Raw genomic sequence first — 230,686 nt, 5'->3', positions numbered from 1 at the left:
CGGCCGCCCTGCCTCGAAGCCCGCGCACCACGTCCCGGACCCGCTCGTACCAGCCGACGGCGATGTGGCCGCCGTCCAGCGGCAGCAGCGGCAGCAGGTTGAAGACACCCATGAAGAAGTTCAGGCTCGCCAACAGGATCAGGAACAACGGCCACAGGCCGTGCTGGACGGCCTCCCCGCCGATGCGGCTGGCCCCGACCACGCTGATCGGCGTCTCCGGGTCCCGCTCATCCCCGAAGATCGCCGACACCACCGCCGGGATCCGCTGGGGGAACTCGACGAGCCGGTGGAAGGTCTGCACCACCATGTCACCGGTGAACGCGGCGGTACCCGGGATGGCGGCCACCGGCCCGTACTCGAACTGGCGGACGAAGGAGACGCCGATCGTGCCCGTCGTCCGGATCTCCGGCTCCGCTTCCCCCGGCACCGCCACCGGCCGCTCGACCTGGCGCACGTCCACCGTCACGGGCCGCGTCCCGCCGTCGCGTTCGACCTCCAACCGGGTCGGACCGGACGAGCCCTGGACCGCGACCATGACCTCCGCGTAGGTGAGGGTCGTGACTCCGTCCACCGAGACGATCCGGTCACCGGGGCGGAGGCCCGCCTCCCGGGCGGGCGCGGCGTCACCAGCCTCGCAGCGGGGGTCGCTGACTTCTTCCGGGGTCGTCGCGTCCCGCACGCAGGAGGCGACGGACTCCACCTGGGGAACGCCGGCGACGTTCGGAAGGCCCATCGTCGTGGCCATCAGGTAGAGGATCAGGAAACCGAGGCCGAACTGCATGACCGAACCGGCGGCCATCACCACCGTCCGCTTCCAGACGGGGAACCGCCACATCGCGCGGGGGGCCTCCTCCGGGGTGACCTCGTCGAGCGAGGTCATCCCGGCGATCTCGCAGAAACCCCCCAGGGGGATCGCCTTCAGGCCGTACTGGGTGTGACCCCGTCGGAACGAGAAGATCGTCGGCCCGAAACCGACGAAGTACCGGCGAACCCGCATCCCGAAGGCGCGAGCGGTCCACATGTGACCCGCTTCGTGCAGGGAGACGGAGAACCAGAAGCACAGGACGAACAACACGACGCCGAGAACGTACGCGAGCACCCGAGGGCCCTCCTGACCTGGAGCGGCGCGACCTCCGGGATCGTACCGAGCACCGCCCCGATCCGCCCGTGCGACGCCCGGCGCCGTCGGAGACCGCCACCGCGCCGCTCGCCCCTCGGGCGGGCCGGGCGCGGCCACACCCGACCCGCGCCGGCACGCCTCACATGTAGGCGGTGGACCCGTCCGGGCGGTTCGGCACCCGGCGGACCCAGTGCACGTGGTCGTCCCGCAGCAGCGCCTCCTCGTCGATCTCCACTCCCCAGCCGGGGCGGTCCGGGCGGAGCTCCAGGTGCCCGTCGACCGGGACGTACGGGTCCGGGCACCACCGCACCTCGTCCGGTTTGTACTCCAGGACGGAGAAGTTCGGCGTCGCCGCCGCGAAGTGCACGTTCGCGGCGGTGGCCAACGGGCCCATCGGGTTGTGCGGCGCCAACGGCACGTAGTGCGCCTCGGTGATCGCCGCGATCTTGCGCATCTGGGTCAGCCCACCCACGACGCAGATGTCCGGCTGGGCGATGTCGACTCCCTGCGCGGCGCACAGGGCGAGGAACTCGTGCGGCGTGTACAGCGACTCCCCGGTCGCGAGCGGAACCGACATGCGCGACCGCAACCGAGCCCACGCGGGGATGTGTTCCGGGCGCAGGGGTTCCTCCAGGAACAGCGGGTCGTTCGGGGCGAGCGCCGCCGCCAGCCGCTCCGCCCGCGCCGGCTCCCACACGCACGCGTGCGCGTCGAACGCGAACTCCCACTGGTCGGGGTGGGACTCCCTGACCTGTCCGAAGTACTCGCCCAGCTCCCGGCACACCACCCCCCACCTGTTGGTGTGGATGTCCGCGCGGTACGGGCTGAGCTTGAAGGCCGTCACCCCGTACCGCTCGTGGGCCTCCGCGGTGCGCTCACGCAGCTCGGGCAGGTCCGGTGCCGAGTACAGGCCGGCGTACACCCGGACCCGGTCCCGCACGGCGCCGCCCAGCAACTGGTACACCGGCAGCCCGGCGGCCTTGCCCGCGATGTCCCACAGGGCGTGGTCGATGGCCGCGATCGCCGCGAGACCCAGCGCGCCGGGCGGGAACCGGGATGACTGCAACAGCAGCTCGTTGACGTAGGACGTCCGGCGCGGGTCCACGCCCCGGATCTGGTCGAACAGGTAGTCGAGCAGCGGCGGGAAGGCGTGGTCCGGGCCGTGGTTGTACGTCTCGGCCCAGCCGTGGATCCCGGCGTCGGTACCGATGCGGACGAGCAGGCGGGGCCGGTCACCGACCCGCTGCATGTAGGTGTCGAGCGTCGTGACGCGCATGACGTCCCCTCTCTCAGGCGGCGTCGCCGCTGGTCAGGCCCGGCCAGTCCGCGACCGCGCTGGTGACGGCGGCCGCGACGTCCTCGGGGAGCTGGCGGCTCGGTGGCCGCACGTCGCGGCGGCACAGCCCCGCCTGGGCCATGGCCTCCTTCACGACCGAGACGTTGTCGGCCGACCCGTCCCGGGACCGCAGCTCCTCGAACCGGCGGATGCGACGCCACTGCGCGGCGACCGACGCGGCGTCACCGGCGCGCAGGCCGGCCAACATCGCCAACGACACCGCCGGCGACACGTTGACCAGGCCCGAGGTGAAGGCCCGGGCGCCCGCCTGCCAGTAGGCGGGCGCGTACGGTTCGGCGAGACCGGCGATCCACAACAGGTCGTCCCGGCCGACGTCGGCGAGGGTGCCCGCGAAGTGCGCCGGGTCCGGCACCGAGTACTTCAGCCCGACCAGGTTCGGCGCCCCCTCGGCCAGGGACCTGATCGCCTCCCCGGTGATCCTCGGGCTGCGGACGTAGGGCAGCACGCCGATCTCGGGCACCGCCGAGGCGACGGCGGCGTTGTACCCGGCCCAGCCGGTGGGGGAGAGGTAGGGGTGGGCCGGTTCGTGCACCATGACGGCGTCCGCCCCGGCGTCCCGGGCGTGCCGGGCGTCCTCGCGGGCGGTGCGCAGGTCGAAGCCCACCCCGGCCACGACGGTGGCCCGGTCGCCGGCCGCCTCCACGGTCACCTCCACCGCGCGCCGCCGTTCCGCCGGGCTCAGCGCGTAGAACTCGCCGGTGTTGCCGTTGACGGTGAGGGCCGTGATCCCGTGGTCCACCAGGCGTCGGGTCAACGTGGCGAGCAGGGGCCAGTCCACCTCGCCCTCGCCGTCGAAGGGGGTGATGGGGATGGCGACGACGGTCGCGAGGCGGTCGGTCAGGTCCTGGGGGTGCATGGTCGTCCTCACGGGGTCGCTTCCGGAGCGGCCGGGCGGGAGTCGCCCTGGTCGAAGGTCATGACGGGTTTGATGCGGACGCACAGGCCGTAGATGAGGGCGCTCACCAGGCTGCTGACGCCCGCGAAGATCATTGGGCCGAGGTAGGAGTTGTTGGACACCGCCAGGAAGAAGCCGATGGCGATCGGGCTGATGATGTTGCCCAGCTGGGAACCGAAGTTCTGGAAGCCGGCGATGGATCCCACGACGTCCGGGGACGGCGCGACCTCCGACGGCAGGCTGAGGATCGCGGCGCCGGCGAACGAGTGAGCCGCGTTGCTCAGGGTCAGCAGGGCCATCACGGCCGCCGTGCTCTCCACGAACGGGGTGAAGGCGATGCAGGCGCTCAGCGCCAGCCCGGTGATGATCGGGAGCTTGCGCGCCAGGTTCGTCGACATGCCGCTGGCGAGCATCCGGTCCGACACCACCCCACCGAGGACGGTGGCGCCGACCGCCACCAGCGGAGGGATCGCTCCCACGAGACCGAACTCGGCCTCCGAGAGCCCCCTGTCCTGGAGCAGGTAGCTGGGGTACCAGGTGAGGAAGAACGCGCCGGCCAGCGAGCGGAAGACGTAACCGAAGGTCAGCGCCCACACCTGCCCGTCGCGCAGCAGGTCGGTCCAGGGCGCCGCCGCCCGCTCGGCATGGTCGGGAACCATCTCGGCCTGGTCGGAGCGGATGTGCGCGAGCTCGGCGGCGTTGACCCTCGGATGGTCCTCGGGGGACCGGTACACCTTCAACCAGCCGAGGATCCACAGGGCGCCCACGCCACCGATGACCACGAAGACGGCCCGCCAGCCGGCGACGACGGCCAGACCGGTGACGACCGGCACCGACAGCGCCACCCCGATCTGCTGGCCCATGTCGAAGATGCTCGAGGCGAACGCCCGTTCCCGTCGGGGGAACCACTTCGACACGACGGTGACGTTCGCCGGCTGCACCGGGGCCTCGCCGATGCCGAGTCCGAGCCGGAAGACGATGATGCTGGCCGCCCCCTGGGCGACGGCGGTCAGCGCGGTCCAGATCGACCACCAGCCCACCGCGATCGGGTACACCAGGCGGGGGCCGAGGCGGTCGAGCAACCAGCCCGAGGGGATCTGGAAGAGCGCGTAGGTCCAGAAGAAGGACGACAGCAGCACACCCTGGATCGCGGGACTGATCTCGAACTCGCGGGAGATGAACGGGAGGGCGACGCTCAACGCCGACCGGTCGAGGTAGGCGATGGTCAGGCCGAGCGCGGAGAACCCGACGATCGTCCATCGCATGTTGCTGCGCCGACGCGCGGCGGGCTCGCGGTTGGCGGCCGCCGGCGACGGTGTGTCACCATGAAGCATCGTTGCTCCTCTGAGTGGCGATGTCGCGTTCCCCGTCGTGCGGAACGCGTGACTCCTGACGGTGTGGCCCGGAAACCTGGCAGTGGACGGGCCACACCGCGTGGTGTGTGGTCAGCGTGGTTGGAGACCACCCTCCTCCCGGGGCAGTGCGTCGACGAAGTCCTGGATGTGCCGGGCGGTCAGTTCGGCCGCCGTGGCCGCGTCGCCACGGGTGGCCGCGTCGAGGATCGCCGCGTGCTCCTCCGCTTCGGACTCCCAGGAGGACCGCCGCGCCCAGGCCGACACCGACACCAGCGCGGTCTGGTCTCGCAGTCCGTCGAGCGTCGTGACGAGCAGGGGGTTGCCGCACCGGGCGTAGAGCCCCCGGTGGAAGTCGCGGTTGGCGATGCTGCGTTCGGCGTCGCCGGCGGCGGTCCGAGCCCGTTCCAGGGCCGCCGCGGCCTCGGAGAGGTCGCCGCCGGCGAGGACGGAGCGGCGCACCGCCTCGGGTTCGAGCAGCAGTCGCATGTCGTAGACGGCCACCGCGTCGGCGTGGGACATCCTCGCCACCGTGGCGCCCCGGTAGGGGCTGAGGACGACCAGACCGGAGCCGTGCAGTGTCTTGAGCGCCTCGCGGACCGGTGTCTTGGAGACGCCCAGCCGTTCGGCCAGTTCCTGCTCGACCAACGCGGTGCCCGGTGTGAGGCTGCCGTCGAGGATGGCCGACTTGATGACGCCGAGCACGTGCTCCGTGCGCGACGGGATCATCTCGGGTCTCCGCGCGGTCACCGGCGGCCGTCCTCGATCGTCATGGCGGGTAGTATATGAGATATGATCGCCCGGTCAAGGGGTTCTACCAGCGCTTTTCTTGGAGTGATCCCCGCGTTCGGTCGGCGCTGAGGGGTTGGTGAACCCCTCAGCCGGCCGGTGGGCGGCGAAACCGGGCGGCGGAACAACGCACCCCGCCGCCCAGCCCAGCCCCCGAGGGGACGCACCGAGTGCCGGCGGTCCCGACCGCCCTTCGTCGCACCGCCCCGGCTTCGCGGGTCACCGCGCGACGAGTTTCAGCACCCCGCCCTCCCCGTTGGCCGCCAGGTAGACGGCCCCGTCCGGGCCGACGGCGAGACCGGCGAAGGGCCGGGGAACCCCCGGCATCCCGGCGGCTGCCAGCGCCGGCGGCGTGCGGGCGGAACCGGGCGGCGCGCCCACGGCCAGGTCCGCCACCTCCACCGCGACCTCCCCCGTGTCCGGGTCGACCGCGATGAGCCGTCGCCGGCCGACCTCCACCACCAGCAGGTCGTCACCGCGCACCGCGAGACCCTGCGGCAGGTCCAGTCCCTCGGCCACGGGCACCGCGACACCGTCGTCGACGCGGTGCAGGACGCCGGTGGCCTCGTCGGTGACGTAGCAGCGCCCCCGCCCGTCGACGGCGACGTCCACGGGCCGCTCCAGTCCCGCCACGAGCACGGCGACGGTGTCCCGCTCGTCGATGACCACCACCCGGCCGCGTCCGGACTCGGCGACGAGGACGGCCCCGTCGGCCCGCGCGGCCAGCCCCACCGGGGCGTCCAACCCTTCGACCCGCGTCCGCGACGAGCCGGTGGCGGGGTCGTGGGTCCGCAGTTCGCCGAACTCGGAGGTCAGGTGGAGCAGGCCCCGCGCGTCGCAGGTCAGGCCGTGGGTGAACGGCAGCAGCTCCCGGGTGGTCACCGCCCCCTCGTCCTCGACCGACGCCAGCCGGTAGTGGTCCCCGAGGTGCACCCGGCCGCCCAGGTCGACGGTGACGCCGAACGGCCCGTCCAACCCACGGGGCACGATCTCCCGTGACCGGCCGTCGGGCCGCAACTCGGCGATGCCGCCGCTCGCGTAACTGGACACGTACATGCGGCCCTCGCCGTCGAAGGCGGCGTTGTCCAACCCGACGATGCCACTGGGCACCACCGAGCGTTCACCGGCTCCCCACCCGCTGACGCGGGTGACGACGCCGGCCGCGCCCATCGACAGGACGAGCAGGTCCCCGGCCGGGTCGAACCGCACCGCCACCGGGTTGTCCACGTCCTCCGCCACGAGTTCCGGGCCGCCACCGTCGACGGGGACCCGGAACACCTCGCCGCTGAGCATGTGCGGGTAGTACAGGCACCCGTCCGGGCCGAGCTGCATCGCGTTGCCCATGGCCAGGTCGTCGGCCAGCACCACGGGTGCACCGCCGGTGGGGAACAGCTCCAGCAGCCTGCCGCCCGGGCGCATCTCGTTGACGAACAGCCGGTCGCCCACGACGGCGATCCCGTTGGGCAGGACGACGTCGTCGGCGACGAGCGCGTACTCCCCCTCCGGGCTCCGGCGCCACACCCGGCCCGGTACGAGGTCGGTGACGTAGAGGGAACCGTCCGGCCCGAACGCGAGGTCGTCCGGCGACTGGATCGGACCGCCGGCGGGAACGACCGTGTCGACCTCACCCGAGGCGAGGTCGACCGCGCTGATGACGCCGGCCAGGAACTGCGCCACGTACAACCGGCCGTCCGGGCCGAACGTCACCCCGTTGGAGCCCCACAGCCGGTTCGGCCCGGCGAGCCGCCGCACGTCCCAGCGTGCGCCGCCCACCGGGTCGCGTGGGGTGCCGTACCTGCTCGCCCCCGGAGCCCCGGTCACGGGGAGACCGCCAGCACGTCGTCCATGCCGCCCTCGTCCCGCCACCGGCGGAGCAGGCGGTGGAAGGCGACCGGCCCGTCGGCGTAGGTCTCGCCTCGGGGGCGTGGGCGGCCCTCGTTGTTGTAGTAGCCGGGGGTGCACTCGGACTGGAACCGGAACTGGTCGGGGGCGTTCCTCCTGAGGCCGTCGACCCAGGCGGCCTCGGCCTCGGCGGTCGGTTCCACGACGACGACACCCCGTCGACGGGCCTCCGCCACCACCTCGGCGATATGGGTGGCCTGCTCGTCGAGGACGTGCACGAAGTTGACCGAGGAGGCGTTCTGGAGCGGACCGAGGTGGAAGAGGTTCGGGAACCCGTGGCTGTAGAAGCCGTGCAGGGTGCGCGGACCCTCGCGCCAGTACTCCAGCAGGGCCAGCCCGTCCCTCCCGTGCACGGGCAGCCGGCCGCGCAGCACGTCGGACATCCCCACCTCGAAACCGGTGGCGAAGACGACGCAGTCGACCTCGTACTCGCGGTCGCCGACCACTACCCCGGACTCGGTGAGCCGTTCCACCCCGCCGTGGTCGGCGGTGTCGACCAGGGTGACGTTCTCCCTGTTGAAGGTCGCCAGGTACTCGTCGCTGAACGTCGGCCGCTTGCACAGGTACCGGTACCAGGGTTTGAGCGCCTCGGCCGTCGTCGGGTCGTCGATCTCGGCCGCCACGCGGGCCCGGATCTCGTTCATCTTCTGGAAGTCGGCGATCTCGTCCACCGCCTCGCGTTCCTCCGGGGAGAGGCCGGTGCGCGCGTTGGTGGGGATCAGCTTCTGGAGGAGCCGCGCGCTGGAGGTCCACCCGTCGCCGACCAGGTCCTCCTCGACGCGTTCCCCGCTGACCACCGCGAGGAAGTTGTCCCGGCGTCGCCGCTGCCAGCCTGGGGCGAGCGTCCGCGCCCAGTCGGGGTCGGTGCGGCGGTTCCCCCGCGTGTCCACCGAGGACGGGGTTCGTTGGAAGACGTACAGGTGCCGGGCGTCGCGTCCCAGGTGGGGGACCACCTGGATGGCGGTGGCGCCGGTGCCGATGAGGGCGACGCGCTTGTCGGCGAGGCCGACCAGGCCGCCGTCGGCGCTGCCACCGGTGTAGTCGTAGTCCCACCTGCTGGTGTGGAAGGTGTGGCCCCGGAAGGTGTCGATGCCGGGGATGCCGGGCAGCTTCGGCTGGTCGAGCGTTCCGCTGGAGACGACCACGTGCCGAGCCCGGATGCGGTCCTCGCGGTCGGTCCCCACGACCCACTCCTCGGCCCGCTCGTCCCACCGGAGTTCCCGGACGGCGGTGCGGAAGCAGGCGTCCCGGTAGAGGTCGTACGTCCGGGCGATGTCCTGGGCGTGGCGGAGGATCTCCGCTCCCGGCGAGTACTTCCACTCGGGGACGGTCCCGATCTCCTCCAACAGGGGCAGGTACACGTAGGACTCGATGTCGCAGTGGATGCCCGGGTAGCGGTTCCAGTACCACGTCCCGCCGAAGTCACCGCCCTTCTCGATCACGCGGATCCGCTCGACGCCTACCTGGCGGAGCCGGCTGGCCGCCAGCAGTCCGCCGAAGCCGCCGCCGACGACCACCACGTCCACCTGGTCGGTGAGGGGGGACCTGGGGGGCTCGGGTTCCGCGTAGGGGTCCTCCGCGTAGTAGCCGAAGCGGCCCTCCGGCCGCTGGTGGTGGAGCCTGCCGTCCGTGCGGAGGCGGCGGTCCCGTTCCTCGCGGTACTTCGCGCGGAGGGCGTCGGGATCGAAGCCCAGCTCGTCCGGGATGGTCGGGGTGCCGGAGGTGGACATGCGTGCCTTTCGTCGCGGTGATCACCACTGGGATCCAGGAAACCCATCCCCACCCATTAAGTCAAGCGAGTGATTTAATGGTGGGCGGTGCGCGGTTCGTCCGTTCTCGACCGTTCCACCACCAGCTCACCACGACACCTCGACCGCCGGGAGGCCGACGAATGAGCGACCCAACCCCTGTGCTGACCGCCGACACCCCGGTCGGCCAGTGGCTCACCCACCCCGTGGGCGGGCCCCTGCTCAGAGACCTGCTCAGCCAGGGGGGAGTGGACGAGGACGCCCTGGCGGCCGTCCGGCAGATCCCGCTCGGCCACCTCGTCGCCCTGAGCCGGGGCCGCCTGCCGCAGGACGCGGTGGACGACCTCGTCACCAGGGCCGGCGCGCGTCGCCGCGCCTGCCCGCCGGTAGAGGGTGAACGGGAGAACACTGAGGGCCCGGCGGGCTGTCCTCCTGCCGGCTGACCGCCGTCGTCCTCGCGGTTCGTACTCGGCATGTACAGCGTGGTCCTGGTGAGCGTGCTGACCCGCGAGACCCTCCAGCCGGCCACCGCTGTGAATATCCTGCTGTTCACCGGGTCAACTCCCTCGCCGTGATCACCGTCGTCGCGCCGCCGGGGACTCGTCCGATCGACTGGGCCGTGGTCGTCCTCACGCAGTGGGCGCCACGATCGGGGCTGCGCCACGATCGGGGCTGCGCTGCGGCCGGGGCCGGCGGCGGTTCCCACCCGTCCCTGCTGCGGGGGCTGACCCCTCGTTGGAGGCATCTCGGTCCTCAGCACGGTCTTCTTCTGGCCGGACCCCCGCCTGAACTTCAGCCACCAGGGCCCGTGATCCCACCATCCACCGGCCGAGCCCAGCGCGACGTCGGAACGGACGACGGTCGCCGTACCGCTCGAGGGGCGGCGGGGCACGGGAGGGCCAGGCCACCCTGACGGTCACGGGGCTCGCGCGGGCAGGGCGGCGAAGAAGACCCCCGGCGTCGCGGTACCAGGATCGGACTGGATGGGACCGGCCGCGCGGCCAGGGCATGAGGCATGGCCGAAGGCCCTGGAGGACGCCGGCTGGTTCAGCGACACTGGCCCCGGCTCCACGTCTCGACGTGGAGCCGGGACGTGCACCTCCCCGCGGCGGAAGGACGACCGGTGAGCGAGAACGGCACCACGGTCAAGTGCCTGGTCTGGGACCTGGACAACACGCTGTGGCGGGGCATCCTGCTGGAGGACGGGGATGTCTCCGTCAGCGGTGAGATCCTCGAGGTGGTCCAGGCACTCGACGCACGGGGGATCCTCCAAGCGGTCGCCAGCAAGAACGACCACGACCACGCGTGGGCACGACTGGAGCGGCTCGGTATCGCCGAGTATTTCGTCCTCGCCGTGATCGGTTGGGGGCCCAAGTCGCGGTCGGTGCGGTCGATCGCGGAGCGGCTGAACTTCGCCCACCACACCATCGCCTTCGTCGACGACCAGCCAACTGAACGCGCCGAGGTCGCCTTCCACCTGCCCGACGTCCGGTGCTACCCCGCCGAGGAGGCAACCAGCTTCCCCGCGCTGTCCGAGTTCACCCCGAGGTCGACCACCGTGGACTCCGCACGGCGGCGAGCGATGGTCCAGGCCCAGTTCCGCCGGGAGGCAGAACGTTCCGAGTTCGCCGGGCCTGACGTGGAATTCCTGCGCACCCTCGACCTCGACCTCCGGCTGTGCCGGGCCACCGAGAGCGAGCTTAGCCGCGTCGAGGAGCTGACCCTGCGCACCAGCCAGATGAACGCCACCGGAGTCCACTACTCGGACGAGTCCCTGCGCGACCTGCTCGACGACGAGAACCACGACGTGCTGGTGGCCACCCTCAGCGACCGTTTCGGTACCCACGGGGCGATCAGCGTCGTGCTACTGGAACGCCATCTCACCGCCTGGCACCTGAAACTGCTTGCTACCTCCTGTCGAGTGGTCTCATTCGGTGTGGGCGGCGTGATCCTCAACTGGATCGAGGACCAGGCCGCCCAGAACGGGGCGCACCTAGTCGCCGATTTCCGGCGCACCGAGCGGAACCGCATGATGGAGGTCGCCTACCGCTTCGCGGGTTTCGACAACCAGGATTGCGCTTGCCGAGCGGAGATCGGCCCGTCGGCGACCGAGGGCGTTCGCCAACTGCACCTGCGGGCCGCGCGGCGCGAATCTCCCGACACACTCCGGCTCACCGCTCCCGATCTGGCGCACCGCCCGGGTGAGGCGGTTACTCCGCTCTGGTGAGCGGGTCGGCCAGTACGCGATGACCAGCACCGCCCGGCCGTCGGTGTGCACCTGCTCCGGTACCCGCACCGGCGGTGGGAGGTCCGCCATGGCCCGGTACGCTGTGGTCACCACGTCCCGCATGACTCACGCCCCAGCCGAATCCATGATCCGGGGGTGGTGTCAGCAGACCTGGTGGCACCGAGGACCGCTGACAGGGGACACGACCACCATGGTAGGTCTTGTCGTCACGGGGTGCCGGCGCTCGACCGGTGAGCATCCACAACGAACGACGGAACCCGCATGACCAGCAACGTCGGCGTGTTCCTCGGTCTCGACGTCGGGAAGACCTCCCACCACGCCGTGGGGCTGGGCCCCACCGGTCAACGGCTGCACGACCGGCCACTACCCAACATCGAACCCCGACTCCGGGGCCCTGTTCGACACACTCGCCGCCAACGGACCGCTGCTGGTCGTGGTCGACCAGCCCGCCACGATCGGCGCGCTCCCCGTCACCGTCCCCCAAGCGCGCGGCCACCAGGTCACCTCCCCGCCCGGCCTGGCCACCCGCCGCATCACCGACCTCGACCCCGGGCGGGCCACGACCGATGCGGGGGACGTTTTCATCATCGCCGATGCCGCCCGCTCACCGCCTCACACGCCGCGCCTGGTCGACATCGGTGACGACACCCTGGCCGAGCTGGCGGTGCTGGTCAGGTTCGACGACGACCTGGCCGGGAGGCCACCCGCGTGGCCAATCGTATCCGTGGCCCACTCACCGGTTTCCACCCCGCTCGCGAACTCGTGATCAGCCCGAGGATCAGTCACATGGCGGTGCTGGAGATCCTCTCTCGTCGCGGCGGCCCCACCGGTATCAGCCAGGCCGGACGACGCACGCTCGTCACCATCGCCCAGGCCCACGCCCCTCGCCTGGGGGACAGGCTGGGCCCCGCGATCCTGGACCCGCTGGACCCGCTGGACCCGCTGGACCCGCTGGACCCGCGGGACGCGCTGGACGCGCTGGACCCGCTGGACGTGCTGGACGCGCAAACCGTCACCGTTCCCGGTGCCGCTGCCGTGGACACCGTGCTGCCCCGGCTGGCCGGCAGCCTGAAGACCGTCCTTGCGGCGCCGCGCGCGGCTGGCCACCGAGGTCGAAGGGTTCCTTGATGCGCACCCTCTTGCCGGGGTCCTGACCAAATAACACGCGAACGAGCCCGAAGGTGATCATGATTTCTGCTCGGTTCGGGCTCGCTCTCCAGTTCGTGTTCCGCCGACGCCTGGCGATACCTGGGGCCTGGAGCCTGCCAGCTAAGACCGTGCTGCGGCGGAACACGACCGGTGGTGGCCCGGACGGGACGCCTTGTCCTGACCATGGACCTGGAGTCCTTCATTGAGACCGGCGGACCATACCTGTCCGGGCCGCGGTCACGCCTGCTGATCAAGGATGTCGCTCGTGGCTCGAGCCCGTCCGCACCGCCTACACCTTGCTTCTCGGGAGCCTGGGAGCTCTGGCATCAAGACCGGAGTCGTGCGGATCGCTGGGATCGTGATCGGCTCAATCGCAGGGAAGGCCACAGAGCCTCGTTATTAGGGCGCCGCACGTTCTCGTGTCGATGCCGGGGATGCCGGGGATGCCGGGCAGCTTCGGCTGGTCGAGCGTTCCGCTGGAGACGACCACGTGCCGAGCCCGGATGCGGTCCTCGCGGTCGGTCCCCACGACCCACTCCTCGGCCCGCTCGTCCCACCGGAGTTCCCGGACGGCGGTGCGGAAGCAGGCGTCCCGGTAGAGGTCGTACGTCCGGGCGATGTCCTGGGCGTGGCGGAGGATCTCCGCTCCCGGCGAGTACTTCCACTCGGGGACGGTCCCGATCTCCTCCAACAGGGGCAGGTACACGTAGGACTCGATGTCGCAGTGGATGCCCGGGTAGCGGTTCCAGTACCACGTCCCGCCGAAGTCACCGCCCTTCTCGATCACGCGGATCCGCTCGACGCCTACCTGGCGGAGCCGGCTGGCCGCCAGCAGTCCGCCGAAGCCGCCGCCGACGACCACCACGTCCACCTGGTCGGTGAGGGGGGACCTGGGGGGCTCGGGTTCCGCGTAGGGGTCCTCCGCGTAGTAGCCGAAGCGGCCCTCCGGCCGCTGGTGGTGGAGCCTGCCGTCCGTGCGGAGGCGGCGGTCCCGTTCCTCGCGGTACTTCGCGCGGAGGGCGTCGGGATCGAAGCCCAGCTCGTCCGGGATGGTCGGGGTGCCGGAGGTGGACATGCGTGCCTTTCGTCGCGGTGATCACCACTGGGATCCAGGAAACCCATCCCCACCCATTAAGTCAAGCGAGTGATTTAATGGTGGGCGGTGCGCGGTTCGTCCGTTCTCGACCGTTCCACCACCAGCTCACCACGACACCTCGACCGCCGGGAGGCCGACGAATGAGCGACCCAACCCCTGTGCTGACCGCCGACACCCCGGTCGGCCAGTGGCTCACCCACCCCGTGGGCGGGCCCCTGCTCAGAGACCTGCTCAGCCAGGGGGGAGTGGACGAGGACGCCCTGGCGGCCGTCCGGCAGATCCCGCTCGGCCACCTCGTCGCCCTGAGCCGGGGCCGCCTGCCGCAGGACGCGGTGGACGACCTCGTCACCAGGGCCGGTGGGGAACCCACCCCGCCGCCCGGCCCTGCCGGCGGGACCCCGCACGCCGCGTCCAGCCGCTTCGACGGCAGGACCGTCATCGTGACCGGCGCCGCCTCCGGCATCGGCCGGGCCACGGCGGCCCGCGTCCTCGCCGAGGGCGGGCGGGTCGTGGCCGTGGACATCGCCGGCGGCGGCCTGGAGACCCTCGCCGCCGAGGCCGCCTCCGACCGGCTCCACACCGTCGTCGCCGACATCACCGACCGCACCGACGTCGACCGGGTCGTCGACGCCGCCGGCACCCGGATCGACGGCCTGGCCAACGTCGCCGGCGTGCTCGACGACTTCTCCCCGGCGCACGAGGTCACGGACGACACCTGGCGCCGCTGCTTCGACGTCAACGTCGACGGCACCCTCAACCTCGTCCGCGCCGTCATCCCCGCGATGCTCCGGGCCGGCGCGGGCAGCATCGTCAACGTGGCCTCCGAAGCGGCCCTGCGCGGCTCCACCGCCGGCGTCGCCTACACCGCCTCCAAACACGCCGTCGTCGGGCTCACCCGCAGCTGCGCCGTCATGTACGGCCCTCACGGCATCCGCGTCAACGCCGTCGCCCCCGGTGGCGTGGCCACCGGAATGGCGCCACCCGTCAACCAGTCCGAGTTCGGCGCCCACCGCATCCACGACCTGCTGCGCTCCATGCCGCCGGTCGCCCTCCCCGCGCGGCTCGCCGCCCCCATCACCTTCCTGCTCAGCGAGGACGGCGCGAACGTCAACGGAGTGGTACTGCCCTCCGACGGCGGCTGGTCCGCGCAGTAGACCTGGCAGGATGCCGCCGTGGACCTCTCCTCCATCGCCCCGGAACTCCGCTCCCACGTCCGCCGCATGCCCCGGCTGCCGTTACGCCAGCGGTGGGCCCGCCGGCTGGTCCGCGCGGCGGGCGCCACCCTGCCCGCACCCCCGGAGGTAGCGGGCACCAGCCCGCGACGACCGGCCGACGCGGCCCCCGGCGTCCGCGTCCACCGCCCCCACCAGGTCCGCTCGGACGCCGCCCTGCTGTGGATCCACGGCGGTGGGCTGGTGATCGGTTCGGCGGCACAGGACGACCGGTTCTGCGCGGAGACCGCCAGGGACCTGGGCATCACCGTCGTCGCCGCCGAGTACCGCCTCGCCCCCGAGCACCGCCACCCGGCGGCCCTCGACGACTGCCACGCCGCCTGGACCTGGGTGCGTGACCACGCCGACGAGCTCGGCGTCGACACGGCCAGGATCGCCGTCGGAGGGCAGAGCGCCGGGGGCGGACTCGCCGCCGCGCTGGTCCAGCGACTCCACGACCTCGACCAGGGACGCCCCGCCGCCCAGTGGTTGCTGTGCCCCATGCTCGACGACCGGACGGCCGCGCGGCGCCACCTCGACTCCCTCCGCCACGCGGTCTGGGACAACCGGCTGAACCGCTTCGGCTGGCGTTCTTACCTCGGCGTCGAACCCGGCGCACCCGACGTCCCGCCAGGAGCCGTACCCGCCCGGCGGGCGGACCTGCGTGGACTACCTGCCACCTGGATCGGTGTCGGGGACGTCGACCTCTTCCACACCGAGAACCGGGTGTACGCGCGGCGGCTGCGGGCGGCCGGGGTCGACACCACCACGCACGTCGTTCGGGGCGCGCCCCACGGATTCGAGTCGTGGGCAGCGGAGACCCGCATCGCCCGGGAGTTCCTGGCGGAGGCCCGAACGTGGCTCGACCAGCGCCTGCACCGCACGGGGGCCGGCGCGCTCCGATGACGGGCGCCCCGGGGGAGCACGGCCACGAAAAGGCGTGATACCCATCCACCGGGTCGCCGACGACCACCACCCGGGGTCCGGGGCCCTCGCCGACCGGCCGCCGCTCCGGCAGGACCGGATCGAGCCGTCAACAGCGAATGCCGGCCTACCCTGCGACCGTCCCCCGGACCACGGCCGGCGCGGCCACCAGGTCGGTCCACGGCGGCGCCCCGAGGGCGAGCCGGAGGGCGTCGGGCGCAAGGGTGGCGGTCGAGAACGCGTCGGCCGTCGACACCAGCACCCCGCGTCGCGCCACCAGGTGGGCGTTCTCGCCGTCGCGGCCCCCCGGGGACAGCGGCAACCACGCCGAAGCACGACCCCGGGTGCGCGCGCCCTGCGCTCCCGGCGCATCCGCTCCCTCGCGTCGAGGTGCGCGCCGTCGACGTCGCACGGCACGGGTACCACCTGGAGGGGATGCGTCGTCGCGAGCAGCCGGATGCCCGGGCACGTCAGGGAGTCCACCGCGAGACCATCAGCGGGGCGGATGAGCGCGCGCGGCACGGCGTCGAGCCAGTGCCACGTGCGGTCAGGGGACCAGGCCGACGAGGCCGTCCGCGACGAGTCCCACCCGCCGTCACCGCCGTGCCTGGTCATCTCCTCCGCGCCCGCGCGGGAGGCGGTTCACGGCCGGGCGCGTGGGCGCGGACGGAGAAGGGCAGGAGGTCGACGCGAAGACCATCCGGCACCTCACCGGGGTGGATCGTCGTAGGTGAGGACGAACCTGCTGTGCGTCTTGTCGATGGCGGTGCCCGCCAGCTCGCTGTCCGGGGCGCCGGCCGGGTGGACGGTCAACGTCGGGGAGTGCCGGTGCCGGTCGGGTGCCCAGGCCCGGATCTCGCCGCACAGGTGTTCGGTCAGTTCGGCGGCGGCCGGCCCGTGGCCGATGACGCCCAACTCGCAGCGCGCCTCGTCCGCGATGGTGACGCGGCGGAGGGTCAGGTAGGCCAGCGTGCCGTCGTCGACCAGGGCCATCCGCCAGTACCCCGGTACCGGGTCGCACACCTCGGGTGGGACGTCACCGGTGACCCCGAGTCGGCACGCTCGCGGATCGGTGGCGGTCAGCCGCAGCCAGAGGTCCTCGTGGGACTCCTGCCGGCCGAGGGTGACATCGGACCAGGTGGTGACGCGAGGTTGATCGAGCACACCCAGCAACGCGTCGGGCCGCACGTCCTGGTCGCGGTCCCAATGGAGGGTGACCAGCCCGTCGGAGGTGATGGCGCCACTGAGCTCTCCCTCACCGTCGCCGACCAAGTACACGAATCCGCACAGGACCAGTGAATCGGAGACCAGACGATCACCGGTGCGGGTGAAAGCGACGCTCCGCCCCTGACCCCGCCACCGCAGCGGGGCGACCAGCCGCCCTCCTGGCGCGAGCTGCTGCCACCAGGGCGCGGGAAGGTCCCACGGCGAGACCGTGGCGATCATCCGGTCGTACGGAGCGTGTTCGGGGTAGCCCAACACGCCGTCACCAGTGACGACGTGAACGCCACCGAAACCGGTGTCGGCCAGCGCCCGTGACGCCCTGGCCGCGACGTCCGGGTTGATGTCCACCGTGGTCACCAGGTCGGCGCGTCCGGTCAACTGGGCGAGCAGGCAGGCGTTGTACCCGGTGCCGGCCCCGATCTCCAGGACGCGGTGGCCCGGCTGGACGTCCAGCTGGTCGAGCATCCCCGCGACCAGCCACGGAGCGGACGCGCAGGACAACGAACGGCCGTTGTCGAACCGGTGGGTGACCACCGCTCGGTACGGGTGGTAGGCGAGTTCCAGGTCCGCGTCCGGCAGGAACCGGTGGCGGGGCGTGTCGCGGAGTACCCGTTCCACCTCGCCGCGCTCCGCCCATCCGCCCGCGCGGACCTTGGCGACCATCTCCGCGCGCAGCGACTCCGGCGACAGGGTGGTGGTGTCGGTTTCCAACGCTTCTCCTCGTGGTCTCGGCCGTCGGGATGGTGGGGGAGCGTCCGCACGGCGTCATGGCTCCTCGGCAGGGCCACCAGGGCGAGTAAGTCCGCGTTGGCGATCGGGATGCTGGCCGGCGGTGGTACTCGGGCAGGTGCTTCCCGGTGCCGAAGTGGTCGACAGTCAACTGGGGAGTGGCCGTCGAGTTCAAGTGCGTTCAGCGGGTACCGGCGCGGGCATTCCGATGATGACCTGCGTTGATCGGTGTCCCTCGTGTCGTCGAATCCTTCTTTGGAGTGACTGTCCGCCCGCTTCCGTCGGTATTCGACCAACCGTGCCGAGCGTGGGGGAAACCCGTGATCGACCCGATTCGAGTGGGCCTGGTCGAGCAGCCGGAACCAGGGCGAAGCCATGGCGTCCCTGTTGCGCCAATCAGGCGTCGATGAGGCGACGATGAGGCGACGATGAGGCGACGACCCCGTTGAACTGCGAAAACTCCATGCTCAACGGTCGCGGTTCGAGCGGGTGCGGCCGGTGGCCGAGGATCGGTCCCGGCCGGTGGCCCGTTATTCTGGTCCCGGAATGAGGAGGGTCGGATGAATGTCAACGGGTGAGTGCGGGAATGCCATCGAGGTGGGGTTCGAGAGGGTGATCGGCTTCGGGAATCATTTCCGTGACCGGAAGACGTCATGGCCGCGCACTCCCCGCGGTCGCCGGCCGGATCCCACCGGGGTGAGGTGAGCGGCGTGGGCGACAGGCGTGCGGGATTCACGGCCCGACGTAAGGCGAGGGGCTTCACCCAGGAAGGGCTGGCCACGGCGGTCGGGGTGGAGTTCTCCACTGTCGGGCGCTGGGAACGCGGTTCGCTGACACCCCAACCGTGGCGGAGGGCCCGGATCGCGAAGGCACTGGGGGTCTCGCTCGACGACCTGGCCACGCTCCTCGGCGAGGATCCGGCCGACGGCTCGCAGGGCCTGTCACGGGGTGGGACGGGGCGAGCGCCCTCCGGCCGCACCCCGGACGCCCTCCTTCCAGCCTCGGGCTCGCCGATGTCCGCGATGAGCGACACTGGTGGACCGGCCGAACGAGGCGACGGGCCCCCGGTGCCGGCCGGGCACCTCGGGTCCCTCACCGTGACCGTGCCGCCGCCACGGCGGATAGGACGCTCCGAGGTCGAGCAGGTCAAGCTGATGACCAGCACCCTGGCCACCAGCGAGAACCTCTACGGCGGAGGCATGGCTGGGGAAGCGGGCGCGGCGCACCTGAGGTGGGCCAGCCAGCTGCTGGACGCCCAGGCCAGCACCGCCGTACGTGCGGGGATCTTCGAGGCCGTCGGCAACCTCGCGGGAGTCGTCGCGTTCTCCGCCTTCGACGTCGGGAACCACGACGCCGCGACCCGGTGCTTCCGGTTCGGCCTGTGGTGCGCTGAGCAGGGCGGCTGCTGGGAGCTGCGTGCCGCGACCCTCGCTGACCTGGCCCGTCAGGCCATCTACCTCGGCAACGTGGACGAGGCACTGTCCTCGATCGAGTTCGCCCAGGTGCGAGCTGACCGGCTGACGGCCACCGCACGAGCCATGATCGGCAACGTCCGCGCCCGCTTGCTGGCGGTGCTGGGGCGTGACGATGAAGCCCGAGCGGAGGTGGACCGCGCCGACGCGCACTTCGCGGAACGGCAGCCGGAGGCGGACCCGCCCTGGCTGGTCTACTACGACGAGGCCGAACACGCCGGCAGCAGTGCGCGGGCGCTGACCTCGCTCGCTCTCGCCGCTAACCGGCCGGGGGAGGCGGCGGACCGGCTGAGAACCGCGATCCAACTGCACAGCGACGTGTACCGGCGTTCGCGGGCGTTCTCCAGGGCGCGGCTGGCGACCCTGCACATGGCGGTCGGGGATCCGCTCGAAGCCGCCCTCGTCGGCCGGCGCGCTGTCGAGGACGCCAGGATGTTGCACTCGCGGCGGATGGACGAGGAGCTCGCCACGCTGGTCCGAGCGTGTCAGCGGCACCGTGCGATACCGGAGGTGGCGGAACTCGTGGAACTCCTGACCCACCCCACCGCTGACTGAGGCGAACGGCGCCCCGCTCCCATCAGCGCGGAACTCCCGAGCGGTGCTGGAAGCAGCGGGTGAACGAGCAGGCGTGTCGACCACGGACGCGACGCTGATCCGGGACGGGATGAACGTCCTCTACCGGTTGGCCGGCGGTGTGGTGGCACGGATCGGACCGGCGGGGTCCCACCTCGTCGCCGAACGCCACCTCCGCGCTTCGCGCTGGTTGGCCGATCGCGGCGTTCCCGTCGTCCGCACCGTCGACGGTGTCGAACAGCCCACGTCCGTGGGAGGTCGACCTGTCACCTGGTGGGTGCGGCTACCCGAGCACCGCCCCGCCACTCCGGCCGAACTCGGCGCGACGCTGCGGCGGCTCCACCGCCTGGATCTCCCCGAGGCGGGCGTGTTTCCCACCGTCGACCCCCTGGAGGGACTACGTGCCGCACTCGACGGCGAGACCCTCCTGGCCGAGGGAGATCGGGACCTGCTGCGCGATCTCGCGGACCGACTGCGCGTCGAGTACCGGGCCTTGGCGCCCCATCTCCCGCTCCGGCTCATCCACGGTCACCCCTGGCAGGGCAACGTCGTGGTTCCCCTGGGAGGCGGTGATCCCGTGCTGCTGGACCTCGACCAGATGGGGGTCGGCCCCCCGGAGTGGGACCTGGTTTCCCTGGCCGTGGACCACACCGACTTCGCGCGGATCACCGACGCCGAGTACCGGGCGTTCGTGGCGGCCTATGGCGGTGACGACATGACCACGTGGTCCGGGTACCGCATTCTGGCCACGATCCGAGAACTGCGGTGGGCGACGTTCGTCCTGGGCAAGGCGCGGGCGAGCCCGGAAGCGGCCGCCGAGGCGCGGCACCGGGTGGCGTGCCTGACGGGGAAGGTCGAGCGACCGTGGACGTGGTCGACGTTCTGACCTGATACGCCGTCCGTCCGTCCGAACGGGCGCGGCACCGATCCGCCCACGGTGCCTCGTGACCCAGGGGCAAGGGTGGTGTCTACCAGCACCTCGCGGTTCCCTCCGCCACCCGGCGCCCCAGGGTGGCTTGTCCGCTAACGCCCCGCTCTCCGGTGGTAGTCGGCCGCCAGCAGCCCGAACAGGAGGTCGTCGGCCCATTCGTCGCGGACCCAGGTGTTGGCCCGCCGTAGCCCTTCCCGTTCGAATCCGAGGCGGTCGAGCAGCCGGGCGGAGGCGTCGTTGCGGGGGTCGCATTCGGCTGAGACCCGGTGCAGGCAGCGGTCGACGAACAGGTGCTCCAGCATGCGACCGACGGCCTCGGTGGCGTAGCCGCGACCGTGGTGGGGCGCGGCGAGGGTGAAGCCGAGGTCGGCCTGCATCCCGTTCTCGTGCAGGTTCACGCCGAGGTCGCCGATCAGGGCGCCGTCCAGGGAGATGGCGTAGGGGAACCAGCCGGGCCGGTCGGGGGCGTCGTGCCGGTAGCGGGCGATGGTCTCCGCCGCCCGTTCGACGGTCAGCGGTGTCTCCCAGGCCTGGTAGCGGGCGATGGCCGGGTCCGAGCGGTACGCGGCGAGCGCCGCCGCGTCCCCTGGCTGGAACCGCCGGAGGACCAGGCGCGGGCTGACCAGCCACGGCCCCGTCCGCTGGCTGGGAAGTTCCGACGGGGTCACGGCCTCCTCACCCCCGCTTGCGCAGCACGTAGCACTGGAACAGCGCGTGCCCGGACGGGGTGGCCGCGCTCCGCTGGAGTACCTCCAGCCCCGACATCTCGCACCACGGCGCGCTGATGAGGATCGGGGTGTGGCCGAGCAGGACGACGAGCCCGCCGTCCCGGCACGCGCTCACCGCCGCCGCCATCAGCTCGTGGGCCTGCGCCGTGCCCACGACGAACGCGTTCAGGTGGCGGCAGATCACCAGGTCGGCGCTGCCCGGGGGAACGGCCGGTCTGATGCTGTCGCCGCAGTGGGTCTCGTCCACCCGGGACCGCGCGTAGGCGGCCATCTGGGGGCTGAGGTCCTGGCCGATCGTGCGGGTCCCGGGAACCCGTCGTTGGACGGCCTGGAGGAACGCCCCGGTCGAGCAGGCGGCGTCGTAGGCGACGCCGCCCCGGAACCCGAGTTCGACGAGCCGGTCCGGCACGGAGTCGCGCAGCACCGACTCGGCGTGGTCGAGTTCGCGGGCGAACTCCTCGGTGAGTTCCCAGCCGTCCGGGTCGAACTCGGCCGCCGCGTCGCGGACCCGGTCGCCGAGCTGGGCGAAGGGGTAGTACAGCTCGGCTCCCGGGTCGGCCACGGCCGCCGCGAACAGCGCCGTCCGCTCGGCCTCGTCCACCGGCCGGTGGAACACGGCGACGTGGTCCTCGGCGACCTGTTCCCGCTCCACCACCCCCAGCAGCATGTCCGCCTGGACCAGGCAGCCCTTGAGGCGTTCGGCGGGTTCCCCGTCCCGGTCGGGGCCGGGGTAGGCGGCCTCGGTCTTGCGGCCGACCAGCCGCAGCCCGGACACCTGGAGGTAGAACAGGTCGTACGGTTTGCCCTCGGCGTAGGTCTCGACGACGCGCTCCGGTGCGCGTTCCGCCGCTCCCGTCAGTGTGATCACCGGGTTCCCTCCAGTGCGTCGCGGATGGCCGTGGCCGTGCCGCGCAGGTGGTCGTCGTCGAACAGCAACTCGTGCCGGCCGGGTACCGGGGTCACGACCAGGCCGGGGAACAGGGCGCGGTCCCAGCCGCGCGGCCGGGTCGCGGCGGGGTCCTCCCCGCCGGCCACCAGCAGGGCCACCCGGTCCGGGTAGGCGGGTTGCGGGTACCGGGAGGCCAGGTCGCCGTTGTGCTCCAGCTCCCCTGCGAGGTCGACGCCCTCCGGGGAGTCGGCGTCCACGCCCAGCTCGGCCAACCGCTCCCGGATGCCGTCCCGCGCGTCACCGGCCGGGGTGCTGGCGTTCAGGTTGTGGCTGTCGATGAGGAGCAGGTCGGTGACCGCGTCGCCGTGGGCCCGCATCTGCCGGGCCATCTCCAACGCGACCACCCCGCCGAAGGACCACCCGCCGAGGTGGAAGGGGCCTTCGGGTTCGAGGGTGCGCACCCACTCGACGTAGCGGGTGGCCATGTCGGCGAGGGTGGCGAACCGGTTGCCGGGTTGGCCGAACCGGGGGTCGGAGATGACGTGCAGCCGCCATTCCGGCAGCAGCGGGGCCAGCCCGTGGTAGGGCAGGGCCAGGCCCTCACCGGGGTGCACCAGGAACAACGCGCCGCCGGTGGCGTCGGGGTTGAGGGTCTGGACGTGGCGGGACCCCGAACCGGCCACCGGTGCCAGCAGCTGTTCGGCAAGGCCGGCGACGGTGCCGGCCTTGAGGATCTGGGGGACGTCGCAGCGCACGCCCTCGGGCAGGTTCTCCCGCAGCACCCGCAGCAGCCGCACCACCAGCAGGGAATGTCCGCCGAGGTCGAAGAAGTCGTCGTGGGCGCCGATCCCGGTGACGCCCAGCACCTCCTCCCAGCAGCGGGCGATGAGCACTTCCAGTTCGGTGGACGGCGGGCGGGACGCCTCGGCCACCGCCGTCGACGCACCGGCACCGGCCAGGTCGGCGAGGCGACGCTGGTCGACCTTGCCGTTGGCGGTCAGCGGCAGCTCGTCGAGCACGGAGATCCCACCGACCATCCAGTCGGGCAGCCGCTGGCCCAACCACCGGCGCAGCTCGCCGGGGTCCACCTCGGCGTCGGCTCGGGGAACGGCGAAGGTGACCAGGGTGCCCTGGTGGGCGACGGTGACGGCCTGCCGGACGGCCGGGTGCGCCTCGGCGGTGCGGTCGACCTCGGCGGGTTCGACGCGGTGCCCGCGCACCTTCACCTGGCGGTCCTGCCGGCCGAGGAACTCCAGCTCCCCGGTGGGCAGCCACCGCGCCCGGTCGCCGGTGCGGTAGAGCCGGCCGTCCCCGAAAGGGTTCGCGGGGAAGGCGCGGGTGGTCAACTCCTCGTCGCCCAGGTACCCCGCGCCCACGGCGATCCCGGCGATGGCCAGTTCGCCGGCGCAGCCGGGCGGCACCTCCCGCAGGTGGGCGTCGACGACGTGCGCGGTGGTGCCGGCGATGGCGCGCCCGATCGGCACGCGGTCGCCCCGCCCGTCCTCCGCGACGCAGGTGTGGTGGGTGACGCTGATGGACGCCTCGGTCGGCCCGTAGGCCTGGTGCAACCGGGCCCCGAGCCCCGAGTCGTGGAACGCGCGGACCAGGGCGGGGGTGACGGCCTCGCCGCCGGAGAGGACGTGCCGCAGCCCGGAGCAGTCGACGGCCTTGGGGCCGTCGAGGAACGCGGCCAGCAGGGTCGGCAGGAAGTGCGCGACCGACACCCGTTCGGCGACGACCAGTTCCGCGAGCCGGTCGGTGTCCAACACGGCCTCGGGCGGGGCGACCACCACGGTTCCACCGTGGGCCAGCGGGAAGAACACCTCCCACAGCGCGATGTCGAAGGCCGTTCCTGCGGTGGCCAGCACCCGGGGCGGCTCCTCGGTGGGGAAGGCCGTGCCCGACCAGAGCACCCGGTTCACCAGGCCGGCCTGGGGCACCAGGACTCCCTTGGGGGTGCCGGTGGAGCCGGAGGTGTAGACGACGGCGGCGTCCCGGTCCGGGTCGGTCGCCCGGGGCGGGGACGGGGGTTCCTCGCTCGCCTCGGTGAGGGTGCCGTCGGGGTGGACGACGGGCCACGCGGCGAACCCGGCCGGGTCCAGGTCGGTCAGGACCGCCGCCAGGCCCGCGTCGGCGGCGATGGTCCGGCGCCGGGCCGCCGGGTGGTCGGGGTCGAGCAGCACCGGCACCGCGCCGTGCTGGCGCAGTGCCAGCAGCGCGGTGACGAAGGCCGTCGACCGCCCCAGGCAGACACCGACGAGCTGCCCGCGTTCCACGCCGGCCGCCGCGATCCGGTCGGCGAGGGCGGTGGTGCGGGCACCCAGCTCGGCGTGGGTGAGGACCGCGCCGTCGGTCACGACGGCCGGTGCGTCCGCAGTGGTCTCCCGGTGCGGGACGACCAGGTCGAGCAGGGACGTGGCCCCGGGCCGCCCCGAGGTGGCGGTGGGGGTGGCGTTCCAGCTCGCGACGAGGGCGCGGTCGGCCTCGGGCAGCACGTCGAGTTCCCGCAGCCGCGCGTCGGGGCGGCGGCACAGCTGCTCCATGAGCAGCTGGAAGGTGGCGATCAGCCGGTCCACCTCGGCCGAGGTGAAGTGGGTGGTGTCGTAGTTGAAGTGGAAGGCGAGCTTCTCCAGGGGGAGCACGATCAGGCCGATGGGGTACTCGGTCTTCTCCTGGGCGTGCAGGTCGATGACCTGGATGCTCAGCTCGTCGTCACCGGGGAGGTTGTCCTCGGGGTAGTTCTCGAAGGCCACCAGGCTGTCGAACACGTGCCCGCCCGACAGCTTGGTCCCCCCGGCCCAGGACTTGATCTGGGCGAGCGGCACGTGGCCCTGGGCGGCGGTGGTGGCCAGGTCGCCGTGGATGGCGGACAGCAGCTCGGTGACGGTCCGGTCCGGGTCGAGCCGGATGCGCAGCGGGATCGTGTTGATGAACAACCCGACCATGTGCTCGGACCCGGCCAGTTCGGGTGGCCGGCCGGCGATGGTGAGGCCGTGCACCACGTCCTCCGCCCCGCTCCGCAACGCCAGCAGCATGCTCCACGCGGCCTGGGTGATCGCGTTCGACGTGACGCCGTAGTCGCGGGAGGCCTCGGCCACCAGCGCGGTCAGTGACTCGCTGAACTCGTGGACGACGGTGTGGAACAGGCCCTCCTGGTCGGCGGGGGCCTCGGAGAACGGGGTGGGGGCCAGGTCGGCCAGGTACTCCCGCCAGAAGCGTTCCGCGCCGTCGCCCCGGGCCGTCTTGGCCCGGATCCAGCCGACGTAGTCGCGGTAGGGGCGGCATGGACTGAGCTGGGGTTCGCGGCCGTGCGCCAGCTCCTCGTAGATCCGGAACATGTCGCCCCAGATCAGCGACAGGCACCAGCCGTCGAGCAGGATGTGGTGGTGGCTCCACAGCAGGTAGTGGCTGCCGGTGCCGCGCCGGACCAGGGTGAGCCGGTACAGCGGGCAGGCGTCCAGGCCCAGGCCCGTCTCCCGGTCGTCGACCAGCAGGCGCTCCAACAGGCCGGCGTGTTCCTCGGGGGCGTGGGTGGTCCAGTCGAGCACCGTCCACGGCGGTTCCACATCGGAGCGCACGTACTGGAGGGGTTCGGTCAGCTCCTCCCAGACGAACCCGGTGCGCAGGATCTCGTAGCGGTCGGCGACCCGACGCCAGGCCTCCCGCAGCGCGTCCTCGTCGACCTCGCCGACCAGTTCCAGCACGTTCTGGTTGAAGTAGGCGTCGGAGTCCGGCCAGTACAGGCCCCGGAACAACATGCCCGCCTGCATGGGGGCCAGCGGGTAGACGTCGACGACACCGGGCCGGGAGCGCACGGCGTCCAGCTGGTCCTGGTCGATCCCGGCGAACAGCGCGTCCTCACCGGGTTCGGCCATGGGCTGCTCGACGGCGGGGGCGTCCGAGGCCCGGTCCGCCGAGGCGGCCATCGCGCGGACGGTGCGGTCGGCGAAGATGTGCGCGACCTCCAACCGGATGCCCTGCCGTTGGGCGCGGGCGGCCAGCCGCATGCTGGAGACCGAGTCCCCACCCGAGCGGAAGAAGTCGTCGTCGATGCCGGGTTCCCCGCCCCCGACCAGTTCGGCCCAGAGGCTGGCGATGGCCCGCTCGGTGGGCGTCTCGGCCGGGGCCGAGGTCCGCTGCCCGGCGGTCGTCTCTGGCAGGGCGGCCCGGTCGACCTTGCCGGAGTTCGTCAGCGGCAGGGCGTCCAACCACACCAGCTCCCCGGGGACCTGGTAGGCGGGCAGCGCGGCGGTCAGCCCCGCCAGCACCCGCGCCGACGCCCGCGCCGGTCCGCCTCCCGCGTCGGGGTGACCGGAGACGAAGGCGACCAGCCGGCGGGAGGCCTCCCCGCCGCGCAGCACCACGGCGGCCTGCCGAACCAGGTCGGACTCCAGCAGGGCGGCCTCGATCTCACCCAGCTCGATGCGGTAGCCGCGCAGCTTCACCTGGCCGTCCCGGCGGCCCAGGTACTCCACGACCCCGTCCGGTCCGAACCGGGCCCGGTCCCCGGTGCGGTAGAGGCGGTCACCGGGACCCCCGAAGGGGTCGGGCACGAACCGCTCGGCGGTGAGACCCGGCCTGCCGAGGTAGCCGACCGCCACCGCCTGCCCGCCGATGCACAGCTCGCCCTCCGCGCCCACCGGCAGCGGGTTCAGGTCCTCGTCGAGGACGTGGACGCGGGTGTTGTCGACCGGGGTGCCGATGGGCACGAACGGCCGGTCGTCGTCGGCCCGCACCGGCCAGTGGGTGACGTCGATGGTGGCCTCGGTGGGGCCGTAGAGGTTGTGCAGGGCGCAGTGCGGGAGCCGCCGGGTGAACTCGGCGGCGACCGGTTTGGGCAGGGCCTCGCCGCTGGAGATCGCCACCCGGAGCGACCCGGCCCGCTCGACGTCGGCCACGTCGAGGAACGCGGGCACCAGCGACGGCACGAAGTGCAGCATGGTCACGGCCTCGTCTCGGACCAGGCGCACCATCGCCGTGGCGTCCCGCCGCGCCGGCTCGGGAGTGATGACCAGTCGTGCGCCGCTGATCAGCGGCAACAACTGCTCCCACACCGAGACGTCGAAGCTGAACGAGGTCTTGTGCAGGACGACGTCGTCGGGTCCGACGTCGTACCGGTCGCGCATCCACAACAGGCGGTTGACCAGGCCGCGGTGGTTCACCGCGACGCCCTTGGGCCGGCCGGTGGACCCGGACGTGTAGATGACGTAGGCGAGCAGGTCGGCGCCGGGGAAGTCGACCTGGGCGCCGCCGCCCTCACCGGACCAGCCGTCCGAGAACACCAGGGTCGGCCCCCCGTAGCCCAGCCCGTCGAGGCGGTCGGTGGTGTCGGTGACGAGAGCGGCCGCGCCGGCGTCGCCGAGCAGGAACCCCAGGCGCTGGGCGGGAAGCTCCGGGTCCAGCGGGAGGTAGGCGGCACCCGAGTACAGCACGCCGAGGACGGCGGTGATCCGCTCGTGCGAGGGGGGCAGGGCGATGGCCACCACGTCGCCGGGACGCACCCCCAACCCGGCCAGCCGCGCCGCCACCCCGCCGGCCGCCGCGTCCAGTTCGGCGTAGGTGACCGTGCGGCCCTCGAAGGTGACGGCGGGCCGCGCACCGTGTTCGGCTGCCCGCTGCCGCACGAGCTCGTGGATGCCCACCTCGGTGGGGAAGGCGCGGACCGTGTCGTTCCACTCGGCCATTCTCGCTGCGGTGTCGTCGGCGTCGTCGGCGAACAGGTCGCTCACGCGCAGGGTCACGGGTTCTCTCCTCCGTCAGGGTCGCCGCCGCGGGCGATCCGCTCCAGCAGGCGGGCCAGGTGGCGGACCAGTCCGGTCGCCTCGGCCGGGGTCAGCGCGTGGGGCTGGTAGGTCAGTTCGAAGGTCAGCCGGTCTCCCGGCAGGACGGTCAGGGACACGGCGAACTCGGTGCTCTCCACGGCGCGGACGACCCGCAGCGCCCCGTGCCCGCCGAGGGGCTGCCCGGTGCGGTCGCCCGGGTAGTTCTCGAACACCACGATCGAGTCGAACAGCGCGTCACCGGCGCCCGCCCAGGCGCGGATGCGGCCGAGCGGGTGCGCGGCGTGCTCGTAGGTCTCGACCAGGTTCCGCTGGACCTGGCGGAACAGCGCGGGCAGCTCGGCGTCCTCCGCGAACCGCACCCGCAGGGGCAGCGTGTTCAGGCACAGCCCGACGAGCCGTTCCGACCGGGGGATCTCGTCGGGCCGCAGGGACATCACGACCCCGAACAGCAGGTCCCGGCTCGCGCAGCGCTGTCCCAACAGCAGCGACCACGCGGCCAGCACCACCGAGTGCAGGGTGGCCCGGCCGCGTTCCGCCACCCGGGTCAGGGACCGGGTCGCCTCCCGGGACATCTCGGCGGTGACCAGGGTCGCCGTTCCCGCGCCCTGGGCGCCGGCACGCCCGATCCTGGTGGGTTGGGCGCCGGCCAGCGCCTCCCGCCAGAAGCGGGCCCCGGCCTCCTCGTCCCGGGTGGCCAGCCACCCGAGGTAGGCGTCGTAGCCGGGTCGGGCGGGCGGTGCCCAGGCACGGCCGTTCGCCTCGGCCTCGTAGGCGGAGGCGACGTCGGCGAGCACCAACGGCAGGCTCCACCCGTCGAGCAGGATGTGGTGGTGGCTCCACAGCAGCCAGCGGCCGGCGCGGCCCCCGTCGATCCAGTGCCAGCGCTGCTGACCGGGCGTGGACAGGTCGAAGGGTTCGGCCCGGTCGGCGTCCAGCACGGTGCCCGGCCCGGCTCCCGGTAGGGCGTGGAGACGCCAGTCCACGGGCGGCGGGGGCCCGATGACCTGCACGGGTTCGTCCAGGCCCGCGCTGGCGAACGCCGCGCGGAACACGTCGGTGTGGTCGACCACCCGTTGCCAGGCAGCCCGCAGCACGGCCTGGTCGACGTCGCCGTCCACCGCGAACAGGAGCTGCGTGTGGTAGGCGGTTGACCCGGGCCGGGCCAGGTGCCAGGCCAACATGCCCTGCTGCGCCGGTGCCAGTGGCAGGAGCGCCCGGGTTCCGGGGCGGGTGGTCAGGACGGCGCGCAGGTCCTCGACCGGCAGGGCGACGGCCGGGAAGTCGGCGGGGACGGCGGCGACGCCGACCGGTCCGTCCAGCGCCGACACCAGGTCGAGCAGCGCCGCCAGCAGCTCCTCCGCCAGCGACCGGACCGTCGCCGGCGTGAACCGGCCCGGGTCGTGGAACCACTCGGTCCACAGACCGCGGTCGTCCAGGCCGGACACCAGCTCCAGGCCGGGGGGCACGGCGTGCTCTGGGGCGGCGTCGTCCCCGACGGTCTGCCGTTCCGCCCTGGTGAACAGCCCCGCGCCGCGCGGTCCGGTCGTGGAACCGAGGTGGTTGACGACCAGCTCCGGTTCGGGTTCGGCGCCGGCGCGCAGGAGTCCGTAGCCGACGCCCTCGTCCGGGACGCCGGCCAGCGTCTCGCGCACGTGGCGCAGCGTCTCCAGGGGGTCGTCGGTGTGGACGTCGAAGGCCACCGGGTGCACGCTGGTGAGCCACCCGACCGTCCCGGTCAGGTCGGGCCAGCCCGGTGGCCCGGACCGTCCGTGCGTCTCGCGGAGCACCGCCACCCGGGGTTCCCCGGTCCACCGGGCGACGACACGGGCCAGGGACGCCAGCAGGATCTCGTCCACCCGTAGCCGGTGTCGGGTGGCCGCCGCGAGCAGTGCCCCGCTGGCCGTCGGGGGCAGGGCGGCCCGCAGCGGGGTGCCGCTGGCTCCCTCGGCGCCCTGTCCCCGTGCGGAGGGCAGGCCGGGCAGGTCTGCCAGGGTCCGGCGCCAGTGCTCGCGTTGGGCGGGGGTGTCCACGCTGGTGACGAGGGCGGGGCGCAGGCGGGCGAGGTCCTCGAACGACGTCGGCGGCGTGGGCAGGGTGACCGGTTCGCCTCGGGCCACCTGCCGGTAGGCGGTGTCCAGGTCGGAGAGCACGGTCTCCCAGGAGGCGTGGTCCACCGCCAGGTGGTGGGCCACCAGCAGGACGGCCTGTCGGCCGTCCACGCCCTCACCGACGAGGGCGGCCAGGGTGGGGCCGTCCTCGACGTTCATCGCCGTGTGCACCGGGCCGGCCAGTTCCGTGATGGTGCGCGGTCCGATCGGGACGTCGGCCCGCACCACCAGCGCCAGTTCGTCGGAGGGTGGGGCGAGCACGCCGTGGTCCTGCCAGCGTCCCTCCGCCCACACCGCGCGCAGCCGGAACGCGTCGTGGTGGGCCGCGACGGCCCGCAACGCCGCCAGCAGCAGCGCCGGGTCGACCGGCTCGGCCGGTTCCGCCAGCACCGCCTGGTTGAGGTGCCCGGTGTGGCGGGGGAGGCCGGCGAGGAACCGGCGTTGGGCCGGGGTCAGCCACAACCGGCCAGCCCCGGGCGGCGGTGCCGCCGGGACGGCGGCGGTGGCGGCGGATGGCAGCGGCACGGCGCTGGCGGCCAGCTCGGCCAGTGACGCCGTCCGCAACACCTGGGACAGGTCCACCCGCCAGCCGGCGGCGCGGGCCTGGGCCACCACCCGGATCGCGCTCACCGAGTCCCCGCCGAGGTCGAAGAAGTTGGCGTCCCGGCTGATCACCGCCTCGGCGGTCCCGGGCAGGACCCGCGCCCAGATGGCCGCGAGGTCCCGTTCGGGTGCGGTCTCCGCCCCGTCCACCACGGCCGTGGTGGACGCGGTGGTGGACGCCGGGTCGGGCAGGGCTGCGACGTCGAGCTTCCCGGTGGCTCCGACCGGGAGTTCCCGGAGGACCACCAGGTGCGCGGGCACCATCGCCCGGGGCAGCCGGTCCCGCAGCCGCCGCCGCACCTCGGCGCACAGCCGCTCGGGATCCGCGGTCGGGTCGGCGGGCACCAGGTATCCGACCAGGGCGGTGACGCCCCCGGGGTCGGCGTGGGGCAGGACAGCGCAGTCCACGACCCGGGGATCGGCGGTGAGCGCCACCTCCACCTCGTGGGGTTCGACGCGGACACCGGCGATCTTCACCTGGCGGTCGACCCGGCCGACGAACTCCAGGCCCCCGTCGGGGTGGTGGCGGGCCAGGTCGCCCGTGCGGTAGGCGCGGGCGCCGGGAACGCCGGCGTGCGGGTCGGGGACGAAGCGGTCCGCCGTCGCCGCCGGGCCGCCCAGGTAGCCCCGGGCGAGGACCGCACCGCCGATGACCAGCTCGCCGACGACACCCACCGGCACCGGCTGGCCCTCCGGGTCGAGGACGTACACCCGGGCGTTCGGCAGGGCCTCCCCCAACGGGACCCGGTCGGGGGGCGGATCGCCGGGGCCCCGCCAGTGGGTGGCGATGATCGAGGCCTCGGTGGGCCCGTAGGTGTGGTGCAGGACCGCCGAGGTCCGCTCGGCGAACCGGGCTGGCAGGCTCGGGGAGAGGCGTTCCCCGCCGCACAGCACGTGCCGCAGGGACGGCGCGACGGGTTCCCGCAGGTAGTGCTCGAGCAGGGTGGGTACCAGGTGCAGCACCGCGACCCGTTCGGCGGCCACCAGGTCGGCGATGGCGCCGACGTCCCCGTGGCGGTCCTGGTCGAGCACCACCAGCCGACCACCGTTGGCCAGGGGGTGGAACATCTCCCACAGGGAGATGTCGAACCCGACGGCCGCGACCTGGGCCACGGCCTCCCCGGGCCGCGTCGGGTAGGCCAGCCGGGACCACAGCAGCTGGTTGGCCAGCCCGCGTTGCGTGCACTGCACGCCCTTGGGTGCCCCGGTGGACCCGGAGGTGTAGGTGACGTAGGCCAGCTGGTCGGGTTCCGGCCGCCGGACCGGCACGGCTTCGCCCGGGCGCAGGTCCTCGACGCGCAACGTCGGCAGGCCCTCGCCGGCGCAGTCCCCGGCGCCGTCGCTGATCACGGCGTGCGCGCCGCAGTCGGCGAGGATCGCCCGGTGCCGCTCGACCGGTTGCTCCGGGTCCAGGGGGACGTGGACGCCGCCCGCCCTCCAGATGCCCAGCACCACGGCCGGCAGTTCCGCCCGGCGCCCGATCCTGGTCGCCACCGGCCCCTCCACCGGGATCCCCCGGCCGCGCAGCCAGGCGGCGACGCCGTCCGCGAGGGCGTCGAGTTCGCGGTAGGTGAGGGAACGGGTCGACGTGGTCACCGCCGTCGCGTCCGGTGTGGCCGCCACCCACCGTTCGACCAGGCCGAGCACCTCGGTGGGCCGGTCCGGCAGGGTCCGCTGGTTCGGTGCGGCCAGCAGCCGCCGTCGTTCCCGGTCGTCCACCAGGTCCAACGCGGCCACCGGCCTCCCCGGGGCCTCGGCCGCGTTGGCGAGCAGCCGCGCCAGGGTGGCGGCCAACCCGTCCACCCCGGCCTGGCCCACCAGGTCGGCCGCCGCGCGGATCTCGATGTCCACCGCACCCGGGGTGACGCGCGCGGTGATCTCCAGGTCGAAGGCCCCCAGCAGGGGTGTTCGGGGTACCGTCGTCGCCGTGGCCCCGCCGAACGCCGCCGTCTTCGGAACGGCCTCGTCGTCCACGTCGAACACGACCTGGGTCAGGCCCCGGTCGGCGCGGGACAGCTCCCGCACGATCCGCTGCGTCGGGACCGAGCCGTGCGCGAAGGCGTCGCGCGCCGCGTCCCGGGTCCGGGACACCTGGAGCGCGAACGGCTCCGCCGGGTCGACGTCCGCCCGGATCGGCAGCACGTTGACCAGGGGACCGACCAGGGCGGCCCGGGTGTCGTCGCCCCGGTCGGCCACCGGCGCACCGACGACGACGTCACGTTGTCCGCAGATCCGCGACAACCAGACCCGCACCCCCGCCAGCAGCGTGACGAACGGGGTGGCGTTCGCGTGCCTGCCCACTTCGGCGAGGGCGTGGGCGGCGCGGGGCGGCAGGCTCACCCGGGCGATGGTCCGGTCGGGGCCGAGGGTGGCCGGCCGCCCCCGGTCGGTGGGGAGGTCGAGCCGTTCCGGCGCCCCGCGCAGGGTGTCGGACCAGAACGCCAGCTCCTCCGCGTCCGGGGGCGCGTCCCGGTCGGCCGCCGCCCACGCCAGGAAGCTCGGTGCCGGGGCCAGCGACACCGCCCGGTGTTCGACCTCGGCCGTGTAGGACTCGGCCAGTTCGCGGACCAGGAGCCGCGCCGACCAGCCGTCCCCGGCGACGTGGTGCAGCACGACGACCAGCGCGTGGTCCTCCGGGCCCAGGCGCAGCAGGGTCCAGTGGACCGGGGGTGCGGAGGCGAGGTCGAAGGGTTCGGCGACCAACTCGTCCACCCGTCGGTCGAGTTCGGCGCCGGTCGCCTCGGACAGGGCCAGCGGCGGGCCGCAGTCGGTGGCCCGCCAGACCGGGCCGTCCTCACCCTCGGCGAGCAGGCTGCGTAGCAGGTCGTGGCGGGTGGCCAACGCCGAGGTCGCCGCCGTCAGGGCCGGAACCGACAGCGGTCCCGCCAGCCGCAGCACCACGGGCAGGTGGAAGGTGCCCTCGCCGGTCGTGGTGGCCTGCGCCCAGATCCCCAGCTGTGTCCACGACAGCGGAGCCGAGCTCACCGGGGCGGCGGGCACCGGGCCGGCTCCTCCCGGGGTGCGCTCGTCCGCCCACGGCGCCAGTGACTCGATGGTCGGGTTGTCGAACAGGTCCGGCATCCGCAGCCCCGGGTAGCCCAGCGCGTGCATGCGGCGCACCAGGTCCATCGCCAGCAGCGAATGCCCGCCCAGGGCGAAGAAGTTGTCGGCCAGCCCGACCCGGGGCACTCCCAGCAGCTCCGCCCACAGCGCGGCCACCGCGCGCTCCCGGTCGGTCCTCGGTTCCCGGGAACCGGCGCCGGGCTCGGGCCCGGCGGGAACCGCCAGCGCCGCCCGGTCCACCTTCCCGGCGGCCGTCCTCGGCAGCGGCGAGTCGTGCACCCGGATCACCGAGGGCACCATGAAGGGGGGCAACCGGCCGGCCAGGTGCGCGCGGACCGCGTCCGAGTCCACCGTGGACGAGGCGGCGACGTGCGCGGCGAGGACATCGCCCCGGACGACGACGGCCGCCTCCGCCACCCCGGGGTGGGCCGCCAGCGCCGTCTCCACCTCGTCCAGCTCGACGCGGTAACCGCGCAGTTTGACCTGCCTGTCGGCGCGGCTGACGAAGTGCAGCACCCCGTCCTCCACCCGGGCCAGGTCCCCGGTGCGGTACATCCGCCGCCCGTCCCCGGTGAAGGGGTCGGGGAGGAACCGCTCGGCGGTCAGCCCCGGGCGGCCGACGTAACCCCGCGCCAGGCCGGTGCCCGCCAGGTACAGCTCGGCGACCACCCCGTCAGGCACGGGCGCCAGGTAGCGGTCCAGCAGGTAGGCCCGGGTGTTCGACGTGGGCGCTCCGATGGGGACCCCGCCGGCCTCGGCCAGCTCGGCGGCGGTGGCGCCGACCGTGACCTCGGTGGGGCCGTAGGCGTTGACCAACCGGACGTCGCGCACCAGCCGGTGCCAGCGGTCGACGGCGGCCCGCCCCACCTGCTGGCCGCCGATCGCGACCAGCCGCAGCGCCGGCGGCAGCACCAGCCCTTCCTCGCCCAGGGCGTCCACCAGGCGCTCCCAGTAGCCGGTGGGCAGGTTCGCCACGGTCGTCGCGGTCCGCTCGCAGTGGGCGAGCAGCGCTCGCACCGAGGTGACCGACTCGTCGTCCCGCAGCACCACGGTCGCGCCGGCCACCAACGTCGGGAACACCTCCTCGACCAGCACGTCGAAGGTGACCGCGCAGAACTGGAGCGCCCGATCGGCGGGGGAAAGGCCGTACTCCCGCACCGCCCACCGGACGTGGTCGGCGAGGGCGCCGTGTTCGACCACCACCCCCTTGGGCTCACCGGTCGACCCCGAGGTGAACAGGACGTACGCGGGATCACCCGGTGCGGGTTCCGGTCGCCCCGGGTGCCGCGGCGCGCCCTCCTCCGCGACCGGGATGTCGCCAGGGTGGAGCACGGCGACGTCGGCTCGGGCGAACCGGTCGACGTCGGCGGTGACGAGCAGGCGGGCACCGCTCGTCCTGAGCTGACCGGTGACGCGGTCGTCGGGGTCCTCCGGCGACAGCGGCAGGAACGCGCACCGCGCGACCAGCACGCCGAGGAGCACGGCCACCAGGTCCGCAGACCGGGGCAGGCACACGCCGACCACGTCACCCCGGGTGGCCCCCGACGCGACGAGCCGGGCCGCGACGGCGTCGGCGTGCCGGACGAGGCCGGCGAAGTCGACCGTCCGGGCACCGTCGAGCACAGCGGGTGCGCGGGGGGCGCGGGCGGCCGCCGCTCGGACGAGCCCCACCACCCCCTCCGTCGGCGGTTCGACGGGGCCGGCTATCCCCGGCGGGACGGGGGTGTCGGTCAACCGGAGCCGGCCCACCCGAACACCGGGGTCGGCGAGGACGTCACCGAGCAGGGCGGTGAGGCCGTCGGCGAGGATCTCGGCGGCCGGCGCGTCCAGCACGTCGTGGTTGAACTCCAGCTCCAGGTCGACGCCGTCGGGCACGGCCCTGGCGATCAGGGTGAGGTCGAAGGCGGTGGTCCGCGACGGTGGGCGCAGCGCCTCCGCCGCCACCCCGGGCAGTGCCACGGGCACGCCGAGGGAGTCCTCCCACACCACCATGTACCGCATCAACGGGTGGTGCCCGCTGTCCCGGCGGCGACCGAGCAGGCCGGCCAGCCGTTCGACGGGCACCGCCTGGTGTTCGTGGGCGGCCGGCACCGCCTCCCGGCACTGGTCCAGCACCTCGGTGAAGCGCGGGTCGCCGCGCAGGTCGGCCCGCAGCGGCAGCGTGTTGACCAGCATGGTCACCGCGGTGTCGGCGCCAGGCAGTCCCCGATCGGCCACCGGAGCGGCGACGACCACGTCATCGGCCCCGGAGAAGCGGTGGACCAGCACCTGGAACGCCGCCAGCAGCACCATGAACGGCGTCACCCCGCGCGCGGAGCACAGCGCGCGCAGCGCCTCGGCCCGGTCGGGCGGGAGCACCCGGATCGCGCGGCCGGCCCGGTGCCCGCCGTCCACCCGGTGCCGGGGTCCGACCGTGAGGTCGACGTCGAGGGTCGCCCCATCGAGGCGGTCCCGCCAGAACCCCAGATCCCGTTCCGCGCGGGCGGAGTCGACCCCCGGTGTCACCAGCGCCGGGTTCGTCGGCGGGTCGAGGCGCGGAGCGCGGTCCTCGACGGCCGAGGCGTACAGCTCCCGCAGCTCCTCGGCGACCAGGCGCATGGACCACCGGTCGATGACCAGGTGGTGCAGCACGAGCAGGAAGACGAGGTCGTCGTCGCCCAGCCGCAGCAGCCGCGCCCGCACCAGTGGGGGCCGGTCCAGGTCGAACGGCTGGGCCAGCGCCTCGTCGCCGGCCGCCGCCACGCGCGCGTTCCGCTGCTCGGGGGACAGCCCGCGCAGGTCCTCCACGTGGAGGGGCACCGGCGCGGCGTCGGCCACCAGCAGCCGGGCCGGCCCGTCGTCGCGGGCGGGGGAGGAGCGCAGCACGGGGTGCCGGCGGGTCAACGCGTCCAGTGCCCAGCGCAGCGCCGCCTCGTCGACGGTGCCCCGCCACCGGGTGGGCACCGCGACGCCGAACAGGCCGGGGCCGCCGAGGAACTCCTCCTCGAACAGGATCCGCGCCTGGCCGGGGGACAGCGGCAACTCCGTCGGCTCCACGGACGCCGCCGGATCCTCCCCGTCGTCCGCCGTCCGGGCCTCGATGTCGGGGGTTCTCGCCTCCTCGACCCGGCGGGCCAGCGCGGCGACGGTGCGGGCGCGCAGCACGTCGGCCATCGACAGCCGCACCCCGTACCGGCGCCACACGGCCGCCACGATCCTGGTGGCGGTCAACGAGTCCCCGCCCAGGGCGAGGAAGTCGTCGGAGACCCCGACCCGGGGCAGGTCGAGCAGGTCGGCCCACACACCGGCCAGGTCGCGTTCCAGCCCGGTCGCCGCCGCGCCGTTCGCGTCGCAGCCGCCGACGTCGGGGACCCCGCCGCTGGCCGGGGCCTCGGGCAACGCCGCGTAGTCGATCTTCCCGTTGGCGGTGAGGGGGAAGCGGTCCACGCTCACCCATCGGGTGGGGATGACCGCCTCCGGGAGCCGGTCGGCCAGGTGCGCGCGCAGCGCGGCGGGTTCGGCGCCGCCCTGGAGGTAGGCGACGACACGGTCACCGGTGGGTCCACCGACCAGTCGGACCGCCGCCCTGGACACCGAGGGATGCTGGTGCAGCAGCGACTCGACCTCGGCCGGGTCCACCCGGTGGCCGCGCACCTTGAACTCCGCGTCCACCCGTCCGAGGAACTCGATCCTGCCGTCGTCCAACCACCGGACGCGGTCCCCGGTGCGGTACACCCGCCCGCCGCCGGCCGGGTCCAGACCGAGCCAGTCGGGCAGGAACCGGGCCGCGGTCTCCGCCGGACCGCCCAGGTACCCCCTGGCCAGCGGAGCACCGGCCACCACCAGCTCCCCGGGCACGCCGACCGGCACCCGCCGGCCCTCGGGGTCCACGACGGCCACCGAGCAGTTGTGCATGGGCCGGCCCAACGGCATCCGGGACGCGCCGTCGACCGGGCTGGCCTCGTCGTGCAGCACGGTGATCGTGGTCTCCGTCGGACCGTAGGCGTGGACGAGGACGGTGCCCGACCGGTCCAACAGCCGGTCGCGCAGCGACGGGGGGACGCGCTCACCGCCGCACACCGCCAGGCGCAGCCCCCGCGTCGCGTGCTCGTCCGCCCCGGAGAGCAGTTCGTCCAACACCGAGGGCACCAGGTGCGCGACCGTGACCTGGTGGGCCCTCATCAGCTCCGGCAGGTAGGGGACGATGCCGTGCACCCGGTGTTCGGCGACCACCAGCCTCGCCCCGGCCACGAGCCCGGCCAGCAACTCCCACACCGCGATGTCGAACCCGGGGGAAGCCGTGGCCAGCAGCACGTCCCGGGGCCCCAGCGGGTACGCCTCCTGCCACCACGCCATGCGGTTGGCCAGGGCTCCGTGCGGGACCAGCACTCCCTTGGGCCGGCCGGTCGACCCCGACGTGTACATGAGGTAGGCGGCCAGCGCCGGGTGGGGGTCCGGCCACGGCCCCCCGTCGCCGTCGCCGGTCCGCTCGGCTCCGCTCCCGCCGTCGAGGGCCTCGTCGACCCGGAGCACGGGCCCGTCGACCCCGGGGGAGGAGGCGGACGTCAGGGTCACGACCGGACGCGCGTCGGCGACCACCGCCGCCCGCCGACCCGAGGGCCACCTCGGGTCGAGGGGCAGGTACACCCCGCCGGCCCGGACCACCGCCAGGCAGGAGACCAGCACGTCGAGCCCGTCCTCGGCCAGCACGGCAACGGGCCGTTCCGGCCCCACCCCGAGCGCCCGCAGCCGGCGGGCCAGCGCGGCCGACCGGGACCCCAGGTCGGAGTAGGACAGCTGGCGGTCCCCGCGCACCGCGGCCACCCGGTCGCCGTTCTCGGCCAGGGCCGTCGCGACCCGCCGCCACCACCGGCCCGGGTCGTGATCGACCCGGGCACCCCGTTCCCAGTGCCGCCTGAGTTCCGCCATAGTCGCCTCAGGCTAGGAACGGTGTTTATCGGATCCTTATCGGATCCGTTCTCCGGGGAAAACCGATCGATAAGGGAGAGGGATACAAAAAGCGGACGCACACGCACGGGTCTCCCGCTGGAGGATGGCAATGGCGACAGAACGAGAAGGCGCCTTCGAGGACATGTCCCTCGACCACGTGGTGTTCCATGTCGGCGACGCGCACCAGGCCGCCGCGGAACTCGTCGACCGGTACGGGTTGGCGGTGCTCGACGCGTCCGAGGACACCTCCGCCCGGTCGGTGGTGGTCGGCGGCGGCGGTGACATCAGCCTCGTCTTCACCGAGGCCGTCACCGAGGACCACCCGGCCGCCGCCTACGTCAGGGCCCACGGCGACGGGGTCGCCGACATCGCGCTCGGGGTCCGTGACGTCCGCGCCGCCTACGACGAGGCGGTCCGCCGGGGAGCTCGGCCGGTGTCCGCCCCCAGCGAGGACGGCGGCCGCGTCGTCGCCACCATCATGGGTTTCGGCGACGTCACGCACACCTTCGTGCCACGAGGGAGCGCCGCGGCCGCGGCGGGCGGCGCGGACCCGGCACCCGCCAAGACGGGGGTGTACGCGCTGGACCACTTCGCGGTGTGCGTCGAACCCGGGCAGCTGGCCGCGACCGTCCGGTTCTACGAGGACGTCCTGGACTTCCGCATGACCTTCGAGGAGCAGATCGTCGTCGGCGCGCAGTCGATGAACTCCCAGGTGGTGCAGAGCACCTCCAAAACGGTGACCCTCACCATCATCGAACCCGACACCTCCCGGAACCCCGGGCAGATCGACGACTTCCTCAAACGGCACGGCGGTTCGGGCGTGCAGCACATCGCCTTCGTCACCGACCACATCACCGACTCGATCCGCCAGCTCCGCGACCGGGGTGTCGAGTTCCTCACCACACCGGCCGCCTACTACGAGGCGTTGACCGACCGCATCGCACTGACCAGGTACCCGGTGGCCGAACTCGGTGAACTGCACATCCTCGTCGACGAGGACCAGGGCGGGAAGCTGTACCAGATCTTCACCCGGTCCACCCACCCGCGGGGCACCTTCTTCATGGAGGTGATCGAACGGGCGGGCGCGCGGACGTTCGGTTCCGGCAACATCAAGGCCCTGTACGCGGCCGTCGAGGCCGAACTGAGCAGGCAACCGCGCTGAGCACCCCGCCGCCCTCCCCCCGCGCCCGCCCCCGGAAGGGGATGCTGATGGAACCGCTGCGCCTGGCGGACCTGCACGGTTCGCTGGCCGACCCGGTGCTGGCCGCCATGGAGTTCCTCAACGAGGTCGCCAACCGGTACCCGGAGGCCGTGTCCTTCGCCCCCGGTCGGCCCTACGAGGAGTTCTTCGACGTCGACGACCTGCACCACCACCTGCGCACCTTCCACCGGTACCTCGTCGAGGACCGGGGCATGGACGACGCGGGCGCCCGGCGGACGCTGTTCCAGTACGGCCGCACCAAGGGCGTCATCCACGAGTTGATCGCCCGCAACCTCGCCGAGGACGAGGGGGTGCGCGTCGACCCCGAGGCGGTGGTGGTCACCGTCGGGGCCCAGGAGGCGATGCTGCTCGCCCTGCGCGCGCTACGCGCCGACCACCGGGACGTGCTGCTGGCCGTGTCACCGGTGTACGTGGGCATCACGGGCGCGGCGAGGCTGGTGGAGATGCCGGTGCTGCCGGTGCGGGACGGCGAGGCCGGGGTCGATCTCGACGACCTGGTGGCGGTGGTCCGGCGGGCGCGCCGGGAGGGGCTGCGGCCGCGCGGCCTCTACGTGGTCCCCGACTTCGCGAACCCGTCCGGGGCCTGCCTGGACCTCGCGACGCGGCGGGAACTGATCCGCACCGCCGAACGGGAGGACCTGCTGGTCCTGGAGGACAACCCCTACCGCCTGTTCGGGTCGGCAGACGAACGACCGCCCACGCTGCGGGCGCTCGGCGGGAACCGGGTGATCTCGTTGGGTTCCTACGCCAAGACCGGGTTCCCCGGCGCCCGCGTGGGCTACGCCGTCGCCGACCAGCCGGTCGACGTCGGCGGCGGGCGCACCGTCCCGTTGGCCGACCAGCTGTCCAGGCTCAAGAGCATGGTCACCGTCAACACCCCGCCGGTCGCCCAGGCGGTGATCGGCGGACTGCTCCTCGACCACGGCCTCAGCCTCGTGAAGGCCAACACCCGGGAGATCGAGGTGTACCGCCGCAACCGGGACCTGGTGCTCGACGGTCTCGCCGCCCGGCTTCCCCGGGCGGCGGAGCTGGGGGTGAGCTGGAACCGGCCCAGCGGGGGCTTCTTCATCGTCGTGACCGTGCCGTTCCCGGTGGACGACGCCCTGCTGGAGCGGTCCGCGCGCGAACACCGCGTGCTGTGGACACCGATGCACCACTTCTACGGGGACGGCAGGCCGTTGCCGCACCTGCGGCTGTCGGTGAGCCTGCTGACCCCCGAGCGGATCGAGGACGGGCTGGACCGCCTGGCCGCGTTCCTCACCGAACACGCGGAGGCGGCCCGTGAGGGAGGCGGTCGCTGACCGGGCGCACCCGGGGTCGGCGGCGGTACCCGCTCACGCCGCCGACTCCCGGCGCGTCCCGTGGGAACGCGCCCCGCCCACCGCCAGCCACGCCACCGCGCAGCAGGCGACGAGCACCGGCCAGGGCCACACCGGCCCCCGCGCCAACAGGCTGGTGAACAGCACCGGCGCCACCACCATCGCCACACCCCAGGACATCTGGTGCACCCCGAGGTAGCGGCCCCGCATCTCCTCCGGCGCCAGGCGCGCCGCGAACGCGGAACTCGTCGGCGCGAAGAGCAGCTCCGCCGAGGTGAACACCACGATCCCGAGGAACAGCATGACCAGGGCCGCCGGTGGCGGCAGCAGGGCCGACGCCCCCAGCACGAGGAAGGACACCGCCCACAGCACCGAGGCCAACCGGAGCACGCCCGTCTCGGCCCGCTTCTCGGTCCACCGGACCACCGGCGGCTGGGCCACGACCACCAGCACCGTGTTGACGGTGTACAACGCTCCCGGCAGCCACGCGTGGGCCGGCATCGTCACCCCCACGAAGGCGGGCACCAACAGGATGATCGCGTACACGGCGACCACGAAGAACGCGTTGGCCACCACCAACAGCGTGAACGGGCGGTCCCGCAGCACCCGCAGGTACCCGCCGGTCGCCCGGGGCCGCGCCACCGCCGCGCGCCGACCCGCCAGGGCGTGGGCCTTGGGCCAGGTCCCGATGAGCAGGGCCACGAACAGGTAGATGACCGCGTTGGTCACCGCCAGCGCGTGGTACCCGATGTCACCGAACCCGACGACCGCCGCGGCGATCATCGCCCCCACACCCAGCGAGGCGTTGCGGGCCGACCGGATCAGCCCGAACCACCTCGGCTGCTGTTCGATCCCCACCAGGGACACCACCAGGGTTCCCTGGGCGGGCAACCAGGCGCCGTCGGCCCAGTAGATCAACGCCGCCGCCAGCACCAGCTGCCACGGCGTCTCCACCCACAGGTAGGACACGAAACCGAGGCAGCGCAGCAGGTTGCAGCCCACGATCACGGCCGGCGCGCCGAACCGGTCCACCAGCGGACCGCTCAACACCCCGGCCGGAACCCCCGCGAGCGCGGCGATCGACAGCGCGGTACCGATGGCGACCAGGCCGAGGTCGGTGACGGCCAGGAAGTACGGAATGGTGAAGGGCAGGAACATGCCACTGCCGAGGCTTTCCACCCCCGCCGAGCCCGCGAGCCGACCCAGTCCCCGCAGCCGAGGGAATCCGAACCGTTCCGCGCTCCGGGAAATCACCACGGCCGGCAGGATATCCACCGGAAAACAATGTTGACAATGATAACGAAACGAAAAGACGCGTCGTTAGGATGCCGGGAAAAACGTCTGCGCGGAGGTAGTGGCGTGCTGGGAGAAAACGAGGACACCGCCGAGTTCGAGGTCGTCGTCAACGACGAGGAACAGTATTCCGTGTGGCCGGTCGGACGGGAGGTCCCGGCCGGGTGGCGTGCCGTGGGCCAGCGGGGTCCGAAACGGCACTGCCTGGCCTGGATCGACGAGAACTGGACGGACATGCGGCCGCGCGCCCTCCGCGCGGCGCTCGCCGGCACCGGCACCGCCGGGACGGGAGAGCCGGCTTGACCGGACCCACCGGCCCACCGCGTGTCCCGCTGATCACCGCCCCGACCCGCGTCCAGCGGATCACCGGTGTGGCCCGCCGTCCGATCCACCTCAAACGCGACGACGAGAACTCGCCGGTCTTCGGTGGCTGCAAGACCAGGGCGCTGGAGTTCGTCCTGGGGGCCGCGTTGGCCGAGGGAGCGACCGCGGTGCTCACCGCGGGCACCGCCGGCTCCAACCACGTCGCCGCGACGGCCCTGCACGCGGCCGGTCTCGGGCTTCCGGTCACCGCGTTGGTGCTGCCCCAGGAACCCGGCCCGCTGGTGTCCCGGAACCTGCGGCTGGCGCTGGGCGCCGGGGCACGACTGGAACCGGTGCCACCAGGGGTGTCGGTGCACCCGGACCGGCGGCGACACCGCGAGGCAGTCGAGGAACTCCGCGCGGGCGGCGCGCGGCCCTTCGTCATCCCCTTCGGGGGAGCGGCCCCGGTGGCCGGGAGAGCGCACGCCCTGGCCGGCCGGGAACTCGGCGAGCAGGCGCGCGCCCTGGCCCTGCCCGAACCGCTGCGGGTGTACCTGCCGGCCGCGTCCACCCTCACCGCGGCGGGGATCGCCGCCGGACTGGCGAGCACCGGCCTGTCGTTCCAGGTCACGGCCGTGGACGTGGTGGGGGACGCGTCGGTGACCGGACCGGGGTTGGTGGAGCGCGCCCGGGAGGCCGCCGCCGCCCTCGGCGTCGCCCGCGACCAGGTGCGACCCGAGCATCTCCGACACGTCGACGGGTACTCCGACGCGCCCTACGGGGTGCCGGGCGCCCAGGCGGGGCGCGCCGCCGACCTGCTGCGGGAGGCGGCCGGGGTGGAGGTCGACGAGTGCTACGGGGCGAAGGCGTTCGCCCGCCTCCTCGCCGAGGTCGACTCCGACGAACCGGGGACCCACCTGTTCTGGCACACCGGCAACACCCGGTCCGCCCTGGACGTGCCGTCGCGACCCCTGCCCCCCGAACTGGCCCACCACGACCGTTGACCCCCATCGGAGCCGCACGCGGGGGTCGCCGGCCACCGACCTCACCCTGGCGGCGCGGCCCGCCCGAACCCGACCCCGGGGCTGCCCACCCCCTCCCGGCGCGCCGAACGCGCCCGCCGAGGAACGTCCCCCGCCCCGACGAGCGCGGTCACCGGCACGGGCAGCACCGCCGGCACCGGGCCGCCGGCGGGGCGGGACCCCACCCGCCGCCCGCGCGGGTCCCCGGTCGCCGGAGGCCGGCGGCTGGCCGCCGCCCGGTCGCCGTCCACCACGGGCGGCCGCGCCCTGTGGCGCGGGAGCGCGGCCGGTAGCACGCGGCCGGCCCGGGCGGCCAGGCCGGCCCGGCCGCGTCCTGACCGGGGGAGTGGGTCAGGCGCGCGGTGCCGAACCGGAACCCGCCGAGCCGCGCCTCGAACGGAACGCCGACCTGGTCCCCACGGGGGCCAGGCTGGCCGCGCGGGATGGGCTGGACGGGCCTCCCGGCGCGGTCCGGGTCGACCCGGACCGCGCGTTCGTGGCCGGGGCCTCCGGAAGTCCATCGCCGTGCCGAGGCCGGCCGCCGAACATCCCGACCGGTTCCCGCCTCGGTCGCCGGCCGGCCACCAGGGCGGCCGGCGGCGGCACGTCCCCTCACGCATCCCGGCGCTGTCGATCCACCGTGGCCGGGGCGCGCCGAGGCCATGACCAGCCAACCGCGCGCGCCGGACACCGGGCGGGAACCCCGCCCCACGGGCCCCCACCGTTCGCGTCCCACCGCCGCGCGAGCGGGGCGGACGAGCTCCACCACAGGAGCCGCCCGCGACCCGACCCGTGCGGTCGGGGTGACCAGCCGTCGGGAACACGGGTGAAGACCGTTCCCGACGTGCTGGTCACCAGTCGGAGCTGATCACCAGGTCACCGGGAGCCGCTGGGGCGATCGCAGCAGCGTCCCCTCCTTCCAGGGGACGTCCTCGGCGGAGGTGACCAGCCGCAGGTCCGGGAAGCGGGTCAACAACGACGACAGCGCGACCTGGAGCTCTCCCCGCGCCAGCTGAGCGCCGAGGCAGACGTGCACCCCGCCGCCGAAGGCCAGGTGCGGGTTGGTCTCCCTGGTCAGGTCCAGGACCTCGGGGTCGGAGAACACCCTGTCGTCCCGGTTGGCCGAGTTGGTGCTGGCCACCACCGCCTCGCCCGCGCGGACCAGGACCTCGCCCAGTTGGACGTCCTCGGTGGCGATGCGGGCGAACGCGCCACCGGATCCCAGCGGGATGTAGCGCAGGAGTTCCTCCACCGCCGAGGGAACCAGCTCCGGGCGTTCCCTGAGCATCGCCCACTGCTCGGGCCGCGACAGCAGCAGGTAGACGGAGCTGGCGAACTGGCTCGCGGTGGACTCGTGCCCGCCGACCAGCAGGGTGATGCCGGTCTGCCGCAACTCCTGCTCGGTGAGCCGGTCGTCCTCGTGGGCGGCGACCAGGACGCTCATCAGGTCGTCCCCGGGCTCCCGCCTGCGCTGCTCGGCCAGTTCGCCCAGGTACTCCTCCAGGCCGGCACGCGCCGCCCTGACCTCCTCCCGCGTGTGGGCCGTGGTGGACAGCACCATCGCCGAGAAGTCGCGGAACCGGTGGTGTTCCTCCGGGGGCACGCCGAGCATCTGGGAGATGACCGACACCGGCAGGGGGAGCGCCAGGCTCTCGACCAGGTCCGAGGGCGGACCGGTGCGCTCGATCTCGTCCAACAGGCCGTCCACGATCTCCTGGGTGCGGGGGCGGAACTCGCGGACCCGCCGCGCGGTGAAGCCCCGCGCGATCAGTTTCCGCAACCTGCTGTGCTCGGGTGGGTCCATGCTCAGGATCGAGCCCGTGGGCGCCGCCTCCGGCGTCACCCGGGGGGTGTCCTCCCGCCCGGCCGCGCGGGCCCGGCTGAACCTCGGGTCGGAGAGCACGGTCCTGACGTCGGAGTAGCGGGTCACCAACCAGCACTCGTCGCCGTAGGGCAACCGCACCCGCATCGCCGGCTGCTCCGCGCGCGACCGCGCGTAGCCGGGATGGATGTCCAGGCGCACCGGGTCACCGAAGGGGTAGGAATGGGTGTCAACTGTGGTCACGAGCACTCCTCGTCAGTTCGGGGAGGGAGCCGTCGGGCCCTCTCCGGGTGGTGGTCGGCGAACCGGCGGTCGGGGAGCCCCGCCGGGGACCCTGATCACCGCTGGGGTGGTGGCCGGTCGGGACGCGGGGGCACGGCGGGGGTCGCGTTCCCGTTCCTCGGGGCGGACGAGCCGGCGGCGCACGGCCCGCGAGCCGTCGGAGGCGGCCCCCGTGGGTGGCGGGCACCGGGCCCGGCCGCCGCCGCGCCGCTCGGGAGCCGGGAACCGCGAGGCCGAGGAGCCCGCCGGGCCGTACGCGACCCGGGACCGAGCCCCGCCTCCGGTGACCCGTTGTGTGTGTGGAGGTGCGAGCACCGCCCGCTCGGGGCGGGGCAGCAGGCCGGGATCGCGGATGCGCGCGCCAGAACCGAGTTCCTCGTGCTCATCGGACAGGGGACGGCCGCCCGTCAGTGGCCCACGCCGTCGGCGAGCCAGCTCGCGGCTCCGCTCGGGGCGGGGGTCCTCGTCCGGGTGCCCCGCTCCATCGGGTCGCCGACGGAGTGCACGGGTCGTCCGACGCCGGGCAGCGGTGGGCGACCCGCACGGGGAACGGGAGCGGCCGAGCGCTGCCGGCAGTCCCGCGCGCACCCGCCGTCGCCGGCCGTCCACACGCCCCGGTGGCGCAGTTCGCGCACCATCCTGGGCACGTCCCAGTGCGGCCGGCCCGCCAGGTGCGCCGCGGCGGCCAGCAGCGTCCCGGGAAGTCGCTCGCACAGTTCGACGAGCTGGGCGACGGCGTCCGGGTCCCGGGACACCCGTCGCGGTCCCACGATGCCCCTGACCAGGTCGACGGCCTCGTGCCGTCGCAGGCCACCCAGCCAGAGCGGGACCGTCCCGCACCGGGCGACCAGTTCGCGCAGCGGGTCGCGGGAGGTCACCAGCACGTGGCAGGTGGCGCTGTTCGGCATCAGCGGCCACACCTGGGCGGCGTTCCGCGCGTCGTCGAGCACCAGCAGCATCCGCCGGTCGGCGACCAGGGTCCGGAACAGCGCGGGCCGCTCCTCCCGGCTCGGTACCCGCTCCGGGGGAACACCGAGCGAGTGGAGGAGGTGGGAGAGGGCCGTGTACGGGTCGGCCGGGGACCGGTGCGCGTCGTGGCCGCTCAGGTCGACGAAGAGCTGCCCGTCGGGGAACAGTTCGGCGTTGCGGGCGCCCCACCACACGGCCAGCGCGGTCTTGCCCACCCCACCGGCGCCCACCAGCAACCCGAGCGGTGGCACCCCGTCCCGGCCAGCCCTGCTCCCCAGGCGGTCCAGCGCGGCCACGGCCTCGTCCCGTCCGACGAAGGCCCGTGTCGCGGCGGGAAGCTGCGCCGGCGGGCGGTCGACCGGGGCGCCGTCCTCGTCCCGCAGGATGCGTTCGTGCAGGCGTCGCAGCTCGACGCTGGGTTCCAGGCCCAGCTCCTCGACCGACCGCCGCCGCCACCGGACGAAGGTCTCCAGGGCCGCGACGCGGTGCCCCGACCGGTACTGCGCCATCATCAGCAGCCCGTGCAGGCGGTCCCGGAGCGGGTGCCGTTCGACCGCCTCGGCGAGTCCGGCGACGAGTGCCCCCTGCTCTCCCAGACCGAGTCGGAGTTCCGCCTGTTCCTCGTAGGCGGCGAGGATCCTCTCCTCCAGCTGCGCCGCGGCCTGTTCGGGCACGACCCCGCCGACGTTGGACAGCACGGGTCCGCGTCGCAGCGCCAACGCCTCGTCGTAGCGGCGCACCGCCTGGGCCGCGTCGCCCGCGCGCGCCCTGGCGTCGGCCACCAACTCCTCGAACACCAGGGTGTCGATGCGGTGTTCGCCCGGGTGCAGGACGTACCCCGGTGCGGCCGTCTCGATGAGGGTGCCGTGCACCCCGCACGAGCGGAACGTCTTCCGCAACGCGGACACGCAGATGGCGACCTGGGTGCGGCTGCTCGACGGTGGTCTCGCTCCCCACACCGTCTCCACCAGGCTGTCGACCGACACGACCCGGCCGGCGTTGAGCAGCAGCATCGTCAACACGATCCGCTGACGGGGACCCCCGATCCGGACCTGACCACCTGCCGCGTGCACCTCCAGGGGCCCCAGCATGCGGAAATCCAACGTCGTGGACATCGAGCCTCCGAATCGCAGTACGACGGTGCCGTTCGGAACCGAGGCGGTCGTCAGGACGGGTCGGACCGGACGTACGTGGCCAGCCGCCCGGCGTCGGCGAGGTCGGCGCACCCGGCGAGGAGCAGGGCCTGCTCCAGCTCCAGCCGCAGCAGGTCGAGCACGCGGGTCACGCCGCGCTGCCCGTCGGCGGCGAGTCCCCACAGGACCGGTCTGCCGAGGAGCGCACCCCGGGCGCCGAGCGCCAGCACCCGCACCACGTCCGACCCGCCGCGGATGCCGCTGTCGACCAGCACCTCCACCGCGTCCCCGACCGCCTCGACCACCCGGGGCAGTGCGACGGCGGTGGGGGGCGCCCCGTCGAACTGCCGTCCGCCGTGGTTGGACACCACCACGGCGGACGCGCCCAGGTCGGCGCAGCGCGCCGCGTCCCTGGGGTCCAGGACTCCCTTGACCACGAGGGGAAGACGGCAGCGGCCGCGCAGCCACTCCAGGTCGCGCCATCCCAGGGTCGGGTCGAAGGCCAGCGCGGTGTGGTCCGCCACCGCCGAGGAACCCGCTCGTCCGACGTGCGCGTGGCTCGTCGGCCCGGTGTCCAGGTGCGCGGCCCGCACCGAGCTGGGCAGCGCGAAGCCGTTGCGCACGTCCCGCGCCCGACGCCCCATGACGGGGACGTCGACGGTGATGACCAGAGCCTGGCAGCCGGCGTCCTCCGCGCGGTCCAGCAGTTCCTCGACCAGGCCCCGGTCCCGCAGCCAGTACAGCTGGAACCAGAGCGCCGCGCCGGTCTCGGCCAGCTCCTCGACGGTTCGGCTGCTCAGGGTGCTGACCGTGAAGGGCACTCCTCGGGCGGCGGCCGCGCGGGCCGCCGCCAGTTCCCCCTCCGGGTGGAGCAGGCACTGGTAGGCCATCGGGGCCACCGCGACCGGCAGCCTGGCCGCCGTCCCGACGAGCGACGCGCTGGTGTCGGTGGAGCCGAAGCCCGTGAGGACCCTTGGGACGACGTGGGTGGCGTCGAGGGCGGCCCGGTTGGCCGCGAGCGTGCGTTCCATGCCGCTGCCGCCGGCGACGAAGTCGCGGACCTCCGGTGCCAGGAGCGCTTCCGCGGCTCGTTCCACGTCAGCGAGGTCGACGGCCTCCCGGGGGCGCGGCGCCGTCACGGGTGGGAACTTCTCGGCGGGACTCCTGGAACGGCGGCGGGAGCGCGAACCCCCCGGCGGCCGCCGGCCGCCGTCGGACGAGCGACCCGGTCGGGGTCGGGTTCACGACGGTCGGTCGCCAGTCCGTCGGACATGGGTGTCCTCACCATTCCCCCATCCGCCCCGAGAACGCGTGTGTGTTCAGGGCATGGTTTCTTCCCGCGCCGATGTGGTTGGTCGGTGCGGCTGACTACGAACGAAGAGCTGGTGGTCGGCGCATTCGTGCGGCGATTCGGTGAAACCGTTGAAACGCTAACCAGGGCGGCAAAACCTGTCAAGGGTCGGAAGGCGCGGGTTTATTTCGCGCCGGCTGATCGGCCTGGGTCGTCCCGTTACTCGTTTTCGGGTCGGGTGAAGATCAGGGGGGCGTGTGACCGGAGTGGGTCGAGTGCGGCGAAACCGGTGGTGAAGCGCAATGCCGCCGGTGTTCCGACGTGGCCGGAAGGGGAGTTCGTGCCGGACGCCGTTCGTCGTCGACGAGCGAAGTCAGTCGGCGTGGAACGGGAATCGTGGGGCTGAACGTCGTAGTGTTCCCGGGTGTTTCCGGGGGTTCGACTGGTTCCGATGTCCCAGTCACCGTACGCCCGGTGGGCAGAGCGCCCTCGCGCGTGTGCGGTCGCTCCGCCGGACCGGAACGGCGTCTCGTCGCCACCGCCCCTCCTGGCGTCGCGCTGACCGCTGGTCAGTGGGCCATGCCGGTGCCGTACCCGGGTTGGGGCAGGTGGGGGGGCCTGGAGTGCCGGTGGCGGGCACCGAGGGGCGTGGGTGCGGGGTGGTGGTCCGCCCGCGACGTCCGGTTCAGGTCCGTGTGTGGCGCCGCCGGCGGACGAGGCGAACTCCGGGCCGGCTCCGACCGTTCGCTCAGGCCGGTCGGTCGGGGGAGCGGGCGGCGCGAGCCCGTCCCGCCGTTCACTCCCGTCCGGGCCGCACCGGTTGGCGGACCAGGGACGAGCACCGAGGCGGAGTCCCCGTCCGCCAGGTGGCGCGGCGCCCTGTCATACCACGCCCGCCACGGAGCACCGCCGGTCGGTGAACGGGCGGAGCTCCCGGGTGAACATTCACGGGCTGTTCTCCGCCGGGTGTAACGGCGACTTCCCTTTGTCCGATGCGCATTCCATTCCGCATTCGTACCGGGGCTCGGCGTCCGAAACGGCGGCTGCCGGAAAACCGGTCCCGCCCGCCGGAGTCCTCGCCCCACCTGCTCCCACGGATACCCACCCCGAGGATGTCATCACACACCCGATGCCGCGGTGTGCCGCACCCGGATCGACGGCGTCGCGCGCCCATTCGACTCCGCTGTCGGGAACGGGTGCGCGCCCACCGTCTCGTCGTCGCGGGCGACTCGTACCCGGAACGCCGTGGAACGCGGGCCGGACCGCTCGCCGGGGTGCCGGGATGGGGTGGCGCCACGGCGGCGGCGTTCTCAGCACACCAGGGAGTTGACGATCGTCGAGCTCGCGACGGTCAGTTCCGCGCCGAGGGAAACCTTCATCATCGCGAGACCACCGAGCGTCGCGAGGTAGGCGACCGCGAGTTCGCGCGGCGGGCCGGGGCGGAACCCGCCTTCGCGCTGCCCCCGTTCGACGAGGTCGACGAGGGCGTCGAGCAGCGCGACGTGCTCCTCCATGAGCCTCCCCGTCGAGGGAGGGCGCACCGGCAACGCCACCGCGTGGTTCATCAGCGTGGAGAACTCGGCGAAGCCCTCCTCGTGGGCCACCGCCGACAGGAAGTCCTCGGTGAAGCGGGTGAGCACCCGCTCGGGCGGATCCTCCGCCCGCAGCCGCCGGGCCGCGTCGCGCAGTCCGTCGGTGGCCTGACGGACCAGCGCGTCGAAGAGCTCGTCCTTGGACGGGTAGTGCCGGTAGATCAGCCCCGTGCTGATGCCGGCCTCGCGGGCGATGTCCCGCACGCTGGTGGCCGCGAACCCGTGCCGGGTGAACAGGGCGGTGGCGGCGGTGTGCACCCTGGCCAGGGTCGCGGACCGCATCGCCTCGTACTGGGCGCTGGGGCGGGGCACGCTTCCTCCTTCCGGGTCGGGGGACCAGTGCGACACCCGTCACCGGCGTTCCCACTCCATCGACACGTAGTGGTTGATGCCGCTGAACCTCGTGTGCTTCACCGGTATCCGCTGGTACTCCACGAAGCCGAGCTTCCGGTACAGGCGCAGGGCCGCGACGTTGGTGTCGGCAATGTACTCGAGCACGTAGCGGCGGTGGCCGGACACCCGCATGAGGTGGGTCAACAGCGCGGTGGCCACGCCCTTGCCCTGGTGCGCCGCGGCCGTCCCGACGTACTCGAGGGACGCCGTGTCCGCCGGCAGGTCGAGGGTCTTGCCGAACTCCCTGCTGAGCACGGCCGCGCCGATGGTGCCCTTCACCAACCCCAGCTGCCGGACGAACTGGCGCCTGTCCGGGCGGACGCTCTGCTGGCGGCCGTCGGTCAGCGCGGTGATGCCGGCGGGTTGGCCGTCCACGACGGCGAGGTGGAAGTGCTCCGGGGCCATCATCGGCTCGAACAACGCCGCCAGCCGCTTCGGGTCCTTCGAGAAGTACGTGAAGTCGGCGCCGAAGGCGTCCACGTAGACCTCCGTGACGGCGCGGCGGTGCTCAGCCCCGAAGTCGCGTGCGGGGATGACCTCGATCATCGGTGTCCTTCCGTGGGAGTGGGGCGACCGCTGTCGTCCCAGGTCATGGCGGCCATCATAGGGTGAACTTTTGTTCATTCTATGATGCGGGTGGCGGGTGGGCGCCGCCGGGTGGTTCGAGGAGGTCGCTCGCCAGCCCGCGCGCCTCGGGGCGAACGGGATCAGCGCCCCCGCCCCCGCCCGCGTCCGTGGCGGCTCGCCGGTCACATCCCCGGCTGCTGGTGCCCGCATCCGCGGAGCCGGTGCCGCTCACGGGCCCGGAACTCCTCGACGCGGCGGCGGGTCGCCGCGCTCGCGCCAACCGGAGACGAGGAGGCGGAAAGGCCGGTCGAATCCGGGCGGCCTTGGCCTTGGCGCGGGAGACCGGAGCCCGCGAACGTTCTCGCTCGTCGGAAAGGGACCGTGTTCCGGGAACTCGTTCTCCTCGCGTCCGCGAGACGTCGGAATGGCCACGAAGAACGGGGACGAGCCGGGCTGTGGTCACCGATGGCGGCGAGCGAGGAGTTCGGCGAACCCAGGCCGGACGAGCACCGGAAAAGGCGCCCCGTGCTTCGCCGTCACCGGTGGAGGAGCACCGCGTCGGGGAGCACCAGCAAGGCGCGGCGTCACCACTGACCGTCGGGCACAGCACTGACGCATGGCGGAATGCCACCACCCTGGTCGACATGGCACCGCGCCGCCCAGGCCGCCCCGCCACCTGGTCCGCCGATGCCTCGAGCCGGGGGCTCCTCGCCGTCCCGGCGCACGCTGCCGCCCCGCCCGACCGGCATATCCGGGCCGAGAACGACGACACCAGCCCCGCCCCCGGTGCTCCACCCGCCGCTGGTCGCCGCCCGCTCACCAGAAGCCCCGGTTCGGCGCACCACGTCCCGCGCCGGGCGCCCGCCCGCTGGTACCGGGACGAGCGGCCTCCGCCACCAGTGGCCCCGAACGGCCACGAAGGACTCGAAAGGGAAGGGAGATCACTCCGTCCGACCAATGTTTCCCCGAAAACGGCGCCCGCTGGCAGCGGAACGTGAGAAGAATAACGGCGGTCGCCGCTGTACGGGGTAAGGAAATTCGCGCGGAAATCACTCCGTCGGCCTGGTTCCAAGGTACTGGGACGAGCGAATCGACCGGGTGCCTCCCCTATTCCGCGCGAAAAACGGCCACCCCAATGGGGGTACACAGGTCGGGGGAGAACGTGTGAGATACCAAACATCCACCCGATTTCCCGACAAACGGGGTCACCCAGCAGGAACCCGCGCACCCGGCCGGGGACGCCGGCGGAAACCCCGACTCCCGGAAACGCGCCCACCGGTCGCCCAGCGCCGTCGGCCGTGTCCGCACATCCCATTCCCCACTGTCACCGCGCAGTTCGCGACCGTCGAACGACGACATCGAATCCGGCGGCGTGCACCACGCCGCGCGTACCCAGCAGAGGAGAAGCGATGCCCCCCGCAATGGACCTGTTCGGACTGCGAGGCAGGACAGCACTGGTGACCGGAGCCTCCCGAGGCATCGGAGCGGCGGTCGCCACCGGCCTCGCCGCCGCCGGGGCGGACGTCGCGCTCGTGGCACGGGACACCACCCGGTTGGAGGCCGTCGCCGACCAGGTGGAGAACCTCGGGCGCCGAGCACTCGTCCTCACCTGCGACGTCACCGACCTCGACCAGATCAGGGCGGCCGAGAGGACCACCCTCGCCGAGTTCGGCGCACCCGACATCCTGGTCAACAACGCGGGAGGGATGAGCCACGCCGGTCCGTTCCTGGATCTGGAACCCGACGACTGGAGCCAGGTGCTGCGCCTCAACCTGGAATCCCTCGTCTGGGTCACCCACACCTTCGGTCGTCACCTGGTCGAGCGAGGCAGCGGCTCGGTCATCAACGTGTCGTCCATCGCCGGGGTGAACGGCATCCCCCTGCTCTCCCACTACGGCGCGACGAAGGCCGCGGTCATCTCGTTGACCCGGACCCTGGCGGCGGAGTGGGGGCCCGCCGGCGTGCGGGTCAACGCCGTGGCCCCCGGCTGGACGCGCACCGACCTGACCACGACCTTCTTCGCCGATCCCGACGCCGCGCAGGGCCTGCTGTCGGCGGTGCCCGCCGGCCGGCTCGAGGACCCGGAGGACATGGTCGGCACCGTCGTCTACCTCGCCGGCGACGCCTCCCGCACGGTCACCGGCACCGTGGTGGTCGCGGACAACGGCACGGCCTCCTACGTCGGCGGCCCCCAGCTGCTCCGCTTCCTCGACCTCGGTCGCCTCCCCGTCTGACCACGCATCCGAAGGACTTGCCGTGTCCGAACGCTCCGTCTTCCTCTTCCCCGGTCTCGGCGCCTACTCGCCCGGCGCCCTCCGCCGGGCACGGCGCTCCCACCCCCAGGTGGACGCCACCTTCCAGGAGATCGACGCCGCCGCCGTGCTGGCCGGCGCGCCACCGGTGTCGACCACGCTGTTCGACGGGGAACCCCGATCGATCCGCCAGCTGCTCGCCGAACCCGCCGAAGTGCTCCAACTCGCCATCTTCGGCATCTCCGTCGCCGTGCACCGCGTCCTCACCGAACGCGGAGCACGTCCTCACCTGCTCGTGGGCCACAGCTTCGGTGAGATGGCCGCGCTCGTGGCGGCCGGTGCCTTCAGCCTCGCCGACGGTGTCACCCTGGTGTGCGCCAGAGCCGCGGCGCTGCGCCCCTGGGAAGGCCGGGGCGCCATGACCGCCGTGGGCATGGACCAGGAATCAGCCGGCCACGTCCCCGGTGTGCTCGACGAACCCGAGCTGGTCGTCGCCTGCCTGAACGCACCCCGGCAGACCGTCCTCGCCGGGCCCCCGACCGCGCTGGACCGAGTGGAACGACTCGCCGAGGTGCTCGACGTCCCCCACGCCCGGCTGCACCTGCCCTACGCCTCCCACCACCCCACGATGCGGCCCGCCGTCGCCGACTTCGTGGCCAGGATGGCCGACGCCCGGCAGCTCCCCCTCCAGACGGCCGTCCACTCGCCCGTCCACGGCCGCCGGTACACCGACGACGACGACCTCAAACAGGCATTGGCCGAGTGCCTGGTACTGCCGGTGCGGTTCACCGACACGGTGCGGTCCCTGCACTCCAGGGGCTACACGACCTACGTCGAGAGCGGGGCCCTCAACACGTTGACCAGGTGCGTCGAACACACCGTTCCCGGGGTGCGCACCACCGCCCCGCTCCTCGACCCCGAGGAGGAGGACGCCGGCCTGCGCGCCGCGCTCACCTCCGTGGCCCGGCCGCGCGCCACACCGATCCAGGCCGAGGAGGAGCCGGTCCCGTCCCACCCCGCCCCGGCGCGGGAACCGGAGCCGACGGACGTCCGCCCCGCCGCCGCTCCGCCCGGCCGGGTCCCGCCCCCGGTCGGCGCCGCTCCGGACCGGGAACACCTGGTGGTGGAGCTTCGAGCGCTCTACGCCGAGACCCTGGAGTACCCGCCCGAGCTGCTCACCGAGGACGCGCTGCTGGAGGCCGAACTCGGGGTGGACTCGTTGAAGCAGACCTCCCTCCTGGGCCGGGTCGCGGACCGGTTCGGCCTGCCCGCCGGGGCCGCGGAGCTCCCGGTCTGGGAACTGCCCACCCTGCGGCACGTCGCCGACCACGTCGCCGCCGCCAAGGCACGCCGGTGAGCGCCGCCGCCACGGAGTTCGCCGACCGGGTCGTGGTCGTCACCGGAGGAGCACGAGGTGTCGGCCGGGCGATCTCCTCGGCCTTCGCCCGCCGAGGCGCGCACGTCGTCGTCAACTACTTCCACGCCACGGCGGAGGCACCGCGCCTGGTCGAGGAGCTGACCGCCGCCGGGGCCTCGGTGGAGGCGCTACGCGCCTCCGTGGCCCGTCCCGACCAGGTCGAGCGCCTGTTCGACGAGGTGGAGCGCCGCCACGGCGGCGTGGACGTGCTGGTCAACAACGCGGCGTCGGGAGCGTTGCTACCCCTGGACCAGCTGCACGACACGCACTGGCAGCGGGCGGTGGACACCAACCTGCGGGGCACCCTGCGGTGTTCGAACCGGGCCGCGCCGCTGATCGCGCGTCGCGGCGGCGGTTCCATCGTGAACCTGTCCTCGATCGGCGCCTCCCAGGTGATCGGGAACTACGCGACGGTGGGTACCACGAAGGCCGCCGTCGAAGCGCTGACCCGCTACCTGGCCGTGGAGTTCGCCCCGCACGGCATCCGCGTCAACACCGCCTCGGGAGGCCTGCTCGACGGCACCGTGGCCGGCCTGTTCCCCGACGCGCGCCGGCTCGCCGACCGCGTCCGCGCCGCCACCCCGTTGGGCCGGCGGCTGGGCCGGGAGGAGGAACTGGCAGAACTGGTGGTCTTCCTGGCCTCGCCCGCCGCCTCCTGGATCACCGGGCAGACCGTCGTCGCCGACGGAGGGCTCTCCCTCGGCGCCGCCGTCCTCGGCGCGGAACCGCTCGCCGCGCCCCCGCCGCCGGCCGAGCCGCCCCGGCACGACCCGCCCGCCAGGGCGGACGCCGCGCTCGGAACACCACCAGCCCGGACTGGGGGCACCGCGCGTCCCACCACCACCCGGGCCCGCGCCGACGACGACGCGCGGATCGCCGTGGTCGGTAGCGGCGTCGTGACCCCCGGGGCCGACGACCCGGAACGACTGTGGACCGTGCTGTCCGACGGGCGGAACGTGTTCCGTCGGCCGGTGCTCTTCGACGTCGAGTCCTTCTACTCCCACGACCCCGCCGCCGAGGACCGCACCTACTCGCCGCGTTCCGGCTTCATCACCGACTTCCGCCCCCACCCCCGACTGGCCGCCGAACTCGCGGACGGCTCGCACCAGTCGCGGGAGGCCACGACGCTCTGGCTGCGGCACTGCCTGCACACCGCCCTGGACGGGGTGCGCCGGGGGGTGGCGGACCGCTGCCTCGCCGCCTTCGGCTACACCGCCGACGGCAGCCAGGACCTCGAGACGCACCTGGTGCTGGCCGGGTACCTCCACCGGCTCGGCCCCCGGACCCCGGCCCCGGTCGTCCAGGCGCTCCGGCGCCGCTACGACCGGCTCGGTCAACCAGCGCACGAGTTCCTGCCCCACCGCGTCGGCAGGAACGCCGTCACCGGGATCCTGCCCGACGACACCGAAGTGCTCATGGTCGACACCGCCTGCTCCTCCTCCCTCTACGCCCTGGACCTCGGGGTGAAGGCACTGCGCGCGGGCGAGGTCGACCTGGCCGTGTGCGGTGGTGCCTTCGCCTACACCGCGCGTGACCTCGTGTTGTTCTCCAAGCTCCAGGGGCTGTCCCGCTCGGGCACCGTCCGCTGCTTCGACCGCGCCGCCGACGGGGTGCTGTTCTCCGACGGTGCCGGGGTGGTGGTGTTGAAACGCCTCGCCAGGGCGCGGGCGGACGGGGACCGGGTCCTCGGCGTCGTCGAGGGGTTGGGCCTGGCCGGGGACGGGCGGGGCAAGGCCATCTACGCGCCCAACGCCGCCGGGCAGGCCCTCGCCCTGCGCCGTGCCTACCGGGCCGCCCGGGTCGACCCGGCGGACGTCGGCTGGGTCATCGCCCACGCCACCGGCACCCGGGCGGGGGACAGCACCGAACTGGCCGCTCTCCGGGAGGTCGCCGGGGACGGCGGCTCCGCGCTGCTGTCCTCCAACAAGGCGGTGGTCGGCCACACCGGTTGGGCCGCCGGCGTGGTCTCGGTGTGCCAGGCGCTCACCGGTCTCGCCCGGGGCGAGGCACCCGCGCAGCCCTACCTGGTCGACCCCATCGACGCCGTCCGCGACAGCCGCTTCCACCCGCCCGCCGCCAGCTCCGACCGGGCGCTGGCCGCCGGGAGGGACGGCGTCCGCCGGGTCGCCGTCTCCTCCTTCGGGTTCGGCGGCACCGACTCCCACCTGATCCTCGCCGAGGACGCCGAGGACGCCGAGGACGCCGAGGACGCCGAGGACGCCGAGGACGCCCAGGACGCCGAGGACAGGCGGGCCGCGCCCCCACCACCGGAGGACATCGTGGTCCTCGGCTGGGCCAGCGACCTGCCCGGCGACCACGGCGACGCCTGGCTGCGGGGCACCGGCTCCCCACCCGCCACGACCTTCGGGGAGGACTACCCGCTCCCCGGGTGGCGGGAGGTCCGGCTGCCCCCGGCCACGCTGCGCGGAATGGACCGCACCCAGATCATGGTGCTCCGAGCGGCGGCCGCGCTGCCCACACCCGTCCAGGCGGCCCTCGACACCGCCGGCGACACCACCGGAGTGGTCATCGGCCACCTGGGGCCCACCCGCCGAGCCGTGCACCACGCCCTGCGCTGCTACCTGGGCGACGTGGACCGCGCACTGGCCGGCTGCCCCGACCACTCGGCCCGCGAACGCGACGACGCCCTCGACCGGCTCGGCCACGAGGTGCGCGCACTGGTACCCGCCGCCACCGAGGACTCCTTCCCCGGCATCATGCCCAACATCATCGCCTCGCGGCTCGCCTCGGACCGGAACTTCCGGGGACTGGCCGTGACCGTCGACGGCGGCCCGGACTCCGCGCTCGACGCCCTGCGCACCGCCGAACGCTACCTGCGGCACGGCGACCTCGACTTCGCCGTGGTGGGCGCGGTCAACGGCAACAGCACCGAGGAGCTGCGCCGCGTGCTGGAATCGGCGGGGGAGTCGGACACCCCGGCCGAGGGCGCCTTCCTGGTGGTCCTCGCCAGGGAGTCCACCGCCCGCAGCCACGCACTGCCAGCGTTGGCCCGGCTGCGGACGAGGTTCGGCGCCGCCGACCCGAGCGGCGCACCCCGCCAACACCCACCCTTGGCCGGTTCCGGTCGCACCTACCTGGGCGCCGACCCGCTGGTGGCGCTGGTCGCTCACCTGAGCCGAGGTGGCGGAACCACCACCATCTCCTCCCAGGCCGGGATGGGGCCGCGACTCGACGTCACCAGCCCGAACCCACCAGCACCACCCCCGGTACCCGCCCCGGACACCGAGCCAGCCGCGACGGGCGGCCCGACGCCCCGGGCCCCGCTGACCAGGGTGACCTGCCAGCTCGACGTGGCCCCGCCCCGCCGGGTGCGCCGCCCGCTGCCCGCGCTGCCCGGAGGAAGCCTGGTGGTGTGCTCCCACGCCGACCTGGTTCCCAGTTCCGCGTTGCCAGCGGACGCCACCGTGGTCGTCGCCCCACGGCCGGCGCCGGCCGGCGACCAGCCCACCACCGAGGCACTCGCCGGTCTGCTCCCCGAGACGCGGACCTTCGACCACGTGCGGGTCCTCGTCAGGGTCGGCGCCACCGACGCCCCACCGGCCGACCTGTCCACCCTGGACCAGCTCCGCGCCACCCACGACCTGGCGTTCCTCGCCGCGCGGCGCTGGCGCGGACGGCCGAACTCCTCCTACGCGGTACTGCTGGCCGACGCGCTCGGCGGCGACGCCCTCCACCCGGGAACCGGCCCCTTCACCGGGCTGGTCAAGGCCCTGGCCAGGGAGATGCCGCGGGCGACCGCGTTCGCCGTCGCCACCGACTCGCGGGACCCGGTCGCGGCCCTCGACCTCCTCGCGCTGGAGTCGGCCCGGGCCCACGACCTCGCGGTCGTCGCGCACTCCGCCGGCCGGCGCCGGGAGTACCGGCTCCTGCCCGCCACCGGACCAGCCCCCGCCGGCGGTGCCCTGCCACCCGGCGGGGTGATCGTGGCCGCCGGCGGCACCCGGGGCCTCACCGCGCGGCTGCTCACGCGGCTGGCCGTCGAGACCGCGCCGGCCGCCGTGTACCTGTTCGGCCGCAACGCCCCCGGCGGCGCCGCCCCACCCGACCGGGCCGCGTTCCTCACCCGGCGCCGTGACGAGGAACCCACCGCGCCGGTGGCCAGGCTCGTCGCCGAGCGCGACCGGCTCGTCGCCGCCGCCACCACCGCCCGCACCGTCCGCGAGCTGGCCGACCACCTCCCCGGCGGCCGCGTCCACTTCGTCTCCTGCGACCTCACCGACCCCGACCAGACCAGGGATGCCGTGCGACGCGTCCTCGCCGCGCACGGAGGGGTCGACCTGCTCCTCAACGCCGCCGGCCGCCACAGCGGAGGACGCGTCGCCACCACCTCCCCGCGCACCGCCCGCGCCGTCCGCGACACCAAACTCCTCGCCTACCTGAACCTGCGCGCCGCCTTCGCCGAGCACCCCCCGGCCCGTTGGCTCAACCTCGGATCCCTGCTGGCGGTCCTCGCTTGGCCGGGGGAGGCCGACTACTGCGCCGCCAACGACGTGCTCAACGCCACCGCCCTGTGGCGCGCGGCCTGCCTCGACGGCGGTGAGACCACCATCGCCTCACCCCTGTGGGACGAGTCGGGTTTCGCCGCCGAACCCGTCGTCCTCGGCCTCCTCCGACGGCAGGGCGCGCTCACCGGGGTGTCCGACCAGGAGGGCACCGACCTGGTCCTCGACGAGCTCCGACGCGGCCTGCCCACGCCCCTGGTCACCCACCTGGGCACCGCCGAACGCCGGCTGCTCGCCACCAGCCGCCGCCACACCGTCGAGGTGGCCCCGGACGGGGACGGCCCCCTGATGTGGCGGTTCGACCCGGAACTCGACGACTACTTCCGCCGGCACCGGCTGCACGGCGCGCCCACCCTGCCCGGAGCCTGGGTCGCCGAGATCGCGCTCGCCGCGACCGGCCGCCCCCACCCGGCCGGGCACCCGCTCGTCATCACCAACCTGCGGTTCCCCGCGCCCCTCACCCTCCCCGCCACGACCGGCCGCGCCGTCGCGGTGCGGGTGGACCGGACCGGCGACGGCCTCCGGGTCCGACTGCGCGCCGACGTCGTCGCCCACGGGCAGGTCCTGCGGCGGGACCGGCTGCACGCCGAGGCCACGATCGGCACCGCCGACCACGCTCCCCAGCCCGCGACGACCACGCCGCCGGCTGCCGTGGGCACCGCGACCCGGTTCCGGTACGGAGGGGAGGGCCCCGTCGCGCTCGACCCGCCCTTCGCCTCCCTCACCGACGTCCACACCGGACCCGGGTGGGCGGCGGCCACGTTCCGGCCCCACCTCGACCCGTGGGCCGAACGCCTCGCCGGACTGCGCCTGCCCGTGCTGCTCCTCGACGCCCTCCTCCAGTGCTGCCTCCTCGCCGACCGCGTGCCCGGCGAGGGCACCGGCCTACCCGTCCCGGCCGGCGTCGACCGGATCGAGGTGCGCACCGAGGCCAACGACACCGCGCTGCTCGACGCGCACCCCGACGGCGTGCGCGTCCACGCCACCACGGGAGGGGGCGCGGCCGCCTTCGGCGCGGACGGCCGCCCACTGGCGCTGGTGCGGGGAGTGTCCACGCCGAGGAGGACCCACAGGGAGGAGAGCCGCGATGCGGATCGAGGATGACCCCGAGTTCCGGGCACTGCTGGTCGCGTTGTCCCAGCACGAGGTCTTCCACGACCGCCCAGGACTGGACCACCAGCGGCGCTGCGCCCTGACCTACGACCGGCTGCGGGTCGTCGGCGAGCACCTGCCCCCGGGCAGTGAACTCCTGGCACGATCGCGCCGGCTGTTCATGGCCTTGGAGTGGGCCGCCGTCACCGACCCCCCGCTGTTCCTCGCCCTCACCCTCCACGTGTGCCTGAGCCTGGGCGCCGTCGTCGAGTTCGGCGGGGACCGGGCACGGCGGCACGTGCGCGACCTCGACGAGATGCGCGCCTTCGGCGCCCTGCTGGTCACCGAGGTCGGGCGGGGCAACAGCCACCTCGGCATCCGCACCGTCGCCGACCACGACCCCGCCACCGGGGGTTTCGTGCTCACCACACCCGACGAGACCGCCAGGAAGTTCATGCCGAACGTGGGGCTGCCCGGAGTGCCGAAGACCGGAGTCGTCTACGCACGGCTCCGCGGGGGCGGGCGGGACCACGGCGTGTTCCCCTTCGTCGCGCCCATCCGCACCGCCGAGGGCACCCCCGAGGGCGTCCACGTGGTCCCACTCCCCGAGGCGCCGCTGCTACCCCTGGACTACGCCCTCATCCAGTTCGACGCCCTGCGGCTGCCCCGGGACGCGCTGCTCTCCGACGACGCCCACCTCGACGACGCCGGTGTGCCGCAGGATCCCCTCGGCGGCGGACAACGGCGTCTCCGCCGGTCCCTCGACATCCGGCATGGCGCCTGGGTCGCCTCGGCGGCGGCCCTGGCCGCCGTGACCAGGGCGAGCGTCGTCAACGCGCTCCGCCACAACCGGCACCGGACCACCGCCTCACCCCTCACCGTCGAACGGCCGGTCCTCGACCACCGCGCCCACCGGCGTCCCCTCGCCCTCGCGCTGGCCGACTCCTACGCGTTGACCCGACTGGTGGACCGGGTCAAGACCGCCTGGTCCGGGGGAGCGCGGGCCGACGCGGACGACCCCGCCTGGCGGCCCGGACCCGGGCTGAACCGCACCTGCGGGCTGGTCAAGGCCACCGCCAGCGCCCTGGCCGCGCGGGTCATCGGCGAGTGCGGACTGCGGTGCGGGGCGCACGGCATGTTCCGCCCCGGCCGGTGGGTGGAGTACCAGGGGCTCGCGCACATGCTGGGCCCGGCGGCCGGGGACGGCTACCTGATCACCCTGGAAGCGGCGCGTGCCCTCGCCGGGGGAGACCACTACGCGCCACCGCCCGCGCAGGGCCCCACCGGGCCCCCGACCACCCCGACCTCCTGGACGGCGCTGGTCGCCGCCCGGGAACGGTCGTTGCACGAGCGGTTGACCAGCGAGCTGGGGGTGGCACGGCGACACGGCCAGTCCGGGTTCGACGCGTGGAACGATCGGAGCCCGCTCGGCGTGGACCTCGCCGAAGCCCACGCGGCCACCCTGCTGGTGGAATCCGCCCTCGCCCCGCCGGACCGGTCCGTCCCGGCCCGCGCCGCCCGACTGGCCGCGACCCTCGGCGCCCTGCACGCCTCGAAAGTCCTGCTCCGCCACGCCGACTTCTACCTCACCGAGGGCCTGCTCACCCCGGAGGCGCTGCGCGGACTCGCCGGCGGGGAGCACGCGCTGGTCGACCAGGCCGTGGCCGACCTCGACGCCGTGCCGGACCTCCTCGACCTCCCACCCGGGTCGGCCGGGCCATCCGAGCCCCGGTGAACCCCGCCCACCGGCCGGGGAGAGCCGCACCGTTACCCGCCCCGTCCCGGCACGCTCCGCGTCGGTACTCCCCGCCGCCCGCCCCACCGGGAAGGAGCCTCGCGCATGAACCCGTCGCCGTCCGAGGACACCGGGCCCCGCGCCCTGGGCGTGGCCGAACTGGTCCGGCTCGCCGAACTCCACCAGGAGGAGGCGTGCCGCCTCCTGGCCCAGGTCCGGGAACTCGTGCGGTGCCGCGACGCCATCGACGGCCCCCACCGCGTCGGACCCGAGCGGGTCCGCTGGGCACGGCTGACCGACCGCGAACGGGAGGTGGCGGATCTACTCGTCCGGGGAATGCCCAACCGCACGATCGCCCAGGTGTTGGGCATCTCGGAACGCACCGTGAAGAACCACCTCTACGTGATCTACCACAAGCTGGGCGTCACCGGGCGGACCCAGGCCGTGATCGTGCTCCTCGGGGGGCCACCCGGCTGACCGCGTCGCTCGGTGGGGCGGACGTCCGAGCGGCCCCCGTGACCCCTACCTGGGCTGGGGCGACCAGCGGCGGATCGCGTCCAGCGTCGTCTCCGGGGAGGTGTTGAAGCAGAACCTGACCCCAGGAACGAGGTCGATCAGCAGGTTCAGGATCCGTTCGAAGAGCACGGTCTGCTCGGGATCCAACCGCACGCCCCCACCGATCACCACCAGGTCGAAGTGGCGCCCCGCCACCTCCTCGCGGACCCGCCGCTCGGCCTCCTCCGGGTCAGCGCTGACCAGGCAGGTGGTGTTGTCGATGCCCTCCCGTCTCAGCGCCTCCTGCCCCGACGCGATCCTGGCCGCCAGGGCCTCGTGGTCGAGGTCCGGGTGCCCCGACAGGTCCACCGCGTCGGGTCGCAGCCCGACCGACAGCACCACCGGTCCCCGCTCCGCCTGCCCACCATTCGTCATGCGGCACCACCCTCCGTCGTCCTGTTCTCCACTGTGAACCTATCCGGCGGTGCCCGACCACCGGGTCGCGGAACATCGCCCCGCCGCCGGAGACGCCGTCCCGCACCCTCTCCGGGCGCGGCCGGTGCACCGTCCTCACCCCAACGGTCCAGTCGATCCCGGCCAACCGGACCACCCAGCTCCCGCCACCCCGCGCGATCAGCGGAATACCCGGCCGAGGCGGATCGTTGTCCCTCCCCATGAGACTTGAGGTCGTCCTGCCCGACGAGTCACCGACCATGCCCGCGCGGCGGATCGCGGAACTGGCACGTGCCGCCGAGGACCTCGACTACGACACCGCCTGGCTCCCCGACCACATCCTGCCGCCCGACGAGTACGGGGCCGTCTTCGGCGGCGTGTACGAGCCGTTGGTGACGATCGGCCACCTCAGCGCCGCCACCCGACGGCTCCGGCTGGGCACCTCGGTCCTCGTCGTGCCACTGCGGGACCCGTTCGTGCTGGCCAAACAGGTCGCGACACTGCACCACCTCACGGAGGGACGGTTCGTCCTCGGCGTCGGCGTGGGGTGGAACGAGCAGGAGTTCCAGGCCGTCGGCGCCGAGTACCCCCGGCGGGGAGCGATCACCGACGACACCCTGGACCTGCTCCGGCACCTCCTCGCCGGCGGCGCCGCGCCCTACCGGGGACGGCGGTACTCCTTCGACGTCGGCGTCTTCCAACCGGTGCCGGCGGGTCCCGTCCCACTGATGGTCGGCGGCAACAGCGACGCCGCCCTGCGCCGGGCCGCGCGCCACGGGGACAGCTGGCAGGGCCTGCCCACCTCGCCGCCGGTGTTCGCCGAGCGTGCCTCCGCCCTCGCGGCCCTCGCCGGCGACCGCCACGTCACGCCCACCCTGCGGATCGGGTGGGACGGTGGCGGGCCCGTCGAGCGGACGGTCGACGACCTGCTCGCCTACCGGGAAGCCGGAGCGGAGGCGGTCGCCGTCCACTTCGGAGACCATGAGGGATTCGCCCAGCGGATGGAGGAACTGCGCCGCGCCCTGGACACCCTCTGACGCCCGGAGCGGGCGCCGACGTGCCAGCGGCGCCCGCCCGGTCAGCCGCGCCTCCCGTTCCTCAGCCACGGGTCCCCCGGCATCGGAGCGAGGACTGAAGCTGGTCGTCCGGAAACCGGTTCGCCCCTCGCGCCGCGGCGACCGCCCCGGCGCGCGTACCCGGCGTGGCAGCGCACCACCCACCACCCGCTCGGCGCACCCGCCGCCCCGGTGCCCACTCACTCGGCCCGCGCGCCAGCGGCGTGGTCGCCGGGAGTCGTGGACCGGGCTGGCCGGAGGAAGCGGAGTGCCAGCGCACCCCCGACCACCAGGAGGACCGCGCTCACCGTGGCCGCCAGGCGCATCCCGTCAGCGAAGGCCATCCGCGCCGCGTCGAGCAGCGACGTGCCGACCTCCGGGGGAAGGTCCTGGGCGAGCGCCACCGCGTTGCCCACCGTCCGCGACGCCTCCTGGAGGTGCTCGACGGCCACACCGCCCGAGGCGTCGGACAACACGCGGGACGAGTACGTCGCCGAGGCCACCGTCCCGATGAACGCCATCCCGCCGGCCAGGCCGAACTCCGCGCCGCTCTCCGCGACACCGGCGGCCATGCCGGCCCGCCCGCGAGGCGCCGAACCAACGATCAGATCGGTCATCAGCGCGAGGGTTGGCGTGACACCGACGTAGAGGACGGTGAACGCCAGCACCGTCGAGCCAAGGTCCAGGTGGTGTGAGGTCACGGCCAGGGCTGTCGCCCCAACCGCCGCCGCGAACAGGCCAGTCGCCACGACCGGCGCCGCTGAGGAGTGGCGGACCAGCCTCGGCGCGAGCAACGTCGCGCCGATTCCCAGCAGCACCGACGGCAACGTCCACAGCCCGGCCTCGAAGGGGGAGAGGCCGAGGACCGACTGGAGGTACTGCATGACGAGCAACTGACTTCCCGCCATCGCGGCCACCGCGAGCAGTTGGGCGACGAACCCCGCGCTGAACGGCGCACGGCGGAACAGCCGCAGGTCCAGCAACGGGTCCCGCGTCCTCAGCTGACGCCACCCGAACAGGCAACCCAGGACCAGGCCCGCCGCGATCCATCCCAGCGGCTCCCAGCCGCCCCGGCTGGCCAGTTCCTTGACGCCGTAGACGAACGACAGCACCGAGGCCAGCAGCGCCGTCGCGGAAGCCAGGTCGAAGCGCCCCGGCAACCGTTCCGCACTCTCCGGGAGCACGAAAGGGCCGACGACCAGCAGCAGCACCATCACCGGGACGCCAACGAGGAAGACCGCGCCCCACCAGAGGAATTCCAGGACGAGCCCGCCCACGAGCGGACCCACCGCCTCACCCGAGGTGAAAGCCGTCATCCACACCGCCACCGCGAAGGTGCGCCTCGCCGGAGTCCGGAACACGTCGGTCAGGACGGCCAGCGTCGACGGCATCAGGGTGGCACCCGCGACCCCCAGCAGGGCCCGTGCGGCGATGAGCAGCTCGGCGCTGGATGAGAAAGCCGCCAACACCGAGACCACCGCGAAGGCCGCGGCACCGACCATCAGCAGCCGCCGTCGGCCGATCCTGTCGCCCAGCGCGCCCATCACCAGCAGGAAGCCGGCCACCACGAAGCCGTAGACATCGAGTATCCAGAGCAGCTGCGTGCCGGTGGGGTCCAGGTCCGCGCTGAGGGCCGGTACCGCCAGGTGCAGCACGGTGATGTCCATCGCCAGCACCAGGGTCGGTAGGGACAGGACGGCCAACGCCGCCCATTCCCGCCGCCCCAGTCCGCGCGTGCCCGTTCCGTCCACCGCTCTCCTCCATCACTCGCCGGGGGCCCGGTCCGCGCCACCCGCCCGGACCGCCATCCGATGCCCCAACCGGAGCACGCGAGGACGGTAGAGTCTGACGTGGACGTGAGAGTCAAGGAGGACGAGCGACCGTGAGGATCGGTGAGTTGTCACGCCGTGCGGGTGTGAGCGTGCGCGCGCTGCGCTACTACGAGGAACAGGGACTCCTGCGCCCACGACGCCGGCCCAGCGGCTACCGCGAGTTCGCCGACGGCGACGTCGCGCTCGTCGCGCGGATCCAGACACTGATCTCCGCCGGGTTGAACACCCAGCACATCGCCGAGGTCCTGCACTGCTTCGACGAGGGCGGCGCGGGAAGCGTCCCCACTCCGACCTGCGCCGAGGTGGTCGAGGAACTCGCCGAGGCACGTGCCCGCATGCGAAACCGCATCGAGGACCTCAGCACGTCGGTGGAACTCCTGACCGCCATCATCGACGCGGCCCCCGAGGAGGACCAGGATTCACCGGCCGCCATCGGCGCATGAAGCGTCTCCCCGGAGGACCGGCACCGACGGGCCCAGCCGTCGCCCGTCACCCGACTCCAGCCCACGCCGCCACTCCCGGTTGGGCGCCTGTCCCCAGGACCACTCCACCGGCGGTCCCTCCCCGGGAGCGGGTCGCCCGCTGGCGCCGCCGCTGGTCGTACCACTGGTCGCGCAGCGGCCAGGGGGAGAGCGGACCGAGCTCGCACCCCCAACCCCCGACCCGGACCAGCCTCGACACGGACGTCGACTCCCGTCGCCAGCCCGATCCGTCGCTGCCCAACCGCGCACGGGGTCACGCCTCCCGGTCATCGTCCTGACCTGCTGGCGGAACGGGCCCGCTCCAGAGAACGGCCGAGGACGTCAGGGCGGAGGCACCGGTGGTCACAGCGGCCGAGGTCCAGGTCGCGGCGGTCCCGTCGCGGCTGACGGGCACCGAGCACGGGCGGCCGACCCCGGGGCGACGACTCCGCTCCGCAGCGGTCAGCCGCGCCGCCAGCAGGCCGTTGCCCACCCCCTGTGGCGTGACCTGCGCGGCGGGAAGCGGCACGAGGTCAGCACGACGGGTAGGTCTCAGCGTGCCACCGGAACACCCACGCCGGGTCTCCCGTCAGGCGACCACGCGGTCCCGCGGCTGAGCCCCGAGACGCCACGGCCCTCCCCGGTCCGCGCGAGCCCGCCCCGGCGGGAAGGCCATTCGCCCGCCGGACCGTCCGGATCAGACGGTCGACTCCTCCCGGCTGGCGGGCGTCTCCCCGGCTCGGGCGGTGCAGGTGCGCACCCACAGCTCCCACCCGTTCAGGGCCTGGGAGCAGTTCCACCCCGTCCACCGCCCCGCCTGGGCACCGCTGCTGCCCGCCCAGTCGCAGAAGCTCTTGCTGCTGTGCCCCTCGCTCTGCTTCCAGTAGGGGGTGCAGCTCGCCACCTCGACGACCGACGCCGGGGAACAGACGTCCGCCGGGATCGTGGCCGCCGAGACGGCGGGAGCAACGGACACCACGGCGCCGCCCACGGCGGCGGCCAGCAGAAGTCCCCGGACGGTCGCGCGCATTCGGGTGGTTCCCTTCGTCAGCGGTGCTACTCCTCCAGACCCTGCCCGGGCGGGCCACGCCCGGGAACCGCCGAACGGCCACCTCCCGGGGCCGCCTTCGGCGGAGCCGACCGGACACCGGGGGGACGCGGGCCCACCGCCGTGTGAACGCCGAGCCACCGACGGCGCGCCTCCGAGATCCCGGCGCCCACGGGCGACCCGCTCGCCACGCCGCCGCTCGCCACCGTGAAGCGCTGGTCCGCCGTGCCCGGGCACCCCGGCGGAACACGCCGACGGGGACGAGCAGGACACCCCTGCGCCGACCCGACACCCGGCCGACCAGCGCACCGCCCCGGATTTGATCTCCACCAAGGTCGAGCTCCTACGCTCCCGCCATGAGCGAGCAGCACGCCAGGCGACCCACCCGCCACGGCGACACCCCCACCACACGTCGGCACATCCTGTTGGTCGGTGTCGAACCGGCACTGGTCAACTTCGACACCATCCCGGGGTGGGACGCCGCCTCGGTGCGCGCGGCCCAGCGGACCAACCGGGCCGGGCTTCGGCGGCTCGGTCTCACCGTCCACACCTGCGTCCTCGACTTCGAGGGGACGACCGAGGAGACCCTGGTCGACACCCTCTCCACCAGGGAGTACGCCTGCGTGATGGTCGGTGCCGGCATCCGCGCCGTACCGGAGAACCTCCCGCTGTTCGAACGCGTCGTCAACGCCGTGCACCGCCACGCGCCCGAAGCCCGCCTCTGCTCCAACACCACCCCGAGCGACACCGTCGAGGCCGCGCGACGAGCCCTGGACGCGATCGAACGGGACCAGTAGGCAACCCACCCGCATGCTCGGCCCCGCCTCCAGCGGGCCGGCGACGGCACCGCCCTACCCCACTCCCACCACCCGACCACGGGCAGGCGGGACCAGGACCCGCCTCCTCGAATCCACCCAGGTCATCGAGAGGCTCGGATGACAGGAACGGCGAGGCCTGGCAGCGTGCCGGGTATGACCGGATTCTCCGCGCGCCTGTGGAACGAGACCGCCGCCCTGCAACGGGAGATGACGCTGCTCCCGTTCAACGTCGAACTCGCCGAGGGCACCCTCTCCCGGGACCGTTTCCAGTTCTACCTCGCCCAGGACGCCCGGTACCTGGTGGGGTTCGGACGGGCACTGGCCGCCGCCGCGGCCCGCGCACCGGACGTCGACGACGTCGCCTTCCTCGCCGGAGCCGCCCGGGAGGCCATCGAGGTGGAACGCGCACTCCACGCCGGCTACTTCGCCCGCTACGGGCTGGGCCAGGACGGCCTGGACCGCATCGAGACCTCCCCGACGTGCCTCGCCTACACCTCGTACCTGGCCGCGCTGGCCACCACCGGCTCGTTCGGTGAACTGGTGGCCGGCCTGCTGCCCTGCTTCTGGGTCTACCACGAGGTCGGCACCGACATCGTCCGCCGCCAGCGCACCGGGCCGCCCCGGATCACCGACCACCCCTACCAGGCGTGGATCGACACCTACGCGGACGAGGAGTTCGGGCGGGCCGTCGCCCGCTGCCGGCAGGCCGTGGACCGCGCGGCCGCGTCGGCCGGCGCCGCCGAACGGGCCGCCATGACGAGGGCCTTCACCCGCGCCTCCGAGTACGAGTGGCTGTTCTGGGACAGCGCCTACCGGCGCGAGCAGTGGCCCACCCGGCGGTTCCTCCCCACCCCGGGTGAGCGGTGAGCATCGCGCCCGGTGCTGGTCGCCCCCTGCCCGGACCGAGTCCGCAGTGGAGCCGGCGGTCTCCCCACCGTCAGCGGTCCCGCCGGTGATTTCCGACGGGACCAGCCACCCGGAGCGGCCACGCACCGCAACCCGACGCCCACCGCCCGGCGCCGCCCACGCGGGAAGGCCCACCCGTCGCAGCCCTTCCACGGCGCGAGACGGTTACCGTGCTCCTCACGAAGATCCATTCCGGGAGGAGCGGGCGATGACAGCACGGTTCGACGGGAACGTCGTGGTGGTCACGGGAGCCGGCCAGGGCATCGGCGCGGCCATCGCGCGGTCCTTCGCCGAACAGGGCGCGACCGTCGTCGTCACCGACATCCGGGCCGACACCGCCACCACCACCGCCATCGAGATCAACGCCGCCACCGGGGCCACCGTCCTGGCCCGACCGCTGGACGTCACCCGCTCCGCCGAGGTCGCCGCCCTCGCCGACCAGGTCGTCGCCGAACACGGCCGGGTCGACGTCCTGGTCAACAACGCCGGCATCGTCCTGGGCGCCGCCAGCTTCGACTACGACGACGACACCTGGAACCGCACCCTCGCCGTGAACCTCTCCGGACCGTTCTATACGGCCAGGGAGTTCGGCCGGCGAATGCGTGGCAGGGGAGGGGCGATCGTCAACGTGTCCTCGGTGGCGGCGCTCCGCGCCCCCCGAGCCGACCCGCACATCGGCTACGACGCCACCAAGGCCGGTGTCATCGCGCTGACCCGCTCGCTCGCCGCCGAATGGGCACCGGAGGGCATCCGGGTCAACGCGGTCGCCCCCGGCTACACCAACACCGACATCCTCAAGGCCGTCGGCAGCGAGAACCCCGAGGTGGTGGCCGGCTGGCGGAGCCACATCCCACAGGGACGGCTGGCCGAACCGGTCGAGATCGCCCAGGCGGTCCGTTTCCTCGCCTCCACCGAGGCCAGCGCGGTCACCGGACACGTCCTCGTCGCCGACGGCGGCTACAGCACCTGGTGAGGCACCCCCCGCCGCGTCCCGTGCCCACCCCCCCCGGGGCGGGCACGACGTCAGGGGCGGTCCTCCCACCAACCAGGACCGGTCGACGGGTGACCGCGCTCCGGGCGCACGGTCCACCGACACCCTCGACGTGATCCAAGGGAACGCCGACCCCTCCGGCTCACCGACGGCGGCACACGGGACAGGCGGAGGCGGGCCGCGGCGACACCGGGCCCGGGAGACCGGGGGACGTGACCTCGCCCGGTCGCGCTACCAGGCATCCACGAGGCGAACCCGCCAGGAAGGACACCTCCTCCCGACACCGGCGCCCCACACCCCGTCGCGCGACCCAGGTCGCCAGCCGGAGGGACGGCACCTCCTCCACCCACCGCCTCGGTACGGCGACGCCGAGCACAACCCCACCGCGCCCCCACCCGCGAACCGCCGGCGCCGGCGGCCGGCGCGGGAACGCGCGGGATCCCTGACCGGCGGATCAGCGGGTCGTGCCGGCTGGGGGAGTGAAGGTGCGGCGGTAGGCCAGCGGACTGACGCCGATGGCCGCGTTCAGGTGCGCGCGCAACGACGCGGCACTCCCCAGACCGGACTCGGCGGCGACCCGGTCCACCGGAAGGCTCGTCGTCTCCAACAACTGCCGCGCATGCGAGACCCGCTGCTGGATCAACCAGGCCCCCGGCGGAAGCCCGGTCTCCGCCCGGAACCGGCGGCTGAAGGTGCGCACGCTCATCGAGGCGTGTTCGGCCAGCGCGGCCACGTCCAGCGGGTCCGCGAGGCGGCGCGACGCCCACTCCCGGGTGGCCGCCGTGCTGCCCTCCCCGGTCTCCGGCAACGGGCGTTCGATGAACTGCGACTGCCCGCCCTCCCGCCAGGGCGGGACGACGCAGGAGCGCGCGGCCAGGTTGCTCACGGCCGTGCCGTGGTCGGAACGAACGACGTGCAGGCACAGATCCACGCCCGCCCCCAACCCCGCTGAGGTCAGCACGTCCCCGTCGTCGACGAAGAGCACGTCCTCGTCCAGCTCCACCCGGGGGTGGAGCCGGCGGAAGGCGTCGACGTGCGCCCAGTGCGTGGCGGCGCGCCGCCCGTCGAGCAGACCCGCCGCGGCCAACACGAAAGCGCCCGTGCAGATCGACATGATCCTGGCACCAGGAGGAATCCGTGCCAGCGCCTCGGCGATCTCGGGAGTGAGGACCCCGTCCACCCTCGGCCCCCTCGCCCGCGTACCCGGGACGATCACCGTCTGGGCGTCCTCCAACGCTTCGGGACCGTGGTCCAGCACCGCCGTGTACCCCGACTCCACCCGGACCGGTCGGCGATCCACCCCGCAGACCCGCACGTCGTACAGGTCCCGCTCGCCGCGCTTCGCCGCGCCGAAGATCTGCGGCGGGATCGACAGGTCGTACCCGACCACCTCGTCGATCGCCAACACCACCACCCGGTGCGGTTCCCCATGCCGTTCCCGCGACCCCGGATCACCACGCATGGCCGAATCCTGACACATGTCGTCCTTCCCGCCACTCGCAGGCGACCGCCCGGCACGCGAGGCTGTACCGGTGCACGCGACCGCTGATCCAGCACCCCGGCTCCTCACCGCCCCACGCCTTCGCGTCCCTCCCGACCAGTACGTCGCGCCGGGATCCTCCGTCGCGCTCGTCAGCGCCGCCGCGCCCCGACCACCACCGATGTCCTCATCGCACCGCCACCCGAGAAGCCCGCCCCGTCTTCGAGGAACCAGCCGTGGGACGGTCCTCGCCCGGACCGGAGCGGCGTCGAAGTCGGGTGAGGAGCCCCGCTCCTGACGAGCCGGTTCCCGGTGGGGGCCGGCGGAACGGGACGGACGGGAACCAGCGGCGTCGTCGGATGCCACCCGAAGGAGGAGATCGACGGTGACAGTTCCGGAGGCCCAGGACAGCGCGACGGCGCCGTTACCGGGGGAAGCGGACCGCCACCAGGTGCACCGGCGCACGCTCCGGGCCGTGGTCGCCAGCCAGGTCCTCGGCGGCGCCGGGCTGGCAGCGGGTGTCACCGTCGGAGCACTGCTGGCCGAGGAGATGCTGGGCTCGGACCGGCTGGCCGGTCTGCCGGCCGCGTTGTTCACCCTTGGGTCCGCACTGGCCGCCTTCCTGGTCGGGCGGTGCGTCCAGCGGTGGGGCCGCCGCGTCGGCGCGGGCCTCGGGTTCGCCGCCGGCGGGCTCGGCGCGGCCGGGGTGGTCGTCGCCTCGGCCACCGGCTCCGTTCCACTGCTGTTCGTGTCCCTGTTCGTCTACGGCTCCGGCACCGCGACCAACCTCCAGGCCCGGTACGCCGGCACCGACCTCGCGCCCCCGTCCCGCCGGGGAGCGGCGATCAGCGTGGCGATGGTGTCCACCACGCTCGGCGCGGTCGCCGGCCCGAACCTCGTCGACCCGCTCGGACGGTTCGCGACGACCCTGGGGCTTCCCGGGCTGGCCGGGCCGTTCCTCCTCGCCGCCGTCGCCTACCCGGTGGCCGGGCTCGTCCTGTTCGTCCTGCTGCGCCCGGACCCGTACCTGCTCGCCCGCGCCCTCCACGAGGCCGAACGCGCGCGGGACGACACGAGGTCGCCAGGGGTGCCGAAACCACGGGTGGGCGCTTACGTGGGGGCGGCCGTCATGGTCCTCACCCAGATCGCCATGGTCGCGATCATGACGATGACCCCGGTGCACATGCGCGCCCACCACCACGACCTCTCCGCCGTGGGGCTCGTCATCGGCCTGCACGTGGGGGCGATGTACCTGCCTTCACTGGTCACCGGGATGTTGGTCGACAGGGTGGGCAGAACCCGGATGGCGGCCGCCTCGGGAGTGACCCTCCTGGCCGCCGGAGTGGTCGCCGCGCTCGCCCCAGGGGACTCGCTCGGCCCGCTGATCCTCGCACTGGTCCTGCTCGGGCTAGGGTGGAACTTCGGGCTGATCTCGGGCACCGCGCTGGTCGTCGACGCGACCGTCCCGGAGAACCGGCCGCGAACCCAGGGGAGCATTGACGTGCTCGTCTCCCTCGCCGGAGCGGGCGGCGGCGCGATGTCCGGTGTGGTGATGGCGACCGGCGGCTACGAGGTCCTCTCCCTCGCCGGCGGCCTCCTCGCCCTCCTGCTGGTGCCCGTCCTGCTCTGGGCGGCCAGAAGGGACCGGGAAGTGACGTCCTGATCGACCACGTGGACCCCGTGTTGGGGAGTGGGGGAGGGCGCCCGAGCCCTGAGCCCGACCAGCGAACAGGTTTCGTCCGCACGCGAGCTTCGCTGGCGGCGCACGCTCAGGCCGGAGCCCGTCGGACGCCCCGCACTCCCGGAAGCCGGTGGAGCCCGGCTCACCCCCGCTCGCGCGGGGCAGACAGGGGCGGGCCTGGACCCTGATGCCGGACGAGCGGCTCACCCCCGCTCGCGCGGGGCAGACCTCACCGGGCAGGACGGCGAGTTCACGCCGGCCGGCTCACCCCCGCTTGCGCGGGGCAGACTCAAGCGTCAGGGACAGCCGGTCAAACGCAGCCGGCTCACCCCCGCTTGCGCGGGGCAGACCAGGCCATCATCCGTGACACGTTCGGGACGATCGGCTCACCCCCGCTCGCGCGGGGCAGACCCGTTCCCGGCCGGTGATCAGCATGACGGTCAGGCTCACCCCCGCTCGCGCGGGGCAGACCGAATCGGCTGCTGGGACAGGTACCCCAGGGCCGGCTCACCCCCGCTCGCGCGGGGCAGACCCTTCCCGACCTGCACTGATGTTAGCTCGTTACCGTTCTGTGATTTTCTGTTGGTGTGGATTCCCGGAGTCGTACGAACGGGGTAGGCCCCCCGTCTCGCTCCCAGCGCAGGACGACCAGCTTCGTCGCGGCTCAGCAGGCCAACCGCGATGCGCTTGCGCGCCTGCGTCACGTTCCCCTCGGCCAGGGAGCCGACACGCTTCTCCTCGTCGGTCATGGGCGTTCTCATCCGTGGCCCGGTCGGTGTCCGTCGCCCGGGCCAGCGGGGCCGCTCCGTCGGTCCGAGGCGCGCCGTCGCAGCACCGGGATGGCGGCGATCTTCTCGGCGGGAAGCCGCTCCCACATCAGGCCCGCCGGGAGTCGCCTCGGGCCGCATTCGATCACCTGCTCGGGGGTGACGATCAGGTCCACGCTGAAGTCGTGGTCCGACTCGGGAAGGTCCTCGTCGGCGACCTGGAGGGCATGCACGGTGGTCGCGATCACGGTTTCGGGGCCGATCCGCCCCGCTTCCCGCAGCAGCGCCACCTCCAGGTCCGAATAACCTGCTCCCTTGCCCAGTCGGATCCCACGCCGGTTCACCGCGACACTGCCGCAGACCACCAGGTCGACGGGCCGGACCTCGTCCACGTCCACCGTGGGGGCGAGGGCGATGGCACGGTGGCTGTCGGCTGCCTGTTCTGGGGGCACCTCGAGTTGTGCGGGGTCGAGCAGGCAGAAGGGGCGTTCCCGCGCCAGCTTCGGAACAGCCATGTACACGAGCTTGCCGTCCCGGAGAGCGCGCACGGCACGCTGGGCCTTGTCGGGCACGGTCTTGATGACGTGGGCGGACTTCCACACGGGCAGTTCCGCGAGGCGGTCGGCGGCGGCCCCAGCGGAGATGAAGTTCGGGATCCGGCCGTGCACGTCGGGGTCGTGCACGGCCGCGGCCGCCGCCAGGCGGTCCCACACGTGGGCACGTGCCTTGTCCTTCAGGTCCTCCAGCGGGTCAGCCATTCACTCTGCTCCTCATCCGAAGGTCACCTTCGGGCTCGATCGGCGACTACGGCCGGGCTCGTTTGGACGGTGGTCGTCGGTCCCTCAACTCGAGCCCTTGGGGGAGGCGCCTTCAGCATCATGCGGTGAGTTGTCCAGTGTGGTTTTTCGGGCTGGTAAGGTGTGTGACCACAGACTAGGTGGCGATCCATTTTCCGTGGTAGTAGCATAATCAATGCCCGGCCGGGTGTGGCTGTACGGTCCACGTCCCTGTCTTCACCTCGTGGGAGTTCGATTGCACCGGATCGAAAGCGTAGTGCGTGTCGAGTATTTCGGATTCATGCTCATGGACAGCAGTTGCGATCTGGGGGCTACGTTCCACCGGGAACCCGACACGGTGCCGCCCATCATGGAAGTCTGCGAGAGGGGAATTTATTTCAGAAGTCCGGCAAATTACCACGAGCCAAGGGTGGTTGTTGACATAGTCGGGGCTCCGCTGGGCGCAAACCGCATAGGCCTGACGCCGGGTTCGTGGGGGGTGTTCGAATCCCCATCGGGTTGCGTGATACTCACCTGTATCATGCCATCCCCAACAGATATCTCCTTCCGTTTGCCCTGGCGTGGGAAAACCGTCTATCGGGCACTTCATTCCAACCCTTTGTCCCTTACTGAAGAGACGGTTACCAAGGCGAACGAACGCACGGAGGTTTTCGGAATTACATTGTGGCCAGCCCGGGGAGCGTAACCGGGTTCGTGATGAGTCCTGGGTTTTCTCAGTGGTAGTCGCCCGTGTAGCGAGCCATCGGCGCGGCACGACCGTCTCACTGTTCGTTGTCCAAACCGCGCATGGTCGGGCTACGGACGCAGGAGCGCGAGTACGGCGGCGTGGTAGATCGCCTGGATGGTGGGGATGGTGTTCAGGCGGATTCGTTCGTCGGTGCCGTGTAGGCCGACGTAGTCGACGCCGAAGCCCGCGGTGGCGGGGATGTTCAGGCCGGCGAGGTAGTTGCCGGGGCCGCAGGAGGTCGATGGTGCGCAGCAGGGCGTTGGCCAGGACGCTGTTCGGCGAGATCAACAGCGATGAGGTCCCGTTGCGGCTGAACGAGTTCACGCTCCTCGGCTCGGTTTGGGCAGGCGCAGGTTGGCGCAGATGAAGTCCAATCTGGCGGTGGCGGAGTCGGGGGCGACGAACACCGGTTCGTAGCCGGCGTCGTAGTAGCCCTGCACGATCAGCTCGTGGACGCGGCGGATCTCGCGGTCCTTGGCCCAGACAATGTCGTCGGGGTCCTCGAAGGTGTCCAGCGGATCGAGCACGAAGATCGCGTCGTAGCGGTAACGCCGGGTCGCCTCCTCCAACTCGGTGGTGGGCTTGAGTCCGAAGAAGCCTTCCCAGCCGTAGCCGTCGGGGATGCCGCGGTTGTAGAACCTGGTTCCCCGGGTGTGCGCGGTGTACTCGGCGCATTTCTTTGTGGCGCGGCTGGTCGCCCTGGCCGAGTCGGTCCGGAGCTGCCCGGAGTTCAGCGACCTGTCGCGCGGCGGGTATGACCTTGACTGGGTTGACCTTCGGGGAGCTGATCTCGCGTCGATCGACTTGGAACCGACCGCGTTGAAGGAGTTCATCCTGGCCGACCGGGACGCCCTGCTGGACGAGGCGGGGGTAGCCGCCTGAACCTCGAATCGGCGAAAGGCCGTAGCCGACTCACCGCCGGGCAGGTCGTGAACGCACCTCGCGTGGCCGCTGCGTGCGGACGGCTCAGTCCGCGCTGTGACCGCACCGAAGCGGTGGTGCGTCGGCTGCTTCTGCGTAGAGCTCGATCTCCCCCGTTGGGAGTCGCTCGCCTTACTCACCTGGTGCCAGGCGAGCTAGGAGGGTAGCTGAGCGCGGAGGTGTTCGGTCTGTTCGGCAAGTGCGGCGTGAAGGTGCTGGAGGGTGTCGATCCTGGTTCGCAGGATCTTCAGGCGTTGTTCGTAGACCTCGAGCGCCGGCGCGCAGGGGGACGCGTCGAGGCTGGGCGAGCGAACACAGGAGCCGAACTGCTTGATGTCATCGATGGAGAGCCCGGCGTTGAGCAGGCGGCGGATGTTGTTGACCACAGTCACGACGTCGGGGGCGTAGCGGCGGTAACCGTTGTGTTCACGGTCGGAGACGATCAGCCCGCGTTGCTCGTAGTAGCGCAGGGAGCGGGTGCTGGTGGCCGTGCGGCGCGCGAGCTCGCCGATACGTAGCCAGTCGCGCTGGTCGACAGCTGAAACCATGCGCTCCATTCTGCTCGGTCACGGACAGCCTCGTCGCCGCGATCACGATGCTCCGTGGGCTCGCATGGCGGCCGGGCTTGGGATCGGGTCGAGGACGACGACCGGGATCCGCCGGCGGGCGGTCTTCTCGAAGTCGGCGAATGCGGGGACGAGACGAGCCTGCTCGCCCCAGATGTCCTCGCGCTCCTCCCCCTGGACCACACGGGCGATGGCCCCCGTGACGTCGGAGCCGACCTCGACGACTACCTCGGGGTTCCGCACGATGTTGTGGTACCAGGCTGGTGGTCGCGGGCTCCCGCCGAAGGTAGCGAAGACAGCGAACGCGTCGCGCACCGCCTGGTACATCAGCGGGCTCGTGCGTCGACGGCCGGTCACCGCACCGATGTGGTTGACGAGGATGACCGGGACGCTCTGCCTCGGATCGAAGCTGGGCAGCGGAGGTGGGATCGGACGTCCCTCAGCCAGGTCTTTCTCGGTGCTCCACCGCACGAAGCCGGCGTTCGATCGGAACTCCGACACGATTCGGCGGTTCCAGTCCTGGATGTCGTCGGGCATGACGGCACGTTAGAACCCTGACATCAGCGACAAGGTCAAGCCACCCGCCACACTGACCTTCGGTCGAGGCTCAACTGGCTGCCGGCGGTAACGCGAACGCCGGTGCAACGGGTTCCGGGACCAGGTCCAACGCGAGTGCGGTTGACGACCTGCCGTTTCGTCACTGGCGCTTCGTCGTCGGGTGCCCGTGGGCAACCGCACGAGGACGGTCCGGGCGCACGGTTCCGACTCCTCGCCCTCGCCCGTCCGGGAGGCCGCCGTGGCCGGTGAGGTGCCCCGCCGAATCGGTCACGGTCATGGGAGGACGGACGGTTGGTTCACCGTCCGCCTGATCGCATCCGGCGCCCGCCGCGCCAGCACCGCCCGGGCGGCGTTCGGGCAGGTGCCCGGCCACCTGTTCCCGCCCGCTGCCGGGCTGGTCGATGCGTACGCCGACCAGCCGGCCCACACCAAGCACGACGACGGCACCCGCCCCGGGGCGTGCGGACATCAGTGGAGTGCCGCGACGTCGCCGCGTCCCCCTGGGCAGGAGCGCACAACCCCGCCTACAGCCAGTCGTGTTCGCGGGCGTAGCGGGCCGCGTCGTGCCGGGTGTTCGTGTGCGTCTTCTGGATGGCGCTGGAGAGGTAGTTGCGGACCGTCCCGGGCGCCAGGTGCAGGATCTTCGCCATGTCCTTGACCGAGTAGCCGTCACCCGCGACCCGCAGCACGTCCCGTTCCCGCTCGGTCAGTGGGCAGTCGTCGATGAGGGCCTGCGCGGAGATGTTCGCGTCGACGTACCGACCGCCGGCGGCGACCTCCGCGACGGCGGAGGCGATGAGTGACGCCTCGGAGTCCTTCCCGAGGAAGCCGCGCACCCCCAACCGCAGGGCGCTCCGAAGGGTCCCCGGGCGGGCGTACCGGGTCAGCATGAGCACGGCCTGCCCCGGTACCTGGTCGAGGATGCGTTCCGCCGCGTGCAGCCCGTCCAGCTCGGGCATCTCCAGGTCGAGGACCGCCACGTCGGGTCGCAGCCGTTCGAAGGCGGCGACGGCCTCGGTCCCCGTCCCCGCCTCGGCGACGACGTCGATGTCGCCCTCCAAGGGCAGCAGGGTGGCCAGGGCGGAGCGGATCAGCCGTTCGTCGTCGGCCAGGAGCACGGTGATCGTCATCGTGCCTCCGTCGGGAAGGTGACCGTCAGGGTGTGGACGCCGCCGTCGCGGTCGGCGGTCAGGGTGCCGCCGACCGCGCGAACGCGGTCGGCGAGGGTGGCCAGGCCCCGCAGGGGAGCGGCGTCCTTGATGTCGGCACCGTCGTTGCGCACGCTGAGGGTGTCGGCGCTCGAGGTGATCGTCACCTCGCCGGGCCTGGCGTGGCGCAGGACGTTCGTCGTCGCCTCCCGCAGGGCGAGGGCGAAGTGCGCCTCGTGCGGGCCGGGGTCGTCCTCGGTCCGGTCCACCCGTGTCGTGATGCCCGCCGCGCGGAAGAGTTCGACGGCGTTGGACAGCTCGGTGGAGAAGACGAGCGCGTGGGTGGAGTTGGCGAGTTGCCGTGCCTGCCCGATCGTGTCCGCCACGAGGCGTTGGATCACCTCAAGCTCCTGACGAGTGCGTTCCGGATCCGTGTGCTGGAGTTTGGCCGCCACGGCGGCCTTGAGCTTGATGACGTGCAAGGTGTGGCCCTGGATGTCGTGCAGGTCCGCGGCGAAGCGGTTGCGCTCCCGCAGGATCGACAGCTCGCGTTCGTGGTCCTTCTCGCGTTCCAGCAGGTCGAACAGCCGGTCCTGGGTGTGCGACTCGACGAGGGCCACGATCCACACCGACCCGGTGATCGACATCATGACCACCAGTTGGTAGACGCCGCCGGAGTTCCCGCTGAGCAGGGCCGTCGCCCAGGTCAGGGCCGCGATCCCGAGGCACGCGAGCAGGGTGAGAACGAGCCGGTCGCGGGGGCGGTGGGCGATCCACACCCCGGCGGTGATCGCGAGGCCGGTGGAGCCCGTGAAATTGGAGTAGGTCAGCGAGGTGACCACCAGGGCGAGGACTCCGAGGAGTCCCGACCCGGCCAGGAGCAGCGGGTTCGGGGGGCGGTCCCAGCCTCGGAACAGCAGCGCCGTCGACAGGGCCAGGCTGGGGATCGCGACGAGCGCGGTCCACCACACCGTGGTCGTCACCAGTCCGGCCCCCGCCATCACCACGATCGAGATGACGAAGGACCGAATCTCCCGCTGTCGTATCGTCTGCCGCGCCGCCACCGACGCCTCGGGGGCGGGGGCCGTGTCCTTCCCGCCGTGCGGCGACGGGTCCCTCCTCGTCACTCCGGTGATCCTTCCCGAGGAGCCTGTTCCCCGCTGTTCGTCCGCCTCGCCCCGTTGGCTGGCGGCGGTCCGGCTCCCGACAGGTGACCACGTCGACCAGTGTGCGCGACGGCCGGGCCTGGTGCGCTGGGGACGGCGGGCGGCCGCCGACAAGGTGCTGGGCGACCTCGACCACACCGCCGTCCAGGAACCGACCCGGGACGGCCCGACGTTCCCTCCACCCCGCCAGGACAGCGCACCCAGGTGTCGTCCCACCAGTGACACCGCGTCATGTCGGAGAGGTGACGTCGCGGCCCTACGCCCGGCCGGCCGCACGACGAACACTCGGGGAGCGAGGTACGGCGGCCCCTCCCGGGCGGCCACCACCTCGCGGCACCGTACCCCCAGCATGACAGGAGACCCGCCTACCGTGGAGAGCAACTTCATCACCGACCTCTTCGCCCAACTGGCCGAGTTCGCGGCGGGCGCCGAGACCTGGCAGCAGGTCGGCGTGTTGCTGATCGCCGGTGCGATCCCCTTCATCGAGTCCTACCTGGGGAGTTTCCTCGGGGTGCTCGTCGGCGTGCCCGCCGGGCTCGCGGTCCCGGCGGCGATCCTCGGGAACGTGATCGTCACCTTCGCGCTCATCGCGCTCGCGAGCAAGGCCCGGGTCGCCGCGACCCGCCGGCGGGGCAACGGCGGCGGTGGTGGCGCGGACGCCCCGCGCCGCAAGCAGAAGATCGCCAAGTACCTCGACCGGTTCGGCGTCCCCGGGGTGTGCCTCCTCGGGCCGATCGTGGTGGCGAGCCAGATCACCGCCCCCGCCCTCGTCGCCCTCGGCGCCACCAAACGCAGCGTCTACGTCTGGCAGGCGGTCGCGATCGTCGCCTGGGGCGTGCTGTTCGGCTTCTTCGGTGACCTCGCCGCCGGCTGGTTCATGTGAGACACGGGTGAGGGCGTTCGCGTCGGGGGCGGACGTCCTCACCCCGGGGTGCCGCCACCGCGCCGGTGGCGGCACCCGTGCCCGGCCCGCGCGACCGGTCAACCGGCACCGCGCGGGCCGGGCGCGTTCCACCCCGGACGGGGGGCGACCCCGGCGAACGCTCAGTCGCGTTCGAGGAGGTAACCGACCACCACGGGAATCTCGGCGGGTGCGCCGGTACCGTCGCGCCGCTCGTCGGGATCGGGCAGTTCCACGGGCGTCCCGTTCCCGGTCGACGGGGCCGGACGCGCCCCCACCCACGCGGTGGACAGCTCCGACTCGGTGGCGAGGAACCGCTGCGCCCGCACCCCGGCGGTGGCGCGGCCCTTCGCCGGGTACTCGCCGAACGGGGTCACCTTCACCGTCTCCCCGGTCGCCGTGATCACCACCGGTTCACCGTCCTCGGCCACCGCGCCGAAGAAGACCACCCTGGCGTCGCCCTTCACGTTGATGCCGGCCATGCCCCCACCCCGCAACCCCTGCGGACGCACCAGCGTCGCCGAGTAGCGCAGCAGGGCGGCGTCGGAGGAGACGAACACCAGGGACTCCTGGCCGTCGGCCAACCACGTCACCCCGACCACCTCGTCGCCCTCGCGCAGCGCGATCAGCTCGAACTCGTCGGCCCGGACCGGCCACTCCGGCGAACACACCTTCACCACGCCCTGCCTGGTGCCCAGGGCCAGGCCGGGGGAGTCCCCGATCTGGTCGCCCAGCGGGGCGAGCCCCAGCACACGTTCCCCGGGCGCGAGGGACACCAGTTCCCGCACCGGCATCCCCCCGCGCAGGGAGACGATGCCCGACTGCTGCGGCAACACCGGCAACGGGAGCACGTCCGTCTTGATGCCCCGGCCGTGGCTGGTGACCAGCACGACCTGCCCTCGGGCCGTGGAGTCGACCACGGCGGCGACCGCGTCGTGCCGGACCCGCCCGTTGCGGCGGCGGGCCTCCGCGGCCTCCTCCGACGCCGCGGCCGTCCGGGACACCAACCCGGTGGCGGAGAGGATGACCTGGCACGGGTCGTCGGCGATCTCCAGCGGACCGGCCGGCTTCGACGCCGCCAACACCTCCTTGAGGTCCCCGTCGATCAGCGTGGTGCGCCGCTCGGTGGGGAACTCCTTCGCGATGCGCCCCAGCTCGGTCGACACCAGCCTCCGCAGGACGGCCTCGTCGTCGAGGATCCGGGACAGCTCCGCGATCTCCCCGGTCAACCGCTCCCGCTCCTCCTCCAGCTCCACCTTGTCGTACTTGGTCAGCCGGCGCAGCGGGGTGTCGAGGATGTAGGTCGCCTGGATCTCGGAGAGGTCGAAGCGGGCGATCAGACCTTCTTTCGCGGCCTTCGCGTCGTCACTCTCCCGGATCAGACGGATGACCCGGTCGATGTCGACCAGGGCCCGGATCAGGCCCTCCACCAGGTGCAACCGGTCGGATCGCTTGCGGCGGCGGAACGTGGTCCGCCGTCGCACCACCTCGAACCGGTGGGCCAGGAACACCTCCAGCAGTTCCTTCAGACCCAGCGTCCGGGGCTCGCCGTCGACGAGGACGAGGTTGTTGATCCCGAAGGACTGCTCCAACGGGGTGAGGCGGTAGAGGTCGGCCAACAGCGCCTGCGGGTTCACGCCCACCTTGCACTCGATGACCAGCCGGGTGCCGTTCTCCCGGTCGGTGAGGTCCTTGACGTCGGCGACCCCGGTGAGCCGCTTCGACTTGTTCACCTCGTCGGTGATCTTCTCGATGATCTTCTCCGGCCCCACGCCGTAGGGGAGCTCGGTGACGGTGATGGCCTGCCGACCCCGGCTGCCCGGCAGCGGACCCGTCTCCACCTTGGCCCGCATCCGCACCACACCACGGCCCGTCTCGTAGGCCTTGCGGACCTCGTCGAGGCCCAACAGCATGCCCCCCGTGGGCAGGTCCGGGCCGGGCACGAACTCCATCAGCTTGTCCAGGGGGGCGTCCGGGTGCCGGATCAACCACCGGGCCGCCGCGACGACCTCGCCGAGGTTGTGCGGGATCATGTTCGTCGCCATGCCGACCGCGATCCCCGAGGTGCCGTTGACCAGCAGGTTCGGGAACGCCGCCGGCAGCGCGGCCGGCTCCTCCAACGACCCGTCGTAGTTGGGCCGGAAGTCGACGGTGTCCTCACCGAGCTCGGCGACCAGCTGCAGCGCCGCCGGCGACATCCGCGCCTCGGTGTACCGGCTGGCCGCGGGCCCGTCGTCGGGGGAACCGAAGTTGCCGTGCCCGTCGACCAGGGGCACGTTCATGGAGAAGTCCTGCGCCAACCGCACCATCGCGTCGTAGATCGCGGTGTCACCGTGCGGGTGGTACTTGCCCATCACGTCCCCGACCACCCGGGAGGACTTCACGTAGGCGTGGGTGGGCCGGTACCCCTGCTCGTGCATCGAGAACAGGATGCGGCGGTGCACCGGCTTGAGGCCGTCCCGGGCGTCGGGCAACGCCCGCGAGTGGATCACCGAGTACGCGTACTCCAGGTAGGAGTCCTCGATCTCGGTGTGCACCGGGTTGTCCACGACATGTCTGCCCGGCTGGTCGAAGGCGGTCGGGTCCACCTTGGTCTGCGCGCTGCCCTTCCGGCGTGCCATTGCTCAGCTTCTCCTTGGCGAGGTGGGGTCATGCCCCGAGTCGGTGTCCGCGCGCGGAGGGCGCGCGGAGGGGAGTGGCTCAGACGTCGATCGCCGCCCGGTCGACCCGGGCGGCCGAGCGCACCAGCCAGGCGCGACGCGGCTCGACCTTCTCCCCCATGAGCAGGTCGAGGGCCTCGTCCGCGGCGGCGGCGTCAGCCTCGGCGAGGGTAATGCGGCGCACCGACCGGGTGGCCGGGTTCATCGTCGTCTCCCACAGCTCGTCGGCGTCCATCTCACCGAGGCCCTTGAACCGGGGGACCGGGGTGACCACCTGTTTCCCCGCCTTCTCCAGCCGGGCCACGGTGCTCTCCATCTCCCGCTGGGTGAAGGTGAAGTGCGTCTGCGGCTTCCGTCCCCGCGTGGTGATCTTGTGCAGCGGCGGCATCGCCGCGTACAACCGGCCGTCCTCGATGACCGGCCGCAGGTGCTTCGCGAACAGCGTGATGAGCAGGGTGCGGATGTGGGAGCCGTCGACGTCGGCGTCGGCCATCAGGATGACCCGGCCGTACCGCATCGCGGAGAGGTCGAAGGTCCGGCCCGAGCCGGCGCCCAGCACCTGCACGATGGAGGCGATCTCGGCGTTGCGCAGCGTGTCGGCCAGGCTGGCCTTCTGGACGTTGAGGATCTTGCCCCGCAGCGGCAGCAACGCCTGGTACTCCGAGACCCGGGCCAACCGGGCGGAACCGAGGGCGCTGTCCCCCTCGACCAGGAACAGTTCGCTGCGGGCGACCCCCGTGGTGCGGCAGTCCACCAGTTTCGCCGGCATCGCCGCGCCCTCCAACGCGGTCTTGCGGCGCGCGGCGTCCTTCTGCTGCTTCTGGGTGAGCCGCACCCGGGAGGCGTCGACGATCTTCTGCAGGACGGTCTTGGCCTCGACCTTGGTCCTGCGGTCCTCGGTCCACTCCCGCAGGTGCGCCTCGACCACGGCCTGCACGACCTTGGTGATCCCGGCGGTGGACAGCTCGTCCTTGGTCTGCGAGGTGAACTGGGGCTCGGGGATGCGCACGTGGATGACCGCCGTCATCCCCTCCAGCACGTCCTCGAGGGTGGGCGGTTCCTCCTTCGCGCGCAGCAGCCCCCGGGTGCGGGCGATCGCCGCGTGCAGCGCCTTCACCGCCGCCCGTTCGAACCCCTTGCGGTGGGTGCCGCCGTGCACGTTGCGGATGGTGTTGGTGAAGCACTCCACGGTTCGCTCGTACCCGGTGCCCCAGCGGAAGGCCACCTCCACCTCGGCGCGTCGTGGCACGTTGGACTGCATCACGCCGTTCTCGTCGGCGGCGTTCTCCTTGTAGGTGCCCTCACCCGAGACCACCAGCGTGCCCGACACCGCCCGATCACCGGTGGGCGCCAGGAAGTCCACCATGTCGGGCAGCCCGTTGGGGAAGTGGAAGGTCTCCTCGCTGATGCTGTCCTCGGTGGCCGTGCGCAGCACGTAGGTGACACCGGGCACCAGGAAGGCGGTGTTCCGCAGCTTCGACCGCACCCCTTCCACGTCCAGCGCGGCGCCGGTCTCGAAGTAGCGGGCGTCGTGCCAGTAGCGGATCGAGGTGCCGGTGGTCTCGTCCCGCTTCATCTTCCCCGTGACGTGCAAGCCGGACCGCGGCGTGAACTTGGCCCGCGCCCCGGGGCCGTCGAACACGCCGGGGGCGCCGTGGGCGAAGGACATCTGGTGGACCAGGCCGTCACGGCGCACCGTCACGTCGAACCGGTGGGACAGGGCGTTCACCGCGGAGGCGCCGACGCCGTGCAGGCCACCGGAGGTCTTGTACCCGGAACCACCGAACTTGCCGCCCGCGTGCAGCCGGGTGAGGACCAGCTCCACCCCGGAGATCCCGGACTTGGCGTGCACCCCGGTGGGGATTCCTCTGCCGTCGTCGTCGACCTGGACGCTGCCGTCGGCGTGCAGGGTGACGACGATGCGGGTGGCGTACCCGGCCACACCCTCGTCGGTCGAGTTGTCCACGACCTCGCTGAAGAGGTGGTTGATGCCCCTGCTGTCAGTCGATCCGATGTACATGCCAGGACGTTTGCGGACCGCCTCCAGGCCCTCCAGATGCGTGAGGTCATCGGCCCCGTAGATGGTTTCAGCTGACGCAGTCACAGGGTCGTTCTCCCGAATCGTGGCCGATGGACGTGCCCGCGGACGGAGTCGTCGCGAACTGGCGGATCACCGTACTGGACCATACCGACGGCAAGGGGAGCTCTTCGCCTTCGGCTCTGACCTGGTGGTTGTCCGAAATGACTCCGCGTTGACGGCGACGACGCCCACGGTGGGACCAGCCGGTGCGGGGTCCCGCGAGACCACGTGGTATCGCCCTCGGTCACGGCTCGCGACCCGGGGTGATCGGCACTCTCGGTGAGCACCGTCACGGGAGGGCGTTCCGCGGCGCCGGGGCTCTCCCCGTCATCCCCGGCTCGGGGTGTACCGTTGATCATGACCGGATGAACGATTCTGGTCATGAGGTTCGGAGGGGTGCGGGTGGCGAGTGACGAACGGGACGACGCGGCGGCGAGCGGGGACACCCGCCGGGACCGGGCCGGGCGGATCCTGGACGCCGCCTCCGCCCTCACCCTGCGCTGGGGCTACCAGAAGACGACGATCGACGACATCGCCCGCGCGGCCGGCGTCGCCAAGGGCACCATCTACCTGCACTGGAAGAGCCGGGACGCGCTCTTCCTCGCGCTGCTCCGCCGCGAACGGGCCCTCGCCGCCACCGAGATCCGCGACCTCGCCGCCCAGGACCCCGCCGGTCACACCCTGCGAGGAGTGCTCGCCCACTCCTACCGGGTCATCGCCCGCCGGCCCCTCCTCCTCGCCGTCCTCACCCGCGACCGGGACGTCCTCGGCCGCCTGCTCACCACCGGAGCCCCGACCGCAAGACCACCGCTGTCCGTCGGTTTCCCCCGCTACCTGGAGCACCTGCGCGCCGGCGGCTGGGTCCGCACCGACCAGACGCTGGCGGCCCAACTGTCCCTGGGCACCGCCACGATCTACGGCTTCCTGCTCACCAGACCACTCATGCCGGACGAGTTCGCCATCACCGGCGACGACGCCGCCGAACTGGTCGCCGACACCGTGTGCCGAGCGCTGGACCGGGGCAGCCCGCTCGGCGTCACCGAGACCGAGGGCGTGGCGGCCGCCTCCGCCGCCTACCTCGCCGAGGCCGCCCGCTTCACCATCGAACGCTACGAGAACGAGGTGGCCTGACCCAGGCCGGATGAGGAGCCCACTGGTGGACAACGAGGTCACCCACCCCTTCGTCCTCCCGCTCGGCGCTGGCGGGGCGGACCTCGCCCTCGTCGGCGGGAAGGGAGCGTCCCTGGACCGCCTGGTCAGCGCCGGACTCCCCGTCCCCGCCGGCTTCCACATCACCACCACCGCCTACCGCGCCGCCCACGCCGATCACCCGCGACCGGGTCGGAGGGCGGGGACGGGAGCCGGCCTGGCGGAACCGGGAGCGACCAGGGCGGGAACCGCCGACCCCGGACCGTGGCCGGTTCCCCCCGAGGTCGCCGACGCCGTCACCGCCGCCTACCGGGACCTCGGCCCCGACGCCCCACCCGTCGCCGTCCGCTCCTCCGCCACGGCCGAGGACCTGCCCGAACTGTCCTTCGCCGGCCAGCAGGACACCTTCCTCAACGTGCGGGGCGAACGGGACCTCCTCCACGCGCTCACCCGTTGCTGGGCCTCCCTGTGGACACCCCGGGCCGTCGCCTACCGGGAGCGGCACGACGTCGACCCGGCCACCGTCGCCATGGCCGTCGTGGTGCAACTCCTCGTCCCCGCCCGCGCCGCCGGCGTGCTGTTCACCGCCAACCCGCTCACCGGCAGCCGCGACGAACTGGTCATCAACGCCTCCTGGGGGCTGGGGGATTCGGTGGTGTCCGGCCAGGTCAACCCCGACACCGTCATCGTCGACCAGCGCACCGGGCGGGTCAGCCACCGCACGACCAGCGCCAAGACCGTCCGCACCGTCCCCGTCGACGGCGGCGTCCGCGAGGAGGCCATCGACGACCACCTCGTCCACGCCCCGGTGCTCACCGAGCAGGACATCACCCGGCTCGCCGACCTCGGACGGCGCGTCGACGCGCTCCACGACCACCCCAGCGACGTCGAGTGGGCGCTCGACGACAGCGGCACCCCGCACCTGCTCCAGGCCCGCCCCATCACCGGACTACCCGCACCCCCGTTACCCGCCACCGACCAGCACACCACCCCCGCCAGGCCGCCCTCCTCCGCTCCACCCGAGGACACCACCACGAGGACGCCCGCCGAGGGCCGCCCACCCGCCACCAGCCCCCCTCGACCGCGCCGCCACCGGGGCAGCGGCACCGCCACCCGGCGTGAGGAGTGGAACGACAGCCGGCTCGGCGACTACCTCTGGACCAACGGAAACCTCGGCGAGGCCATCCCCAGCGTCATGACCCCCGCCACCTGGTCCTTCGTCCAGGTCTTCATGCTCCGAACCATGGGCATCCCCTCCTGCCAGGGGCACCCCACCTGGGGGAACATCGGCGGCCGCTTCTACCTGAACCTCTCCACCAGCCTGTCCCTCGGCACGGCGTTCGGCCGCACCGTGGACCAGATGGCCGACACCGTCTCCGCCGTGTTCGGCCGAATCCCACCCGGAACACCCGTCCCCGTCATCCCGCTGCGCCGCTGGGCGACCCTGCGGGAGCTCGTACCGCTGGTCACCGCCTTCCGCCTCCGCCTCCGCATCGCCCACCGCCGCCTCCCGTCCTACCTGGACACCGCCGCCGACCGTTGCGCCGCGCTCCGCGCCCGAGCCCGCACCGCCCCCACCCCAGACGCGCTCCTCCGACTGTGGCGCACCGAACTGTGGCCCTACTGCCTGGAAACCTTCGACATGATGAGCGCCGCCGCCCGGGGACGCGGCGGCGGCAACCGGCTCGTCAAGGTCCGCCAGCGCCTCGCCGAACAGGTCGGAGAAGTCGACGCCAACGCCCTGACCACCGGAATCGCCCACCCCGCCCCCCTGGCGAGCCTCGGCCCCCTGCTCGGCCTCGCCAGCGTCGCCAACGGCGACACCAGCCCCGAGGACCACATCCGCCAGTGGGGACACCGCTGCCCCGACGAGTTCGAGATCTCCCTGCCCCGGCCTGCCGAGGACCCCACCTGGCTCGACCACCAACTCGCCGCGTTCCGCGACTCCCGCACCGACGTCCACGCCATGCTCACCCAACGCCGAGCGGAACACGAGCAGGCGTGGGCCCGCTACCAGCGCGACCACCCCCGGCACGTCACGCGGACCCGCCGCGAACTGCGCTCCTGGGCCCGGCTCGTCCACGACCGCGAAGCCACCCGCTCCGAGGTCAACCGGGCGTTCTGGGCGATCCGCGAGGTCGTCCTCCGCGCCGGCGAACTGACCGGGCACGGCCACGACCTGTTCCTCCTCGAACGGCACGAGATCGAACGGGTACTGGCCGGCGACGACCGACCCCTCGCGGCCGTGCCGGCCCGCCGCGACGCCTACGAGCGGTACCGGGCACTGCCGAACTACCCGACCCTCATCCGAGGCCCCTTCGACCCCGAACGGTGGGCGGCCGACCCGAGGCGCCGCACCGACCTGTACGACGCGGCCACCGCCCCGTCCTCTCCCGAACACCCCGAACCCGCGAACCACCACTCCCGAACCGCCGGAGCGCCACGACCGGCGGCCACGACACCGGAACCCGAGCGGAAGCCCCCGAACCCGATCACCGGTTTCCCCGGCGCCGTCGGCACCGTGGAAGGCGTCGCACGCGTCGTCACCTCCGTGGACGACGCCCAGGACCTGCGGGCGGGCGAGGTGCTGGTCACCACCGCCACCAACGTCGGCTGGACACCACTGTTCCCCCGGGCGGCCGCCGTGGTCACCGACGTCGGCGCTCCGCTCTCCCACGCCGCGATCGTCGCCAGGGAACTCGGCATCCCCGCCGTGGTCGGATGCGGGACCGCCACCATGCGCATCCGCACCGGCGACCGGCTGCGCGTCCACGGCGAACGCGGCGAGGTCCACCTGATCGACCCGCCGACCGAGGGCGGCGCCCCACCCACCGGGGCCTAGCGGAGCGCGGTGCGGTCACCCGGCCGACGGCGGCCCGCCGACCCGAGCCCGCCCCAGGTGAGCCATGCGCGAGGCGCGGTGTGGAAGGCCCGCGTGCGACGTGGACGATGCCGCACCGCCGGCGAGCCGTGGTCGACACGCCGCTGGCAGCGCGCCACCGGCACGGGCCGTCACGGGGCAACGGGGGCCGACGTGCTCGCCAACCCCAGCCTGGAAGCGAAGCTCGCACACGCCGACCGCACCTCCTCGGGCTCCTCCACCGTGAACTCGACATCCAGGAAGGCGAGGTTCAACACCAGCCACTGCCAGGACTCCACGGCCAGGACCGCCCGGGTCCGGTCCGGCCGGACGGCGAGGAACTCCACGTGCTGGTGGCGCAGCACATCCGCGACCGCAGCCACCGGAGCCTCCACGGTCACCACGACGCGGAGCGGGGACCGGGGCGTGATCCAGCGCGGATAGCCCACCCCATCGTCCGGAGGGAGCGGACGAGGCGCGAACGAGGCCTCCTCGACGCGCGGCTCCGATATCCGGTCCATGCGGAACACCCGCCAGTCCCGCCGGCCAGCGTCCCAGGCCAACAGGTACCAGCGCATCAGCTGGTGCATCCGCCGGTGGGGCTCGACCCTGCGGGTGGAGACCACGCCGGCGGCGTCGGTGTAGTCGAAGGTGAGGACTCGGCACTGCTGAAGCGCCGCCCCCACGAGGTCAGCCGAGTCCCCACCCGTGCCCGTGCGCCCACCTGGTTCCCCCGCCGCGTCGACGTCGCCTGGGAGGCAGTGCTCGGTGGTTCGGGTCGCCGGGGGTCGGGTGAGCTGGTCGAGCGCACGCCTGGCGGTGGCAGCGAGGGGTTTGCCGCCGTTCTCGGAGAGCGCGTGATCCGCCGTCCTGGCGGCGGGCGGACCGTCCGCTCCGGCCACGGCCCCGGGGATGGGCGGTACGGTGTTCCCGCCGGGCATGCGGTAGTAGCCGCCAGGGCCGGGTTGCGCGTCCACCTCGTACCCGTAGCCACGGAGCCGCTCGACGTCCCGGCGAATCGTCCGCTGATCGACCTCCAGGAGTCGGGCGAGTTCCTCGCCGGGGACGGGTTGCCCGTTCCGCAGGGCTGCCAGCAGAGCGAGGGAACGCTGGGTCACATCGGCCACGAGCCCCAGTGTTGCCGAATTCAGGGCAGTTCCTGACCTGAATTCGGGATCGGATGGTCTGCGGACGTCGGAGGGCCGCCGTTATCTGTGGTCCGCGCCGCCGAACGACGGGCCGCTCCGGTCGCATGCGTCGGTGGTCGTGCCGGCCTGTCTCCGTGGTTCGCCGCACGAAGGGGCGAGAACTCGCAGGTCGGGGATTGTGCGGGGGAGTGGGTGACCGCAGGGGAAGGCGGCAGCGGCCGTTGTCGTGGATTTTCCACCAGGCATGGCGTGATGTGGTGGAAGACGGGAATTGCGGACAGTTTCGTGCTCGTGGGCGCCGCGTGGTCGAGCGGAGCGGATGTCCTCGCGGTCGCGAGAGGACGACGGCAGGCCGTGGGGACGCCTGGTGGAGTCGTTAAGGGCCTGCTGGAGGGCTGTGGCGGGTGGACGGGATACTGTGGGCAGGGAGGATCTGCGGGATGCGGGAGACCGTCGGGAAAGTGAATGAGAATCGGTCGTGTCGCTCGTAACGCCGCAGGTCAAGAAGTGTCGTCCCCGCGCACGCGGGGCTGTTCCCCGCTGATCTCACGCATCACCGCCGGCACGTCCGTCGTCCCCGCGCACGCGGGGCTGTTCCCGCCGCTGCCTGCGCGCGGGCACGGGATGGTGAGTCGTCCCCGCGCACGCGGGGCTGTTCCCGCCAGCCACGGATACAGCCTGACTTCCGACATGTCGTCCCCGCGCACGCGGGGCTGTTCCCCTCGGACAGCACCGGGGTGGGGTTCCACTCGTCGCCGTCCCCGCGCACGCGGGGCTGTTCCGGCCGGGATCACCCCGGAGTACTTCTCCCGGGTGTCGTCCCCGCGCACGCGGGGCTGTTCCGCCCCCGAAGAACGACCCCAGCAGCAAGCCCCCGTCGTCCCCGCGCACGCGGGGCTGTTCCACGGCCATTGTGGCCAGCTTCGAACTGATCGGGGTCGTCCCCGCGCACGCGGGGCTGTTCCGCTTCCGGACCGCCTCGTCCGACAGGACCGTCGGTCGTCCCCGCGCACGCGGGGCTGTTCCCCCGCAGCGCTGTCGCCCCCGCCCCGAGCTCGGGTCGTCCCCGCGCACGCGGGGCTGTTCCCTTGGGAGTCCGCTGGGGGAGTTGGTCACGGTGGTCGTCCCCGCGCACGCGGGGCTGTTCCCGCCTCGTCCGAGACCGCCTCGCCCGACAGCTCGTCGTCCCCGCGCACGCGGGGCTGTTCCGTTGCGCGGCCGCAGATCCGCCCCACCGCCCCCGGTCGTCCCCGCGCACGCGGGGCTGTTCCTGACCGCGCGGCAGCTTGTCGGGCGCCTGCTGTGTCGTCCCCGCGCACGCGGGGCTGTTCCCACCGGGTGCCGGCCGAGCTCCTCACCCCAGCGGTCGTCCCCGCGCACGCGGGGCTGTTCCCACGGCGAACACGACCGCTTCCCTGAGGCGGAGGTCGTCCCCGCGCACGCGGGGCTGTTCCCACCGGGTGCCGGCCGAGCTCCTCACCCCAGCGGTCGTCCCCGCGCACGCGGGGCTGTTCCGCCGCTGGCCGAGGCCCAGGCTGACGCCTGCGCCGTCGTCCCCGCGCACGCGGGGCTGTTCCGGCCAAGGGTCGGGAGTGGGGGCGGGTAGCGATGTCGTCCCCGCGCACGCGGGGCTGTTCCGCGGCGCCGGGTCCGGACGGCGGGGTCCCTGCGGTCGTCCCCGCGCACGCGGGGCTGTTCCCCGCTCCGGGCCGCCGCCGTCCGACCACTCGTGGTCGTCCCCGCGCACGCGGGGCTGTTCCGGTCGCCGGAATCCCGATCACCCGGGTCGAGGAGTGTCGTCCCCGCGCACGCGGGGCTGTTCCCAACGCGTCCGAGACTTGTGACCAGGGCGAGACGTCGTCCCCGCGCACGCGGGGCTGTTCCTCGAGCGCGGCCGCGGCCTCGCGTTTCGTGAGGTGTCGTCCCCGCGCACGCGGGGCTGTTCCTCGAGCGCGGCCGCGGCCTCGCGTTTCGTGAGGTGTCGTCCCCGCGCACGCGGGGCTGTTCCTCGAGCGCGGCCGCGGCCTCGCGTTTCGTGAGGTGTCGTCCCCGCGCACGCGGGGCTGTTCCGTCGAACGCCCGGCGTCTGCTGGGCGGGTCGTTGGTCGTCCCCGCGCACGCGGGGCTGTTCCTGGAAGCGGGTGCGTACGGCCCAGCCAGGCGGCGTCGTCCCCGCGCACGCGGGGCTGTTCCCTTCGTGACGCCGTGGACCGTACTGGGTTTGTTGGAGGCCCTGCACCCCAGGAAGGATGAGGAGCATGGGTTCCGCGAAGAAATACCCCCAGGAGTTGCGGCGACGCGCGGTGGAGATGGTCCGTGAACTGGAGGGGCAGTGGGGACCCGGACGTGGAGCCATCGCCCGGGTAGCCGACCAACTCGGAGTGCACCCCGAGGCCTTGCGGTACTGGGTCCGCAGCGGTGAACCCAGCACCCACACCGGCTCGGCGGACTCCACGAATACCGGGGAGTCGGACCGGGACCGGATCGCACGGCTGGAACGGGAAAACGCCGAACTCCGCCGATCCAACGAAATCCTCAAGGCTGCCTCGGCTTTTTTCGCCCGGGAGATGGACCCCCGCCCACCGAGCTGACCGAGTTCGTCGACCACCACCGGGACCGGTTCCCCGTGGAAGTATCCTGCCGCACAGTAGGGCTGAGCGTGTCCACCTACTACGCGATTCGCAACCGACGGACGAACCCCTCCGCCCGGCACCGCCGCGACCGGGAACTCGTTGCGGTGATCCGCCGGATTTGGGAGGACTCGCACCGGCTCTACGGGGCACGCAAGGTCTGGGCGGCACTGCACCGCCAAGGCGTGACCGTGGGCCGCTGCACCGTGGAACGGCTGATGCGGTCCGAGGCCATGACCGGGCTGGTCACCCGGTCCCGCCGGCCGCGGTCGATGCTGCCCGGGCAGGTCGAGGGCCAGCCCGGTGACCTGGTCGAGCGGGTGTTCCGGGCACCGAGGCCGAACCGGTTGTGGGTCACGGATCTGACCTACGTTCGGCTCGGGGAGAGTCGGTTCGTGTATTCGGCGTTGGTCGTGGACGCGTTCTCGCGGGCGATTGTGGGGTGGCAGGTGTCGGATACCGCTGATACGTCGCTGGCGTTGGATGCGTTGGATATGGCGCTGTGGGCGCGGAGGAGTCGTCTGTCTCCTGGTTTGGTGGCTCATTCCGACCGGGGGGTGCAGTACACGGCGTTGCGTTACAGTCAGCGGTTGAGCCGGTCGGGGATCGCGCGGTCGGTTGGGCGTCGGGGTGATTCCTACGATAATGCGCTGGCGGAGTCGGTCAACGCGTTGTACAAGAAGGAGCTGATTTACCGGAAAGGCCCGTGGAAGGGGGTTGCGGACGTCCGCGCTGCTACTGCGGAGTGGATTCACTGGTACAATCACCACAGGCTGCATAGTTGGTGTGGGAATAGGCCACCGTTGGAGTACGAGGAACGACACTGGCGACAGGCCACAGCGGTCTGAACGCACACGAGCGTGGGAGGCACGGCCTCCAACACCACCGGGGCGGTCCATCGTCACCCACCCCACCGGCGCCGTCGTCCCCGCGCACGCGGGGCTGTTCCCACCTGATCAGGGTGCAGGACGAAGGGCCGGTCGTCTTCCCCGCGCACGCGGGGCTGTTCCTGCACCCTCATGATCCAGAGCGCAGGGACCACCGTCTTCCTCGCGCACGCGGGGCTGCTCCTCACGTGACGAGCGCGAGCGACCTCTTGGAGGTGGAGGAATTCTGCGTGCGGCGGGGCTGGGCGGGCTGAGGAAGCTGCCGGCGCAACTACTCGAATGCCGTTATGGTCGTGGTCAACGCCCCAATGCTCGCGACATCGTGATCGCGGAGGATGCGAGCCGGGTTTCCCCGTCGGCGATGTCCCACAGCGCGTTCTGCAACAGGCGGCCCAGCGTCCAGCCAGCAGCCCGGGCGCGGTCCAGGCGCAGTACCTCGGTGAGGAGGTCGAAACGTCGGCGCAGCACCCGTTGTGGGTCACCGCCCGCCACCACGTCGTCCCACCGGCTGTCCAGCGCGGGCCACAGGTCAAAACCGGGGTCGCCCGCGAGTGGCTCCGGATCGATCGCGAGCCACGGTTCCCGGTCGGCGGCGAGGACGTTGTCGTAGTGCAGATCCCAGTGCAGCAGGCGGTCACCGGGTTCGTCGATCAGCTCGGCCACGGCTGAGGCCCATCCGCGCAGGTGCTGTTGGTCGCTCGGGTCGGTCAGCGCGGTGATCGCGGACGGAACCCGCGCCAGCATGTCGGTCGCGATGTCCCGAAGCCCGCGCAGCTCGGGTGGTGCGGCGGACGACACCAACCTGGCCTGGATTTCGGCGAGGATGCTCATCGCGACGTCGTCGTCCTCGATCGAGGACAGCGTTCGTGCCCCGTCGAGCCGCTCCAGCAGCATCGCGCTGCTGTCGGCGTCGTGGTCGAGCAACCGCACGATTCCGCTGCCGTTCCACGTGCGCAACCCGACCAGGGCGGCGGTGGTCTCCTCCCTGGGCATCTGCAACCTGAGGGCGGCGGGGGTGCCGTTCGCCCGGAGCACGGGTAACACCAGGGAGGCGGCTCCCGAGGTCGCGTCGCCGTCCCGCCTCAGCTCCCAGCGGTCCAACGACTGGGTGACCAGCTCGGGAAGCGCGGCCAGCCAGTCCCTGCCGGCCTCGCCGAAGGCCCGCGCGTACGAGACGACGAGGGGTTCGGGGACGTGCACCGCTTCTCGCGCGCTCATGATGGTTCCTTCGCACGCGGTGGTTCGTCCCGGGTCCGTCCGACCGGAACGATCAGTATCGGTGGAAGACCGCTCACGCAACGTGGCGGCGGGTGGCCTCGGCCGTGTCACACGCCCCGGGTCAGCAGGGCACGTCGAGCCTGCGTTCCAGTTCCGCCATTCCGGCCCGGCACTCCCTGGCCAGCGCGCGGTGCCCCTGGAACCGGCCGAGGATCCCGAAGGGCCGCACCGACGCCACGGGGCCACCGACCGAGTGCTCCACCCGCAGCCGGTTCCCGACGAGCGTGCCCGCCCGGTGCCACCGTTCCCACCGTTCGTAGTCGGGGCTGTGGTGGTGGCCGAACACGAAGGCGGGCTCCCCGACCCCCGGCGTGCGGTTCGGGTCCTCCGCCAGGGCGAGTTCGCCGCCGGGCTCCGCCGCCCAGTCCCCGGCCGACACCACGTCCACCCGGGGAGCGCGGGCCTCGGCGTCCGCCTCCCGCACCAGCAGCGCGTCCCGCTGGTCCCGGCGGGGCGGGAGTTCCCGCACCTCCGGGTCCCCGTCGACGCTGACGATCACCCGCGCCACCCACCACCAGTTCTCCCGGCGGGAGAGCAGGCTGTCCGCGCGCAGGCGGGTCGGCGGGTACTTCACCATCTCCTGGTGCAGCAGGTGTTCGACGTACTCGGCGCCCTCCAGGTCGTGCTCCACGCGCACCGCACCGACGGCGACCATCCCCGGCGCGGGTTCACCCTCCTGGCCCGGGCGGCCTGGCACGCAGAACGCCACCCGCCGGCCCGTGAGGTCGTCCGCCTCGGCGAGTCGCGACAACGGCAGCGCCACGCAGGGCCGCCCCTCCCGGGACAGTGGGATCACGGCGGCGCCGGTGGGACCGGACGCGCCCAACCAGCACAGCTCACCGGTGCCCGCGCGAGCCCACCTCTCCGCGAAATCGCTCATCCCGTCCCTCCTGGCGCTCCACCGTTCCGGTGAACGCTTCCGTTGTCAACAATTCGCTCGTCGGTTCTTACCAACCGGCCGATCATTCGGTAGCTTCTGGTACTCGCGCCGGTCGGACAACGGAGAACGCACCGGCAGAGTGGCACAGGAGGTCGCTGCGGATGCCCGCGATCGTGGTCATGCTCGCCGTCATCGCGGTTTTCGCGGTGGCCTACCGCTACTACTCGGCGTACCTGGCGCGCCGCGTCTACGTGCTGAATCCCCGGTACGTGACACCGGCCCACCGTTACACCGACGGAATCGACTTCGTCCCGACCAGCCGGCACATCGTGTTCAGCCACCACTTCATCTCGGTGGCGGGTGCCGCTCCGATCGTCGGCCCCGCCGTCGGCGTCTACTGGGGGTGGGGGCCGGCGCTCGTCTGGGTGGTGGTCGGGTCCATCTTCGCCGCCGGCGTGCACGACTTCGGCGCGCTCGTCGTCTCGGTCCGGCACCGCGCCCGCAGCATCGGCGCCCTCGCCGGTGAGGTGATCAGCAAACGGGCGCGGGGGCTGTTCCTGCTCATCATCTTCTTCCTGCTGACCCTGGTGAACGCGGTGTTCTCCGTGGTCATGGCGAACCTGTTCATCGCCAACCCGGCCTCGGTGCTGCCTATCCTGATGGAGATCCCGCTGGCCATCGCCGTCGGCCAGTACATCTACCGCACCAGGACGGCCGCGCTCGTCCCCTCCATCATCGCGCTGCTCGTGGTCTACGCGATGATCCCGTTGGGCTTGCTCGTGCCGATCAGCCTCGACCCGGTGGCCTCAGCGCTGGGCACGGACGCCCGGACGCTCTGGATCATCTTCATCTTCCTCTACGCGTTCGCCGCGTCCCGGCTGCCGGTGTGGATGCTGCTCCAGCCCCGCGACTACATCAACCAGCACCAGCTGGTGATCGCGCTGGTCATCATCCTGCTGGGGATGGGCATCGGCCTGAACCGCATCGTCGCCCCGGTCGTGAACGACGTGCCGGCCGACTCGCCCCCCTGGTTCCCGTTGCTGTTCGTCACGATCGCCTGCGGAGCCATCTCCGGATTCCACAGCCTGGTCGCATCCGGGACCACGGCGAAACAGATCGACAAGGAAACCGACGCCCGGTTCGTCGGTTACACCTCGGCACTTGGCGAGGGCGGCTTGGCGGTCTGTTCCATCCTCGCCTGCACCGCCGGGATCGCGGCCACCACCATCGAGTGGAACGCGTTGTTCTCCGACTTCTCCACCGCTTCCGGTGGGGCCACCGACAACTTCGTCAACGGTGTCGCGAACTTCGCCTCCAATCTGGGAATCCCGCTGGAGGTCGGCGTCGTCTTCGCCGCCGTGGTCGTCATCAGCTTCGCGGCGACCACGATGGACACCGGTGTCCGGCTCCAGCGCTACATCGTCCAGGAGATCGCCGAGATCGTCCGCTTCCGCCCGCTGGCCCGGAGTCTGACCTGGTCGTCGCTGGTGGCGGTCGTGGTGCCCCTGGCACTGGCGCTGGCACCCGGCGACCTCGCGTTCGGGACGCTGTGGCAGCTGTTCGGCACCACCAACCAGCTCACCGCCGGTCTCGCCCTGGCCGTCATCGCCGTGTGGGTGACCAAGAAGCGGCGCAACCCGCTGGCCGTCCTCATCCCCCTGGTGTTCCTGCTGGTGATGACGTCGTGGGCACTGATCATCAACCTCATCGACTTCGTCCAGGCTGGGGAGTGGCTGCTCGCGCCGCTGGACGCCGTGATCTTCGTCCTCGCGATCTGGCTGATCATCGAGGCCAGCCTCGCGTTGCGCTCGGCCTGGGCCTCACGGGGCCTGCCGCCGGAGGACGACGAGGACGAGGACGTCGACGCGGCGGCGGTCACCTCGGGTGAGACCACGGCCGAGCAGCCGGCCGGCCGGACCCCGACCGACACCGACGAACGATGAGCGGCGCCGCGTCGGACGAACCCGACGGCCGTTCGCGGCCGGTGGGCGACGACGCGGCGGGGACCACACGGCGGCGCCGACCGGCCTCCGGGCCGGTCGGCGACCGCATCCGAGCCGGCCTGCGGGCGGTGGCCGAGTTCCACGAAGCCTGGTTCACCGCCCGGTGGCGGTCCACGCTCCGCCGGGAGGCCCGCGACCAGCAGGACACGATGCGGGCGCTGATGCTCCTCGACACCCTCGGCGTGGACAGCCCCGTCGCCTACGAGACGCTCGAACTGGTCCCGTTCCTGCTGGCGGACATGCACGAGTGGCACGTACGGATGGGCCGCGACGAGTACGACGGACCCGGAGGATGCTGTTGACCCGTCCCATCACCTTCTTCGCGGGCAAGGGCGGGGTGGGCAAGACGACGATGGCCGCCGCCCACGCCCTCGCCTCGGCCGACGCCGGACACCGCACCCTGGTCATCTCCACCGACCCCGCCCATTCGCTCGGGGACGCCTTCGAGACCACCCTCGGTGACCGGCCACGTCGACTCGGACCAACCCTGTGGGCGGCCGAACCCGACGGGGATGCGGCGGTGCGCCGCCGGGTGCGCCAGGTCGAGGACGACGCGGCCGCCGCGCTGCCCCGTAGGATCATGCCGGCCGTGCGGCGCCACCTCGGGCACGCCGCCACCGGGCCGGGCATGGCCGAGTCCGCGCTGACCGACGTGCTGACCGGCTACCTGGAGGACGTGCCCGGCGAATGGGACCGGCTGGTCGTCGACAGCGCCCCCACCGGACACCTGCTCCGCATGATCGACCTGCCCTCGCTGCTGGCCCCGTGGATCCAGGGCCTGGCCAGGCAGCGGGAACGCGTTGTGGCCGCCGACCGCTTCGCCGAAGCCGTGGTCGGCGACCGTGAACCCGAGCGGGACCCGCTGTTGGAACGACTGCACGACCGGCGACGTCGCCTCGAACGCGCCGCCGAGCGCCTGCGGACCGACGCCGAGGTCCGCCTCGTGCTCGTCCCACGCCGCATGGTGCTCGCCGAGACGGAACGGGCGGCCGACGCCCTCGTGGAGGGCGGTTTCACCCTGGGAACCCTGGTGGTCAACCAGATCCCCGAGGACGTGGACGTGTCCCTGCTCCGCCGGATCGAGGCACGCTTCGCCACGCCCGGCGCGGTCCGCTGCGGCCTGGCCGCGTCGGAACCGACGGGTCTGACCCGGCTCCGGGAACTCGCGGTCCCCACAGCTCGGTAACGCCGGCCCGGAACCGGCGAACGCGCACCCGGCGGCACACCGCGCGGCGCGGTGCGCGCCGGGAGGACGCGCGTGGGGGCGGGGCCTGCCCCGGGACATCGGCCGGGACAGGCCCCGCTCGGGAGGGGCGAGGGCCTCAGCCCTGCCCGCGCTGTGCCACCGCCGACAGCACCCCGGGGTCCCGCCAGTCGCTGGAGACGACGCTGGCGTGTTCACCGGCCAACAGGTGCAGCCGGTCCCGCGCCTCCTGCTCGGTGGGGTGGTTGGCGTCGATCGCCGGCGCGACGGAGTGGGAGTTCGTCATCAGCAGGACGTAGTTCCGCTCGTGGTACCAGGCGGTGTCCACCTCGGGGCGCACGTAGGTGGTGGCATTGCCGTCGAAGAACACGAACCACGGGCGGAGCGACTCGTCCTCGTAGCGCTCCCGGGGGTCACCGGCCTCCGCACCCAACACCGCCGGGAACGCCTGAGCCTGCTCGATGCGCCCCTCGGCGGCCAGGTCGCGCAGGTGCCGGGAGTACTCCTCGTCAGTCCACAGGTCGTCGAACGGGTTGCCCTGCTCGAAAGTGCCCGGGATCAGCTCGAACACCACCTTGCCGGCCAGCGTGTCCCGGCTGGGCCAGTTCCCGGCCAGCGCCGCCTCGTCGAGCGTCGCGAACCGGGACCCGTCCGGACGGGTCAGCAGGTCCACCGGACGGAACACGCCGTCGCCCAGGGTGTCGGCCACCAGCGCGTCGAACGCGGCCGGGCCGAGACCACCCCGGTCGTGGAAGCCGTCCTTGAACTCCACTTTGAAGACGATCGGCCGGTGGCCCGGGTTGCTCTCCTGCCAGGCGCGGATGTCGCGGAGGCAGGCGGGCAGGTCCTGGTTGCGGGGGCCGTCGCGCAGACCGTCGGCGTGGGTGGCGCCGACGCAGTTGTTCCGCTGGCCGATCAGGTCGTGGCTGACCCTCCAGCGGCCGAAGAGTTCGTCGGTCCAGACGTCGATCTCCAACATCCCCGCGCCGGAGTCGAGCCCGTCGGCGAAGTAGGGGAAGGCGCTCTGTTCGTAGGCGTTGTGCACGCCGACCGAGGTGGTGGCGGGGAACATCGCGGCCTGGGGTGCGGCCGAGGGAGAGGACTGCGCGAGGGCGGGGGTGGCCGCCACTGTCAGGAGCAGGGGTACCACTGCCAACAGGGGAGCACGGCGTCGCATGAGGCCTCCACGAGCTGCGGAAGAACTGCGTTGTCCGATGTGTCCGAACAACGAGGACACCTCACCCTAGGATTTCGTGAGTAATTTTCGCGAGCCTCCAGCGCAACGGAACATGACGGTGAGGTGACCGACGGTGATGCGTGCGCGGATCGGCGATCCGCCGTTCCCGGGTCGGCGGGAACGGCGGATGACGCGTGCCGAGCTGACGGCGTCCGGAGGGGATCCGACCGCTGGGTGGGCGGGGGAGGGGCCAGAACGCCGGGCGAGTGCGGCGGCGGGCATACTCGGGACGAGGAGGTTTGTGGTGCTGCGGGAGACGCCGAGGAAAGTGAACGAGAATCGGCAGGGCCGCCCGTAAACCCCCAGGTCAGGAAGCGTCGTCCCCGCGCACGCGGGGCTGTTCCTCCGCTTGCCGAGGATCTGCTGCGACAGGCCACGTCGTCCCCGCGCACGCGGGGCTGTTCCGATGGCCCAAATGCTGGACGTTCCGCCTAGGGCGTCGTCCCCGCGTACGCGGGGCTGTTCCTCTCCGTCAGGGTCGAAGACATTCCGCTCGGGCTGGCGGAGCGCCGCCCGCCGCCGGCCTCGGCCCCCGTGCGGGATGGGGCTCCGTCGACGGTGGGTCGGCGGAGCCCCAGGTGGTGGCCCCACGAGGGCGATCCGGTACACACGGGGCACATGATGTACGTCCACGAGGACCTTCCCGCTCACCGCTCGATCCGGGCGGCGCCGAGGAAAGCCCCCGTCATCCCCCGCTGGCCGGTCGTGGCCGTTCGAGGAGGTAAGACGGCATCCCTCCCGAATCCGCTGGAAACCAGGTGGACGCGGAGGGGGCGGTTCCTCCCGAAGACGCTTCCGCGCGTCAGAGTGGAAATCGGCGAACGGTCTCGGGGTGGATGACGAGGCGGACCTGCTCATCCGACATCATCCCGGCGAGTTCCTCGGCGCGGCCCGGGTCGTTGAGGTCCCAGTACCGGGCGGCGAGCCGGGAGCACAGCTCGAGGGCTCCGTCGGGCACCACCTCCACTCGGCCGGCGACCGACACCCAGCGTTCGCTTTCCCCCACGGGGGAGCCGACGACGAGCGAGGCGCGCGGGTCGCGGCGGATGCGGCGCACCTTCGGGGAGTCGGGGCCGGTGAACAGCTGAATGGTGCCCTCGGCGGTGGCCTCGAACCACACGGGCCGGGGCTGCGGCGGGAGCGGTCCGGCCGCCACCGTCAGGAAACCGTGCAGGGGACGGCTGAGGAACTCGAGGTCCTCGGGCGTCAGGGAGCTGGGGGTGGTGCTCATCCTGGTCCTTTCCGGTGGGTGGGAGGCGGCTGCTGGAGGCATCGTCGGGTCGAGGGCGGTTGGCCTCGGGGTGAGCCACCCGAGGTGGTGGGCGAACGGCCGGGATGCCGCCGGGAGTGCGTCACCCCGGCGGTGACCGCCGTCGGCGGGTGGATCACGGCCGCCAGGCTCCCGCCGCGGCGGCCCGCACGACGTAGTCCTCGAAGGTTCGGGGCGCCCGGCCCAGGAGGGCGGCGAGGTCCTCCGTTGGGGAGGCGAGCGCTCCGCGTTCCATCATCACGAACATCTCGGCGACGTGGTCGGCGTCGTCCTGGCTCAGGCCCTGTTCCACGAGTGTCGCGGCGTACTCGGTGGGGGAGATCCGCCGGTAGGTGATGGGCCGCCCGGACGCCCGGGCGATCAGGTCGACGGCCTCCGGGTACGTGAGCGCACGCGGCCCGGTCAGTTCGTGGACGCCTCCGGCGTGCCGGCCGGGTTCGGTGAGCACAGTGACGGCCGCGTCGGCGACGTCCTCGACGTCGATGATCGGGTCGGGGACCGCGCCGGCCGGGAGCGCCAGTTCCCCTGCGACCAACGGGGCGTGGAAGAGGTCCTCGCTGAAGTTCTGCGCGAAGTTCGACGGCCGCAACACGGTCCACTCCAGCGCGGAGCCGCGCACGGCCTCCTCGGCCGACAGCATGTCCAGCCCGAAGGTGGAGTCGCCCCAGTCGTCGGCTCCGCGCCCGGAGAGCAGGACCAGCCTCCGCACTCCGGCGGCCTCGGCCTGGGCGACGAACTCGTGCACCGGGCCCGGAACGGTCGGGGCCACGACGTAGGCGGCGTCCACGCCCTCGAGGACGGCGCCCCAGTCGTCGGGGTCGGACCAGTCGAAGCGGGGCTGGGTCGACCGGGAGGCGGCCCGGACCGGGATGCCGCGGAGTCGGAGGCGGGCGAGGATCCGTCGGCCGGTCTTGCCGGTCGCGCCGAGGACGAGGGTGGTGTCGTTTCTCATGAGGTCAGTGAACCGCGCCGAACTGGACGATTCCATAGGTGGAGCGCCGGATCGCCTGTGTGTTCGTCTAGGCTGGCGGGGTGGACGCGTTCAGTGATCTGTTGCGCGGGGTACGGGCCCACGGCTCGTTGGTCGGGAGTTCGACCCACACCCCGCCGTGGGCGTTGCACTTCGTCGACGGTGCGCCGCTCACCCTGTGCACCGTCCTCACGGGTGGCGGCTGGATCGTGCCGGAGGACGGTGCCCCGGAGCCCCTCCGCGCCCGCGAGACGATCATCGTGCGCGGCCCCGGGACGTTCAGCTTCGTGGACGAGGTGGGTACCTCGGCCGAACCGATCCCGTGCGGGGAACTCTGCGCTACCCCCGAGGAGGGTGGGACCAGGCATCGGCGTGGCTGGCACGATCCGGGCTCCCCCGAGCCGGGACGGGAGTCGACGACGCTGATCGTCGGCGCCTACCCGGTGCGCGGCGAGATCAGCCGCCGGCTCCTGGAGGCGTTGCCCGGAGTGCTGCGGGTGTGCGCGGGGGGAACGGGAGACCCCGTCCTGGACCACCTCGCCGCCGAGGTCGCCGTCGACGCGCCCGGCCAACAGGTGGTGCTCGACCGGCTGCTGGACTGGATGTTGGTGTGCACGCTGCGCGAGTGGTTCGACCGCCCCGGCGGTGAACCCCCCGCGTGGTGGGCGGCCCAGCACGACGCGGTGGTGGGTGGCGCGCTGCGCCTGCTGCACGGCGAACCGGCCGCGCCCTGGACGGTCGCCGCGCTGGCCGCGCGCATCGGGGTGTCGCGGTCGACCCTGGCGAAGCGGTTCGCCGACCTGGTGGGCGAGCCGCCGCTGACCTACCTGACCCGGTGGCGGATGACGCTCGCGGCGGATCTCCTGGCCGAGCGGGGGTCGGACACCCTGGAGGAGATCGCGCACGCCGTCGGCTACTCCGACGCGTTCGGGTTCAGCGCCGCCTTCAAACGGGTGCGTGGCGTGAGCCCGAGCGAGTTCCGTCGCGCGGCGACCACGTTGGACCCGGCGCCGGTGGGGTTCGTGCCGGCCGGCACCACCCCGGTCGGCGGGCACGTCTGAGCCAGGTCACCCCGTTCTCGGCCTGACCGGCGGCGGGGCGGCCACCCCACGGCCGCCGAACCGGGCCCGCCAGGCGGCCGCCAGTCCCGCCGCCAGCCGCTGCGCGTGGCGCGGGTCGAGCAGGTACGCGCGCAACGCCTCGGTGGTCCGGCCGGCGGTCTGGGCGTGCACCTCGGCCAGCGCACCCCGGGCGGTGGCCGCGCCGGTCACCGGGTCCGGTGCGCCCCGCGTGGTGGCCAGCTCGAAACACCGGGGGAAGTACAGGTCCTGCGGGTGCCCCTCGGTGATCCGTTCCTCCCGCCGCACCCGTTTGACCAGGACGAACCAGGCGGCGGTGTCCCGCAACCGGTCGGCCGCGGCGTGCAGCAGGGCCGTCACCAACGCCGCTCCGTCCTCGGTGACCACCGGGCCCGCGCACTCCGGGTGGAGCGCCGGCCGGATCACCAGCGGGTCGAGCACCAGTTTCACGGTGCGGCTCAGCGGTCCGCCCCGGGGACCGCTCAACGCCTCCACCCCGTGGAGACCCCGCCACACCTCGTCGAGCACGGCCGCCCTCGGCCGGCGACCATCCATCTCGTGGCGGCTGTCTCTCCTGGTGGGGGTGCCTTCACCGGTGGGCATGGCACCAGGTTAAGGATGGGATCGTCACCGAGGACCTGGGACCGGTAGGGCCGCCGCCGGACCTAGCGTCGGCGGCGACATCCGGTGAGACCACGAAGGACACGCCATGATCCGCACCGCCCTCCGTTCCCTGGCCCTGCTGGCGCTGCTCGGCTCCGCCGGCTACTACCTGTGGTTCGGTCTGACGAACCAGGGCGACGACGACCTCCCGGGCATGAGCTGGGTCGGCCCCCAGATGGTGCCGCTGATGATCGCGCTGCCCGCGACGATCATGATCTCCAGCTTCACCGGTCACGGCGTGATGACCGCACTGACCGGGCGCAACAGCGCCGCCTTCCGCCGGGGACAGCTCGGTGTCGGCACCGTCGTCGGCACCAGTCCCACGGGCGCCACCGTCAACGACCAGCCGGAGCTGCGCATCGACCTGACCGTCCGCACCGCCGACGGTCTCCAGTTCGCCTCCCACGCGAGGATGGTGGTCCCGGTGACCGAGGTGGCCGCCCTCCGCCCCGGCGCCGTGGTCCCCGTCCGGTACGTGCCCGGTCGGATCGACCGGGTGGAACTCGACCTGTCCGGGGACGCCGCCCGCGCGCAGGACGTGATGAACCAGATCGCCCTCCAGCAGGGGACCCTGGACCCCGGACGGTTGGAGGTCGCCAAGCGCGGCACCCCCGCGCAGGGGCTGGTGCGGGCCCTGGAGGTGCCCGGTGAGATCCGCGACGGGCAGGCCCGGCTGGACATCACCCTCCTGGTCACCCGACCGGACGGAACGACCTTCGAGACCAGGGTGGAGAAGTTCGTGCCGCCCCACATGGTGGCCCACGTGCAGGTCGGGCGGATCGTCGCCGTCCGGTACCTGCCGGAGGACGAGTCCCGTCTCGTGCTCAGCCTGCCCGTCAACGGGTGACGCACCGGCTCCCCGCCGGCCCCCGGGCGTCGGCTCCCCGAGGGCGGACCGGACACGGATCGGACAAGCCGGCCGCGCGACCGGCGCGGACGTCCTCGGCGCCTTGACGGCCGAGAAATCCGATCCCTAGTGTCCAGAGTTGACTCCGAGCACGGACCGGACCGCCTCGACACCGCCCACCGGGCGGGGCCCGAGCGCGCCGGTTCCGCCCGGGGCCGGACCAGCACCACGGGAGCGCGGTCACCACCCCCGGCGGACCGGCGCCCCCGAAACGGGAAGCGAGGTCGGCGACGTGGGTGGGACGACGCACTCCTCGACCGACCCGTTCCCCCCGTTGCTGGACGTCTCCGACGTCACCAGGAGCTTCCCCGGCGTGCGGGCGCTGTCCGGGATGCGGCTGGACCTCCGACACGGCGAGGTCCTCGCCCTGGTCGGGGAGAACGGTGCCGGCAAGTCCACGCTGATGCGCCTGCTCTCCGGCGTCGACCAGCCCGACACCGGGCGGTTCCTCCTCGACGGGCGGGAGATCCGCCCCAGCGGGCCGGGGCACGCGCGGTCCCTGGGCATCGGGATCATCCACCAGGAGTTCTCGCTCGTGCCGGACCTGACCGTCGCACAGAACCTGTTCCTCGGACGGGAACCGAGGCGGTGGCGATGGTTCGTCGACCGCCGGGCCCTCGACCGGCGGGCGGCGGAACTCGTCGCCGAACTCGGCCTGCCCCTCGACCCCGACGCTCCCGTCGCCACCCTGTCAGTGGCCCACCAGCAGTTGGTGGAGATCGCCAGGGCGTTGTCCCACCGGCCCCGGGTGCTCATCATGGACGAGCCGACGGCCGCGTTGGACGCCGACGAGGTCGAGACCCTCCACGCGCTCATCCGACGGTTCCAGGGCCCGAACACCGGCGTCATCTACATCTCCCACCGAATGGACGAGATCCGCCGGGTCGCCGACCGGATCACCGTCATCCGCGACGGCCGGTACGTGGCGACGCGAGCCGTGTCCACCACCAGCACCGACGAGGTCGTCTCGTTGATGGTCGGCCGCGCCGTCGCCACCTCGACGGCACCCGCTCCCACCCGGGTAGCCCGACGACCCGGGCCCGTGGTGCTCAGCGTGCGCGGGCTGAGCACCCGGGGTCTCCTCCGCGACGTCAGCTTCGACCTCCACGAGGGGGAGATCCTCGGCTTCGCCGGCCTGATGGGTGCCGGGCGCACCGAGACCGCGCGGGCACTGGTCGGCGCCGACCCCAGCACCGGCGGCACGGTCGAGGTGCGCGGGCGGCCGGCGCGCATCCGCAACCCGGCCGAGGCCGCCGCCCTCGGCGTCGGCTACCTCTCCGAGGACCGGAAACGTTACGGGCTGCTGCTCGACCACGACGTCGGCACCAACATCACCCTCGCCGCGTTGGCGAGCCGCTTCGCCACCGCCGGCGTCGTCCGCCGCCGCGCCGCCCGCACCGCCGCCCAGGGGTACGTGCGGGCCCTCGGCGTCCGCACCCCGTCCCTGGACCGGCCGGTCCGGAACCTCTCCGGCGGCAACCAGCAGAAGGTGGTCCTCGCCCGCTGGCTCGCCAGGGACTGCGACGTGCTCATCGTCGACGAACCCACCCGAGGCGTCGACGTCGGAGCCAAGGAGGAGATCCACCAGCTCCTCGAGGGGCTGGCCAACGACGGCACCTCGGTCATCGTCATCTCCTCCGAACTGCCCGAGGTACTGCGCCTGTCGGACCGGGTCGTGGTGATGAGCGAGGGCCGGGTGACGGGGATCCTCCCGGCGGCGGAGGCGAGTCAGGAGGCCATCATGCGCTACGCGACGCTGCGACCGGAGAACACCGGCACACCCCCGCCGGACCGCGACGCGCCGGGGGACCAGTACCGGGCCGGCGCCCCCGACCCGACCGCGCCCGAGCACGGACGGGAGGCTCGGCCGTGACCGCCACCGACACGACCGACACCGTCGACCACCCGGCGCGGCGCGGCGGCCTCGCGGGTGCCGCCCGTGCCCGCCTCCAACAGCTCCTCGCCCTCGCCAGCCTCCTCGTCATCGGGGCCTTCTTCTCCGTCGCCAGCCCCTTCTTCCTCACCTACGGCAACTTCACGGCGATCCTGTTCTCCACCGTCGTCATCGGCACCCTCGCCGTCGGCACCACCCTGGTGATCGTCAGCGGAGGCATCGACCTCTCCCTGGGCACGGGCATGGCGTTGTGCGCCGTCGTGGCCGGGGTGCTCATGGTCGATCTCGGACTGCCCCTGGCGGTGGGCGTCCCCGCCGCGATCCTCTTCGGCGGCCTGATCGGCCTCGTCAACGGCCTCAACGTCACCCTGCTGGGCATCCCCCCGTTCATCGCGACCCTCGCGATGATGCTCGTCGCCGGTGGGCTGGCCCTGGTGCTGTCCAACAGCGCGCCGATCTACTTCACCGACGTCCCCGGCTACCTGGACATCTCCACCGGCAACCTCGTCCCCGGCGTCGACTTCCCCAACGCCGTCCTCATCCTGCTCGTCGCGGCGGTCGTCGCCGGACTCGTCCTCAGCAGGACCGTCCTGGGACGGCACACCTACTCGGTGGGCAGCAACGAGGCGGCCACCGCCCTGTCCGGGGTGGACGTCCGCCGGGTGAAGATCGCCGTGTACGTCCTCGCCGGCCTGTTCACCGGGTTGGCCGGCATCCTCATCTCCGCCCGCCTCGGCTCCGCCCAGCCCGCCACCGGCATGGGGTACGAGTTGCAGGCCATCGCCGCGGTCGTCATCGGCGGCACCTCGCTGTCCGGCGGGCGCGGTTCGGTGGTCGGCACGCTGATCGGCGCCCTCATCATCTCCGTGCTCAACAACGGGCTCCAGATCATGTCCATCCCGCAGGAGTGGCAGAACGTCATCCTCGGCTGCGTGATCCTCGTGGCCGTCTACGCCGACATGCTGCGCCGCCGACGGCAGGGTTGAGCGGGCGGTGGTCGTCACCGCCCACGGAAGGGAAGGGAGCGCGGGATGCGCGGGATCAGGCCGCTCGCGGTGCTCGGAGCGCTCGCCGTCGCGCTCACCGGCTGCGGACCGGGGTGGGGCCACGACCCCGACCTGCCGCACATCGCCATCGTCTCGAAGGGATTCCAACACCAGTTCTGGCAGGCCGTGAAACGCGGCGCGGAGGAGGAGGCCGAACGGCGGGGCGCCGGTGTCACCTTCATGGGGCCACCCACCGAACAGGACGTCGAGGCCCAGCTGAACATGCTCACCAACGCCATCGCCCGCCAACCCGACGCCATCGGCCTGGCCGCGTTGGACAGCCGCGCCACCGAACCCCTGCTCCGGCAGGCCGAGGAGGCGGGCATCCCGGTGATCGCCTTCGACTCCGGGGTGGACAGCGAGATCCCCAGGACCACCGTGGCCACCGACAACCGGGCGGCGGCCGCCCTCGCCGCCGAACACCTCGCCGGCCTGCTCGGTGGCACGGGAACCGTGGGGCTGGTCGTGCACGACCAGACCAGCGGGTCCGGGGTGGACCGGCGGGACGGCTTCCTGGACTGGATGCGGGCCAACGCCCCCGGCATCACCGTGCTCGACCCCCAGTACGGCGGCGGTGACCAGCTCGTCTCGGCCGACATCACCAAGGCCGTCCTCGCCGCGAACCCCGACCTCGACGGCCTGTACGCCTCCAACGAGGGCTCCGCGGTCGGGGTGCTCCGAGGCGTCGCCGAAAGCGGCCACGAGGACCTGGTCGTCGTCGGGTTCGACTCGGGGCGCGCCCAGCTCGACGCCGTCCGCGACGGCACCCTCGCCGGCGCCGTCACCCAGGACCCCATCGACATGGGTCGACGACTCGTCCTGGCCGGGTTGGCGGCGATGGACGGCGAGGAGCTCCCTGCCACCGTGGACACGGGTTTCCACTGGTACGACGCGCGCACGGTGGACGACCCGGCCCTGGCCGGCGTCCTCTACCAGTAGCGCCGGTCCCGCCGGGCGGGACGGCACCCGTCACCCGGCCACCCGTGCGGCCCGGGCGGAACCCGGGAACGGTCACCCACCCGGCCGAGGTGGGGAGGTGCCAGGAGGAGGGGGACGGCCGTCGTCCCACCAGGGCGGGGCCGTTGCTCCGTCGCGCACCCGAACCGAGGACCGGCGCGGGCCGGAACGGAGGTGAGGGGCCCATCCACGTGGGGACACCTCACCGGTAACAGCAGGGGCCCGGCCGGGGCCGAGCCGCCAGCCCGTGGCCGGGGAACCCCGCCTGCCCCACCGTCCCCCCGTGACCGTCCGCGATCGGCGTGCCCAGCCCAAGCAGGCGGCCGGCAGGGGGCGACAGCGCGCAGCCCGAGGGGACGCCAGAGCTGACCAGAGGCCGGACGCCGGCACGCCACCACGGGCGAGGGGAACGCCGGTCGGCGGACCAGGCGCGGAGATCCGAGGAGGTCACGACCGGTGCAACGGACCGTCCACGCCGAGGCTCCGCAGGTTCCGCGCGACCTGCCTCCGCAGGACACCGCTGGCCGAGGGCAGCCGGCGCTCCAGTTCGCGGACCGACATCTCCTGGTAGACGAAGTGGTCCAAGCCCCCCTCCGGCGCGGAGTGCAGGTCCTCCATCGCCTGCCGCGCCAGGCCGGCCGCCACGATGTCCACCTCCTCCATCGACCCCGGCCACCCGAGCTCGGAGGGCACCAGGTCCGGCAGCCGGGACACCAACGGTTCGCAACCGGGGAAGCGGTGCGGGTCCGCCACGATCTTCTCCCCGTTCCTCCCGTAGACCACGGCGACGCCCCGCCAGACCGACCACCCCACCACCTCCGACCACGCGACGCTCTGCCACCGGCCCAGTGCGTTGCGGTGGCAGAGCCGGTCGGCCCCCTCCACCAGCAGCTCCCGGTCCTGCCCCGGCGGGCAACCACCGGTCGCCTCGAAGCGCGCCCCTCCCTCCGGGGGGAGCGAGGTGGGGATCACGTGTTCCACCCCCGGCAACGCCAGCTCCACACCGTCGGGTACCACCACCAGGGCCGACCGCATCGCGGTCCGCAGCGCCGCCGCCACCTGCTCCGGTCTGACCCGGGCGCGGCTGCGCTCGTCGCAGCCGTCCGAACCGGTCACCCCGAACAGCGCCAGGTGGGCACGGCGGAACACCCGGGACGCGGCACGTTCGGTGTCCCGGTGCCCGGCGTCGGACCGCCGGCGCCGTTCGAGCAGCGCCGTCAGCTCGTCCTGGTCGGGTCCCGCCGCGGCGAGTTCGGTGAGCGCGGCCCAGACGGCACCGGCGGCCCGCGCGGAGGCGTCGTGCTCGCAGAACAGGTCGATCGCGACGTGCACGGTGTCCGAGGAGAGCATCGTCTGGCCCAGGATGCGGTCCTGACCGTCCCACCGGTCGACCAGGCTCTCCTGCACGGGGTGGAGCCGAAGGTCCAGCACGTCCTGGGTGACCGCCCACACCGCGTCGAGCGTCCCGGGCAACATCACGCCCACCCCGGAGTAGGGGGGCGGCCCGCCGGAGAACCACTCCGCCGAGGACCGCTGGTTCGGCGTGATGGCGGGCCGTCGCGGGGCCGCGCCAGGGGGGAGCGGTAGTCGCATCGCTCCGTCCAGGACGGGAGTGGTGATCGCGCAGACGGCGTTGCCCGCCACGAAGTAACGGGCCAGGTGTTCCCGCACCTCCCGTGGCGTGAACCGGTCCAACGGGATGTCGTCGGCCCAGTACGCGGCCCCGATGCCCGTGGACCCGTAGTCGTGGCGCAGCAGGGCCGCCGTCGGGCGGGGCACGTCCAGCCAGCCGGCCGCGCCCCGGTCCGAGAGCACGTTCTCGATGAGGTCCTCCGGCGGGTCGGCCAGCAGCTCGCACACCTCGTCGAGCTGGGCGCACACCTCGGCGCGGGCCCCGGTGGCCGCGAAGACGACCGTGTCCAGGGTGGAGCCCGACCAACTGGTCGGCACGAAGAAACCGGTGACGCGTTGCACCATCGACACCACCACCGACGTCAGGCCCGCATGCCGCAGGCCCTCGTCACGGAGGCCGACACGGAAGAGCAGGAAACCGGACACCTCGCCCGAGCCCTCCTGCCAGAACACGGGGACGCCGTTGACGTGACTCTCTCCCACGTTCAGAGGCTATCGACCACAAACGGGTGACGGGGAGTGCTCAGGGACCTGACATTCCGGCGAACTTCGCCCCCCACCCCGGAACGAGCCGACCGCGTCACCCGTTCGGCCCTGGCGTCTCCTCGCGGGAAGTGAACCCCAGCCCGGGAGCGTGCGGCGCGGACGACGGCCCGCCCCTTCACCTGATGAGTGCCGAACCACCCGCTGAGGCTCAAGGACACCTTCCCGTTACCTGACACGTGAAGGTCTCGATGAAGATCGGATGCTTGGCCCAGGGGGTAGTTCCCAAGCTCGAACGACCAGACCGGTAGGGACCGATGCCCGCACTCAGCTGTGGCCTTCAGTCTGAAGTTGTAGATCGGTGCCCCCTGCCCGGGGCTGGTTGTTCGTCCCTGCGTTCCGCTGATGCCTGGCGGTACCTCAGTCCTGGAGCCCTTGTCCAAGAGCGCGCCGACGCCGGTGGTGGCGATCGGGGTACGCCTCGGGCGCCACCACCTCGTTGATCACGTTGGGCTCGTGGTTCGAGCCCGTCCGTGCGGAGGAGCCCCGGCAAGCCGGAAGCCCTGGAGCTCTGAGTCGGGACCGGTGGACGCGCGGATAGCTGGAATCACGAACGGCTGAATCGGAGGTCGGGCAGCAGAGCCTCGTTATTAGGGCGCCGCGCGTTGTCGCCTGGTTTGACCTGCGCAAAGAAGTGAACTGGGAGGGAAGCGCACCAGTGAGGGTGTTGTATGAAATTGACTGAACCGAGGATCACCACGACTTCGCCCTGGTCGACGTCGACGGCGGCCTGATCGCCAAGAAAAGCTCGACGACTCCGCCACCGACTCCGCCGAGCTGCTGGTCATGCTCACCACCGCTGGTGACGATCCGGCCAAGCCGATCCCGGTGGCGATCGAGACCCCACGTGGTCTGCTGGTTGCCGCACTGCGCCAAACCGGGAGGCAGATCCATGCGATCAATCCGATGGCCGCGGCCCGCTACCGCGAGCGCCATACCGTCGCCCGTGAGAAGTCAGTTCGAGCACGTCGGCGCGATGAGCTGGCCAACATCCTTCGCGTCGACGCCCACGCCCGCCAGCTACTCGCTGCTGACAACGAGCTCGCCCAGCCGGCATCCCGAGCCGGCTCAGGAGGTGGTAACCGCTTGACGAACCCATGGGGACACCCCCTGCCCGCTCCATGACTGGCCAGCGGCGGTCACCACCCGGTCGGCCCGGATCCGTGCGAAGGCGCGCCGCCGGACGACCTGAGGGTTCGGGCAGTGCCGAAAGCGCTGTCCCAGTGGCCCTCGTCGCCATAGCGTTGTGAGCACCGACGGATGTTGGGAGCGAGCGGTGACGATCACGGCACGACGCGAGCTGGTACACGTCGAGGCACCGCGCGTCGAGAGGGAGCGAGACGCGTTCGCGCACCGCGCGGGGAGCGGCCTGACCACCCGAGACCGGGGACACCGACGCGGAGCGTCGGCGGGGTGGCTCGGACCGGCGCCGGGCGGGCACGCCACCCGCCCGCAGCAGGTGGGACGGCCGCGCCGAGGGCGCCTCGATGTCTGAAACCCTCGCCGCGTTCCGCGCCCGGGTGCCGTCGCGGCCGCACCATCCCGCACTCGTCTCGGAGGGAACGACCCTCACCTACCGCGAACTCGACCAGGCCAGCTCGGTCCTCGCCGGCCGGCTCGCGTGGGCGGGAGCCCGCCCCGGCACCACCGTCGTGCTGAACCTACCCCAGGGGCTCGCCGTTCTCGTCGGGATGATCGCGACCCTGCGCTGTGGTGCGACCTGGGTCGTCGTCGAACCGGGCCAACCCGGTGCGCGGCTGGACGCCGTGCTCACGTCCACCGACCAGCCCGTCGCCGTCGTCCTCCACGAGGGGCGTGACGACCCACCACCCGCGGTCACGGTCTCCTCGGGCGGCGCGCCGTTCGTCCTCGCCTACCACCGCCCGCCCGAACCGGGGAGCGAACCCCTCGTGGAACCAGTCCACGCGGCGCCGGCGCACCTCGCCTACGTGGTGCTCACCTCCGGCACGACCGGGGTCCCCAAGGCCATCGCGATCAGCCGGAGGAACCTGGACACCTGCGTCGCCGGTCGAACCCGCTTCTACGGGCAGACACCGGTGTTCCTGCCGGCGATGTCGGTGTCCTTCGACGGTGTCCTCGGGGTCCTCTTCGCGACCCTCGCGGTCGGTGGCACGGTGGTCCTGCCCGGCGGGCGGGAACTCGTCAACGCCAGGGCGGTGGCGCGGCTCGCCGCCACGCACCTCGTCACCCACCTGTACGCGGTGCCCTCCTACTACCAGGCCCTGCTCGACCACGCCCAGGAGCTCCCGGCCACCCTCCACCGCACCGTACTGGGCGGCGAGGTCCTACCTCCCACGCTGGTCGACAGGCACCAGGCGGCTCTTCCCAGGACCGGCCTCGTCAACGAGTACGGGCCCTCCGAGGCGACCGTGTCCAGCACCGCCCACCGGGTGGAGGAGCCGACCCCCGCGCGGGTCCCCGTCGGACGTCCCTTCTCCACCGTTGAGGTACAGGTCCTCGACAGCGGCCTCCAGCCCACGCCCCGGGAGCAGGTGGGGGAGTTGTACATCCAGGGTGAACAGGTCGGCCGCGGCTACGTCGGGGCGGCGGCCGCGACCGCCGAACGGTTCGTCGCGGACCCCTACCGCCCCGGTTCGCGGATGTACCGGACCGGGGACCTCGCGTCCGTCCGGGCCGACGGAGCCCTGGAGTTCCACGGGCGCACCGATCACCAGGTCAAGGTCCGGGGAATCCGCATCGAGCTCGTCGAGGTCGACCACGTGGTGCAGCGGCACCCCGGTGTGCGGCAGGCCGTGGTCGTCCACTCGGTCGAGATCGGGTTGGTCGCCTTCGTGGTGCCCACCGACCCGCAGTCCCCGCCCTCGCCGGACGAGCTGCGCGCCCACTGCGCGCGCCACCTGGTCGTCCAGGCGGTGCCCGCCCGGTTCGTCCGGCTCGACCACGTCCCCACCACCCACACCGGCAAGGCCGACCGCTCGGCGTTGGCATCCCGGGCGGGGGAGCCGGACACGGGCGCGGACTGGTCGGGGTGGAACGAACTCGAACAGGCGGTGGCCGAGGAGTGGGCCGCCGTCCTGCGCCACTCCGACGCCGGGTTGCGCGACGCGTTCTGGCAGTCGGGCGGCACCTCGCTGAAGTTGGTGGAGCTGCACGAGCGGTTCGAGGCGCGGTGGCCGGGTGCGCTGCGGATCGGTGAACTCTTCGACCTGCACACGATCGAGGACCAGGCCTCGGCGATCCGCGACCGGCGGGACGCGGGGGACGACCCCCCGCCCGGCGACTTCCGGATCGAGGTGTGACCTCCGACGAAAGGACAGCCACCATGACCGGGCCAGTGATCGCGGTCATCGGCATCGGCGTCCGCTACCCCCACGCCGAGACCGTCGAGGAGTTCCGCGCGAACCTCCTCGCGGGTCGCGACTCGGTGCGCCCGATACCGACCCGCCGGGTCGAGGCGGCGGGCGGCCGGCCAGACCGGACCCTGCCCATGGGGTGGTTGCCCGACGTCGACCTGTTCGATCACGCGTTCTTCGGGCTGTCACGCCGCGAGGCGGAGCTGATGGACCCGCAGCACCGGCTGGCGTGCCGCCTCACCCAGGCGGCACTCGACGACGCCGGCTACGCACCCTCCCTCCTGCGGTCGACCAGCACCGCGGTCATCTTCAGCACACCGTCACCCGACTACCAGCTCCTCGTGCCGCAGCGGGGAACGCTCGCGATGACCGGGACCTGGCCGGGTGGGCTGCCCGCGAGGATCGCGCACCGCTTCGGGCTGGCCGGCCCGTGCTACGGGGTGGACACCGGCTGCAACGGTTCCCTCGTCGCCGTCCACCACGCCCGCCGGGAACTCGCGGCCGGCGACGCCGACTACGCCCTCATCGGAGGGGTGAACCTGCGGACGGTTCCTCCTGAGGCCGGTGACCTGGCCGGGTTCCCCGAGATCATGTCCCCCGCCGGCCGGTGCCGGGCGTTCGACGAGGCCGCCAACGGGACGGTCGGAGGCGAGGGCGGCGCGGTCCTGTTGCTCACCACTCTCGACCGCGCCCTGGCCGAGGGCGCCCGGATCCACGCCCTGCTCACCGGTACGGCCGTGCGGCACAACGGGCACCACGCCGCTACCATCAGCACACCGAGCGCCAGCGCGCAGGCCGAGGTCATCACGGCCGCCTGGCGGAACGCCGGTCTCGACGTCGCGGACGCGGACTACGTGGAGGCACACGGTTCCGGAACGAGGTTGGGGGACGCCGTCGAGGTGGAGGGCCTGGCGCTCGCCCGAGCCGGTCGAGCCCCACGGCTGCCCGTCGGGTCGGTCAAGACCAACATCGGGCACCTGGACAACGCGGCCGGCGTCACCGGACTGGTGAAAACCATCCTCGGCGTCGCCCACGGCGAACTGTACCCCTCACTGCACTTCACCCGGCCACCCCGCGAGGTCGACCTCGACGCGGCCGACCTCGAGGTCGTCACCTCCACGCGCCCCTGGCCCCAACGGCCCGACCACCGGCCCCGACGAGCCGGAGTCAGCTCGTTCAGCCTGGGCGGGTTGAACGCGCACTGCGTGGTGGAACAGGCACCGTCCCGCCCGGCCCCCTCGCCGTTCCCCCCGGAACCGGTGGTCGTCGGTGTGTCCGCCCGCACCACCGCCGCCCTCCGCCGGCTTTCGGCTCGACTCGCCGGCGCCCTGCGGGGACGGGCGGCCTCGCTCACCGACGTGGCCTTCACCCTCAACGAGGGGCGCGACCACCACCTTCACCGCATCGCCGTGCGGGCGGACACCACTTCCCAGCTCGTCGAGGCCCTGGAGCGGTGTGCCCTTGGTGAGCTCCCCGTACCCACACCCGCCGCCGGGCCGCCGAGGCTGCTCGTATCGATGTCCGGTGACTCCGCGCTGGACGCGCCGGAGGGAGCGGTGCCGGCACTGCCCCCGGAACTTCCCCTGACCGGACCCGTCGCTGACCACATCGCACGTCAGCTCGCCGCCTACCGGCGGTTGGCCTCGATCGTGCCCGTCGACGGGATCCTCGCGTCCGGGACGTCCCGCTACCTCGCGCGCTGGTTGCAGGGGGACCTCAGCGCCGAGGACACCGCGCTCCTCGCCACCGGCGACGCACCCGCCCCGCCCGCTGACCCCGCACGGCTGACCGAGGCCTCTCGCCAGCTGGTCACCGAGCGCGCCACCGTCGTGGTGGACCTCGGTGCCGGTGGTGACATCGGTGCCGTCCTGGCCACTTCGGGCAACATCCCCCTCGTCACCGTGGACCGGGCCGACGACGTGTCCGACGCGGTCAGCCTGCTCTACCAGTGGGGAGTCCCGGTCACCTGGGCGGCCCTGCGCCCGGCGTGGCAGCCGAGGAGGGTGCCGCTGCCCGGGCACCCCCTCACCGAGGTCCGCTGTTGGGTGGGAGGTGGGGCCACCAGCGACGTCACGGCGCCAGCCGAGGAGGCGCCCGGTGGTGCCCCCTCCCCGGGAACGAGCACCCCGCCCCCCGCCGGTTCCGACAGCGGCACCCCGGCTGCGGTCACCGCGCCGGAGGCGGTACCGGCCGGGGCGGCCAGCGGTGGGACGGGGCCGAGGGGGACCGCCGTCGCGGCCCGCCCCACCAGCCCCAGTCCACCCGACACGCCGGTGTCCTCCCACGCGCCCCGACCCGGCGGCTCCCCCGCCGCCGGTACGCGGTCCGCCCCGTCGCCCGCGTCAACCAGCAGCGACCAGCCGGCCATGGCCCCGGGCGACGTCGGCGAGGTGGTCCGCGAGGTGCTGGGGGAAGCCCTCGGCGAACCCGACCCCGCTCCCGACGCCGACTTCTTCGACCTCGGCGGCAACTCGGTCATCGGGATCCAGCTGGTCAACGACCTCAACGCCCGCCTGGCGGTCGACCTGCGACTGATCGACGTGTACGAGCACCGCACCCTGCCCGAACTGGCCGCGCACGTCACCCGGCTGGTCGTCGAGCGCGAACCCGCCATGCCAGCCGGCCTCCCGCCGATCACACCGGCGACCGGGGAACCGGTCCTCTCCTTCGGGCAGGAACGCATGTGGTTCCACCACCAGTGGGACCCCGGCACCACCCTCTACAACCTGGGCTCCCGCATGCGGGTGCGGGGCCGCTTCGACCTCGAGGCGTGGCGCGCCGCGCTCAACGACTTCGCCGAACGGCACCAGACCATCCGGTCGAACTTCGTCGAGGACGGCGGCGGTCTCCGCGTCGTGATCCGCCCCGACCTCGGGGACTTCCTCCGCCTCGTGGACCTCTCCGAGGACCCCGACGCCGCGACCACCGCCCGCCGGCTCGCCGCCGAGCACACCAGCCGGCCCTTCGACCTCGCCACCGACGCTCTCTACCGGGTGCTCGTCCTGCGTTTCGCCGCCGACGACCACCTCGTGGTCAATTCCATGCACCACGCGGTCAACGATGGGCACGCGCCCACCATCAGCCGGAACGAGATCACCGAGCTCTACGCCGCCCGAGTGGAAGGGCGGCCGCACCGCCTCCCGCCCCTGCCGCTCCAGTACCACGACTACGCGCGGTGGCAGCGCGACCTCGTCGCCGGTCCGCTGCTGGCCGGACAGCGGGACTTCTGGCGGCGCACCCTCGCCGACGCGCCCGTGCTGGACCTCCCCACCGACCTTCCGAGACCGGCGACCACCAACTTCCGGGGCGACTACCTGGTCACCCACCTCCCCCCAGACCTCGCACGCCGGGTCCGAACCACCGCCACGGAGGCCGGCGCCACCCCTTACGTCGTGCTGCTCGCGGTGTTGAACCTGCTGCTGGCACGGCGAGGGGGCGCCCGTGACATCGTCATCGCCACTCCCAGCGCCGGACGGAACCGCCCCGAACTGTGGAGCCTGCTCGGCTTCTTCAACAACACCCTGCTGCTGCGCACCGACCTCTCCGACGACCCGGACCTGCCCGAACTCGTCGACCGGGTACGCGAGGTGGTGTTGGCCGCCGTGGAGAACGAGGACCTGCCCTTCGACGCCGTCGTGCGCGAGGTCGCACCCCACCGCGACCCGAGCCGCAACACGCTGTTCGACGTCATGTACACCCACCAGGTGCTGCCGGAGCTGGACGCCCTGCAACAGGGCGATCCGAGCATCACCCTCGAGTACTCCGGCGACCACGACTTCCCCGGCATGCCGGAGGGAGCCATCGTCTGCGACCTGTCCTTCGCGACGCTGGAGCACGCCGACCGGGAGGAGATCGACCTCGTCGTCGCCTACCGCACACAGCTGTTCTACCGCTCCACGGCTCAGGGACTGGCCGAGGCCTACCTGGAGCTGCTCGCGGAGGTGCTGCCCGCCGGCCCGGCCCACGAGGACGCCACGCCACCCCGTCCAGCGCGACAGGTGGGAGGCGATCGCCCCGAGAACGCCGCGGCCAACCCGCCGGAACGAGCCGACGCGACACCCGTCCCGACCTCTGAGCGGGGAGGCGGTTGGTTCCTGCCCGACCGGGTAGCCCAGTGGGCCCGCCGCACCCCGGCCGCGGCCGCCCTGGTCCACGACGACCTCGTCGTGGACCACGCGGAACTCCACGACCGGGTCACCCGGCTCGCCCACCTCCTCGTCGCCCGCGGTGTGCGGCCCGAGGACCGGGTCGCCCTGCTGGTGCCCCGCGGCGTCGACCTCGTGGTCGGCCGGCTCGCGACGTTGCTCGCAGGCGCCGTCCACCTGCCGCTCGACCCCGACCACCCCGTCGAGCGACGGGCGGTCGTCCTCGCCGACGCCGCACCGGTGCTGGTCGTCACGACCGGCCCGCTGGCCACCACACTGCCCCCCGGCGCGCCGGTGCTCAGGCTGGACCACCCGGACACCGAGGCTGCGCTGGCCGGACCCCCCGACTCCACCCTGCCCGCCCACCCGCCGAGCCCGGACGCTGCCGCCTACGTCATGTACACCTCCGGGTCCACGGGACGCCCGAAGGGCGTCGTCGTGCCACACTCGGCCCTCGCCACCGTCCTGCGCTTCTGCCAGGACACCCGCTTCCCCCGCCACGGCAGGTACCGGGTGGCCACCACCGCGTCCACGTCCTTCGACATCTCGTGGGACGGGCCCCTGTGGCTTGCCGGGGGGCACGAGGTGCACGTCATCGGCGACACCGAGCGGCGGGACCCGCACGCCCTCGTCTCCTACGTCGAACGGCACCGCGTCGACTGCCTCAACATCACACCCACCCACTGCCGGGAACTCCTGGCCGCCGGACTGCTCGACCCCGAGCGCGCCTACCGGCCGCGCCTGGTGGTGCTCTGCGGTGAGCCGGTGCCCAAGCCCCTGTGGACCGCGCTGCGGCGGGCCACCCCGCACACGGAGGTCCTCAACTCCTACGGCATCACGGAATGCGGCGTGGAGAACCTGGTGACACCGCTCTCCGACTGGGAGGAACCCGCGTTGGGTGACCCCGCCGCCGACACCGGGATCCACCTGCTCGGCGGGACACTGGCGCCCGGTGACCACGGCGAGCTCCACGTCACCGGATCCTGCCTGGCCAGGGGGTACCTCGGACGACCGGCGCTGACCGCGCAACGGTTCGTCGCGAACCCCTTCGGGCCACCCGGCACTCGGATGTATCGCACCGGGGACCTCGCCATGCGGGACCACCGGGGGCGGTTCGTCAGCCGAGGCCGCACCGACGGCCAGGTGAAGCTGCGTGGGGTCCGCATCGAACTGGGGGAGATCGAGTCCGCGCTGGAGGACCACACCGGGGTCGAGCAGGCCGCGGTCGTGCTGACCCGGGGCACCCACCCGATGCTGGTCGCCTCGGTTGTCGGAACCGCATCCCCCGAGCAGCTCCGCGCCCACCTCGCCAACCGCCTCCCGAGGGCGATGCTGCCGGCCCGGATCCAGACCGTGGACCGACTGCCCCGAACCGTCAGCGGGAAGACCGACCGGGCAGCGCTGGCCGCCCACGAGAGACCTGGCGCCACCGGCGACGCCGGTCGGTGTGACGAGGGCGTTCCGCCAGCGCCTGGCGGAACCGGACCCGGCTCTGTCCAGGGGAGCACGGAGGTCCCCGCTCGCCGGCCAGGAACGGACCACCTGCCCGGACCGCACGTCGGTCGCGCGGACCAACGACCCACCCCGTCACGCCCCGATGTGGACGAGCTGCGTGAGCTGTTCGGGGAGATGTTGGAACGCGGGCCTGTCCGGGCCGACGACGACTTCTTCGACCTAGGCGGGCATTCGCTGCTCGCGGCGCGACTCGTGCGACGCGTCAGCGCCCAAACCGGACACGAACTGCCGGTCATAACCCTTTTCGACGCGTCGACCCCGGCCCGGCTGGCCGCCCGGTTGGCCCAGCCCGCGCGACCCGCCGAGCGCCCCGTCGTGTTACCACTCCGCACCGGGGGCGGCACCGCGCCCCTGATCTGCGTGCACCCGGCCGGCGGGACCGGCACGCTGTACTCTCCGCTGGTTCCGCACCTGCACCGCGACAGGCCGGTGAGTGCCCTGCAGTCCCGGCACCAGGGTTCGGCAGTCCTCGAGTCCACCGGCTCCCTCATCGAACTGGCCGCTGACTACCGGGGTGAGATCCAGGCCCACCAACCCCACGGCCCATACCACCTGCTGGGCTGGTCCTTCGGTGGTGTCCTCGCCCACGAGATCGCAGTCCAGCTTCAGCGGGAGGGCCACCAGGTGGCGACGCTGGCCCTGTTCGACGCCTATCCCGACGACGGAGCCGTCCCGGCACTCACGACCGACCAACTGCGGGAGGCCCTGCGCGACATCCGGCACTTCGCCGAGGACGAACTCGACTTGGTCGCCCCTGTCATCCAGCACCACCAGGCCATGACCAGGGCGCACACCCCCGGGGTCTTCGACGGGAACGTCCTGTTCCTCCATGCCACCGAGGGACGTCCCGAAGGTGCCCCCCACCCCTCGGTCTGGGCACCCCACGTCAGCGGCGATCTCGTCACCCACGAGTTGCAGTGCACCCACCAGGGCCTGACCCGCCCGGACATCCTCCCCCGGGTCGCTCGGCTCCTGGACGGTTGGGCCCGATCGACCAGCGGGGAGGGTTCGGCCCGGTGACCTTCCTCGAACTCACCGCGTCCCAGCGGGGGCTGTGGCTCGACCACCAGGTGCGGCCGGGCAGCCCCCGCCTCAACGGGGCCGAGTACGTGGAGATCGATGGCCCGGTGGACCACCAGCTGCTCGACCGCGCGGTACGCGGCGTGGTGGCCACCACCGAATGCCTCCGGATCAGCATCGTCTTCGACGGCGACCGACCCGGTCAGCGTGTCGACGACCTCGACGACTGGCCGTTCCCCCTGGTCGACGTGAGCGGGCACCCTGACCCGGAGCGTGCCGCCACGGCCTGGATCGATGACGAACTGGCCCGCCCCGCCGACCTGGAACGGGGTCCCCTGTTCTCCCAGGCCCTGATCCGGCTCGCCCCCGACCGGCACCGCTGGTGCCTCCGCATGCACCACCTCCTGTCGGACGGTTTCACCATCGACCTGGTGATCCGGAGGGTCGCCGAGGCCTACACCGCGCTCGCCGCCGGCGACGCCGCACCCGACCACCCCGTGGAACCCCTCAGTGAACTCCTCGCCGAGGAACAGGCCTACCGGTCGTCACCGGAGTGGGAACGGGACCGCCAGTACTGGGCAGCGGAACTGGCGGCACGGCCTGAACCCCCGCTGCTGGGCAGCGCTGGTCCGGCACCGCGCCCGCCGTCCTGCGAGGAGGAGGACGGTACCCCAGCCGGGCCCGTTTTCCTGCGGTGCGGCGGTCACCTGCCGTGGGACCGCGCGGAGCGCCTGCGGGCGCCGGGCAAACGGACCCTGACGAGGCTCGCCGGCGTCGCCGTGGCCACCGCCGCCCTCTACCTGCACCGCATGACGGGCTCCCAGGACATCCTTCTGGGAGTCACGTTCACCGGACGCCGGGGACGCGCCGCGCGCCGCGTCCCCGGCATGATGTCCACCGTCCTGCCGGTGCGACTGACCGTCCGGCCCGGGCTTACCTGGGGTGACCTGACCAACCAGGTCTCGGCCAAGATCTTCGGGGCACTGCGGCACCAGCGGTACCGTTACGAGGACATCCGTGCGGACCAGGGCCTGGCCGGCACCACTGATCCGTTGGTCGGGCCACTGGTCAACATCATCTCCGGTGACCCGGACACCTCCTTCGCTGGGCTCCCCACCCGGGTCATCACCCCGTCGCACGGCCCGGTCGACCACTTCTCGTTCGTGGTGTACGACCGCGCGGACCCGGCGGGGATGCGCGTCAACGCCGACGCCAACCCCGCACACCTGGCGCCGGCCGACGTGGCTCGGCACCACGCCCGGTACCTCCGGCTGCTCGGCGAACTGGCCGACGCGGAACCCACCCACAAGCTCGGCAGCGTCGACGTGCTGCTCCCCGAGGAAAGCGCCCGGCTCCGCCCGCCGTCGAGTGGCCGCGGGGGCCGGGACAGCACCACCGTGCGGGGGAACCTGGTCGAGCGGGTCCTGGACCAGGTCAGGCTGCGAGCGGACGCCGTGGCGGTGCGGTTCGGCGACCAGGTGGTGACCTACCGGGACCTCGATGTCCGCTCAGCCGTGCTCGCCCACCGGCTCACCCGTGCGGGAGCGGGCCCGGAACGGTTCGTCGCGATCGTGATGCCCCGCTCCGCCGACCTGGTGGTGGCGCTGTTCGCAGTACTCCGAACGGGAGCGGCCTACCAGTCCATCGACCCGGAGCTCCCGCCCACCCGGGTAGCGCTCCTCCTGGCCGACAGCGACCCGGTGCTCCTGCTCACCGACTCCGAACACGCGGCTCCACTCCCGCCGGGGCCACCGGTGGTCCTTCTCGACAACTTCGGGGACGACGGCCCGCCGCCCGGCCAGCCGGGGGAGCCCTCCGGCCTCCCCGCTCCGCCGCACCCAGCCACTCCCGCCTACCTCATCCACACGTCCGGCTCCACGGGGAGGCCCAAGGGCGTCGTGGTCACGCACCACAACGCCGTCCGGCTCTTCGACGCCACCCGGTCCTGGCTGCGGCCCGGTCCCTCCGACGTGTGGACCCTGTTCCACTCCACGTCCTTCGACTTCTCCGTCTGGGAGTTGTGGGGAGCGCTTCTGCACGGCGGCCAGCTCGTCGTCGTCCCGCACGAACAGACCCGGTCCCCCTCCGACTTCCACGACCTGCTCCGCCGCGAACGGGTGACCGTCCTCAGCCAGACACCCACCGCGCTGGCGCAGCTCACCGCTGCGGTTGCCGAAGACTCCGCGTTGCCGGACAGCCTTCGGACCGTCGTGCTCGGCGGCGAGGCTCTGGAGCCGGGGCACGTCGACGCCTGGTCCCGCGTCGCACCAGCCGGCTGCGTGCTGGTGAACATGTACGGCATCACCGAGACGACCGTCCACGTCACCCATGCCCCGGTCGAACGGGACGTGTCCCTCGGGGAACCGCTCGACGACCTCCGGCTGTACCTGTTGGACCCGGCGCTCCAGCCGGTGGCGGACGGGGTTCCCGGCGAGCTGTACGTGGGCGGCCCCGGTGTCGCCCGCGGCTACCTCGGGCGGCCCTCGTTGACCGCTAGCCGCTTCGTCGCCGACCCGTACGGCCCTCCTGGGGCGCGGCTCTACCGCTCAGGCGACCTGGCCCGGCGAGGCCCCGACGACGCGCTCCAGTTCGCCGGGCGAGCGGACGACCAGGTGAAGATCCGGGGTTTCCGCATCGAGCCCGGGGAGGTCGCGGCCGAGGTCACCCGCCACCCGGACGTCGTCCAGGCCGTCGTCGTCGTGGATTCCGGTCCACGCCGTTCCCCGCGCCTGGTCTGCTACGTGGTGCCCCGACCCGGAAGCCGGTGGGATCCGCCCGCGCTCCGCCGACACCTCACCGACCTGCTCCCCGAACATGCCGTCCCCTCCGCCTACGTCGTTCTCGACGCGCTCCCCGTCACCGGCAACGGGAAACTCGACCGTGCCGCGCTACCTGCCCCGGGGCCCCGGCCGGCGGACGGGAGCGGCCGCGCACCGGCAGGGTGGGCCGAGCGGATCCTCTGCCAGCTCGCCGCCGAAGTCCTCGACGTCCCGGTCATCGGAGCCGACCAGGACTTCTTCGCCCAGGGTGGGGACAGCGTCATGGCGGTGAGGCTGGTGAGCCGGGCTCGCACCCTCGGGCTGCGGCTGAGCCCGGCGCAGGTGTTCCGGCACCGCACCGTCGCAGCACTCGCCGCCGTCGCCGCACCCGTCCCCCCGGACACCGCCGGCGGCACCGGCGACGGGGCCGGCAGCCCCCCGGGACCGGAGGTCCCGCCGGCGGAACGGGCCAGCCTGGGAATACCAGCGGGGCGGCCGATACCGATGTCCCCGCTCCAGAACGGACTGCTCGCCCAGGCGCTGCGGGACGGGTCCGACGACGCCTACACCTCGCAGCTGCTGGTCGACCTCGACGGGCCGCTCGCCCCCGAGCGTTGGCGGCGGCACGTCACCAGGCTGGTGCGTCGCCACCCCGGACTCCTCGCCGGCTTCTGGAACACGAGCATCGGACCCGTCCAGGTCCCGGTGGACTCCGACCCGCCGTGGCGGGAGGTCGACCTGGAAGGGCTACCCGACTCGGCCGTCGACGAGCTGGCCATCCAGGACCGTGCCGCCGGTTTCCGCCTCGACCGGCCACCGCTGCTGCGGGCGGCCCTCGCCCGGCGCGCTCCCGACCACCACACCTTCGTCCTCACCGCACACCACATCCTGCTCGACGCCTGGTCAGTGGGAGTGCTGCTCGACGAACTCCGCGCACTGTGGACCGGGGAGGAACTCCCCCCTGCCCCCGACCCCGCGGAGGCCGTTCAGCCCCTCGGTGATGAGGACCTGCGGGCCGCTCGCGAGGCGTGGCGGGTGGCTCTGGCGGCGTTCCCAGGGCCCACCCGGCTCACACCACCAGCGAACCGAGCGGACCTGTCCGTCCCCCCGGCACGGGTGGACACGGTGCTCCCGGACCAGCTCAGCGCGGCGCTCGACGCCGTCGCACGCGATCACGGAGTCACCCCCAACACAGTGGTGCAGGCCGCCGTCGGCCTGCTCCTCGTCCGTCTCACCGGCCGCCGTGACGTGGTGTTCGGCACCGTCGTCGCCGGTCGCTCGGCCGAGGCTGCCGACATCGAACGGCGGGTCGGGCTGTTCGCGAACACGGTGCCCGTCCGGATCCGGACCAGCCCGGAGGAGACCCTGTCCGACCTCCTCGTGCGCGTCCAGGACGAACAGTCCCGGCTGGTCACCCACCACTCACTCGGACTCGCGGAGATCCAACGCCTCGCTGGGCACGAGGAACTCTTCGACCTCCTCGTCGCCTTCGAGAACCAGCCCGCCCCGCTGTTCGGCGGCCACGACCTGGGTGGCGGGCTGACCATGGCACACCGGGACACCGTGGACGGCAGCCACTACGCGTTGTCCCTCATGGTGGTGCCCGGACCGAGGACACTGCTGCGGTGGGCCTACCGCCCCCCGCACACCGCGAGGAGCGTCGCCCTGCTCGCCGACCGGCTCACCGGGCTGCTCCACACGATCGTCCGGGAACCAGGACGGCGGGTAGGCCGCACGGACGTCCTCCTCCCCGAGGACCCCCCACTGCCGACCGGTGTGGCGCGGCGCGACCGGCCCACCACCGCGGCCGAGGCCTTCGAACGACAGGCGGCGCGCACACCCCACGCCGTCGCGTTGCGCTGCGGAACACGGGAGTTGACCTACGCCGAGCTGAACTCGGCGGCGAACCGGACCGCCAGGGCGCTGCTCGAAGCCGGCGTCGGCCCCGACCGCCTGGTCGCGCTCCCCGCGAGCCGGTCGACCGAGTTCGTCGTCGTGCTGCTCGCCGTGTGGAAGGCCGGAGGCGCCTACCTGCCGCTCGACCCGGCCCAACCCCGGGAACGCACCACCCGCGTCCTCGACGACACCCGGCCGCACCTGGTCCTCGGCGGCGCCCACGAGTTCCCCGTCCCCGCCGACCTCCCCGACCATGACGTGCGGTCCGACGAACGGCGCACCCCGCCCCATCCCGACCACCTCGCCTACGCGATCCACACCTCGGGCTCCACCGGCAGCCCCAAGGGTGTCCTCGTGCCCCACCGCGGCCTGGTCGCCCTCGCCGAGGGCGCGATCACCCGCACCGGCGTCGGCCCGGGGAGCCGTGTCCTCCAGTTCGCCTCGGCGATCTTCGACGCTTCCGTCTACGAGCTCGCCACGGCCCTGCTCAGCGGAGCGGTACTGGTCCTGGCGCCCCAGGAGGAGCTCCTCCCCGGGGCACCGCTGTCAACCCTACTGCGTGCCCAACGAATCACCCACCTGGTGGCACCACCCTCCGCGCTCGCCGCCCTGGAACCAACGGACGTCCCGCCGGACCTGACCGTCGTCCTCGCCGGGGAGGCGCCCTCCTCGGCCCTCGTCGCGCGCTGGCCCGACCACAGGCTCCACAACGGCTACGGCCCCACGGAGGCCACCGTCTGCGCGACGCTCAGCGAGCGGCTGGTACCCGGAACGGGCGTGCCTCCGCTGGGGCCTCCCATGCCCGACGTGCGGCTCCGCGTTCTCGACGTCGACCTGAGGCCGGTCCCGCCCGGCGTGACCGGGGAGCTGTACCTGGCCGGTGGGGGAGTGGCCCGGGGATACCAGGGACTTCCAGACACCACCGCCCACCGTTTCGTCGCCGACCCCGACGGCCCGCCCGGGACCCGCATGTACCGGACCGGTGACCTGGTGGCCCGGGGGCGTGACGGCGGGCTGACCTTCGTCGGTCGTTCCGACGACCAGGTGCAGATCCGGGGCTTCCGCGTCGAGCCAGGGGAGGCCGCCGCCGTGCTGCGCCGGCACGACGAGGTCGCCGACGCCGTCGTCCTCGCCAGGACGAACCAGCGCGACGAGGTGGAACTCGTCGCCTACCTGGCCCCCCGAGGGAGCGGAACCCCTGACCTCGGCCGGATCAGGACGTGGGCGGCCTCCCAGCTACCGGCGCATCTCGTCCCCGCCGCCCTCCTCGTCGTCCCTGCTCTCCCCGTCGGCCCCACCGGCAAGGTCGACCGGGCCGCACTGGTCGCCACGCCCGAACCGTCCTCCGAGACCCGCGCGCCCACCACCGAGGACAACCCGCGCGTCGCGGTGCTGCGGGACATCTTCGCCGAGGTGCTCGGCGTGCGGCACGTGGGCGCGCACGACGACTTCTTCGTCCTGGGCGGGCATTCGCTGCTCGTCGCCAGGGTGACGGGTGTCCTCCGCGCCAGGCTGGGCGTCGAGGTCGAGTTGCGGGAGCTGTTCGAGGCCAGGACCCCGGCAGCGCTGGCCGCCCGGCTACCCGGCGCACCACCCGCCCTCGACCCACCACGCCGCGCCACCCGCCCGGAGCGGGTGCCGTTGTCCCCGGCGCAGCGTCGACTGTGGACCAGAACCCGGTTGGACGGCTCCAGCTCGGCCTACCACATCCCGCTCGCGGTGCGGCTGACCGGCGGCCTCGATTCCCGAGCGCTGAGCCACGCGGTGGACGACCTCCTCGACCGCCACGAAAGCCTCCGGACCCGCTTCCCGGACGAGGACGGATCACCCTGGCAGGACGTCGTGCCCGCCGAGCGGGCACGGGGTGCGCTGTCGGCCGTGCCCGTCGCAGTGCCAGCCCTCCCCGGGGCGCTGGCCGCTGAGACCGAACGTCCCTTCGACCTGGCCACCGATCTCCCCTTCCGAGCCGTGCTGTTCACACTCCTGCCGTGGAACGACGCCGAACGCGGCACCAACGCCGGGGACGACCCCGGCGGCGCGGCCGCAACCGGCGCGCCGAACAACGCCGCAGCTGGTCAGGCAACCAGCCCCGAGGAGGCGGAGGGCAGCGGAGGAGACCACGTCCTGCTCCTCATCCTGCACCACCTCGTCGGCGATGCGTGGTCGCTGGACAGGCTGTCCGCCGACCTCACCACCGCCTACACGGCCCGCCGCGCCGGTCGCCGGCCCGACTGGAAGCCCCTGCCCCTCGACTACGCCGACTACGGCCAGTGGCACCGGGAGGTGCTCGGCGACCCGAACGACGAGACCTCCGTCCTCGGCCGGCAGCTCGCCTACTGGCGCACCCGGCTGGCCGGCATCCCCGGCGAAACCCCGCTGCCCACCGACCGCGCCCGGCCAGCGCGCGCCGCCGGGCGCGGTGACGTGGTGCGGTTCCCCGCCGATCCGACCCGTGGTGCCGAGGTTCGGGCTCTGGCGCTGGCCACCGGGACATCCCCGTTCCTGGTGCTGCACGCGGTGTGGGTCACCCTCCTCACCCGGCTGGGCGCCGGTCCCGACGTGGTCATGGGCACCGCGACGGCCGGTCGGGGGCACGAGGAACTCCAGGACCTGGTGGGTTTCTTCGTGAACACCGTCGTGCTGCGGGTCGACGCCTCCGGCGACCCCACGTTCCGGGACGTGCTGCACCGGGTCCGAACCGCCGACCTGGACGCGTTCGCGCACCAGGACCTGCCCTTCGACCAGCTGGTCGAAGCCCTGGACCCCGTGCGCTCGCTGTCGTGCCACCCCCTGTTCCAGGTGGCGCTCGCCGTGCACGAGAAGCCCGACGTGACACTCGAGCTGCCCGGCCTGCAGGTCACCGAGGTACCGGTGCCCACCACGACCGCCAAGTTCGACCTCTCGATCGCCTGGCACGTCGCGGACGGCAGCGGCGGAATCGAGTACGACACGGCGCTGTTCGACCGGCGAACCGTGACCGATCTGGCCTCCCGGTTCCAGACCCTCCTCCGCTCCGTGTGCCGCGACCCGGACCAACCCGTCAGCCGCCTCGACCTCCGCACCAGCCAGGAACGGGACCAGCCGGCCGTGCTCCGGGGAACCGAACCCGCCGGCCCCGACCCACGATCTCTGGTGCACGACCTCGTCGCCGCGCGCGCCGCCGCCGACCCGAACGGCATCGCCGTGTCCGGGTCAGGCGGGGCCCTCACCCGGGCCGAGCTGGACGCCCGCGCCAACGCGCTCGCACACCGGCTCCTCGCGCACGGCGTCACGCCGGGGGCGGTGGTCACCGTTCACCTACCCAGGACGCCTGAACTGGTCGTCACGCTGTTGGCGGTCCTGCGTGCGGGCGCCGCCTACCTGCCCACCGAACCCCACGACCCACCCGGACGCCGCCGGGCGCTCGCCGAACGGGCCGGGAGCGTCCTACTGGTCACCGACCGGGCGAACGGGGAGGCCACCGCCACCGGCGGGCCGCCCGTGCTCCTAGTGGACGGTCCGGACGACGAGACGTGGCCGACCACCCCACCCCAGGTCGCCGGTCACCCCGACCAGACGGCCTACGTGCTGCACACCTCCGGGTCCACAGGATTCCCCAAGGGAGTAGCCGTCAGCCACCGGGCCGTCACCGACCTCGTGACCGACCCGTGTTGGGACGGAGGAGAAGCCGGAGCGACCCTGCTGCACAGCTCGCTGTCCTTCGACGCCGCCACCCTCGAACTGTGGCTGCCCCTGACCAGCGGGGGACGGTTGGTCCTCGCGCCCCCCGGCCGTTTGGACCCGGCCACGCTCGGCGACCTGGTCGCCGCCCACGGACTCCAGCTGCTGTGGCTGTCCTCCGGGGTGTTCTCCCTCGTGGCGCAGGAGAACCCGAAGTGGCTCTCCGGGCTGCGCCGGGTGTGGACCGGGGGAGACGTCGTGCCTCCCCACTCGGTCCGCCGGGTACTGCGGCACTGCCCGGACCTCACCGTCCTCCACGTGTACGGCCCCACCGAGACCACCACGGCGGTGCTCACCGAACCCGTCACCACGGCCGAGGCCGTCGGGGACCCGCTGCCGCTGGGCACACCCACCAACGGCAGCCGGGTCGCCGTTGTCGACGACCGCCTCCGCCCCGTCGCCGCCAACACCGTTGGTGAGCTCGTCATCGGCGGGACCGGAGTGGCGCACGGCTACGCGGGCCTCGCCGCCCGCACCGCGGAGCGTTTCGTCGCGGACCCGTTCGGCCCGCCCGGATCCCGGATGTTCCGCACCGGCGACCTCGTGCGCTGGAGGCGTTCGGGAACGGTGGAGTTCGTTGGACGGCACGACAGCCAGCTGAAGATCCGGGGTTTCCGGGTCGAGCCCGGCGAGGTCGAGGCCGTCCTCACCAGCCACCCGGACGTCCGGCAAGCGGTGGTGGTCGCCGGCCCAGACCGGCGGTCGCTGATCGCCTACCACGTGCCGGCCGCAGGGCGGTCCGCCTCGGTGGAGGAGCTGCGGGCACTGGTCGCGACCCACCTCCCCGAACACATGGCCCCGGCATCCCATGTGCCCCTCGCCGCGCTGCCCCTGACGGCCAACGGCAAGATCGACCGGGCCGCACTCCCCGAACCCTCGCCGGCGGTGGTCCGCGCCACGCCGGCGCGGCCGCCGGCGAACCGGGCGGAACGGGTCCTGCTCGAGCTGTTCACCGACCTGCTCGGCGTCGACGACCTCGGGGTCGACGACGGGTTCCTCCAGTCCGGTGGGGACAGCATCATGGCCATCCAACTGGCCAGCAGGGCGAGGACGGCTGGGCTGGCGCTCTCCCCGAAGGACGTGTTCCAGCACGGCACCCCCGCCAGGCTCTCGCGGATCGCGGGTGTCGTAGCGGCCCGGAGCGGTTCCGATGAAGGGATCGGCACCATGCCCGCCACCCCGGTCCTGCGGTGGTGGCAGCACCTGGGCGGCCCCCTGCGCGCCTTCACCCAGGCCCTGCTGCTCGTCACTCCAGCCGAGGCGACCGAGGCGGACCTGGCCCGGGCGGTGCGCAGCGTGTACGACCACCACCCCGCGCTCCGGCTGCGGACCCGACCGGACGGCCAGCTGGAAACCATGTCCGTCGGGCAGCCCCCAACCCTCCGGCGGATCGGTGCTCGACGCTCCACGTCCAGCACCCTGGTGGACCAGGTTCGACGGGCGGCCCGTGCCGACCAGGGAGCCCTGGACCCCGACCAGGGCGACCTCGTACGGGTCACCTGGTTCGACCGAGGGCCACGACCGGGGCGCCTGCTGATCACCGTGCACCACCTCGCCGTCGACGCCTTGTCCTGGCGCATCCTGCACGAGGACCTGCGCCTCGCCTGGGAGGCCGCCACCCAGGGCACCGCCGCCCCGCTCGCTCCCGCGACCACCAGCCTCCGGACCTGGGCCCACCAGCTCGCCGACCGCGCCGCGCATCACGCGACCGACGACGAGCTGGCGAGGTGGCGCGCCGAACTGGAACCGGGGCCGAGCCCCGAATGGCTGGCCGCGCTGGACCCGAGCCGGGACACCCACCGCACCGCGCGGAGCCACAGCCTCGTCCTTCCCCCGCAGGAGACCACCGCGTTGCTGACCACGGTGCCCGGTCACGCGCGGATCGGCGTCGACGACGTGCTCCTCACCGCCCTGGCACTCGCGACCGGAGGCGTGACCGTTGACGTCGAACGCCACGGTCGACCAGACGACGCCGGCCTGGACAACACGGTCGGCTGGTTCACCAGCCTCCACCCGCTGCGGACGGGAACCGTCGACGCCTCCGACCCCACCGCTGTCCTCCGCACCGTGCGGCGCCGCCTGCACTCCGTCCCCGACCAGGGGATCAGCTACGGCGTACTGCGCCATCTGGCTCGGTCCGAGGACCTCCACGACACCGCCACCCCGGTGATCGGCTTCAACTACCTGGGCCGCCTCGACACGCTCTCCGACCAGGGCCGCTGGTCACTCGCACCCGAATCCGGAGTCCTCGACACCGGAATGCCCGATGACGCCCCCTTCGCGCACGCCCTCGAGATCAGCGCGGTCGTCCTGCCAGGACCGGAACTCCAGATCACGTTCACCTGGCCGGACCGGGTGGCCGACGCGGCGGACATCGCGCGGCTGGCGGCCCGCTGGCGGGACGCCGTCGACCGCCTCATCACGGAGGTGGGACGGCCCGACGTCAGCACCGCCGTCCCCGAGGACTTCCCCCTGGTCGAGCTGACACCCGCCGACCTGTCGGGCATCGTCGCCGCCGTCGGCCCCCCGACTGACGTCCTGCCCCTGTCGCCACTGCAACAGGGAATGCTCTTCCACCTCCAGCTCGCCGTCCTCCGGCCCGACGCGACCGACGTCTACACCACCCGGATGGCGCTCGACCTGGCCGGCCCCCTGGACGTGGACCGCCTCCGACGCGCCGCCGACGCCGTTCTGGCCCGCCACCCCAACCTCACCGCCGGCTTCCTCCACCGAGGTCTGGCGCAACCCGTGGCGGTCATCGTCGAGAGCTCACGCACCTCCGCGCCCTGGACCCTCGCCGCGCCGAGCGACGAGGAGCCGCCCTTCGACCCGGCCACCCCGCCGCTGCTGCGCTTCGCGCTGGAGCGCCGGGCGGAGGACGACCACCGGTTGACCCTCACCAACCACCACATCCTCTTCGACGGGTGGTCCCTGCCCCTCATCCTGCGCGACCTGTTCCAGCACTACGCGGGCCGGCCTCCCGAGCCCGCGGCCGCCTACCGCGACTACCTCGTGTGGCTGGCCGACCGGGACCGCTCCGCGAGCGAGGCGGCCTGGTCCGCTGAGCTGCGCGACGTCCAGCCGACGCTGCTCACCGGAGCCCCGCCCGGGCGCGAGGCACGCCGAGCACCAGCCCGCGTTCCCGTGGACTGCTCGGTGGAGCTGACACGGTCACTGCGGGCCAGGGCCCGGCGGGACGGCCTGACCCCGAGCACGTTGGTCCGCGCCGCCTGGGCCGACCTGCTCGGCGAACTCACCGGACAGGCCGAGGTGGTGTTCGGCGCGGTCGTGTCCGGCAGACCACCCGACCTGCCCGGCGTGGAGACGATGGTGGGCCTGTTCGCCACGACCGTCCCGGTGCGGGCCCGGGTCGGCGCTGATCCCGCTGTTCTCCAGGACGACCAGGCGCGGCTCGAAGCACACCACCACGTCGACCTGGGGACCATCCAACGGCTCGCCGGAGTCGGCGACCTGTTCGACACGCTCGTCGCCTTCGAGAACTACCCCGTGGCCGCCGGCGCGCTCCAACCACCCCCGAACACCGGCCTACGCGTGACCGGGCTGTCGGGTGTGGATGCGACGCACTACCCGCTGGCCCTCGTGGTCTCCCCGGGCGAGGCCCTGCGCGGCAGGCTGGAGTTCCAGCCCGGTCTGCTCACCGAACCGGAGGTCCTGCGGATCCGCGACCGCCTCCTGGAGTTGCTGGCGGCCCTGGGTGACGGCTGAGACGGTTCCTCGGGTGAGGTGCGGATCACCCCAGCGTCCGGTACCACCGGCTCGCCGCCGGGACCAGCGCGTCCCGACGTGGGGTACACGGCCCGCTCGGCCGGTCACGCGGTCGACGGCGGACTCGGGGAACAGGACGGGTGCTCGCGGTTGTTGTCACCGGTGTGACGACGGTGCTCGGGCCGAAGTGCCCGCACCACTCCCGTGGAGAGGACGACGCGATGCCCCTGAGTGGAGTGTACGAGCCCAGCCCCGAGAAGTGGGTCCGCGACCAGGTCGAGCTGTACGAGGGCTCCGGGGGCACCGAGGGGACCACGCTCCGGGGGATGCCGGTGGTCGTGCTGACGACGAAGGGCAGGCGCTCCGGCCGGCTGCGCAAGTCGCCGCTGATGCGAGTGGAACACGAGGGCGCCTACGCCGCCGTCGCCTCGCTCGGCGGGGCGCCGAAGCACCCGGTGTGGTACCACAACGTGCTCGCCCACCCCACGGTGGAACTCCAGGACGGGCCGGTCCGCCGCGAGTACAAGGCGCGCGAGGTGACCGGCGAGGAGAAGGCGACCTGGTGGGAGCGGGCCGTGGCCGCCTACCCGGACTACACGGACTACCAGGAGCGCACTGATCGGGAGATCCCGGTCTTCGTCCTCGAACCCGTCGACTGACACGGTCGACCCGGTCCGGTCCCGGACGGCGCGGGCACCGGGAACGGACCGGCGGCCGTCCGGGGCCGCCGAGGTGGGGGTGCCCTTCCCTGGTTGGAGGACACATCGGAATCCGGGGTGCCCGCACGCGCAACCTCCGCGCATCGTCCCCGCGGATTCCCCGAGGCGTCCTCGTGGCTCGCACGGGGCTGAGCGGCGGTGGGAGGGCCTCCCTCGTGATCGACAGGCCGCACGCCGAGGTCCAGCCGCGGTACCTGGAGGGGTGCCGCCCTTCGTCCGCCAGTACATCACCGGGCGGGACCGGCCCCAGGTGGACCGCATCACGGGTTTCGGCGCGACGCTCGCCGTCGACCAGCGCCGGCCCAACCGCGACACCCGGTTCACCGTCGCGACCCTGACCGGAGTGGACGGCTACCTCGGCCTGCTCCACTCGCGGCTGCCCGCGCTCGCCGGCCCGACGACGGGGTGACCTCACCACCGCGCATGTCGACCGCCGCTCCCCGGAGGGGCGCCGTTCGGAGTGCCACGGCATGGGCGGCCTCGCGAGGGCACGCCCGGCGGTCGCGTGGCGCTTCGCGGGTCGAACCCGCCCCCGGGGGCCGGCGCGGACCACCGGTCATCCGGCCGAGACCCCACCCGGCGGAGCGGGGGTGGCGGCGGTGCCGGAGACCGTGCCGGCCCGGGCACCGGTACCGGCCACCCCACCTGGACGACCGGCGGGGACCGGCTCCGAGCACCAGGACCACACCGCCATCCCCCGAGGTGCGCGGCCTTCACGCGTGCCGGGTGATTCCTCGGGGGCTCGCACCCCGTCGAGCGCCCCCAGCACGGGGCGACGCACCCAGCCCCCCGGGTGTCGACGTGTCCGCCGACGCCACCTGCCACGGGTCTGCCTCGTCGCGCCGGCTGGTGGCGGGCATCCGCCGACGCCCGTCAGGGGCCACAGTCGGCGGGCCGGCGGGTTCGGCGAGTGTCAACGACTCCGGGCGATCTCACGTTCCAGGTGGCCGCACCGGCGGCTGAGCTCGTCCACCCGGGAGGCGAGGTCCCGGCTTGTGTTCTCGCCGCGCGCGTCCGCCTCCGCGATCCGGCGGAGCAGCACCGCGTAGTCCGAGGCGATGGCGCGGTACCGGTTGGCGATCCTCCCGCGCCGGCTGCGTTGCGGTGCCGGGTCGGACCTGCGGGGAGCGGGAATGCGGCCGTCGAGGTCGATGATCCGCTGGGCGAGCACGGCCGCGTTCGCGCTCAGCGCACTGCGCTTGTCCCGCGCCGCGTCCCGACGTCGCTGACGTCTGGCCGCGAGCCGGCCAGCGCGCAGGGACATCAGGTACACGCCGGTCGACCCGACGACCACCGCGCTCAGTGCTGCCGCCGCGACCAGGTAGCGGGGCAACGACGGGCTGATCGCCCGCGCGCCGTCCGGCACCGTGCCCGACTTCACGAGCTGGTCGTAGTTGACCGCCACCACCTTGAGCGCTTCCAGGGGCTGGTCCACGAACTGCCCCACCCCCGTGGCGATTCGCATCTCCGCGACGAAATTCTTGCCGAACCCCTCGCCGTCCCCGTCGGGCAGCAGGGCGCACCCGTAGTGGTCGAACTTCTCCCCGTCCGCGTCCGGGCTGAGGAACAGCACGACGTTGCCGTTGGCGGCGCCCCTGACGCTCCCGCAGGCGGCGCGCATGTCCGCCTCCGGTTCGAGGAGGGCCACCACCACGCGCCGGTTGCCGAGGATGCGTTCGGCCCGCTCCTGGTCGAGGTCGTAGCCGGGCGCCGCGTACACCGACGAGGTGCGCACCTGCCTCGCCACGGGGCTCGCGATGTCCCCGGCGCCGGCGGACCACAGGGCCCACCCGGCCAGGCCGAGGCATGCGAGCAGCGCGAGGCCGAAGGGGGTGCCGAGGAAGGTGCCGAGCCGCTTCATCATGCGAGCCTGCCCTGGAGGTAGACGTTCGGGCGGTAGTCCGTGCGGCCCACCGCGCGGGCCGTGTCGTCGAGTTCGGCCTCCGCCTGGGTGAGCAGCGTCTGTACGTGCTGGTCCGGCAGCTTGTCGTCCAGGGCCTTCCTCGCCCCTTCCAGGGCGGTCAGGCCCCGCGTCAGCGATGCGTTCCCGTCACGACCGGTCAGCGCCGACACCTCGATGGCCAGCGCGGTCAGGCCGGCGAGCCGGGCCGCCGAGTGCCCCCGCTGGTACTTCCTCGGGCGGGTCACCGGTCGCAGCACGGACCGCACCGACAGCCCGAGGAACACCAGGACGCAGGCGGCGAAGATCCACGGCAGCGCTGGCAGCGTCACCCGGAGCGGATCGAAGGGCTGGTAGGGGAGTGGGCGGTCGAACAGGCCCGCGTAGCGGACGTCGGTCACCCGGTTCAGGTAGGCGTGCAGCACGTTGTGCTGCGGGTAGTCGTACCTGCTCAGCCGTTCCGTGAGCTGCCCGTAGAGGCCGGCCGCGACGACCTGGGCGAACTCCTCCTGGTCGGGACCGTGGTACTCGACCCACGCCCCGTACATGACGACGATCGGGCGGCCCGGGAACTCCGCCGCCAGCGCCGGGCCGTACTCCGGCACCGGCTGGCCCCACTCCTGCTGGGGGAAGACCGCGTAGAGGGCGTCCCCGTCGGGGAACGCCGTGGCGGTCGCCTCGGGGAGGGAGTCCATCGTGCTGCCCTCGGCGGTGTGCAGCCCGGTCTCCCGCAGGTCCGCCGTGACCGGGCCGAGCTCCTCCGCCGTCGGTTCGCGCCAGGCGATGCCGTCGCCGTCCTCGCCGTCCTCGCCGTCCTCGCCGTCCTCGCCGTCCTCGCCGTCCTCGTTCTCCTCGTCCCGCAGCTCTCGGAGGAGGCGGGTGACCAGGCTGGTGACGTCCCCGGTGCCGAACACCTCCCGCCAGCCGTCGAAGTCGTTGGGAACGACCTGGAAGAAGCCGCCGGTGACCTCGGTGCCGATGACCCTGACCGTGGCGTTCTCGACGTCCCGGACCCGTCCTCGCTCGTCCTCGTCGAGGCCGGGTGGGGCGATGAGGACCCGGGAGTCGGTGCCGCCGATCTCCGCCCGAACCCGGTCCTCGTCGATGTGGGCGACCGAGCCGGGAAGGCGGACGATCTGGTCGTCCGCCACCATCCGCGTCATCTCCTCCACGGAGGGGACCGTCGCGTCGCTCAGCTCCCCGGCGTTTCCCTCGGGGACGGGGTCTGAGGAGGAGGGGGACTGCCCGTAACTGACGTCGATGGTGCGGCCCTGGACCACGAGGAAGATCGTGAGGACCACCACGGCGACACCGAGCGCGCCCCAACGCAACCATTCGGACCACGCACGCGCTGGGCGATCAGTCACCGGACGCCTCCCGCCACAGCCGGTCCGCGCGCCGCGCGTACTCGGCCGTCGTCGCCGCGGCATCCGGGCCGCCCCGGTCGGCCGCGATGAGCTCCGCCCTGGCCAGCAGTCGCTCGGCCTCCTCGACGCGAACGGGGGTGGCGTCCCGGCTGACCGTGGCGCGGGCGATCTCCGTCCGCGCGGTCGACCACGCGGTTCGGCGGCGGAGGGCGCGGGCCCTCCGCTGGGGTAAGAGCGTCGCGCCGACGCCCGCCGCCACGAGCACGATGGTGCCCGCGATCCAGATGAGCCAGTGCATGCGGGCCACTCCCGGTAGTGAGGAAGACGGACGAGGCGCGTGTCGCGTATCCGGATTCTGCCCGATGACCTCGGCGTTCCGGGCGGGATCGTGCGCTGTCACCGTTGGTGACCGGGGAGTCGGGGAACAGTGATCGTCCGAGGTGGACGCGGAGCCTCCCGTGCGTCGAGGGGCGACCTGGTTCGTGGCGTGGCGCGGATCGGTTCGTGCTCGGCCGAGGTGCTGGACCTCCTCGTCACCGGCCCAGGGGAACCGTCGGCGCGAGGTCCGAGCCGGGACCGGTCGCCCGTCCCTCCGGCCGAGCGGCGGTGTCGTCCGGGTGGCCCGGATGCCCATCACCGTTGATTGATGTCGGGCGGGCGGCGGATACTGGCCGCGTGCACGCCTTCGACGTCCTTGGTGATCCGGTCCGGCGCCGGATCCTCGAGCTGCTCGCCGACGGGGAACTCCCCGCCGGCGCCGTCGGGGCGGTCGTGCAGCGCGAGTTCGGCATCTCCCAGCCCGGCGTGTCCCAGCACCTGCGGGTGCTGCGGGAGAACGGATTCGCGACCGTCCGGGCGGAGGGGGTCCGACGGCTGTACTCGGTCGACCCCGAGCCCCTGCGCCAGATCGACGACTGGCTCGACCGGTACCGCCACTTCTGGCACCAGCGCCTGGACGCGCTGGGCACCGAGCTGGCCCGGGGACGCCGCGAGCCCGACTAGGGCAGCGGTTCCGTGGACCCCCGACCGCGAGCGTCCGCCGCGGCGAGCGGCCTGGCGGTCACCGGCCCGCCGAGTGGTGGCGCTACCCACGGGGGTGAGGGGCCCGGCGTTCTCGGCCCTGCCGGCCGGGTGCTGGCCACGGGAGTGGGCTGGCCGGGGGCCAACCGATCCGCCGCCCCTCCTGACGAGCGCCGCGTCGTGCGGAACGGGAGTTCGCGGTGCGCCCTCCTCCTCAGCTCGTCGCCGACAGGTGGTGCTGGATCACCTCGGCCTCCGCGTGGAGGCGGTCGGCGTGCTCGTGCCGGCCCCCGCGCTGGTACTCCGCGGCCGCCTCCCGCCGTTCCCGTACCTCGTTCTCCACGATCGTCCGCTCCTCGGCGGCGGTGAGCTGACGGCGGTCCACCTCCGTCGAGCCCGCACCCGCGGTCGTTCCGGCGACGTGTTCACTCGTGACCGCGTCGGGTGCGACGCCAGGCCCGCTCGGCGCCGAGGGTGGGAGAGGGACGGCCCCGGCGTTGTCGATGGCTGCCAGCGCGGAGCGGAGCGCGGCGATCGCGACCCGGTCGCGGGCCTTGAGGGCGGTGCTGAGGGCGTCGCGCAGCGTCGAGCGCACGGGTGGCTCCCTTCCGGGGACGTGGGCTCGGCCTCCGGTCGGCACCTGACCGGCACCGGCCCCAACGAGCCCTGTTTCGATACGAGCATATGATAAACACGTGCCACGCATCGTCGATCATGACCAGCGCCGCGCCCAGATCGCCCTGGCGTTCCAGCGCCTGCTCGCCGCCGAGGGGATCGCGGGGGTGTCCTTCTCCAGGGTCGCGGCCGAAGCCGGTGTCTCCGTCGGGTTGATCCAGCACTACTTCAGCGGGAAGGAGGCCCTGCTGCGCTACGCCTACGACGACGCGACGAGCCGACTCGGGCAACGCGTGCGACAACGGGTGCGCTCCCTGGAGGCCGCCGGGAGACCCGTTCGGGAGGTGCTGGTCGACAGCCTCGTCGAGCTGTTGCCGCTCGACGAGGAACGTCAGGTCGAGTACCGCGTCCGGAGTGCGCTGTGGTTCCAGGCCACGCACCACCCCGGCCTCGCCGAGGTGGCAAGGAGGTCGGGTGGTGACCTCCTCCGCCATGTCACGGACGTCGTCGTCGACGGGGTGCGCCGGGGCGAGGTGGGCGCCACGCTGGACCCCGAGCTCGCCGCCCGCGCGGTACTGGCGACCGTGCGGGGGCTGGCGGACCAGGTCGCGTTCTCGGGTGCCGACGCCTTCCCGGCGCGGGACGTGCTGCGCTCGGTCGTCGTCCGGGTGATCGCCGGTCCGGAGGGTGACCCTCGCGGGACGGCGGGAGGTGGATCGGGGGTCCCGGGATGACGGCCACCGGCGGCATGTGCTTGCATGACAATATGTTCGTATTGTTCAGGCTTGGTTCGGTGGAGGGTGCTCCGCGCGGTGGAACACCCCGGGCCGGCCATCCCCTCCCGGTCGGCGGGGCCCGTCCCGCCGTGACGAAGGAGCACCGGAGATGACCGAGCACGTCCTGGTCCACCTGAGCACGGGCCCCGTGCGCGGCCGCCGGCTCGACGGGCACTCCTCGTTCCACGCCCTTCCCTACGCCGCGCCGCCGCTCGCGGAGCTGCGGTGGCGTGCCCCCCGCCCGATTACCCCCTGGACCGAGGTCCGCGACGCCACGCGGCCGGCGTCGCCGGCCCCGCAGGTGGCGCGGTCCTTCGCCGAGGCCCCCTCCCTCGACGAGGACTGCCTGACGCTGGACGTCACCGCGCCCGACGGGGCGGACGGGCGCCCGGTGATCGTCTGGCTGCACGGGGGCGGGGGCACCAACGGAGGCGTGGCCGGCCGTGACGCCCACCGACTGGCCGTCACCGGGGACGTCGTGGTCGTCACGCCGCAGTACCGGCTCGGGGTGTTCGGGTGCTTCGGCCATCCGGGACTCCGGGACGGTGGGACCTTCGGTCTGCTCGACCAGCAGGCCGCGCTGCGCTGGGTGCGGGACGAGATCGGCCGGTTCGGCGGCGACCCGGGCAACGTGACGCTGGCGGGCGAGTCCTACGGGGCCCTGATGATCGCCGCGCACCTCGTGTCACCCGCGTCCGAGGGGCTGTTCCACCGCGCGGTCCTCCAGAGCCCGTTCGCCGTGCTGGGCACCACCACCCCGGCCAACGTCCTGATCCCCGGGGTCCCGGCCCTCCCGTCGCGCTGGACCGGGGCCGAGGACCTCGACCAGCTGGGAGCGGCAGTCGCCCTCGACCGGGGCTGGGTCGAGCCGGGCAGCTCGCCGGACTCCGCGCTCGACCAGCTGCGGCGCGTGCCGGTCGCCGAGCTGCTCACCGTCTCGGACGCCTTCATCCGACCGGCGTTCGGCAGCGCCACCCTCCCGGAGTCACCGGCGACCGCCCTGCCCGCCGGGCGCTTCCACCGGGTGCCGCTGCTGGTGGGGGCCGCCCGTGACGAGGCCCGTTTCTTCGTCGGCGTGTTCGCCGACCTCGTCGGCAGCCCGGTCACCGCCGACCGTTTCCCGGCCCTGCTGGCCGAGGCGTTCGGGGACGCGGCGGCGGAGGTCGCGCGACGGTACCCGCCGGAGCGCTACCCGACACCGGGCCTGGCCTGGGCGCGGATCAGCACCGACCGCGCCTGGGCGTGGCCGACCTGGGAACTGGGCCGTGCCGTCGCGGCCCACGCCCCGACGTGGTTCTACGAGTTCGCCGACCAGGACGCGCCCCCGCTGGTGCCGGTCCCGGACTTCCCGCTCGGCGCCTACCACGCGGCGGAGCTGGCCTACCAGTTCGACATCGCCGGTGCTCCCGCGCTGACCGGGGAGCAGCGGGCCTTCGCCGAACGGATGAACCGGTACTGGGCCACCTTCGCCACCCGGGGCGACCCGACCCACCCGGACCTGCCGCCGTGGCCCGACCACTCCGCCGGCCACGTCCAGTCCCTCGCGCCCGACCGGATCGGCGGCGTCGACTACGCCGCCGACCACCAGCTCGACTTCTGGGCGCGCATGCCCTGAGTCGTTCGCGGCCGACCCTCGGCTCCTGGGCGCCCGTCGTCGCCCGCGCCGGGCGGTCGGCCACCCCTGGGGCCTGGCGTCGGGGGAACGGTCGGCGGTCGTGCCACCGGACCGCCCACCAGGACACGCGGTCGCCGGACTCCGACCGGCTGGCGGGGGCGGCTGGCGTCGCCGGGTGCGTCGCTCGGCCGGGTCCCGGGTGGGGAGGTGCTGGGGTCGATCAGGGAGGAGCCCCCGTCGGGGTGCGGCGTTCGAGCCGGGCGCACCCGTCCACATCGGCACGAGGTGTGATGCGGAGCACCCGGCATGGGCTTGAGCCGGACGCGGCGGCACGGTTGTGGATGGAGGTACCCGCACCGCGATCTTCGGAGGTGGAATCGTGACACCCGGACCCGACCTGATCACCGTCGAGGAGTTCTTCGCCCCACCCGCCCGCATCGATGCCCGGATCTCCCCGGACGGTAGGACGGTCGCCTACCGCGCACCGTGGCGGGACCGGCTCAACGTGTTCGCCCGCGACCTCGACGGCGACTGGCCCGACACCGACGACCCGGACGACCCGGCGGTCCGGCGCCTCACCTCCGACGACCACCGCAGCATCGACACCTTCTTCTGGAGCGCCGACTCCCGCTACCTGCTCTACCTCCAGGACTCCGACGGCGACGAGAACCACCACCTGCACCGCGTGGACCCGGCCCACCCGGAGGAACCCGCGGTCGACCTCACCCCGTTCCCCGGTGCGCGCGTGCTCAACACGCAGTGCTGTGACGATCGGCCCGCGTCGGTCTTCGTCCAGATCAACGCTCGCCGCCCCGACCTGGTCGACCTGCACGAGCTCGACCTGGACACCGGCCGGCTGACCCCGCTCGCCGAGAACCCCGGTGACGTCCTCGGCTGGCTGCGCACGTCGACGGGACGAATCCTGGCCTTCGGCATGGCCGAGGACGGAACACATCTGCTCTGGGAGCGCGATGGTGGGGAGTTCCGCCTGATCAGCCGGTTCTCCGGTCTCGACCACCTCTTCGGGCCCTTCCCCCAGGTCCCCACCCCGGACGGGTCGGGGTTGTGGATCGGTTCCGCCCGTGGCTCGGACCGCACCCGGCTGGTCCGGCTGGACCTGGACACCGGTGAGGAGACGGGGGTGGACAGCCACCCGCTGTTCGACCTGGACACCCCCCGCCCCGAGGCCGATCCCCGTTTCCCGTCCTCGCTGATCGTTCACCCGGCCACCGGGGAGTTGCTCGGCGTCCGCTACCTGGGCGAGCGGCAGGAGATCCACGCCCTCGACCCGCACTTCGCCGAGGTCCTGCCCCGGCTGGCGGAGCTGTCCGATGGCGACCTCGCCCACGTGTCGTGCGACGACGCGGGGCAGCGGTGGGTCGTGGACTTCACCCATGACCGCGAGCACCGGGCCACCTGGTCCTACGACCACGCCACCGGCACCGCCCGGCGCCTGTTCCGCCCCTACCCGCACCTCGACCCCACCCGGTTGGCGCCGATGGCGCCTGTCTCCGTGCGTTCCCGCGACGGTGTGGACCTGCCCTGCCACCTGACGCTGCCTGTGGGGGTGGAGCGGAGCGACCTGCCGACCGTGGTGCTGCTGCACGGTGGGCCCTGGTACCGCGACTGCTGGGGCTACGACCCCGAGGTCCAGTTCCTGGCCAACCGGGGTTACGCGGTGCTGCAGGTCAACTTCCGGGGCTCGACCGGATATGGCAAGGCGTTCACGCGGGCCGCGATCGGGGAGTTCGCCGGTCGCATGCACGATGACGTTCTCGACGCCGTGGACTGGGCGATCGCGCGGGGGTACACCGATCGCGACCGGGTCGCGATCTACGGCTGCTCCTACGGGGGGTACGCGGCACTGGTGGGAGCGGCGTTCACCCCGGACCGCTTCGCCGCCGCGATCAGCTACACCGGGATGTCCGACCTGGTCGAGCTCGTCAGGGGGGTCGTGCCCTTCGCCCGGCGGAGCGTGCGGAACTCGTTCATCCGGTACATCGGCGACCCGGACGATCCGGAGCAGGTCGCCGACATGACCGCCCGCTCGCCCATCGACCGCGTCGACGACATCACCGCACCGGTGCTGCTCATCCACGGAACGAACGACGTCAGGGTCGACCGTGGTCACGCCGACCGGGTCGCCGAGGCGTTGCGTGCCAGAGGGGCTGAGGTGGAGTACCTGCTCAACGAACGCGAGGGGCACTGGTTCGTCAACCCGGACAGCAACATCGAGCTCTACCGCACCCTGGAGCGGTTCCTGGCCCGTCACCTCGGGGGGCGTGCCGCGAGAGGGGGCTGACCCGTGCCCTACTGGCTCTCAACGGGGGCGGCGGTCCACGACCGCGAGGGCCACGATCACCCGGCACCCGTCCGAGGAGCGCACCCGGCTGTTTCCGCCCGTCCTGGTGCGCGCCGGCCGTCCCGGTGTGCTCGGCTGTCCGGGCAGGGGTGCCGCTGGGTGTGGCCTACGGGATCTGGGTAGCCGCTGGCGCCGCCTTGGTCGCGGCCACCGGTGAGGTCGTCCTCGATGACGCGCCCCGACCCGGTGCGGGTGTACCGCACCGCTGATCGCCGGTGGACTCGCCGTGGAGCTCGGTGCTGGTGCCTGACGGGGGTGGTCGGCCTCGTCCACCACACCCCGACGACACCGGCGTCGGAACGGGCCGTGGACGAGCGGCGGTCCGCCCGCCCGGGACCGTGGCCCCCGGTGTCGCGGCGGGACGTGGGGCCTTCGGGGTGACGTGGGTTATCCCGGGCAGGTCACACCCTCCCCAGGGCGCCCTCCCGCCTCGACACCGTCCAGCTGGGCCGGGAACGCCTAGGGCACGGGCGTGACCAGCGAGCCGGTCGTCATGAACGACCGCAGGTTCCGGAAGGCGAGGTCGCCCATGGCCTCCCTGGTCTCCCGGGTCGCGCTGGCGATGTGGGGCAGCAGCACCACCGAGTCCAGGTCGAGCAGGGGAGCGGGCACGTGCGGCTCGTCGGCGAACACGTCCAGCGCGGCGCCGCCCAACCGCCCCGAGACCAGCGCCTCCACCAGGGCCGGCTCGTCCACCACCGAACCCCGGGAGACGTTCACCAGGAACCCGCGCGGCCCCAGGGCGTCCAGGACCTCGGCCGAGACCAGCCCGCTGCTCCCGGAGCCCCCCGAGGTGGTCACCACCAGGGCGTCCACTCCCGCCGCCAGGTCGGTGGCCGAGTCGGCGTAGCGGTAGGAGCACCCGGCCACCCGGCGCCGCGAGTGGTAGGCGAGTTCCACGCCGAACCCCTCGAGCCGGGTCGCCACCGCCCGCCCGATGCGGCCCAGGCCCAGGATCCCCACCCGGGTACCGCTGACTCTGGTCGTCAGGGGGAAACCCCCGGGCGTCCACTCACCCCGGCGCACGTAGCGGTCGGCGGCGGACAGCCGGCGCATCACGTCGATCAACGCGCCGACGGCGAGGTCCGCCACGCAGTCGGTGAGCACGTCCGGCGTGTTGCTGACGTCCACTCCCCGGGAGCGGGCGTGGGCGACGTCGGTCGTCTCGTAGCCGACTCCGAAGTGCACGATCGCGCCGAGCCGGGGCAGCGCGTCCACCAGGTCACGGGAGGCACCGACCCGGGCACTGGTCACCACGGCCGCGACCTCGTCGCCGTGGTCGGCGAGCCAGGCCCGGGCGTCAGGCCGTTCGTGCAGCCGGACCGTGCGGTGGTGGGACTCCAACGCCGCCTCGAGGGTGGGCAGCAGCGGGCAGACCTGGAGGACGACGCGGCCCTCCGGTGGTGAGGTCATCGCAACTCCTGGTCGCAGGGGGGCGGCGCTCCGGTTCGCCGTGGTGCCGGCGTCGGACCGTTCTACCCGGCGGCGGGCCGCCGGTCGAGCGCGGGCCGCCCCGGGTCGAAGCACCAGTCCGGGACGAGGTACCGCATCGGTGTGACGTCGTCCCGGGCGCCGAGGCCTTCCGCGCGGTACAGCTCGTGCGCCGCCTCCACCTCGTCGAGGTCCAGCTGGACCCCGAGCCCGGGGCGGTCCGGCACCACGAGGTGCCCGTCGACCAGCGGGACCGGATCGGTCGTCAGCCGCTGACCGTCCTGCCAGATCCAGTGCGTGTCGATGGCGGTGATCTCGCCGGGCGCGGCGGCCGCGACGTGGGTGAACATCGCCAGGGAGACGTCGAAGTGGTTGTTGGAGTGCGACCCCCACGTCAGACCCCATTCCTGGCAGAGCTGGGCCACCCGCACCGATCCGCGCATCGTCCAGAAGTGCGGGTCGGCCAGCGGGATGTCCACGGAGTCCGACCGCACGGCGTGGCCCAGTTCCCGCCAGTCCGTGGCGACCATGTTGGTCGCGGTGCGCAGGCCGGTCGCCCGCCGGAACTCGGCGAGCACCTCCCGACCCGAGTACCCGCGCTCCGCGCCGCAGGGATCCTCCGCGTAGGCCAGGACGTCCCGCAGGCGGCGGCCCCTGCTGACCGCGTCCGCGAGGGACCACCCGCCGTTGGGGTCCAACGTCAGGCGGGCGTCCGGGAACCGCTCGGCCAACGCCAGCAGGACGTCAACCTCCTCGTCCCCCGGCAGGACGCCGCCCTTGAGCTTGAAGTGGGTCATCCCGTACCGGGCGGACACCGCCTCCGCCTGCGCGACGATGCCGGCCGCGTCGAGGGCGGGCCGGTCACGAACCTCGAACCACGGGTCACCGGTGGGGTCGCCGTGCCGGTAGGGCAGGTCGGTGCGGGTGCGGTCACCGACGAAGAAGAGGTACCCGAGCGTCTCGACCCGGTCCCGCTGCCGACCGTCGCCGAGGAGCGCCGCCACCGGCAGGTCGAGGTACTGGCCGAGGAGGTCCAGCAACGCGGCCTCGATCGCGGTGCGCACGTGCACCGCGACCCGCAGGTCGAAGGTCTGACCGCCGCGTCCCGGCCCGTCGAGCCCGCCGAAGCGGTCGCCGACCGCCCGGGTCGTGGCCAGGTGGTCCGCGACCCGGCTGCCCACGACCAGGTCACGGGCCTCCTCCAGCGTCGTGGTGATCGCGGGACCACCCGGCACCTCGCCCACCCCGGTGCGACCGTCACCATCGGTCAACACCACCAGGTTCCGGGTGAAGTAGGGCCCGTGGGCGCCACTCAGGTTCAGCAGCATGCTGTCCCGACCGGCCACGGGCACCACGCGGTAGCCGGTCACCACCGGCACCGACCCGACCGGCGTCACCGGACGCCGCCCGGGGCGCCGGCGACGGCGGCCCCCTGGGTGATCACCGAACGACCACCCGGTCCACGAGCCGGGCGAGCTCGTCCCGCTCGGCGTCGGTGAGGTCGGTCAGCGGCGGTCGGACCGGACCGGCCGGGTGCCCGACGACCGAGAGCCCCGCCTTGACGATCGACACCGCGTACCCGGCCCGCCGGTTCCGGATGTCGAGGTAGGGCAGGACGAAGTCGGCGAGCCGGCGGTACACCTCCTCGGCTCGCCGCGCCCGCACGGCACGGTAGAAGTCCAGCGCGAACTCGGGCAGGAAGTTGAAGATCGCCGAGGAGTAGGTGGTGACCCCCATCTCCAGGTAGGGCAGCGCGTAGGTCTCGGCGGTCGGCAGGCCGCCGACCGACAACAGGCGGTCGCCCAGCCTCGCGTGGATGCGGGTCATCAGGTCGATGTCGCCGACGCCGTCCTTGAACCCCACGAAGTTCGGGCAGTCCGCCGCCAGTTGCTGGACCGCGTCGAAACCGAAGGCCGCGTTGGCCCGGTGGTAGACCACCACCCCCAGGTCGGTCGCCGCGCACACGGCCCTGACGTGCGCGACGAGTCCCTCCTGGGAGACCTCCGTCAGGTAGGGCGGCAGCAGGAACACGCCGTGCGCGCCGGCGGCCTCGGCGTCCCTGGCCATCGCCACCGCCTGCGCGGTGCCGTAACCAGCCGGTGCGACCACGGGTTTGCCGTCCGGCGCCGAGGCGACGGCCGCCCGGACGACACGACCCACCTCCTCGGGGGTGAGCGCGAAGAACTCGCCGGTGCCACCGGCCGCGAACACCCCGGAGGTCTCGTACTCGCCCTGTCGGGACACGTGGTCCCGGTAGGCGTCCTCGTCGAAGGAGAGATCCGGCCGCGCGTGCGTGACGGGGAAGGAGAGCAGTCCCGAGCCGAGGGTCGACCTCAGCTCCTCGGGGGCGAACAGGGTCATCGTCGACTCCAGGCTCGAAGGGCTGACCCGAGGGTAGGATTCGCGCCGATACCTGTCCAAGTCGAATGTGGCATGTGGCGATACCTTCCTGGTATGGAGGCGCGATGTCCCCCCGGTTCACCCTCGACCAGCTTCGGGGATTCGTCGCGGTCGCCGAGGAGCTGCACTTCGGGAGGGCGGCGGCGCGGCTGAACATGACGCAGCCGCCGTTGAGCCGCCAGATCCGCAAGCTGGAACACGCCCTGGACGTCCAGCTGTTCACCCGGGACGCCAGGGCCGTCGGCCTGACACCGGCCGGGGAGGTCCTCCTCGTCGACGCCCGCCGGATGCTCGGCCTGGCCAGCTCCGCCCCCCTGGCCGCGCGGAACGCCGCTCGGGGAACGGCGGGGAACCTCCACATCGGGTTCACCGCGGTGTCGGCCACCACGGTGCTCGGGTCCTGGATCAAGACCATCGGCGCCCACCTGCCCGACGTCGAGCTGACCCTCACCGAGATGGTGAGCAGGGACCAGGTCGACGCGTTGCTCGCCGGGCGGTTGCATCTCGGCCTCGCCAGGGGAGTTCCGGCATCGGAGCTGATCAGCGCCCGCTGCGTCCACGTGGAGAGCCTCGTCCTGGCCTGTCCCCGAGGCCATCCCCTCAGCGTGCTGGGACGTCCCCCGACGCTGGCCGACATCGGTCGGCACGACGTGGTCACCTATGCGCCGGTGGACGCCCGTTACCTGTACGAACTGGTCGTCAGCGTGTTCCACGACGCGCACGTCGAACCCCGCTACGTCCAGCAGGTCGGGCAGGTCAACAGCTTGTTGGCGCTGGTGGACGCCGGGCTCGGCGTGGGCGTCGTGCCCAGGTCCGCCGCGCGGCTGCGCCTGCCCAACCTGGAGTTCACCGAGATCGACGGACTGGCGCCGGACGTCGTGCGCACCCACTGCCTCTGGCGGACCGAGCACGCCAGCCCCGCGCTGCGCGCCCTGCTGTCCCTGCCGGAGACCCGCGACGTGACCTCTTGACGCCCCGCAACGGCCCACTTACCGTCTGCGTCTACAAATGCAGACCGGATCCGCGTTCATAGACGAACGGCACGGCGCATTCCCGCCCGCGCACCCCGCGCCGGGCCGCGGCTTCCGGACGCGACCGTCCGACCATCGGAGAGACAATGCCGTCTTCCGTTCCTCTCCCGCGCGGCACCCGTTCCCCCGCACCCGTCGTCGTGCCGCTGGCCGTCGCGATCCTCGCAGCCACCTCGTGCGCCGTCGCGAACAGCGGCGGAGGCGGGGACACCGGGGACGCCGGCGACACGCTCCGGATCGTCCTGGCCCAGGAACCTCCCACGCTCGAACCCTGCGAGGCCTCCCTGACCGACACCGGTGTGGTGGTCCGGTCCAACATCAGCGAACCCCTCATCGAGCGTGATCCCACGACGGGGGAGCTGGAACCCCTGCTCGCCACCACCTGGCGGCAGCGGACTCCCACCACGTGGGAACTCGACCTCCGCCCCGACGTCACCTTCCACGACGGGACGACCATGACCTCGGAGGACGCCGCCTTCTCCATCGATCGGGCGGTGAACTCGGACCTGGCGTGCAACGTGGACGGCTACGTCTTCGGGGACGAGCGCCTCGAACTCGAGGTCGTCGACGAGCACCGCCTGGCGGTCACGACCACCGACCCCGACCCGATCCTGCCGCTGAGGCTCAGCTTCATCGAGGTCGTCCCCCGCACCACCAGCACCGAGGCGAAGGTGCGGGAACCGGTCGGGACCGGCCCCTACCTGATCGAGCGGTGGGAGACCGGGGTGTCCATCTCCCTGCGCCGCAACGACGACTACTGGGGGGAGCCGCCCGCCTACCCCCGGGCCAGGTACGTGTGGCGGTCGGAACCCAGCGTGCGCGCCGCCATGATCAACAACGGGGAGGCGGACCTCTCGACCGCCCTCAACCCCGAGGACGCGACCGAGGACAACTCGGTGGCCTACCCCAACAACGAGACCACCGCCCTGCGGCTCGACGGCCGGGAGGCGCCGCTCGACGACATCCGCGTCCGCAGGGCGATCGGGTTGGCGATCGACCGGCGGGCCATCGTGGACACCCTCTTCGACGGACTCGCCGACCCGGCCGCGCAACTCGTCCCCGACGGGGTCGTCGGGCACAACCCGGACCTGCCGATCGACCCGCCGGACCCGGACCGGGCCCGGGCCCTGATCGCCGAGGCCGCCGCCGACGGCGTACCCGTGGACCGGCGCATCACCCTCATCGCGCGCAACGCCCAGTTCCCCCGGGTCGCCGAGACCGCGGAGGCGATCCAGTACCAGCTGGCCTCGGTCGGGCTCGACGTGCGCATCCAGATGGCCGACACCGCCGCCCACCTCGAGTACCAGCTGCGCCCCTTCCCCGAGGACGTCGGCCCGGTCGCGCTGCTCGTCATGCACGGCAACCAGGCCGGCGACGCCGCCTTCACCACCAGCCAGTACCTGCTCAGCGACGGACCCCAGTCGACCTTCGGCAGCCCCGAACTCGACCAGCTGATCTCCGAGGCCGGAGAGCTGTCCGACGACGCGCGGCAGGAGGCCTTCGCCGCGATCTTCGCCCACCAGAACGACACCCTCGTCCAGTACACGCACCTCGCGCACATGCGCGGGCTGCTCGGCCGGTCCCCGTCGATCCACTACGAACCGAACGCGGCCACCGGCGACGAACTCCGCCTCGCCGAGGTCCGCCCCGCACGTGAGGAGGCACGCTGACATGCTGACCTTCCTGCGGCGCCGCGTCGTCTCCAGCGCCATCCCCCTCGTCTTCGTCGTCCTCGGCGTGTTCTGCCTCGCGCGCCTGACCGGCAACCCGGTCAACCTCTACCTGCCTTTGAGCGCGACCCCCGAACAACGCGCCGAGTTCGCGGCCGCCCACGGTTTCGACCAGCCGATCGTCACCCAGCTCGCCGACTACCTGACCTCCCTGCTGGTCCTCGACTTCGGCGAGTCGCTGCGGACCGGGCAACCCGCCGCCGAGATGGTGCTGGCCGCCTTCCCCGCGACACTCCAACTGGCCGGCGTGACCATGCTCATCGCGATCGCCGGCGCCGTCCTGCTCGGCTGCGCCGCGGCCTACCGGCCGAACTCGCTGGCCGACCGGGTGGCCAGCATCCTGTCGATGACCGCCGCGTCCATCCCGGACTTCTGGTTCGCGATCATGGGCGTGCTCGTCTTCGGGGTGACGCTCGAATGGCTTCCCACCTCCGGCGTCAGCGGCGGGCCGGAGGTGTGGATCCTGCCGATCGCGACGCTGCTCATCCGCCCCTTCGGCGTACTCGTCCAGGTCGTCCGGGGCGCGATGGTCACCGCGCTGGCCGCGCCTTACACCAAGGTGGCCCGGAGCAAGGGGGCGAGCGAGAAGCGCGTGGTGTTCGGGCACGCCCTCCGCAACGCCGCGATGCCGGCCCTCACCGTCGCCGGCGACCTGACCATCGGACTCGTCAACGGCGCCGTCGTCGTCGAGACCATCTTCGGGTGGCCCGGCATCGGCAAGCTCATGATCGACTCCATCCTGCAACGAGACTTCGCCGTCCTCCAGGCCGCGGTGCTGATCACCGCGCTGACCATCTTCGCGTTGAACATCCTGATCGACGTCTGCTACGCGCTGCTCGACTCGCGCGTCCGCCAGACCGTGCCGGCCTGAGCCGAGGAGGCGCCATGACCACCACACCGGGAGGACGACGTCGGCGGAACCCGTCCGGCGCGCGCACCGGCCCACCGCGTTGGTGGACCCTGCTCGGCGGCGACCGGGTCGCGGTCTGCGCGGCCGTCGTGCTCACCCTGGTCCTCCTGACCGCGCTGCTCGGCCCGCTGCTGATCGGCGACCGGGCCATCCGCCAGGACCTCGACGCCTCACTGCGCCCACCCTCCCTCGACCACGGGTTCTTCGGGCTGCTGGGGACCGACGTCCTGGGGCGCAGCGTGCTCGCCCGCCTCATCGAAGCCGCGGGGACCACGCTGTCCGTCGCCGTGCCCGCCGTGCTGTGCTCACTGGTCGTCGGGTCGGCCGTCGGCATGTGGGCCGGCTACCACGGCGGCCGGCGGGAGAGCGTCGCCATGCGGGTCGCCGACGTCATCCTGAGCTTCCCGTCCCTGCTGTTGGCCGTGGTCGTGCTCTACGTGTTCGAACCCAGCGTCGCCAACCTGGTGCTGATCCTCGCCATCGCCCGCGTCCCCATCTACCTGCGCACCGCGCGGGCCGAGTCGGCCGAGATCAGGAGCAGGCTGTTCGTCGACGCGGCCCGCACCTTCGGCACCCGCTCCGGAGCGACGATCGTGCGGCACATCCTGCCGATCGTCCTGCCGACGCTGCTCACCGTCGCGACGCTGGACTTCTGCTTCGTGATGCTCACCGAATCCTCGCTGAGCTTCCTCGGCATCGGGATCCAACCACCGGAGGTCAGCTGGGGGCTGATGGTCGCCCAGGGGCGTCAGTACCTCCAGACCGCCTGGTGGATCGCGGTGCTCCCCGGCGTCGCCATCGTCATGACCACCGTCTCGGCCACCATCCTCGCCGCCTGGGCGCGCCTGGCCACCGACCCCGCCCAGCGCTGGCGGCTCACCCTGCCCCGAGGGCGCCGCCGGCGGCCCGCCACCACCGGAGAGGGCACCCCATGACCCCGACCGCCGCCCCGCCCGCCCGCCAACCGGAACCCGGCGCACCGCCACCCGCGTTGCGGGTCGAGGGCCTCACCGTCGACCTGACCACACCGACCGGCGAGCTGCGCGCCGTCGACGGAGTCGGCTTCAGCGTCCACAAGGGGCGAACGCTCGCCCTGCTCGGGGAGTCCGGCTGCGGCAAGTCCATGACCGCTCAGGCGGTGGTGGGCCTCCTCGACCCCGTCGCCCGCGTGACCGGCGGCACCGCCCACGTCAACGGGACCGAGGTCCTGGGGCTCAGCCGCTCCCAGCGCGCCAGGCTCGCCGGGCCCGTCCTGTCCATCGTCTTCCAGGACGCGCTCACCGCCATGAACCCGGTGCGGACCGTGGGCGCCCAACTCGCCGAACCCTTCCGCATCCACCGAGGACTCTCCCGGCGGGCGGCACGGGAGCGGGCCGTCGAACTGATGGACGGCGTCGGCATCCCCGAACCCCGGGCCAGGGCCCGGTCCTACCCGCACCAGTTCTCGGGGGGGATGCGCCAACGCCTGCTCATCGCGATGGCGGTGGCCCTGGAACCCGACGTCCTCATCGCGGACGAACCGACCACGGCCCTGGACGTCACCGTGCAGGCCCAGGTGATGGAACTCCTCGCCGACCTCCAGGCCCGGCAGGGCATGGCCCTCGTCCTCATCACCCACGACCTCGCCGTCGTCGCCGAACACGCCGACGAGGTAGCCGTCATGTACGCCGGGCACGTCGTGGAGACCGGACCGGTCACCGAGGTGTTCACCCACCCCCGCCACCCCTATACGCGGGGGCTGCTCGACTCCGTGCCCGAGCGGGCCGCGAAGGGGCGACCGCTGCACGCCGTGCCCGGCAGCCCACCGGAGCTGGGCTCCATCCCCACCGGCTGCGTGTTCCAGAGCCGTTGCCCGCTCGCCGCCGACGTCTGCGCCGCCGAGCGCCCCCGACCGCGTCCCACCGGACCGTCCCGCGCGGCGGCCTGCCACCGTTCCGAGGAGCTCGCCAGTGACTGACGTGTCCCCACCCTCGGACCAGCCCGCCCCGCTGCTGACGGCGACCGGCCTGCGCAAGTCGTTCCGCGTCGCGAGGAACAGGACCGGGAACGCGCGCCTGACCGCGCTCGACGGCGTCGACCTGCGGGTCGAACGGGGCCGCACCCTCGGTCTCGTCGGCGAGTCCGGCTGTGGCAAGTCGACCCTGGCCCGCGTCCTGCTGTTGCTGGAACGGCCCGACGAGGGCACCCTCCGCTTCGACGGCATCGACCCGCTCACCCTGCGCGGCCGCGCCCTGCGCGCCTGGCGGCGCCGCGTCCAGATGGTCTTCCAGGACCCCTTCGCCTCCCTGAACGCCCGGATGACGGCGGCGGAGATCATCGCCGAGCCGTGGCGCAGCCACCGCGACATCGCCCCCGAGGGCGCTCGCCGGGACACCAGGGTGCGCGAGCTGCTCGACCTCGTCGGCCTGCGCCCAGGGGACGCCCACCGCTATCCCACCGAGTTCTCCGGCGGGCAACGGCAACGCATCGGCATCGCCCGCGCGCTGGCCCTCGGCCCCGACCTGATCGTCTGCGACGAACCGGTGTCCGCGCTGGACCTCTCCGTGCAGGCGCAGGTGCTGAACCTGCTCGCCGACCTCCAACGCGAGTTGGGGGTGTCCTACCTGTTCATCTCCCACGACCTCTCCGTCGTCCGCCACGTCGCCGACCGGGTCTCGGTGATGTACCTGGGCAGGGTCGTCGAACACGGGCCGGCCGAGGAGGTCCTCGACCGCCCGGTCCACCCCTACACCTCGGCGCTGGTGTCCTCCGCCCCGTCCCTCGACCTCACCGGCGACGGCCGGCGGCGGACCGTGCTCCAAGGGGAGATCCCGTCTCCGATGGACCCGCCATCGGGTTGCCGGTTCCGCACCCGCTGCCCCCGGGCGACGACGGTGTGCGCGGAGGCGGAACCACCGCCGGCCACCCGGTCCGGTGCCCCGAGTGGCACCGGAGATCACCGGGGGTGGTGCCACCACCCGCTGGGACCCACCCCGGCTCCGCCATGAGCGGCGCGGAGTTCTGGCTGCTCAGCGCGGTCGTCCTCCTCGGAGCGCTCGCCCAGGCCTCGATCGGGTTCGGACTGGGCCTGCTCGCCGCCCCGGTGGTGGCCCTGGTCGATCCCACACTCGTGCCCGTCACCCTGATCCTGCTCGCGACCGGGGTGACCGCCACCGTCCTGGTGCTGGACCGGCAACACGTCGACCTGCGGGGGACCGGCATCGCCCTCGGCGGCCGGGTCGTGGGAACGGTGGCGGGTGCCGCCCTGGTCGCCGCGTTGCCCGCCCGGGCGCTGGCGGTCGCCGTGGGAGTGGTCGTCCTGCTCGGGGTGGTCGCCACCGCCGGGGGCCTCACGCCACGCCCCACCACCCGGGCCGTCGCCCTCGCGGGCGCGGTCTCCGGTCTGATGGGCACCGCCACGTCCATCGGAGGGCCGCCGATGGCGATGGTCTGGCAGGGGATGGCCGGCCCCCGTCTGCGAGGCACGATGAGCGGGTTCTTCCTCGTGGGTTCCCTGCTCAGCCTCGCCGCCCTCGCCGTCGCCGGCAACGTCGAGATCACCACCCTCCAGCACACCCTGTGGTTGCTGCCCGCCGCCCTGGCCGGGGTGCTCCTCGCCCGCCGCGTCTCCGGAGCCCTCGACAGCCGACGTTCCCGCACCGCCGCGATGGCGCTGGCCAGCATCGGTGCCGTGGTCCTGATCGGCCAACAGGTGCTCTGACCAGGCCATCCACCACAGCTGTTCCGGTCAGGGCTGGCGCTGTCCGGGAACCGGGCGGCGGGGTTGGTCGCGGCCGGTCGTCTGGTCGCGGGGCGCCGGTGACGAGGCGAGTCGCCCTGTCGAGGACGAAGCCGCGCCCCCGGCCCCCCGGGGTGCCCGCGCTGCCCGCCCTACCTGACGAGGGGCCTCGCCTCCGAGGCACAGCCGTGAGCGGTCACCGCGACCGGGGTGCCTCAGATGTCCCGGACGAAGATGATGGCGTCGGTCTGGTCGGTGGTGGCCGGGTCGAGCGGGAAGTAGGTGTGGTCAGCCGGGACGCGTGGCGCTGGTTCCCGGTCGAGAGCCGAGGCGAGACGGGCGGGATCGACGATGGTGCGGGCGTCGGGGAGGGTCGACAACAGCCCTTCGAGGCTGTCGGGCCGGGGAACGTCGGAGCCCCGGGTGCCGAAGGCGGTGGCGGTGAAGGCGTACTGGTCGCCGAGGCGTGCGGCGGTGATCGAGCCGGCGCTCCACCACTCCAGCGTTCGGCCCGCGAGAGACCCCCAGCCCTCCGGCAGCAGCCAGCGGCTCCTGTCCTTCTGCAGGTGGCGGTTGTGGGCGTAGGCGAGAGTGGGGCCGCGAAGGGACTCGCGGTCGACGAGGGCGAGGAGGTTGTCAGCCATCATCGTCTCGCGCAGGCACATCAGTGTGCCGACGCGGGTGGGCGTGGTGTCTGCCATGCCCGCGTGGTAGCGCAGGAGTCCGGACGCGGCGCGGGCGCGCAGGCCGGCGCGCCACCAGTCGTCGTGGGAGCCAGCCGTCGTCAGGTGGGGCGCGTGCGCGGTGAGCAGCACGCCCAGGTCGTCCGCGATCAGGCGCAGTTCCTGGGCTTCGGGGGTGCGGCCGACGGACCGCGTGGGATCGGTGGTGGCGGCCGGGTTGGTCCAGTCCTCGTCGGGACCGAGCAGCTCGTCGAGCGTCTCGCGGCTGTGGGCCAGGTCGAGATGGGAGGCGAGGTAGTCGTGCAGCGCGGTGAGAGCTGGGCGGGGGCTGGCGGCGCCGGTCATCTCCACGGGCCCGTCGAAGCCGTAGAAGCGGACCCGTTCGTGCGGCGGCCGTCTTTCGTTGTGGGCTCGCAGCCAGCGCACGAGCTCGCGGTTGGCGGGTGAGTCACCGAGGCCGTGGCTGAAGCCCCGGCTCATCGCGTCGTCGAGGGTGCCGGTGCCGTCGGTGACGTACGCGTCCGCGACCAGGGCGGCCAGGCAGTCGCTCTCGACTGCGATGGAGCGGTAGCCCTCGTGTTCGACGAGGTGGCGGAAGAGCTCGTTGCGCAGCTCGGGGAAGACCTCGACACCGTGGGTGGGCTCGCCGAGGCCGAGCAGGCGGGTGGTGGGCGGCAGGAGCGCGGTGAGGGAAGTCCCGGTGACGGGCTGGGTCGCGTTCCGGATCAGAACTGCCATGCGTTCGACCTTATCGTTGAACGACAGGTGTGGACTTCGGCCGCATTTCCCCTGGCGTCGTGCCGAATACCCTCAAAGCGGTCGCGGCCCATCGATCCGGTCCCGACACCGGCGAGCCGGGCTGGCTCGACCGTGTGCGGTGGTGTCGGACTCCCGTGCGGGTTCCCGATCACCCGGCCAGCCGAACACGCGCCGCCCCCGGATGAGGTCGGCCGCCCAGCGACGACCAGGCCGGCGCTGGGGCGGGCGCGACTGGCCCGACCCGCCCTCCCGCCATCCGGCTGCCCGGGCACGTCCGGGATCGGAGAGCCCTACCGGGACACCTTCCCCGGCATCACTGTGGCGCCGCGTCGCTCCGGGGTCTTCTCACCCGGGGTCCGAAGGCGGTGGCGGCGTCCCTCGGCCGCCGGGCGCGGCCCCCGAGCAGGAGGGTCACGGCCGGACGCCAGCTCGCACGACGTTCTCCAACGGATGACCACTGGAGAGGCGACCGATGTTCGCCGCGATGTCGCGGGCGCGGCCGGCGAAGGTCTCCAGGGTGTGGCCCGAATGGTGCGGGGTCATCACGACGTTGTCGAGCGCGTCGAAGGGCCGCGAGTAGCCCCGGGCGCCCAGCCCGTCCTTCGGGTGGCCCCACCAGACGTCCAGCGCGGCACCGCCGATGCGCCGTTCCGCCAGCGCCTCGTACAGCGCGTCCTCGTCGATGATCGGCCCCCGCGACACGTTGACCAGCACCGCGTCCGGGCGCATCGCCGCCAGCTCCGCCGCACCCACCAGCCCCCGGGTCTCCGCCGACAACGGGACGGTCAGGACGACCAGGTCCGAGGACGCCAACAGGTCCGGCAGGCGGTCCTGGCCGTCGACCCGGTCCACCACCACCCCCGGCGGAACCGGGGCACCCGGGTCGCGCCGCACGGCCCGCACCCGCATCCCCAGGGCGCTGGCCGCCCTGGCGACCGCACCCCCGATCTCACCCATGCCGACCAGGCCCACCGTCCGCCCGGCGAGGGTGCCCCCCAGGGGGACCGCCGGGTCGAGCGCGACCGACTCCCACCGACCGGCCCGCAGTGACCGGTCGGCGCGCGGCACCCGGCGGAACAGCATGATCGCGGCCATCACCACGTACTCGGCGATCGACCGGCCGTGGTGGAAGGTGTTGCACACGTGGACCGCCGGGGCCAGCGCGTCCAGCGCGACCCGGTCCACCCCCGCCCCGGTCACGTGCACCAGCCGCAGGGCGGGGGCGGCCCCGGCCATCTCCGCCGACACCCGGGAGGCCACCAGCACCTCGGCGTCACCGAGGCGGGAGATGACCTCCTCGTCCGGCCGGCCCACCAGGAACTCCCAGTCGTGGCCGTCGCTCCCGCCCCGGGTCAGCTCGTCCCGGAACCTGTCGATGATGGGGTCGGTGAGCACGATCCGCATCGGACGGACTCCTCCCGTGTCGCGCGTGCCCGAGCCCCGGTGGCCGTCGCCGGTCACCAGCGGGGCGCGGTCGGGTCGAACGCGGGCTCGAAACGGCGCAGGTACCCGGTGTCGTCCCGCTCCCGGATGCCGCAGGACAGGTAGCGCTCGTGGAGCCGGGCCAGCGCGTCGCGGTCGAGTTCCACGCCCAGCCCGGGAGCGGTCGGCACCGGGACCGCTCCCGCCTCGAAGCGCAGCGCGCCCGGCACGACCACGTCGTCCTCGGGGTGTTTCCACGGCCAGTGCGTGTCGCACGCGTAGGTGAGGTTCGGCGTGGCCGCCGCGAGGTGGGTCATCGCGGCGAGGCTGATGCCCAGGTGCGAGTTCGAGTGCATCGACAGCCCGAGCGCGAACGTGTCGCAGATCCCCGCCAACGTCCTGGAGCGGTGCAGACCACCCCAGAAGTGGTGGTCGGAGAGGACCACGCCCACCGCCGAACGGGCGACGGCGGGCCTGACGTGGTCGAAGGCGACGACGCACATGTTCGTCGCCAGCGGAGTCGACACCGCCTCGGCGACCCTGGCCATGCCCTCGATGCCCGTGGTCGGGTCCTCCAGGTACTCGATGACGCCGTCGAGTTCGCGGCCGACGCGGATGGCGGTCTCCACGCTCCAGGCACCGTTGGGGTCGACCCGCAGTGGGTGGTCCGGGAAGGCCACGCGCAGGGCGTGGATCGCGGCGACCTCCTCCTCGGGCGGGAACACGCCGCCCTTGAGCTTGATCGCGCCGAACCCGTACTCGTCGACCATGCGGCGGGCCTGCGCGACGATCTGGTCCGGGGTGAGCGCCTCACCCCAGTGGTCCGGCTCGGCCCCCGGGTGCCCGGCCCACTTGTAGAAGAGGTAGGCGCTGTAGTCGACCCGGTCGCGGACCGCTCCGCCCAACAGGTCGCTCACGGGTCGGCCGAGCGCCTTGCCCTGGATGTCCAGGCACGCCACCTCGAAGGGGGAGAGCACCCGGTCGGCGGTGCTGCTGCCGGTGACCATGCCGCTCATCCCGTGGCCACGCGTGCCGTGGTCCCCGGCCACCACCGCCCGCACCCGGCGAGCCAGCTCGTTGAGGTGCCAGACGTCGACGCCCACGAGAGCGGCACCGGCGAGGCGCAGCCGGTCGAGGTGCCCGGCGTCGCCGTAGGTCTCGCCCAACCCGGTCAGGCCCGAGTCCGTCAGGACCTCGATGACCGCGCGCAGCGCGAACGGTTCGTGGACCCCGACCGTGTTGAGCAGGGGCAGGTCCCGGAAGGCGACCGGGGTGATCCGCACCTCCCGGATGCGGTGCTCCATCATGGCCGCGTCGCGCATCCTGTTCCTCCGGCTGTACGGCCGACCCGGGGCCGGCGGACGGCGGGTACCGACGCAGCCTAACCGCCGATTGTCCACATGGGTAGACGCGATCCACGGGGGAAGACGCCAGGTGGTGGGGTGCCCCCGTCCCGTCAGGCGCTGCCCAGCGAGCCCAGCTCGGCGGTCAATGCCGCGTGCTCGATCCGCTCCCGCGCCCGGAACATCGCGGCGACGATGTCGGCCTCGCGGGCCGGGGTGAGCCGGGCCACCGGCACCGAGGCGCTGATCGCGTCGGTGGCCGGTGTCGAGTAGCGCAGCGGCATCGCGAAGCAGTGCAGGCCCAGGCTGTTCTCCTGCCGGTCGATCGCGTACCCCCGTTCACGCGCGGCCGCGAGGTCGCGTTCGAGGGCGGCCCGGTCCGTGCGCGTGTGGTCGGTCAACGCGGTCAGTTCGGCCGGCAGGTGCTCCGTGAGCTCGGTGGCGGGCAGTTCCGCCAGCAGGGCCTTGCCCAGGGCGGTCGAGTAGGCCGGCAGTCGGCGACCGACCCGGCTGTGCGGCCGTAGGTACTGGCTCGACGCCCGGGTCACCAGGTACACCACGTCCTCGCCCGCCAGCCGCCCGAAGTGGAACGTCTCGTCGAGGAGTTCGCCCAGCGAGTCCAGCACCGGTTTGGCGACCCGCACGTGGGCGTCGGTGTCCAGGTAGGTGGTGCCCGCGAGGAGGGCGCGGATGCCGATGGCGTACAGCGCCCCCGAGGCGTCGGTGCGCACCCAGCCGTGCTTCACCAGCGTCCGCAGCAGGGCGTGGCAGCTGCTCCGGGGCATACCCAGCGCCTCGCTGAGTTCCCGGAGCCGGGCGGGGCGGTTCTGGCGCGCGGCGAGGAGTTCCAGGAGCTCGAGGGTGCGTGCCGCCGACTTCACCTCTCGGACGCCCCCGCTCCGCTCCGGCGCCCCGGGCGCGTCGCCCTCGCCGCCGCGTCCGGGCACGCCGGTGTGGTCTGACATCGGAGCCTCCTCGCCCATTCGCGTCCGATCTGGACATCCGGCGACCGTCGGACGCAGCCGGTAACGCTACCGGGAGCCGCCCGCGGAGTCGGCCGCGCGGGCGCTGGGCCGGTGGGGGTGGTTGGCCGGGGTTGAGCCCTGGCGGGTCGTGGTCCCGCCCCGGGAGGGGAGGCGGTCCCCGCGCGGACTACTGGGGCTCGTGGTCACTGCCCCGAGGTCGTCCCGGCGGCGGGGTCAGGTGTCCGGGCGGTGGCCATGACGGCGTGCGGGCCGCCACGCCTGCTCGCTCTCCTCGAGGTCAGGAGACGGTGAACGCCGGGTTCGAGGCCCTTCGGTGGTGGAGGCGGCGGAACACCGGCGGGATGGGAGGGAGTGAGCGCAAGGGACGACCTGCCGAGGGGAACTCCGAGCCCAGCGGCCGCGGCGCTGGCCACCCGATGCGAGTGTGTGTATCGCAAGTGTTAGCTTGCTTTTTGCAAGTGTCGATGCGGGGGCTTCGTGCGGTACGGCATCCCCGGTGGCGGCGCGACCGGGCTCCGCCACCGGGGCGCCGGGTGCCGCGCCGGCTGGGCGTCCCCTGACCCGACGAGGGTGGAGTGGTGAGTGATGGGCAGGATCGTGGTGACGGAGTTCCTCACCCTGGACGGCAGGATGAGCGGCCCCGGCAATGACCAGAGCTGGGTGACCGAGACGTTCGACGGCGACATGGACGAGGAGACACTCGCCCAACAACGCACCGTGGACCTGATCCTGCTCGGCAGGGTCACGTACCAGGAGCTGGCTGGCTACTGGCCGACCGTGCGCACCGACCACCCCGAGATCACCCGGCACATGAACGACACCCCGAAGGCCGTGGTGTCGACGACCCTCGACCGCGCGCCGTGGGGTGATCACGCTCCCGCTCGTGTCCTCACCGACCTGCGGCGGGAGACCGTCGCCGCCGTGAAGCGCGAGGTGGCGGGTGACATCGCGGTCATCGGCAGCGCCAGCGTCGTCGCGGAACTCGCCGCCCTGGACCTCGTCGACGAGTACAAACTCATGCTGCACCCCGTCGTCCTCGGTGCCGGCGCACCGCTGTTCGAGAACCTCGACCGACGGCGGTTCACGCACACGAGGACCCGCGCTCTCGCCAACGGGGTCGTGGTCCTGCACTACGCGGCCTGACCGGCCACCCGCGACGCCGAACATCGAAGCCCGAGGGTTCCACGACCAGACGACGCCGGTGACGTCCCCGTGGCCGGGCCGGGCGATCGACGACGCCGAGGTGGCGGAGCGGGTCCCCGGCGGATCGCCGTTCGCGGGTGCCCGAGATCAGCGACGGCGACCGCGACGGCCCGACGCGCGGGGTGCCCGGCGGGGACCTCCGCCCTTCCGGTTGCCGGCCGCCGGCGTCCGGCGTTCCCGACGATCGGTCGTGCCGCGTTCCCGCTTCGCCGGGGCCGGCTCCGCCTGGGGCACCCCCCGGCTGCTGTTGACGGTGCGCCCGCGCACGACCCCGATGAACCGCTCCATCAGATCGGTGGTCTCGACGTCCAACCACACCAACGCCACCCCCGACTCGGGTGCGTCGGAGACCGGGCGCCAGGTCAGGTCCTTGCGGTGGTGGAGACGGGCGAGTGACTGGGGGACGACGAGGAGGCCGGCGCCGGCCGCCACGCGCTCGAACGCGCCCGCGGTGGTCGCCGGCCGCTCACCCGCGACCCGCCCCGGTGGGCGTTCCCACTCCAGCACGTCGTCCTGGGGGTGCAGCAGGACCTCGTCGGCCAGGTCCTCGCTCGACACCACCTCGGCGGCGGCCACGAAGTGCTCCTTCGGCACGACCACCACCGAGGTCTCCGAGTACAGGGGGATCGCGTGCAGGCCGGTGCGGTCGATGGGCAACCGGGTGACGGCCGCGTCCGCCCCGCCGTCCCGCACCAGTCCCACGGCGTCCGGGACGTCGACGGGGAGCACGGCCAGGGTGACTTCGGGGAAGCGTTCCTCCCAGATCCGCGCCCACTTGCCCGGGGTGACTCCCGGTACGTGCGCCAGTCTGAACGAGTGAGGTGCCTCCGGTCCTGCCACGGCGCCAGGTTACCGGGCGTGACCGCGCTCGCCCCAGGCGCTCGTTATCCTGGCGGGTATGACGGCACGGAAGACCCCGCAGACGATGAAGCCCGCCACCGCGGCGAAGAAGCTGGGGGTCTACCTCGACGCGACCCCAGCCGAGTTCCAGGAGGGGGCCGTCTCGCGGGACGAGCTGAACGCGCTCCAGGCCGATCCGCCGGACTGGCTGCGTGACCTGCGGCGCGACGGACCGCACCCCCGGCCCGTGGTGGCCGCCCGGCTCGGCGTCTCCATCAGCGGCCTCGCCAGGGCCGGGATCACCGACGCGCTCACCACGGCGGACATCAACCAGCTCCGGAGCGACAACCCCGACTGGCTCCAGCGGGAACGGGAGATCCGGGCGGAGACCCGGATGGAGGAGCAGCGCCTGCGGGAGCGGGACGCCGAGGACGGCTCCCGCCACTGACCACCGGCCGGCACCGGCGCGAGCTGGGGCATCACCGGCCACGGGGCACCGTCGTCGTGCGCGTTCGTCGAGCGGGTAGGGGAGTTCGACCGCCAGCTCCGCCACCGTCACGTCCGCCGGAGTTCCGATCGAGAGCACGGGGTGCTGAACCTCGACAGCACCCCGTACGGGCTCCTGACCCGCGGCGTTACCCGGATGGGGCCTGACGCGAGGTCGGCGGTGCCCGACGACGGCTCGTCCGGCTCCGTCGTCGGGTAGGACGGGACCTCCTCGAGGAAGCCCGGGAGCCGGGGCCCCGGACGGCCTCACCTGACGGGCGAGCCGGTCCAGCAGGAACCGGCGGACCCGCGCGAGGTGGACCAGGCGGGTCGCCAGCCCCTCCGGGCCGAGCGTGAGCCGGAAGACGTTCGTCGTCGGGCCCAGCAGGGTCGCCGGGACCCCGTCCGTCGGCACGCCCGCCCCGGCGTTCCCGCTGACCACGTTCCAGTACCGGTCCACGACCACGGGCGGGTGAGGATCGTGGGCGCGCGGCAGCGTCGCGAGAGCGGCCCGGCGCGGGGCCAGCTCGCCGGTCACCGACGAGCCCACCCCAGACACGCCGCCCCCGAGGAGGGGTGGCCGGGCGGGTGTGACCGACCCGCCCGCCGGTTCCGTCGGGCGTCCCGCCGTGCCCACCCGCCAGGCTCAGCTCGACTCCGGGGCGGCCGGGGGTAGCGGAGATCGCGTGGTCGGTGGTCGGTGGTCGGTGGTCGGTGGTGGAGCGTCGCGCGAGGTGGCGGCCCTCCGGCGCTCTGGGTGAGGCGCGCCCGGCCCGGATCAGCTGGTGGGGCGGTCAGCCGGCGCCGTCACCTTGCCCACCACCAGGCGGAGCGCGGCCCGCGCGTGGCGTCGTGCCTCGGCGGGGGAGGGAGCGGCGGTCAGCCCGAGGAGTCGGCGTCGGTGCGGTTCGCCCAGCAGCAGGCCGAACAGCGCCTCGGCGCGACCGTCCGCCGCGGCGTCCGGTGGTGTGCCCTCGGCGTCGAGCAGTGCTGAGAGGAGTTCGATGTAGCCGAGGGGGCCGCTGGCGTAGAAGCGCTCGGCCAGACGCGGGAACTGGGGGGCCTCGGCGATCATGAGGCGGTGCAGTCCGACCGCCTCGTCGGAGTGCAGCACGAGGACGAGGCGGGTGGCCACGTCGGTCAGCGACTCGTCCTCCGCCGTGAGCTGGGCGAGCGCGCTCACGCGGAACCGTTCCACCGCGGCGGTGAACACCTCGGCCTTGTCGCCGAAGTAGGTGTAGATGGTGCGCTTCGTCACGCGGGCGGCCGCCGCGAGTTCGTCGATCGAGGTCTGGCCGAACCCCTTGGCCACGAAGAGGCTCACCGCCGCGTCGAGGACCTGGTCTCGCCGGCGCTCGCGTTCCTCCTGGGTGGGACGGCCACGCTTGGGCCGTCCCGTCGCCTCCACGTGCGTCATCGCATGCCCTTCGTCATCACCGTGCCGGAGTCGGCGGCCTGACCCACATCCTATAATGATACGAAATAGTGTCATTATCTGCGGGCTCCGCCACACCCGGCGCGGAGCCCGCCAGGGCACGAAGCGAGGAGTACACGATGGCCAAGCGCAGGCCCACCGTGCGCGAACCGCGAGGGCAGCACGGCCCGGCGGGGGAGGACGCCGCCACCGACGGCGGCCAGCGGCGGGAGTTCTACCGGCGGATGGTGTTCATCCGCCGGTTCGAGGAGCGCGCGGCGCGCGCGTACACCCAGGCCGAGATCGGCGGCTACTGCCACCTGAACCTCGGAGAGGAGGCGACCGTCGTGGGCCTGATGTCGGCCCTGGAACAGACGGACTACCTCTTCACCAACTACCGCGAGCACGGCTACGCCCTCGCTCGGGGCGTCGCGGCAGGGCGGGTGATGGCGGAGCTCTACGGCCGCCGCGACGGTGTCTCGAAGGGATGGGGCGGTTCGATGCACCTCTTCGACGGGAACGCCCGGCTGCTCGGGGGATACGGCATCGTCGGTGGACAGCTCCCCCTGGCCACCGGAGCGGCCCTCGCCATCGACTACCGGGGCGGCGACGAGGCCGTCGCCTGCGTCATGGGCGACGGAACGACCAACATCGGCGCGTTCCACGAATCCCTCAACATCGCGGCCCTGTGGAACCTGCCCGTCGTCTACGTCGTCGTGAACAACGGCCTCGGTATGGGCACCACGGTGGAGAAGGCCTCCGGCGAACCGGAACTCCACCGCAAGGCCGCCTCCTACCGGATGTCCTCGGCCCGCGTGGACGGCAACGACCCGGTCGCGGTGCGCGAGGCGATGCTCAGCGCCCTCGCGAGCGCCCGGTCCGGGCGGCCCTTCCTCCTGGAGGCGGTCAGCTCACGCCTGAAGGGGCACTCCGTCGTCGACCCCGCCAAGTACCGCACCCGTGAGGAGGTGGAGGCGCTCAGGACCAGCGATCCCGTCGCCGCCCTCGCGTTCCGACTGCGGGACGAGGGCGAATTGACCGACGAGGCGATCGCCGAGATCGACGCCGAGGCCACCAGCGCGGTCGCGGCCGCGGTCGCCTTCGCCGAGGCCAGTCCGGCGCCATCCGTGGACACGCTGTTCGACTACACCTACGCGACGCCGGTTCCCAACGACTCCCGGCGGCTACCGGGACAACCCCTGTTCGAACCAGCGCCCCTCCCGAGGATCGGAGCTGACCGGTGAGCATCATGACCTACCGCCAGGCGCTCCGCGACACCCTCCGCACCGAGATGCGCAGGGATCCGGACGTGCTGCTCCTCGGCGAGGAGATCGGTGTGTTCGAGGGCTCCTACAAGATCACGGCCGGGCTGCTCGCCGAGTTCGGCGAGAAGCGCGTGCGCGACACCCCCATCGCCGAGGAGGGGTTCACCGGGGCGGCCATCGGCGCCGCCATGCTCGGCCTCCGACCGGTCGTGGAGATCATGACCATCAACTTCTCGCTGCTCGCCCTCGACCAGATCGTGAACCACGCCGCCAAGATCTACGGCATGTTCGGCGGCCAGGCCCGGGTCCCGCTGGTCATCCGCACCCCGGGAGGTGGCGGCCAGCAACTCGGCGCCACCCACTCGCAGAACATCGAGCTGTACTACGCGTTCGTGCCGGGGATGAAGGTCGTCGCGCCCTCCAACCCCGCCGATGCCAAGTCCCTGCTGCTGGCGGCGATCCGCGACGACGACCCCGTCCTGTTCCTCGAGAACCTCGCCCTGTACAACGCGAAGGGCGAGGTGCCGGACGACGACACCCCCGGTGAGATCGGCCGAGCCGCCGTCACCCGCCCGGGCCGGGACATCACCGTCGTCGCCTACTCCCGGATGGCCGCCGTCGCCCTCACCGTCGCCGAGCGGATGGCCCAGACCGACGGCATCGACATCGAGGTCGTCGACCTGCGGAGCCTGCGCCCACTCGACCGGGAGACCGTGGTCGACTCCGTCCGCAGGACGCACTGCGCCGTCGTCCTCGAGGACGACTGGCTCACCTACGGCATCGGAGCGGAGATCGCGGCCACCATCTCCGACGGCGCCTTCGACTGGCTCGACGCTCCCGTCCGCCGGGTCGCCATGGCCGAAGTCCCGCTCCCCTACGCCAAGACCCTGGAAACGGCGGCCCTTCCCTCCGCCGACGACGTCACCACCGCCATCCGCCAGACGCTCGCCTCCGTCGGCCGTCGCGCGGGGAAGGACATCCCGTGATCGACATCCTCATGCCCCGCCTCTCCGACACGATGGAGGAAGGCGTCATCGTCGCCTGGCGCAAGAAGCCCGGCGAGGCGGTGGAGATCGGCGACGTCCTCGTCGAGATCGAGACCGACAAGGCCACCATGGAACACGAGGCCTACGAGGCGGGAACCCTCCACGAGATCCTCCTCCCGGAAGGCGAGACGGTGCGCATCGGCACCGTGATCGCCCGGATCGACGACGGCCGGGAACCCCTGGCGGGGACTCCGCCGCGGGACGGCACCAGCCAAGGGAAGCCCCCGGCACCCGCCACGAGCGAGCCGCCCATCCCCGAGAGCGGCCCCGCCCCCGCCACCGACCCGGCCCCCACCGAGGACGGGGCGGCCACCTCCCCACCCGCGCGACGCCCGCTCGCCACGCCGCTCGTCCGGCGACTCGCCCGCGACAACGCCATCGACCTGAACGAGATCATCGGCAGCGGGCCGGGGGGTCGGATCATCCGAGCCGACCTCGACAGGGCGCTGGCCCGAGGCCCCGGGGCGACCGGGCACTCGGTTCCCGCCGGTAGCGGCGGTGCCACCACACCGAACGGCGGCGTTCCCACCGGAGCGACCTCGGTCCCCTTCGACACCACTCGGCAGGTCATCAGCAGGAGACTCACCGAGAGCAGCAGCTCGGTCCCGCACTTCTCCGTCACCGCCGTCGCCGACGTCGAGGAACTCCTCGCTCTGCGGGCGCGGATCAACGCCGAGCTCGACGACGCCGGCCAGGGGAAGGTCAGCCTCAACGACCTCATCGTCCGGGCCAGCGCCGTCGCCCTCCGGGAACACCCCGGGGTCAACGCCTCCTACTCCGAGGAGGGCCGAGGGGCCACCCTGCTGCACGAGCACGTCAACATCGGGATCGCGGTCGCCTCCGACCACGGCCTCGTGGTCCCGGTCATCGCCGACGCCGACCGCATGGCGGTCTCCCGCATCGCCGCCGAGTCCCGGCGGTTGGTGGGGCTGGCGAAGGACCGCAAGCTGAGCGGCGCGGACATGACCGGCGGCACGTTCACGATCAGCAACCTCGGCATGTACCAGGTGGAGAGCTTCACCGCCATCATCAACCCACCGGAGGGCGCGATCCTCGCCGTCGGAGCGGCCCTCCCCGAACCGGCGGCGGTCGAGGGCGCCGTCGCGGTGCGCCACCGCATCCGCTGCACGCTCTCGGCGGACCACCGCATCATCGACGGCGCTCTCGCCGCGCGGTTCCTGTCCACACTCACCAGCCTGCTCGAACACCCGCTGCGGATCATCGCCTGAGCCGACGCGGGGTGGGACCGCTCCTCCGGGCCGCGTCCCCCGGGATCGTGTCCCACCCCGCCACGTACCCGACCAGCGCGGGGCGTTCCCACCGCACCCGCCCCAGCGAGGAACACCGCGCCAGCCTCGGCGAGGAACCACCACGCCAGCGCACGGACCTCACCAGTGGGAAGCCGCGCGGAACCCCTGTTCGTCGTCCCTCGGTGCGCGGAGCGGTCAGCGCCGGCGGTGTGGCCGACCTGCCGCCGTCGGAGCCGTCGCGCGGCCGGTCCCACCACCGGCGTCAGCCCGCGTCCGACGCTTACCCCCTGCCGCCCGGTGCCGCCACGTCGTCCAACCGAGGGAATCGAACTCGCCGCTGACCGGCGTCCTCTCGTCGCGCACCCCCGGGACGGCTGGCGCTATCGGGCCGGGAGCCCCACCCCCCGGCACCCCGCCCCACGCGCGCGGGACACGGTTCCGCCCTGCCGGGTGGCCGACGATGCGGCAGATTCTCGACAGGGGCCCCGGGCCGCTCCGGCTGGGACACCCGACCTCGGCGGTGCGGGAGGGGGACGAGCATGGACCTGAACACGGTGACCGAGGTGCGCGACGCCCGGCAGCGGGGAGAATGGCGGCCCGGCGACGCGTGGCTGGCGGGTGGCACGTACCTGTTCTCCGAGCCCCAACCACACCTGCGCCGGCTCGTGGACCTCGCCCGCATGGACTGGCCGCCCGTGGCGATCCTGGCCGACGGCTCGTGGGAAATCGCGGCGACCTGCACGATCGCCGAGCTGTCCGCCTTCGCGGCGACCACGGGACCCGCGACCTTCGGGCTGGTCGAGCGGTGCTGTCGGGCGTTCCTGGCGTCGGTCAAGATCTGGAACACCGCCACGGTGGGCGGGAACCTGTGCCTGGCGCTGCCCGCCGGACCGATGATCTCCCTCACCGCCGCCCTCGGCGCGGTCTGCCGGCTCATCGCCACCGACGGCACCCGCCGCGCGCTCCCCGTCACCGACCTCATCACCGGGCCGGCCCGCACCGCCCTCACCGAGGGCGAGCTGCTGCGTTCGGTCACCATCCCAGCCCGGGCGTTGTCGGCCCGAACCGCGTTCCGGCGGGCGTCCCAGCACCAGCACGGCCGGTCCTCGGCCCTGCTGGTCGGAACCCTGGACGGGAGGCGGTTCTCGCTCACGGTCACCGCGTCGACCCCCCGTCCTGTGGTGCTCGAGTTCGCCGTTCCTCCCACGGCGGAGGCGCTGAGCACCGCGATCGACGGCGCCGTGGGCGGTAACTGGCTCGACGACGTGCACGGGATACCCGCCTGGCGGCGGCACCTCACCCTGCGACTCGCGGACGAGGTGCTGGCTGAACTGGGGGCAGCGCCGTGACCGTCGAGGTCAACGGCCGGTCCCTCGACGGCCCGACCCGCCCGGGGCAGTGCCTGCGCACCTACCTGCGCGAACAGGGGCTCCTCGGGGTGAGGAAGGGGTGCGACGCCGGCGACTGCGGAGCCTGCACCGTGCACGTGGACGGGGTTCCGGTGCACTCGTGCGTGTTCCCGGCGTTCCGCGCCGTCGGTCGGCGGGTCACCACGATCGAGGGCCTGGCGCGCGACGGGCACCCCCACCCGGTCCAGCGGCGGTTCCTCGACGCGCAGGGGTTCCAGTGCGGCTTCTGCACCCCCGGGTTCGTCATGACCGCCGCCGGCCTGGACACCGCCGCCGGGCTCGCGGGAACCCCACCGGAGGAGCTGCGCCGCCTGTTCAAGGGCAACCTGTGCCGCTGCACCGGCTACCGGGCCATCGAGGACGCGCTGCGCGGCGTCCGGCACGTCGAACGCCCCCAGGCCGGGACGGCCGTCGGTCGAAGCCCCGGGGCACCGGCCGGACCGGGGATCGTGACGGGGACGGCCCGCTACACCCTGGACCTGGACGTGCCCGGACTGCTGCACATGAAGCTGCTGCGCTCCCCGCACGCCCACGCCCGCGTCCTGGCGATCGACACCCACGAGGCGCTCCGGGTTCCCGGCGTGCGCCTGGTGCTCACCCACGAGGACGCGCCACCCCGGCTGTACTCCTCCGCCCTGCACGAATCCGTCGACGACGACCCCGCCGACACCCGGTTGCTCGACGACGTCGTTCGACACGTCGGCCAGCGCGTCGCCGCCGTGGTCGCCGACACCGTGTCCGCCGCCGAGGAGGGCTGCCGCCGCCTCGCCGTGACCTACGAGGTGCTGCCCGCCGTGACCGACCCGGAAGCCGCCACCGCACCCGGCGCGCCCGTCGTGCACGACAAGGACCCCGTGACCAGCCGGATCGCCCGGCCACGGGACAACGTGGTGGCCGAGCTGCACGCCGGGGTCGGCGACGTCGACGCCGGACTGAGGTCGGCGGACGCGGTGTACGAGAACACCTTCCACACCCGGCGCGTGCAACACGCGAGCCTGGAGACCCACGGCGCGATCGGCTGGCTCGACGCCGATCCCGCCACCGGCGCGGAGCGACTGGTGATCCGGTCCAGCACCCAGGCGCCGTTCCTGACCCGCCGCGCGCTGTGCACGCTGTTCGACCTGCCCCCGGACCGGGTCCGCGTCGTCACGGCCAGGCTCGGCGGCGGTTTCGGCGGCAAACAGGAGATGCTCGTCGAGGACGTGGTGGCCCTCGCGGTGCTGAGGTCGCGCGCCCCGGTCAGCCTCGAGTTCACCCGCGCCGAGCAGTTCACCGCCGCCACCACCCGCCACCCGTTCACCGTCACCGTCACGGCCGGGGCCCGCCACGACGGCACCCTCACCGCGCTGAAGCTGCACGTGGTGGCCGACACCGGCGCCTACGGCAACCACGGCCCCGGCGTGCTCCTCCACGGCTGCGGCGAGTCGGTGGCCCTCTACCGGTGCCCCAACAAGCGGACCGACGCCCGCTCCGTCTACACCCACACCGTGCCTTCCGGGGCCTTCCGGGGCTACGGGCTCGGGCAGGTCACCTTCGCCGTCGAGTCCGCACTGGACGAGCTGGCCCGGCGCCTGCGCCTCGACCCGCTCACGCTGCGCGAACGCAACCTCATCCGGCCCGGCGACGACCTGGTCGCTCCCGGCGACACCGAACACGACCTCCACCTCGGCGGCTACGGCCTCGACCAGTGCCTCCGCGTCGTCCGCGCCGCCGGGAGCTCCCCAGCCGAGCCGGCACCCCCGGGGTGGCTCGTCGGGGACGGCGCCGCCGTCGCGATGATCGCCACCATCCCCCCGCGCGGGCACCTCGCCGACGCGGCGCTCACCCTGCTGCCCGACGGCACCTTCGCGCTCGCCGTCGGCACCGCCGAGTTCGGCAACGGCACCACCACGGTGCACCGCCAGATCGCCGCGACCGCGCTGGGCACCACGGTGGACCGGGTCACCGTGCACCAGTCCGACACCGCGCTGGTCGGGCACGACACCGGAGCGTTCGGATCCACCGGCACCGTCGTCGCCGGCGCGGCCGTCCTGCGGGCGGCCCGCGCCCTCGTGGACACCCTCCTCGACGCGGCCGCCACGTTCCACGCGCTGGACCGGGCGCGCTGCCGCCTCACCGACGGCGCCGTCGTGTGCGCGGGTGACCGCGTCCCGCTCGAAGGGCTCCACGCCGCCGCGCTCGCCGCCGGCACCAGCCTGACGGCCACCGGCCATTCCCGGGGGACACCCCGCTCGGTGTCGTTCAACGCCCACTGGTTCCGCGTCGCGGTGAACCAGGACACCGGAGAGATCCGCATCCTGCGCAGCGTCCACGCGGCCGACGCCGGCACCGTGGTCAACCCGCTCCAGTGCCGGGGGCAGGTCGAGGGTGGAGTGGCCCAGGCGCTGGGCGCCACCCGGTCCGAGGAGATCCGCCTCGACCCCACCGGGGCCGTCACCACCACCGCGCTGCGCGGCTACCGCATCCCCACCTTCGCCGACACCCCTCGCACCGAGGTCCACTTCGCGGTCACCACCGACGACCTCGGGCCCTTCGGGGCGAAGTCCATGAGCGAGAGCCCGTTCGTCCCGGTGGCACCCGCGTTCGCCAACGCCGTGCGCGACGCGACCGGCGTTCGCTTCACCACGCTGCCACTCACCCCGGACCGCGTCTGGTCGGGCTTGCGCGACCAAGGCCGGTGACCCGGCCCCACCCCAGCGGCCGCCCGCACGGTTCGCCGCCCGCGAGCCCTCCACCAGACCCCGGCGACGAGCGTCCCGGGCGGCGGGTCGCATCCGGGTCCTCGGGCCTCGACGCATCGGGAACCGCCCCACGGGAACCACCCGGGCCGTGGCGGGGGAGCCGGCCGCCAGGCGCTCCCTGGCCCGCCCGGTCGTCCCCGGACAGGCCCTCCACGGCGCCCACCCGCCCCCGGGTCCGGTGTTTCCCGGGAGCGGTCGCGGAAGGGGCGACGGGGAACGGCGCGCGCGGCAGACCCGGACTCCGGCGGAAGCCCCGGCGCCGCTCACCTCACCTCCGCATCCGAGTCGGGGCGAGCGCCCGCGCGAGGCGACGTCCACCCCGAGGACCGGCCTCGTCGCGGAGAGCCGTCGACCGCCCTCGGCACCAGGCCGCACCACATCCATGCACCCCCGCGCCCCGGCCACCTCGTCCCGGGTGGAACACGCGCGGCGCGGGGGAGCGGGTCAGGCCACACGGGAGTTCAGGAATCCGTCCCAACCCTCGTCGAACGTCGCCCGGTCGGCGATCTCGAACCGTTGCCCGGTCGGACCGGTGAAGTAGGCGAACCCCCAGGGCCCACCGTCGTCGTCGAGGCCGACGACCTCCTCGGTGAACCCCAGGTCGCGCAACCGGTCCAGGTCGGACGCGAAGTTCTGGGCCCAGTACCCCAGGTGGTGCACCCCACCCCCCGCCCCGGTCGAGAACGGGGTGCCTGGCGTCGCCTGGATGAGCTCGAAGTGCGGCGCCTCGAGCGAGTAGACCACCGGGAACTCGACCTCGCGGTCGACCCCGCCGTACCGGAGCCCCATCTCGAACTCGACAGGAGTCGTCCAGCGAGCCCCGGACAACGCGGTGAGGTGCCTGGCCGCCGCGTCGAGGTCGTCGACGACGTAGCCGAAGTGGTAGAAGTCGCGTGGACGGAGAATGCTCACGTGGTTCCCGCCTACTCGTCCGCTGATCCGAGCCGGGCGACGAACCGCCACGCGTCGCCACCCGCGGTGACCATTCCCTTCGTACCGGTGGTTCCCGGGCCTGTCAACGCTGGTCGGCTCCGAGGTCCAACACCGCGAGACGCGCGGTCTTGTCCGCCATCCGGAGTTCGGGACCGAGGTCGAAACCGTTGCGCCGCAGCAGGTCGAGGACCTTGGCGTTGCGGGCGTCCGGTTCGGCCACCACCCGACGAACGGCCGGGTCGCGCGACACGAAGGCCACCACGGCCGCGAGGAGGGCGGAGGTGAAACCCCGCTCCGGGTCACCAGCCGGGGGGCCGCTGAACAGGTGGAACCCGATGTCCCCCCGCCGCACCTCGTAGTAGTCGCCCATCGGGTCCTCGGCTGGCTCGTAGGTCTGCACCAGGCCCACCGGGACGCCGCGTCGGCGCGCGAGGAAGGCGTGGTGCGTCGGCAGGGAGTCCACGTACCGGTAGGTGTCCAGGACCTCCGCGCGGCTCAGGCCGGTCATCCCCCAGAAACGAGCGCGGTCCTGTGTCACCCACCGGTGGACCAGGTCGACGTCCGCCGCCGGGACGAGCGGGTGCAGCGCGATCAGTCCGAGGGCACCCGCGTCGAACTCGAACACCGGGCCGGCGGGATGAGGGCGGGACTCGTCGGTTCTCACGTCACTCCTCGCTGGTCCGCGCAGCGTGGGAAGTCGCGCACGGCGACCGTGCCGATCCGGCAAGTTACCATGATCCGGCGGCCCGGTAGGAGGGTTCGGGAGCCCGCCGTCCACCCGGGACGTCGTGGCGATCCCGGCCGGAACCTGGTAGCCCAGCGCCCGCGCGGGCGACCAGCGGCCGACCTCGGGCTCGGGCCACACGCGTCGGTCACCGGGGACCCGCCTCGTCCCACCCGACGCGGACGAGGCCGAACCCACCTGGCGGTGGCAGAGCGGCCACCGCGACGGACGGGAGGCGGACGTGCGCGATGACCCGGACGGCGTGCTGCGGGACGACTGGGGCGTACCGCACCTCGTGGCCCGCGATCCCGACGACCTCGCGCACCTCCAGGGAGTCGTGACCGCGCGGGACCGGGCCTGGCAGCTCGAGGTGGAGCGGCACCGGGCGCAGGGCACCACCGCGGCCTTCCTCGGACCGGCCGCCCTCGACTGGGACCGGTTCGCACGGCGGGCCCGCCTGGCCGACACCGCGAAGCGGTGCCTGCGGGCGCTCGACCCCGGCACCGCCCGGTGGCTCGGGCGGTACGTGGCCGGCGTCAACGCCGGGCTCGCCGAAGGAGCCCGCACCGCCCCCGAGTTCGACATCGTCGGCGTGCGCCCCGGCCGGTGGCGGACGTGGACACCGTTGGCGGTGTGGCTGTCGCACCACATCCTCTTCGCGGCCTTCCCGGCCAAGCTGTGGCGGACCGAGGCGTCCCGCCTGCTCGGCGCCGCCGGGGTCGAGGTCCTCGCCGCGGACGCGCCGGGCACGGCGGGCAGCAACGGGTGGTTGGTGACCTCGGAGCACACCGCGACCGGTTCCGCGCTCCTCGCCGGGGACCCGCACCGGTACGCGGAGGACCCCGGCATGTACCAGCAGATCGGGCTGGCCTGCCCCGGCTACGACGTGGTCGGGTTCGCCGTTCCCGGGGTACCGGGCATCCCGCACTTCGGCCACACCGGAGGGGTGGCGTGGGCGATCACGAACGCGATGGCCGACTGCCAGGACCTGTACGCGGAGCGCTTGCGCCGGCGGGGGAGCGGCGTCGAGGCGCTCGGCCCGAGGGGCTGGCGCCCCGCCCCGGCGCACCGGGAGGCGCTGCGGGTGGCGGGCGGCCCCGACGAGTTCGTCGAGGTGGTGGAGACCGCGCGCGGCCCCGTCGTCGTCGGCGGGCCGGACGAGCCGGTGGCGCTGAGCCTGCGGTACCCGCCGAGGGCGTTGGCCGACGCCGGCTTCGCCGCGCTACCCGCGCTGCTCGCCGCGCGGACGGTCGCCGACGTCGACCGGGCCCTGGACCGCTGGGTGGAACCGGTCAACGTGGTGCTCGCCGCCGACACCGCGGGCGGCACGCTGCACCGGGTCGCCGGGGCCGTGCCCGACCGGGACGAGACCAACGGTTGGCGGGTGGTACCCGCCGACGATCCCCGGTACGCGTGGCAGGGCTGGCGGCCCCTGCCCCGGTCCGAGGTCGGCGGCGTGGCCGTGATGGCCAACGAACGCGGGCTCGCGGCACCGCTGGGCGTCGAGTTCGCAGCCCCCCACCGGCACCGCCGGATCACCGAACTCCTGGGACGAGCGGGCGACTGGACCGCCGAGGAGCTGGGCGTCGTGCACCACGACACCCAGCTCGCCACGGCGGCCCCGCTGATCGCCCTGGCCGCCGACCTGCCCGGTCTGGGAGCGGAGGCGACCTCGCTGGTGCGGCGGCTGGCCGCGTGGGACCGGCGGATGGCGGTCGACAGCCATGTGGCCGTCGAGTTCGCCGACGTCCGCTCCGAGGTGGTGCGTGGGCTGGTCGCCCACCCCGCGCTGCGGGCGCTCGCCGAGCCCCTGCCCTACCCGGAGGTGTTCCAGCCGTGGCTGGACCCGGTGCCCCGCACCGCCTACGCGCTCACGTCCGTCCTCGCCGGTGGTCTGCTCGACGGACGGGACCTGATCGCGATCCTGCGGGACGCCGTGGACTCGGTCGCGACGACGGCGGCGCCCCCGGGACTGACCTGGGGCGACCGGCACCGCTTCGCGCCGTGGCGGGCGTTGCCCGACCGATGTGCCACGCCGCCGCAGGGCGTCGGAGGCGACCACGACTGCGTGCTGGCCACCTCGAGCGTCCCCGGTTCGACCCACGCGTTCACCCGCGCGCCCGTCGCCCGGTTCGTCTGGGACCTCGCCCGACGCGAGGACAGCCACTGGGTCGTGCCGTTCGGAGCGGCGGGCAGGACCGACCACCCCCACCACCACGACCAGTTCCCGCTCTGGGCGCGGGGTGACCTGGTTCGGGTCGGGGATCCACTGGCGCGGTCGAGGCCATCGGAGTGACCATCGGCGACGAGGCGCGGGCCGAATCGCCCCTGGAGATCCGCGACCACCGTGTTACTCTCCGAAACTGGTGATCACCAGCACCGAACTCCGGGAGGCGTGGCATGGCCGTGGTCGAACCGCCATCGCCGCCCATGTTACCCGGTCAGGGAACCGCCTCCGCGCGGAGGGCAGCCCGCGCCCACCTGCTGCACAACGAGACGGTCGAGCACTACCGCCAGGTGCTCTCGGAGGGGATCGACCGGGTGGCGCGCACCGTGGCGGACGCGCGGCGGCCCTGCACCGGGATCTCCCCGGACGAACTCGACTCCGTCGTGTCCTCGGTGGACCTCGACCGGCCACTGGCCGACACCACCGCCGCCCTCGACGAGCTGGTGGACGTCTACCTGCGGGACGCGATCTTCTACCACCACCCCCGGTACCTCGCGCACCTCAACAGCCCGGTCGCGATTCCCGCCCTCCTCGCCGAAGTGGTGCTCAGCGCCCTCAACTCCTCACTCGACACCTGGGACCAGAGCGCCGGGGCCACCCTGATCGAACGCCGCCTGGTCGACTGGACGGCCCGCAGGATCGGCTTCGACGACCGAGCCGACGGGGTCTTCACCAGCGGAGGAACGCAGTCCAACCTCCAGGGGCTGCTGCTCGCCAGGGAGGAACTGCTCGCCGGGCTGGGCGCTGGCACCGATCGGCACGGGCAGTGGCCCCGGCTGCGCGTCCTGGTCTCGGAGGTCGGGCACTTCAGCGTGCGCAAGGCCGCCAGGCTGCTCGGCCTCGGACCGGGCGCGGTGCTGCCCGTTCCCACCGACCGGTCCTGGCGGATGTCGCCCACCGCCCTGGCACGGGAACTGGACCGCTGCCGGCGACGCGGCGAGCACGTGGTCGCGGTCGTCGCGACCGCCGGCACCACCGACTTCGGCAGTATCGACCCGTTGCCCGAGATCGCCGCCCGGTGCGCCGACGCCGGGGTCTGGCTCCACGTCGACGCCGCCTACGGGGGCGGCCTGCTGCTCTCACGCACCCGGTCCCACCTGCTCACCGGGATCGACCGTGCCGACTCGGTCACCATCGACTTCCACAAGACGTTCTTCCAACCCGTCAGCTCCAGCGCGCTCGTCGTCCGCGACGGAACCGCGCTCCGGCACGCCACCGACCGCGCCGACTACCTGAACCCGCGCTGGATGGCGGATCGGGACATCCCCAACCAGGTCGACAAGAGCCTGCAGACGACCCGCCGCTTCGACGCGCTCAAACTCTGGCTGACCTTGCGCGTCACCGGAGCGGACCAGCTCGGCGAGCTGGTCGACGAGCTGGTCGAGCGCACCTCCGAGGCGTGGCGAGCGCTCAGCACCGACCCCCGGTTCGAGGTGGTGACGCGGTCACCACTGAGCACCGTCGTGTTCCGCCACCTCCCCGAGGGAGCGGACCCGGAGCTGGTGGACGAGGCGAACCTGCACGCCCGCGAGGCCCTCGCCGGTACCGGCGACGCCGTCGTCGCGGCCACCCGGGTGCGCGGCCGCCACTACCTGAAACTCACGCTGCTCAACCCGCGCACCACCGTCGAGGACATCACGCGGCTCGCCGAGCTGGTCGCCGAACACGCGGGTGACCACGTCCGGGCTCACCACGCGGACACCGCCCCCGACACCGCGGAACGGAGAGCGGCATGCCCGTCCATGACGTCGTCACCGTCCGCCTGAACCACCGATCCTCCCGCCCGGTCGAGTCCCACCACCGGGCCGGGACGGCCCTCGACCGTGCCCGCCCCGAGCGGATCCCGCGACCGTCGGCACCACCACCGGGGAGGAGCCGACCAGCGCCGCGCCCGCCGGCCCCGGCCCCGGCCGCCGGTGACCCGGGGCCCCTGACGTCCGCTCGCCCCGCCCCACCCCGCCACGGGCGGGCCGCCCACCCGCCGGTGCCACGCCCGCACGGGAGGACGACCACGCTCCCCGCGTACCCCGTCCACCTCGGGGCCGGACCGTGATCGAGATCCGCTACCGCCGGGTGCACCCGGAGTTGGGCGAGTTCGCGCTCCGCGACCTCGACCCCGACGCCGACGCCCCGTTGCTCCACCGCTGGGTCACCCACCCCAAGGCGCGGTTCTGGTTGATGGGCGACTGGGACGTCGCGGCCGTCGCGGCCGAGTACCGGCGCATCACCGCCCACCCGCACCACGACGCGTTCCTCGGGCTGTGGCGGGGGGAACCGGCGTTCCTGGCGGAACGGTACGACCCGACCAGGGTGGAACTGCGCGGCCTGTACCCCGCCCAGGACGGTGACGTCGGCATGCACTTCCTGTGCGCCCCCACCGACCGCCCGGTGCGCGGTTTCAGCCACGCCGTGATCAGCACGGTGATGTGCTGGCTCTTCGACGACCCGGCGACCCGGCGGGTGGTGGTCGAACCGGACGTCCGCAACACGGCGGTGCAAGCCCTCAACGCGGCCGTCGGTTTCACCGCGCGAGGCCCGGTCGTCAAACCCGAGAAGGTCGCCCTGTTGAGCACGTGCACCCGGGACGGCTTCCGGGACGGCACCCGGATGACGGAGGTGCCGTGACCCCGGACGAGTCGGTCGCCCACCTGACCCCCACGTCGTGGGACCTGGCGAGTCGCGCGCTGCTGGCCAAGGCCCTCGCCGAGTTCGCGCACGAACGGCTGCTGCGCCCACGGCCAACCGGGGACGGCTCGACCTACCTGGTGCGCGGCGACGACCCCTCGGTGGAGTACCGGTTCACCGCGTCCGTGCTGGCCCTCGACCACTGGGTGGTGGACGCGGCGAGCGTGGTCCGCCACCAGGGTGGAGCCGAAACCCCCCTGGACGCGCTCGGCTTCTTCCTCGACTTCCGGAGCGCCCTCGACCTCGACGGCGAACCGCTCCCCACCTACCTGGAGGAGATCAGCGCGACCCTCGCCGCCGCCGCGTTCCGGCTCGCCACCCCTGCCCCCGGCGCTGCGGAACTGAGCCGCGCCGCTTTCCAGACCATCGAGGCGAACCTCCCCGAGGGCCACCCCGCCTTCGTCGCCAACAGCGGCCGGATCGGCTTCGGCGTCGACGGCCAGCACCGCTACACCCCGGAGAGCGCCCGACCGACACGGCTCGTGTGGCTGGCCGCCCATCGCGATCACTGCACCTTCCGCTGTTCCGGGCACCTCGACTACGACGCGCTGGTGTCGGCCGAACTCGACGACCGGACCCGCGCGTCGTTCGCCGCGGTGCTGGGCGGGCTGGGCCTCGACCCCGACGACTACCTGCTGCTGCCCGTGCACCCGTGGCAGTGGTGGCACCGCGTGTCGGTGACCTTCGCCGCCGAGCTCGGCGCCCGCAGGCTGGTGTGCCTGGGGGAGGGGCCGGACGAGTACCAGCCCCAACAGTCGGTGCGCACCTGGTTCAACGTGACGAACCCGCGACGGCACTACGTCAAGACCGCCCTGTCCGTGGTCAACATGGGGTTCGTGCGCGGGCTGTCGGCCGCCTACATGGCCGCCACCCCGGCGATCAACGACTGGGTCGCCGACCTCATCGCCGGCGACGAACTGCTGGTGTCGACCAGGGTGTCGATCCTCCGGGAGCTGGCCTCCGTCGGCTACCACCACCGCCACCTCGACGCCGCGACCGAACGCACCTCCCCGTACCGGAAGATGCTCGCCGCGTTGTGGCGGGAGAGCCCGGTACCCACGCTCGAACCGGGCAGGCGGCTGAGCTCCATGGCCGCGCTGCTGCACGTCGACCGTGACGGCCACGCCCTCGCCGCCGCGCTCATCGAGGAGTCCGGCCTGCCCCCGGCCGAGTGGTTGCGCCGGTACCTGGACGCCTACCTGGTCCCGCTGCTGCACTGCTTCTACGCCCACGGGCTGGCATTCATGCCGCACGGCGAGAACGTGATCCTCGTGCTGTCCGGCGGAGTCGTGGAACGGGTCATCCACAAGGACATCGCCGAGGAGGTCGTCGTGATGGACCCCGACGCGCCCCTTCCCGACGAGGTCGCCCGCGTGTACGCGGACGTGCCGGAACACATGAGACTGCTCTCCATCCTGTCGGACGTGTTCGACGGGTTCCTCCGTTTCCTCAGCGCGGTCCTGCACACCCGTGGCGTGCTCGACGAGGACGCGTTCTGGCGCACCGTCGGCGAGTGCGCGGCGGACTACGTGCGGGCCGTCCCGCACCTCGCCGACCGCGTCCGCCGCTACGACCTGTTCGCCGACGAGTTCGCGTTGTCCTGCCTGAACCGCCTCCAACTCCGCGACACCCGCCAGATGGTCGACCTCGCGGATCCGACCGCGGCGTTGCGACTGGTCGGGACACTCCGCAACCCCATCGCGCCGTACCGCCCGGCCGGGTGCTGAGTGCGCGCCGTTCCCGCCCCGGGCACCCGGGCCACCGCCGACCACGCGCCACGAGGCAGTCGCGGCGCCCCGGGCTCCCGGCCCGGGGACCGAGCGACGACCGGGGCGAACCGGGGAGGCAGGTCCGAACGGGGCACCGTCGGCGGCCTGGTTCCACGAGGGGTTCGTGGACCCGGCGAACCCGACCAGGACCGGGATCGGTGACGTCCACCGTGGTGAAGGGTGCCCGGACCGCGACGGCGCGCTGGCGGATGTTGGCGGTCGAACGGTTCCGCCTCCTCGCGCTCCTCCACGGCGATCGTGGACCGCTGGCGGTCCTGTTGTCGTCGCACACGGCCGCCGCCCTCGCGCCCGCCGCGATCGCGCTGTGCGGCGGCTGGCTGGTCTCCCGGATCAGTGACGTCAGCGCCCTCGGCGCCCCACCGTCCACCCTGGCGCTGCCACTCACCGCCATCGCCGCGTTGCTGCTGGTGGAACAGGCCGCGCTGTCCGTCCGGGGTGACGTCGAGTTCCTGGTCGCGGGCCGGATCGACGGCCGGATCCGGGGCGAGGTGCGGCGGCTGGCCACCCGTCCGCTCGGAGTGGAGCACCTGGCGAGGACGGACGTCGCCGCCCTGGTGTCCCGGGCGTCGGACATCGGGCACGGGGCGCGGCGCAGCCCCGGCCGGGCGGCCACGGGCCAGCTCACCCTCACCTTCCGGCTGGTCGCCGCCCTCGCCAGCGCGGCCGTCGTCGCCCAGGTCTCACCACCCCTCGCCGCGGGCCTGCTGCTCGCGTCGCTGCTGATGCGCGCGACCATCCGACGCCAGTGGTTGCGGCTGGCCCACGCCGACACCGAGAGGCAACCCCACCTGGATCGCGTCCGCTACTGGGACCGCCTCGGCTCGCAGGGCGCCGCGGCCAAGGAGATCCGGCTGTTCGGGCTCTCCCGCTGGCTCACCTCGGTCCGAGTCGACGAGGAGCGCCGCTGGTCCGAACCCCTGCGCGCCCTGCGGCTGTCGATCCTCTCCCGCCAGCACTGGATCTACCTGCTCGGCTTCGGAGCCGGCGCCGCGGCCCTGCTGGTACCCGGGCTCACGGTGCTGGGCACGGACCTCCCGCACAGCGCCCTGTTCTCCTGCGTCGTCGCCGCGTTCGCGGTCCTGCAGATGGGGGCGATGGGGATCGAGGCGTTCGACATCGAGTACGGCCGGGCGGCGGTGGGAGCCCTCGACTCGCTGCGCGCCCGGTTCCCCACCGACCAGGAACACCCGGCGCCGACTCCCGACACGGCGGTCCCGAGCCCGCCCCGGATCCAGGTCCGCGACCTGACGTTCACCTACCCCGGAGGCGAGGAGAAGGTCTTCGACGGCCTCGACCTCGACATCCGCCCCGGTGAGGTCCTCGCCGTCGTCGGGCGCAACGGCGCCGGCAAGACCACCCTGATCACGATGCTCGGCGGGCTGATCGAGCCGGATGCGGGAGTGGTGTCCGTGGGGGGCACCCCCCTCCCCGCTCTGGACCCCACCCACTGGCGCCGGCGGATCGCCGTCGTGTTCCAGAGCGCCAACCGCTACCCGCTGACCCTCGCCGACAACATCGCCCTCGGCGCGCCCGAGCACCGCGACGACCGGGCCGGGATCACGCGGGTGGCCGCCGCGACCGGCGTGGACGCCATCGCGCGTGCGCTGCCCCTCGGCCTGGACACCCCGATGTCCCGGGACCTCACGGACGGCCGGGACCTGTCCGGCGGCCAGTGGCAGAAGGTCGCCCTCGCCAGGGCGATGTTCGCCGTCCACCACGGCCGGGACCTGCTCATGCTCGACGAACCGACCGCCCACCTCGACGTGCGCACCGAGATCGACTTCCACCGCCAGGTCAGGGACCTCGCGCGGGGGGTCAGCGTGCTGATCGTCTCGCACCGGATGTCCACGGTGCGGCACGCCGACCGCATCGTGCTGTTGCGGGACGGGCGGGTCGCCGAGGAGGGCAGCCACGACGAACTGCTGGCGCTCGGCGGCGAGTACCACGACTTCCACCGCCTCCAGACCGCACGGTTCGCCGAGAACCCCCCATCGACCGCCGGCAACGACGCGGAGGGGGTCGGCACATGACGACGCGGTGGGCCGTCTGGCGGCATCTCGTCACGCTCCACTGGCGGGCGCACCGCCGCGTCGTGCTCCTCATCGCCCTCCTCGCGCCGTTGGAGGCCGCCAGCTTCGCGCTGGTCTCGGTCGCCCAACGGCACCTGGCCGACTCGGCCACGAACGGGGTGCTCGCCGGGGTGCTCGCCGCGGCGCTGCTCGGCGGCCTGGGAAACCTGGTCATCAGCGGGGTGCTGCGCACCAAGGCGAACCTCCAGGCCGACGTCGTCGAGCGCGTCGACGCTCTCGTCAGCGCCGAGGTCCTGCGGACCGTGACGGCGGTGCCGACGATCGAACACCTCGAACGCACCGACTACCTCGATCGGCTCTCGCTGCTGCTCCGGGGGACCAGGTCACTGGCGTTCGCTCCCTGGCAACTCGTCACCTTCGCCACGGTGGCCGTCCAGGTGGGGCTGTCCTGCTGGTTGCTGTTCGGCGTCCACCCGGCGCTGGTCCTCCTGGTGCTGTTCGCCGTGCCGCCCGTCTGGGCGGTCCACCGCGCGCAGCGCCCGGTCCGGGCGGCCGCGACCGCCACGGCGGAACTGCGCAGGCACGACGCCCGGCTGCACGGCATGGCGACCAGCCACCACAGCGCGCGGGAACTCCGGCTCGCGGGAGCCGTCGACGTCGTCGCCGCGAGTGCCGACCGAGCGTGGGACGCGGCGTTGGACACCGCGTACCGGGCCAGGTCGCGGGGTCTCGGGTGGAAACTCGGTGGCTGGGCGATCCACACCCTGGGGTACCTCGCCGCGTTGGGCCTCGTCGCCTGGCTGGTCGTGGGCGGCCACGCCACCCTCGGGGACCTCATCCTCTTCATCACCCTCGCTGGCCAGCTCCGGGCGCAGCTCGCCCAGGCCGCGGACCAGTTCGACGGTTTCGCCGAGGCGCTGCACTGCGGCGAGCAGTACCTGTGGCTGCGCCGGTACTCCGCCGAGCACGAAGCCACCGGGACCGTCGAGCTCCCGTCGTCCCCGTCGGGGGGAATCCGGCTGCGGGACGTCGGCTTCACCTATCCGGGCACCGAGGAGCCGGTGCTCTCCGGGGTGACGGTGGACATCCCGCAGGGGAGCACCGTCGCCGTCGTCGGGGACAACGGCGCCGGCAAGACGACCCTCGTCAAACTCCTCACCGGCATGTACCGGCCCACCACCGGGGCCATCTCCGTCGGCGGCGTCGACCTGGACGAGACCGCGCCGGCGCGCTGGCGGGACCGCGTCACGGCGGCCTTCCAGGACGGCGCCGAGTTCGCCCTCCCCGCGGGTCGGGCGATCGGGGTCGGCCGCGTCGAGCACCTCGACGACCGGGAGGCCGTCGAGCGGGCCGTCGACGGGGCGGGGGCGGGCGAGCTGGTCCTGGCCCTGCCGCGCGGGCTCGACACCCAGCTCGGCGCCGTGTACGACGGCCTCGAACTGTCCGGTGGGCAGTGGCAGCAGCTCGCCCTCGCCCGCGCGATGATGCGCCCGGACGCCGCGCTCACCTTCCTCGACGAACCGACGGCCGCCCTGGACCCGCGGATCGAGCACCAGCTGTACGAGCGGATGGCGCGGCACGTCGGCGTTGCCGGCGGGGCCGGCACCACCATCCTCATCACCCACCGGTTCTCCACGACGCGCATGGCCGACCACATCCTCGTCCTGGCCGGCGGCCGCGTCGTCGAGCAGGGACGACACCGGGATCTGATGGCTCGGGACGGCGTCTACGCCACGCTCTACCGCGCCCAGCTGGGCGCGTACGGAGTGACCCACGAGTAGGCGTGCCCCGCCCCGTGCCCCGCCCCGGCCCCCGCCTCGGCACCGGGCGCCGCGCACCAGCGGAACCGGTCGCGGGCGGGCGGCGGATCGGACAGCCGCTTCGGGGGCGCCGGGGGCGCCGGCCGCGGTGCGCCCGCGATGGAGGGCGACCCGCCGCCGTACCGCTTGACACGCCGGGACGGGCGCCGCTACCAATGGGCTCGGGTCGCGGTGACCGACACGACGGACAGCACGGGGGCATCCGTGGAGAGTGCGACACCCGTTCCCGGTGGGCCCGTGCCAGCGACGGGGCCACGAAGGGCCGACCCGCGCGACGCGTTCCCCCTCACGTCCGGCCAGGCCTCGGCGTGGACGAACATGGAAGGCCTGGAACCCGTCCACCTCGCCCGGTCCCGGTGGTGGGCCGTCCCGACCGCGCTGACCGACGAGCTCGTCGAGACGACCGTCCGGTTCGTCCTGTCCCGGCACGAGGCACTGCGAACGCGCCTCGTCGGCGACACCGAGCGGGGGGTGCGGCAGGTGGTCGACCCGGTGGACGAGGACGTCGTGCGCGCACGGCCCGACCTCGTGCTCGACGAGAGCGCCCCCCAGGGCTTCCAGTCCGGACTCGACCAGCTGGCCCACCAGCCCTTCGACCTCCACGAGGAGTGGCCGGTCCGGTGGTTCCTCGGCCGCCGGTCCTCCGGCGACCACGTGCTCGTCGCCGTGGTGCACCATTTCGTGGCCGGGTTCCAGGGGTGCGCCGTCCTCGACCACGAGATCCCCGTCGTCCTCGACAACCTGGCCAGCGGGCGGGCGCCCTCGGCGGGGCTACCCGAGGCGAGGGGGCCACGTCAGTGGTGGGCGGAGGAGGACAGCCCCCGGGGTCGGCGGCTCGACGCCAGGGCACGCGAACACGTGCGGCGGGTACTGCGCGACCTGCCCAGCACGCCCTTCCCCGTGGCCGCCAACCTCCGAGGCGCCAGCGACCCGCGAGCGGCCCGCCGCGTCGGCGTCACCCTGACCTCGCCCGCCGTCGACGGCTGCCTCTCCTGGCTGTCCCAGGAGTGGGGCGTCCCCCACTCCGCCGTCCTCCTGGCGGCCGTCTCCCGCGCCCTCGCCCACGACCTGGTCGACGAGTCGGCGCTCGCCTGGCAGGTGTTCGGTGACCGCGCGGGACCGCTCACCGGGTCATCCTCCGTCTGCTACGAACCCGTGACGACGCTGCTGCCCGCCTCCGGGCTCGCACCGGACGGTGACCTGCTCGCGGCGTCCTCGGAGCTGTACCGGAGGCTCCTCGTGTCCCTGCGCGCGCGGGCGTTCGGCGACCGCATGATCGACGAGGAGGCCCACCACGTCTCGCGGACCCGGGGTGTCCGGGTGGAGACACCGTTCTGGTTCAACTTCGTGGACAGCCGTGGTCGCCGGGCCGTCGCACCCCAGGACCTCACCGATCCCGCCGACGAGCTCCGACGCGGCACCGGGTTCGACGAGTACGAGGGGGACCGCACCCCGGGAGACGACTTCCTGCTCTACGTGTGGCGCGAGCCCGGGCAGCTGCGCATCGGCGTCTACGCCCACGAACGGTACGCCGACGTCGCCGCCCTCCGCGCCGTGCTCGCCCGCTGCGCCGCGCTCCTGCACCGCGCCGCCGTCCCGTCCGCGACGGCGGCGAGCGGCGGACCGGACCGGCGGCGGACCGCCTCGCCCCGCTGGACCCGGCTGGACGGTGGTCGCTGGACCGCCCCGGACGTGGTGCGTGCCGTGCTGGCCTCGCTGGTGGGAGTCGAGTCCGTGGACGTCCGCCTCGTGGCGGGGGACCGAGGTACGCGCCTCCACGCCCACCTCACGACGTCCACCGCCCACTCCGTCGACGCGGTGCGCACGGCCGCCCTGGCCATGCTGGACGTGCCCGGGTTCGCCGTGCCCGACGAGATCACCCTCAGCCGGGGCCGAGCGGCGCCGAGGGAGGACGGCCCGGAGAGGGCACCCGCCCTGCGTGACCTGGTCGAGATCGTCGGTCGCCTGTGCGGACTGCCGGCGGTCGATCCGCGCCTGAGCTACCTGGCGGCGGGCGGCGCTGCCCGCCACCTCCCGTCGATCCTGCGCGGGCTCGGAGCACGAGGTTGGGACGGCTTGTCCTGGCAGGACCTCTGCTCGCACCGGTCGTTGGAGTCCCTCGCCATTGCCTTGCGGCGGAAATGAGCCCCGGCCGACGCTGGGGCACCATCCCCTGCCCGCCGCGCGCCGTGCCGCCACCGGCGAGGTACCGCACCGGCGGATCGGCCGCGGTAGCCCGCCGAGCGGCACCGCGGCGGAGGTCACGCCTCCCCCGCCTCCCCGTCCGCGACGGGCAGCGACTCGTGGATCAGCCTCGCCCGGGTCGCGGCGACCACCGCGCCCCCGTCGACGACGACCTCGGCGGGAACCGGCCGGCTGAGGAACGCCAGGAGGCTCGCCGAGAGCCCGTAGGCCCCGACGTTGGGGATGGACAGCAGGCCACCCACGCCCACCTCGGGAACGGCCACTCCGCGCCCGAGGACGTCGGCCGGGGTGCACAACGGCCCGACCAGCGAGGCGGTGGTGGTGGGCGCGCCGGCGGGTTCGGGGGTGATGCCCGCCCGGGCCAACCGACCGAGCCCCGACATGCCCCCGAGGTGGTTGATCCCAGCGTCCACCACCACGAACACCTGGCCCCTGCTGGTCTTGACGTCCCGCACCGTGACGGCCAGCAGACCGCTGTCACCGACCAGGTAACGGCCCGACTCGAAGGCGACCTCGACCCGGCCGGCGCGCCACCCCGGGAACCGCGCGTCGAGGTCCTCCTCCAGCGCCTGGCGGAGGGCCGGGTAGGTCGGACGCGCGCCCGGCCCGCCGTACGGTGCGGCGAACCCGCCACCGAGATCCACCACTCCCATCGGGAACCCGAGGTCATCGCGCAGCCGCGCGGCGAGGGCGATGCTGGACCGGAACGCCGCGATCAGGCTGGCCTCGTCCCTGGCGTTGCTCAGGGGGTAGAGGTGGACCCCGACGAGGCGGGCACCCGGCACGGCGAGGAACTCCCCGGGGGCGGCCCGGACCCGCGCCTCGTCCACGCCGAACTGCGATGCCGCTCCGGTCATCCGCAGGCCCGTCGTACCGGCGGCGGTTCCGTTGACGCGCAACAGGACGAACGCCTCGGTGCCGAGGGCCCGCGCGGCGCTTCCGAGGCGGTGCAGCTCGGCGGCCGACTCCGCGGAGAAGCGACGTACCCCGGCCGACAGCGCGTGGTGGATCTCGTCGTCGGTCTTGCCCGGGCCGGTGTACAGGCAGTCGGCAGGGGAGAACCCGCGGTCCAAGGCGGTGTCCAGCTCGCCACGGGAACTGGTCTCGGCGCGGCAGCCGGCGGCGGCCAGGGCGGAGACCAGGAGCGGATGGGGATTCGCCTTCACCGAGTAGTAGAGGACCGAGGGCTCCGGGAGAGCTGAGCGCAGATCAGCATGAGCGCGGCGTGCGGAGTCGAGTCGGTACACGTAGAGCGGACTGCCGTACCTCCGGACGAGGGAGTCGAGTTCGGCCGGGCCGGCCTGGTCAGGTGCGGCGGAACGTGCGCGCATGGATCCGAGCCCTCCTGCCGGGAACCGGCGGGCGGAGGCCCCGCCGACGAGGCCGTTGGCGGGTCCCAGCATGGCAGAATGCGTGATCATGTCGAGACTCGCTTCCGGGAGCCCCGGGGCGGGAAGGGACGCGGAATCCGATGTCGTCACCCACGGATTGGTCGGCACTGACCACACTGCCCGCGAAGGTGGCGGCCTATGCGGACGAGATCTACTTCCGTGAGACCTGGGACGAGCTGTCCGAGCTCGTCGACCGGGTTCCGGACCTCCTCAACGGCGCCGTGACCGTGCTCTTCAAACCAGATGCGGTGGTCGGCCGCCGGATCGCGACGTGCCTCGACTTCCTCGCCGAACACGGGTTCCGCCCGGTCGCGGCGAGAACCCTCGACTTCACCAGGCACATGACCCGGGAGATCTGGCGTTTCCAGGGCAACGCGGCCACCCTGGACAGGTTCCGGGTGATCGACGCGTTGATGAGCGCCACCCCCTGCCTGCTCGTCGTGTTCCGCAACGGCGGTTCCTCCTCGAACCCCCCGGCGACCGTGCGGCTGCGCAACCTGAAGGGCAACGGCTACCGGGGCAAGAAGCAGCCCAACGGTCTGCGCCGCGTCGCGTCCAGCCCGCTCCCGATGTTGAGCCTGATCCACTCGCCCGACGAGCCGATCGACATGATCCGCGAGCTCGGGATCGTCCTCGACGTGGACGCCCGACGGGAGCTCCTCACCAGCGTCGCCGCGTCCTGGGACGGCGATGCCACGGAGGTGGTGCGGGCCCTGGCCGACGGGCTCCACGCCGCCCACCCCGCCGTCACCCTCGACCCGGACGCGGCCAGGGAGGCCGTGCTCGGTGCGCTGCGGGACAGCGCGGAGGACGACCTGACGCGGTCGGCCCAACTCGTCAAGGCCCTGGAGACCGGCGCCGACCCGGACCTGACCTGGCCCGAGCTGGTGGGTGCCCTGAACGATCTCCCGGTCCCGGTCCCGAGGTGGGATCTGATCATGGTGGCCTCGATGGTGTTGCGGATGAACCTCCCCGGCGTCGCTCCCCACATCCCTTCCGACGGGTCCTCCGAATGGGTCAGGCGGTGACACCCGAGGACGGACCAACGGCGACGGTGCCAGGTCGGTCGCGGCATCGGATCGCGACCGACCGCCGACCCCCGGCCGTTCCCTCCTGACCTGGTGGCACGGCGGCCCGCCCGGGCCCGCCGTCGTGGTGGTGGCCGCGCGCCCGTTCCGCCATTACGACCAGAGTGAATTCCCCCGCTTCGCGGAACGGAACGCGGTTCGATATCGCCCGAAATCAGGGTTTTGGTAGGAGTTTCCGGAGTGGGTTGCGCCAGGTGGCGCCGGTAAGCACGCGCCACCGTTCCACAAGGCGAAACGTACTGGTCCCGGTGCCTGTCCACCCGAAGTGCGCCCATTGGTGGAAGTCGAATAGGTAAAACCACTGACATGGGTTGTTCGGGTAGCTACTCGGTGTTAGCGTTGATCGCACGTGCTTGATCGTTCCGCGGCACTGGACCCAACACCCACACTCTAGGGGATTCCGCATGAAGGTGATGGATGGGCGTTCAGCGCCGGGACGGCGGAGCTGGAACCTGAGAATCGGCTTGACGTCTCGGTGCAATATTCGCTGCAAGTACTGCCTCCCCGCTGGGCCGCAGGGAGTCATCACCCAGGCGAATCTGCAGGAGCTCATCGAAGTGCAGCGGGCCGCCCACGAGGTCGGAATCCGGCGGGTGCATTACACGGGCGGTGAGCCCACCGTCCGGCGTGACTTCGTCGATATCCTCCGCTCCGCCAAGGAGATCGGGTTCACCCAGCAGATCGTGACGACCAACGGCTACCGGCTGCACCGGTTCATCGACGAGGCCGTCGACGCGGGGCTCACCCGGGTGATCGTCAGCCTCGACACGCTGGAGGAACAGCAGAACGCGTTCCTCACCCGGGCGCAGTTCTTCAACGACACGGTCAAGAGCATCGAGGAGTCCGTCCGGAAGTTGCCCACCCTCACCAAGATCAGTTGTGTCACGATGCGTTCCACCCTCAAGGAACTGCCGAAGTTCGTCGATTTCGCGCACGACCTGAACAATCAGGGTCACGAGGGAAAACTGGCCATCAAGCTGAACCAGTTCTTCCCCAGCAACCCGGCGCAGCTGTCCGACGAGGGTGAGGACTTCTGGCGGAACGAGTTCGTCGACGAGGAGCAGATCCTCGCGACGCTCAGGGACATCGGTGAACTGAAGCCGATCCCCAGATCATCCATCGAGGGTGACAACCCCAGCTACAACTACTACGAGATCGGCGACTCCGGTGTTCGCGTCGCGGTGCTGGCGATGTTCACCTGGGACTACCCGTGCGGCGGCTGCAAGAAACTGCGCATCAGCCCCCAGGGGCTCGCCACGATCTGCATCAGCCAGAAGAACCCCCCGGTGCTCTGGGGCATGAGCTACGAGGAGAAGCTGGCGACGATCCGCCAGCTCACCGACTACCGGGACGGTCCGCGGTTCGACGTGGACTTCCCCGACCGCCGGCACTACCGACCCCAGCTCGGTGAACTGCGGTTCGACAAGGTCGTGGGCCCCCAGAAACAGATCGTCCACTTCCGCGAGATCCTCACCAGGGACCAGCTCGAAGCCCAACGGGCGAGTGAGGCCGAGGCAGGCGATTGATGGACCGCGTCTGCTTTGGCACGAGCACCTTCGTGGCAGGGCGGCTGTCGCCCGGGAAGGACTCTGAGCCTGGGGTGACGGCTCTCGTCCGGGCCCTCTCCGACGGTCTGGACTGGGTGCACACCAATCCCGCGCTGGGCACCCAGTGGGCGGTCCGCACCGCGTGGGAACGCGCGGACCGCCCACCACTGAGGCACGCGGTCAAGGTCGAGAGCCCGATCGCCCCGGGGCCGGCGCCGCGATCAGCCGCGCGCCGGAGCGTCGAGCGATCGCTCCACGCCCTGGAGGTGTCGCGGGTCCACGCCGCCGTCCTCGAGATCGACCTCAAGGGCACCGAGGACCTGGGGGCGCTGTCCGACCCGGCGCGGGTGCGCGCGTTCTACGCCCAGGCGTCGGAGGAGGTGCTGGCGACGGGCGACGTGGCGGAGGCCTTCGCCTACTGCCACTCGCCCCAGCACCTGGCGGCCGCGTTGGCGGTCGAGTCCGTGACGGGAGTGGCCGCGCAGTTCTCGCCGGCCGAAACCTGGCCACGGCGGTTCTTCCCCGAACTCAGGAGCCGCCGCCTGCCGTTCCTGGGCATGGCACCGCTGTGGCGCGGGCGACTGACCGCGCGCGCCGGCCCAGGCGGTCCACCCGCGACGACTCCACTGGCCTGGGTGCTCAACCACACCGACGTCAGCAGGGCCGTGGTCACCGTGTCGTCCGTCGACCACTGGGAAGGGGTGCTCGCGGCGACCCGGGAACGCTATGACCCAGCCCGGGAACGGGGCCACTTCGAGGCCTGGGGGCTGGACTGGCCACCCGATCCCCTCACCGGCGGTGCCGCCGCGGCGGACGCCCCGGTAGAGGGAGGGGCGGGGTGGTGACCGCGGTCCTGGGCCTGAACTTCGGCACCCACGACTCGGCGGCCAGTCTCGTCGTCGACGGGCGGGTGCTCGCCGCGGCCGAGGAGGAGCGGTTCACCAGGGTCAAGCAGGCCAAGGTCTTCCCCGAACGCGCGGTGGAGTTCTGCCTGGAAGCCGCGGGGCTGCGTCTGGCGGACCTCACCCGGGTCGCCTACTTCGTCGACCCCCGGCTCCAACTCCTGCTGCCCGTGACGAACGCGCGGCACACGTTCCCGCTCTCGCTGGGCAGCCTGCGGTCGGACCTGGCCAAGTTCGACAAGCGGCGCACCACCCTCCGCCAGGCGCGGCGCCGGGTGCGCCCGGTGCCGGTGACGCCGGTGCGCCACCACGTCGCCCACGCCGCGAGCGCCTTCCTGGTGTCCTCGTTCGAGGAGGCCACGGTCATCACCCTGGACGGTCGAGGGGAGTACGAGACCGCCTGCGTCTACGCGGCCGGCCGCCGTCTCGACCGCAGGCACGCCGTGACCTACCCCCATTCGATCGGCTACTTCTACAGCATGCTGACCCGTTTCCTCGGGTTCCGGCCGCAACGGGACGAGTACAAGGTGATGGGGCTGGCGGCGCACGGCGGCCCCGACCTGGTGCCGGCGATGCGCCGGCTCGTCAGCATGGACACCGCCACGGGACGTCTGCGGCTCGACCTGGACTACTTCGACCACCACCGCCGTCCCAGCCACCGCCGGGGACTGTTCGGCAGTCGGATGGTCGACGCGTTCGGGCCCCCGCGAACGGCTGACCAGGCCCTGACCGACCGTCACCGCGCCATCGCCCACGCCACCCAGCGGGTGCTCGAGGAGGTCGTGCTCGGCTACGCCACTTACGCCCGGCGGATCACCCGGAGCCGGAAGCTCTGCCTGGCCGGCGGCGTGGCGCTCAACGCGCTGGCGAACCAGCGGATCATCGAGTCGGACCTGTTCGACGAGGTGTTCATCCAACCCGCCGCCAACGACGCCGGCACCAGCCTCGGTGGCGCGCTCCACCTGTCCGACCGGGTTCGGCCGACCGGGGGAAACCACAGCACGCTGCTCGGCCCCCGGTTCTCCGACGACGACATCGGCCAGGCCCTGGCGCGCGCCCGGGCGGCCGGCGAGCTGCCCGAGACGCGCTTCGCGGTCGCCGCCGTCCCCGACAGGTACCGCGCCGCCGCGGAGCTGCTGCGCGACGACCACGTCCTCGGCTGGTTCCAGGACAGGATGGAGTTCGGGCCCCGGGCACTGGGCTCCCGATCGATCATCGCCTCCCCCGCCGAGGCCGGCATGACCGCGCGGATCAACGCGCTGATCAAGCAGCGGGAGGAGTTCCGCCCCCTCGCGCCCGTGGTACGCGCCGACGACGCCGCCGACTACTTCGAACTGCACCCCGCGGGGACCCGCGTGTACCCCTACATGCTCGCCACCGCCCGAGTACGCCCCGGCCTGGCGAACCGCATCCCCTCGGCCGTGCACGTGGACGGGACGGCCCGGCTGCAGATCGCCGACGCCCGGGACTACCCGCACTTCCACCAGCTGCTCACCGAGTTCCACGGCCTGACCGGCACCCCCGTGCTCATCAACACCTCGTTCAACGGCCCGGACGAACCCATCGTCCGGACCCCCGGCGACGCCATCCGCAGCTTCGTCCGGCTGGGCCTCGACGCCCTGGTCATGGGCTCCTGGCTGGTGACGAGGAACGACCCCGGTGCGCGGTGACCGCGCGACGGCGGTGGTGGCGGTCATCGTCCCGCTCTCCACGAGCGACGGGACGCGGGAGCGCCTCAACGCCCGAGCCCGGGAGGTCGGGCTGCGGGAGGTCGAGGCGGTCGCGGTCCGACTGAACCGGGTGGCCATCGAGATCCTGCTCCGAGAGCAGCTCACCACGACCACGGCCCGGGAGTCCGTCATCCCCCGGTTGCTCGCCCGGCGGGTCCTCCTGGTGTGGCTGCGTCCCACGGCGGGCGCCGACCACCAGCGGGCGTGGGAGGTGTTGGCGGCCGAACCCGGCGCCGTGGCCGCCGCCCTGGTCCCCGACGAGGTCAGGACGTGGGTCACCCGTGCACTGGAAGGTGGAGGAACATGAGCTCGGAACGACAACGCGCCCTCGTGGACGTGCGCGTCCTCGCCCTCCGGGACGAGGACGTGCTGCTGATCCAACTCACCGGCGGCAGCTTCACCGGGCACTGGAACCTGCCCGGCGGACACGTGCTGCCGGGCGAGAACGTGGTCAGCGCGGCCGTCCGGGAGCTGCGGGAGGAGGTGGGGCTGCGGACCAGTCCGACCGACCTCGTCTTCAGCAGCGTCACCCACCACCGGCCACCGACCCGGTCGGAGAAGGTGACCTTCACCTTCCTCACCCGGCGGTTCGACGGGCAGGCGTACGCGGCCGAACCGGACAGGGCCGCCCTCGTGCGGTGGGTTCCCCGCGCCGACCCCCCGCAGCCGCTGATGCCGCAGGCGGAAGCGTCCCTGCGGCTCTTCCTCGACCAGGGACGTTTCGACACCACCGGCCTGGACGGCCCGGTCTGACGATCAGCGACCCGGCCCGCGCACGCCGAGGTACGCCCGCGCGACCACCCTCGCGAGCGCCGCGAAGAAGACGTCGTCGTCCCCGCCGTCGGAGTCCCGCCGCTCCTCGACGACCTCGCCGGGGCCGATCACCCGCGTCCCCGGGACGGCGGCCACCTCGGCCGCCAGCCCCGAGCGGGACCGCCGGGCCCCCTCCCGCTCGCCGTCCCAGCCCGTCGCGGTCGGCGACGGGCACAGCGCGACCACGCAGGGCGAACCGGTGCGGGACCGCAGCGCCGCCACGGCCCGCGCCAGCCCGGACACGCGTCGACGGGACGGACCGATCCCGTCGGGCGCCGCCAGACGCGGTGGGGGGCCGTCGACCCGGCGGTCCGGCCGGCGCGCGAAGACGGTGAGCAGCGGCGTGCCACGCAGCGGGTCCTCCTGCGGATCGACGAGGACGTCGAATCCACGACTCCGCAACGACGCGGCGACGACGGAGGCGTCCCCGTCGTGGACCTCCATGACCACCTGCCGGATGCGGCCCCAGTGCCGGTCCTCGATCCCGCCGAGGACCGGGACCTCGGAACCCTCCGTGTCGACCTTCAGCAGATCGACCCGATCGACACCCGTCTCGTCGAGCACGGCGGACAGGGACGTGGTGGGGACGTCGTGGACGCTGGACACCAAGCGGTCCCGCGACAGCCGGTCGACGATCGGACCGATGTCGACCGAGCTGGACCCCACCCGCGCGCGGACGGCGTTCTCGACGACCGTGCGGATGGTCCGCGCGTCGCGCCGCGCGTCCGCGTCGAAGCCGGAGAAGACCGTCGAGTTGCGGTAGAAGGTGAAGGGCAGGACCTGGTCCCTGTCGGAGATCCCGTGGTTGAAGACCTGGCTGCCGGGGCAGTGCCGCGCGCAGTTCTCCCGCAACGCGGCGAAGGCCGGCGCGGCGGGCTCGAACGCGTACACCCGGACGTCGGGACAGCACTGGTGCGCGAACAGGGTGAACATGCCGATGTTGGCGCCGACGTCGAAGACGGTGTCGCCCGGGCGCAGGGTGACGCCGTGCCGGAGGTAGGCGTTGCGGACGAAGATCTCGTCGTAGAGGTACTCGGTCTCGTAGTCGTGCAGGTGCAGGATCTCGCCGACCCCGGGCAGGGAGAACCGCCTCCCGGGCGCCTCCTCCTCACCGGCCCTCCCGTCCTCCTCACCGCCCGGGCCGACGAGCAGGACACCGCTGTCACCGCGACGGGAGTCGAGGGGACCGCCGGGGGCGGTCAGCTCGGACACCGTCCCGGGCTCGGGGTGGACCACGACCCGCACCGCGACGCCGGCCGCCGCCAGCTCCGCTTCGAGTCGCGCGGCGAGCGGAGCGGCGGGGAACGTGGACGCCACGGCCAGCGTCGGCACCCGCGCCCGGTCGGGGTCCACGGTGGTGCCGCGCCGGGTGGCGAGTCCGGAGCGGAGCGGGCGCAGCCGGGCACCGGTGACCTCGATGACCCGCCGCCCGTCGGGGCCCAGCAGGACGGCGTCGCCGACGACCACGTCACCGCCGTCACCGCCGCCCCGCACCCGCGCGTACACCTGGTCGCCGTCCGCCGGCGCACCGTGGAACGACACCCGATCACAGCCGACCCACACGAAGGCCCCGCCGTCCAGGCCAGCCGACGCCACGACCTGGATCGCGGCGTCGAGGAACATCGGACCGGCCCACCAGGAAGGCACCTCGGCGGCGCCGTGCCAAGCACCGACCGCCGCGACCGCCTCGCCGCCCCGCCGCCACAGGTGCCTGACCAGCTGGAAGGCCGGCCCGTAGTCGTTGCCGGCCGCGCGGAGGCCCGAGTAGAACCCGTCGCCGGCCGTGCCACCCCCCATGCCCCGCAGGCAGCTCGGACGACCGGCGACGTCGAGCGGACGCGTTGTCCCGCCTCGTGCCGCGCACCGGACAGTGGCGTGGGTCCAACGCCTCCCGCTCCCACTCGTCACCGACGCGGTGTGACCGCCGTCCTGGTCGGACGTCAGCGCGGTCCGGAGGCGCCGGGCACCGACCCGGGGGAGGGGGCACACCCGCTCGAAGCGGACGTCGACCAGCGCCGACGGCCGATCACCCGTCGCGGCGGCCACGGCGGCCGAGGCCATCTCGACGACGGCCGCGCCAGGCAGGACCACCGCCCCGCCCACCCGGTGGTCGGCGAGGAACGGGAACGCGTCGGCGGAGAGGTCGACCGTCCACGCGCCGCACTCGGCGGAAGCCTCGACGCGGCTCGGGTGCCCCAGCAGCGGCCCACCCGGCGTCATCGGGGCGACACCGCCCCCGCCGGGCACGGCGTCACTCGATCCATGGAACGCCTTCCTCGTCGGAGAGCACCGCACCGGCGGTGTCCGGTCGCCGGATCATCGAGAGCAGGTCGGCGACGGTCGGAGGATCGTCGAGCAGCGGGTCGACGGGGAGCTCGACGCCGAACTCGTCGTAGACCCGCGCCACGAGTTGCACGAACTCCAGCGACCCCCCACCCAGCGCGCGGAAGTTCCCGTCGATCCCGTCCGGTGGCAACTGGAGGATCTCCGTCCAGATCCGGACCACGGCGCGCTCGTCGTCCGGCACGGTGTCGGCGGGAACGGTGTCGGCCCACAGCTCGGCACCGAGGGCCTCGCGGATCCCGTCGGCCGTCGTCAACCCTGGTGGCATGTCCCCGGGGTCGTCCCAGAACCACGGGAGGCCCACCGGTGCCCTGGCCTCCGGTGCGGGCTTCGGTCCGGGCGGGGCGAGCGGGGCTCCGGTCGGCGGCGCACCGTCCGGGTCGAACCGGACGTGGGCGGCGGCCGACGCCCCGAGGACGTAGCCGGAGCAACCGGTGTCCGGGTGCGGAACGGCGACCTCGGACAGGAACCGCCGCGCCGGCAGGTTCCGGGGGGTGTCCGCGAAGCTGAGACGCACCTCGTCGAGGCCACGGGCGAGCGCCACCTCACCGAGGTGCGCGAGCATGCGGTGTTCGACCCCGCGCCCCAGCGCCCGGCAGCTGAGCAGGAAACCGGTGACCGAAAGGACCGTGCCCTCGGTCGAGAACAGCATCAGACCCACCGTGCCGTAGCCGCCGAACCGGTCACGGACGTCGACGACCCGACCGCCGGTCGGGCACGCGGTCAGCTCGGCAGCGCCCCACCGCCGCCCGCTGAGGGTGAACTGGGTGGTGCGGCGGGTCAACTCGAGCATGCGGGGGAGGTCAGCCGGCCCTGGCGGTCGGATCGTCACCTCGAGGCCCAGGCGGTCGAGGAAGTCGGCCAGGGACGTGGCCGAGCGGTCCCGCAGCTCCCGGCGCCGGTCGTCCTGCCGGTACCACTCGGTCCGGCGGCTCCCCTCGGCCGTGGGCCGACCGATGTCCAACGGCCAGCAGTGCCGCAGCGTCCGCAGCGCCCCCTCGGCCTCCGGTGGGAGGCCGACGGTGCGGACCTCCGGGTGGCGCGCGCGGACCTCGGCGCACTCCACCCGGCTGTCGTCGACGAACACGACCGTGTCCAGCCCCAGACCGAGGTCCGCCGCCAGCTCGGCGACCGTCACCGACTTCGGTGACCAGTCGGCTCGGACGCGCACGAAGTCGTCCCGCCGGAGCACCATCCCCGGGACGGTGGTGAACGCGCGTTCGACGTCGCGCCGGTCGTTCTTGCTGCACAGGCACAGCAAGCGGCCGGCCCGCCGTTGCTCGACCAGGAACCGGTGCACTTCCCGCCGAGCGGGTCCGACCTCCACACCGGACACGCCGTCCTCGCCCAGGACGCCGTCCCACAGCGTGCCGTCGCCATCCACGACCAGCACCTTCGGCTCCACCACGCGGCCGAGGTACCACCGCCGCACCAGCGTCGTCCCCAGGGCGGCGAAGAACTCCGGCGTGTAGGGGATGTGCCCCAACTCGTCGGTGAGACCGTCGTCCACCCGGGACACCCGGTACCGGTCGAGGACCTCGTCCCGCCCGACGTGGGTGACGTTCTCCGCTCGAGGACAGCGTCGGAACAGCACCTCCTCGGCCACGGTCAACGACCGCGCCCGCGCCGGATCGGCCAGGGCCGGGGGCGACGTTGGGCAGCTGACGACGAGGAACGCGCTGTCCGGCGCGTGGCGGGCGGCCGCGTCGACCGCCGCGCCCAACTCCTCGGCGACAACCCCGGCCGCCTCGTCGTCGCCGGCGGGGAGGAAGTCCTCCCACCGGACCAGGACCGCCACCACCTCCGGGCACCTCCCGGAGCGCACCAGCTGGAGTTCCTGGAACACCTGGCCATAGGCGCCCCACGCCAGCTCGACATCGACCCCGAGCCGCCGGCCCCAGAACTCCAGCGCCGTGCGCACCGGGGTGGCCGTGAACGACGAGACCACCAGCATCCGCAGCGCGTCGTCCCCGGCCGCGCCACCACCGGGCACCGGTTCAGCCATCGCCGGGCCTTCCCGACGCGGCCACCGTGAACCGCCAGGTGGGGCCCCAGTCGCTCCAACAACCCCAGTGGTTGCGCGACCGGACCCGCCAGTAGTAGGTGACGCCGCGGCGCAGGAAGCTGCGGGCCACCTTCCACCGGGATTCCGCCGCGAAGACCAGGCGGTCGAAGTTCGGCGAGACCGGCAGGAGGAAGTCCGGCCGAGTGCTGACCACGACGTGGTGGTCGGCGACCTCGTCCGGCACCGCGTTCACCCAGGTGAGCTCGGTCAACTCCGGCAGTGCCACGACGGCACCGTCCGGCGGCCAGCTCGCCTCGACCGGCGCGGCCGGCGGCGCCGACTCCGTGCTCTCGTTCCACCCGTGCGAGACGCGCAACCGAATCCCCCCGCGTTGCCCGCCCACCCCGTCCGTCCGGACCGCGACCTCGTTGCGGCCGACCGACAACGCCGGCAGCGCCGTCTGGCTCATCTGGAGATCCGACTCGAGCCGCACCGACTGGAGACCGACGGCGTCTGGCCGTTCCAACGTTGCGAAGGTGAAACGCACGTAGTAGGAGTAGATCGCCGGCGAGGTCAGCGGATCCAACACCGGGCTGACGTCCGCCGCGACGTCGAGGACACCTCGCCCCTCGCCCACCCAGACACGTTCCCAGGAGGCGCCGACGCAGACGTCCACCTCGCAGTACCCCTCGGTGCCCAGGACGAACCGGCCCAGCACCCTGCCACCGACGATCGGGTAGGGGCTCTCCACCTTCCACGTCACCGACGCGGGTTGACCGGCCAGGACGGCGCACAGCCCCTGGAACCGCGCGCCCGGGGACGACATCGCGGTGTTGACCTCCTGCACGATGCCGTCCCGGTACACCCGGTCGCGCAACGGGGGCGAGTACCGCAACAGGCCGTTGGCCAACCGGTAGGGCACCCCCGGGGCCCGACGCGGGTTCCTGCCGTACCGGTACCTGCCCACGTGCCGCCAGCGGTAGACCAGTTCCTCACCCGGCCGCAGGCGCAGGTCCATCCGGTGCGTCCACTGCTCCACCGGGACCTGGTACGGGGGGAAGTGCTCCCGGTAGAGCAGGATGAACGCACCCTTGCAGTCCCGCGCCGCGAAACCGTGGGCGTGGGTGCGCAGGACCAGCGCCGGATCCCGGTGGATGTCCTCGTAGGAGGCCACGGTCTCGTTGTCCCGGCGGAGGAAGAAGGTACGCGCCTCGGGATCGAAGTAGTGGTAGGAGCCGTCGTACTCGATCTCCGCGCCCCCGTGCTGGTCGTAGGGGCCCTCCAGGGGAGCCGCGGCGAGCAGCCGGGCTGGCAGCCCGGCCCGGCGGGCCATGATGACCAGGTTGGCCGCGGAGAGGATGCACCCGCTCGGGTAGTAGCAGTTCACGGCCTTGATCGGATCGGCGCGTTCCCGGAACGTGTTGGAACCCGGTGCCGCGTCGGGGTCGGGAACGACCTCGTCCACCCGCAGGTCGTTGTTGTGGGCCTGCACGTCGATCCGGCTGAAGAACCGGAACAGCGCGAACGCCTTCTCGCGATCACTCATGCCGGGCCGCAGGATCGAGTCGAGGAGGTCCTCGGCGGTGTGCCACTGACGTCTGCCGTTGATGACCACGCGGGGGTTGACGACGTCGGTGCCCCCGATGTTCTCCAGCCGCAGGAACCGGTCGGGCTGGAACCTCGGCGCCTCCATCATGGTCTTCTCGTTGTTCGTCGTGACGTAGGCGGCGGAGTTGAAACCGTCGAGCGTCCCACCGAGGGTGATCTCGTACTCCGTGACGGGCGTCGTGACGGTCCGGACGGCGACCTGGTCGGCGGCCGGCTCCCCGCCGTGCTGGGAGGGGGCCACGACCGGACCGGCGTCGAGCTTCCCACCAGAGGTCATCCGTCCTCCGTCCGTTGCCTCGTCCACCCGTCCGAACCGGGCCGCTGGAAGCGCGCGGTCGCGCTGGGTGGTCAGGCGACCACAGGCTACGTTCGTCGAAGGCCACGCTCCCCGTCAAGACGCGGGCGAGATCCGCGAGGGGAGGGCCGCCCGTCCCCTGCTCCCTCCGGACCAGGCCACGCCGCCCCTCCCGGCCCCGCCGGCCCGGCGGGCCGCGCTTGTCCCGACCGGGCACTCGGCCGACCGGGCACCAGCCGAGGGGGCGATCGCGCCATATCGCCGAAGGACCGTCGGGCACGGCCCTCGCCAACCGGGCACTGGTTGACGACCCGGTGCCGGACGGCGCCGGTGCTACCGTCGCGGTCGTGGACGACGACGCTCCCACGGAACTGTTGTTGATTCGCCACGCCCGCCCCCAGCGCGCGGCGGCCGACCAGGGCGTGACCGACCCCGCCCTCACCGAACTCGGGACCCGCCAGGCGGAGCTGATGGCCGAGGCGCTCGCGGAACACCCGATCTCGGTGATCTACTCCAGCCCGCTGCGGCGCGCCGTCGACACCGCCCGGCCGCTGGCCGACCGGCTCCGACTGCCCATCACCACCAGGGACGACCTCGCCGAATTCGACTTCGGACACGACGGTGCCCCGACCGCCGCCGGCGCCGTCGAACCCCGGTGGCGGGCGTGGGCTCGTCGCCTCGCCACCCAACGAGACGACCCGGACCTCGCCGCCTTCCGGCTCCGCGTGGCGGCGGCCATGACGGCGATCGCCAGGGAACACCCCTCGGCCTCCGTCGCCGTCGTCTGCCACACCGGCGTGATCAACGCCTACGTCGCCGCCGTCCGGGGCACCGAGGACACCTTCGTCCACCGGCTGGGGCACACCTCGGTCAGCCGCGTGCTCGTACCCCGGCTCGGAACACCCGTCGTCCGCACGGTGAACGAGGCGGACCACCTCCCTCCCCGGCGGGACCACGCCGGAGCGGGAACCGGCCCTCCCGATCAGGGCGCCGAGGACACCGGGGCGGCGGGAGCCGGGGCGAACAGCCCCTGACGGTCCCGGGCGTGGAGGCGTTCCCGCATCGTCCCCGTCCAGACCAGGCCGCGCCCACCCTTGGCCCGCGCGCTCGCCAACCAGCCCTCCGAGACGGCACCGGCCACCCCGAGTTCCTCGGCCATCGACGTGCCGAAGGTGCGGTCGGTGTGCACCAGGACCCAGCCCAGCAGGGCCCCCAGGTCGTAGCGGACCACCACCTCCGGAAGCCCCGACAGGATGTCGGCGTGGTCGGCGCGCCACAGCCGCAGCAGGTCCGCGAACTTCAGGAGCCGGTCGTTCCCCCGCTCGACACTCGCCTCGAACCAGGACTCGCGGAACAGGTGCAGCGCGGTGAACAGGAACTGGAACCGGGGCGCCAGCGTGGGCAGTTCCACCTCACCCGCGAGGGCGCGGACCGGCACCAGGACGCCCAGGACATCGTCCATGTCCACCTGGTGGTCGCTGGCGGCCCACGTCAGGGAGTTCGCGAAGTCCACGGCGATGACGCCGCCGTCCTCGTCCACCCTGAGGTAGTGCGGCAGGTGGTCGGGGCTCAACCGGTAGGTCAGCTGGATGTCCCTGGGCAGCGGCGCGATCCGGTGTTCCCGCCAGTCGTAGAGACCGTTCACGTAGCCGGCCTCGGTCATGATCCGCGACACCACCTCCCGGTGCCTGGGGTGGATCATGAGGTCGACATCCGACATCCGCCGGCACCCGCGACCGCCGTACACGGTCGGTTCGAGAGCCGCGCCCTTGGTCACCGCCACCGGAACGCCCGCCTCCCCGAGCGCACGGCACACCGACCCGGCCACCCGTGCCAGGGTCGCGTTCCGGCGCCGGCTCGCCATCAGCGCGCCCACGAGTTCGGACCGCAGCGAGGGTTGGACGAGGTCCGCGACCTCCTCATCCCGCAACGAGTCCGCGAGGACCGGCAACAGGCGGTGGCGCATCGCCTGCTCCACGAGCTCGCCCCCGTGGACACCCCCGCGCAGCAGGCGGAGGAACATCGCGCGCCGATGCCCCTCCAAGGGGCCGGGGCACAGGAGTTCCAGCAACGCCCATTCCGGACCCAGGTCCAGCGTGGGAAACCACGGGGCACGCGCCATCGTCGTCATCTCCTCGGACGCCTGAACGGAATTCGCGGCACATCCGCCTCAGGACCGGTAGCGGGATGGTGGGGAACGCTCGCGATGAGTCGACCGGCGACCCTAAGTGATCTCGCGGTGACTGTCAATGAAGGATTCGCCGGAGGGTTGACCAGCGCACGTCGTCCCCAACCCGCCTGCCCCGCGAGTGGGGAAACCTGCGAGTAGGTGCGCTCGCCACTGGCCGAACGCACCACGAGGAACATTCCTCCTCCGACCGGCGAGCCCACTGAGCGACCCACGGAGAACGCCCGAACCAAGGCGGGCGAGATCACGAATGGGGAACTCCGCACCGGCGAACCGGACCCCCGCCCCGGACTCCCGACGCCGCCACCACGGCAGGCGTCCCGTCCGACGGTGCCCTGAACCCCGAACGGACCGGGACAAGGCCACGGCGGGCACCATCCCCGCGCCCGCTCCGGCGTCGAGCCCGCTGTCCGCGCCACCCCCGCATCGCGAGCCCGTCCCGTCACCGCACAGTCGAACCTCCCTGGACACGGACGATCCGCCGAAGCCGCCGAACCGGTCGCCCCTCCCACCCGGCGGCGGGGAGGCTTCCGGCCGCGACCGCCCCGCCAGGGGAACAGCCACCCCCAAGAGACCCCACGACCGGGGGCCGACCCCCTCGAAAAGCCGGTACCGTCCACCCGGTGACCGTGACTGGGCAGGACACCGGCCCGCTGCACACCCTCGTCGACACCGCGGCGGCGCGGTGGCCGACCGCCAGCGCCGTGCACGACGTGGACGGCACGTGGACCTACGCCGAGCTGGCGGCGGCCAGCCGCGAGTACGCGGACCACCTGGTCCGCTCGGGAGCACGCCCCGGGGACCGGGTCGCGATCAGGGCCAGCGCGCGGGCGTGGGTACTCGCCGCCCTCTACGCGTGCTCCCGAGCCGGCGTCGCCGCCGTGCTCCTCAACCCGGAGGCCCCACCCCAGCGACTCGAGCGGATCACCTCCGACGCGGAGCCGACACTGGTCCTGACCGAGCCTCCCCCCACCACCGGTGGCCCGCGCCGACCACCCACGCCGCCCCGCGCCCCGGACCCCGACACCGCCGCCATCCTGCTCTACACCTCCGGGAGCACGTCCGAACCGAAGGCCGTCGTCTGCCCCCACCGCGCGGTCATGTTCGCCGTGCGCGCGATCGGCAGCACCCTCGGGTACCGAGCGGACGACGTCATCCTGTGCCGGCTGCCGTTGTCCTTCGACTACGGCCTCTACCAGGCACTCCTGGCCGCCCGGGTGGGCGCGGCGGTGGTGCTGCGCGGGCCAGGCGACGACGCCGGCCTGCTCGCGACCATCCGCCGCCACGAGGTCACCGTCGTCCCGGTCGTGCCCCCGCTGGCCGCCGTGCTCACCCGGCTCGGCCGGCGCGCCCCCGCGCCCAGCGTTCGCCTGCTGACCAACACGGGCCAGGAGCTGACCCCGACGGGCATCGAGGACCTCCGGCGGACCTTCCCGACCGCCGCCGTGCGACTGATGTACGGCATCACCGAATGCAAACGGGTCACCATCGCCGAGGCCGACAGCGACCTGGTCCGGCCCGGTTCGCTCGGAACCCCGCTACCCGGGACGTCGGTGTCGATCCTGGACCCGGCTGGCCGGCCGGTGCCGGCCGGGACCGAGGGTGAGATCGTCGTCTCCGGGCCGCACGTCATGGCCGGCTACTGGCGTGACGAATCGCTGACCACGAGGACGTTCGGCCGGGACCCGCGCACGGGAGAACGCCTCCTGCGCACCGGCGACCACGGCCGTCTCGACAGCGACGGCCACCTGTACTTCCACGGCCGCCGGGACGACATCTTCAAGCAACGCGGCGTGCGCACCAGCGCCGCCGAGATCGAGGCGGCGGCGCGTCAGGTCCCCGAGGTCACCGACGCCGTGGTGGTGCCCCCGGCGGGCGGCCGGGACGCGGTCCTGTTCGCCGTGACGGAGCTGGGGAGCCACCAGGTCCTGCGGGAACTGCGGCGGTTCCTCGAAGCCGCCAAGGTACCCGCCACGTGCCGCACCCTCCCGGCGTTCCCGGTGGCCGGCACCGGCAAGACCGACCGCGCGGCCCTCCGCGCCCTGGCGGCCGAACGGGAGACCGCCTGCGACACCTGACCCCGCCGCCCCAGGCGAGCACCGTTCCCGAACGTCACGAGGACACCCTGGCGTCGTCTGGCTCGCACTCGGATCCGCCGCGTCGAGCGGGCCGAGGAGACCGGCCTCGCTTGGCCGAGATCGACGGGCGAGTCCGTGCGCGCGGCAGGGCTTCCCGGGAGGAGCGCGGAGGTACCAGCACGGGCTGCCGAACCGCCCGACGACGGCCGGCGGAGCGGCTGCTCGAGCACGCGGTCGACCGCCGAACAGGTGCCGCCACCGGACACCGCCTACCGCCGACGCCAAGCGGCCCCTGACCAGAACATGCTGGTCAGGGGCCGTATCGCCCGGCGAAAGGCGAGTGCCCCCGGTGCGACTCGAACGCACACTGGACGGATTTTGAGTCCGCTGCCTCTGCCGATTGGGCTACGGGGGCGTTGCTGCCCTTACTCTAGCCAACCGCGCTCACCGGGACGCAACGGGTCCCCGTTGCCGGGGCCAGCCACCGCCCGGCCCCGGCGGTCGACGCGGAACCGCTGTTCACGGTGCTCCAGCTCGACGGCGGAGCGCCGGGACGCGGTGAGCCACGCTCCGGCCGCTCGGATCGTGATCCGGCGGCGCTGGCCAAGGTCAGGACGTCGGGAGGAGGTACGCGGCGCGGCGGTGGCGGCCCGCATCCCGGGAGGCGGACCGGCTCGCGTCGCGGGGACGTGGCGACCGGGGGCGTGGCCCGGCCTCACCACGACACCCGCAGCTCGGTCGGCCCCCGCATCACCAGCCCCCGCCGCCACGGCACCTCCTCGGCCGGGCCGGCCAGCCGCAGGGTCGGGAACCGTCTGACGAGTTCGCCGAGGGCGATCTGCAGCTCCACCTTCGCCAGCTGCGCGCCGATGCAGTGGTGGGGCCCGTGGCCGAACGCGACGTGCGGGTTGTGCCGCCGAGTCAGGTCCAGGCGCTCCGGGGCCTCGAACACCCGCTCGTCCCGGTTCGCCGCCGACGTCGAGGTGAACACCGCCTCTCCTGCCCTCACCAGCCCGCCCGCGATCTCCACGTCCACCTTCGCCACCCTGGGCAGCGTGACGCCGTTGACCAGTGGCACGAACCGCAACAGTTCGTCCACCGCCCGGGGGATGAGTTCGGGCTGGTCGACCAGCTGTTCCCAGCGCGAGCGATCCGAGAGCAACAGGAAGCAGGAGTTGCCTATCTGGTTGGCCGTCGTCTCGTGGCCCGCGATCAGCAGGACGAGCGCGAACATGACCAGTTCGTCCTCGGAGAGCCGGTCCGCCTCGCCCGGCACGGTGGTGTCCCTGGCCGCCACCAGATCCGCCAGGAGATCGTCGTGGCGGTGGACGCGATGCCGTTCCACCAGGTGGGCGAAGTACGCCTTCATCTCCGCGAGCGACGCCGCCGCCTGCTCGGCGGTGTACGCGGTGGTCGAGAGGACGGCGTCCGACCACGGGAGGAAGTTCGCCCGGTCCTCGTAGGGAACCCCGAGGATCTCGCAGATCACCTGCACCGGGAACGGGAGGCCCAGCGCCGTGACGAGGTCGGCGGGCGGCCCCGTGCGCTCCACCGCGTCCAGGAGGTCCGAGGCGATCCTGGTGGCCCGGGGGCGGAACGACTCCAGGCGGGCGGGGCTGAACGCCGGTGCCGCCAACCGGCGGAGCCGGCTGTGGTCCGGTGGGTCCAGGCCGGCGATCGTGTCGTCCGGCCTGCCCACGGCGGTCATCCGGGGAACCGAGTCGCCGGCGGCGGCCGCCGCGCTGAACCGGGGGTCGGCCAGGACGGTGCGCACGTCCTCGTAGCGGGTGACCAACCAGCCCTCACCGCCGAAGGGCATGCGGATCCTGGCGAGCGGTCGTTCGCGGCGGAGCCGCCCGAAGAGCGGGTCGATCTCGATCCCGTCGATCTCGGACAGGCCGAAGACCATGTCCGTGGTCGTGTCCGTCATCTCTCGTCCGTTCGTCGATCAACAGGGTCCGTGCGCCCGCCACTCGCGGGTGCGCCGTCGGATCGGAGGTCCGCTCCAACGCGTCTCCCCGGGACGTCCGGGCTGGGCGCCCCCGGTGGACCGGGGGCGGGACCGATCCGGTCCAGCACGCCTCGCGGTCGCCCGTGGGCCGCGCGGCCCGCCGCCTCGCCCGCCTGCCACGAGGCGCGGACCGCAGGTCGTGCCCGGGCCTGGCGCACCTCCCCGCCAGGGGCGGGGCGGGGCACCTCGGGCGGCGGGACACCCGGGACCACCGGGCCGACCAGCGCCCGGGGTGGATCCGGGGCGGGGGCGCGAGCATCGCGGCAGGGTCCTGGCCCACCGTCCCGGCCGCCCGCGGTATCACCACGTGACGCGCAGCTCGACCGGCCCCCGCATGACCAACCCACTCCGCCACCTGACCTCCTCGGGCGGGTCCGCCAACCGCAGCGCGGGGAACGTGCGCAGCAGTTCGCCCAGGGCGATCCGCAGTTCCATCCTGGCGAGGTGCGCGCCAAGGCAGTAGTGCGGTCCGTAGCCGAAGGCCAGGTGCGGATTGCGCTGGCGGAGCAGGTCGAGCTCATCGGCCCTGTCGAAGAACCGCTCGTCCCGGTTGGCCGCCGCCGTCGAGGCGAACACCGCCTCGCCCGCCCGGATGACACCCCCCGCCACCTCGACGTCCTCCGTCGCGACGCGGGGGAGGATCACCCCGTTGACGAGCGGCACGTAGCGGAGCAGCTCCTCCACTGCCTTGGGGAGCAGTTCGGGACGCCGCTGGAGGAGCTCCCACCGGTGGCGGTCCCGCAGCAGGAGGAAGCAGGAGTCCCCGATCTGGTTCACGGACGTCTCGTGACCGGCGATCAGCAGCACCGAGGCGAACATCACCAGTTCGTCCTCGCTGAGCTGGTCGCTCTCCCCGGGGCCGGGTGTGGCGTCGCGGGCGGCGACGAGGTCGGCGAGCAGGTCGTCGTGCGGGGCGCGTCGGCGTTCGGCGATGAGGTGGCGGAAGTACTCCTTCATCTCCTCCAACGCCACGACGGCCTCCTCGGGGGAGTGCGCCGTCGTGGCCAGGATCGTGTCGGACCAGGGCAGGAACCGCGCGCGGTCCTCGTAGGGGACGCCGAGCATCTCGCAGATGACCAGCACCGGGAACGGGAGCGCCAACCCCTGCACGACGTCTCCGGGTGGCCCGGCCTCGCGCAGCGCGTCGAGCAGCTCGGTGGCGATCCGCACTGCCTGGGGGCGGAAGGACTCGAGGCGGGACACGGTGAAGGCCGGGGTGGCGAGTCGGCGCAACCGCGTGTGCTCGGGCGGATCGAGCCCAGCGAGGGTGTCGACCGGTTTCCCCACCGCCGTCATGCGGGGAACGTTGTCGTTGGCCGCCGCCACCGCGCTGAAGCGGGGGTCCGACAGCACCAGCTTCACGTCCTCGTACCGGGTGACCAACCAGCCCTCGTCCCCGTAGAGCAGTTTGATCCGGCTCAGCGGCCGTTCACGTCGGGCCATCGCGAAGTGGGGGTCGATCTCGAGGGCGTCCATCTCCTCGAGGAAGCACACCCCCGACGCGTCTTCCTGACTCATCGTCTCGTCTCCTGGTCGGAACGGATGCGGAGGAACGTCGCGGTGCTCACCACGAGACGGCGAGCGCGGTCGGCCCGCGCGCCACCAGACCGGTGCGCCAGGGCACGTCGTCCCTGGGCGTGGCCAGCCGCAGCGAGGGGAGCACCCGGATCAGCTCGGTCAGTGCCACCTGGAGTTCGAGGCGGGCGAGGTGCGCCCCGAGGCAGTAGTGGGGCCCGTGCCCGAAGGCCACGTGCTGGTTGTGGACCCGGGTCGGGTCGAAGGTGTCGGGGTCGTCGAAGATCCGCTCGTCGCGGTTCGCCGAGGGGATGGAGACGAACACCGCCTCACCGGCCCGGATCGTGCCGCCCGCGACCTCGACGTCGCTGACCGCCACCCTGGGCAGCGTCACCCCGTTGATCAGCGGCACGAACCGCAGCAACTCCTCCACGGCCCGGGTGACGAGTCGCGGGTGCGCCACCAGCTGCTCCCACCGGGAACGCCGTTCCAACAGCAGGAAGCAGGAAGCGCCGATCTGGTTGATCGAGGTCTCGTAACCGGCGATGAGCAGCAGGACCGCGAACATCACCAGCTCCTCCTCGCTGAGCTGGTCGGACCCTCCCGGCTCCGGCGTGGCGTCGCGGGCGGCGACGAGGTCGGCGAGCAGGTCGTCGTACGGGGCGCGTCGGCGTTCGGCGATGAGGTGGCGGAAGTACTCCTTCATCTCCTCCAACGCCTGGGCTGATTCGGCGCCGCTGAGCCCTGTCGTGGAGAGCACGGCCTCCGACCAGGGCACGAAGCGGGAGTGGTCCTCGTAGGGAACGCCGAGGACCGTGCAGATCAACCGGACGGGGAACGGGAGGGCGAAGTGCCGTACGAAGTCGGCGGGTCGCCCGGCGTCCACCAACTCGGTCAGGGTGTCCACGGCGATACGGGTGGCCAGCGGCCGGAAGGTCGCGATGCGGCTCGCCCGGAACGTGGGCGCGGCGAGCCGGCGGAGCCGGGTGTGTTCCGGTGGGTCGAGGCCGGCGATGGTCTCCGGGGGCCGGCCCGCCACCACCGTCATCCGGGGTACCTGGTCGCTGGCGGCGGCGGCCGCGCTGAACGCCGGGTGGGTCATCACGGTGCGCACGTCCTGGTAACGGCTGACCAGCCAGCCCTCCCCGCCGTGGGGGAGCCGGATCCGGCTCAGCGGGTGCTCCCGCCGGAACAGCGCGAACAGCGGATCGCTGTCGAGGGCCGGGACCTCGTTGAGGGTGAAGACCGGACCGGTCGGGTCCGGTGAGCGCGGGACACCCTCCACCTCGGCTCCGCCCGCCAGGGAGCCCTCCGAGCTCACCGTCGCCCGGCCACGAGGTAGGTGAACGGGTACTCGAAGTAGGAGCCGTCGGGCAGCCGCATGGTGGAACGTCCCGTCAGTTCCTCGGCGGCCACCACCGTCCAGCCGGTGTCCTCGTACAGGGCTCGCAGGCTCGGCGAGTCCAGCTCCGTCGGCCGCAGGCCGCTGCGGGCGACCGCGGCCATCCCCGGTGGCGGGGCGGCGAACTTCCCGAGCATCTCCTCCACGGCGTCGGAGAAGGCCGGGGTGATCTCGATGTCGAAGACCCGCCCCCCTCGGCCGGTGAGCGTCGCCAGTGTCGTCAGGGCGGCGGGCCAGTCGGCCGGGTCCATCGCGTGCAGCACCCCGCGCAGGTGGACGTTGGCCTCACCGACCGTGGCGCGCAACCTCGCCGCGGCCTCCACGTCGGTGGCGTCGAGGACGTCGAACGACAGACCGGGACGGGCCCGGCCGCGCGCGGCGGCGATCGCCGCCGGGGAGACGTCCACGCCCACGACCACCGGGTAGTGCCTGGCGAGGTGGTCGGTCAGGAGACCGTCGCCGCACCCGAGGTCGACCAGGGGGAGCTCGGGAGCGAGGTGGTCGAGCATGACGGGGAGGTAGGGAGCCATCTCGGCACCCGAACCGAAGTGCCAGGGCGGGCTGGGAGTGCCGGCGTCGCTGGTGACGTCCCGCCAGTAACGTTCCCAGTTGACCCCGTTGTTTCGGCCGGAATCCAGAATCACGTGCGGTCTCCTCGTGCGGAACGGTGCGCGCTGATCGCGGCCGCCGGAACGGGCCACGGGGAAGCAGGTGGCGCGGGCCCGGTTTTCTGTGGTGGGTGCTGGTGCGTCCACGAACCGGGTGGTCAGGAATGGCGACATCGGAAACGCGGAGTCGTGGGCCGGTGGTGGAATCCATGACGTGAACCGCTGAATAGAGATATACCAACGTCGGTGACCCGTCGGCAAGAACGAGTGGGTGGCAGGGTGGCTGTTTCCCCCATCCGAGTAGGGTGAATTGGCTGATGGGCGGGTGGTCGCTCGCCCGGTGCGCTTCGTGAACCCGGCCTCGCTGATCGGGTGAACGGCCGTTCCTGACTCCTGGGATGACGTGTTCCGCGTCGTTTTCCGCGCGGTCGTGGGGTTCGGGATAATCCTGAACGGGGGGCTTTCCGCTCCGTCGGTTGGAGCAGTGCGGGAGGTCGTGTCGGCACGGTCGGTGAGAGCCGTCCACCGGGCGGGACGCTTCCGTCGCCCGAATTCCGGAATCGGAGCTCGAGGAGACCACGGAGCCCCCGCCGGGGAATAGCATTCCGGTATGCACACCGACCGGCAGCTGGTGGCGGACGAGTACTACGGGACCACCAGGATCCTGCGGGCACGCCAACGCCTTTTCGACTTCCAGCGTCCTCGGTTCGACCTCCACGACGACGTCGCCTCCGTGGTCGCCACCGCGCCGGGACCCGTCATCGACGTGGGGTGCGGGAACGGTCTGCTGCGCGCCCGGCTCGCCGCCCGCAGACCCGACCTGGACCTCTTCGGTGTCGATGTCTCCACCGGCATGGCGCCCGACGTGGTCGGGGACGTCCAGGCGTTCCCGGTCGCCGACGGCGCGGCCGGCGCCGTGGTGGCCATGCACATGCTCTACCACGTGCCCGACATCGTGACGGCGGTCCGGGAGATGGCCCGAGCCCTGCGGCCCGACGGCATCGCGGTGGCCACCACCAACGACTCCACCTCGCTGACCGAGCTGTACACGCTGGCCGACCACGCGTTCGCCGACGTCGGCGGCGGGCCCGTCCCGCCTCGGCCGGACGCGCGGTTCGGCCTGCACCACGCGCACCTCCTGGCGGCCGCCTTCGGGGAGGTGGCGGTACGGCGACGCGCGTACACGGTCGTCTGCGACGAGCTCGAACCCCTGCTCGGGTACCTGGACTCCCTGCGTCCCGCGTGGCGACACCTGCTCCCGGCCGACGCTGTCTGGGAGGACTTCCTCACCGCCGCGGAGGGCAGGCTGCGAGCCGTCCTCGCGGGCGGGCACTTCACCGACCACGGCGAGGCCGGCATGATCATCGGGCGGTTGCCCCGCCGGGCCGGGTGAGCGTCCGCGAACGCCCTCCCGGCCGGTGGCGTCGACTACCGGCGAACCACCTCGATGACGCACTCGCTGTCGGGGCGGACCCCGTGCCGGGCGCGTAGCAGCAATCCGGCTCGGTCGAGGAGAGCCGAGTACTCGTGTTCGGTGCGTTGACGTCCGCCGCACATCGCCGCCATCCACACGTCCAACGCGGGGATCACCGGGGTGCGGTCCCAAGCCGAGGGAACGAAGCCGATCACCAGCAGCCGGGCGCCCTCCCGCAGCACGGGGACGAGCGATCGGAGCAGGGAGACCGCGTCCTCGTCGTCGAGGCACGGCAGCACGTGGCACAACAGGTAGACGTCCCCGTCCTGGGGGAGGACCTCGCCGTCGGGCAGGCGGCAGCGGGAACGCACCCCCGACCGCCGCAGCTCCTCGGCGACCTGCTCCCGAGCCGCCGTGGGCACGCCGACCAGCGTCCCCACGAGGTGCGGTTGGGCGGCGAGCAGCGCCGTGAGGAGGCGCGCGCCCCCCGCGCCCACGTCGACCACGTGGCGCGCTGAGGGGAGATCCACCGAGGCCGGGACGAGTTCCGCGGCGACGCTGGCCCCCATCGCCCGCCCCACCGCGCCGGCCAGGGCCGGCGCCTGCGCGAGGTGGTCGAACACGGACGAGCCGTGCACCGCCGCGAAGGCGGACTCCCCGGTGCGCAGGGTGTGCTCGGCGGCGGACCACGCGGCCAACACCGGGGCCGTGTTCGCCAGTTCGAGGAGACCACCCAGCGACCCCGGCCCCTCGGCCAGCAGTTCTCCCGTGTCCGACAGGGCGAAGTGGTGTGGTGGGTCCTCCACGAACACACCAGCCGCCTCTCCGGCGCGCAGGAACCGCGACAGCGTCGCCGGATCGGTCCCGGTCCGGTGGGCGAGTTCGTCGACGGAGGGCCGGTCCCTGGCCATCTCCCGGACGACGCCCGCCCTGACCAGAGCGGCGAGTGCCTGTCCCAGGCATCCCGCGGCGAAGAACCGGGCGAGCCGCAACGCCGCGGACGAGTCGGGAACCTGGGCTGGGCACGGGCGGGGGGATGCGGTCACCTCGAACTCCTCGGGGTGTCGGTCCTGGGGGCCGGCGGGTGCCGGCTCACTCCGGGACGTGGCGGAGGCGGAGGCCGGCGAGGGGACCGGTGCGGGAGGTGACGGAGCGGTCGAACTCCGCCTTGGCGGTGGCCATCCGGTCCGCGATCGCCGCGACGGTCACCTCGTCGTGGTGGGGCGAGTTGGGGAGCAGGCGCAGCGCCGACAGCGGATGGCCGTGCGCGCCGTGCGTGAACGCGGGCAGGAATCCCAGCACGATCGGCGCGGCGACCTCGTGCTGGGGGTCCAGCCCAGCCAGGCGCTGGTAGAGGGCCTGCGTGTAACGGTTGGCGTCGTCGACGAGCAGGGGTTCCGCCCGGCCCAGTTCCGCGAAGGTGGCCGGGCCCCCCGGCGCCACCGGCCAGAACACCGACGCCATCCCGGGGCTCGTGGGGTTCACCAGTTCGTAGCCGAACTCCGGGAGGTGCGCGCGGAACACGTTGTTCATCGCGGTGACGTGGGCGAGGTGGACCCGGAACCCGGTCCTCCCCACGCTGTGGAGCGCGGCGAAGGCCGCGAGGATTCCCGCCGCGCCCCGGGAGTGCTCGATGGTGTGGTGCAGTACCAGGTTGCCGCCCCACGGCCGCCACTCGGCGGTGTGCGGGTCCTCGTGCAGGGTGTGCAGCTCGGCGGCGTTCCTGGCCAGGAAGGCACTGGAGGGGTAGGGGCAGAAGCCGGCCTTGTGGAAGTCGGCCGTCATCGAGTCCGCCCAGGCCGCCTCCGCGACGAGGTCGCTGACCTCGCGGAGGGCGGCGAGCGTCACCGGGTCGATCTCCAACGGGTTGCCGGGGAAGTCGTAGTCGCGGAAGAACAACCACGGCCAGCCGTGCGCGGTGTCGAAGTGCAGGTAAGGCCGGTAGGGCAGCGAACCGCTCAGACTGCTCAGGCCGGCGGCGACCAGGCCGACCGGATCGATGGTGTGGTCCATGATGCTCCCGCCGGAGAGCACCACGCAGGCCACCGGAGTTCCCCGTGCGACCAGGTCGGCCACCGTGGTGAGGACCCGCTCGGCGGTGGCCGCCCGGTCCCGTCCCGGTGCCGGCACGCGCACGCACGCCTCCGAACCCAGCCCGAGGAGAGCGCACACCGGCTCCACGCTGTCGTGGTTGTGCTCGGTCGTGACCACCACCGGCGCGGCCCCACCGGCCAGCCCGCGCCGGCCGGACTCGGGCAGGCACCGGTTCAGCCCGATCCGGACGGCGTACATCAGACCGGCCTTGCCGCCGAAGGAGAAGGTGCCGCCCGCGTCGTCGCGCGGCCAGCCAGCCAGGTCGGCGAGCTGTCGGACCAGCTGGCGTTCGATCTCGAGCGTGCCACCGGCCAGGAGGTCCCACAGCGCGTTGGGGGTGTAGAGCTGGGCCAGCGTGGCCGCGGTCACCGCGTCGAACAGCGGGACCGGGAAGATGTTGAACAGGTTGCCGGGGGCGTGGGCGCGCAGTTGCGCGCCCAGCCCGGCGGTCACCCCGCGCAACACCAGGTCGGGGTCGGACATGTGCTCGGGCACCGCCTCGAAGTCCCGCAGCCAGCCGAGGTCGGGAGGAGCCGTGCCCAGCCAGGCACCGTCGGGATGGGAGGGCACGGCCAGCGTGCGGAGCGCGTGGCTGAGCCGTTCGGGAAGCTGACCTCGGTTGTGCTCCGTGGGATGCAGCGTGCGGTGACGCAGTTCGGTCAGCGTCTCGACGAATTCCCTGCTGGGCATGGCTGACTCCTTCGACCGGATCAGACGGTCGCGTAGGCGTGGTCGGCGCCGGCTCGCCAGGGAAAGAAGTGCAGGTTCCAGGTGTTCAGGACGTTGGCGTACAGCGCGAGCGCGTTGATCAGGGCGAAGTACTCGTCACGCGTCTCCACGCCGGGCAGCGTCTCCAGGACGCGTTGGGTGAAGTCCCACAAGGTGTTGAGCCCGGTGTAGCCGAGGAACTCGGCGGGCGTCTTGATCAGCATCGGTGTGATGCGGAGGAGGTCGGTGAGGGAGATGTCGGTGGTGCGGGACATCGTCACCAGGCCGTTGAGGGCGGAGTAGCCCAGCGGCCGCACCTCGCCGTTGAGGAAGACGAGGGTGGAGAAGTACTGGTCGTAACTACCGGCGCGGCTGGCGATCCGCCCCTCGTGCATGGCGACGATCTCCTGGGGTGGATCGATCCACACCCGCGCGACCTCGTCGTGGATCTCCTCCACCAGTTTCTGCACGGCGGGGGAGTCCACCGGGGCGGTGCGCGGGAGCACGAAGTTCCGCACGTCCTCCCCCTTGCGCCGGACCCGGACCTCGATCACCTGCTTGCTGCTCCACGCCGCCTCCCAGCAGGCGCGGCCGGCGGCGCGCAAGGCCTCGACGTCCTCCGGTACCACGTGCCCGACCGGGGCGGCGGGGAGGTACTCGCTGAGCGGCCCGTACTTGACGGCGAGGTGTTGCAGCTGGGAGAGGAACACCGTTCCGTCCGGGGACTTCGTCCGGTCCTCCTTGTACTCGGCGCGGGTGTAGACGAGCTGGTGGTGGGGAACGAGGTGGTAGAGGTGGTTCCCGGATACCAGTGCGTGATTCTGGAGGCTGTTGTACGGGAGCAGTTCGTTCCACAGCAGATCCGCCAGCCGCGGATTGCGTTCCTCGTTCAGGTCGGCGGTGACGGTGATTCCGGGCTGCACCCATTCGATCTCGATCTGCCGCATGCTGTTCCTTTCGTCCGGTTGGTCGTGGGATCAGTGGGAGGGGGTGTCGGGGGCGAACAGGGCGCGTAATGCCGACTTGTCCGGTTTTCCCCCGTCGGTGAGTGGAATGGTGTCGACGAATCGGATGAGGCGGGGTACGTGTGGTTCACCGAGTTGCGCCTCGACGTGTTCGCGGAGCTCGTCGGCGTCCGCGGTTCCGCTCGCGAGGACGACCGCCGCGCAGACCCGCTCACCTCGGTCGACGTCGGGAAGGCCGACGACCCCGGCCTGGAGGACCTTCGGGTGGTGGCAGAGGACGTCCTCCACCCGACGGGAGTAGACGTTGTACGCCTCGACGATGATGAGGTCCTTGGCGCGGTCGAGGATGCGGAGCAGGTCCGCCTCGGAGAGGTGGCCCAGGTCACCGGTGCGGACCCACCCGTCCACCAGCACCTCGCCCGTCCGGGCCGGATCGGCGTGGTACCCGCTCATCGTCATCGGGGAGCGGACCCAGATCTCGCCGACCACCCCCGGCGGGACGACCGCGCCCGAGGTGTCACGGATCTCCACCTCGACTCCCGGGAGCAGCCGACCGGCGTGGTCCAGCAGCTCGGGGTGCCCGTGGTCCTCGGGCAGGAGCGCGCACACGAACCCGGTCTCCTGGGTGCCGTAGTTCTGCATGAGGCGGGGGCCGAGCCGGCGCAGGGCGGCGGACGTGCGGGCTGGCACGGCGGGGGCCCCTCCGTAGACGGCGAGTCGCAGGGCCGTGAGGTCGAAGCGGTCGAGGTCGGGGTGCTCCGCGAGCTGGTAGAGCGAGCTGGGCGCGGTGAACAGGTGGGTGATGCGTTCCCGCTCCAGCAGCGCGAGCGTCGCCAGGGGGTCCAGGTCCTCCCGCAGCACCACCACCCCGCCGCAGGCGAGGATCCACTGGGCGAGCTCTCCGCCCAGGTCGGAGAGCGGGATGGCCACCAGGAAGCGCCAGGGTGGCGGTCCGTACATGGCGCGGGCCACGTCGAGGCACGCCGCCATGGCGGTGGTGCCGTGGACGACGCCCTTGGGGCTGCCGGTCGTCCCGCTGGTGTAGGCCAGCGACGCCGGCCTGTCGAGCGCGGCGGGGAGCGTGGGAGCGTCGGCCACGGCGGCGGCGGCGAGTGCGACCAGGTCCTCGCCGAGAGCGGAGGGACCCAGCGAGAGGACGCGGGGCACCGACGCGCGGCGGAGCAGTTCGGTGGCGCGCTCCTCGCGCTGCTGGTCGTGGACGAGCACCTCCGGCGCCGCGTGGGCGAGGCACGCCGCGTGCACGGTGGGGGAGAACATCGGGCGCAGGCCGACGTAGCAGCCCCCCGCCCATTGGACCGCGAGCCGGAGGAGGACGGCCTCCGGCGTGTTCCCGTGCAGGCAGGCGACCCGGACTCCGGGGCCCACTCCGAACCGCGCGAGGACCGCGGCCATACCGGCGACCAGACGATGGGTTTCGGCGCCATTCAGCGACCGGTTCTCGGAAACGAGGACGTCGTCCAGGGGGGCGATTCCGGCTAAGACCCGTCGCACGTAGTCCACCAGTTCCTCCGACCTTGGTTCCGGGGGGATCGGGTTGCGCCACTACGACGATTCCGAAAGGCGAACGGAGGCGCAATGAGCGATACTCGATATTTCGGTGACGGAGACCCGATGGAACCAAGGAATACTCGCCAGGGGCGAAATCGGAATACGCAACGCCATCTTCCGTTCCCTCTCGCCGAGCATCGGACACGACCGTGGGTCACGGAACCGGCTGTTTGCTCGGGGTATTCCCGTGTGGGGGTCGCCGCTTTTCCTGAACGGTTGACCGTCAACCCGTCCGGGGGACCCGCGTCGCCCGACAGTGAGGCCTCTCACCACGCGGGCGCTACCGGGTCGAGGGCCCCCACCGGGTAGGATTCGACATTCAGTCACGGTGGGCCACTCGCTGCCGGCCCACCTGCCGCAGTAGCCGACACCAACCAGGAGGAGCCCGGTGACCGAGCCGGCTGCCGAGGCCCGGACCGAGGCCCCGAACACCAGCGCCCGCCGTGTGGTCGTGGCCGAGGACGAAGCCCTCATCCGTCTTGACCTCGTCGAGATGCTTCGTGAGGAGAACTACGACGTCGTCGGCGAGGCCGTCGACGGGCAGGAGGCCGTCGAGCTGGCCAACGAGCTCCAGCCCGACCTGGTCATCCTCGACGTCAAGATGCCCCGGATGGACGGTATCGAGGCCGCGTCCCTGATCGTCGGCGACCGGGTCGCCCCCGTGGTGATCCTCACGGCCTTCAGCCAGCGCGACCTCGTGGAGCGGGCGCGGGACGCGGGGGCGATGGCCTACCTGGTCAAGCCCTTCGCCAAGCGTGACCTCATCCCGGCCATCGAGCTCGCCATGTCCCGTTTCGCCGAGGTCCGGGCGCTGGAGGGTGAGGTGGCCGACCTCCAGGAGCGGTTGGAGGCGCGCAAGGTGGTGGAACGGGCCAAGGGCCTGTTGATGAAGAACCAGTCGCTGAGCGAGCCCGAGGCGTTCCGATGGATCCAGCGCACCGCGATGGACCGGCGGACCACGATGAAGGCGGTCGCGGAGGCGGTACTGGAAACCCTCAGCTGATCCAGGCGTCATCCCGACGTCATGCCTTGACACGTCGCGGTCACATGTCCACCCGGGTGGCGGTGCGCGATCCCATTCCTAGGGAAAAGTTCCCCCTTTCGGAGCCCAGCGGAGCGACATGCGTCACGATGTGGCTACGGCCACGTGACCAGTATGGGCAACGTGCCACGATCGGACTACGGTCCGTGCCTAACTCATCGTTCCGAGGAGCGGAACGACGCCCACGACTGCTGCTCGTGGGCGGGTTCACGTGGAGGCACGGGTGTCGAAAAACGGTCGCTTACGGATCCTGGCAGTCGCGGCGACGGCGTCGCTGACGCTCGCCGGGTGCGCGCAGGGCGGGAACGAGGAACCGGCGGAGGGGGGCGCCGCGACCAACGACAGCGCCGCCGCCGCCCCTGACGCCCCCACCGATGCCGTCCTGCCGGCGGGGGACGGCACCGGCGAGTGCGAGGACGGCGTCAGCATCGCCTACATCGGCACCATCGCTGGCCAGAACGCGGCCCTCGGCGTCGCGATCCTCAACGGTGTCCGCCTCGCCGTCGAGGAGCACAACGAGGCCAACGCGGGCTGCCAGGTGACGCTCAAGGAGTTCGACACCGAGGGCAGCCCCGACCGGGCGTCCGGTGTGGTCACCCAGGCCATCAACGACGACTCCATCCTGGGCGTGGTCGGGCTGCCCTTCTCCGGTGAGTCCGACGCGGCCGGGCAGTCGTTCCACGAGGCCGGCCTGGTCACGATCAGCCCGTCCGCCACCGACCCGGCGCTGTCCCAGAACGGCTGGGACACCTTCTTCCGCGGGCTGGGCAACGACGCGCAGCAGGGTCCGGCCGCCGCCACCTTCATCGGGGAGGACCTCGGCGCCGAGAGCGTCTGCGTCGTCAACGACGACTCCTCCTACGGAATCGGCCTGGCTCGCGAGGTGCGGGAAGCCCTCGGTGACGCGGTCGTGTGCACCGAGGAGGTGAAGACGAACCAGCGGGAGTTCTCCGCGGTCGTCGGCACGATCGAGGCCTCCGGCCCGGATGCCGTCTTCTACGCCGGCTACTACACCGAGGCCGCGCCCTTCGCGCAGCAGCTGTTCGCCCGGGGGCTTCAGACCACCCTCGTGGCTCCCGACGGCGTGCGCGACGACCAGTTCGTGCAGAACGCCGTGGGTGCCGCCGAGGGCGTCTACCTGACCTGCCCGTGCGTCCCGGCCGACGGCTTCGGTGACTTCTTCGACGCCTTCACCGAGTTGGCCGGCACCGAACCGTCCACCTACTCCGCCGAGGGCTACGACGCCACGACCGTCCTGCTGCGCGCGCTGGACGAGGGGCTGTCCACCCGCGAGGAGGTCCTCGAGTACGTGCGCGACTACGACGCGCCCGGTCTCACCAAGCACTTCAAGTGGGACGAGGACGGCGAGCTGACCGACACCCCGGTCTGGGTCTACCAGGTCGAGGACGGCGAGATCGTTCGGGACCGCGAGATCGGCTGAGCGGCGCCAGCGGCGGACGGCCAGCGCGCGCCGCGCGTTGGCCGTACCTCGCCTGCCCGACCGACTGACGGTGAACCGGCGATCTCGCGAGAAACGAGTATCTGAGTGATCGGCAACCTTCCGACGGTCCTCGCTCAGGGTGGCGTGGACTGGATCAGCTTCGACATCGGTCGCCTGGTCGACCAGTTCTGGTACAACACGGTGAACGGCCTCGCCTACGGCAGCATCTACTCCCTGGTCGCTGTCGGCTACACGCTGGTGTACGGAGTGCTCAAACTCATCAACTTCGCGCACTCCGAGGTCTTCATCGTGGGCGCGTTCGGCGCCTACTTCACCTTCCAGTTCCTCGGTTACGAGTCCGGTGGCATCGCCCAGGCTCCACTGGTCGAGACGATCGTGAACCTCATCCTGGCGCTGGCCGTCGCGATGATCTGCTCGGGGCTCGTCGCGCTCACCCTCGAACGGGTGGCCTACCGACCACTGCGCAGGAAGAAGGCGCCTCGCCTGGTCTTCCTCATCACCGCGGTCGGCGCGTCCTTCGCGATCCAGCAGGCCATCATGCTGTGGCGCAACCCGAACCCGGAGCTGGCGATCCAGCTGATCGCCCCGCGGCCCCTGTTCGAGGTGTTCGGGGTGTCGGTGACGAACATCCAGCTGACCGTGTTCCTCGCCGCGCTGGTGCTCCTGCTGATCGCCGACTCCTTCATCAACCGCACGCGGCTGGGGCGGGGCATCCGCGCCGTCGCGCAGGACCCGGACACGGCGACCCTGATGGGCGTCAACAAGGAACGCGTCATCATGCTCACCTTCATCATCGGTGGGCTGCTCGCCGGAGCCGCGGCCCTGTTCTACATCATGCAGATCCCGCAGGGAGTGGTGTACAACGGTGGCTTCCTCCTGGGCATCAAGGCCTTCACCGCGGCCGTGCTGGGCGGCATCGGCAACCTGCGCGGGGCGCTGCTCGGTGGCTTCCTGCTCGGGGTCTTCGAGAACTACGGCCAGTCGCTGTTGGGCGGTCAGTGGCGCGACGTGGTGGCCTTCGTCGTGCTGATCGTGATCCTGATGTTCCGCCCCACCGGGATCCTCGGTGAGTCGCTAGGAAAGGCCCGGGTATGAGCGCGCACCACTTCCGCAGCGGGACCGCGACGAAGGTGCCGTTCGGCCAACGAATCCGTGACTGGTGGAACGGGCTGAGCCGGTTCCACCAGTGGGCGATCATCATCCCGGTGGTGGTGCTCGTCTACCTGATGCCGTTCCTCAACTTCTTCCCCATCACCACCGAACCGGGCACCGACTTCGAGCTCGCCCTGTTCAACACCGCCCGCATCGTGCTGATCGCCATCGGGCTCAACGTCGTCGTCGGGCAGGCGGGCCTGCTCGACCTGGGCTACGTCGGCTTCTTCGCGATCGGCGCCTACGTCGCGGCGCTCATGACCAGCCGCGACTCCGCCCTCTACGCCGAGTACCCGTGGTTGCTCGTCGTGGTGGTCGGCATCGCGGTGACGATGGTGTCCGGTGTCATCATCGGCACACCGACACTGCGGCTGCGCGGTGACTACCTGGCGATCGTGACACTCGGCTTCGGGGAGATCGTCCGGCTGCTCGCCGACAACATCCCGGCGCTGCGGGGCAACGTGGGCTTCCGCAACCTGGAACGGCCGCCGGGGGAGTGGTCCGACGGGACCCGCATCTTCACCCAGGGCGACGGGATCCCCTGGTACTGGCTGACCGTCACCGCCATCATCGCCGTGCTCATCCTCGTCGGGAACCTGGAACGCAGCCGGGTCGGCCGCGCGTGGGTGGCCATCCGGGAGGACGAGGACGCGGCCGAGATCATGGGGGTGCCCACCTTCCGCTTCAAGGTGTGGGCCTTCGTCATCGGCGCCGCCATCGGCGGCCTGTCCGGTGTCCTGTACGCGGGGCAGCTCGGCTTCGTCAACAACGCCAGGTTCGACGTGGTCACCTCGGTGCTGTTCCTCGCCGCGGTCATCCTCGGCGGGTCCGGCAACAAGGTCGGGGTGATCCTGGGGGCCATCGTCATCGCCTACACGCCGGAGCGGTTCCAGGTGGTGTCCGAGTACCGCTACCTGATCTTCGGGCTCGCGTTGATCGTCCTGATGATCTTCCGCCCCCAGGGGCTGCTCGGCGCCCGCCAGCGGCTGTTGGCACGAGGAAGGCAGGCGTACAAACGCCTGGTGGGCAAACCGGAGCCCGTGTCGACGGAAAGCCCCATGAAGGACTCGGGCAAGGGGACGGGAGCATGACGACCACCAGCGGTTCCACACCCGAGATGCGTCACCACCTCGACGACCCCGGGACCGACCAGCCAGGCGGTCTCGTCGGTGAGGTCGCGCGGATGAGCGCGGAGGAACGGGCCGAGCACGAGGCGGAAGTGGCGGACGTCGTCGCGCCGGACCGGGACATCGAGGTCGAGGTCGGCGAGACCCTGCTCGAGATGAGGGACGTCACCCTCAGCTTCGGCGGGCTCGTCGCCCTCGACTCGGTGTCCTTCTCCATCCGACGCGGGGAGATCCTCGGCCTCATCGGACCGAACGGGGCGGGCAAGACCACCTGCTTCAACGCGATGACCGGCGTCTACCGCCCCTCCTCGGGGGACGTGCTGCTCGAGGGCCGGCCCCTGGGGCGGCTCAAGAAGTCGCAGATCACCCGGCGAGGCATCGCCAGGACCTTCCAGAACATCAGGCTCTTCGGCGAGATGACCGCGCTGGAGAACGTGGTCGTGGGCACCGACGCCCGCCACCGCACCGGCGTGCTCGGCGCGCTGCTCCGGTTGCCCCGCCACCACCGGGAGGAACGCGAGGGCGTCGAGCGGGCGATGGCGTTGCTGGAGTTCGTCGGCATCGCCGACCGGGCGGCCGACAAGGCGAAGAACCTGCCCTACGGCTACCAGCGGCGCCTGGAGATCGCCAGGGCGCTGGCCACCGAGCCGAAGCTCCTGTGCCTCGACGAGCCGGCCGCCGGGTTCAACCCGGCGGAGAAGGAGGAGCTCATGGGGCTCATCCGCGAGATCCGGGACGACGGGTACACCGTGCTGCTCATCGACCACGACATGAAACTGGTCATGGGCGTCACGGACCGGCTGGTCGTGCTCGAGTTCGGCAAGAAGATCGCCGACGGTCGCCCCGCCGAGGTCCGGGAGGACCCCGCGGTCATCGCCGCCTACCTGGGGGTTCCTGACGATGACGTTGCTTGAGATCTCCGACGTGTCCGTGCACTACGGACGGATCCGCGCGCTGAGCGGTCTCTCCCTCACCGTGGAGGAGGGGGAGGTGGTCACCCTCATCGGGGCCAACGGAGCGGGCAAGACCACCACCATGCGGACCGTCTCCGGTCTGCTGCCGGTCACCTCCGGCAGCATCACCTTCGAGGGCGACGACATCACCCGCCTCCGCGCCGACCTGCGGGTGGTGCGGGGGATCTGCCAGTCCCCGGAGGGACGGGCGATCTTCCCCGGCATGACGGTCCAGGAGAACCTGGACATGGGCTGCTACACCCGCAAGGACCGCGCGGCGATCGCCGAGGACTACGAGCGCGTGTTCAGCCTGTTCCCCCGGCTCGAGGAACGCCGCACGCAGGTCGGCGGCACCATGTCCGGGGGCGAGCAGCAGATGTTGGCGCTCGGCCGCGCGTTGATGGCCCGACCCAGGCTGCTGTTGCTCGACGAACCGTCGATGGGGCTCGCCCCGCAGTTCATCCAGCAGATCTTCCGCATCATCACGGAGATCAACGAACAGGGGACCACCGTCCTGCTCGTGGAACAGAACGCGCAGCAGGCCCTCAGCCGGGCGCACCGCGCGTACATCCTCGACGCCGGTGAGATCACCAGGACGGGCACCGGGGCGGAACTCCTCGCCGACCCGAGCATCAAGGACGCCTACCTGGGCGTCGGCTGACCGATGCCGTGAGGCGGGTCGTGCCCCACGTCCCGCCTCACACCTCCGGGTGAAACAGCCGTGGCCCGGCGCCCCTGCCTGGCCGGCGGGGAGACCGACCGACAGGCTGGCGGAACGTCCCGGCCCGCCGGTCGGGCCCCCGTCGCCTGGAGGATCCTTGCCCACCGCCGTCGCGCTCCTCACCCGTGATCTCCGCGTGCACGACAACCCGGTGCTGGGCGCCGCGGCCTCGGCCGACCACGCGGTACCCGTCTTCGTGCTCGACGACGTGATCCTCCGAGGAGGTCACCGGAGCCCGAACCGGGTCGCCTTCCTGCTGGACTGCCTGCGGGACCTCCGACGCGAGCTCCGCGAGCTCGGTGGCGACCTGCTCATCACCCGGGGCGACCCGGTCCGGGAGGTGGTCGGGCTGGCCGAGCGGTTCGACGCCGCCACGGTGCACGTCGCGGCGGACGTCAGCGCCTACGCGACCGGTCGGGCGCGTCGCCTGTCCAAGGCCCTGTCGGGGGCCGGCCGTGAACTCGTCGTGCACGACACCGTCGTCACCGTCGCGGCTCCCGGTGAGCTGGCACCCCAGAGCCGTGACCACTTCGCGGTGTTCACCCCCTACTTCCGGCACTGGCGGGAGCACCACACCCGCGGTCTCCACCCCGCGCCGAAGGCGCTCCGACTCCCCCCGCTGCGACCGGGTGGCATCCCGGGGAGGGCGGACCTCGTCGACGGAGACGTCTCGCCCTCCCTGCCCACGGGTGGGGAGTCGGAGGGCCGTCGCCTGCTGGACGACTGGCTGGACGACGGGGTCCACCACTACGCCAGCGACCAGGACCGGTTGGCGCGCGACGGGACGTCCCGGCTGTCGGCCTACCTCCACTTCGGCTGCGTGTCCCCCACCGAGATCGCCCAGCGGGTCGGGGAGTCGGACGGCGAGCGGGCGTTCCTCCGGCAGCTGGCCTGGCGGGACTTCCACCACCAGGTCCTCGCCGCGCGTCCCGGATCGGCCTGGAACGACTACCGCACCCGGAACGACCACTGGCGCACCGACCACGAGGAGCTGGCCGCCTGGCGGGACGGGCGCACCGGAGTTCCCCTCGTCGACGCGGGCATGCGGCAGCTGGCCACCGAGGGGTGGATGCACAACCGGGCTCGTCTGGTCACCGCCAGTTTCCTCACCAAGTCGCTCTACCTGGACTGGAGGGAGGGCGCACGGCACTTCCTCCGGCTCCTCGTCGACGGGGACATCGCCAACAACAACATGAACTGGCAGTGGGTGGCGGGTACCGGCACCGACACGCGCCCCAACCGGGTGCTGAACCCGACCCGCCAGGCCGAGCGGTACGACCCGGACGGCGCCTACGTCCGCCGGTACGTGCCCGAGCTCGCGGACCTGGCACCTCCCGAGATCCACGAGCCCTGGCGGTTGGGCGAGGAGGAACTGCGGCGTCGCGACTACCCCCCACCCCTGGTCGACCTGATGGACGCCGCCCGGCGGTTCCGCGCGGCGCGCGGCAAGGACTGAGCCACCCCGGCGGCCACCGACCGGCACCGCCCGAGGAGACGGCGGCCACGGACCGGGATCACCCGGGGGTGCTCACCCGGCGGGAGGTCGAGAAGCGCGGGAAGATCCGGACGCGCCTACAGTCGAGTCGGCCGGGTCCCCGGTGGACACCGGGGCCAGATCTCCCCAGGTGAACGAGGTGAACACTGTCGTGGTCGGTACGTCGCCGCGAGCCGGGTCGTGGCTGTCCAGAATCCCCCTCCGCCGTCTGCGCGCCCCCAGGTGGGCCGAGCAGGAGGGCACGTGGCGCGGCGCCAGGCCCTCGGTGATCGAGTCCGCGCTGAAACGGGCGCTCGCCCGGCCCTCGGGCAACTGGTTCGTGCTCGGCGCGAGCCGGGAGATCGCCCTCGGTGGCGCTCCGCTGGGCCGGACGATCGGCGGGGTGGAGGTCGTCTGCTGGCGAACCCAGGACGGGCGGTTGCGCGCCGGTCCCGGTAGCTGCCCCCACCTGGGCGCTCCGCTGTCCGAAGCGGTCGTGCACTGCGGGGAACTGGTGTGCCGGTGGCACGGCCTGCGGTTGGGGGCGGGCGGAGCGCCCGGCTGGCAGCCCTACCCGGCCCACGACGACGGGGTGCTCGCCTGGGTCCGCCTCGACGAGGTGGGCGGTGAGGCTCCGCTCCCGGAACCCGTCGTCCCCCGCCGGCCCCCGGCGGCCGGCGCGATCGCCGCCGTCACCACGGTGGTGGGCCGCTGCGAACCACAGGACGTGATCGCCAACCGGCTCGACCCGTGGCACGGGGCGTGGTTCCACCCGTACTCCTTCGCGAACCTGCGGGTGCTCGACGCCCCCGTCGACGCCGACCCGGAGGACCCGGAGTCCGACCGGTTCGACGTGGAGGTGTCGTTCCGGTTGTCCCGGCAGATCGGCGTACCGGTCAAGGCCACCTTCACCTGCCCGGGACCGAGGACCATCGTCATGCGGATCACCGAGGGGGAGGGGAGGGGCAGCGTCGTGGAGACGCATGCCACGCCCTGGGCACCGGACGGCGCCGGTCACCCGAGGACGGCGGTGATCGAGGCGACGGTGGCCAGCTCGGACCGGCGGGGCTTCGCGGTGGCGCGCCGCCTCACCCCGCTCGTCCGCCCACTCATGAACATGACGGCGCGTCGGCTGTGGCGGGACGACATGGACTACGCCGAACGCCGCTACGAGCTGCGTTCCACCGGCCGTTGGCCCGGTTGACCGGCGGGAACCTCCCGCACCGGCACCGCCGCGTCCCGTGCGACCTCCGCCCTGGCGGGCGCGGCGGTCCGGTGCCGTCGCGGCGCGGGACGCACGTACTCCAGGCGGTCGAGCAGGGGCCACCGGCCCCCCTGGGGGACGCTCCACAGGTCGTGGCCATGAACACCCCATTCGCCGAGCAGCACGTTCGCCGCCATGAACCCGCTGGTGGCGGCCCGCTCCATGAGCGCGACCGGCAGGTCGACCCGGGTGAGGTCCCCCGCCACGGTCACGAACGGGTCCGGGGTGCGCACCGGTGGGCGGTCCGTGAAGCCACCCGGGGGGAACAGGGGGCAGTCGTCCCGGATCTCGTGGCGTTCGTCCACCACGCCCGCCGCCCCGGTCTCCGGGTAGACCCGTCGGAGCTCGCCGAGCACGCCCTGCCTGAGCCGCTCGACGTCGGGCTCGCCCCGCAGAGCGTAGGAGTGCAGTTCCGCCACCGAGCCACCGGTGCGGCGGGACCAGTCCCTGGCGGTGCGTTCGTAGCGTTCGAGCACGCTGATGTTGTCCAGGCACCCGAAACCGCTGGTGCACAGGAACGGTGCCCGGGCCGGGTGGACCGGGCGGTCCAGCCAGAACCGGGAGACGAGGAAGGGGGGCGCGGTCCGCAACCGCCTGACGCGCCGCCGCCAGTCGTCGTCTCCCAGGGCGGGGGACGAGTCGACGACCGCGCGAAGGCCCCGCACGTCGAGCGCGAGGACGACCCCGTCGACCTCGGTCCTTTCCGGCGGTTCCGTGCCCGTGCGGTGGACGACCGCCCACCGCCGGGTGCCGCCCCGTTCCACCCGCTCCACCGAGGTCCCGGTGCGGACCGAGGCCCCGCACCGGCGCAGGTGCGCCGCGAGCGGGTCCCACAGCGCTCGCGAGAAGCAGTCGTCGGCGACGTCGAACACCAGGCCCTCGCTGGATCCCAGGAAGTAGATGTGGAACATGGTGGCCAGTTCGGCCGCCGACAGCTGGGTCGGCTCGGCGAAGAAGCTCCGCGAGAAGACCTCGAACGCCAGGTGCCGCGCCCTCCTGGGGAAGCGGATCTGGGCGAGGAAGGCGTCGGCGTCCAGGTCGTCCAACTGCCCGTAGGTGCGGGGCACCCGCACCTGGCCCAGCGGTATCGCGGCCCTGGTGCCCAACCGCGCCAGGTCACCGAAGGTGAAGCTGGGGCTGTGGGCCACGAACGCCAGGGCGTTCCACGGCGGGGTCCTGGGCAACCGGGCGAAGCTGTCACGGAACCCCTCCCGGTGGAGCAGCGGGTAGTCCTCGACCGGGCGCAGCCGCGCCAGCGCGGGGTCGGCCCGGCGCAGGAGCCCCCGCAGGTTGTAGTACTGGCGGAAGAACGCGTGGAAGCCCCGGTTCATGCCGGCGACCGAACCGTCCGCCAGCGTGGTGGTCCAGCCGGCGACCCGGCCCCCCAGCTGGGGTTCCCGTTCCAGCAGCCGCACCTCGACACCGCGTTCGGACAGCGCGGCCGCTGCGGCCAGGCCGGCGATCCCGCCACCCACCACCGCGACCCGGGGCCGCTGGCGGAGATGACCGGTGTCCGGGTACCCGGGCGGGGCCTCGTACCGCGTCGCCTTCCTGTCCCGTCCTGGACGGCCTGTCACGGGTGGGGTCACGTGTCGCCTCCGAGTCACTGCCGACATCCAGCCTGGGCACCCCGGTCGCCGACCGTCACACGCCGGTCGGCGACCCGGTGCTCCGTGACGAACCTTGCCGCCTCACCGGTACCCGCGCCTGTTCTGGGGAGGGCGGGAGCGAGGGAGCCGGTCCACCCGACCGGCCACCGGATCCGGCTGACCGGGCGGCGCGGGCGGCGACCCTGACCAGGAGGGATCTCCCCATCCCGGTGAGACCGACCGCCAGTCGTCGTCGACGGGTCACCCGCGCCCGGCCGGAGAACACGTCGTGGTCACGGTCCTCGATGCGGTCAAGGATTTCGCCGTACAGGGTGAATGCCGCCGCCACGCAGGGCCGGGACACGGGGTCGAGCATCGCGATGCCCGGCTGGGCGAACCGGTACACCGCCCTGGTCCTGCTGACCTGGTCGGCCAACGCCCGGCGCACCTGCCGGTCCGGCCAGCCCCGAGCCCGGCACCACACCAGCCGGTCGCGGTCCACACCGAACTCCGCCAGCTCGTCCTCGGGGAGGTAGACACGGCCCCGGTCCAGGTCCTCCCCGACGTCGCGCAGGAAGTTGGTCAGCTGGAAAGCCGTGCCCAGGGCGGCGGCGTGGGGAGCGGCCTCCTCCCGGGGGACCACCGTGCCCAGCACCGGCAGGACCTGGAGGCCGATGACGTCGGCCGAGCCCCGGACGTAGACGGACAGCGCCCGGCGGGTCGGGTACCTGTCGACGGTGAGGTCCATCCGCATGGACCGCATGAAGTCGCGGAAGTAGGACGTGTCGATCCGGTAGCGCCGGACCACGTCGACCACGGCGGCCAGGACGGGGTGTTCGCTGCGCCCGGATCGGAACCCCGTCACCAGGTCCGCCTCCAACGCGGACAGCTCCGCCGCCCTGGCCGCCTGGTCCCGCATCCCCTCCAGGTCGTCGACGACGTCGTCCACCAGCCGGGCGAAGCCGTAGAGCGCGTGCACCGCGGGCCGTCGGGCCGGTTCCAACAGCCGGGTGGCGAGGTAGTAGGTCCGTCCGTGCGCCGCGTGCAGCTCCCGGCAGCGCTGGTACGCCCGGTGCAGACCCGGGTCCGTCACACCGGCGGCGACCAGTTCCCTCCGGGTCACGGGATCGGGCCCCGGGCCGGCAGGGTGTCCGGTGCGGTGCGGGGGCCGGTGTCGGTTGGGCCCGTCCGCGCCCGTGCCGAACGGGGCACGGACCCGCCTGGTGCGCGTCGCGAGCCGAGCCCGGTGATGCGGGCGGCGGCGAGTTTGCCGGACACCAACACCGTCGGGATGCCGACCCCGGGCGTGGTGCCGGCCCCCGCGAGGACGACGTTGTCGAGTCCACGAGGCAGGTTCCTCGGTCGGAAGGGTCCGGTCTGGGCGAAGGTGTGCGCCGCGCTGAAGGGGGAACCGTCGAGGAGCCCCCGGTCGGCCCAGTGCGACGGGGTGTGCACCTGCCGTGCCTCCAGGGAGCCCCCGAACCCGGGCAGGTGGCGCCGTTCGATCACCTGGATCATCTCCTCCGCGTAGGCCGGGCCGATGCGGTCCCAGTCCAGGCGGCCGGTGCGCAGGTTCGGGCAGGGCGCGAGGAGGTAGCAGAGCTCCCGCCCGGGCGGCGCGAGCGAGGGGTCGGTCGCGGTCGGTCTCGTCAACAGCAACGACGGGTCGCTCATCAACCTGCCCTTGTTGACGATCTCGTCGAAGGTGCCCGCCCAGGACTCACCGAAGGAGATCGTGTGGTGGCCGAGGTCGGCCCACGAACCGGTGGAACCGGCGTGGACGACGACGGCGGACGGCGAGGCCCGCAGCGGCACGGGACGCCGGGGCGTCCGGCCGAGCAGGCGGTAGCTGACCGGCA

Annotated in this window: 153 protein-coding genes, 1 tRNA gene, 2 pseudogenes and 2 CRISPR repeat arrays (2 of these 158 running past the window's edge); of the genes and pseudogenes, 83 read left to right on the top strand and 73 right to left on the bottom strand. The window is 72.8% G+C overall.

Annotation, left to right across the window (positions count from 1 at the left end; translation table 11 throughout):
• From ACOJVX_RS14540 to ACOJVX_RS14510, 7 genes are all read right to left on the bottom strand, one after another.
• Positions 1-1,099: the 5' portion of a M50 family metallopeptidase gene (locus ACOJVX_RS14540; protein ID WP_026420622.1), read on the bottom strand. The gene continues 119 nt to the left of window position 1, outside the view; 1,099 of the gene's 1,218 nt are visible here — the first part of the coding sequence; it begins with the start codon at positions 1,097-1,099; its stop codon lies beyond the left edge, outside the window.
• Positions 1,100-1,259: 160 nt separating this feature from the next.
• Complete coding sequence (locus tag ACOJVX_RS14535) at positions 1,260-2,396, bottom strand: mandelate racemase/muconate lactonizing enzyme family protein (RefSeq protein ID WP_026420621.1); 1,137 nt, start codon at positions 2,394-2,396, stop codon at positions 1,260-1,262.
• Positions 2,397-2,409: 13 nt separating this feature from the next.
• Entirely contained in the window at positions 2,410-3,333 is a 924-nt protein-coding gene (locus tag ACOJVX_RS14530) for a dihydrodipicolinate synthase family protein (RefSeq protein ID WP_030227248.1), read from the bottom strand.
• Between the two features lie 8 nt (positions 3,334-3,341).
• Complete coding sequence (locus ACOJVX_RS14525; protein ID WP_051314387.1) at positions 3,342-4,706, bottom strand: MFS transporter; 1,365 nt, start codon at positions 4,704-4,706, stop codon at positions 3,342-3,344.
• A gap of 111 nt (positions 4,707-4,817) precedes the next feature.
• Positions 4,818-5,474, bottom strand: coding sequence for a GntR family transcriptional regulator (locus ACOJVX_RS14520; RefSeq protein WP_335334192.1), 657 nt, complete (start codon positions 5,472-5,474; stop codon positions 4,818-4,820).
• A gap of 258 nt (positions 5,475-5,732) precedes the next feature.
• The gene (locus ACOJVX_RS14515) at positions 5,733-7,334 is read right to left on the bottom strand and encodes a hypothetical protein (protein ID WP_422646842.1); all 1,602 of its coding nucleotides are present in this window, start codon (positions 7,332-7,334) and stop codon (positions 5,733-5,735) included.
• A complete protein-coding gene (locus ACOJVX_RS14510) occupies positions 7,331-9,145 on the bottom strand; it encodes a flavin-containing monooxygenase (protein ID WP_103056609.1) in 1,815 nt (604 codons plus the stop codon). Before ACOJVX_RS14510 ends, ACOJVX_RS14515 begins: the two co-directional genes overlap by 4 nt.
• A gap of 161 nt (positions 9,146-9,306) precedes the next feature.
• Here ACOJVX_RS14510 and ACOJVX_RS14505 point away from each other — a divergent pair, with 161 nt between their 5' ends.
• The 3 genes and pseudogenes from ACOJVX_RS14505 to ACOJVX_RS14495 form a co-directional block, all read left to right on the top strand.
• A complete protein-coding gene (locus tag ACOJVX_RS14505; RefSeq protein ID WP_337661901.1) occupies positions 9,307-9,606 on the top strand; it encodes a hypothetical protein in 300 nt (99 codons plus the stop codon).
• 680 nt (positions 9,607-10,286) lie between these two features.
• Positions 10,287-11,390, top strand: a complete 1,104-nt coding sequence (locus ACOJVX_RS14500) for an HAD-IIIC family phosphatase (RefSeq protein WP_103056611.1) — start codon at positions 10,287-10,289, stop codon at positions 11,388-11,390.
• 282 nt (positions 11,391-11,672) lie between these two features.
• Positions 11,673-12,567, top strand: a pseudogene (locus tag ACOJVX_RS14495) (IS110 family transposase); the annotation flags it as partial.
• 360 nt (positions 12,568-12,927) lie between these two features.
• Here ACOJVX_RS14495 and ACOJVX_RS14490 read toward each other — a convergent pair.
• Positions 12,928-13,635: an NAD(P)-binding protein gene (locus ACOJVX_RS14490; RefSeq protein ID WP_337661902.1), complete on the bottom strand. Its 708-nt coding sequence runs from the start codon at positions 13,633-13,635 to the stop codon at positions 12,928-12,930.
• A gap of 161 nt (positions 13,636-13,796) precedes the next feature.
• Between ACOJVX_RS14490 and ACOJVX_RS14485 the strand changes: the two genes are divergently transcribed.
• Positions 13,797-14,810 carry an SDR family NAD(P)-dependent oxidoreductase gene (locus ACOJVX_RS14485; protein ID WP_103056612.1) on the top strand — a complete coding sequence of 338 codons (1,014 nt, stop codon included), beginning with the start codon at positions 13,797-13,799 and terminating at the stop codon, positions 14,808-14,810.
• An 18-nt stretch (positions 14,811-14,828) separates the two neighbouring features.
• Complete coding sequence (locus tag ACOJVX_RS14480; RefSeq protein ID WP_030106170.1) at positions 14,829-15,773, top strand: alpha/beta hydrolase; 945 nt, start codon at positions 14,829-14,831, stop codon at positions 15,771-15,773.
• Between the two features lie 145 nt (positions 15,774-15,918).
• Here the strand turns inward: ACOJVX_RS14480 and ACOJVX_RS14475 are convergent, their stop codons facing one another.
• Together ACOJVX_RS14475 and fxlM are read right to left on the bottom strand one after the other, a co-directional pair.
• Positions 15,919-16,203 (bottom strand): hypothetical protein, encoded by a 285-nt coding sequence (locus ACOJVX_RS14475; RefSeq protein ID WP_422646841.1) that lies wholly within the window; start codon positions 16,201-16,203, stop codon positions 15,919-15,921.
• Between the two features lie 296 nt (positions 16,204-16,499).
• Entirely contained in the window at positions 16,500-17,726 is a 1,227-nt protein-coding gene (gene fxlM / locus ACOJVX_RS14470) for a methyltransferase, FxLD system (protein WP_418155864.1), read from the bottom strand.
• 728 nt (positions 17,727-18,454) lie between these two features.
• On the opposite strand from fxlM, the gene ACOJVX_RS14465 reads away from it, so the two are divergent.
• Together ACOJVX_RS14465 and ACOJVX_RS14460 are read left to right on the top strand one after the other, a co-directional pair.
• Positions 18,455-19,771, top strand: coding sequence for a helix-turn-helix domain-containing protein (locus ACOJVX_RS14465; protein WP_418155863.1), 1,317 nt, complete (start codon positions 18,455-18,457; stop codon positions 19,769-19,771).
• A 73-nt stretch (positions 19,772-19,844) separates the two neighbouring features.
• Positions 19,845-20,675, top strand: coding sequence for a phosphotransferase enzyme family protein (locus ACOJVX_RS14460; RefSeq protein ID WP_245588975.1), 831 nt, complete (start codon positions 19,845-19,847; stop codon positions 20,673-20,675).
• Positions 20,676-20,812: 137 nt separating this feature from the next.
• Here the strand turns inward: ACOJVX_RS14460 and ACOJVX_RS14455 are convergent, their stop codons facing one another.
• From ACOJVX_RS14455 to ACOJVX_RS14440, 4 genes are read right to left on the bottom strand one after another with little or no spacing between them, the layout of a single operon-like run.
• The gene (locus ACOJVX_RS14455; protein ID WP_051713191.1) at positions 20,813-21,388 is read right to left on the bottom strand and encodes a GNAT family N-acetyltransferase; all 576 of its coding nucleotides are present in this window, start codon (positions 21,386-21,388) and stop codon (positions 20,813-20,815) included.
• Positions 21,389-21,395: 7 nt separating this feature from the next.
• The gene (locus ACOJVX_RS14450; RefSeq protein ID WP_030227257.1) at positions 21,396-22,316 is read right to left on the bottom strand and encodes a class I SAM-dependent methyltransferase; all 921 of its coding nucleotides are present in this window, start codon (positions 22,314-22,316) and stop codon (positions 21,396-21,398) included.
• Entirely contained in the window at positions 22,313-28,078 is a 5,766-nt protein-coding gene (locus ACOJVX_RS14445; protein ID WP_422646840.1) for an amino acid adenylation domain-containing protein, read from the bottom strand. The genes ACOJVX_RS14450 and ACOJVX_RS14445 overlap by 4 nt, the downstream gene beginning before the upstream one ends.
• Positions 28,075-38,802: an amino acid adenylation domain-containing protein gene (locus ACOJVX_RS14440; RefSeq protein WP_422646839.1), complete on the bottom strand. Its 10,728-nt coding sequence runs from the start codon at positions 38,800-38,802 to the stop codon at positions 28,075-28,077. The genes ACOJVX_RS14445 and ACOJVX_RS14440 overlap by 4 nt, the downstream gene beginning before the upstream one ends.
• Before the next feature lie 130 nt (positions 38,803-38,932).
• Here ACOJVX_RS14440 and hppD point away from each other — a divergent pair, with 130 nt between their 5' ends.
• Both hppD and ACOJVX_RS14430 read left to right on the top strand, forming a co-directional pair.
• Entirely contained in the window at positions 38,933-39,985 is a 1,053-nt protein-coding gene (hppD, locus tag ACOJVX_RS14435) for a 4-hydroxyphenylpyruvate dioxygenase (protein WP_422646838.1), read from the top strand.
• 41 nt (positions 39,986-40,026) lie between these two features.
• A complete protein-coding gene (locus ACOJVX_RS14430) occupies positions 40,027-41,346 on the top strand; it encodes a PLP-dependent aminotransferase family protein (protein WP_422646837.1) in 1,320 nt (439 codons plus the stop codon).
• A 33-nt stretch (positions 41,347-41,379) separates the two neighbouring features.
• Here ACOJVX_RS14430 and ACOJVX_RS14425 read toward each other — a convergent pair whose 3' ends face one another.
• On the bottom strand, positions 41,380-42,621 hold the full coding sequence (locus tag ACOJVX_RS14425; RefSeq protein ID WP_422646836.1) for an MFS transporter: 1,242 nt from the start codon (positions 42,619-42,621) through the stop codon (positions 41,380-41,382).
• Between the two features lie 102 nt (positions 42,622-42,723).
• On the opposite strand from ACOJVX_RS14425, the gene ACOJVX_RS14420 reads away from it, so the two are divergent.
• Positions 42,724-42,960: an MbtH family protein gene (locus ACOJVX_RS14420; protein WP_211237626.1), complete on the top strand. Its 237-nt coding sequence runs from the start codon at positions 42,724-42,726 to the stop codon at positions 42,958-42,960.
• Entirely contained in the window at positions 42,957-43,964 is a 1,008-nt protein-coding gene (locus ACOJVX_RS14415; protein ID WP_245588973.1) for a 1-aminocyclopropane-1-carboxylate deaminase/D-cysteine desulfhydrase, read from the top strand. The genes ACOJVX_RS14420 and ACOJVX_RS14415 overlap by 4 nt, the downstream gene beginning before the upstream one ends.
• Positions 43,965-44,850: 886 nt before the next feature.
• Here the strand turns inward: ACOJVX_RS14415 and ACOJVX_RS14410 are convergent.
• The 5 genes from ACOJVX_RS14410 to ACOJVX_RS14390 form a co-directional block, all read right to left on the bottom strand.
• The gene (locus ACOJVX_RS14410; protein WP_026420601.1) at positions 44,851-46,047 is read right to left on the bottom strand and encodes a cytochrome P450; all 1,197 of its coding nucleotides are present in this window, start codon (positions 46,045-46,047) and stop codon (positions 44,851-44,853) included.
• Positions 46,048-46,493: 446 nt separating this feature from the next.
• Positions 46,494-48,170, bottom strand: a complete 1,677-nt coding sequence (locus ACOJVX_RS14405) for an AfsR/SARP family transcriptional regulator (RefSeq protein ID WP_418155189.1) — start codon at positions 48,168-48,170, stop codon at positions 46,494-46,496.
• Between the two features lie 50 nt (positions 48,171-48,220).
• On the bottom strand, positions 48,221-49,327 hold the full coding sequence (locus tag ACOJVX_RS14400; protein WP_418155190.1) for an alpha-hydroxy acid oxidase: 1,107 nt from the start codon (positions 49,325-49,327) through the stop codon (positions 48,221-48,223).
• Between the two features lie 1,462 nt (positions 49,328-50,789).
• Positions 50,790-51,383 carry a TetR/AcrR family transcriptional regulator gene (locus ACOJVX_RS14395; RefSeq protein WP_418155191.1) on the bottom strand — a complete coding sequence of 198 codons (594 nt, stop codon included), beginning with the start codon at positions 51,381-51,383 and terminating at the stop codon, positions 50,790-50,792.
• Positions 51,384-51,422: 39 nt separating this feature from the next.
• Entirely contained in the window at positions 51,423-52,010 is a 588-nt protein-coding gene (locus ACOJVX_RS14390; protein ID WP_422646835.1) for a GNAT family N-acetyltransferase, read from the bottom strand.
• Between the two features lie 1,430 nt (positions 52,011-53,440).
• On the opposite strand from ACOJVX_RS14390, the gene ACOJVX_RS14385 reads away from it, so the two are divergent.
• The 5 genes from ACOJVX_RS14385 (at position 53,441) to ACOJVX_RS14365 (ending at position 63,527) form a co-directional block, all read left to right on the top strand.
• Positions 53,441-54,265 (top strand): SDR family NAD(P)-dependent oxidoreductase, encoded by an 825-nt coding sequence (locus ACOJVX_RS14385; protein ID WP_211237625.1) that lies wholly within the window; start codon positions 53,441-53,443, stop codon positions 54,263-54,265.
• A 22-nt stretch (positions 54,266-54,287) separates the two neighbouring features.
• Positions 54,288-55,640, top strand: a complete 1,353-nt coding sequence (locus tag ACOJVX_RS14380; RefSeq protein WP_418155194.1) for an acyltransferase domain-containing protein — start codon at positions 54,288-54,290, stop codon at positions 55,638-55,640.
• Complete coding sequence (locus ACOJVX_RS14375) at positions 55,637-61,327, top strand: SDR family oxidoreductase (RefSeq protein ID WP_422646834.1); 5,691 nt, start codon at positions 55,637-55,639, stop codon at positions 61,325-61,327. Before ACOJVX_RS14380 ends, ACOJVX_RS14375 begins: the two co-directional genes overlap by 4 nt.
• Positions 61,311-63,050 (top strand): acyl-CoA dehydrogenase, encoded by a 1,740-nt coding sequence (locus ACOJVX_RS14370; protein ID WP_422646833.1) that lies wholly within the window; start codon positions 61,311-61,313, stop codon positions 63,048-63,050. Before ACOJVX_RS14375 ends, ACOJVX_RS14370 begins: the two co-directional genes overlap by 17 nt.
• Before the next feature lie 105 nt (positions 63,051-63,155).
• On the top strand, positions 63,156-63,527 hold the full coding sequence (locus ACOJVX_RS14365; protein WP_030106199.1) for a helix-turn-helix domain-containing protein: 372 nt from the start codon (positions 63,156-63,158) through the stop codon (positions 63,525-63,527).
• Between the two features lie 45 nt (positions 63,528-63,572).
• Here ACOJVX_RS14365 and ACOJVX_RS14360 read toward each other — a convergent pair whose 3' ends face one another.
• The gene (locus ACOJVX_RS14360; protein WP_418155198.1) at positions 63,573-63,980 is read right to left on the bottom strand and encodes a hypothetical protein; all 408 of its coding nucleotides are present in this window, start codon (positions 63,978-63,980) and stop codon (positions 63,573-63,575) included.
• A gap of 239 nt (positions 63,981-64,219) precedes the next feature.
• Here ACOJVX_RS14360 and ACOJVX_RS14355 point away from each other — a divergent pair, with 239 nt between their 5' ends.
• Complete coding sequence (locus ACOJVX_RS14355) at positions 64,220-65,035, top strand: TIGR03619 family F420-dependent LLM class oxidoreductase (RefSeq protein ID WP_418155199.1); 816 nt, start codon at positions 64,220-64,222, stop codon at positions 65,033-65,035.
• 218 nt (positions 65,036-65,253) lie between these two features.
• Here the strand turns inward: ACOJVX_RS14355 and ACOJVX_RS14350 are convergent, their stop codons facing one another.
• The gene (locus tag ACOJVX_RS14350) at positions 65,254-66,804 is read right to left on the bottom strand and encodes an MFS transporter (protein WP_422646832.1); all 1,551 of its coding nucleotides are present in this window, start codon (positions 66,802-66,804) and stop codon (positions 65,254-65,256) included.
• 131 nt (positions 66,805-66,935) lie between these two features.
• Between ACOJVX_RS14350 and ACOJVX_RS14345 the strand changes: the two genes are divergently transcribed.
• Positions 66,936-67,328, top strand: coding sequence for a MerR family transcriptional regulator (locus ACOJVX_RS14345; RefSeq protein WP_422646831.1), 393 nt, complete (start codon positions 66,936-66,938; stop codon positions 67,326-67,328).
• A gap of 715 nt (positions 67,329-68,043) precedes the next feature.
• Here the strand turns inward: ACOJVX_RS14345 and ACOJVX_RS14340 are convergent.
• Positions 68,044-68,376, bottom strand: coding sequence for a hypothetical protein (locus ACOJVX_RS14340; protein ID WP_030106203.1), 333 nt, complete (start codon positions 68,374-68,376; stop codon positions 68,044-68,046).
• A 374-nt stretch (positions 68,377-68,750) separates the two neighbouring features.
• Between ACOJVX_RS14340 and ACOJVX_RS14335 the strand changes: the two genes are divergently transcribed.
• The 3 genes from ACOJVX_RS14335 to ACOJVX_RS14325 all read left to right on the top strand — a co-directional run bounded on the left by ACOJVX_RS14335 (position 68,751) and on the right by ACOJVX_RS14325 (position 71,091).
• Positions 68,751-69,191: a hypothetical protein gene (locus ACOJVX_RS14335; protein WP_418155987.1), complete on the top strand. Its 441-nt coding sequence runs from the start codon at positions 68,751-68,753 to the stop codon at positions 69,189-69,191.
• A gap of 174 nt (positions 69,192-69,365) precedes the next feature.
• A complete protein-coding gene (tenA, locus tag ACOJVX_RS14330; protein WP_030227303.1) occupies positions 69,366-70,079 on the top strand; it encodes a thiaminase II in 714 nt (237 codons plus the stop codon).
• A gap of 247 nt (positions 70,080-70,326) precedes the next feature.
• A complete protein-coding gene (locus tag ACOJVX_RS14325; protein ID WP_103056627.1) occupies positions 70,327-71,091 on the top strand; it encodes an SDR family NAD(P)-dependent oxidoreductase in 765 nt (254 codons plus the stop codon).
• A 472-nt stretch (positions 71,092-71,563) separates the two neighbouring features.
• On the opposite strand, the gene ACOJVX_RS14320 is transcribed toward ACOJVX_RS14325, so the two are convergent.
• A complete protein-coding gene (locus ACOJVX_RS14320; RefSeq protein WP_051713201.1) occupies positions 71,564-72,571 on the bottom strand; it encodes a GlxA family transcriptional regulator in 1,008 nt (335 codons plus the stop codon).
• Between the two features lie 403 nt (positions 72,572-72,974).
• On the opposite strand from ACOJVX_RS14320, the gene ACOJVX_RS14315 reads away from it, so the two are divergent.
• The gene (locus tag ACOJVX_RS14315; RefSeq protein WP_030106208.1) at positions 72,975-74,252 is read left to right on the top strand and encodes an MFS transporter; all 1,278 of its coding nucleotides are present in this window, start codon (positions 72,975-72,977) and stop codon (positions 74,250-74,252) included.
• A gap of 157 nt (positions 74,253-74,409) precedes the next feature.
• Positions 74,410-74,803: a CRISPR direct-repeat array (repeat unit 29 nt; unit sequence GGCTCACCCCCGCTCGCGCGGGGCAGACC).
• A gap of 224 nt (positions 74,804-75,027) precedes the next feature.
• Here ACOJVX_RS14315 and ACOJVX_RS14310 read toward each other — a convergent pair.
• From ACOJVX_RS14310 to ACOJVX_RS14285, 6 genes are all read right to left on the bottom strand, one after another.
• Complete coding sequence (locus tag ACOJVX_RS14310) at positions 75,028-75,795, bottom strand: 5-formyltetrahydrofolate cyclo-ligase (protein WP_422646830.1); 768 nt, start codon at positions 75,793-75,795, stop codon at positions 75,028-75,030.
• A 1,086-nt stretch (positions 75,796-76,881) separates the two neighbouring features.
• Positions 76,882-77,394 (bottom strand): AAA family ATPase, encoded by a 513-nt coding sequence (locus ACOJVX_RS14305; RefSeq protein ID WP_422646829.1) that lies wholly within the window; start codon positions 77,392-77,394, stop codon positions 76,882-76,884.
• Between the two features lie 243 nt (positions 77,395-77,637).
• Positions 77,638-78,030: a MerR family transcriptional regulator gene (locus ACOJVX_RS14300; protein WP_418155920.1), complete on the bottom strand. Its 393-nt coding sequence runs from the start codon at positions 78,028-78,030 to the stop codon at positions 77,638-77,640.
• A 42-nt stretch (positions 78,031-78,072) separates the two neighbouring features.
• Positions 78,073-78,585: a nitroreductase/quinone reductase family protein gene (locus ACOJVX_RS14295; RefSeq protein WP_422646828.1), complete on the bottom strand. Its 513-nt coding sequence runs from the start codon at positions 78,583-78,585 to the stop codon at positions 78,073-78,075.
• A 545-nt stretch (positions 78,586-79,130) separates the two neighbouring features.
• Positions 79,131-79,736, bottom strand: a complete 606-nt coding sequence (locus ACOJVX_RS14290; RefSeq protein WP_418155922.1) for a response regulator transcription factor — start codon at positions 79,734-79,736, stop codon at positions 79,131-79,133.
• Positions 79,733-80,881 carry a sensor histidine kinase gene (locus ACOJVX_RS14285; protein ID WP_051713204.1) on the bottom strand — a complete coding sequence of 383 codons (1,149 nt, stop codon included), beginning with the start codon at positions 80,879-80,881 and terminating at the stop codon, positions 79,733-79,735. Before ACOJVX_RS14285 ends, ACOJVX_RS14290 begins: the two co-directional genes overlap by 4 nt.
• A gap of 409 nt (positions 80,882-81,290) precedes the next feature.
• On the opposite strand from ACOJVX_RS14285, the gene ACOJVX_RS14280 reads away from it, so the two are divergent.
• On the top strand, positions 81,291-81,803 hold the full coding sequence (locus ACOJVX_RS14280) for a hypothetical protein (RefSeq protein WP_026420585.1): 513 nt from the start codon (positions 81,291-81,293) through the stop codon (positions 81,801-81,803).
• A 161-nt stretch (positions 81,804-81,964) separates the two neighbouring features.
• Here the strand turns inward: ACOJVX_RS14280 and ACOJVX_RS14275 are convergent, their stop codons facing one another.
• The gene (locus ACOJVX_RS14275) at positions 81,965-84,442 is read right to left on the bottom strand and encodes a DNA gyrase/topoisomerase IV subunit A (protein WP_026420584.1); all 2,478 of its coding nucleotides are present in this window, start codon (positions 84,440-84,442) and stop codon (positions 81,965-81,967) included.
• 79 nt (positions 84,443-84,521) lie between these two features.
• Positions 84,522-86,585, bottom strand: coding sequence for a DNA gyrase/topoisomerase IV subunit B (locus tag ACOJVX_RS14270; protein ID WP_422646827.1), 2,064 nt, complete (start codon positions 86,583-86,585; stop codon positions 84,522-84,524).
• 357 nt (positions 86,586-86,942) lie between these two features.
• Here ACOJVX_RS14270 and ACOJVX_RS14265 point away from each other — a divergent pair, with 357 nt between their 5' ends.
• Both ACOJVX_RS14265 and ACOJVX_RS14260 read left to right on the top strand, forming a co-directional pair.
• Complete coding sequence (locus ACOJVX_RS14265; protein ID WP_422646826.1) at positions 86,943-87,692, top strand: TetR/AcrR family transcriptional regulator; 750 nt, start codon at positions 86,943-86,945, stop codon at positions 87,690-87,692.
• Between the two features lie 10 nt (positions 87,693-87,702).
• Positions 87,703-90,552 carry a PEP/pyruvate-binding domain-containing protein gene (locus tag ACOJVX_RS14260; protein ID WP_422646825.1) on the top strand — a complete coding sequence of 950 codons (2,850 nt, stop codon included), beginning with the start codon at positions 87,703-87,705 and terminating at the stop codon, positions 90,550-90,552.
• A gap of 170 nt (positions 90,553-90,722) precedes the next feature.
• Here the strand turns inward: ACOJVX_RS14260 and ACOJVX_RS14255 are convergent, their stop codons facing one another.
• Positions 90,723-91,697 (bottom strand): helix-turn-helix transcriptional regulator, encoded by a 975-nt coding sequence (locus ACOJVX_RS14255; RefSeq protein WP_422646824.1) that lies wholly within the window; start codon positions 91,695-91,697, stop codon positions 90,723-90,725.
• A gap of 530 nt (positions 91,698-92,227) precedes the next feature.
• Positions 92,228-93,911: a CRISPR direct-repeat array (repeat unit 28 nt; unit sequence GTCGTCCCCGCGCACGCGGGGCTGTTCC).
• Positions 93,912-93,976: 65 nt separating this feature from the next.
• Between ACOJVX_RS14255 and ACOJVX_RS14250 the strand changes: the two genes are divergently transcribed.
• Entirely contained in the window at positions 93,977-94,309 is a 333-nt protein-coding gene (locus tag ACOJVX_RS14250) for a transposase (RefSeq protein ID WP_030106222.1), read from the top strand.
• Between the two features lie 35 nt (positions 94,310-94,344).
• Positions 94,345-95,196, top strand: a complete 852-nt coding sequence (locus ACOJVX_RS14245; protein WP_081715524.1) for an IS3 family transposase — start codon at positions 94,345-94,347, stop codon at positions 95,194-95,196.
• Positions 95,197-95,532: 336 nt separating this feature from the next.
• Here the strand turns inward: ACOJVX_RS14245 and ACOJVX_RS14240 are convergent, their stop codons facing one another.
• Positions 95,533-96,453: an aminoglycoside phosphotransferase family protein gene (locus ACOJVX_RS14240; RefSeq protein WP_422646823.1), complete on the bottom strand. Its 921-nt coding sequence runs from the start codon at positions 96,451-96,453 to the stop codon at positions 95,533-95,535.
• A gap of 121 nt (positions 96,454-96,574) precedes the next feature.
• Entirely contained in the window at positions 96,575-97,393 is an 819-nt protein-coding gene (locus tag ACOJVX_RS14235) for a hypothetical protein (RefSeq protein ID WP_026418185.1), read from the bottom strand.
• Between the two features lie 161 nt (positions 97,394-97,554).
• Here ACOJVX_RS14235 and ACOJVX_RS14230 point away from each other — a divergent pair, with 161 nt between their 5' ends.
• From ACOJVX_RS14230 to ACOJVX_RS14220, 3 genes are read left to right on the top strand one after another with little or no spacing between them, the layout of a single operon-like run.
• Entirely contained in the window at positions 97,555-99,336 is a 1,782-nt protein-coding gene (locus ACOJVX_RS14230; RefSeq protein WP_418152986.1) for a carbon starvation CstA family protein, read from the top strand.
• Positions 99,333-99,698, top strand: a complete 366-nt coding sequence (locus ACOJVX_RS14225; protein ID WP_245588736.1) for a cory-CC-star protein — start codon at positions 99,333-99,335, stop codon at positions 99,696-99,698. Before ACOJVX_RS14230 ends, ACOJVX_RS14225 begins: the two co-directional genes overlap by 4 nt.
• Positions 99,689-100,582 carry an ArsA family ATPase gene (locus ACOJVX_RS14220; protein WP_103056634.1) on the top strand — a complete coding sequence of 298 codons (894 nt, stop codon included), beginning with the start codon at positions 99,689-99,691 and terminating at the stop codon, positions 100,580-100,582. The genes ACOJVX_RS14225 and ACOJVX_RS14220 overlap by 10 nt, the downstream gene beginning before the upstream one ends.
• Before the next feature lie 136 nt (positions 100,583-100,718).
• Here ACOJVX_RS14220 and ACOJVX_RS14215 read toward each other — a convergent pair whose 3' ends face one another.
• The 3 genes from ACOJVX_RS14215 to ACOJVX_RS14205 form a co-directional block, all read right to left on the bottom strand.
• A complete protein-coding gene (locus ACOJVX_RS14215) occupies positions 100,719-101,777 on the bottom strand; it encodes a phosphatidylinositol-specific phospholipase C domain-containing protein (RefSeq protein ID WP_418152988.1) in 1,059 nt (352 codons plus the stop codon).
• 862 nt (positions 101,778-102,639) lie between these two features.
• Positions 102,640-103,068: a pyridoxamine 5'-phosphate oxidase family protein gene (locus ACOJVX_RS14210; RefSeq protein ID WP_103056635.1), complete on the bottom strand. Its 429-nt coding sequence runs from the start codon at positions 103,066-103,068 to the stop codon at positions 102,640-102,642.
• A gap of 154 nt (positions 103,069-103,222) precedes the next feature.
• Entirely contained in the window at positions 103,223-104,059 is an 837-nt protein-coding gene (locus ACOJVX_RS14205) for an NAD(P)H-binding protein (protein WP_026418180.1), read from the bottom strand.
• An 80-nt stretch (positions 104,060-104,139) separates the two neighbouring features.
• Here ACOJVX_RS14205 and ACOJVX_RS14200 point away from each other — a divergent pair, with 80 nt between their 5' ends.
• A complete protein-coding gene (locus ACOJVX_RS14200; RefSeq protein WP_030106226.1) occupies positions 104,140-105,138 on the top strand; it encodes an AraC family transcriptional regulator in 999 nt (332 codons plus the stop codon).
• Between the two features lie 6 nt (positions 105,139-105,144).
• Here ACOJVX_RS14200 and ACOJVX_RS14195 read toward each other — a convergent pair whose 3' ends face one another.
• Entirely contained in the window at positions 105,145-105,759 is a 615-nt protein-coding gene (locus ACOJVX_RS14195; protein WP_418152993.1) for a hypothetical protein, read from the bottom strand.
• A 106-nt stretch (positions 105,760-105,865) separates the two neighbouring features.
• On the opposite strand from ACOJVX_RS14195, the gene ACOJVX_RS14190 reads away from it, so the two are divergent.
• From ACOJVX_RS14190 to ACOJVX_RS14175, 4 genes are all read left to right on the top strand, one after another.
• On the top strand, positions 105,866-106,666 hold the full coding sequence (locus ACOJVX_RS14190) for a hypothetical protein (RefSeq protein WP_418152995.1): 801 nt from the start codon (positions 105,866-105,868) through the stop codon (positions 106,664-106,666).
• 292 nt (positions 106,667-106,958) lie between these two features.
• On the top strand, positions 106,959-108,599 hold the full coding sequence (locus ACOJVX_RS14185) for a sugar ABC transporter ATP-binding protein (RefSeq protein ID WP_103056638.1): 1,641 nt from the start codon (positions 106,959-106,961) through the stop codon (positions 108,597-108,599).
• Complete coding sequence (locus ACOJVX_RS14180) at positions 108,596-109,606, top strand: ABC transporter permease (RefSeq protein WP_103056639.1); 1,011 nt, start codon at positions 108,596-108,598, stop codon at positions 109,604-109,606. The genes ACOJVX_RS14185 and ACOJVX_RS14180 overlap by 4 nt, the downstream gene beginning before the upstream one ends.
• 45 nt (positions 109,607-109,651) lie before the next feature.
• Complete coding sequence (locus ACOJVX_RS14175; protein ID WP_026418175.1) at positions 109,652-110,605, top strand: ABC transporter substrate-binding protein; 954 nt, start codon at positions 109,652-109,654, stop codon at positions 110,603-110,605.
• Between the two features lie 465 nt (positions 110,606-111,070).
• On the opposite strand, the gene ACOJVX_RS14170 is transcribed toward ACOJVX_RS14175, so the two are convergent.
• Entirely contained in the window at positions 111,071-112,738 is a 1,668-nt protein-coding gene (locus ACOJVX_RS14170) for a hypothetical protein (RefSeq protein ID WP_337661909.1), read from the bottom strand.
• 846 nt (positions 112,739-113,584) lie between these two features.
• Here ACOJVX_RS14170 and ACOJVX_RS14165 point away from each other — a divergent pair.
• The 6 genes from ACOJVX_RS14165 (at position 113,585) to ACOJVX_RS14140 (ending at position 136,042) form a co-directional block, all read left to right on the top strand.
• Positions 113,585-113,923 (top strand): hypothetical protein, encoded by a 339-nt coding sequence (locus ACOJVX_RS14165; RefSeq protein WP_337661910.1) that lies wholly within the window; start codon positions 113,585-113,587, stop codon positions 113,921-113,923.
• Between the two features lie 362 nt (positions 113,924-114,285).
• Positions 114,286-116,079, top strand: coding sequence for a non-ribosomal peptide synthetase (locus ACOJVX_RS14160; RefSeq protein WP_418153004.1), 1,794 nt, complete (start codon positions 114,286-114,288; stop codon positions 116,077-116,079).
• Between the two features lie 23 nt (positions 116,080-116,102).
• A complete protein-coding gene (locus ACOJVX_RS14155; protein WP_337661911.1) occupies positions 116,103-122,813 on the top strand; it encodes an amino acid adenylation domain-containing protein in 6,711 nt (2,236 codons plus the stop codon).
• Positions 122,810-134,914, top strand: a complete 12,105-nt coding sequence (locus ACOJVX_RS14150; protein WP_337661912.1) for an amino acid adenylation domain-containing protein — start codon at positions 122,810-122,812, stop codon at positions 134,912-134,914. The genes ACOJVX_RS14155 and ACOJVX_RS14150 overlap by 4 nt, the downstream gene beginning before the upstream one ends.
• A 221-nt stretch (positions 134,915-135,135) precedes the next feature.
• The gene (locus ACOJVX_RS14145) at positions 135,136-135,573 is read left to right on the top strand and encodes a nitroreductase family deazaflavin-dependent oxidoreductase (protein ID WP_026418173.1); all 438 of its coding nucleotides are present in this window, start codon (positions 135,136-135,138) and stop codon (positions 135,571-135,573) included.
• Between the two features lie 262 nt (positions 135,574-135,835).
• A complete protein-coding gene (locus ACOJVX_RS14140) occupies positions 135,836-136,042 on the top strand; it encodes a hypothetical protein (protein ID WP_030106234.1) in 207 nt (68 codons plus the stop codon).
• Positions 136,043-136,546: 504 nt separating this feature from the next.
• Here ACOJVX_RS14140 and ACOJVX_RS14135 read toward each other — a convergent pair.
• From ACOJVX_RS14135 to ACOJVX_RS14125, 3 genes are read right to left on the bottom strand one after another with little or no spacing between them, the layout of a single operon-like run.
• Positions 136,547-137,494, bottom strand: a complete 948-nt coding sequence (locus tag ACOJVX_RS14135; protein ID WP_418153009.1) for a hypothetical protein — start codon at positions 137,492-137,494, stop codon at positions 136,547-136,549.
• Positions 137,494-138,900, bottom strand: coding sequence for a hypothetical protein (locus tag ACOJVX_RS14130; RefSeq protein ID WP_418153010.1), 1,407 nt, complete (start codon positions 138,898-138,900; stop codon positions 137,494-137,496). Before ACOJVX_RS14130 ends, ACOJVX_RS14135 begins: the two co-directional genes overlap by 1 nt.
• Positions 138,893-139,198, bottom strand: a complete 306-nt coding sequence (locus tag ACOJVX_RS14125; protein WP_026418169.1) for a DUF6403 family protein — start codon at positions 139,196-139,198, stop codon at positions 138,893-138,895. The genes ACOJVX_RS14130 and ACOJVX_RS14125 overlap by 8 nt, the downstream gene beginning before the upstream one ends.
• A gap of 377 nt (positions 139,199-139,575) precedes the next feature.
• Here ACOJVX_RS14125 and ACOJVX_RS14120 point away from each other — a divergent pair, with 377 nt between their 5' ends.
• Complete coding sequence (locus ACOJVX_RS14120) at positions 139,576-139,902, top strand: ArsR/SmtB family transcription factor (RefSeq protein WP_030106237.1); 327 nt, start codon at positions 139,576-139,578, stop codon at positions 139,900-139,902.
• A gap of 232 nt (positions 139,903-140,134) precedes the next feature.
• On the opposite strand, the gene ACOJVX_RS14115 is transcribed toward ACOJVX_RS14120, so the two are convergent.
• Entirely contained in the window at positions 140,135-140,515 is a 381-nt protein-coding gene (locus tag ACOJVX_RS14115) for a GatB/YqeY domain-containing protein (RefSeq protein ID WP_030106238.1), read from the bottom strand.
• A 100-nt stretch (positions 140,516-140,615) separates the two neighbouring features.
• Between ACOJVX_RS14115 and ACOJVX_RS14110 the strand changes: the two genes are divergently transcribed.
• From ACOJVX_RS14110 to ACOJVX_RS14100, 3 genes are all read left to right on the top strand, one after another.
• Positions 140,616-141,269 (top strand): TetR/AcrR family transcriptional regulator, encoded by a 654-nt coding sequence (locus tag ACOJVX_RS14110; protein ID WP_418153012.1) that lies wholly within the window; start codon positions 140,616-140,618, stop codon positions 141,267-141,269.
• Between the two features lie 151 nt (positions 141,270-141,420).
• Positions 141,421-142,926, top strand: coding sequence for a carboxylesterase/lipase family protein (locus tag ACOJVX_RS14105; protein WP_103056649.1), 1,506 nt, complete (start codon positions 141,421-141,423; stop codon positions 142,924-142,926).
• A gap of 379 nt (positions 142,927-143,305) precedes the next feature.
• The gene (locus ACOJVX_RS14100) at positions 143,306-145,228 is read left to right on the top strand and encodes an alpha/beta fold hydrolase (protein WP_422646822.1); all 1,923 of its coding nucleotides are present in this window, start codon (positions 143,306-143,308) and stop codon (positions 145,226-145,228) included.
• A 519-nt stretch (positions 145,229-145,747) separates the two neighbouring features.
• Here the strand turns inward: ACOJVX_RS14100 and ACOJVX_RS14095 are convergent.
• From ACOJVX_RS14095 to kdgD, 3 genes are all read right to left on the bottom strand, one after another.
• Positions 145,748-146,701 (bottom strand): 2-hydroxyacid dehydrogenase, encoded by a 954-nt coding sequence (locus tag ACOJVX_RS14095; RefSeq protein ID WP_418153016.1) that lies wholly within the window; start codon positions 146,699-146,701, stop codon positions 145,748-145,750.
• Positions 146,702-146,763: 62 nt separating this feature from the next.
• Positions 146,764-148,089, bottom strand: a complete 1,326-nt coding sequence (locus tag ACOJVX_RS14090) for an enolase C-terminal domain-like protein (protein ID WP_418153018.1) — start codon at positions 148,087-148,089, stop codon at positions 146,764-146,766.
• A 70-nt stretch (positions 148,090-148,159) separates the two neighbouring features.
• Positions 148,160-149,080 carry a 5-dehydro-4-deoxyglucarate dehydratase gene (gene kdgD, locus ACOJVX_RS14085; RefSeq protein WP_418153020.1) on the bottom strand — a complete coding sequence of 307 codons (921 nt, stop codon included), beginning with the start codon at positions 149,078-149,080 and terminating at the stop codon, positions 148,160-148,162.
• Positions 149,081-149,184: 104 nt separating this feature from the next.
• Between kdgD and ACOJVX_RS14080 the strand changes: the two genes are divergently transcribed.
• The 7 genes from ACOJVX_RS14080 to ACOJVX_RS14050 all read left to right on the top strand — a co-directional run bounded on the left by ACOJVX_RS14080 (position 149,185) and on the right by ACOJVX_RS14050 (position 156,490).
• On the top strand, positions 149,185-150,090 hold the full coding sequence (locus ACOJVX_RS14080; RefSeq protein WP_026418162.1) for a LysR family transcriptional regulator: 906 nt from the start codon (positions 149,185-149,187) through the stop codon (positions 150,088-150,090).
• 146 nt (positions 150,091-150,236) lie between these two features.
• Positions 150,237-151,820, top strand: coding sequence for an ABC transporter substrate-binding protein (locus ACOJVX_RS14075; RefSeq protein WP_026418161.1), 1,584 nt, complete (start codon positions 150,237-150,239; stop codon positions 151,818-151,820).
• Position 151,821: 1 nt separating this feature from the next.
• On the top strand, positions 151,822-152,751 hold the full coding sequence (locus ACOJVX_RS14070; RefSeq protein ID WP_026418160.1) for an ABC transporter permease: 930 nt from the start codon (positions 151,822-151,824) through the stop codon (positions 152,749-152,751).
• 14 nt (positions 152,752-152,765) lie between these two features.
• The gene (locus ACOJVX_RS14065; protein WP_051313743.1) at positions 152,766-153,725 is read left to right on the top strand and encodes an ABC transporter permease; all 960 of its coding nucleotides are present in this window, start codon (positions 152,766-152,768) and stop codon (positions 153,723-153,725) included.
• On the top strand, positions 153,722-154,747 hold the full coding sequence (locus ACOJVX_RS14060) for an ABC transporter ATP-binding protein (protein ID WP_422646821.1): 1,026 nt from the start codon (positions 153,722-153,724) through the stop codon (positions 154,745-154,747). Before ACOJVX_RS14065 ends, ACOJVX_RS14060 begins: the two co-directional genes overlap by 4 nt.
• Positions 154,740-155,777, top strand: a complete 1,038-nt coding sequence (locus ACOJVX_RS14055) for an ABC transporter ATP-binding protein (RefSeq protein WP_248783907.1) — start codon at positions 154,740-154,742, stop codon at positions 155,775-155,777. The genes ACOJVX_RS14060 and ACOJVX_RS14055 overlap by 8 nt, the downstream gene beginning before the upstream one ends.
• A complete protein-coding gene (locus ACOJVX_RS14050) occupies positions 155,774-156,490 on the top strand; it encodes a sulfite exporter TauE/SafE family protein (RefSeq protein WP_026418157.1) in 717 nt (238 codons plus the stop codon). The genes ACOJVX_RS14055 and ACOJVX_RS14050 overlap by 4 nt, the downstream gene beginning before the upstream one ends.
• 233 nt (positions 156,491-156,723) lie before the next feature.
• On the opposite strand, the gene ACOJVX_RS14045 is transcribed toward ACOJVX_RS14050, so the two are convergent.
• The 4 genes from ACOJVX_RS14045 to ACOJVX_RS14030 all read right to left on the bottom strand — a co-directional run bounded on the left by ACOJVX_RS14045 (position 156,724) and on the right by ACOJVX_RS14030 (position 161,680).
• Entirely contained in the window at positions 156,724-157,929 is a 1,206-nt protein-coding gene (locus ACOJVX_RS14045; protein ID WP_422646820.1) for an erythromycin esterase family protein, read from the bottom strand.
• A 432-nt stretch (positions 157,930-158,361) separates the two neighbouring features.
• Positions 158,362-159,354, bottom strand: a complete 993-nt coding sequence (locus ACOJVX_RS14040; RefSeq protein ID WP_418153026.1) for a 2-hydroxyacid dehydrogenase — start codon at positions 159,352-159,354, stop codon at positions 158,362-158,364.
• 53 nt (positions 159,355-159,407) lie between these two features.
• Complete coding sequence (locus ACOJVX_RS14035; protein ID WP_026418154.1) at positions 159,408-160,694, bottom strand: glucarate dehydratase family protein; 1,287 nt, start codon at positions 160,692-160,694, stop codon at positions 159,408-159,410.
• 134 nt (positions 160,695-160,828) lie between these two features.
• Positions 160,829-161,680 carry an IclR family transcriptional regulator gene (locus ACOJVX_RS14030; protein ID WP_422646819.1) on the bottom strand — a complete coding sequence of 284 codons (852 nt, stop codon included), beginning with the start codon at positions 161,678-161,680 and terminating at the stop codon, positions 160,829-160,831.
• Positions 161,681-162,286: 606 nt separating this feature from the next.
• Here ACOJVX_RS14030 and ACOJVX_RS14025 point away from each other — a divergent pair.
• Positions 162,287-162,844, top strand: a complete 558-nt coding sequence (locus ACOJVX_RS14025) for a dihydrofolate reductase family protein (RefSeq protein ID WP_035291661.1) — start codon at positions 162,287-162,289, stop codon at positions 162,842-162,844.
• Positions 162,845-162,991: 147 nt separating this feature from the next.
• Here the strand turns inward: ACOJVX_RS14025 and ACOJVX_RS14020 are convergent, their stop codons facing one another.
• Positions 162,992-163,744 carry a LysR family transcriptional regulator substrate-binding protein gene (locus ACOJVX_RS14020; protein WP_103056657.1) on the bottom strand — a complete coding sequence of 251 codons (753 nt, stop codon included), beginning with the start codon at positions 163,742-163,744 and terminating at the stop codon, positions 162,992-162,994.
• A gap of 58 nt (positions 163,745-163,802) precedes the next feature.
• On the opposite strand from ACOJVX_RS14020, the gene ACOJVX_RS14015 reads away from it, so the two are divergent.
• Positions 163,803-164,192 carry a DUF5997 family protein gene (locus ACOJVX_RS14015; RefSeq protein WP_418153032.1) on the top strand — a complete coding sequence of 130 codons (390 nt, stop codon included), beginning with the start codon at positions 163,803-163,805 and terminating at the stop codon, positions 164,190-164,192.
• Positions 164,193-164,255: 63 nt separating this feature from the next.
• On the opposite strand, the pseudogene ACOJVX_RS14010 reads toward ACOJVX_RS14015, so the two are convergent.
• A pseudogene (locus ACOJVX_RS14010) lies at positions 164,256-164,768 on the bottom strand (hypothetical protein); the annotation flags it as partial.
• A gap of 240 nt (positions 164,769-165,008) precedes the next feature.
• Complete coding sequence (locus tag ACOJVX_RS14005) at positions 165,009-165,647, bottom strand: TetR/AcrR family transcriptional regulator (RefSeq protein ID WP_418153034.1); 639 nt, start codon at positions 165,645-165,647, stop codon at positions 165,009-165,011.
• Positions 165,648-165,784: 137 nt separating this feature from the next.
• Here ACOJVX_RS14005 and pdhA point away from each other — a divergent pair, with 137 nt between their 5' ends.
• From pdhA to ACOJVX_RS13980, 5 genes are all read left to right on the top strand, one after another.
• Positions 165,785-166,888, top strand: a complete 1,104-nt coding sequence (gene pdhA / locus ACOJVX_RS14000) for a pyruvate dehydrogenase (acetyl-transferring) E1 component subunit alpha (RefSeq protein ID WP_026418149.1) — start codon at positions 165,785-165,787, stop codon at positions 166,886-166,888.
• The gene (locus ACOJVX_RS13995; RefSeq protein WP_026418148.1) at positions 166,885-167,895 is read left to right on the top strand and encodes an alpha-ketoacid dehydrogenase subunit beta; all 1,011 of its coding nucleotides are present in this window, start codon (positions 166,885-166,887) and stop codon (positions 167,893-167,895) included. Before pdhA ends, ACOJVX_RS13995 begins: the two co-directional genes overlap by 4 nt.
• Entirely contained in the window at positions 167,892-169,184 is a 1,293-nt protein-coding gene (locus tag ACOJVX_RS13990) for a dihydrolipoamide acetyltransferase family protein (protein ID WP_418153036.1), read from the top strand. Before ACOJVX_RS13995 ends, ACOJVX_RS13990 begins: the two co-directional genes overlap by 4 nt.
• A 560-nt stretch (positions 169,185-169,744) precedes the next feature.
• Positions 169,745-170,554 carry an FAD binding domain-containing protein gene (locus ACOJVX_RS13985; protein ID WP_418153037.1) on the top strand — a complete coding sequence of 270 codons (810 nt, stop codon included), beginning with the start codon at positions 169,745-169,747 and terminating at the stop codon, positions 170,552-170,554.
• On the top strand, positions 170,551-173,295 hold the full coding sequence (locus ACOJVX_RS13980; RefSeq protein WP_418153039.1) for a molybdopterin-dependent oxidoreductase: 2,745 nt from the start codon (positions 170,551-170,553) through the stop codon (positions 173,293-173,295). The genes ACOJVX_RS13985 and ACOJVX_RS13980 overlap by 4 nt, the downstream gene beginning before the upstream one ends.
• 504 nt (positions 173,296-173,799) lie before the next feature.
• Here the strand turns inward: ACOJVX_RS13980 and ACOJVX_RS13975 are convergent.
• Positions 173,800-174,267, bottom strand: a complete 468-nt coding sequence (locus ACOJVX_RS13975; RefSeq protein WP_418153041.1) for a VOC family protein — start codon at positions 174,265-174,267, stop codon at positions 173,800-173,802.
• Between the two features lie 103 nt (positions 174,268-174,370).
• A complete protein-coding gene (locus ACOJVX_RS13970) occupies positions 174,371-174,952 on the bottom strand; it encodes a GNAT family N-acetyltransferase (RefSeq protein WP_418153042.1) in 582 nt (193 codons plus the stop codon).
• A 301-nt stretch (positions 174,953-175,253) separates the two neighbouring features.
• Here ACOJVX_RS13970 and ACOJVX_RS13965 point away from each other — a divergent pair, with 301 nt between their 5' ends.
• The 7 genes from ACOJVX_RS13965 (at position 175,254) to ACOJVX_RS13935 (ending at position 187,709) form a co-directional block, all read left to right on the top strand.
• On the top strand, positions 175,254-177,308 hold the full coding sequence (locus tag ACOJVX_RS13965) for a penicillin acylase family protein (RefSeq protein WP_422646818.1): 2,055 nt from the start codon (positions 175,254-175,256) through the stop codon (positions 177,306-177,308).
• A gap of 104 nt (positions 177,309-177,412) precedes the next feature.
• Positions 177,413-179,005, top strand: coding sequence for a pyridoxal phosphate-dependent decarboxylase family protein (locus ACOJVX_RS13960; protein ID WP_418153044.1), 1,593 nt, complete (start codon positions 177,413-177,415; stop codon positions 179,003-179,005).
• A 283-nt stretch (positions 179,006-179,288) separates the two neighbouring features.
• Positions 179,289-179,864 carry a GNAT family N-acetyltransferase gene (locus ACOJVX_RS13955; protein WP_211237479.1) on the top strand — a complete coding sequence of 192 codons (576 nt, stop codon included), beginning with the start codon at positions 179,289-179,291 and terminating at the stop codon, positions 179,862-179,864.
• Entirely contained in the window at positions 179,861-181,651 is a 1,791-nt protein-coding gene (locus tag ACOJVX_RS13950; protein ID WP_422646817.1) for an IucA/IucC family protein, read from the top strand. The genes ACOJVX_RS13955 and ACOJVX_RS13950 overlap by 4 nt, the downstream gene beginning before the upstream one ends.
• Before the next feature lie 200 nt (positions 181,652-181,851).
• On the top strand, positions 181,852-183,744 hold the full coding sequence (locus ACOJVX_RS13945) for an ATP-binding cassette domain-containing protein (RefSeq protein WP_103056665.1): 1,893 nt from the start codon (positions 181,852-181,854) through the stop codon (positions 183,742-183,744).
• A complete protein-coding gene (locus ACOJVX_RS13940) occupies positions 183,741-185,525 on the top strand; it encodes an ABC transporter ATP-binding protein (RefSeq protein WP_418153049.1) in 1,785 nt (594 codons plus the stop codon). Before ACOJVX_RS13945 ends, ACOJVX_RS13940 begins: the two co-directional genes overlap by 4 nt.
• A 357-nt stretch (positions 185,526-185,882) precedes the next feature.
• Positions 185,883-187,709, top strand: a complete 1,827-nt coding sequence (locus tag ACOJVX_RS13935) for a condensation domain-containing protein (protein WP_418153051.1) — start codon at positions 185,883-185,885, stop codon at positions 187,707-187,709.
• 116 nt (positions 187,710-187,825) lie between these two features.
• Here the strand turns inward: ACOJVX_RS13935 and ACOJVX_RS13930 are convergent, their stop codons facing one another.
• Positions 187,826-189,100 carry a type III PLP-dependent enzyme gene (locus tag ACOJVX_RS13930; protein ID WP_418153053.1) on the bottom strand — a complete coding sequence of 425 codons (1,275 nt, stop codon included), beginning with the start codon at positions 189,098-189,100 and terminating at the stop codon, positions 187,826-187,828.
• Between the two features lie 140 nt (positions 189,101-189,240).
• Here ACOJVX_RS13930 and ACOJVX_RS13925 point away from each other — a divergent pair, with 140 nt between their 5' ends.
• The 6 genes from ACOJVX_RS13925 (at position 189,241) to ACOJVX_RS13900 (ending at position 195,180) form a co-directional block, all read left to right on the top strand.
• Positions 189,241-190,188 (top strand): nucleoside-diphosphate kinase, encoded by a 948-nt coding sequence (locus ACOJVX_RS13925; protein WP_026418138.1) that lies wholly within the window; start codon positions 189,241-189,243, stop codon positions 190,186-190,188.
• Between the two features lie 524 nt (positions 190,189-190,712).
• A complete protein-coding gene (locus ACOJVX_RS13920) occupies positions 190,713-191,774 on the top strand; it encodes a radical SAM protein (protein ID WP_162147288.1) in 1,062 nt (353 codons plus the stop codon).
• A gap of 74 nt (positions 191,775-191,848) precedes the next feature.
• Complete coding sequence (locus tag ACOJVX_RS13915; protein ID WP_422646816.1) at positions 191,849-192,640, top strand: hypothetical protein; 792 nt, start codon at positions 191,849-191,851, stop codon at positions 192,638-192,640.
• Positions 192,634-194,367, top strand: a complete 1,734-nt coding sequence (locus ACOJVX_RS13910; protein WP_422646815.1) for a carbamoyltransferase — start codon at positions 192,634-192,636, stop codon at positions 194,365-194,367. The genes ACOJVX_RS13915 and ACOJVX_RS13910 overlap by 7 nt, the downstream gene beginning before the upstream one ends.
• Positions 194,357-194,734 (top strand): hypothetical protein, encoded by a 378-nt coding sequence (locus ACOJVX_RS13905; protein ID WP_026418135.1) that lies wholly within the window; start codon positions 194,357-194,359, stop codon positions 194,732-194,734. The genes ACOJVX_RS13910 and ACOJVX_RS13905 overlap by 11 nt, the downstream gene beginning before the upstream one ends.
• The gene (locus ACOJVX_RS13900) at positions 194,731-195,180 is read left to right on the top strand and encodes an NUDIX domain-containing protein (protein WP_051713400.1); all 450 of its coding nucleotides are present in this window, start codon (positions 194,731-194,733) and stop codon (positions 195,178-195,180) included. The genes ACOJVX_RS13905 and ACOJVX_RS13900 overlap by 4 nt, the downstream gene beginning before the upstream one ends.
• Before the next feature lie 3 nt (positions 195,181-195,183).
• Here the strand turns inward: ACOJVX_RS13900 and ACOJVX_RS13895 are convergent, their stop codons facing one another.
• From ACOJVX_RS13895 to ACOJVX_RS13885, 3 genes are read right to left on the bottom strand one after another with little or no spacing between them, the layout of a single operon-like run.
• Positions 195,184-197,460 (bottom strand): FkbM family methyltransferase, encoded by a 2,277-nt coding sequence (locus ACOJVX_RS13895; RefSeq protein ID WP_422646814.1) that lies wholly within the window; start codon positions 197,458-197,460, stop codon positions 195,184-195,186.
• Positions 197,461-197,491: 31 nt separating this feature from the next.
• Positions 197,492-199,588, bottom strand: a complete 2,097-nt coding sequence (locus ACOJVX_RS13890) for an HAD-IIIC family phosphatase (RefSeq protein WP_418153062.1) — start codon at positions 199,586-199,588, stop codon at positions 197,492-197,494.
• The gene (locus ACOJVX_RS13885; protein WP_422646813.1) at positions 199,581-201,473 is read right to left on the bottom strand and encodes a hypothetical protein; all 1,893 of its coding nucleotides are present in this window, start codon (positions 201,471-201,473) and stop codon (positions 199,581-199,583) included. Before ACOJVX_RS13885 ends, ACOJVX_RS13890 begins: the two co-directional genes overlap by 8 nt.
• Before the next feature lie 365 nt (positions 201,474-201,838).
• Here ACOJVX_RS13885 and ACOJVX_RS13880 point away from each other — a divergent pair, with 365 nt between their 5' ends.
• The gene (locus ACOJVX_RS13880; protein ID WP_162147287.1) at positions 201,839-202,525 is read left to right on the top strand and encodes a histidine phosphatase family protein; all 687 of its coding nucleotides are present in this window, start codon (positions 201,839-201,841) and stop codon (positions 202,523-202,525) included.
• Here the strand turns inward: ACOJVX_RS13880 and ACOJVX_RS13875 are convergent.
• Positions 202,474-203,613 (bottom strand): nucleotidyltransferase family protein, encoded by a 1,140-nt coding sequence (locus ACOJVX_RS13875; protein ID WP_422646812.1) that lies wholly within the window; start codon positions 203,611-203,613, stop codon positions 202,474-202,476. The two genes, ACOJVX_RS13880 and ACOJVX_RS13875, sit on opposite strands and share 52 nt — an antisense overlap.
• Before the next feature lie 689 nt (positions 203,614-204,302).
• Between ACOJVX_RS13875 and ACOJVX_RS13870 the strand changes: the two genes are divergently transcribed.
• The gene (locus tag ACOJVX_RS13870; RefSeq protein WP_422646811.1) at positions 204,303-205,757 is read left to right on the top strand and encodes a class I adenylate-forming enzyme family protein; all 1,455 of its coding nucleotides are present in this window, start codon (positions 204,303-204,305) and stop codon (positions 205,755-205,757) included.
• A gap of 341 nt (positions 205,758-206,098) precedes the next feature.
• Here the strand turns inward: ACOJVX_RS13870 and ACOJVX_RS13865 are convergent.
• The 5 genes from ACOJVX_RS13865 to ACOJVX_RS13845 all read right to left on the bottom strand — a co-directional run bounded on the left by ACOJVX_RS13865 (position 206,099) and on the right by ACOJVX_RS13845 (position 211,329).
• Positions 206,099-206,172: transfer RNA gene (locus ACOJVX_RS13865), tRNA-Leu, on the bottom strand.
• Between the two features lie 300 nt (positions 206,173-206,472).
• Positions 206,473-207,687, bottom strand: coding sequence for a cytochrome P450 (locus ACOJVX_RS13860; RefSeq protein ID WP_422646810.1), 1,215 nt, complete (start codon positions 207,685-207,687; stop codon positions 206,473-206,475).
• Between the two features lie 381 nt (positions 207,688-208,068).
• Positions 208,069-209,286, bottom strand: coding sequence for a cytochrome P450 (locus ACOJVX_RS13855; RefSeq protein ID WP_026418129.1), 1,218 nt, complete (start codon positions 209,284-209,286; stop codon positions 208,069-208,071).
• A gap of 46 nt (positions 209,287-209,332) precedes the next feature.
• On the bottom strand, positions 209,333-210,568 hold the full coding sequence (locus ACOJVX_RS13850) for a cytochrome P450 (protein WP_026418128.1): 1,236 nt from the start codon (positions 210,566-210,568) through the stop codon (positions 209,333-209,335).
• Positions 210,569-210,600: 32 nt separating this feature from the next.
• The gene (locus ACOJVX_RS13845; protein WP_422646809.1) at positions 210,601-211,329 is read right to left on the bottom strand and encodes a methyltransferase domain-containing protein; all 729 of its coding nucleotides are present in this window, start codon (positions 211,327-211,329) and stop codon (positions 210,601-210,603) included.
• Positions 211,330-211,903: 574 nt separating this feature from the next.
• On the opposite strand from ACOJVX_RS13845, the gene ACOJVX_RS13840 reads away from it, so the two are divergent.
• Positions 211,904-212,686 (top strand): class I SAM-dependent methyltransferase, encoded by a 783-nt coding sequence (locus ACOJVX_RS13840; protein ID WP_051713412.1) that lies wholly within the window; start codon positions 211,904-211,906, stop codon positions 212,684-212,686.
• 35 nt (positions 212,687-212,721) lie between these two features.
• On the opposite strand, the gene ACOJVX_RS13835 is transcribed toward ACOJVX_RS13840, so the two are convergent.
• From ACOJVX_RS13835 to ACOJVX_RS13820, 4 genes are read right to left on the bottom strand one after another with little or no spacing between them, the layout of a single operon-like run.
• Positions 212,722-213,753, bottom strand: a complete 1,032-nt coding sequence (locus ACOJVX_RS13835) for a methyltransferase (protein WP_418153077.1) — start codon at positions 213,751-213,753, stop codon at positions 212,722-212,724.
• A 46-nt stretch (positions 213,754-213,799) separates the two neighbouring features.
• Positions 213,800-215,491: a hypothetical protein gene (locus ACOJVX_RS13830; protein WP_026418126.1), complete on the bottom strand. Its 1,692-nt coding sequence runs from the start codon at positions 215,489-215,491 to the stop codon at positions 213,800-213,802.
• A 20-nt stretch (positions 215,492-215,511) separates the two neighbouring features.
• Positions 215,512-216,456 carry a DUF3830 family protein gene (locus tag ACOJVX_RS13825; protein ID WP_026418125.1) on the bottom strand — a complete coding sequence of 315 codons (945 nt, stop codon included), beginning with the start codon at positions 216,454-216,456 and terminating at the stop codon, positions 215,512-215,514.
• A gap of 30 nt (positions 216,457-216,486) precedes the next feature.
• Positions 216,487-217,986, bottom strand: coding sequence for a class I adenylate-forming enzyme family protein (locus ACOJVX_RS13820; RefSeq protein ID WP_422647579.1), 1,500 nt, complete (start codon positions 217,984-217,986; stop codon positions 216,487-216,489).
• 445 nt (positions 217,987-218,431) lie between these two features.
• Here ACOJVX_RS13820 and ACOJVX_RS13815 point away from each other — a divergent pair, with 445 nt between their 5' ends.
• From ACOJVX_RS13815 to ACOJVX_RS13780, 8 genes are all read left to right on the top strand, one after another.
• Positions 218,432-219,046, top strand: a complete 615-nt coding sequence (locus ACOJVX_RS13815) for an ANTAR domain-containing response regulator (RefSeq protein ID WP_026418122.1) — start codon at positions 218,432-218,434, stop codon at positions 219,044-219,046.
• Between the two features lie 262 nt (positions 219,047-219,308).
• The gene (locus tag ACOJVX_RS13810; protein ID WP_026418121.1) at positions 219,309-220,526 is read left to right on the top strand and encodes a branched-chain amino acid ABC transporter substrate-binding protein; all 1,218 of its coding nucleotides are present in this window, start codon (positions 219,309-219,311) and stop codon (positions 220,524-220,526) included.
• A 105-nt stretch (positions 220,527-220,631) separates the two neighbouring features.
• On the top strand, positions 220,632-221,642 hold the full coding sequence (locus ACOJVX_RS13805; RefSeq protein ID WP_026418120.1) for a branched-chain amino acid ABC transporter permease: 1,011 nt from the start codon (positions 220,632-220,634) through the stop codon (positions 221,640-221,642).
• Positions 221,639-222,790 (top strand): branched-chain amino acid ABC transporter permease, encoded by a 1,152-nt coding sequence (locus ACOJVX_RS13800; RefSeq protein ID WP_026418119.1) that lies wholly within the window; start codon positions 221,639-221,641, stop codon positions 222,788-222,790. Before ACOJVX_RS13805 ends, ACOJVX_RS13800 begins: the two co-directional genes overlap by 4 nt.
• A gap of 26 nt (positions 222,791-222,816) precedes the next feature.
• Positions 222,817-223,740 (top strand): ABC transporter ATP-binding protein, encoded by a 924-nt coding sequence (locus ACOJVX_RS13795; protein ID WP_103057170.1) that lies wholly within the window; start codon positions 222,817-222,819, stop codon positions 223,738-223,740.
• Complete coding sequence (locus ACOJVX_RS13790) at positions 223,727-224,440, top strand: ABC transporter ATP-binding protein (RefSeq protein WP_026418117.1); 714 nt, start codon at positions 223,727-223,729, stop codon at positions 224,438-224,440. The genes ACOJVX_RS13795 and ACOJVX_RS13790 overlap by 14 nt, the downstream gene beginning before the upstream one ends.
• Before the next feature lie 157 nt (positions 224,441-224,597).
• Positions 224,598-225,956 carry a cryptochrome/photolyase family protein gene (locus tag ACOJVX_RS13785; protein ID WP_026418116.1) on the top strand — a complete coding sequence of 453 codons (1,359 nt, stop codon included), beginning with the start codon at positions 224,598-224,600 and terminating at the stop codon, positions 225,954-225,956.
• Positions 225,957-226,134: 178 nt separating this feature from the next.
• Entirely contained in the window at positions 226,135-227,178 is a 1,044-nt protein-coding gene (locus ACOJVX_RS13780; RefSeq protein ID WP_337661925.1) for a DUF5914 domain-containing protein, read from the top strand.
• Here the strand turns inward: ACOJVX_RS13780 and ACOJVX_RS13775 are convergent.
• The 3 genes in view from ACOJVX_RS13775 to crtI are tightly spaced (at most 28 nt apart) and all read right to left on the bottom strand, a layout consistent with a single transcriptional unit that may run on beyond the window.
• A complete protein-coding gene (locus ACOJVX_RS13775; protein ID WP_422646808.1) occupies positions 227,142-228,854 on the bottom strand; it encodes an FAD-dependent oxidoreductase in 1,713 nt (570 codons plus the stop codon). The genes ACOJVX_RS13780 and ACOJVX_RS13775 overlap by 37 nt on opposite strands.
• 28 nt (positions 228,855-228,882) lie before the next feature.
• Positions 228,883-229,950, bottom strand: a complete 1,068-nt coding sequence (locus ACOJVX_RS13770; protein ID WP_030105627.1) for a phytoene/squalene synthase family protein — start codon at positions 229,948-229,950, stop codon at positions 228,883-228,885.
• Positions 229,947-230,686, bottom strand: the end of a protein-coding gene (crtI, locus tag ACOJVX_RS13765; protein ID WP_418153100.1) for a phytoene desaturase family protein. It continues 853 nt past the right edge of the window; the window shows 740 of its 1,593 coding nt (coding positions 854-1,593); its start codon lies beyond the right edge, outside the window — the gene reads right to left on this strand; its stop codon occupies positions 229,947-229,949. Before crtI ends, ACOJVX_RS13770 begins: the two co-directional genes overlap by 4 nt.

Origin of the sequence: Actinoalloteichus caeruleus, from assembly GCF_049311605.1 — a bacterium.
Classification (GTDB): domain Bacteria; phylum Actinomycetota; class Actinomycetes; order Mycobacteriales; family Pseudonocardiaceae; genus Actinoalloteichus_B; species Actinoalloteichus_B caeruleus.
The sequence above is the reverse complement of the archived record's forward strand: the minus strand, read 5'-3'. Positions and strand labels throughout refer to the sequence as shown.

What these genes read in the sequence shown, in the direction of transcription:
- ACOJVX_RS13775 (WP_422646808.1), bottom strand. Translation starts at nt 228,854, where the DNA reads ATGTCGGCAGTGACTCGGAGGCGACACGTGACCCCACCCGTGACAGGC.
- ACOJVX_RS14405 (WP_418155189.1), bottom strand. Translation starts at nt 48,170, where the DNA reads ATGTCCACGACGTTGGATTTCCGCATGCTGGGGCCCCTGGAGGTGCAC.
- ACOJVX_RS14210 (WP_103056635.1), bottom strand. Translation starts at nt 103,068, where the DNA reads ATGAGCACCACCCCCAGCTCCCTGACGCCCGAGGACCTCGAGTTCCTC.
- ACOJVX_RS13855 (WP_026418129.1), bottom strand. Translation starts at nt 209,286, where the DNA reads ATGAGTCAGGAAGACGCGTCGGGGGTGTGCTTCCTCGAGGAGATGGAC.
- ACOJVX_RS14165 (WP_337661910.1), top strand. Translation starts at nt 113,585, where the DNA reads ATGCTCACCACCGCTGGTGACGATCCGGCCAAGCCGATCCCGGTGGCG.
- ACOJVX_RS14050 (WP_026418157.1), top strand. Translation starts at nt 155,774, where the DNA reads ATGAGCGGCGCGGAGTTCTGGCTGCTCAGCGCGGTCGTCCTCCTCGGA.
- ACOJVX_RS14125 (WP_026418169.1), bottom strand. Translation starts at nt 139,198, where the DNA reads ATGCACTGGCTCATCTGGATCGCGGGCACCATCGTGCTCGTGGCGGCG.
- ACOJVX_RS13885 (WP_422646813.1), bottom strand. Translation starts at nt 201,473, where the DNA reads ATGACCTCTGGTGGGAAGCTCGACGCCGGTCCGGTCGTGGCCCCCTCC.
- ACOJVX_RS14250 (WP_030106222.1), top strand. Translation starts at nt 93,977, where the DNA reads ATGGGTTCCGCGAAGAAATACCCCCAGGAGTTGCGGCGACGCGCGGTG.
- hppD (WP_422646838.1), top strand. Translation starts at nt 38,933, where the DNA reads ATGGCGACAGAACGAGAAGGCGCCTTCGAGGACATGTCCCTCGACCAC.
- ACOJVX_RS14240 (WP_422646823.1), bottom strand. Translation starts at nt 96,453, where the DNA reads ATGAGCGCGCGAGAAGCGGTGCACGTCCCCGAACCCCTCGTCGTCTCG.
- ACOJVX_RS14340 (WP_030106203.1), bottom strand. Translation starts at nt 68,376, where the DNA reads ATGCGCGCGACCGTCCGGGGACTTCTGCTGGCCGCCGCCGTGGGCGGC.
- ACOJVX_RS14145 (WP_026418173.1), top strand. Translation starts at nt 135,136, where the DNA reads ATGCCCCTGAGTGGAGTGTACGAGCCCAGCCCCGAGAAGTGGGTCCGC.
- ACOJVX_RS13895 (WP_422646814.1), bottom strand. Translation starts at nt 197,460, where the DNA reads ATGACGCCGGGTGGGCCGCTGCTGGGGCACCCGAGCCGCGTCGAGGCT.
- ACOJVX_RS14320 (WP_051713201.1), bottom strand. Translation starts at nt 72,571, where the DNA reads ATGCGTGGTGATCCGGGGTCGCGGGAACGGCATGGGGAACCGCACCGG.
- ACOJVX_RS14305 (WP_422646829.1), bottom strand. Translation starts at nt 77,394, where the DNA reads ATGAACTCCTTCAACGCGGTCGGTTCCAAGTCGATCGACGCGAGATCA.
- ACOJVX_RS13790 (WP_026418117.1), top strand. Translation starts at nt 223,727, where the DNA reads ATGACGTTGCTTGAGATCTCCGACGTGTCCGTGCACTACGGACGGATC.
- ACOJVX_RS13875 (WP_422646812.1), bottom strand. Translation starts at nt 203,613, where the DNA reads ATGGCGCGTGCCCCGTGGTTTCCCACGCTGGACCTGGGTCCGGAATGG.
- ACOJVX_RS14525 (WP_051314387.1), bottom strand. Translation starts at nt 4,706, where the DNA reads ATGCTTCATGGTGACACACCGTCGCCGGCGGCCGCCAACCGCGAGCCC.
- ACOJVX_RS14535 (WP_026420621.1), bottom strand. Translation starts at nt 2,396, where the DNA reads ATGCGCGTCACGACGCTCGACACCTACATGCAGCGGGTCGGTGACCGG.
- ACOJVX_RS14105 (WP_103056649.1), top strand. Translation starts at nt 141,421, where the DNA reads ATGACCGAGCACGTCCTGGTCCACCTGAGCACGGGCCCCGTGCGCGGC.
- ACOJVX_RS14325 (WP_103056627.1), top strand. Translation starts at nt 70,327, where the DNA reads ATGACAGCACGGTTCGACGGGAACGTCGTGGTGGTCACGGGAGCCGGC.
- ACOJVX_RS14045 (WP_422646820.1), bottom strand. Translation starts at nt 157,929, where the DNA reads ATGGCAGTTCTGATCCGGAACGCGACCCAGCCCGTCACCGGGACTTCC.
- ACOJVX_RS14235 (WP_026418185.1), bottom strand. Translation starts at nt 97,393, where the DNA reads ATGAGCGATTTCGCGGAGAGGTGGGCTCGCGCGGGCACCGGTGAGCTG.
- ACOJVX_RS14265 (WP_422646826.1), top strand. Translation starts at nt 86,943, where the DNA reads ATGAGGTTCGGAGGGGTGCGGGTGGCGAGTGACGAACGGGACGACGCG.
- ACOJVX_RS14220 (WP_103056634.1), top strand. Translation starts at nt 99,689, where the DNA reads ATGCTGTTGACCCGTCCCATCACCTTCTTCGCGGGCAAGGGCGGGGTG.
- ACOJVX_RS14505 (WP_337661901.1), top strand. Translation starts at nt 9,307, where the DNA reads ATGAGCGACCCAACCCCTGTGCTGACCGCCGACACCCCGGTCGGCCAG.
- ACOJVX_RS14275 (WP_026420584.1), bottom strand. Translation starts at nt 84,442, where the DNA reads ATGGCACGCCGGAAGGGCAGCGCGCAGACCAAGGTGGACCCGACCGCC.
- ACOJVX_RS14030 (WP_422646819.1), bottom strand. Translation starts at nt 161,680, where the DNA reads ATGTCAGACCACACCGGCGTGCCCGGACGCGGCGGCGAGGGCGACGCG.
- ACOJVX_RS14175 (WP_026418175.1), top strand. Translation starts at nt 109,652, where the DNA reads ATGCGCGGGATCAGGCCGCTCGCGGTGCTCGGAGCGCTCGCCGTCGCG.
- ACOJVX_RS14080 (WP_026418162.1), top strand. Translation starts at nt 149,185, where the DNA reads ATGTCCCCCCGGTTCACCCTCGACCAGCTTCGGGGATTCGTCGCGGTC.
- ACOJVX_RS14440 (WP_422646839.1), bottom strand. Translation starts at nt 38,802, where the DNA reads ATGGCGGAACTCAGGCGGCACTGGGAACGGGGTGCCCGGGTCGATCAC.
- ACOJVX_RS14290 (WP_418155922.1), bottom strand. Translation starts at nt 79,736, where the DNA reads ATGACGATCACCGTGCTCCTGGCCGACGACGAACGGCTGATCCGCTCC.
- tenA (WP_030227303.1), top strand. Translation starts at nt 69,366, where the DNA reads ATGACCGGATTCTCCGCGCGCCTGTGGAACGAGACCGCCGCCCTGCAA.
- ACOJVX_RS14060 (WP_422646821.1), top strand. Translation starts at nt 153,722, where the DNA reads ATGACCCCGACCGCCGCCCCGCCCGCCCGCCAACCGGAACCCGGCGCA.
- ACOJVX_RS14530 (WP_030227248.1), bottom strand. Translation starts at nt 3,333, where the DNA reads ATGCACCCCCAGGACCTGACCGACCGCCTCGCGACCGTCGTCGCCATC.
- ACOJVX_RS14225 (WP_245588736.1), top strand. Translation starts at nt 99,333, where the DNA reads ATGAGCGGCGCCGCGTCGGACGAACCCGACGGCCGTTCGCGGCCGGTG.
- ACOJVX_RS14300 (WP_418155920.1), bottom strand. Translation starts at nt 78,030, where the DNA reads ATGGTTTCAGCTGTCGACCAGCGCGACTGGCTACGTATCGGCGAGCTC.
- ACOJVX_RS14065 (WP_051313743.1), top strand. Translation starts at nt 152,766, where the DNA reads ATGACCACCACACCGGGAGGACGACGTCGGCGGAACCCGTCCGGCGCG.
- kdgD (WP_418153020.1), bottom strand. Translation starts at nt 149,080, where the DNA reads ATGACCCTGTTCGCCCCCGAGGAGCTGAGGTCGACCCTCGGCTCGGGA.
- ACOJVX_RS14295 (WP_422646828.1), bottom strand. Translation starts at nt 78,585, where the DNA reads ATGCCCGACGACATCCAGGACTGGAACCGCCGAATCGTGTCGGAGTTC.
- ACOJVX_RS14195 (WP_418152993.1), bottom strand. Translation starts at nt 105,759, where the DNA reads ATGCCCACCGGTGAAGGCACCCCCACCAGGAGAGACAGCCGCCACGAG.
- ACOJVX_RS14035 (WP_026418154.1), bottom strand. Translation starts at nt 160,694, where the DNA reads ATGCGCGACGCGGCCATGATGGAGCACCGCATCCGGGAGGTGCGGATC.
- ACOJVX_RS14095 (WP_418153016.1), bottom strand. Translation starts at nt 146,701, where the DNA reads ATGACCTCACCACCGGAGGGCCGCGTCGTCCTCCAGGTCTGCCCGCTG.
- ACOJVX_RS14025 (WP_035291661.1), top strand. Translation starts at nt 162,287, where the DNA reads ATGGGCAGGATCGTGGTGACGGAGTTCCTCACCCTGGACGGCAGGATG.
- ACOJVX_RS13985 (WP_418153037.1), top strand. Translation starts at nt 169,745, where the DNA reads ATGGACCTGAACACGGTGACCGAGGTGCGCGACGCCCGGCAGCGGGGA.
- ACOJVX_RS14205 (WP_026418180.1), bottom strand. Translation starts at nt 104,059, where the DNA reads ATGAGAAACGACACCACCCTCGTCCTCGGCGCGACCGGCAAGACCGGC.
- ACOJVX_RS14015 (WP_418153032.1), top strand. Translation starts at nt 163,803, where the DNA reads ATGACGGCACGGAAGACCCCGCAGACGATGAAGCCCGCCACCGCGGCG.
- ACOJVX_RS14160 (WP_418153004.1), top strand. Translation starts at nt 114,286, where the DNA reads ATGTCTGAAACCCTCGCCGCGTTCCGCGCCCGGGTGCCGTCGCGGCCG.
- ACOJVX_RS13940 (WP_418153049.1), top strand. Translation starts at nt 183,741, where the DNA reads ATGACGACGCGGTGGGCCGTCTGGCGGCATCTCGTCACGCTCCACTGG.
- ACOJVX_RS14260 (WP_422646825.1), top strand. Translation starts at nt 87,703, where the DNA reads ATGAGGAGCCCACTGGTGGACAACGAGGTCACCCACCCCTTCGTCCTC.
- ACOJVX_RS14490 (WP_337661902.1), bottom strand. Translation starts at nt 13,635, where the DNA reads ATGTCCACCTCCGGCACCCCGACCATCCCGGACGAGCTGGGCTTCGAT.
- ACOJVX_RS14230 (WP_418152986.1), top strand. Translation starts at nt 97,555, where the DNA reads ATGCCCGCGATCGTGGTCATGCTCGCCGTCATCGCGGTTTTCGCGGTG.
- ACOJVX_RS14005 (WP_418153034.1), bottom strand. Translation starts at nt 165,647, where the DNA reads ATGACGCACGTGGAGGCGACGGGACGGCCCAAGCGTGGCCGTCCCACC.
- ACOJVX_RS13800 (WP_026418119.1), top strand. Translation starts at nt 221,639, where the DNA reads ATGAGCGCGCACCACTTCCGCAGCGGGACCGCGACGAAGGTGCCGTTC.
- ACOJVX_RS14075 (WP_026418161.1), top strand. Translation starts at nt 150,237, where the DNA reads ATGCCGTCTTCCGTTCCTCTCCCGCGCGGCACCCGTTCCCCCGCACCC.
- ACOJVX_RS14370 (WP_422646833.1), top strand. Translation starts at nt 61,311, where the DNA reads ATGCGGATCGAGGATGACCCCGAGTTCCGGGCACTGCTGGTCGCGTTG.
- ACOJVX_RS13930 (WP_418153053.1), bottom strand. Translation starts at nt 189,100, where the DNA reads ATGCGCGCACGTTCCGCCGCACCTGACCAGGCCGGCCCGGCCGAACTC.
- ACOJVX_RS14430 (WP_422646837.1), top strand. Translation starts at nt 40,027, where the DNA reads ATGCTGATGGAACCGCTGCGCCTGGCGGACCTGCACGGTTCGCTGGCC.
- ACOJVX_RS13840 (WP_051713412.1), top strand. Translation starts at nt 211,904, where the DNA reads ATGCACACCGACCGGCAGCTGGTGGCGGACGAGTACTACGGGACCACC.
- ACOJVX_RS14365 (WP_030106199.1), top strand. Translation starts at nt 63,156, where the DNA reads ATGAACCCGTCGCCGTCCGAGGACACCGGGCCCCGCGCCCTGGGCGTG.
- ACOJVX_RS13795 (WP_103057170.1), top strand. Translation starts at nt 222,817, where the DNA reads ATGCGTCACCACCTCGACGACCCCGGGACCGACCAGCCAGGCGGTCTC.
- ACOJVX_RS14310 (WP_422646830.1), bottom strand. Translation starts at nt 75,795, where the DNA reads ATGGCTGACCCGCTGGAGGACCTGAAGGACAAGGCACGTGCCCACGTG.
- ACOJVX_RS13960 (WP_418153044.1), top strand. Translation starts at nt 177,413, where the DNA reads ATGGCCGTGGTCGAACCGCCATCGCCGCCCATGTTACCCGGTCAGGGA.
- ACOJVX_RS14335 (WP_418155987.1), top strand. Translation starts at nt 68,751, where the DNA reads ATGAGCGAGCAGCACGCCAGGCGACCCACCCGCCACGGCGACACCCCC.
- ACOJVX_RS14390 (WP_422646835.1), bottom strand. Translation starts at nt 52,010, where the DNA reads ATGATCGAGGTCATCCCCGCACGCGACTTCGGGGCTGAGCACCGCCGC.
- ACOJVX_RS13925 (WP_026418138.1), top strand. Translation starts at nt 189,241, where the DNA reads ATGTCGTCACCCACGGATTGGTCGGCACTGACCACACTGCCCGCGAAG.
- ACOJVX_RS14485 (WP_103056612.1), top strand. Translation starts at nt 13,797, where the DNA reads ATGAGCGACCCAACCCCTGTGCTGACCGCCGACACCCCGGTCGGCCAG.
- ACOJVX_RS14040 (WP_418153026.1), bottom strand. Translation starts at nt 159,354, where the DNA reads ATGCGGATCGTGCTCACCGACCCCATCATCGACAGGTTCCGGGACGAG.
- ACOJVX_RS13900 (WP_051713400.1), top strand. Translation starts at nt 194,731, where the DNA reads ATGAGCTCGGAACGACAACGCGCCCTCGTGGACGTGCGCGTCCTCGCC.
- ACOJVX_RS13830 (WP_026418126.1), bottom strand. Translation starts at nt 215,491, where the DNA reads ATGCCCAGCAGGGAATTCGTCGAGACGCTGACCGAACTGCGTCACCGC.
- ACOJVX_RS14155 (WP_337661911.1), top strand. Translation starts at nt 116,103, where the DNA reads ATGACCGGGCCAGTGATCGCGGTCATCGGCATCGGCGTCCGCTACCCC.
- ACOJVX_RS13825 (WP_026418125.1), bottom strand. Translation starts at nt 216,456, where the DNA reads ATGCGGCAGATCGAGATCGAATGGGTGCAGCCCGGAATCACCGTCACC.
- pdhA (WP_026418149.1), top strand. Translation starts at nt 165,785, where the DNA reads ATGGCCAAGCGCAGGCCCACCGTGCGCGAACCGCGAGGGCAGCACGGC.
- ACOJVX_RS13890 (WP_418153062.1), bottom strand. Translation starts at nt 199,588, where the DNA reads ATGGCTGAACCGGTGCCCGGTGGTGGCGCGGCCGGGGACGACGCGCTG.
- ACOJVX_RS14070 (WP_026418160.1), top strand. Translation starts at nt 151,822, where the DNA reads ATGCTGACCTTCCTGCGGCGCCGCGTCGTCTCCAGCGCCATCCCCCTC.
- ACOJVX_RS14135 (WP_418153009.1), bottom strand. Translation starts at nt 137,494, where the DNA reads ATGAAGCGGCTCGGCACCTTCCTCGGCACCCCCTTCGGCCTCGCGCTG.
- ACOJVX_RS13860 (WP_422646810.1), bottom strand. Translation starts at nt 207,687, where the DNA reads ATGACGGACACGACCACGGACATGGTCTTCGGCCTGTCCGAGATCGAC.
- ACOJVX_RS14510 (WP_103056609.1), bottom strand. Translation starts at nt 9,145, where the DNA reads ATGTCCACCTCCGGCACCCCGACCATCCCGGACGAGCTGGGCTTCGAT.
- ACOJVX_RS14385 (WP_211237625.1), top strand. Translation starts at nt 53,441, where the DNA reads ATGCCCCCCGCAATGGACCTGTTCGGACTGCGAGGCAGGACAGCACTG.
- ACOJVX_RS14355 (WP_418155199.1), top strand. Translation starts at nt 64,220, where the DNA reads ATGAGACTTGAGGTCGTCCTGCCCGACGAGTCACCGACCATGCCCGCG.
- ACOJVX_RS13935 (WP_418153051.1), top strand. Translation starts at nt 185,883, where the DNA reads ATGGAAGGCCTGGAACCCGTCCACCTCGCCCGGTCCCGGTGGTGGGCC.
- ACOJVX_RS14190 (WP_418152995.1), top strand. Translation starts at nt 105,866, where the DNA reads ATGATCCGCACCGCCCTCCGTTCCCTGGCCCTGCTGGCGCTGCTCGGC.
- ACOJVX_RS14360 (WP_418155198.1), bottom strand. Translation starts at nt 63,980, where the DNA reads ATGACGAATGGTGGGCAGGCGGAGCGGGGACCGGTGGTGCTGTCGGTC.
- ACOJVX_RS14215 (WP_418152988.1), bottom strand. Translation starts at nt 101,777, where the DNA reads ATGCGACGCCGTGCTCCCCTGTTGGCAGTGGTACCCCTGCTCCTGACA.